202 protein-coding genes and 9 pseudogenes (2 of these 211 cut by a window edge) are annotated in these 224,406 nt (G+C 70.8%); 103 read left to right on the top strand and 108 right to left on the bottom strand.

What is annotated here, in order from left to right:
- Positions 1-685: the 3' portion of a GlxA family transcriptional regulator gene (locus ACZ5PB_RS22630; RefSeq protein WP_468693513.1), read on the top strand. 299 nt of this gene lie to the left of the window's left edge; 685 of the gene's 984 nt are visible here — the last part of the coding sequence; the start codon falls outside the window, past its left edge; its stop codon occupies positions 683-685.
- A gap of 77 nt (positions 686-762) precedes the next feature.
- A complete protein-coding gene (locus ACZ5PB_RS22625) occupies positions 763-1,620 on the top strand; it encodes a GNAT family N-acetyltransferase (protein ID WP_468693512.1) in 858 nt (285 codons plus the stop codon).
- 25 nt (positions 1,621-1,645) lie between these two features.
- Here ACZ5PB_RS22625 and ACZ5PB_RS22620 read toward each other — a convergent pair.
- The 3 genes and pseudogenes from ACZ5PB_RS22620 to ACZ5PB_RS22610 form a co-directional block, all read right to left on the bottom strand.
- Positions 1,646-1,936, bottom strand: a pseudogene (locus tag ACZ5PB_RS22620) (glutaredoxin domain-containing protein); the annotation flags it as partial.
- Between the two features lie 2 nt (positions 1,937-1,938).
- A complete protein-coding gene (locus ACZ5PB_RS22615; RefSeq protein WP_468693511.1) occupies positions 1,939-2,658 on the bottom strand; it encodes a leucine-rich repeat domain-containing protein in 720 nt (239 codons plus the stop codon).
- A 78-nt stretch (positions 2,659-2,736) separates the two neighbouring features.
- Positions 2,737-3,588, bottom strand: coding sequence for a LysR family transcriptional regulator (locus ACZ5PB_RS22610; protein WP_468693510.1), 852 nt, complete (start codon positions 3,586-3,588; stop codon positions 2,737-2,739).
- 81 nt (positions 3,589-3,669) lie between these two features.
- Here ACZ5PB_RS22610 and ACZ5PB_RS22605 point away from each other — a divergent pair, with 81 nt between their 5' ends.
- Positions 3,670-4,215 (top strand): cupin domain-containing protein, encoded by a 546-nt coding sequence (locus ACZ5PB_RS22605; protein ID WP_468693509.1) that lies wholly within the window; start codon positions 3,670-3,672, stop codon positions 4,213-4,215.
- 29 nt (positions 4,216-4,244) lie between these two features.
- Here the strand turns inward: ACZ5PB_RS22605 and ACZ5PB_RS22600 are convergent, their stop codons facing one another.
- Positions 4,245-4,931: a class F sortase gene (locus ACZ5PB_RS22600; protein WP_468693508.1), complete on the bottom strand. Its 687-nt coding sequence runs from the start codon at positions 4,929-4,931 to the stop codon at positions 4,245-4,247.
- Positions 4,924-5,919 carry a hypothetical protein gene (locus tag ACZ5PB_RS22595; RefSeq protein ID WP_468693507.1) on the bottom strand — a complete coding sequence of 332 codons (996 nt, stop codon included), beginning with the start codon at positions 5,917-5,919 and terminating at the stop codon, positions 4,924-4,926. Before ACZ5PB_RS22595 ends, ACZ5PB_RS22600 begins: the two co-directional genes overlap by 8 nt.
- 360 nt (positions 5,920-6,279) lie before the next feature.
- On the opposite strand from ACZ5PB_RS22595, the gene ACZ5PB_RS22590 reads away from it, so the two are divergent.
- The 4 genes from ACZ5PB_RS22590 (at position 6,280) to ACZ5PB_RS22575 (ending at position 9,838) form a co-directional block, all read left to right on the top strand.
- Positions 6,280-6,741: a hypothetical protein gene (locus ACZ5PB_RS22590; protein ID WP_468693506.1), complete on the top strand. Its 462-nt coding sequence runs from the start codon at positions 6,280-6,282 to the stop codon at positions 6,739-6,741.
- Positions 6,742-6,859: 118 nt separating this feature from the next.
- Entirely contained in the window at positions 6,860-7,519 is a 660-nt protein-coding gene (locus tag ACZ5PB_RS22585) for a class F sortase (RefSeq protein ID WP_468693505.1), read from the top strand.
- A 162-nt stretch (positions 7,520-7,681) separates the two neighbouring features.
- Positions 7,682-8,605, top strand: coding sequence for an SGNH/GDSL hydrolase family protein (locus ACZ5PB_RS22580; RefSeq protein ID WP_468693504.1), 924 nt, complete (start codon positions 7,682-7,684; stop codon positions 8,603-8,605).
- Between the two features lie 294 nt (positions 8,606-8,899).
- Complete coding sequence (locus tag ACZ5PB_RS22575; protein WP_468693503.1) at positions 8,900-9,838, top strand: serine protein kinase RIO; 939 nt, start codon at positions 8,900-8,902, stop codon at positions 9,836-9,838.
- A gap of 48 nt (positions 9,839-9,886) precedes the next feature.
- Here ACZ5PB_RS22575 and ACZ5PB_RS22570 read toward each other — a convergent pair whose 3' ends face one another.
- Positions 9,887-10,807, bottom strand: a complete 921-nt coding sequence (locus tag ACZ5PB_RS22570) for a helix-turn-helix domain-containing protein (protein ID WP_468693502.1) — start codon at positions 10,805-10,807, stop codon at positions 9,887-9,889.
- Between the two features lie 118 nt (positions 10,808-10,925).
- Between ACZ5PB_RS22570 and ACZ5PB_RS22565 the strand changes: the two genes are divergently transcribed.
- Together ACZ5PB_RS22565 and ACZ5PB_RS22560 are read left to right on the top strand one after the other, a co-directional pair.
- On the top strand, positions 10,926-11,987 hold the full coding sequence (locus ACZ5PB_RS22565) for an NAD(P)-dependent alcohol dehydrogenase (protein WP_468693501.1): 1,062 nt from the start codon (positions 10,926-10,928) through the stop codon (positions 11,985-11,987).
- A 210-nt stretch (positions 11,988-12,197) separates the two neighbouring features.
- Entirely contained in the window at positions 12,198-13,538 is a 1,341-nt protein-coding gene (locus ACZ5PB_RS22560) for a serine hydrolase domain-containing protein (RefSeq protein WP_468693500.1), read from the top strand.
- 49 nt (positions 13,539-13,587) lie between these two features.
- On the opposite strand, the gene ACZ5PB_RS22555 is transcribed toward ACZ5PB_RS22560, so the two are convergent.
- Together ACZ5PB_RS22555 and ACZ5PB_RS22550 are read right to left on the bottom strand one after the other, a co-directional pair.
- Positions 13,588-14,409 (bottom strand): maleylpyruvate isomerase family mycothiol-dependent enzyme, encoded by an 822-nt coding sequence (locus ACZ5PB_RS22555; RefSeq protein ID WP_468693499.1) that lies wholly within the window; start codon positions 14,407-14,409, stop codon positions 13,588-13,590.
- A 4-nt stretch (positions 14,410-14,413) separates the two neighbouring features.
- The gene (locus ACZ5PB_RS22550; protein ID WP_468693498.1) at positions 14,414-14,977 is read right to left on the bottom strand and encodes a MarR family winged helix-turn-helix transcriptional regulator; all 564 of its coding nucleotides are present in this window, start codon (positions 14,975-14,977) and stop codon (positions 14,414-14,416) included.
- A 126-nt stretch (positions 14,978-15,103) separates the two neighbouring features.
- On the opposite strand from ACZ5PB_RS22550, the gene ACZ5PB_RS22545 reads away from it, so the two are divergent.
- Positions 15,104-15,517 carry an organic hydroperoxide resistance protein gene (locus ACZ5PB_RS22545; protein WP_468693497.1) on the top strand — a complete coding sequence of 138 codons (414 nt, stop codon included), beginning with the start codon at positions 15,104-15,106 and terminating at the stop codon, positions 15,515-15,517.
- A 12-nt stretch (positions 15,518-15,529) separates the two neighbouring features.
- Here ACZ5PB_RS22545 and ACZ5PB_RS22540 read toward each other — a convergent pair whose 3' ends face one another.
- Positions 15,530-16,084, bottom strand: coding sequence for a CGNR zinc finger domain-containing protein (locus ACZ5PB_RS22540; protein WP_468693496.1), 555 nt, complete (start codon positions 16,082-16,084; stop codon positions 15,530-15,532).
- A gap of 103 nt (positions 16,085-16,187) precedes the next feature.
- Between ACZ5PB_RS22540 and ACZ5PB_RS22535 the strand changes: the two genes are divergently transcribed.
- The gene (locus ACZ5PB_RS22535; RefSeq protein WP_468693495.1) at positions 16,188-17,408 is read left to right on the top strand and encodes an epoxide hydrolase family protein; all 1,221 of its coding nucleotides are present in this window, start codon (positions 16,188-16,190) and stop codon (positions 17,406-17,408) included.
- A gap of 44 nt (positions 17,409-17,452) precedes the next feature.
- On the opposite strand, the gene ACZ5PB_RS22530 is transcribed toward ACZ5PB_RS22535, so the two are convergent.
- The gene (locus tag ACZ5PB_RS22530) at positions 17,453-18,139 is read right to left on the bottom strand and encodes a class I SAM-dependent methyltransferase (protein ID WP_468693494.1); all 687 of its coding nucleotides are present in this window, start codon (positions 18,137-18,139) and stop codon (positions 17,453-17,455) included.
- Positions 18,140-18,253: 114 nt separating this feature from the next.
- Between ACZ5PB_RS22530 and ACZ5PB_RS22525 the strand changes: the two genes are divergently transcribed.
- On the top strand, positions 18,254-19,024 hold the full coding sequence (locus ACZ5PB_RS22525; protein WP_468693493.1) for an NPP1 family protein: 771 nt from the start codon (positions 18,254-18,256) through the stop codon (positions 19,022-19,024).
- Positions 19,025-19,084: 60 nt separating this feature from the next.
- Here ACZ5PB_RS22525 and ACZ5PB_RS22520 read toward each other — a convergent pair whose 3' ends face one another.
- From ACZ5PB_RS22520 to ACZ5PB_RS22510, 3 genes are read right to left on the bottom strand one after another with little or no spacing between them, the layout of a single operon-like run.
- Positions 19,085-19,519: a DUF5959 family protein gene (locus ACZ5PB_RS22520; RefSeq protein ID WP_468693492.1), complete on the bottom strand. Its 435-nt coding sequence runs from the start codon at positions 19,517-19,519 to the stop codon at positions 19,085-19,087.
- 53 nt (positions 19,520-19,572) lie between these two features.
- Complete coding sequence (locus tag ACZ5PB_RS22515; protein ID WP_468693491.1) at positions 19,573-20,667, bottom strand: protein kinase family protein; 1,095 nt, start codon at positions 20,665-20,667, stop codon at positions 19,573-19,575.
- On the bottom strand, positions 20,636-21,235 hold the full coding sequence (locus ACZ5PB_RS22510; protein ID WP_468693490.1) for a TetR/AcrR family transcriptional regulator: 600 nt from the start codon (positions 21,233-21,235) through the stop codon (positions 20,636-20,638). The genes ACZ5PB_RS22515 and ACZ5PB_RS22510 overlap by 32 nt, the downstream gene beginning before the upstream one ends.
- A gap of 73 nt (positions 21,236-21,308) precedes the next feature.
- Here ACZ5PB_RS22510 and ACZ5PB_RS22505 point away from each other — a divergent pair, with 73 nt between their 5' ends.
- Positions 21,309-22,466: an FAD-dependent monooxygenase gene (locus tag ACZ5PB_RS22505; protein WP_468693489.1), complete on the top strand. Its 1,158-nt coding sequence runs from the start codon at positions 21,309-21,311 to the stop codon at positions 22,464-22,466.
- A gap of 26 nt (positions 22,467-22,492) precedes the next feature.
- On the opposite strand, the gene ACZ5PB_RS22500 is transcribed toward ACZ5PB_RS22505, so the two are convergent.
- The 4 genes from ACZ5PB_RS22500 to ACZ5PB_RS22485 all read right to left on the bottom strand — a co-directional run bounded on the left by ACZ5PB_RS22500 (position 22,493) and on the right by ACZ5PB_RS22485 (position 29,478).
- Complete coding sequence (locus ACZ5PB_RS22500) at positions 22,493-23,428, bottom strand: TY-Chap domain-containing protein (protein ID WP_468693488.1); 936 nt, start codon at positions 23,426-23,428, stop codon at positions 22,493-22,495.
- Positions 23,429-23,554: 126 nt separating this feature from the next.
- Positions 23,555-25,414, bottom strand: a complete 1,860-nt coding sequence (locus tag ACZ5PB_RS22495) for a chitinase (RefSeq protein ID WP_468693487.1) — start codon at positions 25,412-25,414, stop codon at positions 23,555-23,557.
- A gap of 118 nt (positions 25,415-25,532) precedes the next feature.
- Complete coding sequence (locus tag ACZ5PB_RS22490; RefSeq protein WP_468693486.1) at positions 25,533-26,984, bottom strand: FAD-dependent oxidoreductase; 1,452 nt, start codon at positions 26,982-26,984, stop codon at positions 25,533-25,535.
- Positions 26,985-28,032: 1,048 nt separating this feature from the next.
- Positions 28,033-29,478, bottom strand: a complete 1,446-nt coding sequence (locus tag ACZ5PB_RS22485) for an FGGY family carbohydrate kinase (protein ID WP_468693485.1) — start codon at positions 29,476-29,478, stop codon at positions 28,033-28,035.
- A gap of 251 nt (positions 29,479-29,729) precedes the next feature.
- Between ACZ5PB_RS22485 and ACZ5PB_RS22480 the strand changes: the two genes are divergently transcribed.
- The 3 genes from ACZ5PB_RS22480 to ACZ5PB_RS22470 are packed head-to-tail and all read left to right on the top strand — an operon-like array spanning position 29,730 to position 32,504.
- A complete protein-coding gene (locus ACZ5PB_RS22480) occupies positions 29,730-30,776 on the top strand; it encodes a hypothetical protein (RefSeq protein WP_468693484.1) in 1,047 nt (348 codons plus the stop codon).
- A gap of 56 nt (positions 30,777-30,832) precedes the next feature.
- On the top strand, positions 30,833-32,377 hold the full coding sequence (locus tag ACZ5PB_RS22475; RefSeq protein ID WP_468693483.1) for an amino acid permease: 1,545 nt from the start codon (positions 30,833-30,835) through the stop codon (positions 32,375-32,377).
- Between the two features lie 4 nt (positions 32,378-32,381).
- Positions 32,382-32,504: a hypothetical protein gene (locus ACZ5PB_RS22470; protein WP_468693482.1), complete on the top strand. Its 123-nt coding sequence runs from the start codon at positions 32,382-32,384 to the stop codon at positions 32,502-32,504.
- A gap of 156 nt (positions 32,505-32,660) precedes the next feature.
- On the opposite strand, the gene ACZ5PB_RS22465 is transcribed toward ACZ5PB_RS22470, so the two are convergent.
- The gene (locus ACZ5PB_RS22465; RefSeq protein ID WP_468693481.1) at positions 32,661-33,098 is read right to left on the bottom strand and encodes a winged helix-turn-helix transcriptional regulator; all 438 of its coding nucleotides are present in this window, start codon (positions 33,096-33,098) and stop codon (positions 32,661-32,663) included.
- Here ACZ5PB_RS22465 and ACZ5PB_RS22460 point away from each other — a divergent pair.
- The 3 genes from ACZ5PB_RS22460 (at position 33,097) to ACZ5PB_RS22450 (ending at position 36,568) form a co-directional block, all read left to right on the top strand.
- Complete coding sequence (locus tag ACZ5PB_RS22460) at positions 33,097-34,023, top strand: NAD(P)-dependent oxidoreductase (protein ID WP_468693480.1); 927 nt, start codon at positions 33,097-33,099, stop codon at positions 34,021-34,023. The genes ACZ5PB_RS22465 and ACZ5PB_RS22460 overlap by 2 nt on opposite strands.
- 104 nt (positions 34,024-34,127) lie before the next feature.
- The gene (locus ACZ5PB_RS22455; RefSeq protein ID WP_468693479.1) at positions 34,128-34,700 is read left to right on the top strand and encodes a GNAT family N-acetyltransferase; all 573 of its coding nucleotides are present in this window, start codon (positions 34,128-34,130) and stop codon (positions 34,698-34,700) included.
- 821 nt (positions 34,701-35,521) lie between these two features.
- On the top strand, positions 35,522-36,568 hold the full coding sequence (locus ACZ5PB_RS22450) for an alpha/beta hydrolase family protein (protein ID WP_468693478.1): 1,047 nt from the start codon (positions 35,522-35,524) through the stop codon (positions 36,566-36,568).
- Positions 36,569-36,603: 35 nt separating this feature from the next.
- Here ACZ5PB_RS22450 and ACZ5PB_RS22445 read toward each other — a convergent pair.
- Together ACZ5PB_RS22445 and ACZ5PB_RS22440 are read right to left on the bottom strand one after the other, a co-directional pair.
- Positions 36,604-36,702, bottom strand: a pseudogene (locus ACZ5PB_RS22445) (TIGR03620 family F420-dependent LLM class oxidoreductase); the annotation flags it as partial.
- Between the two features lie 102 nt (positions 36,703-36,804).
- Complete coding sequence (locus ACZ5PB_RS22440; protein ID WP_468693477.1) at positions 36,805-37,275, bottom strand: HIT family protein; 471 nt, start codon at positions 37,273-37,275, stop codon at positions 36,805-36,807.
- Between ACZ5PB_RS22440 and ACZ5PB_RS22435 the strand changes: the two genes are divergently transcribed.
- Positions 37,274-37,570 carry a VOC family protein gene (locus tag ACZ5PB_RS22435; RefSeq protein ID WP_468693476.1) on the top strand — a complete coding sequence of 99 codons (297 nt, stop codon included), beginning with the start codon at positions 37,274-37,276 and terminating at the stop codon, positions 37,568-37,570. The two genes, ACZ5PB_RS22440 and ACZ5PB_RS22435, sit on opposite strands and share 2 nt — an antisense overlap.
- 115 nt (positions 37,571-37,685) lie before the next feature.
- Positions 37,686-38,306, top strand: coding sequence for a dihydrofolate reductase family protein (locus ACZ5PB_RS22430; protein WP_468693475.1), 621 nt, complete (start codon positions 37,686-37,688; stop codon positions 38,304-38,306).
- 19 nt (positions 38,307-38,325) lie between these two features.
- Here the strand turns inward: ACZ5PB_RS22430 and ACZ5PB_RS22425 are convergent, their stop codons facing one another.
- Together ACZ5PB_RS22425 and ACZ5PB_RS22420 are read right to left on the bottom strand one after the other, a co-directional pair.
- Positions 38,326-39,132: an alpha/beta fold hydrolase gene (locus ACZ5PB_RS22425; RefSeq protein ID WP_468693474.1), complete on the bottom strand. Its 807-nt coding sequence runs from the start codon at positions 39,130-39,132 to the stop codon at positions 38,326-38,328.
- Positions 39,133-39,204: 72 nt separating this feature from the next.
- Positions 39,205-39,591: a hypothetical protein gene (locus ACZ5PB_RS22420; protein WP_468693473.1), complete on the bottom strand. Its 387-nt coding sequence runs from the start codon at positions 39,589-39,591 to the stop codon at positions 39,205-39,207.
- 132 nt (positions 39,592-39,723) lie between these two features.
- On the opposite strand from ACZ5PB_RS22420, the gene ACZ5PB_RS22415 reads away from it, so the two are divergent.
- Entirely contained in the window at positions 39,724-40,056 is a 333-nt protein-coding gene (locus ACZ5PB_RS22415) for a hypothetical protein (RefSeq protein ID WP_468693472.1), read from the top strand.
- An 89-nt stretch (positions 40,057-40,145) separates the two neighbouring features.
- On the opposite strand, the gene ACZ5PB_RS22410 is transcribed toward ACZ5PB_RS22415, so the two are convergent.
- Positions 40,146-40,679: a hypothetical protein gene (locus ACZ5PB_RS22410; RefSeq protein WP_468693471.1), complete on the bottom strand. Its 534-nt coding sequence runs from the start codon at positions 40,677-40,679 to the stop codon at positions 40,146-40,148.
- Between the two features lie 304 nt (positions 40,680-40,983).
- On the opposite strand from ACZ5PB_RS22410, the gene ACZ5PB_RS22405 reads away from it, so the two are divergent.
- The 4 genes from ACZ5PB_RS22405 (at position 40,984) to ACZ5PB_RS22390 (ending at position 43,089) form a co-directional block, all read left to right on the top strand.
- Positions 40,984-41,445, top strand: coding sequence for a pyridoxamine 5'-phosphate oxidase family protein (locus tag ACZ5PB_RS22405; RefSeq protein ID WP_468693470.1), 462 nt, complete (start codon positions 40,984-40,986; stop codon positions 41,443-41,445).
- 218 nt (positions 41,446-41,663) lie between these two features.
- Positions 41,664-41,825 carry a hypothetical protein gene (locus ACZ5PB_RS22400; RefSeq protein ID WP_468693469.1) on the top strand — a complete coding sequence of 54 codons (162 nt, stop codon included), beginning with the start codon at positions 41,664-41,666 and terminating at the stop codon, positions 41,823-41,825.
- Between the two features lie 21 nt (positions 41,826-41,846).
- Positions 41,847-42,302 (top strand): hypothetical protein, encoded by a 456-nt coding sequence (locus tag ACZ5PB_RS22395; protein ID WP_468693468.1) that lies wholly within the window; start codon positions 41,847-41,849, stop codon positions 42,300-42,302.
- A 22-nt stretch (positions 42,303-42,324) separates the two neighbouring features.
- Positions 42,325-43,089 (top strand): aminoglycoside adenylyltransferase family protein, encoded by a 765-nt coding sequence (locus ACZ5PB_RS22390; protein ID WP_468693467.1) that lies wholly within the window; start codon positions 42,325-42,327, stop codon positions 43,087-43,089.
- Between the two features lie 27 nt (positions 43,090-43,116).
- On the opposite strand, the gene ACZ5PB_RS22385 is transcribed toward ACZ5PB_RS22390, so the two are convergent.
- Positions 43,117-44,688 carry an MFS transporter gene (locus ACZ5PB_RS22385; RefSeq protein WP_468693466.1) on the bottom strand — a complete coding sequence of 524 codons (1,572 nt, stop codon included), beginning with the start codon at positions 44,686-44,688 and terminating at the stop codon, positions 43,117-43,119.
- A gap of 117 nt (positions 44,689-44,805) precedes the next feature.
- On the opposite strand from ACZ5PB_RS22385, the gene ACZ5PB_RS22380 reads away from it, so the two are divergent.
- From ACZ5PB_RS22380 to ACZ5PB_RS22360, 5 genes are all read left to right on the top strand, one after another.
- Positions 44,806-45,762 carry an Lrp/AsnC family transcriptional regulator gene (locus ACZ5PB_RS22380; RefSeq protein WP_468693465.1) on the top strand — a complete coding sequence of 319 codons (957 nt, stop codon included), beginning with the start codon at positions 44,806-44,808 and terminating at the stop codon, positions 45,760-45,762.
- A 148-nt stretch (positions 45,763-45,910) separates the two neighbouring features.
- Positions 45,911-46,102, top strand: coding sequence for an MmyB family transcriptional regulator (locus ACZ5PB_RS22375; protein ID WP_468693464.1), 192 nt, complete (start codon positions 45,911-45,913; stop codon positions 46,100-46,102).
- Between the two features lie 232 nt (positions 46,103-46,334).
- The gene (locus ACZ5PB_RS22370) at positions 46,335-48,305 is read left to right on the top strand and encodes an MFS transporter (RefSeq protein ID WP_468693463.1); all 1,971 of its coding nucleotides are present in this window, start codon (positions 46,335-46,337) and stop codon (positions 48,303-48,305) included.
- Positions 48,306-48,390: 85 nt separating this feature from the next.
- Positions 48,391-48,990: a hypothetical protein gene (locus tag ACZ5PB_RS22365; protein ID WP_468693462.1), complete on the top strand. Its 600-nt coding sequence runs from the start codon at positions 48,391-48,393 to the stop codon at positions 48,988-48,990.
- 151 nt (positions 48,991-49,141) lie between these two features.
- Entirely contained in the window at positions 49,142-49,702 is a 561-nt protein-coding gene (locus ACZ5PB_RS22360; protein WP_468693461.1) for an EF-hand domain-containing protein, read from the top strand.
- An 89-nt stretch (positions 49,703-49,791) separates the two neighbouring features.
- Here ACZ5PB_RS22360 and ACZ5PB_RS22355 read toward each other — a convergent pair whose 3' ends face one another.
- Genes ACZ5PB_RS22355 through ACZ5PB_RS22345 form a run of 3 tightly spaced genes read right to left on the bottom strand, consistent with a single transcriptional unit; the run spans position 49,792 to position 52,755 of the window.
- Positions 49,792-50,628, bottom strand: coding sequence for an ABC transporter ATP-binding protein (locus ACZ5PB_RS22355; RefSeq protein WP_468693460.1), 837 nt, complete (start codon positions 50,626-50,628; stop codon positions 49,792-49,794).
- Position 50,629: 1 nt separating this feature from the next.
- Entirely contained in the window at positions 50,630-51,685 is a 1,056-nt protein-coding gene (locus ACZ5PB_RS22350) for a FecCD family ABC transporter permease (RefSeq protein WP_468693459.1), read from the bottom strand.
- Entirely contained in the window at positions 51,682-52,755 is a 1,074-nt protein-coding gene (locus ACZ5PB_RS22345; RefSeq protein ID WP_468693458.1) for a FecCD family ABC transporter permease, read from the bottom strand. Before ACZ5PB_RS22345 ends, ACZ5PB_RS22350 begins: the two co-directional genes overlap by 4 nt.
- Positions 52,756-52,943: 188 nt before the next feature.
- On the opposite strand from ACZ5PB_RS22345, the gene ACZ5PB_RS22340 reads away from it, so the two are divergent.
- Complete coding sequence (locus ACZ5PB_RS22340) at positions 52,944-53,960, top strand: ABC transporter substrate-binding protein (protein ID WP_468693457.1); 1,017 nt, start codon at positions 52,944-52,946, stop codon at positions 53,958-53,960.
- Positions 53,961-54,121: 161 nt separating this feature from the next.
- Here the strand turns inward: ACZ5PB_RS22340 and ACZ5PB_RS22335 are convergent, their stop codons facing one another.
- Positions 54,122-54,988 (bottom strand): (2Fe-2S)-binding protein, encoded by an 867-nt coding sequence (locus tag ACZ5PB_RS22335; protein ID WP_468693456.1) that lies wholly within the window; start codon positions 54,986-54,988, stop codon positions 54,122-54,124.
- Positions 54,989-55,256: 268 nt separating this feature from the next.
- Between ACZ5PB_RS22335 and ACZ5PB_RS22330 the strand changes: the two genes are divergently transcribed.
- From ACZ5PB_RS22330 to ACZ5PB_RS22295, 8 genes and pseudogenes are all read left to right on the top strand, one after another.
- Positions 55,257-56,453 carry an ATP-grasp domain-containing protein gene (locus tag ACZ5PB_RS22330; protein WP_468693455.1) on the top strand — a complete coding sequence of 399 codons (1,197 nt, stop codon included), beginning with the start codon at positions 55,257-55,259 and terminating at the stop codon, positions 56,451-56,453.
- On the top strand, positions 56,450-58,336 hold the full coding sequence (locus tag ACZ5PB_RS22325) for an IucA/IucC family protein (RefSeq protein ID WP_468693454.1): 1,887 nt from the start codon (positions 56,450-56,452) through the stop codon (positions 58,334-58,336). The genes ACZ5PB_RS22330 and ACZ5PB_RS22325 overlap by 4 nt, the downstream gene beginning before the upstream one ends.
- Positions 58,333-59,580: pseudogene (locus ACZ5PB_RS22320) on the top strand (MFS transporter); the annotation flags it as partial. The gene ACZ5PB_RS22325 and the pseudogene ACZ5PB_RS22320, both read left to right, overlap by 4 nt.
- 54 nt (positions 59,581-59,634) lie before the next feature.
- Complete coding sequence (locus tag ACZ5PB_RS22315) at positions 59,635-61,530, top strand: IucA/IucC family protein (protein WP_468693598.1); 1,896 nt, start codon at positions 59,635-59,637, stop codon at positions 61,528-61,530.
- Positions 61,527-62,738 carry a type III PLP-dependent enzyme gene (locus tag ACZ5PB_RS22310; protein ID WP_468693453.1) on the top strand — a complete coding sequence of 404 codons (1,212 nt, stop codon included), beginning with the start codon at positions 61,527-61,529 and terminating at the stop codon, positions 62,736-62,738. Before ACZ5PB_RS22315 ends, ACZ5PB_RS22310 begins: the two co-directional genes overlap by 4 nt.
- Positions 62,739-62,892: 154 nt before the next feature.
- Entirely contained in the window at positions 62,893-63,795 is a 903-nt protein-coding gene (locus tag ACZ5PB_RS22305) for a hypothetical protein (protein WP_468693452.1), read from the top strand.
- Between the two features lie 38 nt (positions 63,796-63,833).
- Positions 63,834-64,364 (top strand): carboxymuconolactone decarboxylase family protein, encoded by a 531-nt coding sequence (locus ACZ5PB_RS22300; RefSeq protein ID WP_468693451.1) that lies wholly within the window; start codon positions 63,834-63,836, stop codon positions 64,362-64,364.
- 125 nt (positions 64,365-64,489) lie between these two features.
- On the top strand, positions 64,490-65,767 hold the full coding sequence (locus ACZ5PB_RS22295) for an MFS transporter (protein WP_468693450.1): 1,278 nt from the start codon (positions 64,490-64,492) through the stop codon (positions 65,765-65,767).
- A 140-nt stretch (positions 65,768-65,907) separates the two neighbouring features.
- Here ACZ5PB_RS22295 and ACZ5PB_RS22290 read toward each other — a convergent pair whose 3' ends face one another.
- Entirely contained in the window at positions 65,908-67,587 is a 1,680-nt protein-coding gene (locus ACZ5PB_RS22290) for an ATP-binding cassette domain-containing protein (protein ID WP_468693449.1), read from the bottom strand.
- 50 nt (positions 67,588-67,637) lie between these two features.
- Positions 67,638-68,522 (bottom strand): class I SAM-dependent methyltransferase, encoded by an 885-nt coding sequence (locus tag ACZ5PB_RS22285; RefSeq protein WP_468693448.1) that lies wholly within the window; start codon positions 68,520-68,522, stop codon positions 67,638-67,640.
- Between the two features lie 138 nt (positions 68,523-68,660).
- Here ACZ5PB_RS22285 and ACZ5PB_RS22280 point away from each other — a divergent pair, with 138 nt between their 5' ends.
- Positions 68,661-69,245, top strand: coding sequence for a TetR/AcrR family transcriptional regulator (locus tag ACZ5PB_RS22280; RefSeq protein WP_468693447.1), 585 nt, complete (start codon positions 68,661-68,663; stop codon positions 69,243-69,245).
- Between the two features lie 266 nt (positions 69,246-69,511).
- Here the strand turns inward: ACZ5PB_RS22280 and ACZ5PB_RS22275 are convergent, their stop codons facing one another.
- Positions 69,512-70,471, bottom strand: a complete 960-nt coding sequence (locus ACZ5PB_RS22275) for an alpha/beta hydrolase family protein (RefSeq protein ID WP_468693446.1) — start codon at positions 70,469-70,471, stop codon at positions 69,512-69,514.
- 155 nt (positions 70,472-70,626) lie between these two features.
- On the opposite strand from ACZ5PB_RS22275, the gene ACZ5PB_RS22270 reads away from it, so the two are divergent.
- Positions 70,627-71,214, top strand: coding sequence for a TetR/AcrR family transcriptional regulator (locus ACZ5PB_RS22270; protein ID WP_468693445.1), 588 nt, complete (start codon positions 70,627-70,629; stop codon positions 71,212-71,214).
- Positions 71,215-71,332: 118 nt separating this feature from the next.
- Here the strand turns inward: ACZ5PB_RS22270 and ACZ5PB_RS22265 are convergent, their stop codons facing one another.
- Together ACZ5PB_RS22265 and ACZ5PB_RS22260 are read right to left on the bottom strand one after the other, a co-directional pair.
- Positions 71,333-72,124, bottom strand: coding sequence for a DUF4253 domain-containing protein (locus tag ACZ5PB_RS22265; RefSeq protein ID WP_468693444.1), 792 nt, complete (start codon positions 72,122-72,124; stop codon positions 71,333-71,335).
- 91 nt (positions 72,125-72,215) lie between these two features.
- Positions 72,216-72,743: a DapH/DapD/GlmU-related protein gene (locus ACZ5PB_RS22260; RefSeq protein WP_468693597.1), complete on the bottom strand. Its 528-nt coding sequence runs from the start codon at positions 72,741-72,743 to the stop codon at positions 72,216-72,218.
- Positions 72,744-72,856: 113 nt separating this feature from the next.
- Between ACZ5PB_RS22260 and ACZ5PB_RS22255 the strand changes: the two genes are divergently transcribed.
- The gene (locus ACZ5PB_RS22255; RefSeq protein WP_468693443.1) at positions 72,857-73,786 is read left to right on the top strand and encodes a LysR family transcriptional regulator; all 930 of its coding nucleotides are present in this window, start codon (positions 72,857-72,859) and stop codon (positions 73,784-73,786) included.
- A 25-nt stretch (positions 73,787-73,811) separates the two neighbouring features.
- Here ACZ5PB_RS22255 and ACZ5PB_RS22250 read toward each other — a convergent pair.
- Positions 73,812-74,174, bottom strand: a pseudogene (locus tag ACZ5PB_RS22250) (EamA family transporter); the annotation flags it as partial.
- 11 nt (positions 74,175-74,185) lie between these two features.
- On the opposite strand from ACZ5PB_RS22250, the gene ACZ5PB_RS22245 reads away from it, so the two are divergent.
- Entirely contained in the window at positions 74,186-74,719 is a 534-nt protein-coding gene (locus tag ACZ5PB_RS22245; protein ID WP_468693596.1) for a TetR/AcrR family transcriptional regulator, read from the top strand.
- Positions 74,720-74,744: 25 nt separating this feature from the next.
- On the opposite strand, the gene ACZ5PB_RS22240 is transcribed toward ACZ5PB_RS22245, so the two are convergent.
- Positions 74,745-83,105, bottom strand: coding sequence for a type I polyketide synthase (locus ACZ5PB_RS22240; protein ID WP_468693595.1), 8,361 nt, complete (start codon positions 83,103-83,105; stop codon positions 74,745-74,747).
- A 287-nt stretch (positions 83,106-83,392) separates the two neighbouring features.
- Here ACZ5PB_RS22240 and ACZ5PB_RS22235 point away from each other — a divergent pair, with 287 nt between their 5' ends.
- Complete coding sequence (locus ACZ5PB_RS22235) at positions 83,393-84,331, top strand: endo-beta-N-acetylglucosaminidase H (RefSeq protein ID WP_468693442.1); 939 nt, start codon at positions 83,393-83,395, stop codon at positions 84,329-84,331.
- Between the two features lie 162 nt (positions 84,332-84,493).
- On the opposite strand, the gene ACZ5PB_RS22230 is transcribed toward ACZ5PB_RS22235, so the two are convergent.
- The 3 genes from ACZ5PB_RS22230 to ACZ5PB_RS22220 are packed head-to-tail and all read right to left on the bottom strand — an operon-like array spanning position 84,494 to position 86,191.
- The gene (locus tag ACZ5PB_RS22230; protein WP_468693441.1) at positions 84,494-84,763 is read right to left on the bottom strand and encodes a hypothetical protein; all 270 of its coding nucleotides are present in this window, start codon (positions 84,761-84,763) and stop codon (positions 84,494-84,496) included.
- A gap of 21 nt (positions 84,764-84,784) precedes the next feature.
- A complete protein-coding gene (locus tag ACZ5PB_RS22225; protein WP_468693440.1) occupies positions 84,785-85,177 on the bottom strand; it encodes a hypothetical protein in 393 nt (130 codons plus the stop codon).
- Between the two features lie 12 nt (positions 85,178-85,189).
- Positions 85,190-86,191: an alpha/beta hydrolase family protein gene (locus ACZ5PB_RS22220; protein ID WP_468693439.1), complete on the bottom strand. Its 1,002-nt coding sequence runs from the start codon at positions 86,189-86,191 to the stop codon at positions 85,190-85,192.
- A 58-nt stretch (positions 86,192-86,249) separates the two neighbouring features.
- Between ACZ5PB_RS22220 and ACZ5PB_RS22215 the strand changes: the two genes are divergently transcribed.
- Positions 86,250-86,843: a helix-turn-helix domain-containing protein gene (locus tag ACZ5PB_RS22215; RefSeq protein WP_468693438.1), complete on the top strand. Its 594-nt coding sequence runs from the start codon at positions 86,250-86,252 to the stop codon at positions 86,841-86,843.
- A gap of 14 nt (positions 86,844-86,857) precedes the next feature.
- On the opposite strand, the gene ACZ5PB_RS22210 is transcribed toward ACZ5PB_RS22215, so the two are convergent.
- On the bottom strand, positions 86,858-87,751 hold the full coding sequence (locus ACZ5PB_RS22210; protein WP_468693437.1) for a hypothetical protein: 894 nt from the start codon (positions 87,749-87,751) through the stop codon (positions 86,858-86,860).
- Between the two features lie 183 nt (positions 87,752-87,934).
- Between ACZ5PB_RS22210 and ACZ5PB_RS22205 the strand changes: the two genes are divergently transcribed.
- A complete protein-coding gene (locus ACZ5PB_RS22205; protein ID WP_468693436.1) occupies positions 87,935-88,879 on the top strand; it encodes a universal stress protein in 945 nt (314 codons plus the stop codon).
- Between the two features lie 43 nt (positions 88,880-88,922).
- Here ACZ5PB_RS22205 and ACZ5PB_RS22200 read toward each other — a convergent pair whose 3' ends face one another.
- Positions 88,923-89,117: a hypothetical protein gene (locus ACZ5PB_RS22200; RefSeq protein WP_468693435.1), complete on the bottom strand. Its 195-nt coding sequence runs from the start codon at positions 89,115-89,117 to the stop codon at positions 88,923-88,925.
- 276 nt (positions 89,118-89,393) lie between these two features.
- Here ACZ5PB_RS22200 and ACZ5PB_RS22195 point away from each other — a divergent pair, with 276 nt between their 5' ends.
- Together ACZ5PB_RS22195 and ACZ5PB_RS22190 are read left to right on the top strand one after the other, a co-directional pair.
- Complete coding sequence (locus tag ACZ5PB_RS22195; protein WP_468693434.1) at positions 89,394-91,409, top strand: transglycosylase domain-containing protein; 2,016 nt, start codon at positions 89,394-89,396, stop codon at positions 91,407-91,409.
- 82 nt (positions 91,410-91,491) lie between these two features.
- Positions 91,492-92,793 (top strand): polysaccharide deacetylase family protein, encoded by a 1,302-nt coding sequence (locus ACZ5PB_RS22190; RefSeq protein WP_468693433.1) that lies wholly within the window; start codon positions 91,492-91,494, stop codon positions 92,791-92,793.
- A gap of 446 nt (positions 92,794-93,239) precedes the next feature.
- Here the strand turns inward: ACZ5PB_RS22190 and ACZ5PB_RS22185 are convergent, their stop codons facing one another.
- From ACZ5PB_RS22185 to ACZ5PB_RS22170, 4 genes are all read right to left on the bottom strand, one after another.
- The gene (locus ACZ5PB_RS22185; protein WP_468693432.1) at positions 93,240-93,602 is read right to left on the bottom strand and encodes a DUF1048 domain-containing protein; all 363 of its coding nucleotides are present in this window, start codon (positions 93,600-93,602) and stop codon (positions 93,240-93,242) included.
- 1 nt (position 93,603) lies between these two features.
- The gene (locus tag ACZ5PB_RS22180; protein ID WP_468693431.1) at positions 93,604-93,960 is read right to left on the bottom strand and encodes a DUF1048 domain-containing protein; all 357 of its coding nucleotides are present in this window, start codon (positions 93,958-93,960) and stop codon (positions 93,604-93,606) included.
- A complete protein-coding gene (locus ACZ5PB_RS22175) occupies positions 93,957-94,283 on the bottom strand; it encodes a PadR family transcriptional regulator (protein WP_468693430.1) in 327 nt (108 codons plus the stop codon). Before ACZ5PB_RS22175 ends, ACZ5PB_RS22180 begins: the two co-directional genes overlap by 4 nt.
- A 129-nt stretch (positions 94,284-94,412) precedes the next feature.
- Positions 94,413-95,144 (bottom strand): MerR family transcriptional regulator, encoded by a 732-nt coding sequence (locus ACZ5PB_RS22170; protein WP_468693429.1) that lies wholly within the window; start codon positions 95,142-95,144, stop codon positions 94,413-94,415.
- Positions 95,145-95,198: 54 nt separating this feature from the next.
- On the opposite strand from ACZ5PB_RS22170, the gene ACZ5PB_RS22165 reads away from it, so the two are divergent.
- The 4 genes from ACZ5PB_RS22165 to ACZ5PB_RS22150 all read left to right on the top strand — a co-directional run bounded on the left by ACZ5PB_RS22165 (position 95,199) and on the right by ACZ5PB_RS22150 (position 98,894).
- Positions 95,199-95,486 carry a hypothetical protein gene (locus ACZ5PB_RS22165; protein ID WP_468693428.1) on the top strand — a complete coding sequence of 96 codons (288 nt, stop codon included), beginning with the start codon at positions 95,199-95,201 and terminating at the stop codon, positions 95,484-95,486.
- Positions 95,487-95,574: 88 nt separating this feature from the next.
- Positions 95,575-96,444 carry a helix-turn-helix transcriptional regulator gene (locus tag ACZ5PB_RS22160; protein ID WP_468693427.1) on the top strand — a complete coding sequence of 290 codons (870 nt, stop codon included), beginning with the start codon at positions 95,575-95,577 and terminating at the stop codon, positions 96,442-96,444.
- A gap of 95 nt (positions 96,445-96,539) precedes the next feature.
- Positions 96,540-97,331 carry an SDR family NAD(P)-dependent oxidoreductase gene (locus tag ACZ5PB_RS22155; protein WP_468693426.1) on the top strand — a complete coding sequence of 264 codons (792 nt, stop codon included), beginning with the start codon at positions 96,540-96,542 and terminating at the stop codon, positions 97,329-97,331.
- A gap of 6 nt (positions 97,332-97,337) precedes the next feature.
- Complete coding sequence (locus ACZ5PB_RS22150; protein WP_468693425.1) at positions 97,338-98,894, top strand: MFS transporter; 1,557 nt, start codon at positions 97,338-97,340, stop codon at positions 98,892-98,894.
- Between the two features lie 97 nt (positions 98,895-98,991).
- On the opposite strand, the gene ACZ5PB_RS22145 is transcribed toward ACZ5PB_RS22150, so the two are convergent.
- Positions 98,992-99,564 (bottom strand): peptidase inhibitor family I36 protein, encoded by a 573-nt coding sequence (locus ACZ5PB_RS22145; protein ID WP_468693424.1) that lies wholly within the window; start codon positions 99,562-99,564, stop codon positions 98,992-98,994.
- 378 nt (positions 99,565-99,942) lie between these two features.
- Entirely contained in the window at positions 99,943-100,719 is a 777-nt protein-coding gene (locus ACZ5PB_RS22140) for a hypothetical protein (RefSeq protein WP_468693423.1), read from the bottom strand.
- Between the two features lie 61 nt (positions 100,720-100,780).
- Between ACZ5PB_RS22140 and ACZ5PB_RS22135 the strand changes: the two genes are divergently transcribed.
- On the top strand, positions 100,781-101,524 hold the full coding sequence (locus ACZ5PB_RS22135; protein ID WP_468693422.1) for a VOC family protein: 744 nt from the start codon (positions 100,781-100,783) through the stop codon (positions 101,522-101,524).
- A gap of 33 nt (positions 101,525-101,557) precedes the next feature.
- On the opposite strand, the gene ACZ5PB_RS22130 is transcribed toward ACZ5PB_RS22135, so the two are convergent.
- Positions 101,558-102,367, bottom strand: a complete 810-nt coding sequence (locus ACZ5PB_RS22130) for a hypothetical protein (RefSeq protein WP_468693421.1) — start codon at positions 102,365-102,367, stop codon at positions 101,558-101,560.
- 76 nt (positions 102,368-102,443) lie between these two features.
- Between ACZ5PB_RS22130 and ACZ5PB_RS22125 the strand changes: the two genes are divergently transcribed.
- Positions 102,444-103,022, top strand: a complete 579-nt coding sequence (locus tag ACZ5PB_RS22125) for a DUF6368 family protein (RefSeq protein WP_468693420.1) — start codon at positions 102,444-102,446, stop codon at positions 103,020-103,022.
- Here ACZ5PB_RS22125 and ACZ5PB_RS22120 read toward each other — a convergent pair.
- The 3 genes from ACZ5PB_RS22120 to ACZ5PB_RS22110 all read right to left on the bottom strand — a co-directional run bounded on the left by ACZ5PB_RS22120 (position 103,015) and on the right by ACZ5PB_RS22110 (position 107,049).
- Entirely contained in the window at positions 103,015-103,989 is a 975-nt protein-coding gene (locus ACZ5PB_RS22120; protein ID WP_468693419.1) for a MerR family transcriptional regulator, read from the bottom strand. The two genes, ACZ5PB_RS22125 and ACZ5PB_RS22120, sit on opposite strands and share 8 nt — an antisense overlap.
- A gap of 257 nt (positions 103,990-104,246) precedes the next feature.
- Positions 104,247-104,597: a DUF6355 family natural product biosynthesis protein gene (locus ACZ5PB_RS22115; protein WP_468693418.1), complete on the bottom strand. Its 351-nt coding sequence runs from the start codon at positions 104,595-104,597 to the stop codon at positions 104,247-104,249.
- Between the two features lie 109 nt (positions 104,598-104,706).
- On the bottom strand, positions 104,707-107,049 hold the full coding sequence (locus tag ACZ5PB_RS22110) for an ATP-binding protein (protein WP_468693417.1): 2,343 nt from the start codon (positions 107,047-107,049) through the stop codon (positions 104,707-104,709).
- A 751-nt stretch (positions 107,050-107,800) separates the two neighbouring features.
- Between ACZ5PB_RS22110 and ACZ5PB_RS22105 the strand changes: the two genes are divergently transcribed.
- Entirely contained in the window at positions 107,801-108,532 is a 732-nt protein-coding gene (locus ACZ5PB_RS22105) for an HAD family hydrolase (RefSeq protein WP_468693416.1), read from the top strand.
- On the opposite strand, the gene ACZ5PB_RS22100 is transcribed toward ACZ5PB_RS22105, so the two are convergent.
- A complete protein-coding gene (locus ACZ5PB_RS22100; RefSeq protein WP_468693415.1) occupies positions 108,492-108,830 on the bottom strand; it encodes a hypothetical protein in 339 nt (112 codons plus the stop codon). The two genes, ACZ5PB_RS22105 and ACZ5PB_RS22100, sit on opposite strands and share 41 nt — an antisense overlap.
- Before the next feature lie 42 nt (positions 108,831-108,872).
- On the opposite strand from ACZ5PB_RS22100, the pseudogene ACZ5PB_RS22095 reads away from it, so the two are divergent.
- Positions 108,873-109,473, top strand: a pseudogene (locus ACZ5PB_RS22095) (HD domain-containing protein).
- 63 nt (positions 109,474-109,536) lie between these two features.
- Here the strand turns inward: ACZ5PB_RS22095 and ACZ5PB_RS22090 are convergent.
- A complete protein-coding gene (locus ACZ5PB_RS22090) occupies positions 109,537-110,412 on the bottom strand; it encodes a hypothetical protein (protein ID WP_468693414.1) in 876 nt (291 codons plus the stop codon).
- A 200-nt stretch (positions 110,413-110,612) separates the two neighbouring features.
- On the bottom strand, positions 110,613-111,284 hold the full coding sequence (locus tag ACZ5PB_RS22085) for an O-methyltransferase (protein ID WP_468693413.1): 672 nt from the start codon (positions 111,282-111,284) through the stop codon (positions 110,613-110,615).
- Between the two features lie 71 nt (positions 111,285-111,355).
- Between ACZ5PB_RS22085 and ACZ5PB_RS22080 the strand changes: the two genes are divergently transcribed.
- Together ACZ5PB_RS22080 and ACZ5PB_RS22075 are read left to right on the top strand one after the other, a co-directional pair.
- The gene (locus tag ACZ5PB_RS22080) at positions 111,356-112,027 is read left to right on the top strand and encodes a TetR/AcrR family transcriptional regulator (RefSeq protein WP_468693412.1); all 672 of its coding nucleotides are present in this window, start codon (positions 111,356-111,358) and stop codon (positions 112,025-112,027) included.
- The gene (locus ACZ5PB_RS22075) at positions 112,024-112,395 is read left to right on the top strand and encodes a hypothetical protein (RefSeq protein WP_468693411.1); all 372 of its coding nucleotides are present in this window, start codon (positions 112,024-112,026) and stop codon (positions 112,393-112,395) included. Before ACZ5PB_RS22080 ends, ACZ5PB_RS22075 begins: the two co-directional genes overlap by 4 nt.
- Positions 112,396-112,570: 175 nt before the next feature.
- On the opposite strand, the gene ACZ5PB_RS22070 is transcribed toward ACZ5PB_RS22075, so the two are convergent.
- Positions 112,571-113,422 (bottom strand): alpha/beta fold hydrolase, encoded by an 852-nt coding sequence (locus ACZ5PB_RS22070; protein ID WP_468693410.1) that lies wholly within the window; start codon positions 113,420-113,422, stop codon positions 112,571-112,573.
- 101 nt (positions 113,423-113,523) lie between these two features.
- Here ACZ5PB_RS22070 and ACZ5PB_RS22065 point away from each other — a divergent pair, with 101 nt between their 5' ends.
- The 3 genes from ACZ5PB_RS22065 to ACZ5PB_RS22055 all read left to right on the top strand — a co-directional run bounded on the left by ACZ5PB_RS22065 (position 113,524) and on the right by ACZ5PB_RS22055 (position 115,952).
- Positions 113,524-113,925 (top strand): winged helix-turn-helix transcriptional regulator, encoded by a 402-nt coding sequence (locus ACZ5PB_RS22065; protein WP_468693409.1) that lies wholly within the window; start codon positions 113,524-113,526, stop codon positions 113,923-113,925.
- An 80-nt stretch (positions 113,926-114,005) separates the two neighbouring features.
- Positions 114,006-114,611, top strand: a complete 606-nt coding sequence (locus ACZ5PB_RS22060) for a hypothetical protein (protein ID WP_468693408.1) — start codon at positions 114,006-114,008, stop codon at positions 114,609-114,611.
- A gap of 216 nt (positions 114,612-114,827) precedes the next feature.
- A complete protein-coding gene (locus tag ACZ5PB_RS22055; RefSeq protein WP_468693407.1) occupies positions 114,828-115,952 on the top strand; it encodes a barstar family protein in 1,125 nt (374 codons plus the stop codon).
- A gap of 53 nt (positions 115,953-116,005) precedes the next feature.
- Here the strand turns inward: ACZ5PB_RS22055 and ACZ5PB_RS22050 are convergent.
- The 6 genes and pseudogenes from ACZ5PB_RS22050 to ACZ5PB_RS22025 form a co-directional block, all read right to left on the bottom strand.
- Positions 116,006-117,479: pseudogene (locus ACZ5PB_RS22050) on the bottom strand (MFS transporter).
- The gene (locus ACZ5PB_RS22045) at positions 117,476-117,727 is read right to left on the bottom strand and encodes a CBU_0592 family membrane protein (RefSeq protein WP_468693406.1); all 252 of its coding nucleotides are present in this window, start codon (positions 117,725-117,727) and stop codon (positions 117,476-117,478) included. Before ACZ5PB_RS22045 ends, ACZ5PB_RS22050 begins: the two are co-directional and overlap by 4 nt.
- 118 nt (positions 117,728-117,845) lie before the next feature.
- Positions 117,846-118,814, bottom strand: a complete 969-nt coding sequence (locus ACZ5PB_RS22040; RefSeq protein ID WP_468693405.1) for a ThiF family adenylyltransferase — start codon at positions 118,812-118,814, stop codon at positions 117,846-117,848.
- A gap of 49 nt (positions 118,815-118,863) precedes the next feature.
- Positions 118,864-120,108: a hypothetical protein gene (locus tag ACZ5PB_RS22035; RefSeq protein WP_468693404.1), complete on the bottom strand. Its 1,245-nt coding sequence runs from the start codon at positions 120,106-120,108 to the stop codon at positions 118,864-118,866.
- Positions 120,105-122,147 (bottom strand): B12-binding domain-containing radical SAM protein, encoded by a 2,043-nt coding sequence (locus tag ACZ5PB_RS22030; RefSeq protein WP_468693403.1) that lies wholly within the window; start codon positions 122,145-122,147, stop codon positions 120,105-120,107. Before ACZ5PB_RS22030 ends, ACZ5PB_RS22035 begins: the two co-directional genes overlap by 4 nt.
- 9 nt (positions 122,148-122,156) lie before the next feature.
- Positions 122,157-122,318: a hypothetical protein gene (locus ACZ5PB_RS22025; RefSeq protein WP_468693402.1), complete on the bottom strand. Its 162-nt coding sequence runs from the start codon at positions 122,316-122,318 to the stop codon at positions 122,157-122,159.
- 661 nt (positions 122,319-122,979) lie between these two features.
- Here ACZ5PB_RS22025 and ACZ5PB_RS22020 point away from each other — a divergent pair.
- From ACZ5PB_RS22020 to ACZ5PB_RS22000, 5 genes are all read left to right on the top strand, one after another.
- Positions 122,980-124,158 (top strand): cytochrome P450, encoded by a 1,179-nt coding sequence (locus tag ACZ5PB_RS22020; protein WP_468693401.1) that lies wholly within the window; start codon positions 122,980-122,982, stop codon positions 124,156-124,158.
- A gap of 117 nt (positions 124,159-124,275) precedes the next feature.
- On the top strand, positions 124,276-125,604 hold the full coding sequence (locus ACZ5PB_RS22015; protein ID WP_468693400.1) for an MFS transporter: 1,329 nt from the start codon (positions 124,276-124,278) through the stop codon (positions 125,602-125,604).
- A 34-nt stretch (positions 125,605-125,638) separates the two neighbouring features.
- Positions 125,639-127,558 (top strand): RiPP maturation radical SAM C-methyltransferase, encoded by a 1,920-nt coding sequence (locus ACZ5PB_RS22010; protein WP_468693594.1) that lies wholly within the window; start codon positions 125,639-125,641, stop codon positions 127,556-127,558.
- Positions 127,555-128,127 carry a DUF5825 family protein gene (locus ACZ5PB_RS22005; protein ID WP_468693399.1) on the top strand — a complete coding sequence of 191 codons (573 nt, stop codon included), beginning with the start codon at positions 127,555-127,557 and terminating at the stop codon, positions 128,125-128,127. The genes ACZ5PB_RS22010 and ACZ5PB_RS22005 overlap by 4 nt, the downstream gene beginning before the upstream one ends.
- Entirely contained in the window at positions 128,120-129,289 is a 1,170-nt protein-coding gene (locus ACZ5PB_RS22000; protein WP_468693398.1) for a cytochrome P450, read from the top strand. Before ACZ5PB_RS22005 ends, ACZ5PB_RS22000 begins: the two co-directional genes overlap by 8 nt.
- Here the strand turns inward: ACZ5PB_RS22000 and ACZ5PB_RS21995 are convergent.
- The 4 genes from ACZ5PB_RS21995 to ACZ5PB_RS21980 form a co-directional block, all read right to left on the bottom strand.
- The gene (locus tag ACZ5PB_RS21995; RefSeq protein WP_468693397.1) at positions 129,240-130,286 is read right to left on the bottom strand and encodes a LysR family transcriptional regulator; all 1,047 of its coding nucleotides are present in this window, start codon (positions 130,284-130,286) and stop codon (positions 129,240-129,242) included. The two genes, ACZ5PB_RS22000 and ACZ5PB_RS21995, sit on opposite strands and share 50 nt — an antisense overlap.
- A 305-nt stretch (positions 130,287-130,591) precedes the next feature.
- A complete protein-coding gene (locus ACZ5PB_RS21990; protein ID WP_468693396.1) occupies positions 130,592-130,945 on the bottom strand; it encodes a hypothetical protein in 354 nt (117 codons plus the stop codon).
- 107 nt (positions 130,946-131,052) lie between these two features.
- The gene (locus tag ACZ5PB_RS21985) at positions 131,053-132,339 is read right to left on the bottom strand and encodes a nucleotidyltransferase domain-containing protein (RefSeq protein WP_468693395.1); all 1,287 of its coding nucleotides are present in this window, start codon (positions 132,337-132,339) and stop codon (positions 131,053-131,055) included.
- Between the two features lie 382 nt (positions 132,340-132,721).
- Positions 132,722-133,357 carry a TetR/AcrR family transcriptional regulator gene (locus ACZ5PB_RS21980; protein ID WP_468693394.1) on the bottom strand — a complete coding sequence of 212 codons (636 nt, stop codon included), beginning with the start codon at positions 133,355-133,357 and terminating at the stop codon, positions 132,722-132,724.
- A 225-nt stretch (positions 133,358-133,582) separates the two neighbouring features.
- On the opposite strand from ACZ5PB_RS21980, the gene ACZ5PB_RS21975 reads away from it, so the two are divergent.
- The 4 genes and pseudogenes from ACZ5PB_RS21975 to ACZ5PB_RS21960 all read left to right on the top strand — a co-directional run.
- A complete protein-coding gene (locus ACZ5PB_RS21975; protein ID WP_468693393.1) occupies positions 133,583-135,868 on the top strand; it encodes a glycoside hydrolase family 3 C-terminal domain-containing protein in 2,286 nt (761 codons plus the stop codon).
- 123 nt (positions 135,869-135,991) lie between these two features.
- The gene (locus ACZ5PB_RS21970) at positions 135,992-137,278 is read left to right on the top strand and encodes an MFS transporter (protein ID WP_468693392.1); all 1,287 of its coding nucleotides are present in this window, start codon (positions 135,992-135,994) and stop codon (positions 137,276-137,278) included.
- A gap of 71 nt (positions 137,279-137,349) precedes the next feature.
- On the top strand, positions 137,350-138,594 hold the full coding sequence (locus tag ACZ5PB_RS21965; protein WP_468693391.1) for a glycoside hydrolase family 1 protein: 1,245 nt from the start codon (positions 137,350-137,352) through the stop codon (positions 138,592-138,594).
- A 49-nt stretch (positions 138,595-138,643) separates the two neighbouring features.
- A pseudogene (locus ACZ5PB_RS21960) lies at positions 138,644-139,141 on the top strand (class I SAM-dependent methyltransferase); the annotation flags it as partial.
- Between the two features lie 546 nt (positions 139,142-139,687).
- Here ACZ5PB_RS21960 and ACZ5PB_RS21955 read toward each other — a convergent pair.
- Entirely contained in the window at positions 139,688-139,987 is a 300-nt protein-coding gene (locus ACZ5PB_RS21955) for a hypothetical protein (protein WP_468693390.1), read from the bottom strand.
- 157 nt (positions 139,988-140,144) lie between these two features.
- Between ACZ5PB_RS21955 and ACZ5PB_RS21950 the strand changes: the two genes are divergently transcribed.
- Positions 140,145-143,057 carry an AfsR/SARP family transcriptional regulator gene (locus tag ACZ5PB_RS21950; protein WP_468693389.1) on the top strand — a complete coding sequence of 971 codons (2,913 nt, stop codon included), beginning with the start codon at positions 140,145-140,147 and terminating at the stop codon, positions 143,055-143,057.
- 79 nt (positions 143,058-143,136) lie between these two features.
- Here the strand turns inward: ACZ5PB_RS21950 and ACZ5PB_RS21945 are convergent, their stop codons facing one another.
- Positions 143,137-144,000 (bottom strand): NAD(P)-dependent oxidoreductase, encoded by an 864-nt coding sequence (locus ACZ5PB_RS21945; protein ID WP_468693388.1) that lies wholly within the window; start codon positions 143,998-144,000, stop codon positions 143,137-143,139.
- Between the two features lie 97 nt (positions 144,001-144,097).
- Complete coding sequence (locus ACZ5PB_RS21940) at positions 144,098-146,080, bottom strand: AfsR/SARP family transcriptional regulator (protein WP_468693387.1); 1,983 nt, start codon at positions 146,078-146,080, stop codon at positions 144,098-144,100.
- Positions 146,081-146,243: 163 nt separating this feature from the next.
- Here ACZ5PB_RS21940 and ACZ5PB_RS21935 point away from each other — a divergent pair, with 163 nt between their 5' ends.
- Entirely contained in the window at positions 146,244-147,122 is an 879-nt protein-coding gene (locus ACZ5PB_RS21935) for an alpha/beta fold hydrolase (RefSeq protein ID WP_468693386.1), read from the top strand.
- Positions 147,123-147,303: 181 nt separating this feature from the next.
- On the opposite strand, the gene ACZ5PB_RS21930 is transcribed toward ACZ5PB_RS21935, so the two are convergent.
- Positions 147,304-148,188 carry an SCO4651 family lipoprotein gene (locus ACZ5PB_RS21930; protein ID WP_468693385.1) on the bottom strand — a complete coding sequence of 295 codons (885 nt, stop codon included), beginning with the start codon at positions 148,186-148,188 and terminating at the stop codon, positions 147,304-147,306.
- A gap of 244 nt (positions 148,189-148,432) precedes the next feature.
- Here ACZ5PB_RS21930 and ACZ5PB_RS21925 point away from each other — a divergent pair, with 244 nt between their 5' ends.
- Entirely contained in the window at positions 148,433-149,779 is a 1,347-nt protein-coding gene (locus ACZ5PB_RS21925) for an NAD(P)/FAD-dependent oxidoreductase (RefSeq protein ID WP_468693384.1), read from the top strand.
- A 157-nt stretch (positions 149,780-149,936) separates the two neighbouring features.
- Positions 149,937-150,320, top strand: coding sequence for a barstar family protein (locus tag ACZ5PB_RS21920; protein ID WP_468693383.1), 384 nt, complete (start codon positions 149,937-149,939; stop codon positions 150,318-150,320).
- 97 nt (positions 150,321-150,417) lie between these two features.
- On the opposite strand, the gene ACZ5PB_RS21915 is transcribed toward ACZ5PB_RS21920, so the two are convergent.
- Both ACZ5PB_RS21915 and ACZ5PB_RS21910 read right to left on the bottom strand, forming a co-directional pair.
- On the bottom strand, positions 150,418-151,125 hold the full coding sequence (locus tag ACZ5PB_RS21915) for a carbon-nitrogen hydrolase family protein (protein WP_468693382.1): 708 nt from the start codon (positions 151,123-151,125) through the stop codon (positions 150,418-150,420).
- Complete coding sequence (locus ACZ5PB_RS21910) at positions 151,122-151,787, bottom strand: gamma carbonic anhydrase family protein (protein ID WP_468693381.1); 666 nt, start codon at positions 151,785-151,787, stop codon at positions 151,122-151,124. The genes ACZ5PB_RS21915 and ACZ5PB_RS21910 overlap by 4 nt, the downstream gene beginning before the upstream one ends.
- A 237-nt stretch (positions 151,788-152,024) precedes the next feature.
- On the opposite strand from ACZ5PB_RS21910, the pseudogene ACZ5PB_RS21905 reads away from it, so the two are divergent.
- Positions 152,025-152,381, top strand: a pseudogene (locus tag ACZ5PB_RS21905) (ester cyclase); the annotation flags it as partial.
- 204 nt (positions 152,382-152,585) lie between these two features.
- Here ACZ5PB_RS21905 and ACZ5PB_RS21900 read toward each other — a convergent pair.
- From ACZ5PB_RS21900 to ACZ5PB_RS21875, 6 genes and pseudogenes are all read right to left on the bottom strand, one after another.
- Complete coding sequence (locus ACZ5PB_RS21900; protein WP_468693380.1) at positions 152,586-154,115, bottom strand: aldehyde dehydrogenase (NADP(+)); 1,530 nt, start codon at positions 154,113-154,115, stop codon at positions 152,586-152,588.
- Between the two features lie 104 nt (positions 154,116-154,219).
- Positions 154,220-154,417: a hypothetical protein gene (locus ACZ5PB_RS21895; RefSeq protein ID WP_468693379.1), complete on the bottom strand. Its 198-nt coding sequence runs from the start codon at positions 154,415-154,417 to the stop codon at positions 154,220-154,222.
- 28 nt (positions 154,418-154,445) lie between these two features.
- Positions 154,446-154,931, bottom strand: a complete 486-nt coding sequence (locus ACZ5PB_RS21890) for an NUDIX domain-containing protein (protein ID WP_468693378.1) — start codon at positions 154,929-154,931, stop codon at positions 154,446-154,448.
- A 75-nt stretch (positions 154,932-155,006) separates the two neighbouring features.
- Positions 155,007-155,528 carry a hypothetical protein gene (locus ACZ5PB_RS21885; RefSeq protein ID WP_468693593.1) on the bottom strand — a complete coding sequence of 174 codons (522 nt, stop codon included), beginning with the start codon at positions 155,526-155,528 and terminating at the stop codon, positions 155,007-155,009.
- Positions 155,529-155,945: 417 nt separating this feature from the next.
- Positions 155,946-156,089, bottom strand: a pseudogene (locus ACZ5PB_RS21880) (hypothetical protein); the annotation flags it as partial.
- A gap of 7 nt (positions 156,090-156,096) precedes the next feature.
- On the bottom strand, positions 156,097-156,696 hold the full coding sequence (locus tag ACZ5PB_RS21875; RefSeq protein ID WP_468693377.1) for a TetR/AcrR family transcriptional regulator: 600 nt from the start codon (positions 156,694-156,696) through the stop codon (positions 156,097-156,099).
- A 96-nt stretch (positions 156,697-156,792) separates the two neighbouring features.
- Between ACZ5PB_RS21875 and ACZ5PB_RS21870 the strand changes: the two genes are divergently transcribed.
- Complete coding sequence (locus ACZ5PB_RS21870; protein ID WP_468693376.1) at positions 156,793-158,283, top strand: carboxylesterase/lipase family protein; 1,491 nt, start codon at positions 156,793-156,795, stop codon at positions 158,281-158,283.
- Between the two features lie 75 nt (positions 158,284-158,358).
- Here the strand turns inward: ACZ5PB_RS21870 and ACZ5PB_RS21865 are convergent, their stop codons facing one another.
- From ACZ5PB_RS21865 to ACZ5PB_RS21855, 3 genes are all read right to left on the bottom strand, one after another.
- The gene (locus ACZ5PB_RS21865; RefSeq protein ID WP_468693592.1) at positions 158,359-159,900 is read right to left on the bottom strand and encodes a sensor histidine kinase; all 1,542 of its coding nucleotides are present in this window, start codon (positions 159,898-159,900) and stop codon (positions 158,359-158,361) included.
- A 315-nt stretch (positions 159,901-160,215) separates the two neighbouring features.
- Entirely contained in the window at positions 160,216-160,983 is a 768-nt protein-coding gene (locus ACZ5PB_RS21860) for an ABC transporter permease (protein WP_468693375.1), read from the bottom strand.
- Positions 160,984-160,991: 8 nt separating this feature from the next.
- Complete coding sequence (locus ACZ5PB_RS21855) at positions 160,992-161,918, bottom strand: ABC transporter ATP-binding protein (protein ID WP_468693374.1); 927 nt, start codon at positions 161,916-161,918, stop codon at positions 160,992-160,994.
- Between the two features lie 202 nt (positions 161,919-162,120).
- Between ACZ5PB_RS21855 and ACZ5PB_RS21850 the strand changes: the two genes are divergently transcribed.
- Positions 162,121-162,801 carry a response regulator gene (locus tag ACZ5PB_RS21850; protein WP_468693373.1) on the top strand — a complete coding sequence of 227 codons (681 nt, stop codon included), beginning with the start codon at positions 162,121-162,123 and terminating at the stop codon, positions 162,799-162,801.
- A 427-nt stretch (positions 162,802-163,228) separates the two neighbouring features.
- Here the strand turns inward: ACZ5PB_RS21850 and lysA are convergent, their stop codons facing one another.
- Both lysA and ACZ5PB_RS21840 read right to left on the bottom strand, forming a co-directional pair.
- Positions 163,229-164,575, bottom strand: coding sequence for a diaminopimelate decarboxylase (gene lysA / locus ACZ5PB_RS21845; protein WP_468693591.1), 1,347 nt, complete (start codon positions 164,573-164,575; stop codon positions 163,229-163,231).
- 27 nt (positions 164,576-164,602) lie between these two features.
- Complete coding sequence (locus ACZ5PB_RS21840; protein WP_468693372.1) at positions 164,603-164,998, bottom strand: SAV_915 family protein; 396 nt, start codon at positions 164,996-164,998, stop codon at positions 164,603-164,605.
- 617 nt (positions 164,999-165,615) lie between these two features.
- Between ACZ5PB_RS21840 and ACZ5PB_RS21835 the strand changes: the two genes are divergently transcribed.
- From ACZ5PB_RS21835 to xdhC, 3 genes are read left to right on the top strand one after another with little or no spacing between them, the layout of a single operon-like run.
- Positions 165,616-167,160 (top strand): xanthine dehydrogenase small subunit, encoded by a 1,545-nt coding sequence (locus tag ACZ5PB_RS21835; protein ID WP_468693371.1) that lies wholly within the window; start codon positions 165,616-165,618, stop codon positions 167,158-167,160.
- A complete protein-coding gene (gene xdhB / locus ACZ5PB_RS21830) occupies positions 167,157-169,538 on the top strand; it encodes a xanthine dehydrogenase molybdopterin binding subunit (protein ID WP_468693370.1) in 2,382 nt (793 codons plus the stop codon). The genes ACZ5PB_RS21835 and xdhB overlap by 4 nt, the downstream gene beginning before the upstream one ends.
- Positions 169,531-170,349, top strand: coding sequence for a xanthine dehydrogenase accessory protein XdhC (gene xdhC, locus ACZ5PB_RS21825; RefSeq protein WP_468693369.1), 819 nt, complete (start codon positions 169,531-169,533; stop codon positions 170,347-170,349). The genes xdhB and xdhC overlap by 8 nt, the downstream gene beginning before the upstream one ends.
- A gap of 114 nt (positions 170,350-170,463) precedes the next feature.
- Here the strand turns inward: xdhC and ACZ5PB_RS21820 are convergent, their stop codons facing one another.
- Complete coding sequence (locus tag ACZ5PB_RS21820) at positions 170,464-170,778, bottom strand: winged helix-turn-helix transcriptional regulator (RefSeq protein ID WP_468693368.1); 315 nt, start codon at positions 170,776-170,778, stop codon at positions 170,464-170,466.
- Between the two features lie 139 nt (positions 170,779-170,917).
- On the opposite strand from ACZ5PB_RS21820, the gene ACZ5PB_RS21815 reads away from it, so the two are divergent.
- Both ACZ5PB_RS21815 and ACZ5PB_RS21810 read left to right on the top strand, forming a co-directional pair.
- A complete protein-coding gene (locus tag ACZ5PB_RS21815; RefSeq protein ID WP_468693367.1) occupies positions 170,918-171,550 on the top strand; it encodes a carboxymuconolactone decarboxylase family protein in 633 nt (210 codons plus the stop codon).
- Entirely contained in the window at positions 171,547-171,840 is a 294-nt protein-coding gene (locus tag ACZ5PB_RS21810) for a DUF1330 domain-containing protein (protein ID WP_468693366.1), read from the top strand. The genes ACZ5PB_RS21815 and ACZ5PB_RS21810 overlap by 4 nt, the downstream gene beginning before the upstream one ends.
- Positions 171,841-171,873: 33 nt before the next feature.
- Here ACZ5PB_RS21810 and ACZ5PB_RS21805 read toward each other — a convergent pair whose 3' ends face one another.
- Positions 171,874-172,428 carry a DUF1453 domain-containing protein gene (locus tag ACZ5PB_RS21805; protein WP_468693365.1) on the bottom strand — a complete coding sequence of 185 codons (555 nt, stop codon included), beginning with the start codon at positions 172,426-172,428 and terminating at the stop codon, positions 171,874-171,876.
- Positions 172,429-172,511: 83 nt separating this feature from the next.
- Between ACZ5PB_RS21805 and ACZ5PB_RS21800 the strand changes: the two genes are divergently transcribed.
- The gene (locus ACZ5PB_RS21800; protein WP_468693364.1) at positions 172,512-173,126 is read left to right on the top strand and encodes a TetR/AcrR family transcriptional regulator; all 615 of its coding nucleotides are present in this window, start codon (positions 172,512-172,514) and stop codon (positions 173,124-173,126) included.
- 515 nt (positions 173,127-173,641) lie between these two features.
- Here the strand turns inward: ACZ5PB_RS21800 and ACZ5PB_RS21795 are convergent.
- From ACZ5PB_RS21795 to ACZ5PB_RS21775, 5 genes are all read right to left on the bottom strand, one after another.
- Complete coding sequence (locus ACZ5PB_RS21795) at positions 173,642-175,648, bottom strand: ABC transporter ATP-binding protein (RefSeq protein WP_468693363.1); 2,007 nt, start codon at positions 175,646-175,648, stop codon at positions 173,642-173,644.
- Positions 175,645-175,788 carry a hypothetical protein gene (locus ACZ5PB_RS21790; RefSeq protein WP_468693362.1) on the bottom strand — a complete coding sequence of 48 codons (144 nt, stop codon included), beginning with the start codon at positions 175,786-175,788 and terminating at the stop codon, positions 175,645-175,647. Before ACZ5PB_RS21790 ends, ACZ5PB_RS21795 begins: the two co-directional genes overlap by 4 nt.
- A gap of 346 nt (positions 175,789-176,134) precedes the next feature.
- Positions 176,135-176,869: a S1 family peptidase gene (locus ACZ5PB_RS21785; protein ID WP_468693361.1), complete on the bottom strand. Its 735-nt coding sequence runs from the start codon at positions 176,867-176,869 to the stop codon at positions 176,135-176,137.
- Positions 176,870-176,916: 47 nt separating this feature from the next.
- A complete protein-coding gene (locus tag ACZ5PB_RS21780; protein WP_468693360.1) occupies positions 176,917-177,192 on the bottom strand; it encodes a hypothetical protein in 276 nt (91 codons plus the stop codon).
- Between the two features lie 247 nt (positions 177,193-177,439).
- The gene (locus tag ACZ5PB_RS21775) at positions 177,440-178,603 is read right to left on the bottom strand and encodes a serine hydrolase domain-containing protein (protein ID WP_468693359.1); all 1,164 of its coding nucleotides are present in this window, start codon (positions 178,601-178,603) and stop codon (positions 177,440-177,442) included.
- Positions 178,604-178,873: 270 nt separating this feature from the next.
- Between ACZ5PB_RS21775 and ACZ5PB_RS21770 the strand changes: the two genes are divergently transcribed.
- The 7 genes from ACZ5PB_RS21770 (at position 178,874) to ACZ5PB_RS21740 (ending at position 185,615) form a co-directional block, all read left to right on the top strand.
- Positions 178,874-179,353 (top strand): nuclear transport factor 2 family protein, encoded by a 480-nt coding sequence (locus ACZ5PB_RS21770; RefSeq protein ID WP_468693358.1) that lies wholly within the window; start codon positions 178,874-178,876, stop codon positions 179,351-179,353.
- Positions 179,354-179,595: 242 nt separating this feature from the next.
- Positions 179,596-180,561, top strand: coding sequence for an LLM class F420-dependent oxidoreductase (locus ACZ5PB_RS21765; protein WP_468693357.1), 966 nt, complete (start codon positions 179,596-179,598; stop codon positions 180,559-180,561).
- An 81-nt stretch (positions 180,562-180,642) separates the two neighbouring features.
- Positions 180,643-181,038, top strand: coding sequence for a hypothetical protein (locus ACZ5PB_RS21760; protein WP_468693356.1), 396 nt, complete (start codon positions 180,643-180,645; stop codon positions 181,036-181,038).
- A gap of 80 nt (positions 181,039-181,118) precedes the next feature.
- Positions 181,119-181,793 carry an HAD family hydrolase gene (locus tag ACZ5PB_RS21755; RefSeq protein ID WP_468693355.1) on the top strand — a complete coding sequence of 225 codons (675 nt, stop codon included), beginning with the start codon at positions 181,119-181,121 and terminating at the stop codon, positions 181,791-181,793.
- 373 nt (positions 181,794-182,166) lie between these two features.
- The gene (locus tag ACZ5PB_RS21750) at positions 182,167-182,913 is read left to right on the top strand and encodes a TetR/AcrR family transcriptional regulator (protein WP_468693354.1); all 747 of its coding nucleotides are present in this window, start codon (positions 182,167-182,169) and stop codon (positions 182,911-182,913) included.
- A gap of 65 nt (positions 182,914-182,978) precedes the next feature.
- The gene (locus ACZ5PB_RS21745) at positions 182,979-184,907 is read left to right on the top strand and encodes a S9 family peptidase (protein ID WP_468693353.1); all 1,929 of its coding nucleotides are present in this window, start codon (positions 182,979-182,981) and stop codon (positions 184,905-184,907) included.
- Between the two features lie 66 nt (positions 184,908-184,973).
- Positions 184,974-185,615, top strand: coding sequence for a DUF3159 domain-containing protein (locus ACZ5PB_RS21740; protein ID WP_468693352.1), 642 nt, complete (start codon positions 184,974-184,976; stop codon positions 185,613-185,615).
- Positions 185,616-185,643: 28 nt separating this feature from the next.
- Here the strand turns inward: ACZ5PB_RS21740 and ACZ5PB_RS21735 are convergent, their stop codons facing one another.
- The 3 genes from ACZ5PB_RS21735 to ACZ5PB_RS21725 form a co-directional block, all read right to left on the bottom strand.
- Positions 185,644-185,826, bottom strand: a complete 183-nt coding sequence (locus tag ACZ5PB_RS21735) for a hypothetical protein (RefSeq protein WP_468693351.1) — start codon at positions 185,824-185,826, stop codon at positions 185,644-185,646.
- Positions 185,827-185,892: 66 nt separating this feature from the next.
- Positions 185,893-187,200, bottom strand: coding sequence for an ABC transporter ATP-binding protein (locus tag ACZ5PB_RS21730; protein ID WP_468693350.1), 1,308 nt, complete (start codon positions 187,198-187,200; stop codon positions 185,893-185,895).
- A gap of 62 nt (positions 187,201-187,262) precedes the next feature.
- Positions 187,263-188,960 carry an ABC transporter permease gene (locus ACZ5PB_RS21725; RefSeq protein WP_468693349.1) on the bottom strand — a complete coding sequence of 566 codons (1,698 nt, stop codon included), beginning with the start codon at positions 188,958-188,960 and terminating at the stop codon, positions 187,263-187,265.
- Between the two features lie 441 nt (positions 188,961-189,401).
- Here ACZ5PB_RS21725 and ACZ5PB_RS21720 point away from each other — a divergent pair, with 441 nt between their 5' ends.
- From ACZ5PB_RS21720 to ACZ5PB_RS21700, 5 genes are all read left to right on the top strand, one after another.
- A complete protein-coding gene (locus tag ACZ5PB_RS21720; RefSeq protein ID WP_468693348.1) occupies positions 189,402-190,079 on the top strand; it encodes a response regulator transcription factor in 678 nt (225 codons plus the stop codon).
- A gap of 436 nt (positions 190,080-190,515) precedes the next feature.
- Positions 190,516-191,880 (top strand): sensor histidine kinase, encoded by a 1,365-nt coding sequence (locus tag ACZ5PB_RS21715; protein WP_468693590.1) that lies wholly within the window; start codon positions 190,516-190,518, stop codon positions 191,878-191,880.
- A 56-nt stretch (positions 191,881-191,936) separates the two neighbouring features.
- Complete coding sequence (locus ACZ5PB_RS21710; protein ID WP_468693347.1) at positions 191,937-193,187, top strand: LCP family protein; 1,251 nt, start codon at positions 191,937-191,939, stop codon at positions 193,185-193,187.
- Between the two features lie 41 nt (positions 193,188-193,228).
- Positions 193,229-194,572, top strand: a complete 1,344-nt coding sequence (locus ACZ5PB_RS21705; protein WP_468693589.1) for an FtsW/RodA/SpoVE family cell cycle protein — start codon at positions 193,229-193,231, stop codon at positions 194,570-194,572.
- Between the two features lie 47 nt (positions 194,573-194,619).
- Complete coding sequence (locus ACZ5PB_RS21700; RefSeq protein ID WP_468693346.1) at positions 194,620-195,393, top strand: glycosyltransferase family 2 protein; 774 nt, start codon at positions 194,620-194,622, stop codon at positions 195,391-195,393.
- Positions 195,394-195,425: 32 nt separating this feature from the next.
- On the opposite strand, the gene ACZ5PB_RS21695 is transcribed toward ACZ5PB_RS21700, so the two are convergent.
- From ACZ5PB_RS21695 to ACZ5PB_RS21675, 5 genes are all read right to left on the bottom strand, one after another.
- Entirely contained in the window at positions 195,426-195,929 is a 504-nt protein-coding gene (locus ACZ5PB_RS21695; protein ID WP_468693345.1) for a GNAT family N-acetyltransferase, read from the bottom strand.
- Between the two features lie 99 nt (positions 195,930-196,028).
- Positions 196,029-197,144 carry an aminotransferase-like domain-containing protein gene (locus ACZ5PB_RS21690; protein WP_468693344.1) on the bottom strand — a complete coding sequence of 372 codons (1,116 nt, stop codon included), beginning with the start codon at positions 197,142-197,144 and terminating at the stop codon, positions 196,029-196,031.
- An 89-nt stretch (positions 197,145-197,233) separates the two neighbouring features.
- Positions 197,234-198,304 carry an alpha-hydroxy acid oxidase gene (locus ACZ5PB_RS21685; RefSeq protein WP_468693343.1) on the bottom strand — a complete coding sequence of 357 codons (1,071 nt, stop codon included), beginning with the start codon at positions 198,302-198,304 and terminating at the stop codon, positions 197,234-197,236.
- Positions 198,305-198,377: 73 nt separating this feature from the next.
- Complete coding sequence (locus ACZ5PB_RS21680; RefSeq protein ID WP_468693342.1) at positions 198,378-199,145, bottom strand: sulfite exporter TauE/SafE family protein; 768 nt, start codon at positions 199,143-199,145, stop codon at positions 198,378-198,380.
- Positions 199,146-199,229: 84 nt separating this feature from the next.
- Complete coding sequence (locus tag ACZ5PB_RS21675; protein ID WP_468693341.1) at positions 199,230-200,219, bottom strand: TauD/TfdA family dioxygenase; 990 nt, start codon at positions 200,217-200,219, stop codon at positions 199,230-199,232.
- A 577-nt stretch (positions 200,220-200,796) separates the two neighbouring features.
- On the opposite strand from ACZ5PB_RS21675, the gene ACZ5PB_RS21670 reads away from it, so the two are divergent.
- The 4 genes from ACZ5PB_RS21670 to ACZ5PB_RS21655 all read left to right on the top strand — a co-directional run bounded on the left by ACZ5PB_RS21670 (position 200,797) and on the right by ACZ5PB_RS21655 (position 206,289).
- Positions 200,797-201,186 carry a hypothetical protein gene (locus tag ACZ5PB_RS21670; RefSeq protein WP_468693340.1) on the top strand — a complete coding sequence of 130 codons (390 nt, stop codon included), beginning with the start codon at positions 200,797-200,799 and terminating at the stop codon, positions 201,184-201,186.
- A gap of 642 nt (positions 201,187-201,828) precedes the next feature.
- The gene (kdpF, locus tag ACZ5PB_RS21665) at positions 201,829-201,918 is read left to right on the top strand and encodes a K(+)-transporting ATPase subunit F (RefSeq protein ID WP_468693588.1); all 90 of its coding nucleotides are present in this window, start codon (positions 201,829-201,831) and stop codon (positions 201,916-201,918) included.
- On the top strand, positions 201,915-204,476 hold the full coding sequence (locus ACZ5PB_RS21660) for an ATP-binding protein (RefSeq protein WP_468693587.1): 2,562 nt from the start codon (positions 201,915-201,917) through the stop codon (positions 204,474-204,476). Before kdpF ends, ACZ5PB_RS21660 begins: the two co-directional genes overlap by 4 nt.
- 577 nt (positions 204,477-205,053) lie before the next feature.
- Positions 205,054-206,289, top strand: coding sequence for a BTAD domain-containing putative transcriptional regulator (locus tag ACZ5PB_RS21655; RefSeq protein WP_468693339.1), 1,236 nt, complete (start codon positions 205,054-205,056; stop codon positions 206,287-206,289).
- 43 nt (positions 206,290-206,332) lie between these two features.
- On the opposite strand, the gene ACZ5PB_RS21650 is transcribed toward ACZ5PB_RS21655, so the two are convergent.
- From ACZ5PB_RS21650 to ACZ5PB_RS21620, 7 genes are all read right to left on the bottom strand, one after another.
- The gene (locus tag ACZ5PB_RS21650) at positions 206,333-207,640 is read right to left on the bottom strand and encodes an ATP-grasp domain-containing protein (RefSeq protein ID WP_468693338.1); all 1,308 of its coding nucleotides are present in this window, start codon (positions 207,638-207,640) and stop codon (positions 206,333-206,335) included.
- On the bottom strand, positions 207,627-208,583 hold the full coding sequence (locus ACZ5PB_RS21645) for an alpha/beta hydrolase (protein WP_468693337.1): 957 nt from the start codon (positions 208,581-208,583) through the stop codon (positions 207,627-207,629). Before ACZ5PB_RS21645 ends, ACZ5PB_RS21650 begins: the two co-directional genes overlap by 14 nt.
- Before the next feature lie 115 nt (positions 208,584-208,698).
- Positions 208,699-210,051, bottom strand: a complete 1,353-nt coding sequence (locus tag ACZ5PB_RS21640; protein ID WP_468693336.1) for an MFS transporter — start codon at positions 210,049-210,051, stop codon at positions 208,699-208,701.
- Entirely contained in the window at positions 210,048-211,298 is a 1,251-nt protein-coding gene (locus tag ACZ5PB_RS21635) for an ATP-grasp domain-containing protein (RefSeq protein WP_468693335.1), read from the bottom strand. The genes ACZ5PB_RS21640 and ACZ5PB_RS21635 overlap by 4 nt, the downstream gene beginning before the upstream one ends.
- A gap of 122 nt (positions 211,299-211,420) precedes the next feature.
- On the bottom strand, positions 211,421-211,834 hold the full coding sequence (locus ACZ5PB_RS21630; protein WP_468693334.1) for a Rieske (2Fe-2S) protein: 414 nt from the start codon (positions 211,832-211,834) through the stop codon (positions 211,421-211,423).
- Positions 211,822-213,240: an iron-containing redox enzyme family protein gene (locus ACZ5PB_RS21625; protein ID WP_468693333.1), complete on the bottom strand. Its 1,419-nt coding sequence runs from the start codon at positions 213,238-213,240 to the stop codon at positions 211,822-211,824. Before ACZ5PB_RS21625 ends, ACZ5PB_RS21630 begins: the two co-directional genes overlap by 13 nt.
- A 105-nt stretch (positions 213,241-213,345) precedes the next feature.
- A complete protein-coding gene (locus tag ACZ5PB_RS21620) occupies positions 213,346-214,392 on the bottom strand; it encodes a 50S ribosomal protein L11 methyltransferase (RefSeq protein WP_468693332.1) in 1,047 nt (348 codons plus the stop codon).
- A 636-nt stretch (positions 214,393-215,028) separates the two neighbouring features.
- Here ACZ5PB_RS21620 and ACZ5PB_RS21615 point away from each other — a divergent pair.
- Positions 215,029-215,436 carry a type II toxin-antitoxin system PemK/MazF family toxin gene (locus tag ACZ5PB_RS21615; RefSeq protein ID WP_468693331.1) on the top strand — a complete coding sequence of 136 codons (408 nt, stop codon included), beginning with the start codon at positions 215,029-215,031 and terminating at the stop codon, positions 215,434-215,436.
- 126 nt (positions 215,437-215,562) lie between these two features.
- Here the strand turns inward: ACZ5PB_RS21615 and ACZ5PB_RS21610 are convergent, their stop codons facing one another.
- Entirely contained in the window at positions 215,563-216,849 is a 1,287-nt protein-coding gene (locus tag ACZ5PB_RS21610) for an FAD-dependent monooxygenase (protein WP_468693330.1), read from the bottom strand.
- 79 nt (positions 216,850-216,928) lie between these two features.
- On the opposite strand from ACZ5PB_RS21610, the gene ACZ5PB_RS21605 reads away from it, so the two are divergent.
- Positions 216,929-217,516 (top strand): TetR/AcrR family transcriptional regulator C-terminal domain-containing protein, encoded by a 588-nt coding sequence (locus tag ACZ5PB_RS21605; protein WP_468693586.1) that lies wholly within the window; start codon positions 216,929-216,931, stop codon positions 217,514-217,516.
- 68 nt (positions 217,517-217,584) lie between these two features.
- Here ACZ5PB_RS21605 and ACZ5PB_RS21600 read toward each other — a convergent pair whose 3' ends face one another.
- From ACZ5PB_RS21600 to ACZ5PB_RS21590, 3 genes are all read right to left on the bottom strand, one after another.
- Positions 217,585-220,728, bottom strand: a complete 3,144-nt coding sequence (locus ACZ5PB_RS21600; RefSeq protein WP_468693329.1) for an acyltransferase family protein — start codon at positions 220,726-220,728, stop codon at positions 217,585-217,587.
- Positions 220,729-220,814: 86 nt separating this feature from the next.
- Positions 220,815-222,581 carry a glycosyltransferase family 2 protein gene (locus ACZ5PB_RS21595; RefSeq protein WP_468693328.1) on the bottom strand — a complete coding sequence of 589 codons (1,767 nt, stop codon included), beginning with the start codon at positions 222,579-222,581 and terminating at the stop codon, positions 220,815-220,817.
- Between the two features lie 325 nt (positions 222,582-222,906).
- A complete protein-coding gene (locus ACZ5PB_RS21590; protein ID WP_468693327.1) occupies positions 222,907-223,722 on the bottom strand; it encodes an SAM-dependent methyltransferase in 816 nt (271 codons plus the stop codon).
- Between the two features lie 293 nt (positions 223,723-224,015).
- Between ACZ5PB_RS21590 and ACZ5PB_RS21585 the strand changes: the two genes are divergently transcribed.
- Entirely contained in the window at positions 224,016-224,303 is a 288-nt protein-coding gene (locus tag ACZ5PB_RS21585; RefSeq protein ID WP_468693326.1) for a hypothetical protein, read from the top strand.
- A 28-nt stretch (positions 224,304-224,331) separates the two neighbouring features.
- Here ACZ5PB_RS21585 and ACZ5PB_RS21580 read toward each other — a convergent pair whose 3' ends face one another.
- Positions 224,332-224,406: the end of an SMI1/KNR4 family protein gene (locus ACZ5PB_RS21580; protein ID WP_468693325.1), read on the bottom strand. 555 nt of this gene lie beyond the right edge of the window; only the last 75 of its 630 coding nucleotides appear in the window; the start codon falls outside the window, past its right edge; its stop codon occupies positions 224,332-224,334.

The following is a 224,406-nucleotide window of genomic DNA, read 5'->3' as shown; positions in this document are numbered from 1 at the left end:
CGTCCGCCGGGCGCACGCACGCGGTGCGCGCCTGATCGGCTTCTGCAGCGGCGCCTTCACGCTGGCCGAGGCCGGAGTGCTCGACGGCCGCCGAGCCACCGCGCACTGGCAGTGGGCGGATTCCTTCCGCGCCCGCTTCCCCTCCGTACGGCTCGAAACGGACGTGCTGTTCGTCGACGACGGCGACATCCTCACAGCAGCGGGGAGCTCGGCCGCACTCGACCTCGGGCTGCACGTGGTCCGCCGCGACCACGGCGCCGAGGTCGCCAACTCAGTGAGCAGGAGGCTGGTGTTCGCGGCTCACCGGGACGGCGGGCAGCGGCAGTTCGTGGAACGTCCGATGCCCGATCTGCCGGACGAGTCCCTGGCGCCGGTGCTGGCGTGGGCCCAGGAACGGCTGGACTCACCCCTCGCGGTGGCCGACCTCGCGGCGCGCGCGGCGGTCAGTCCGGCAACGCTGCACCGCCGCTTCCGAGCCCAACTCGGCACGACACCGCTGGCCTGGCTCACCGGTGAACGGCTCGCGCTGGCCTGCCGGTTGATCGAGCGCGGAGAGTCCCGCTTCGAGATGGTCGCCCGGCGCAGCGGACTCGGCACCGCTGCCAATCTGCGCACGCTGATGCGCCGCGAGACGGGCATCGCTCCGTCGGCGTACCGGCGTCGCTTCGGGCCGGAGGCGAACTGACGGCAGACCATCCGTACGTGTTATCCATGGGACGACCGCAGCCGGGTCCGGCTGCCGACCGAACCGAGGGGCAGGACATGGACGGCATTCGCCCGGCTCGTACGGCCGACTACCCGGCACTCGTGGAGTGCGTACAGCAGTGGGGGCTCTCGCTGTCGCCGCACGCGCTGCATCCGCTGCTCCTGCGGCAGTTCGGGCGGACCAGTCTGGTGCTGGAGGACGAGACGGGGATCCGGGCGTTCCTAGTCGGGGCCCACTCCGCCGACGACGCGCATGACGCGCACGGGGCGCATGACTCGCACGAGGCATACGTCCACCTCGTCGCCGTGAACCCCGAGCGACGCAGGCGGGGAGTGGCCCGGCGGCTCTGCACCGCCTTCGCCGAGCGTGCTGCCGCGGCCGGCCGCAGCGAGGTGCGCGCCGCCGTCCCGCCCCGGGACACCGGGGCCGTCGCCTTCCACCGGGCCATGGGCTTCGAGCGCACACCGGAGCCCTTCTCGACGCGCGCGGCGGTGCCGCAGGACTTCGACACGATCGTCTCGGTGGTCGACGAGTGGTGGGGGCGGCCCGCCTCGCGCGACCTGACCCGGTTGTTCGTGGACCACTTCCACGACACCAGCCTGGTGGCCGAGCGCCACGGCGAACTGGCGGGCTTCGTCATCGGCTTCCTGTCCCCGGCCAACCCGGCGGAGGCGTACATCCACTTCACCGGAGTCGCCCCCGACTGCCGCCGCACCGGCCTCGCCGGATTCCTCTACGAGCGGTTCTTCGACATGGCCCGCGCCCACGGCCGTACGTCCGTGAAAGCCATCACCTCCCCGCAGAACGACCGCTCCATCGCCTTCCACACCGCCCTCGGCTTCACCCGCTCCGACCCCATCGCGCACTACGACGGCCCCACCCTGGACCGCGTCACCTTCCGCCGCGCGCTCTGACCCCGCCCGGCGGACATCCCGTCCGTCAGGAGAGCTGTTCGCGCACCCAACCGGGATCGGGGTTGGTGTGTGGCACGCCCGCCACGAAGACGGTCGGCACGGTTTCGTTCCCGTCGTTGACCTCCCGTACGGCTGCGGCTCCCGCCGGGTCGTCCCAGATGTTGACCCAGTGCAACTGCCGTGCGCGGCGCCCCAGTCGGACCCGCAGACGGATGCAGAACGGGCAGCCGGGCCGCCAGTAGACCACCGGCCGTCCGTCGGCCGCACTGCGTCGCTGTGCCTCCGCCGCACCGATGGACCGGGGGAAGATCAGAGGTTTCATGTCAGGACCACGCATCCCTGGTTCTCCAACGCGGTGAGCACCGGGTGAGAAGGGTCGATCCCGTTCCACCGCAGATCCAGCTTCTCCAGCGCCTTCAGCTCGGTGAGCCACTGCGGCAGCGGGCCGAGCCGGTTGCTGCGCAGGTCGATCTGACGTAGTCGCGGGAGGTCGGCCAACTGTTCCGGCAGCTCCTTGAGCAGATTCTCCCGCAGTTCCAGGTGGCGTAGCTGGCGCAGTTCGGAGATTGAGGACGGCAGAGCCGTGAGCGCGTTGCCCCTGAGCCAGAGTTCGCGCAGGCTGCCCAGTCGGCCGATCGAGTCGGGCAGCGTGGACAGTTGGTTGTGCTGTGCTCTGAGCTCGATGAGTCCGGTCATGCGGCCGAGGGACTCGGGCAGCGAGGTGAGGAGGTTCTCGCCGACGTTGAGGTAACGGAGGCGGGTCAAGTTCCCCAGTTCGGCGGGGAGTTGAGTGAGCTGATTGTCGTGCAGGTAGAGGAAGTCGCTCAGCTCGTCGAGATCGCCCAGTTCGGCAGGGATCGACGCGAGCTTGTTGTGGCCCAGGTCAAGGGTGGTCAGCCTCGTCAACTCACCTATGTCCGGCGGGAGTTCCGTGAGGCCGTTGTCGGCGAGGATCAGGACCTGGAGGTCGGTCCGGCTCCATACGGACCCGGGTACCTCTCCGAGCCCGTGGCGCCACAGGTTCAGCTCGTTCCGCACGGCCGTTCCCGCCCTTCTTGTCGGTGGTGCTCGGTCGGTTGAGGGTGATGGCGATGGTGAGGGGGCTGGGGCTGGGGCTCAGCGTCGGTACGCGGCCGTCGCGGTGTCGACGAAGGACCGGATCAACGGGTTGGTGTCACCCTCGTTCCACACCGCCACCACTCGGCTCGGTGCCATGTCGGTCAGCGGCACCGTGGCCAGTTCCGTGGGCAGGTCGTGCCCGAGCGGGGCCAGGCCCACCGTTCCGTTCCACAGCACAGCTTGGAGGCATTCCTGGACGGCGCGCACTTCCGGGCCCTCGCGCGGGGTGCCGCCGTTCCAGTACGACTGCCAGGCCCGGTCGGTGCCCTGCGGGAACTGGAACCAGCGGCGGTCGGCCAGGTCGGCCAGTCGCAGCCGGTCGCGATGGGCCAGCGGGTCGTCGGCGCGCAGGACCACGCCGACGGGGTCGGCACGTAGTTGACGTACCGTCAGAGCGGTCTCGTCGAAGGGCGCACGGGTCAGGGCCACGTCGACCAGTCCGGCGCGCATCCCGCAGGTCGGGTCGGTCAGGTCGGTGTCGCGTACGCGGATCTCGATGCCGGGGTGGCGACGGCGGAAGGCGGCCGCCAGCCTGGCCGCTCCGGGGTCGGTGCCGTCGCCCAGGATGCCGACGGTAAGGGTGGCGACCCCGGCCGCCGTGCTCACCCGTACGCGTACCCGGTCGGCATGGTCGAGCAGGCCCCGCGACTCGTCCAGCAACACCTCGCCGACCGGGGTGAGCGTGACACCGGCGGGCGAGCGGACGAACAGCGGCGCCCCCACATCCGCCTCCAACTGCTTGATCGCGCGGCTCAACGGCGGCTGGCTCATGTGCAGTCGGGCGGCGGCCCGGCCGAAGTGCAGTTCCTCGGCGACGGCCACGAAATAGGTCAGGGTCCGCAGCTCCACGCTGCAACGATACCCAGGAGGTATCGGCGTGGCGAGATGGGTCTTGGACGGCGGCGGGGTGGTGGCCGTGGACTGGTGAGCATGACCGAAACAGTGAAGAGCAGTGAGCCGCCGAAGAGCAGTGAACCGCAGACCGGCCGGGCCGTCGTGTCCGTGGTGGGCCCCGAGGACGGCGAGACGATCCTCCTCGGCCCCACCCGCATGCGCGTCCTTGAGGACGGCAGCCGCACCGGGCACCGCCTCGCGATCGCCGAGTCCGTCCTCGCCCCGCACACCCAGGGACCGCCGCAGCACCGCCACGGCGGGCACGACGAGGGCTTCTACATCCTCTCCGGCACCGTGCGGTTCACCGTCGGGGACCAGGACCACGACGTCAGCGCGGGTACGTTCGTGCTGGTTCCGCCAGGCGCCCCGCACACCTTCGCCAACCTCACCGACCAACCCGCCGTCATGCTCAGCACGTTCACCCCCGACCTGTACGTGCAGTACTTCCGCGACCTCCAGAACGCGCTCGCCGACGGCCGCCCGCTGACCCCGTCGGTCAACATCGACGTGATGAACCGATACGCGACCGAGCCCGCCACCCATCCCCACGACACGGGGAACCAGGAACAGGGCCACGCATGATGAACATCGCCTACCAGCGTTCCTCTCGTTCAGTTCGCAGCGCCTGTGGCCGGTGGTGTCCGGCCGGTCAGGTGCGCGAAGACGATGACGTTGGAGTCCCAGTGCCGGTCCGGGGTCAACTCGCCGCCGCAGGTGATCAGTCGGAGCTCGGCCCTGTCGTTCTTCCCGTAGACCTTCTGCGTCGGGAACTCGTCCTTCTTGAAGGTGTCGACCGAGTCGACGGCGAAGACCGCCGTCGTGCCGTCCGCCCGGTGCACCTTGATCTGCTCGTCCTTCTTGAGGTCCTTGAGGTCGAAGAACACGGCCTCGCGGGTGTTCGGGGTGTCCAGGTGTCCGACGATCGCCGCCGCACCCTGCTCGCCCGGGGTGGGCCCCTCCCGGTACCAACTGGCGTGCGTCGGTTTGTCGTACGGAGGTGTCTGCATCGTGCCGTCCTTGGCCAGGCCCACCGTGTCCAAGGGCGCGTCGAGCTTGATCGCCGGGATGGTGATGCGGTCCGGGACCGAGGGGGACAGCACCTTGGCCGGCTGCACGGCGGTGCCGTCCGGGGCGGAGGCGGAGGTGGAGGCGGACGCGGAGGCCGAGGAAGCGGAGCTGGACGGCGAGGTGCCGGCCGGGCCGGTGCTGTCGCCCGAGGAGCAGCTCGCGGTCAGGCCGACGGCGAGGAGTGCGGCCGCCGCGGTGATCACCGCGGCGGACCGCTTCGTCTCAGCCACGGCTGCGCCGCCGCATCGCGCCCACGACGCCGAGCGTGCCGAGCGTTCCGGCACCCGTGAGCAGGGCGATGTCCAGGCCGTCCGGCGAGGAGGAGGCGGCAGGGGCCGCACCCGTCTGGACCGAGCCCTTGGGGATCTTGTGCTGCCCGGGGTCGAGCGGCTTCACGCTGGGGTGCGTACCGGCGTCTCCCGCCGCCACACCGAACTTGAGCGTGCCCGCCTGCTGCTTCCCCGCGTATCCGGTCACCGCGTAGTAGCCGGGCTTGGTGTGCGCCGAGACCACCGCCGTGCCGTGCCAGGCGCCGTTGACGCCGCTCACCGGGGAGAGGGCGACCTTGCCGCCGAAGGCGTCGGACTTCACGTACACGCCGCCGTCGAGCTCACCGGTGCCCTTGATGTCCAGGCCGACCCGGTCGCCCGGTTTGCCGCCGTCCGTCGACATGGTGAAGGCGAGCTGCCCGGGTGAGGGGCTCGGCTTGCTGTCGTTCCATGTGGTGATGGTGGTCGTGCTCTGCGCGCCGGTGTCGCCGAAGTCGGCGGTCGTCTTCACTTCGTACGTACCGATCTTGACGTTGTCCGCGATCGTGGCGGTACCGGTCCAGGTGGTGCCGGAGCCTGTCAGCGGCACGTTGCCGAACGCCTGGGAGTACACCTTGACGCCCTGCGCGGGGGCGTTGGTCGTCGCGGAGAGCTTCACCTTCTCGCCGGGACGGAAGCCGGTGTCGTGGGCCGGTGCGGACAGGGTCAGCGTGACCTTGGCATCGGTCTGGTCCGGCGTACTGGTCGAAGGAGAGGGGGAAGGAGGGGACGGCGGTGGCGTGGGCGGATCGGTGGGTGAATCCGTGGGGGACGGGTCCGTGGGTGAGACCGAGGGGGAAGTGGGCGCGACAGGCGGGGGAGACGCGTCGTCGGCGAGTGCCGCGGTGGGACCCGCCACGGCTATCGCCGCAGCGACCGCGACAACGGACGCGCTGAAGACCTTGGGCATGGGTGCACCCTTCCTTCCGGTTTGCGCCAGTGCTCGTTTTGCTTGTTTCACTCGATTTGCTCGTTTTGCTCGTTTCATCCTGCGCTTCCCGGTGGCACGGCGCCTGGCGAGTAGTCGCCCGATCACCCACCGTGGCGGGGGCGGAATTTCCCGTTCGGCGCAGCGGGCGGGAGGTTCACTCCCTCGCACCAAGCCGGCCCCGCTGACCTGCGCCGGATTGCCGGTGCGGTGCGCCCGGGCGGCGGCCCTGGGTGCGTACGGGCCTGCGCGCCCCGCACGGAGCGGCTTGCGTCGGGGGAACGGCGGTTTCGACGACGGTGCGGTGTGTGCCGTCGCCGCCTGTTGCTGGAGGAAGCCCTGATGCGTTCGCTGAAGATAGCCACCGGAACAGCCATGGCCAGTGCCGCTCTGCTCTTCACCGCCCCCCTGGCCTCGGCGGCGGACACCCAGTGCGACCCGGCGACCGCGACGGCGATGGAAGCGGAATCCGCGTACAAGACGGCTCTCGCCGACTACCAGAAGCAGGTCGACGCCGGCGGCCACCCCGGCCAGGCCGAGCAGGACAACGTCGACCAGCTCAAGCAGAAGGCCGACTCGACGGCCTCCGAGGCGCAGCGGATCTGCGGCGACTCGACGATGAACCCCTCGCCGAAGCCGACCCACACGCAGACGGATCCCCGCGGGGCGATGCGCACGGGCGTCGGCGGCTCCGCCGAGAGCGACAGCGGCAGCACACCGCTCGTGCTCGGCGTGGGCGCGGTCGGCGTACTGGCGGCGGGCGTGCTGGTGGCGAGCCGCCGACGCGGCCACGGGCGGTCCTGACCCGGCCCCGTACACCTGCCTTGACGGCGGCCGGGGCCCTTGTACCACTCCGAGGAAACCCCGGCCGCCTGCGCTCAAGCCCCGTGCATCGCTCACCGCAGCCGAGAGCAGATCCGCCGTGCCGCACACGCCCCCCGGTTTCCGTGCCCGAGTCGACCGCGCCGCGCGCACCACCCTCGCCCTCGTGGCCCTCTACTGGGGCCTGACCGTCCTCGGCGACCAGCAGCCCGCAGGACCGCCCCCGCAGCCCGGCGCCGCACAGGCCTTCGGCACCCAGCAGGAGCGGACCGCGCCGCGCGCCGCTCCTCAGCAGCCGCTGCCGCCCGTGGCCCCCGTGAGCGTCGTCATCCCGCAGATCCACGTCGACGCCCCCCTCATGGGCCTGAATCTAGACGACGAAGGCCGGCTGAGCTCGCCCCCGGACACCGACCGCAACCTGGCGGGCTGGTACCAGGCAGGCACGCCCCCCGGCTCCGCAGGGACCGCCGTCCTGGCCGGACACGTCGACACGGCCACCGGTCCCGCCGTCTTCTACGCCCTGGGTTCCCTCCGCAAGTCGGACACCGTCCGGATCGCGCGTGCCGACGGCAGCACCGCGGTCTTCACCGTCGACGCCGTGGAGGTCTACGCGGCCGACGCCTTCCCGGACTCCAAGGTCTACGGGCAGACGGCCACGCCGCAGCTGCGGCTGATCACCTGCGGCGGTGGCTACGACAAGAAGGCGGGGCGCTACCTGGGCAACGTCGTCGTCTACGCCCACCTCACGGGCAGCGACTGAGATCCCGGGCCGGGTGCCCGCTGCAAGCCCCTTGTTACTCGCGAGTCGGCCCAGTTATAAGGGTAGTTGCACGTTTCCCGTACTTCCCCGCGTCACCCTGCGCACCCCTGGACTCCCGTGCGCTCGCGCGTGCCGGAACTCCGTACCGGAAGGAAGACGACCGTGAAGCGCACCAGAACCCTGCTCGCCCTCGCACCCCTGCTCGTGGCACCGGCCCTCGCCTGGCCCGCGCCAGCCGCCGCGTCCGCTCACGCCTCGGCCGACGGCCCAGGTCACAGCCACGGCCGTACGACGACGGTCGCGCGCTATGCCGCCCTCGGTGACTCCTACGCGGCGGGCATCGGCATCCCCGACCAGAACTCCACACCGCCCGGCTGCGGCCGCTCGAACCACAACTACCCTTCCTGGATTGCCGTCGCGGCCCCCGCGAAGCGCTTCACCGACGTCACCTGCGGCGGCGCCGTCACCGACCACCTCACCCAGAAGCAGACCACCGGCAACGGCGTCAACCCGCCCCAGCTGGACGCCGTGACCCGCAACACCACCCTGGTCACCCTCCAGATGGGCGGCAACGACATCGGCTTCGGCAACATCGTCGCGACCTGCATCCAGAGCTCCGGTACGGACCCCAAGGGTTCGCCCTGCAAGGACAAGTTCACGGCGGGCGGCACCGACCAGCTCGCCGCGCGCATCGCGGCCGCCGCCCCCAAGATCCGCGCGGCCATCGACGCCGTACGGGACAAGGCGCCCCGCGCGCGGGTGCTGGTGCTCGGCTACCCGGTGATCGTGCCCGACAAGGGGAGCGGCTGCTATCCGAGCGTGCCGATCGCCGCGGGCGACACCCCGTACCTCCGTGACACGGCGAAGGCGCTGAACCGGACGATCGCCCGGCAGGCGTGGGCCGAGGGCGCGGAATACGTCGACCTGTACAAGCCGAGCCGGGGCCACGACGTGTGCCAGGCGCCCGGCACCCGCTGGGTCGAGGGCTTCAGCCCGACCACCCCCTTCCACCCCAACGCGCAGGGGCACGCGGCGTTCGCCGGAGTGGTGATGAGCGAGCTGAGGAAGCACCGCCACCACCGGTAGCGGGGGACCGCTGCTCCGGGCCGGGGCGCGGGAGGTGGTTCCGCCCAGCGGCACCACCAGCAGGCCGTGGCCCGACCTGATCAACCTCTACCAGCCCGAACGGATTCCTGAGGGACCGCGCGCGGCCCGGCCGTTTAATTCGGTTGCCGCTCGCGGGGCCCGCCCTCATCATGGGCGGGACGCCGGGAGCTGCCCGGTGCTTCACGAGAGGAGGCACGACCGTGATCACGACTGTCGTCGGCCTGTCCGCAGACCGCCTCCGCCTTTCTCTCACCTCATGGAGCACCCCCAGCGATGTCTCACGACAACCTCTCGCAGCACCCGCAGTACCTGGCATTTCCTGACGAGACCGGCGCCGATTCCTCCGGCTACCGTCGGCCGCAGGCCGATCTGAGCGACATCGACGACCGGTTCGTCTTCGACTTCCACGCCTACGGCGCCCTTGAGGACGGCCAGCGCTGGTCGACCTGGCTCAGCGTCGAACCCCTCTCCCGGGGCCCCGAGCCGCGCCCCGACTGGGTGGTCACCTCGCACGGCGCGCTGGACACCGAGCTCGGCGTCCTCAAGACCGGCAAAGAGGCCGACGTCCACCTCGTCGAGCGCGCCGACCTGCGCGACCCCGCCGCGAGCGTGATCATGGCGGCCAAGCGGTACCGCTCCTCGGAACACCGCACCTTCCACCGCGCCGCGTCCTACACCGAGGGCCGCTCGATGAAGCGCTCGCGCGACGAGCGCGCCGTCAAGCGCAAGAGCACCTTCGGCCGCCAGGTCGCGGCGGGCGAATGGGCCGTCTCCGAGTGGGCCGCGCTGGTGCGGCTCTGGAACCTCGGGATGCCCGTCCCCTACCCGGTCCAGATCGACGGCACCGAGATCCTGATGGAGTGGATCACCGTCGACAACGAGGACGGCACCCTGGCGACCGCACCCCGGCTCGCCCAAGTCCGGCCGTCCCCCGAGCTGTTGGCTTCGTACTTCGAGCAACTCACCGAAGCCCTCGCGACGATGGTGCAGAACGGCCTCGTGCACGGCGACCTCTCCGCGTACAACATCCTCGCGGCGGGCGAGCGGCTGGTCATCATCGACCTGCCCCAGATCGTCGACCTGGTCGGCAACCTCAACGGGATGAACTTCCTCCAGCGCGACTGCGCCAACATCTGCGGCTGGTTCCGCTCCCGGGGCCTGGAGGCCGACGAGGAGGCCCTGTTCGCGGAACTGATGGCGCACGCCTTCTGAACAACGGGACCGTCCTGGATCAGCGGCGCGGCGGCCGCTGATCCAGGACTACTTCCCCGCGGACCCGGCGCGCGTCGCGTCCGCGCCCCAGCTGGCGAGCAGCCGCAGCCCCTGCGCGGAGGCCGAGTCCGGCTCCGCGTGGTAGGTCACCAGTGACTGGTCGTGGTCGTCGGGCAGCCGCAGCGTCTCGTACGACAGGGTCAGCTCGCCCACCAGCGGGTGGTGCAGGCGCTTGACGCCGTGGCCCTTCTCGCGCACGTCGTGCCTGGCCCACAGCGTGCGGAACTCCTCGCTCTTCACGGAGAGTTCGCCGACCAGTGCGGAGAGCAACGGGTCGTTCGGGAAGCAGCCCGCGTCCATCCGCAGGAAGCTCACCATGTCCGACGCCTTCTGCTCCCAGTCCACGAACAGCTCCCGCGTGCCGGGGTGCAGGAAGCAGAGGCGCGCCCAGTTCCGCTCCTCGGGCGGCAGCGCGCCCCAGTCGCCGAAGAGGGCCGCCGCCATCCGGTTCCAGGCCAGGATGTCCGAGCGGCGGCCGACCACATACGCGGGAATGCCCTCCATCGCGTCCATGAGGTGGTGCAGCGCGGGACGCGCGTGCTGCGGCCGGGCGGGGCGCTTCTTCTTGTGCTGCTTGGGCTTGGCCAGGTGCGTCAGGTGCGAGTGCTCGGCGTCCGTGAGGCGCAGGGCACGGGCGATCGCGTCGAGCACCTCCCCCGAGACGTTGCGGCCGTTGCCCTGTTCGAGACGGGTGTAGTACGCCACGGACACCCCGGCGAGCTGGGCGAGCTCCTCGCGGCGCAGGCCGGGCACCCGCCGGTGCCGCCCGAAGTGCGGCAGCCCGACGTCCTCCGGCTGCAACCGGGCCCTGCGGGTGCGCAGGAACTCACTGAGCTCGGCCCGGCCGTCGAGGGGCTCGGGGCCGGGGGACGGCGGAGAGCCGGGGGAGGGTGTGGGCCGGTCGTTCATGGTTGCCAGTATCCAGGGTCGTACGCACCTGAGCCTGACCCCGCCAGTAGTAGGACCACTGGACGTAGGTAGGACGGTGACCTGGGTGGATGCCCCGAAGGCTGGCACGGTGGACGCCATGACCACCGCACAGACCAGCACCACGACCGTTTCCGCCTACGCCGCACCGTCCGCCAAGGCGCCCCTGGAGCGGACCACCGTCGAGCGCCGCCCGGTGGGCCCCTCCGACGTACTGATCGACATCAAGTACGCCGGTATCTGTCACTCGGACATCCACCAGGCACGCGACGGCTGGGGCGAGGGCATCTTCCCGATGGTCCCCGGCCACGAGATCGCCGGCATAGTCACCGAGGTCGGCTCCGACGTCACCAAGTTCGCCGTCGGCGACCGCGTGGGCGTCGGCTGCATGGTCGACTCCTGCCGCGAGTGCGACAACTGCAAGGCGGGCCTGGAGCAGTACTGCGACAAGGGCAACATCCAGACCTACAACGCCCTCGACAAGAACGGCGAGCCCACCTACGGCGGCTACTCCACGCACATCGTGGTGGACGAGGCCTTCACCGTCCGCATCCCCGACGGCCTCGCCCTGGACGTCGCCGCGCCGCTGCTGTGCGCGGGCATCACCACGTACTCCCCGCTGCACCGCTGGAACGTGGGCCCCGGCAAGAAGGTCGCCATCGTGGGGCTGGGCGGCCTCGGCCACATGGGCGTCAAGATCGCCCACGCCATGGGCGCCGAGGTGACCGTCCTCTCGCAGTCCCTGCGCAAGAAGGACGACGGCCTCCGGCTGGGCGCCGACCACTACTACGCGACCAGCGACGAGGCCACCTTCGAGCAGCTCGCGGGTTCCTTCGACGTGATCCTCTCCACGGTCTCCGCGCCGCTGCCGCTGGACAAGTACCTCGGCCTGCTGCGCCCGGAGGGCGCCTTCGTGAACGTCGGCGCACCCGAGGAGCCGGTCTCCCTCAACCTCTTCTCGGTGATCGGCGGCGGCAAGACGCTGGCGGGCTCCATGATCGGAGGCATCCGGGAGACCCAGGAGATGCTGGACTTCTGCGCCGAGCACGGCCTGGGTTCCGAGATCGAGCTGATCGACGCCGACGGGATCAACGAGGCGTACGAGCGTGTCCTGGCCAGCGAAGTGCGCTACCGCTTCGTGATCGACGCGTCCACCATCTGACGTTCCTCAGGCAGCCGGCGGGCGGATCCGGGAGACACCGGGTCCGCCCGTTCGGCGTCGGCCGGCCGGCAATTGCGGAGAGCGGGCCGGAAACCTGACAAATGTCATCTCTTCCTGTGTAGAAGGTCGTTCGGAGGTCGGAGAACCGGCCGGTGGGTGGCGTCGAGGATGGAAACACGCATTCCCATCCTGACGAAACGAGATCCGCCCATGCGCAATGTCCAGCAGAGCCCCCGCCCCGGCCGTCGGAGAGCGAGGCTGGCCGCCGTGGCGTCGGCAGCCCTGCTCTCGCTCGCGGTCGGCGCACTGCCGGCCGGTGCCGCCACCCCGTTACCGGCACCCGGCGCCGCCTTCGCGGCTCCCGCCACCTCCCGCCTCGACCCGAAGGCGCTGGACGCCTCCCTCCAGGCGTTCCACGAGGCGGGGATGTACGGGGCCGTTTCGGCGGTACGCGACGGCCGCGAGCGGTGGCGCGGAGCGGCGGGCGTCGCCGACATCGACACCGGACGGCAGATGCGCCCGCACTACGAGCACCGGATCGGCAGCATCACCAAGACCTTCACCTCGGTGGCAGTGCTCCAGCAGGTGGCCGCGGGCCGCATCCGCCTGGACGCCCCGATCGGCGACTACCTCCCCGAGTTGGTGCCCGGCGAGCGGGGCCGCAAGGTGACGGTGCGGATGCTGCTCAACCACACCAGCGGCATCGCGGACTACATACTCCCCGCCTTCCCCCTGCTGACCACGGACCCGGGCCGGGCCCTGGACGAAGGCCGGTTCCGCACGCTGGACCCCGAGGAGCTGGCCCGCCTCGGCCTGGCGGCCGCACCGCAGGCGCCGCGCGGCACGCACTCGTACTCGAACACCAACTACGTCCTCGCCGGGCTGCTGCTGAAGAAGGTCACCGGCCAGGACCCGGAGTCGTACATCACCAGGAACGTCATCCGGAAGGCCGGTCTGCGGCACACCTACTTCCCGCGCACCGCCCGCATTTCGGGACCGCACGCCAAGATGTACGAGTCCTTCTACGGGTACATCGAGCCCGCGCGCGACTACAGCGTCTACAACATGTCCTGGGCCACGACCGCCGGTGCGATGGTCTCCACGATGGACGACCTCAACGACTTCTACCGCCAGCTCCTGAGCGGGAAGCTGCTCGGCGCGGCACAACTGCGCGAGATGAAGCGGACGGTTCCCGCGTACGAGCCGGCGGAGGGGGAGGAGGTGCGGATGCGGTACGGCCTGGGGCTGTACACCGTCAAGATGCCCAGCGGCGGCTGGTACTGGGGCCACGACGGCGGCGTGTTCGGCGCGGGTACCTGGGCACTGTCCACGGAGGACGGGCGCCGCCAGTCGGCGATGGGCTACAACCTGATGAAGTACGAGCGGTTCGACGAGAACGGCAAACCGCTGCCGGACCCGATCGGCGCCGCGCTGGTCGCCCACATGGACGGCGCGCTGAGCGGCACCCCCGCCGCGCCCGGCGCCCGACGGACAGCCGAGGCACCGCCGGTACCGCACCGACTGGTCGCGCCCGAGCAGTTGCGGCGCTAGGGGCGGCGCGAGGGCCGCGCCGGGGAGGGGAGGCGGCGCGGCCTGCGGGTCAGAACTGGGAGTGGGCGAACCACTTTTTCAGCAGGTTCTCGTCCCCCGAGGTCGTGAACGCGTCCGCGTCGTGGCGCAGCCTGCCGTACACGAGCAGCAGGAGATCGGCGGCCTGCGCCTCGACCGTCGCGTCGGCCGTGGCGTCGGTGGTGGCTCCCGAGGAGCTCTGCTCATCGATGCCGAAGCCGTCGGGGCGCAGGCGTACCACCCATTCCGTACCGGTGTCCGTGGTACGGAAGCGGAGGGTCTCGCCGGTGCCCCGCAGCTGCGCGGTCCCGGGGGCGAAGGGCGCGGCGAAGGGGAGGTTGACCAGGAACTCGTCCACTCCGTCGGTGGCGAGCGCGGGGTCGATCACGGGCCGCTCGCCGAGGGCGAGTTCGGCGTCCGTACGGTGCACCAGGGTCTCGAAGAGCATCCGGCGCGCCCAGAACCTGGCGTGCCCGTCGGCGCCCCATACCCACATCGGCGCGTCCGGATCGATGGCGGCGAACGCCTCGGCGGCCTCGTCCGCGCTCCGGGCCAGCCAGTCCGGGTACTCCTCGGCGCGCTCCGGCAGCCGTAGCTCCACATCGCGGCTCGCGGGCGGGGACTGGCTGCCCCGGCGCAGCAGCGCGGCGAACCAGCGCTGCACGCTACCGGTGTGCCTGACCAGGTCGAGCAGGGTCCAGCCGGGACAGCCGGGCACTGGGGTCGTCAGGTCCGCGCTCCGGACGAGCGCGACGAAGGCGGCGGTCTCGGCGGCCACGGCCGCGCGATGGGCGGCGGGCGTCACGGCTGTGGGGGTGGAGGCGGGGGTGACGGCGGGGGCGGGGTGATCCATGCGGTTACGCCTTCTTGGTTTTGGTCTTGGTCTTGTACTCGTCCGTCGCGCAGCTCGCGGCAGGCGTGGTGAGGTCCGCGCCGTCCAGGGCTGCGGTCAGCGCGTCCAGCTTGGCGTGCAGCTCCCCGACCTCGCTCAGGGAGAGACCGGTGGAGGAGGCGATGGTGCGGGGCACGGCAAGCGCCCGCGCGCGCAGCGCGACTCCCTGCGGAGTGAGCCTGACGGTGACGGAGCGCTCGTCCTCGGGGCTGCGGCGGCGCTCCACGTGCCCCGCCGCCTCCAGGCGCTTGAGCAGGGGGGAGAGGGTGCCCGACTCCAGCCGCAGCCGCTCGCCGATCCGCTTGACCGGGAGTTCGTCGTCCTCCCAGAGCACCAGCATCACCAGGTACTGCGGGTAGGTCAGGTCGAGATCCTTCAGCACGGTGCGGTAGACGCCGTTCAGGGCGCGCGTGGCCGCGTGCAGCGAGAAGCAGATCTGGTGGTCGAGGCGGAGGAAGTCCTCCTCGCGCACCTCCCACACGGCCACCTCGTCCGCCCGTTCCTGTTCCTTCGCCCGGTTCGTCGTCATGGAAGCAGCGTACAGCGCGCGACTGAGTTGTGCCTGATTAAGTTGTGCACAACTCAATCGTGTGCTCTAGTGGTCGTAGGGAGACACCCGGATCGACAACGAACGACACAGAAGAGGGCTGGAACCATGGACGCGCTGTACACCGCTGTAGCCACCGCGAACGGCCGCGAGGGCCGTGCCGTCAGCTCCGACGGCCGGATCGACCTGCCGCTCGGCCTTCCCGCCGCTCTCGGCGGCGACGACCGGGGCACCAACCCCGAGCAGCTCTTCGCCGCCGGTTACGCCGCCTGTTTCGCGAGCGCGATGAGCTCCATCGCCCGCCAGGAGAAGCTCGACGTCGCGGACGTCTCGGTGACCGCCGAGGTCGGCATCGGCAAGGACACCGACGGTGGTTTCGGGCTCTCCGTAGTCATGCGGGTCGAGCTGCCCGAGCACCTGGAGGGCGAGGCGGGCCGCGCTCTCCTGGAGAAGACCCACGCGTACTGCCCCTACTCCAAGGCGACCCGGGGCAACATCCCCGTCGAGCTCGTCATCGAGTAGTTCCCTGAGTGGCTAATTGCCCTTGGCGTGAAAGCGCGCTTTCTTCTGGCGGTTGCCGCAGGTGTTCATGTCGCACCACTTGCGGGTGCGGCTCTGGCTGGTGTCGAAGAAGGCGGCCAGGCAGGTGGGCGAGGCGCACAGGGCCAGTCTTCCGTCTCGCTCACCCGTGATGACGCTGATCGCGTCGGCGGCGATCACGCCGAGGGCATCCTCCACACAGGTGGCCGAACCGAGCCGCCACTGCCGCCGGCCCTCGGGCGTCAGAACGGCGAAGGCCCGCCCCTGAGCGCTGCGGTCATTGATGACCTGGACGGCGGACGCGGGGAGCGCGGCCCGCGTCGCGGCCGCCGTCGCGGCGGCATGGATCGACTCCCGCAGTTCCCGGGCGAGTTCGAGCTGCGCGGCGGTGCAGGAGTCCACGGCGAGGCCGTTCACCGTCAGCCAGTCGACGAGTCGGTGCGGCACGGGAATGCGCTCCACGGCATCGCCATGACGCTCCGACAGGGTCCCGGTGAAGCTGGTGGCCAGGACGTTGCCGAGGCGGAAGTCGGGATACGGAGTACGCATGGAACCACCTTAGCCGGTTGCGGCATGGCTCGGAGGGCTGCTAGAACCGTCTTAGCCGGTTCGCGAGAGCTCGCGGCCGGTCCTACGACGGCCAGGAGGTCCCATGTCCCGTCCGACGAACGACGTACAAGCAGTTGTCCGAGCATTCGAAGCCCGCGCGACCGACGCCGACCTCGACGATCTGCGGGCGCGACTGGCCGGGGCGCGGCTGCCGGAGGCGGCCACCGTCCCTGGTGACGCGTCCGGCACCACGTCCGGTACCACGTCCGGTACCGCGTCCGGCGGCCGGCGGTGGGAGCAGGGCGTTCCGCTCGCCGACCTCGCCGACCTCGTGGACTACTGGCGTACGGAATACGACTGGCGGTCGTTCGAGGCGCGCCTCGAACGGATCGGCCAGTTCCGTACGACCATCGACGGCCTGGGAATCCACTTCCTGCACCGCAGGTCCGCGCGCGCGGACGCCACGCCGCTGATCGTGACGCACGGCTGGCCCGGCAGCGTCGCCGAATTCATCGACGTGGTGGACGAGTTGGCGGACCCGAAGGACGCGGACGCCCCGGCGTTCCACGTCGTGATCCCGTCGCTGCCGGGCTTCGGCCACAGCGACAAGCCGACCGTCACCGGGTGGGGAATCGAGAAGATCGCGGCCGCGTGGGTGGAGCTGATGGGCAGGCTCGGCTACGACAAGTTCCTCGCGCACGGCGGCGATTGGGGCGGAGTGATCACCACGGTGCTCGGCGGCCGGTTCCCTGAGCACGTTCTCGGCATCCACACGACGGTCGCGCAGGCACCGCCCGGGCTGACGACGGACGGGCTGACACCGGCCGAGCTCAAGTGGACCGAGGAGACCCACGACTTCTGGCACCACCGGGCGGCGTACGCGAAACAGCAGGCGACCCGGCCGCAGACCATCGGCTACTCGCTCGTCGACTCACCGGTCGGGCTGCTCGCCTGGATCCTGGACAAGTTCGCCGAGTGGTCGGACACCGAGGACAGCCCGTTCGAGACGATCTCCCGGGACCGGCTGCTCGACGACGTCACCCTGTACTGGCTGACGCGGACCGGCGCTTCATCGGCCCGCATCTACTACGAGAGCCACCTCTCGCTCGACCCGGAGCTCCGGGTGGACGTGCCGTCGGCCATCACGATGTATCCGCGCGACATCGAGAAGTCCCCGCGCGCCTGGGCACAGGAGCGGTACCGGCGGATCGTTCACTGGCGGGCGCCGGAGAGCGGGGGCCACTTCCCGTCGCTGGAGGTCCCCGAGTACTTCGTCAAGGACCTGCGGGAGGGCCTCGCGGCAGTACTGGCCGCGCATCGGTGAACGTGACGGCCCTCAGCGGCGCTTCAGCGGCCCTCAGCGGTGCCTCAACGGCGGCCGTGCAGGAAGAGGTGCGGCTCGGGCCCGGCATCCGGGTGCGCGGGGGTGAAGAGGAGGCTCTCCTCGTGGGTCACGGACAGCCCCGCCCCGCGCACGGTCGCGGCGAAGTCCGCTGCGGCGAAGCTGGTCACCCGTACGTCCTGACCCATGAAGACGCCCTGGACGTCCTCGACGTCCAGGGGCACGGTCGCCACCGCGAACCACCCGCCGGGGCGCAGGGCGCGAGCGAGCCGGCGCAGGAGCGCGGACTGCTCGGCGCGTGACATCTGGAGCAGTGCGAAGTAGACGCAGACCGCGTCGAACGAAGCCTCCTCCAGGGGCATTTCGCGGACGTCCGCGTGCCGGAACTCCGCCCCCGGCACCTGCTGCCGTGCGAGCTCGACCATGACGGGCGAGACGTCCACGCCCAGTACGTGGTGCCCGGCGACGGCCAGAGTGGCCGCGGTGGGCTTTCCCGTACCGCTGCCCACGTCGAGGACCCGGCTGCCGGGGTCCAGTTCCGCCAACAGGCGCTGGAGGGAGGCGTGATGAGCGGGGGACCCGCCGAAGGCACGCTCGTACGCGGGCCCGAGCGCGTCGAAAACGGACGCAGCCGGTTGCTGGGCGAGCCCCTCGTCCACGGTGATACGTCTCCTTGCCGTGCTCAACTGCCCTGAGTCCGAGCATCGTTCCATGAGCGCGGCCCCTCCACAACGGCGCCGCATTTCCGCGACACCTCTCGACGCCGGGACGATCACACGGTTCACTCACCCTGATATGCGCATGCCAAGCAGGGGACAGGGGACACAGTGAAGACGACGAAGGCACGGATCCGCAGGATCCCACTCGTACTCGGCAGCGCCGTCGCGCTGGTCGTCGGGGCTTCGGGCAGCGCCCACGCCGAGCCGCCGCAGGCCCTGCCCGCCAACGCCGACGCGCTGGAACGGACGTACCAGCCGGCCCTCGACTACGACACGGACGGCTGTTACGCGACCGCCGCCATCGGCCCCGACGGGACGACGAACGGCGGCCTGAAGCCCTCGGGAGCACTCAACGGCCAGTGCCGGGACGCCCGGGACCTCGACAACACCAACAGTTACGCACGCCAGAAGTGCAACAACGGCTGGTGCGCCGTCATGTACGGCCTGTACTTCGAGAAGGACCAGGCTGTGCCGGGCAGCGGGCTCGGGGGACACCGTCACGACTGGGAGCACATCGTCGTGTGGGTGCAGAACAACGAGGCGCGCTACGTCGCCACTTCGGCGCACGGCAACTTCGACGTCAACTCCCGCGACCGCATCCGCTGGGACGGCACACACCCCAAGATCGTCTACCACAAGGACGGCGCGAGCACCCACTGCTTCCGCCCCGCGAACGCCAACGACGAACCCCCGGAGAACCACGAGCACACCTGGCAGTTCCCCGCGCTCGTCGGCTGGCAGGGCTACCCCGCGGGCCTGCGCGACAAGCTCAGCCGAACGGACTTCGGCAGCGCCGTGTTCGGCCTCAAAGACGGAAACTTCGCGGCCCACCTGGCGAAGGCCAAGCCGTCCGGAATCCCCTTCGACCCGTACGCGTAGAAGCCCTACGGCTGGAAAGCAGGCCTCCGGGTCACGGTCACGCGCGTGCTACGTCACTCCTCACTGCTCGTCGATGACGGGCCAGGTATCCCGGACCAGGTCGAGGCGTCGGTACGCGTCGTCGAACCAGGCATCGACCAGGGGGACGGTGACCGTCACCGTCGTCAGGGACATGGAGAAGTCCTTGATCGTGACCTTGCACCGGTCGTCGTCCTCGTCCAGCTCGATGAACAGCCAAGGAGCGCTGTACCCGTCGCGCCAGGAAATGTCCTGGCCCGCGTCGAGCGAATCCAGGGCCTGCTGCCACTCGCGCAGGTCCTCGGGGAAGATCCAGGTGTCGAGGGTGCCGCGGACGAAGGGCGTATCGATCACGAACTCCCCGACCAGGAGACCGCCCCCGAAGGGACGCTCCCGCTCCTCCTTTCCGAGGATCCGGAGACTGACGGAATTGCCCCCTCCCTCCAGGCGGAACAGGTCGATCGGATTCTCAGCCATGACTGTTGCCCCTCCCACGTCGCGTCCCGGTCGGGTCGCGCACGCCGCCGAACCTAGTGGTCGGCACTGACACCGAGCCGTCGGAGCGCGTCCCCGGGATACGGGGTCCGCCTGCTCTCGAAGCGGAACTCGCGGTAGTAGTCCGTCATCACCGCGGCGACGGGAGCGTGGCGGGTGAGGAGTGCCGCGATCCGAGGCGGGATTCCCGTCGGAGGTTCCCCCCGGGCGACGGCGCGTACGAACGCGGTGCGCTCGTCACCTCCGTACCCGTACAGGGCTGTGACGAGCCACTGCACGAGGTGGGTGACGGTGTAGCAGCGGTCATAGGTGCGGTGTTCGGCGAAGAAGTCGGCCTCGTCCTTCGACAGGTCGAAGCGCGAGGAGAGCGCGAGGCCGTAGTCCGTGAAGAAGAGACGCTTGCCGTCGGTGAGGATGTTCTGGAAGTGGCCGTCGAGGTGGAGGAGTCCGCGGGAGTTCATGAAGGAGGTCCCGGCCTCAAGTTCCCGCGCCACCATGGCGCATGCCCGCTCGGCCGTCTCGTCGTCGGCGTTGACCTGGACGTCCAGCCAGTCGTGCAGGTTCTGCGGGATGTACTCCAGGAACAGCACAACGCTCGCCGAGGCGTCCCGCAGCGCCTCCAGCCGGTGACGCACCTGCGACGCGCCCCCGTAGTAGGCCACCACCTTTTCCACGTCGGCCAGTTCCCCGGGCAGCGCCTGCCCGGGGTGCGGCAGGACGCGCCAGTGGTACATCAGGGGGAAGCCCTCGTGGTCCTGCGCGAGCACCCAGTTCGTGGTCATGATGTGTACGGCCAGCTCCCGCCAGGCACCCCAGCCCGGTCCGCCGGGCACGCCGAGACCGGGATGGCAGAAGGCGGGCAGCCCGAAGAGGTTCGCCGTGGACCGGACGCTTGACGGCTGCCTCTCCAGATCGGTCAGCGGCAGCCGCTTGACGAAGACCGGGCTCCCGCCGACCTCCAGCAACGCCGAGGTCCCGCCGATGCCGGAGCCCAACGGCTCACCCGTATCCAGGAGGTCGAGCAGCTCGCGGTCACTGCACAGTGCCAGCGAGGTGGAGACGGTGCTGTACGCGGACAGGCGCGCACCACGCGACGCGTCAAAGCCTCCGACCGGAACCTCTTCCTCCACCAGTACCTCTTCCTCGCAGGGCGGCGGCCACAATGCCCTCAAGGGAATCACGCGGCACTTCGCCCCCGTTGACCAGCCGGTCGAAGACCAGCCCGTCGACGCACGTCAGCAGGGTGTGCGTACGGCTGTCGGCATCCGCCACGCCCTGACCCGCGAGGAAGAGCCGGACGGCCTCGCGGCCGGAGTTCTCGCGCGGTACGAGGATCTCGCGCAGCTCGGGGTCGCGCACGCTCTCCACGGCGCAGGCGTAACGGGCGAGCGAGCGGCGACGGCCCTCCCCGGTGAGCCGCTGCCGGGTGAGCAGCACCATGCCGTCCACCAACTCCTCGGCGGTGACCACGGGCGGGAGTTGCTCGGCGCTCGTCCGAAGTTCCTCCTGGTCGAGCTGGACGAGACGCGTGACGAGTGCGGTGAGCAGTGCGGCCCGGGTACGGAAGTACGCCGACGTGGTGCCGGTCGGCAGGGCCGCTCTGCGGTCGACCGCCCGGTGGGTCAGGCCGCGGATCCCTTCGTCGGCGAGTACGTCGAGAGCCGTGTCCGCGAGGAGGGTGCGTCGATCGGAAACCATGGTCCTTTTCTACACCTGTAGAGCCTCGGCTAGGGTGAGCTTCTACGGATGTAGAAGAAATGGGGGCTTCGGCATGGGCAGCACGGCAGTGGTGGTCGGAGGAGGCATCGGCGGACTTGCCGCCGCGATCGGCCTGCGCCGCATCGGCTGGGACGTGACGGTCGTCGAGCGCGCGTCGGTGCTCGACGACGCGGGAGCGGGCATCTCGCTGGCCGCCAACGGCCTGCGCGCACTGGACGAACTCGGCGTCGGCGCGGCGGTACGGGACGCCTCGCGCGGCCAGTACAGCGGCGGCACCCGCACACCGGCGGGCAGTTGGCTGTCCCGGATGGACGGCAGGGTGCTGGAGAAGGAGGTGGGCACGCCGATCATGGGCATCCCCCGCGCCACCCTGCACCGGCTGCTCCGCGAGGCCCTGCCCGAGGAGGCACTGCGGATCGGCTCCGAGGTCGGCCCGGTCCGGCAACTCGCGCCCGGAACCGTACGGGTCGGTTACGGAGACACGTTCCTGGACGCCGACCTGGTGGTGGCGGCCGACGGCATCGGCAGCCGGGTGCGCAGCCACCTCTTCCCCACCCACCCGGGCCCGGTCCACAGCGGCTCGACGGTGCTGCGCGCCATCACCGAGCAGGCGGTCGACCTGCGCACCGACTTCGAGCTGACCTGGGGCCGGGGAGCCGAGTTCGGACACATCGCCTTCCGCGACGGACGGGCCGAGTGGCACGCCGTCCTCAACCTGCCCGCCGGAACCCGGTTCGCCGACCCCCTGGCCGAACTCCGCCAACGGTTCCGTACCTGGCACGACCCGATCCCCGCGCTGCTCGACGCGACCCGGCCCGCCGCCGTACTGCACCACGACGTCAACGAACTCCGCACGCCGCTCCCCTCGTACACCGCCGGCCGCATCGCCCTGCTCGGCGACGCCGCACACGCGATGACCCCCCACCTGGGCCAGGGCGCCTGCCAGGCCCTGGAGGACGCGGTCACCCTGGCGGCGTCGCTCGCGACCGAACCCACCGTGGAAACCGCGCTCGCCCGCTACGACGCGGAACGCCGCCCGCGCAGCCAGTCGGTCGCCAGGGCCGCACACCAGGCCGGACGCATGGGCCAGCAACTCTCCCACCCGGCCGCCGTCGCCCTGCGCAACACGGCGATGCGGCTGACACCGTCCCGCACGTCAACGCGCATGATCCTCCGGCACCACGCCTGGGTCCCGCCGCAGCTGAACTGAGTCGGGCCCATCCCTGCGTGCCGCGGTCACTCCGCCTCCAGGCCCAACTCGGCCACCACGTACACCGGATCGGCCCTGCGGCCGTTGCGGAAGACCGATGCGCGCAGGTCCGTCGGATGTTCGGCGCCGAGTGCGCGTGCCGCGGCGATCACCTGCCGGGCCAGCGGGCCGGCTCCGAAGAAGGCGGGTGGCTCGCCCGCGTTCCAGGCCGCAGCGTCCTGGGTGAGCGGTTCGGGGGTCCAGCCGCTTTCGAAGAGTCGGCGTGCGCGCTCGGAGCCGGGATCGTCCCGGGTCGGCAGGTTCGCCGGGTCGAGGGCGTCGTCCGAGGCGTTGGTGGCGGCGGTGCCGTCGTACGACTTCATGACCTGGACCATGCCGGATCCCGGGCGGAGGAGCCCCACGCAGGCGTCGGCGGGCAGCGTGCACAGTGCCCAGTCGAGGCGGTCCGTCAGGTCGTCCCATCCGGTGGGCGGTCCGGATGCCCCGCGGCTGGTGGGCCGGTCGTCGAATTTCGGCAGGCCGTAGCCGGGGTCGACAGGGCCGTCGTACCCCCAGCTCCGTACCACGAGGTCCTTCTCGGGCAGTCGCAGTACGTCGCGGATGACGTTGACCACCGAGTGGCCGCGTTGGGTGCGCACTTCCTCGTCCGCGTACCAGCGCCACTGGAGGTCCCACGCTCCCTTGTCGGAGGAGCTGTAATGGACCTTGCGCCATCCCAGTTCGGCGAGGGCGCGTTCCTGGTCGTCGGTCAGGGCGGGACCGTCGGCGGGGAGGAACACGTCGGCCGATACGTAGTCCTCGCCGTGCCGGGTCAGGGTGACCGACGGTGAATCGCCGGGGGCGCCGATCCGCACCCGATTGCCGTCCGGCTCTTCCTCGCCGCCCAACAGGCCCGCGATGCAGGGGGTTTGGCGGCGGTGGCTCACTGGGCTGAGCAGGGCGTCCCAGAGTGTGGTCTCCATGGTTTCAGTGTGCCGACCCGGATCTCGGGCCGGGGCGGCGGGGTCGGTTCGTTCGGGGGCGTCCGCACCGGCCCGCCGCTCGGTGGGAGCGGAGGGCCGGTGCGGGCGTGGTGTGGTGGCCGGTGGTCAGTTGCCGAAGTAGGTGTCGAAGTTGCGGCTGAACTCCTGGTTGTTGAAGCGGTCCCAGTTGATCGACCAGGTCATCAGGCCGCGCAGCGAAGGCCAGGTGCCGTGGGTCCGGTAGCTGCCGCAGTTGGTCTTCTTCGTCAGGCAGTCCAGTGCCTTGTTGACCTCGGTGGGGGACACCCAGCCGTTGCCCGCCTGGGTGGAGGCGGGCATTCCGATGGCGACCTGCTCGGGGCGCAGCGGCGGGAAGACGTTGTTGGCGTCGCCCGCGACGGGGAAGCCGGTGAGCAGCATGTCGGTCATCGCGATGTGGAAGTCGGCGCCGCCCATGGAGTGGTACTGGTTGTCCAGGCCCATGATCGGGCCGGAGTTGTAGTCCTGGACGTGCAGCAGGGTCAGGTCGTCGCGCAGTGCGTGGATGACGGGGAGGTACGCGCCGGCGCGCGGGTCCTGGCCGCCCCACTTGCCCACCCCGTAGAACTGGTAGCCCAGCTGGACGAAGAAGGTCTCGGGCGCCATGGTCAGGACGAACCCGCTGCCGTACTTGGCCTTGAGGGTCTTGACCGCCGCGATGAGGTTGACCACGACCGGGGTCGTCGGGTTCTTGAAGTCGGTGTCGGCGGCGTCCAGGGAGAGGGAGTGGCCCTCGAAGTCGATGTCGAGTCCGTTCAGACCGTACTCGTCGATGATCTTCGATACGGAGGCGACGAAGGCGTCACGGGCGGCAGCGGTGGTGAGCCGGACCTGGCCGTTCTGCCCGCCGATGGAGATGAGCACCTTCTTGCCCTGCGCCTGCTTGGCCTTGACCGCCGCCTTGAACTCGGCCTCGGACTCGACGTTCGGGCACTCGGCGACGGGGCACAGCTTGAACCGGATGTCGCCGCTGGTCACCGAAGTGGGCTCGCCGAAGGCGAGGTTGATGACGTCCCAGGAGGCGGGGACGTCGGCCATCCTGGTGTAGCCGGATCCGTTGGCGAAGCTGGTGTGCAGATAGCCGATCAGCGCGTGGGCGGGGAGGCCGCCGCCCGGGTCGGGATCGCCGCCGCCCGGGGGAGTGGTGACGGTGACCGCGGCGGACTTGGCCGACTCGCCGTCCGCGTTGAGGGCGGCGACCTGGATGCTGTACGCGGTGGCAGGGGTGAGCCCGGTGAGGGTCGTCGAGGTGCCAGGGACCGTCGCGGCCTTGGTGCCGTTGCGGTAGACGGCGTACGAGGTGGCGCCGGTGGACGCGGACCAGCTGAGGGCGGCGGTGGTCGAGGTGACGGTGCCCGCGGTGAGGCCGACAGGCGGAGCGGGCGGCTGGGGCTGGGTGGTGTCGCCCGGGCCGAACAGGCTGAGGTCGTCGGCGTAGTAGGCCGGGGTGCCGTACCAGCCGTGGGTGTAGATGCTGACCTGGGTGGTGTTCGCACCGGTCTTGAAGGTGGTGCTCAGCTGCTTGAAGGCGTCGGCGGACTGGGTCCAGGTCGATACGTCGGTGGTTCCGGTGCCGCTCGCGCCGAGGTACACGTACGAGCCGCGCACCCAACCGCTGAGCGTGTAGGTCGAGTTGGGCTTGACCTTGACAGACTGCGAGCACTTCGCGTGGTCGCTGCCCGCCGGGGTCGCCTTCAGCGCGGAGGTGCCGGTGCGGACGGGGCTGGTGACCACGGCTCCGGCGGTGCAGCTCCACCCGGTGAGCCCGGCCTCGAAGCCGCCGTTGCGGGCGAGTTCGGCATCGGGGGCGGCCGCGGCATCGGCGGCGGCCGGGGCGACGGCGGTGAGGGCGGAGGCGGCGAGCGCGAGAACGGTGACCGCGAGGCTGACGGGAGAGGTGAGCCGGCGGCGGCGTCTGGGCGCGGGGGTTCGACTGGACGGGTCCACAACTGCCTCCGGAGCGGGGGGAGATGGAGGTAGGTTCGGGCGCTCAATTTGGTCCAGACCAATGGGGTTGTCAAGGCTCTGGTGCCGGGCGGTCCACGGGCCGGCCCGCGGACTCGGGTCAGCGGCGGTCCGTGGAGGGCTCCAGGGAGGGCTCCGTTGAGTGTTCCGGGGTGTGCTCGGCGAGCAGGGCGCGTACGGCGGAGGAGCAGCGTTCGCCCTGGCAGTGGCCCGCTTCGACGCGGGTGCGGCGGCGCAGGCCGCCGGGGGTGCGGGCGGGGACGGTGGCGGTGAGGGCGTCGCGGACCTCGCCACGGGTGACGTTCTCGCAGGGGCAGATGATGTCGCCGTAGGCGGGATCGCGGGCGATGAGGCGGGGGTGCGGTCCGTGCGGTGGGAGCGCTCCGTGCGCTCCGTGCGCTCCGTGCGATCCATGCGGTCCGTGTGGCTCGGGGGTGAGGGGGAGCCCGTCGGCTGCGAGGAGTTCGGCGACGTGGGCGGCGATGCCCAGGGAGGCGCTGAGGCCGGTGGACCGGATGCCGCCGACGGTGACGTACCGCAGGCCGGGGTGGGAGCGGATGCGGAAGTCGTCGTGCCCGGTCGCGGCGCGCAGCCCTGCGTACGAGGTGATGACCTTTGTGGCGAGGAGGCCTGGCATCAGGCGACGGCCGTGCTCCAGGAGGTGGGCGATGCCCTCGGGGGTGGTGTGGTTCGCGGTCTTGGCGTCGGGGCCCGTGAGGTCCTCGGCGGTCGGGCCGAGGAGGACGTTGCCGAAGACGGTGGGGGTGATGAGCACGCCCTTGCCGAGGGCGGTGGGTACGGGAAGCAGGATGTGCCGGACCAGAGCCCTGGACTCCTTGGCGAAGACGAGGAGTTGGCCCCGGCGAGGGGTGACGGTGAAGTCGTCGATGCCCAGGAGGCGGTCGACGGTGTCGGCGTGGAGACCGGCGGCGTTGACGAGGCGGCGGGTGCGCAGGGGGCCGCGAGTGGTGTGGAGGAGGTGGCCCTCGGCGGTGGAAGTGATGCGCTCGACACGGGTGTTGAGGCGGAGGTCGACCCCGGCGCGGACGGCTTCGGTGGCGTAGGCGAGGGGTGTGGTGAAGGGACAGATGATGCTCTCACCGGGCACTTCGAGCGCCCCCAGGGCGCCGGGCCCGAGGTGGGGTTCGCGGGCGTAGAGCTCGGCGGGGGTGAGGGGGCGGGTGTCGTGGGTGCCGTTGCGTACGGCTTTGTCGGCGAGGGCGGGGAGCGCGGCGAGCTGCTCCTCGGTCCAGGCGACGAGGAGCGCGCCGACGGGCTCGACGGGGATGCCGGATTGCCGGGCGTAGGCGAGGAGACGGCGGTACCCGTCCCGGACCAGCCGGGATTCGAGGGTGCCGGGGGTGGTGTCGAAGCCGGTGTGGAGGATGGCGGTGTTGGCTTTGGAGGTGCCGTTGCCGACGTCGTCGGAGGCGTCGAGGAGGGCGATGCGGAGGGGTGGGTGGTCGGGGTCGGCGTGGGTGGTGAGGTGGCGGGCGATGGCTGTGCCGACGACGCCGGCGCCGATGATGGTGAGGTCGTAGGGGGTGGGCATACGGGGTGTCTCCTTCGGAGGGCGGGGGCGGGGGCGGGGGCGGGGGCTTGTGGTGTGTGGTGCGGGTCGTGGGTGGCGAGGGTTCCGCTGCGCGGGGCAGTCCCCTCCCCGCCCCTTCCCTAAAGCGCTGGCCGCGCGGCTGGGGGCGGGTTGCGGTTGGGCCACCTCGCGTGCCCCGGGCCGAGCGAGGCTTGCGGTGGAATGGTGTGGACGTGTGGTGGGTGGTCGCGTGGTTCCTCGTGTGAGCGGCGGGACTGGTGCTTGGGCCTGGTCGGTGCTTGAGGAGGTGCGGACACGGTTGGCGCGGGACCCCGGTGGTGGCGGTGGCAGCCCCGCGCCCCGCAGGGCAAGCCCTGCCGGGCACGCGCAGTCTGCCTCGCAGCCGGCAGGGTTTGCCCGGGGTCCCGCAGGGCTGGCCCTGCGATTCCCCGGAGCCTGCTCCGCGGGACCCAGGGTTTGCCCCGTGCCCCGCAGGGTCTGTCCCGTGCCCCGTGCCCCGTGTCCCGTGTCCCGTGTCCCGCAGAGTCTGTTCCGTGGCCCGCAGGGTGCGCCCCGGGGCTGGCAGGGTCCGCACCGTGCTCCGCAGGGTTGGTCCGTCCTCCACAAGCGATGCTCCGTGCCCCGCATGGTCTGCTCCGTGCCCCGCAGGGCTTGGCCCGTGGCCCGCCAGGGTCTGTCCCGAGCCCCGCAGGCTTTGCCCCGTGGCCCGCAGAGTTTGGCCCGGGGCTGGCAGGGTCCGCCTGTGGCCCGCATGGTCTGCCCCGTGCTCCGCAGGGTTGGCCCGTCCCCCGCAAGCGTTGCTCCGTGCCCCGCAAGGTCTGTCTCGTGGTCCGCAGGGTGCGCCCCGGGGCCGGCGGGGTCCGCCCCGTGGCCCGCGTGGTCTGCTCTGTGCCCCGCGGGGTTCGCCCCGTGCCCCCCATGGTCTGCCCCATCCTCCGCATGGTTTGGCCCGTGCCTCGCGAGGTCTGCTCCGTGCCCCCAAGGTCTGCCCCGAGCCCTGCAGGGTCTGCTCCGTGCCCCCCAAGGTCTGCCCCGAGCCCCGCAGGGTTTAGGGAAGGGGTGGGGAGGGGCTGTCCACAGCTGCCCGGAAGGCCGCTCGTCGGTTTTCTGCCTCGTCCGGCGAGATGCGTGGTTCGTACACCGCCGACGGCCTCCCCTCCCGGGGCAATGCCTCCGGCAGCGGCGTGCCCAGGCCCAGGCGGGCTGCCGTGCCCACTCCTTGGGCCGTCGCGTCCGGTAGTTCCGCTACCACCACCGGGAGTTGGAGGAGATCCGCTTGTGTTTGCATCAGGGCCGCCGACTTCGTCAGGCCTCCGTCAACCTTCAACTCCGTTAGTGGGGTGGTTAGTTCTTCGTTTACGGCTGTGAGTAGCTCCGCCACCTGTGCCGCCAGGCCCTCGCACAGGGCCCTCACCAGGTGCCCCGCCGTCGTGTCCAGCCCCAGGCCGCTCAGCGTTCCGCGTGCGTCGCCGCGCCACCACGGTGCCGCCAGGCCCGCCAAGGCCGGTACGAAGGTGACGCCCCCGGCGTCGGGGACCTGTGCCGCGACCCGGTCCAGGTCGTGGGCGCCCGCGATCACGCCCAGGTCCGTGAGCCACCGCACCGCCGACGCCGCCGTGTAGACCTGGCCGTCCAGGCAGTAGTCGGTACGGTCACGGAGCCGCCAGGCCACGCAGCCGACGAGACCGTTCGTCGGGCGTATGGGGGCGCGGCCCGCCTGGGCGAGGAGGAACGCCCCCGTTCCGTAGGTGCACTTGGCGGTCCCGGGTGTCAGCGCGCGCTGGGCCAGCAGGGCCGCCTGCTGGTCCACCAGGAGTCCGGTGAGCGGGAGTTCACCGCCGAAGGCCGTCGTCGTGCCGACCTGGTGGTCCGAGCCGACGACCTCCGGCAGCGGCTCGTCGCGCAGGCCGTGGATGGCGAGTGCCTTCGGCGACCACTCCGTGGTTTCCAGGTCGAGCAACTGGGTGCGGCCCGCCGTCGCGGCGTCCGTGACGAAGGCGCCGGTGAGGCGGTGGACCAGCCAGGAGTCGCTGGTGGTCACAACGCCTGCCCGCGTGAGGTGGCGGCGTACCCACGCCATCTTGGGGGCGGCGAAGTAGGGGTCCACGGGGAGTCCGGTGAGGGCCTTCAAGTCGGCCTCGTGCACGGCCAGTTCGGCGCACAGGTCGGCGGCTCGGCGGTCCTGCCAGACGATTGCCTCCGTGAGCGGCGCCCCCGTGTCCGGGTCCCACGCCAGGACCGTCTCGCCCTGGTTGGCCAGTCCCACGGCCACGACCGGCTCGCCCGCCGCCGCCAGGGCCTCGCGGCCGGCCGCCACCACCGACGCGTACAGCTCCTCCGGCGACACCTCCACCCGCCCGCCGGGCAGATGGCGCGGGTTCACCGGAGCCCGGCCACTCCCGATCACGCCGCGTTCGGGACAGATCACGAGCGCCTTCGTCGCGGACGTGCCCTGGTCCACGGCCAGTACCGCCCCGTTCGTCCTCGCGACCATCCCCGCGCCCCCTCGCCCGCCGACCTGCCCGAAGTCCGGCCAAAGCCTCCGCCAGCCGCACCGCCGCCGTCAAGCGAATCCGGACGCGGGCGTTCCCGCATCCCCCGTACGGCTGGACCGGAATTCAGATCCATGGTCAACTACACGGCGGCACAAGGGAGTTACCCATGGTGCTCATGTGGACGCATGCATGGGGTGCCGCCGCCTCCCCCCACCTCCGTACCGGCGACCGCACCAGAGGACCAGCGACGATGTCCAGCGACGACTTCCTTCCGGTGTACCACCCCGCAGGGCACGACGCCGAACTCCGCGCCGTCGTGCAGGAGTTACGGGCAGGCAGATGGCTCGCGATGCGGAACTTGTGCAACGGGACCACGACTTGGTCGGCGTGGACCCGGCGCACCCAGGTACTGGCGACCGTCGCGGCCGGCACCGACACCGTCCGCGCCTGGCGGGCCGAGGAACCGCACAGCGCGGCGGCCACCGCGATGCACGCCCGGGTCGCGGTGGAGCGGGCCACCCGCGCGCACCGGGAACGCCACCCGCAGACCTCCGCGCTGTGGCACGAGGCGTGGGAGGCCTGCCGGATCTACGCCGAGCAGGCCCCCGACGACCCGGTGCCGTGGGTCTGCCTGCTGGCCCTGTCCCCGCTCGACCGGGGCCAGCGGATGCCCGAACACCGGCTGCCGCCACCGGGGCCGATGCTCTTCCCCGGACCGTGGGCACTCCTCGGGGAAGTCGCCAAGCGGGATCCCGACAACCGGGAGGCCCACCAGCGAATGCTCCAGTTCGTGTACGCGCGCAGCCCGCACGGCGCGTTGCCGGAAGCCGTCAACTACGCCCGCTGGGCCGCCTCTTCGGCGCCGCCCGGCTCCCCGGTGCACACCCTGCCGCTGTACGTAAGGGCCGAGCGCTACCGGCGCGAACGCGGGCAGGAGCGGGCGCTCGACCTGCACTGGGTGACGGACGACGCGATCCGCGACGGGCGGGCGGCGCTGCACGACTGGTTCGACCATGTGGACCGGGCCCGCCCCGGCGGCCGGGCCGACCCCGCTGACCCCGCCGACCACTCCGACTCCTCCTTGCTCGACCTGAGCCATCTCGCCCACGCCCTGTGGGGCGCCCACCAATTCACCGACGCCGCGCGGGTGTTCAGGGCGCTGGGGCCCTACTACGCGCCGGTGCCGTGGACGTACCGCATCCGTGACGACCACGGCGACACCGTCCAGGGGGCCGAGGAGCTCTTCCTCCGGGCCCGCTCGCGCTCCCTCGACGGGGACAACCCGCATCACGCGTAAATCACCCGCAGCAGACCTCACGCCACTTCACGCAACCTCACGCAGAAGGAAGACCCATGTCCATACCCGCGCCGTCATTCAAGAAGGGCGGCCGCTCGAATCCGCCCGTGCAGCAGGACGAGGAGGCCCGGCTGCGCGAACTGGGCTACCAGCCGGTGCTGGCACGCCGGATGGGCGGCTTCGGCAACTTCGCCATCAGCTTCTCGGTCATCTCGGTCCTCTCCGGCTGTATGACGCTGTACGGGTTCGGCCTGGGCACCGGCGGCCCCGCCGTGATGATGTGGGGCTGGATCGGCGTCGGTCTTTTCGTACTGACGGTGGGCCTGGCACTGGCCGAGGTGACCAGTGCGTACCCCACCTCGGGAGCGCTCTACTACATGGCCGACCGGCTCGGCGGCCGCAAGTGGGGCTGGTACACGGGGTGGTTGAACCTGCTGGGCCTGCTCGGCGCGATCGCGGGCATCGACTACGGCGCGGCGCTCTTCACCGGAGCCTTCCTCAACCTGCGCTTCGGTTTCGAGCCGACGCCCGGCTCCACCATGCTCATCTTCATGTGCATCCTCCTGCTGCACGCGGTGCTGAACCTGTTCGGCGTGCGGCTGGTCAGCGTGCTCAACTCGATCAGCGTCTGGTGGCACCTGGGGGGCGTGACGGTGATCGTCGGCGCGCTGGCGATCGTCCCGGACAAACACCAGTCGACGGAGTTCGTCTTCACCGAGTTCGTCAACGACACGGGCATCGACAGCCCGATCTACGTGGCGGCCATCGGCCTGCTGCTCGCCCAGTACACCTTCTCCGGCTACGACGCCTCCGCGCACCTCTCGGAGGAGACCTCGAACGCTTCGGTGGCGGCCTCGCGCGGCATCGTCCGCGCCATCTGGGTGTCCTGGCTGGCGGGCTTCGCGCTGCTGGCCGGGCTGACCTTCGCCATCCAGGACTACGCGGGCACCGTGGGCAGCGAGACCGGGGTGCCGCCGGCGCAGATCCTGCTCGACGCGCTGGGCTCGGGCGGCGCGACGGCGCTGCTGCTCGTGGTGATCGTGGCGCAGCTCTTCTGCGGCAACGCGGAGGTCGCGGCGGCCAGCCGGATGGTGTTCGCGTTCAGCCGCGACAACGCGCTGCCGGGCTCGAAGCTGTGGCGCCGCGTCAGCAGCCGCACCCAGACCCCGGTGCCCGCGGTGTGGCTGTCGGTGGGCTTCGCCTGCCTGCTCGCCGTACCGTCGCTGTACTCGGCCACCGCGTACGGCGCGGTCACCGCGATCAACGTCATCGGCATCACCCCGGCCTACGCCATCCCGATCTTCCTGCGGCTGCGTGCGGGCGACCGGTTCCAGCGGGGGCCCTGGCACCTCGGCCGCTGGAGCAAGCCGATCGGCTGGATCGCCGTGTCGTGGGTGGCCGTGGTGACGGTGCTCTTCCTGCTGCCGCAGAAGGCGCCCGTCAACTGGGAGTCGATGAACTACGCGGCGATCGCGCTGGCCGTGGTGCTGATCCTGGCGACGGCGTGGTGGTACGCGGCCCGCAAGACGTACGGCACGCCGTCGGAGGCCGCGTACGGGACCAAGCGGGAGCGGGAGGAGATCGCGGAGGGCATCGTCTGACCGGGTGCGCCACCTCCGATGGGCCATCGACCTCGCGATGAAGTGCCCGCGCCCCGAGTGCTTCGCCTCCGCCTCCGCCTCCGCCGCCGACCGGGACCGGTTCGTGGCGGAGGCGGTGGGCTGGTGAGGGGCGGGTCAGTGAGGGGGGCCGGTGAGGGGCAGGCTGGCGAGGGGCGGTTCGAATTCCGCGCCGTCCGGACACGCACCTCAAAGTGCGTGATTGATCAGCGGGGCCCGGTGACGGATGCTGATCGAGCCGCACCGGGGGCCACTTCGCCCCACGTCACGGTGCCGCGGATTCCGCCCTCACCGACCCCGCCGATGAAGAAGGCATCGGCAACGCGCGTTCCGCCAGGTGCTCCTGGCCCCAATCGCCCAGAAGGCGCAACAGTTCGTTGAGACGGTGGCCCTTCGGGGTCAGTGAGTACTCGACGCGCGGCGGCAGTTCGTCGTACACCTCGCGGTGCACGATGCCGTCCGCCTCCAGTTCGCGGAGCTGCTGGGTCAGCACCTTCTCGGTGATCCCGGTGACCAGCCGCCGCGTCTCACGGAACCGACGCGGGCGCTCGGCGAGCACCCACATCACGAACGCCTTCCACTTCCCCCCGAAGACGGCGACCGCCGCGCTCGTCCCGCACTCCAGCGGATCGACGACGCGAGGTCCGGCGATCTCAGGCGCGCCCGCACGCACTTCCAGCGATACCGATACGGAGCCACTCATGCCCACGCCCTCGTCCACACCCACGCCCACACCCACGTCTGCACCCACGTCCTCATCCCCTTCCCCGACGCCCGTCACCGTCCTCGGGCTCGGCCCGATGGGCCAGACCCTGGCGGGGGCCTTCCTCGCCGCGGGCCACCCCACCACCGTATGGAACCGTACCCCGGGCCGAGGCTCCGACCTGGTCCAACTCGGTGCCGTGGAGGCCGAGTCGGCCGCTGCCGCGATCGGGGCGAGCCCGCTCGTGGTGGTCTGCGTACTCGACTACGACGCGGTGCACGCGGTACTGGAACCACACGCCGACGCCCTCAAGGGCCGCACCCTGGTCAACCTCACCGCCGACACCCCCGCCCGCGCCCGGGCCACCGCCGCGTGGGCGGCCGAGCACGGGATCACCTACCTCGACGGCGCGATCATGGTGCCGACGCACCTCATCGGCAGCGAGTCCGCGCTCGTCCTGCACAGCGGCCCCGCCGACGCGTACGAGGAACACCGGGCCACGCTCGCGGCGGTCGGCGGCCGTTCCGTACACCTGGGTGAGGACCCGGGGCGGGCGGCGGCGTTCGACGTGGCGCTCCTCGACGTGTTCTGGACGGGGATGACGGGCATCGTGCACGCCTTCACGCTGGCCACCGCGGAGGGCGTCGCCGCCCGCGACCTGGCCCCCTTCGCCAAGGGGATCGCGGAACTCCTGCCGTACTACGTCGACTCCTTCGCCGGACAGATCGACACCGGCACCCATCCCCCGGAGGGCTCCAACCTCCGCTCGGCGGCGGCCATCATGGCGCACGTACGGGAGGCCTCGACGGCCCGCGGAATCGATGCCTCGGTGATCACGGCGGCGCACGAAGTCGCCCTGCGAGGAATGGAGGCAGGGTTCGCGGAGGACTCGTACTCGTCGGTGGTGAAGGTCAACCGGGGCTGAGCACATCACGGGTCCGGCCGAGCGGAGGGGTCAGCGGACCGGACCCGTACCCGGAGCGGAAATCCCTTTCACCGTAAGCCCGTTGTGGACGCAGGATAGTGCGCATGACTCTGGCCGCACCCACGCTGCGCACCGCTCGCCTGCGCCTCCGTCCCTTCGCCGACACCGATGCGGACCCCCTCTTCGCGCTGCACACCAGCACCCGGGTGATGCGCTACTGGGACTCCCCGGCGTGGACCGAACGGGCCCGCGCCGAACGCTTCCTCGCGGTGTGCCGGAGACTGTCGGACGAAGGCACGGGGACGCGCCTGGCCATCGAGCGGGCCTCCGACGGAGCGTTCGTGGGCTGGTGCGCCCTGACCGACTGGGATCCGGACTACCGCAGCGCGTCGTTGGGCTACTGCCTCGGCGACGCGATGTGGGGCCACGGCTACGCGACGGAAGCCGCGCAGGCGTTGCTGGAGTGGGCGTTCGCCACACTGGACCTGAACCGGGTCCAGTCCGAGACCGATACGCGCAACGTGGCGTCCGGCCGGGTCCTGGAGAAGATCGGCTTCGTGCGCGAGGGAACGCTGCGCGAGGACTGCATCGTGAACGGCGAGGTCTCGGACTCCTGGGTGTTCGGCTTGCTCAAACGCGAGTGGAAGCCGTCCCCCGCACCCATCCCGGCCGGCTGAGCGGAAGCAGGACCGGATCCCGGGCAGTGAGCTGAGCGAGCGGTCCGACGGCCCCAGTACGTCAGGCCGTGGCCGTGGCGGAACAGTGGGGCGCGGGTGTCGAAGGGGACGTCCTCGCAGCTGTGCTCGACCGCCTCCATTGAGGACGGCAGGTTGAGGAGGGCGTCATCCTCGGCGCCGAAGTCGCCGACCAACGCGTGCGCGATGCCCGCGAGTTCGGTGATGATGGCGAGGCGTTCCAAGTAGGGCAGGACCACGGTGCGGACGGCGGCCGCGACCGTACGGACGTGGCCGATGGCGGCGGCGGGGAAGCGCAGGTCATCGCCGTGGAACCACTCGTCGAGTGCGGCGCAGGACCAGTGAGCGGCGCTGGGCGTTTCGGCCGGACCCGCGCAGGGCGGGGGCGCCCACCGTTTCGGCTGCGGCGTCGGCATCGACGTAACGCCGCTCGAAGAGGTCGAGGCGGAACTTCTCGCGCAGCTGCCGCCGGGCCGAGGCGTCGATACGGGACAGGGCGTACGCCAGTCGCTCGGCGGGGGTGAGGGGCGGTCTCGCTGGAACCGCTCCGCTGAAACAGTTCCGCTGAAACAGCTCCGCAATCGATTCCGGAACTATTGCGGACCCAGCTCCGGGAGCTTCGGAGGCGCAAGGGTCGTCGGGCACCGAATCCTGAGCGCGGCGGGGCTCGGTCTTGCGGCACCGGCTCCCTCCCGGGGATGCTCCGTACGGCAAATCTATCGAACTATCCACGATCGTTCGTGGAGTGATAGTTTTAGTCCTCGCACCCCGCACCCTCGCACCCGACCAGAGGCGGCCTCCCCATGTGCCCGAAGACCCAGCCCCGACGGCGCGGGCTCCGTACCACCGTGTGGTCACTCGTCGCGGTACTGGTCGTGGCCGCCGGACTGGTCGGTCTGGTCCTGTGGCAGAACTCCTACGCCATGGACGAGCGGCGCGTCTCGATCCGCCACAACGGTCACACCCTCCAGGGCGTACTGACCACCCCCAGGGACGGCCGGAAGCAACACGGCCTGGTCGTGTACGTCCACGGCGACGGCCCCATCGACGCCACCCACGACGACGGGTACAAGCCCATGTGGGAGGCGAACGCCAAGGCCGGATACGCCTCCCTCTCCTGGGACAAGCCCGGCGTCGCGGGCGCACCCGGCAACTGGCTCAACCAGTCCATGGACGACCGTGCGGACGAGGTGGCCGCCGCCATCGCATGGGCCCGCGCCCGCCCGGACGTGGACGGCGACCGGATCGGACTCTGGGGCGCCAGCCAGGCGGGCTGGGTCATGCCGAAGGTCGCCGCCAGGACGCCCGTGAGCTTCGTCATCGCCGTCTCGCCCGCGATCAACTGGCTCCAGCAGGGCCGCTACAACCTCCTCGCCGAGCTGCGCGCCGACGGCGCGACACCGGCCCGTACCAAGGCGGAGGTCGCCAGGAGCGACAGCACCCGCCGGCTGCTGGGGCGCGGCGCGACCTTCGAGGAGTACGTCAGGGAAATGGACGGCGACGCGGGCGGCATGACCGCCGACCGCTGGGGCTTCATCGCCAAGAACCACACGGCGGACGCCACGCAGGACCTCCGCGCCCTGCGCGGCATACCGGTGCTGCTGGCCCTAGCGGGCCATGACACCAACGTGGACACCGCCGACACGGAACGCGTCTACCGTCAAGTACTGTCTCCTGAGGGCAAATTGACGGTCAATCAATATCCGGACGCGACCCATTCACTACTCAAGCAGTCCGTCGAACAGTCTGACCTCAAGCTCACGCTCACCGCCCTGTTCTCCCCCCGTTCCCTCTTCGCCGACGGATTCCTGGCCCACCAACGCCAGTTCCTCGACAACGCCACTCCCTGAAGGACTCGGACGCCCGCCATCGCGCGACCGGAGCGAGCGAGCTCGCGCCATCCCCGAGCCGACAGCACCCCAGGATCGGCGGTCAGCACTTGCAGGCAGACGTGGTCGGCTCCCGCGTCGAGGTGCTGCTGAACCGTGGGGCCGCGAGCAACTCGACGCCCGCAACGCCGTGGTACACCGCCGCAGGACGGCCCTCACCACCGGTCACCATCGGCAGCCCCTCAACCGACCCGCCTTCACCGCAGCCGGTCCAACTCACCGCCGATCGCCTCGCGCAAAGGGTCATGCCGTGGGCCGAGAGCGAACCGCCCGTCGCTCCATCTCTCACTCGGATAAAGCCACACCGGCACGCCCCCGAGCTCCACCGGCTCCCACTCGAACCGCGGCCACACATGGGCATGCAGGAAGCCGTCGGTATTGCCGAGGATCTCCAGATTGACCCGCCGGAAGGCCGGGTCCAGACGGCGGCAGGCACGCTCGACCGCCTCACCCAGTTTGTCCATGTCGGACAGGAAGGCCAGCCGCTTCTCCCGAGGCAGGTCCGACAGCCGCTGTACGTCCGGCTCATCCACGAGCAGAACCGAGTACCCCGGAAGGAACTGCACGTCCCCGATCACGGCGAACCCGGCATCCAAGCGCCGTAGCACGGCAGGGTTTTCACCCCGCAGCGCGCTTCCGATCCGATCCCTCCGCCAGTCTCCAGCCATGGCGAGAACCTACACCTCAACGATTCGGGCAGACCCGCCGACGTGTCCCGACGGAGTCGGTCCGCGTCTCTGCATCCTCAAGGTTCCCGAACCCAAGACGGCGAAGAACCGGCTCCACATCGACGTCCGAGTGCCAGGACACGGCAGTTCCGACGAGCGGTGGGCACGGATCAGGGCGGAATCCGCACGCCTGGTGCGGGCGGGTGGGACCGTCCTGGGGGAGTTCGACGGGCACCATGAGCTGATGGCCGACCCGGAGGGCAACGAGTTCTGCGTCGGCGCAGCCGCCGTGTGAGGGGTTGACGGGCCAGGGCCCGTGCCACACCAGCCCCTGGGTGGGCTTGGGCCGTCGTGGGCGATGGGTTCTGCGGCGGTCGTACTGTCGAAGCCGTTGCCGAGGAGGATTTCGGATGCGCAGCGTGACCTATTCGATGAGCGTCTCACTGGATGGCTACATCGTCGGGCCGGACGGAGACTTCGGCTGGACGGCGCCCGACGAGGAGGTCTTCCGGTTCGCCACCGACGAGGTGCGCGAGCTCGGCGTCCACCTGTTGGGGCGGCGGTTGTACGAGACGATGGTGTACTGGGAGACCGTCGGCCAGGACCGTGGCGAACTCACCGCGATCGAAGAGGCCGCCGAGGCTCTCCGGGCCGAGCCGTCGTTCGACGCCGCGATGCTCGAATTCGCCGAGATCTGGAAGGCGCTGCCGAAGGTGGTCTTCTCCACCACGCTGTCGACCGTGGTGGGCAATACCCGCCTGGCTTCAGGCGGCCTGGCCGAGGAGATCGAGCGGCTGCGGGCCGAGCCGGGGGAGGGCAACATCGCGATCGGCGGCGCGACTCTGGCCGCCGAGGCGGCCGAGCTGGGGCTGATCGACGAGTACCGGGCCAGGGTCTATCCGGTACTGGTCGGCGGTGGCATTCCGTTCTTTCCTCAGCGTGAGCGCCGGGCCGATCTCGAACTCGTCGAGACCCGCACCTTCAGCTCGAAGGTCGTCTACCTCCGCTACCGCGTGGCGCACGACCGCTGAGCACCGCCACCCACCGGAACTACTTCTCCTCGGGCTCCGATTCCGATTCCGATTCCGGCTCCGGCTCCGGTTCCGACAGGAAGGTGCGGACAGCTGCCGCGTATTCGACCGGTGCGTCACGATGTACGACGTGGCCTGCCGCCAGCTCAACGCGTTGGATCCGGCCGGTGAAACTGGCCACCATGTCGCGGGCGTGGTCGGTCGACAGTTCGTCGCTGTGCGTTCCGTGGATGAGCAGGGCCGGGCACGATATCCCCGTCCAGTCCTTTCGGTGGTCTCCATTGAGGGCCTTCTGCGACCGCAGGGTGTGGTCGGGGTCGAAGGAGAAGCCCCATCCCTCCCCGGCGGGCCGCAGGGAGCACTCCAGATACGGGGCCGCCCGGCCGAGCGCGGTGAGCAGGGCCTGGCGGGACGGCGCGTGGCGGGGCAGTCGCTCGGTGAAGGAGCAGTCCACGTTCACCACCGCGCCGATGTCCTCGACGATCAGCGCTGACACCCGGCCCGGATGCCGTGCGGCGTACTGGTAGGCGTTCACGCCGCCCAGGGAGTGGCCGAGCACGGCGACCGGGCCGAGTCCCAGATGGTGGTGGAAGGCCGCGATGTCGGCGACGTAGTCGTCCCGTTCGTAACTGGAAGCCTTGTCGGACTCGCCGTGCCCACGCTGATCGAGCGCGATCACCCGCCACTGCGGCGCCAGCAGATCGGCAAGCTGCCCGAACTCCGACGCCTCGTTGTAATGCCCGTGGAAGGCCAACAGCGGAACCCCCGGACCGCCGAAGTCCAGGAACGACAGCTGACGCCCACCCACACCGAAGAACCTACGCATACGGCGGATGCTATGCGGCAGCACTGACAACAGCGTCCGGCCAACCACCTACTCACTCACTCAATCACTCACTCAGGACGAGCTACGTCCGTCCACGACTTCGGCGAAGTACGGCCAGCCGTCCACTTCGAGGTTCTGCACCGATGGCCGGGTCTCCAGCGCGGGCGCCGCGACGTCGAGCAGGCGCCTGACCGTCCCCGGCTCGTAGAGGTTGAGCCAATTGCGGTCGGGGAGGCGTATGACCGTCCCCGCCTCGAAGTACGAGTTCGAGATGATTCTTTCCGGGCCCGGGGCGAAGACCAAGGTCAACCGGCGTCGAGTGCCCTGCGCCGGCACCTCTGGGAAGAGGGAGAGCGACAACCGACAGTCGTCGTAGTCCGGCCTCACCCGCTGCCGGACCGTCCAACGCCAGACGGCCCCGTCGACCACGAGGCGGCGGACCCGTCGTTCGCTTCCCACCGGGTCAGCGTAGATCGTCGGTGCGGTGGCGTGCCGTGTATTGCCGTTCATTGAGCGCGGACTTGCTCGGTTACGCTCGCAGCTCGCGACGCCGTCGCAGAGAAACCAACCAACCAACTCCTTGGGCGCAGGATGACCGATTCCGACACTCAGTGGCGGCTCTGGCACGGCAATGTCCTCGTCGGCACGATCCTCGTCGAGGAAGCCGGCATGCCGTGGCAGCGCGGACGATTCCTGCCGGAGCCTGCCTTCGGCCGCTTCAGACCCTGGTTCGACGAGGTCAACGCCATTGTCGAGGCGCAGGACTTCGAACGGTTCGACGATGCCTACGACCGCATCGAGAACGCCCTGACCCTGGCATCGCCATCGGGGCCCGTTGCCGAGTTCCTCCTCCACATCGACCAGGACCGCGCCTGGTTCCGCTGGGACACGGGCCCGAACCAAGTTGAGGGGGCGAGGAGTTGAGGAGATGAGGGGTTGAAGCTCAAGATCCGCTAGCCCAACTCGACGACTTCCTGGCCCGCGCGGTGAGCGAGGGCCTCATCCGCCCGGCCTTACCGGAGGGAAGCGAAATCGGCGAGCGTACGGAAGTCCTCCTCGCGCAGGCCGATGCGCGGGTTGACGTGGTGGAGGAGTGCGGGGCCCCGGTGGTGGGCGGTGACGTACGCCTCGTCGAGTTCGCTCTGTTCGTCGTCCACCCAGGCGAAGGGGCGGCCGTTGGCGTAGTCCAGCAGGGGGCGGGCCTTCCAGTGGACCCCGTCCGGCCGTTCCTGGAGCAGAGTGTCGCCGAACTCGACGAAGGGGAGTTCGGGGAGGCCGAGTACGGGGGCGATCCATCGATTGGCATCGTTCATCCAGGTGGTGGCCCAGCACAGTTCGTAGTCGAGCTGGAGCAGGTCCCGCCCGTGCTCGGCGTTGAGCCAGACACGCAGGGGCCGCCGCCGGACCGCAAGCGCACCGTGTTCCGTCGCGGTCCCGTCGTCCTCGGGCACCCTGAGTGTGGTGTACCCGTCGGGGCGTCTCTCCGGCTTGGCCGCATAGGGGTTGAGCGGTCCATCGACGTCGAGGAACAGCAATGGTCGCTTCATGGTCTTCCCTCTGTGCCCCACTCCGACGGTGCCGTGGAAGCGTAGTCGCAAGTCGATACGTACGCGGCCGGCGGGGGCGTCGACCGCCGCCGCGCATCACGTCCTGCCTGACTTGGTTGGCTGGTGCAGGTCCACGGACCTCGACATCGCAGGAATCCCGCCCTATTCCTGGCGCGAGCGTTTCTGGGCGGGCGCGCTGTGCGTCCCCGCGGTCCTGGTCTCGGGCGCTCTCTCCCCCCCCCGCAAGGGATGTAGGACCACAGCCCCATGTGCATACCGATCTTGCTGGCTAGCATCGGCGGCTATGCAAAGCAGAAAGACCGTTCACCGCTCGACGGCCGAACGCACCCGCGAGACACTCGACCGCCTTGCCGGGGAGCGGGACGCCTGGGTGGCGACGGCTCATCCCGATCACGGCCCTCACCAGGTCCCCTTGTGGTTCGCATGGGACGGGAAGGCGGTCTGGGTGTGCACCGGCGCGACGTCCGCGACCGTACGGAACGTACGTGCGGACCCGCGCGTACGCCTGTCGCTGCCTGACACCTTGGACGTCGTACTGCTCCAAGGGTCGGCGGAGTGCTTCACGGACCAGGAGGTGCCGGCCGACGCGGCCGACGCGTTCGCCGACAAGTTCGGGTGGGACCCGCGTACGGAGGACGGTTCCTTTGTGTATCTGCGCATCGCGCCGAGGGTGGTACGTGCCTGGCGTGGAGAGGCGGAGCTGAGGGGCAGGGTCATCATGCGTGACGGGGCTTGGCTGGGGTAGGCGCCACTCCGACATTCGTACACCCGCAGCCCAGCGCTGGACCGACCAGTCCGTCGACGGCTTCCTCTGGGCCTGGGTCCGGCTCCTGGAGGGGCGGCTCGACGGCACCGACCGAACGAGGTGAGTAGCGCCCGCGGTCTGCGTCTGTACGCCGCGGCGCTCGCCGCTGACTTCGCCCGCGACCGGGAGGAATGGGAGGCGAGGGTCAGCCGCGGTGAATGGCGGGCGACGGTGGCAGTTGGGCGTCCGGAACCCTCGGGCAGGTACTCGAATCCTGGGCCGCCTGCCTCGCCGCCGACACACCGTTCCACGCCCAACTCGAACCAGTCACCTGGCGGTCGGTCGCCCAACAGCTCTCCGCTGCCCAGGTGTACGAGTAGCCCGGCTGACATCATGCTGAAGTGGCCCACGACATAGCGTTCTTCCTCGCTCCCGACGACGCGACAGCCGCTGCGACCCGTCTGCGGGGGCCTGGTGAGGCCTTTGAGTCTGTGACGTGCCGTTTCTTTGAGCCCGGCAGCGCCATCGTCGAGTGGGACATGTACTTCGCGGATCCCTCGGCCGGGGCGCCGACGGATGAGCAGCTCTGTGCGTGGCGGCCGTGGCCGGAGTGGGTCACTGCTCCCCTGAACGATGGCGTCGAGGTCTTCGCAGTGCCGCCGAGGTTGACCCGGGCGTTGGCCGATGCCGACTCCACCGCGCTGGAGGAGTTGGCGGACCGCTGGACCACCAGGCTCAGAGCCGCCGACGGGGACGACATGACCGACGACGATCTGCTGGCGGTCCTGCAAGGAGTCGCCCGGCTCGCGGTGTTGGCGGTGAGCACCGGTGGTGGTCTCTACAGCTGGAGTTTTTGACCGCACGGGAGACACTGGCGCGGTGAGTCAGCTTCAGGAGATCGTGGCACTGACCGACGCCGTGTTGGGCGAGGACGTCATCGGCGTCTACCTCCATGGGTCCTCCGTGCTCGGCGGACTCAGGCCGGCCAGCGACCTGGACCTACTGGTCGTCACCCGGCGGTCGATGGAAGCGCGGCAGCGTCGTGCGCTCCTCGATGGTCTGCTCCTGAACTCCGGCTCCCTCGCCAAGGCCCGCCCGGTCGAGCTCACGGTGGTCGTCCAGTCCGAGGTCCGGCCCTGGCGGTACCCTCCGACCTGCGACTTCCTGTACGGCGAGTGGCTGCGTGCCGAGTACGAGGCGGGGGAGGTGCCTCGGCAGGAGCCGATGCCCGATCTTGCCTTGCTGATCACGATGGTGCTGGCCGGGGATCACCCGCTCACCGGCCCTGCGCCCGCACAGGCCCTCGACCCCGTCCCGCGTTCCGACCTGGACCGGGCGAGTGCGGCCGGTATCCCCGACCTGCTCGACGACCTGGACGGCGACACCCGCAACGTCCTGCTCACCCTCGTACGCATCTGGAGCACGCTCGCCAGCGGTGAGATCAGGTCGAAGGACGCCGCCGCCGACTGGGCCCTCGCGCACCTCCCGCCCGAACACCGCGCGGTCCTCGCGTACGCCAGGCAGCTGTACCTCAACTGCCGCTATTCCGAGGAGGACTGGAGCGAGGCGTTGCGGGCGGAAGTGCGTCCGTTTGTGGATCATGTGGCTGGCGAGATCGGCCGGTTGAATGACGGGGGTCGGTGAACTCAGCTGTCGGCGGCGTCAGTTCGGTCAGACGGTCGTGGTCGTGGTCGGCTCGGGGGCGGGCTGTTGCCGGTCGCCGCCCGCATCGGTGGGCTCGCTCTTGGAGCGGTGGCGGGTGAGGACCAGTACCAGCGCTGCGGCAGCGAGCGTCACCGCGCCTGCGGTCAGGGCGAGAGTGTTGTGGCCGGTGGCGAACACCGCGTGCACGGTGTCGGTGAGGAAACTGTGTTGCGGGGAAGGGGAGTTGGCAATCAGCTTGTCGGCTCCGCCTCCCGACAGTGTCTGTGCGGCACCGTGCGGGTCGGGGACCTTGCCCTGGAGGAGGCGGCCCATGGTGGAGACCGCCAGGGTGCCGAAGACGGCGACCCCGAAGGCGTAACCGAGCTGTTCGAAGGTGCTGTACGTGCCGCTGGCCATGCCCGCGCGCTCCGGGGGCACCGAGCCCAGCGCCAGCGAGGCGGCCACCTGGAACACCAGGCCCATGCCGACACCGCTCAGCGTCATCCCGCCGACCAGGGCGGGCCAGCCGGAGTCGGGGCCCAGGAAGCCCTGCGCGCAGATGCCCAGGCCCGCCAGGAGCAGGCCCAGAGTGGCGCCGATACGGGGCGAGGGCCTGGGCACCCAGCGTCCGGCGGCGACGGCGACCAGCCCGGCCGCCAGCGCGTGCGGCAGGATGACCAGGCCGGTGGCGACGGGGGAGAGGTGCTGCACGGACTGCAGCCACATCGAGGTGTACGGCATGATCCCGTAGACCGCGCCCTCACCGATCGCAATGGTGATCATCGCGGCGGTGAACGCCGGGCGGCGGAAGAGTGTCAGGTCCAGCAGCGGGTGGCTGCTGCGCCGCTGCACCCCCACGAACGCCACGAGGGCCAGGACCGCGACGCCCAGCGGGACAAGGGTCGCCGATGCCGCCCACCCCCGGGAGTGCGATGCGGTCAAGGCGTACACCAGGCCGCCCGCGCCGAGCGCGAAGAGCACCACGCCCGGCACGTCCAGGCGGCGGGTGGTGTCCTCAGCAGGAGCCGGGACAGCCGGAGTGGTCACGGTCGAGCGCGGGATGCAGCGGTACGTCAACCACAGGGCGAGCGCGGCGACAGGCACATTGACGTAGAAGATCCACCGCCAGTCCAGTGCCTGGGTGAGCAGTCCGCCCAGGATGGGGCCGAGCGCGGCGGCGCTGGAGGCCACCGCCGCCCACACGCCGAACGCCATCCCCAGCCGACGCCCCGCATACAGGGTGCTGATCAGCGACAGGGTGGTCGTGAACATCGCGGCTGCCCCGAGGCCCTGCACCAGGCGGGCCGCGATCAGCCACCCCATGCCGGGCGCCAGCGCGCACGCGACGGAGGCGAGCGCGAAGACCACCAGGCCCGTCGCATACACGCGGCGCCGTCCGTGCAGGTCGGCCAGCATGCCCGCGCCGAGCAGGGCGGCGGCGACCGCCAGCGCGTAGCCGTCGGCCACCCACTGCAACTGCGACAGCGACGCCCCGAGGGATTCGGACATGGACGGCAGTGCGACCAGCACGATCGTGACGTCGACCAGCAGGACGAACGTACCCAGGCAGACAGCTGCCAAAGGGCCCCAAATGCGCATGAGTGATGACTCCAGGAGTGGAGGGTCAGGACTCGGTCACCCTGCAAGGCCTACCGTTCGTACCCCTAGTCAGATCTGGGAGAGTGGAAGAAACCGACAGTGGAGTGGGGTATCACGGTGGATTCCAGCAAGCCAGACAAGCTCGATGAACTGGACCAGCGGCTGCTGCAGGGCCTCCAGCTCGACGGCCGGGCCCCCTTCAGCCGCCTCGCCGCCGACCTGGACGTCTCCGAGCGCACCGTCGCCCGCCGCTACCAGCGCCTCCTGGGCAAGGGGCTGCGCATCGTCGGCCACCCCGTCCCCGCCCGCCTCGGCCTGGTGCGCTGGCTGCTGCGCCTGCACTGCACCCCTGACGCGGCCGGCACCATCGCCGACGTGCTGGCCCGCCGCCCCGACACGAGCTGGGTCACCCTGGCATCCGGCGGCACCGAGCTCTACTGCGCGCTCAACACCCGTACCGCGGACGAACGCAACGCCCTGCTCCTCGACAAACTCCCCCGCACCCCGCACGTACTGTCCGTCAGCGCCCACTGCATGATGCGGATCTTCGTCGGGACCACCAGCACCTGGCACGCCACCCGCTTCGAGACCCCGGTGCCCGCCGAAGCCACCGTCCCGGCCGACCCGCTGCCCCTGGACGGGACGGACCGCGCCCTGTTCACCGAGCTCGCCCGCGACGGCCGCGCCACCCTGCCCGAACTCGGCGCGGCCGTCGGCCGGTCGCCCTCCAGCGTTCAGCGCCACCTCGACCGGCTGCGCGACGAGGGCGCCCTCGGCTTCGCCGTCGACTTCGACCCCCAGCTGCTCGGCTACCGGATGAGCACCCGGCTCTGGCTGAACGTCGCCCCCGCCCACCTCCGTACCGTCGGCGAAGCCCTCGCCACCCACCCCGAAATCGCCTTCGCCGCCGCCATCACCGGGACCGCCAACCTCGTCGCCAGCGGCATCTTCCGCACCCCGATCGACCTGTACGACTACATCGACCGGCGCATCGGCCCCCTGCCGGGGATTCAGAGCATCGAGACCGCCCCGACCCTGCGCGAGGTCAAGCGCCTCGCGCCCGCGCTGCCCTGACGCATCCACAGCTCACAGGGCTTGTCGAGTGGGGCGGTGCGGGGTGTAGGGGGCCCAGCCGGGGGCGCCGGTTGCGGCGAATGAGACCCAGGCGCCGTGTACCCGGACCGCGAGTCCTGGCGGTGCGGGGGCCGGGCCGAGGAGGCCGGTGTCGCCGTGCGATGCCGCGTCCTACGAGCTGCGCCATCCCCTCGTCGGCACGGTGACGGTGACCCAGCAGACGCTGTCGGTCGCGCGGTCGCCGGAGCAGACGCTCATCGTGTGCACCACGCCCGCAGGATCTCCCTCCGAGGGGGCACTCGCGCTGCTCCGGCAGGCGAGCCAGGGGCAGGGACGGTAGGGACGGCGGGCACGGCAGGGTGCCGGAAACTCCGGCCGGGTGCCGGAAACTCCGGACGGGTCGGGCGAATGCCGGGGCCCGGGCCCAACACCGCCGCGAGTGGCCTAGGTTGGGATCTCCGTATGACCGACCCAGGGGGATCACCGCATGGCCGCCCACCACCCACAGCCCACCCCGGCCCGCGCCTCGACCCACCCCACACCCCACACTCCGAAGGGCTGACGTTCCCGCCGTGCAGCAACTGACGGGGGAGGACCCCGCACACATAGGCCCGTACCGTCTGATCGCCCGGCTCGGTGCCGGTGGGATGGGGCTGGTGTACCTGGGCCGCAACGATCTCGGACGGACCGTCGCCGTCAAGGTCGTACAGGCCGAGCACGCCCAACACGCGGAGTTTCGGGCGCGGTTCGCCCGTGAGGTGGCCGCGGCTCGGCGGGTGGGCGGGGCCTGGACCGCGGACGTCCTGGATGCCGACACCGCGGCGGCAGTGCCGTGGGTGGCGACCCAGTACATCCCGGGGCCCGACCTCACCACTGTCGTGTCCGAGGACTTCGGGCCGCTGCCGGAGAAGTCGGTGCGTACGCTCGCCAACCGCCTCGCCCTCGCGCTCCAGGCCGTGCACGGGGCTGGCCTGATCCACCGGGACCTCAAGCCGTCCAACGTACTGATCACCGTCGACGGCCCCCGCGTCATCGACTTCGGCATCGCGCGGGCGATGGACAGCCTGGGCGGCGACAGCCTGCACACCCGTACCGGAATGCTGATCGGCTCGCCCGGATTCATGTCGCCGGAGCAGGTGCGCGGGCTCGAACTCACCCCGGCGTCCGATGTGTTCTGCCTCGGCGCCCTGCTCGTCTACGCCGCCACCGGACGCCTCCTCTTCGGCGCCACGGAGACCGGCCTGAACGCCCATCTCTTCCGTATCGCCGAGGAGGAGGCGGACCTCACCGGGGTGCCGGACTCGCTCGTCGACCTGGTACGGGCCTGCCTGGACAAGGACCCGGCCAAACGGCCCACCCCGCACGAGGTGGCCATGGCAACGGAGTCCGCGGAGGCGGGCGAGTGGCTGCCCGGAACGGTCCTGGCGCAACTCGGGCGCCGCGCGGCCCACTTGCTGGACTACACCCCGGCCCCGGCACCGGCCGCACAGGCACAGGCACAGGCACCGTCACCGGTGCCCGCATCGCCCGCGTACGCCCCGACCGCCGCCGCCGCCGGCCCGGCCCCGGCGCCAGGCATCTGGGGCGCCCCCACGGCCCCGGCCCACCGGAATGACCGAGCCGCGAACGCCCCGGCTGCCCCGTCGGCCCCGACGACCCCCTCGGCCCCGCTCCCCAGACGCTGGTGGGCCCTGTCCGCCCTCGTACTGGCCCAGCTGGCCGTGCTGTTCGACGCGCTGTTCTCCAACTACGTCCTGCTGGTCGGGGGCGCCGCCCAGGACCTGGGGATGCCCAGCGACGGCTTGAGGGTGTCGTCCACCGTCTACCTCGACATCATGCCCATCGTCTACTCGCTGGCCTTCGCCGCGCTGCTGCTGTTCGGCTCCCGCGTCACGGACCGCGTCGGGCGCAAACGTACGCTGCTGATCGGCCTGGTGGGCTTCGCGGTCACCGCCACGGTTGCGGGCCTGGCCCCCACTTCCGGCGTGTTGGGCCTGGCCCGCGCTCTCCAGGGTGCCTTCGCGGCGTTGGTCTCGTCGTCCGTACCGGGCCTGGTGTCCGACAACTTCACCGACGACCGGGAACGCCGCAAGGCCTTCGGGATCTACGTCGCCGTCGCGGGCAGCGGGCCGGTGCTCGGCCTGGCGGCCGCCTTCTACGCCCACTTCGGCATGGAGGCCTGGCGCGATTCCCTGCTCGCAGTGGTTCCCTTCGCCGTCCTCGCGGTGATCGGAACGGCCATCGCCGTGCACAACCAGGCGGGTCGCACCCGCTTCGACGGGCTCGGCGTGCTGTTCGGCGCGGCCGGCGTCATCGGCATCAGCGGAGCGATCCCGCACTTCACGGGCCGCGAAACATTCCTCCCACCCCTCGCGCTCGCCCTGCTCGTGGCCTTCGTGTGGTGGCGCACCGGCAGCACGACGGGCACGCTCGGCCCGCCGTACGCGAGTGCACCACGGGCGCCCCTCGCCTACCTGCTCGTACTGACCCTCATCAGCATCGGCGTCTTCGCCCTGCTCCAGGGCGCCGGACTGCACTACTAGCGACAGACCCGCGCCGCACGGCCGCGACCGGACGTGTTTCGATGGTGCCCAGCCCCGCACCCCGCGCAGAAGAGACCCGTACCTGATGCCCAACCCCCCGCTCCACCCCACCACCCGTACCACCCGCACCGCCCGCGCAGTCGGTACGGCCCTCCCGGCAACGCTCCTCCTCGCGCTGAGTCTGGGGCTCGCCGCCCCCGCCCAGGCGGCGGACCAGTCCGCCACCGCCGTCGCGCACCCGGCCGGTCGCGCGACGGCGCCCGACCGCGCGACGGTGAGGGAAGGCCAGGTGCGGGAGGTCGCCCCGGGCGGCGTGCTGACCTACCCGAGCGTCACCAGCTGCCTCACGGTCACCGTGCGGCTCAGGGACGGCGGTCTGGTCGGTGCGCACGCCAGCCTGTTCCAGGTGCCGGGCGAACTGCGTTCCGACGCGATCCTGAAGGCACTCGGCGAGCTCGTCGGCCAACGCCCCGTGGCCGCCGTCCAGGTCAAGGGTGCCGTGGGCGCCTGGCACCCGAGCTACTTCACGAAGGCGATCGAGAGTTACGGCGAGGGCGAGCAGGTACCGGTCCCGTCCGGCCAGGACTTCGAGGGGCTCGGCCGGGAGGTGGCCTGGGGCCTCGGCCTGCCCCGGGTCCTGGTCACCGTCGAGGACGTCCCCGACGGCGACCAGATCGTGAGCTGAACACGTCCCCGGGACCCTTCAGCGGTCAAGCCGACAGCACTCCCGTAACGCCAACGAGTGCCATATAGGACCTGCTGCGTGTCCGGGGGTTTGGCCGGGCGGCCGAACGACCAGGGTCCGGTGGTCAGTTCGTTTCCCCCAGGAGGTTTCAATGACCGGTGACGTGCGCGGACAAGAGTACGACCGCACCTTCGACGCGCTCGACGCGAACGCCAACGGAGTGCTGGAGGAACAGGACTTCGTCACCCTCGGCAAGTCGATCGCCCGCGCCGCCGGCGCCCCGGACAGCTCCGCCAAGGCGACGACGCTGGCGGGGGAGTGGCGCCGCTGCTGGGTCCTGCTCCTGGAACACGCCGACGCGAACGGTGACGGCCTGATCAGCCGCGAGGAGTTCCGCCAGGCGATGTCGGGAGACCTGGGGGACCGGGCGGCCCTGGAACGCAATCTGCGCGCCGGGTTCGAGGCCGAGTTCGCCGTGATCGACACCGACGACGACGGTGTCGCCGCCGTCGAGCAGATGACGGCGTTCCTGATCGCCTGGGGCCTGGAGAGCGAACTGGCCCACACGGTCGCGGCGCGCCTCGACCTGAACGGCGACGGTTACATCACCCGCGACGAGTACGTGGCGGGCTGGAGCGGCTGCTTCCTGGACCCGGCGACGGACACGGACGCCGAGGCCATGGGCACCCCCTTGCTGGCATACGTCGGCTGACCCCGGGGCCGCCCGGCACGAAAGCACACGACGGGCGGCCCGTTCCGGCAAACCGGCAATCCGGCAAACCGGCACAAGAGTGGGATCCGTCAGGCCGTCTCCTTGCGGCGGCCTCCTTCGGGGATGACCAGTGGTGTGCCTGCCACCGGGCACTCGATCACGGTGGCCCGCAGGGCGAACACCTCGTGGACGAGTTCCGGGGTGACGATCTCCGAGGGCGGGCCCGCCGCCACGATGCGGCCCTCGCGCATTGCGATGAGGTGGTCGGCGTACCGGCAGGCCAGGTTGAGTTCGTGCAGGACCATCACCACGGTGCGGCCCTCGGAACGGTTGAGTTCCGCGACGAGTTCCAGGACGTCGACCTGGTGGGCGAGGTCGAGGTACGTGGTGGGCTCGTCCAGGAGGAGTACGGAGGTGTCCTGGGCCAGTGCCATCGCGATCCACACCCGTTGGCGCTGGCCGCCGGAGAGTTCGTCGATGGAGCGGTGCGCGAGTTCCGCCGAGCCGGTGGCCTTGAGGGCCGCGTCCACGGCGGCCTCGTCCGCCGAGGACCACTGGCGCCACCAGCGCTGGTGCGGGGTACGTCCCCGGGCGACGAGGTCCCGTACGGAAATGCCGTCCGGCGCGGTCGGGGTCTGCGGCAGCAGGGCCAGGCGCAGCGCGAAGTCACGGGCGGACAGCGACGCGATGTCCTCGCCGTCCAGCAGTACGGTGCCGCCGGCCGGCTTGAGCAGCCGGGCGAGGGCGCGCAGGGCGGTGGACTTGCCGCAGGCGTTCGGGCCGACCAGGGCGGTGACCTTGCCCGCCGGAACGGGCAGGTCGAGATCCTCGGCGACGATCCGGTCGCCGTAGCCCAGCCGGAGACCGGAGCCGTGCAGCGCGGCGGGCGGGGTGCCGGTCTCAGGAGCGGTCGGTGGGGCGGTCATGTCAGCCTCCCTTTCCGGCCCGGTTGGTCCGGGCGAGGAGCAGCAGCAGGTACGGGGCGCCCACGGCGCCGGTGAGAACGCCGACGGGCAGTTCGGTCGGGGCCAGGACGAGGCGGGCGGCCAGGTCGGCGAGGACGAGCAGGACCGCGCCGGTCAGCGCGCTGGTCACCAGCGGGATTCCCGCGCTGCCGGTGAGCCGGCGGGCGATCTGCGGTGCGCCCAGTGCGACGAAGGCGATCGGCCCGGCGGCGGAAGTGGCCAGGGCGGTGAGGCAGGTGGCGAGCACCAGCAGGGCGATCCGGGAGTGCTTCAGCGGGATGCCGAGGCTGCGCGCCGTGTCGTCGTCGTACTGGAGGAGCTGGTACGGGCGCGCCAGGGCCAGCGTGAGCGGCATGAGCAGCAGCAGGGCGAATCCGGCCCACTGGACGTGTTCGTAGCCCCGGCCGTTGAGGCTGCCGGTGAGCCAGACCATGGCGCGGGAGGCCTGGTCGATGTCGGCGCGGGCCAGCATCCACCGGGTCAGGGCCATCAGGGCGCCGTTCGCGGCGAGCCCGACGAGTACGAAGCGGTAGCCGGTGATGGTGCCGTCGCGGTAGGCGAGCAGGTAGATCGCGACGGAGGTGAGCAGGGCGCCCGCGAGCGCGCCGAACGGAACGGCCCCGAAGGTGCCGGCCCCGGCGGCGGTGACTCCGCCGATCAGGATCGCGGTGACCGCGCCCGCTCCGGAACCGGCCGCGATCCCGATCAGGTCGGGACTGGCCAGGGGATTGCGGGTGACGGCCTGGTAGACGGCCCCGGCGAGCCCGAAGGCGGCGCCGACCAGGAGGGCGGTGAGCGCGCGGGGCAGCCGTAGTTGACGGATGATCAGGTCCGCCGCGCCGTCGCCGGTGCCCAGGACCGCGCCGAGTACGTCCCCGACCGGGATGGCGTACGTACCGAGGGACACCGATACGACGAGTGCCGCGAAACCGGTGACGGCGAGGACGAGGACGACGGCGGCCGTACGAGGGCGTACCGCCAGGCCGATCGGTCCGCGCTCGAACCTCAACAGGCTCATGCGGTGTGCTCCTTGAGCTTGCCCCGCTTGACGAGCAGCGCGAGGAACGGGGCGCCGAGCAGCGCGGTGACCACCCCGGCCTCCAGCTCGCCGGGCCGGGCGACCATCCGGCCGACGACGTCCGCCGACAGTACGAGGACGGCACCGCCGAGGGCCGAGCAGGGCACCAGCCAGCGGGCGTCGGGCCCGGTGAAGGCCCGTACGACGTGGGGGACGACGAGGCCGACGAAGGTGACCGGGCCGGCGCCGGCGACTGCTGCCCCGGCGAGCAGGACGACCGCCACGGCGCCGAGCAGCCGGGTCGTCCGGACCTTGGTGCCCAGGCTGCTCGCGAGGTCGTCGCCGAGTGCGAGGGCGTTGAGTCGGCCGCTGATGCCGAGGGCGAGCAGGAGGCCTGCTGCGACGAACGGGAGGAGCTGGAGGGCCAGTTGGCCGTCCCTGCCCGCGAGTGAACCGACCGCCCAGAAGCGGTACTGGTCCAGCGTGCGGACATCGAGGAGTACGAGGGTGTTGGTGCCCGCGTCGAGGAGAACAGTGACGGCTGCCCCGGCAAGTGCCAGTTTGGCCGGAGTTGCCCCTCCGTACCCGGTTCCGCCGACGGCGTAGGCGAGCATTCCGGCCAGCGCGGCGCCGAGGAAGGCGAACCAGATGTACTCGAAGGGGCTCGTCAGCCCCAGAGCCCCGATGCTGAGCGCGACGGCGAAGGCGCCGCCCGCACTGATCCCGATCAGGCCCGGGTCACCGAGGGGATTGCGGGTGATGTCCTGCGCGATGGCTCCCGCCGCCCCCAGTGCCAGACCGACGACGAGACCCAACAGGGTACGGGGCATGCGCAGTTGGCGGATCACCAGGGCGTCGCCGTCGGTGCCGCCGCCTATCGCGGTCAGTACGTCGGACAGCGGTACGGCCTTGGTGCCTATCGCGAGCGAGGCACAGACGGCCGCCGCGACGGCGGCGAGGAGCAGGGCAGTCACCATGGCGCGGGTGCCGATTCGCGGTGGTGCGGGGGCAGGTGGAGCGGGGCGGCGCGCAGGCGCTGCCACCCCTCCGACGTCGGGCTTCAAGGTCACGCCTCACAAGGTAAGGGATACCTAACCATGGGTGATGCGCACCCCCGGATGGATCGCACGCACGTCCGGGGTGGATTCGGTCCTGAGCAGCAGCTATTCTCACATCGCCCCTACAAAGGTAAGCCTTGCCTAAGTGTGGCGGGCTTTCCTTTTCCGCATTGCCGATGCCGTCTTTTGGGAGACACCCGATGCACCTCTTCGCTCAGCGCCGCCGGCCCGGCCGAATCGCCGCTGCCGCCCTCACGGCGGCGCTGGCCCTCTCGCTGGCCGCCTGTGGCGGCGGTGACAGCGGCAAGGCCGCCAACGGCAGTTCGGACAAACCGGCCGCAGCCGACGCGGGCTTCCCGCGCACCATCACCCACGACAAGGGCACCACCGAGATCAAGACCAAGCCGAAGCGCGTGGTGGCGCTGGACAACAGCCTGGTCGAGGCCGTGGTCGCCGTGGAGGCCCCGCTCGTCGGCGGCATCGGCTCCTACCGCGACCAGAAGGGCTTTCCCCCGTACCTCGGCGACGCCGTCAAGAACGCCAAGGACGTCGGCCCGCTGACCAGCCCCAACCTTGAGGCGATCGCCGCCCTCAAGCCGGACCTCATCGTCTCGGCGACCGTCCGGCACGCGGACCTGTACGACCAGTTGAGCCAGATCGCGCCGACCGTCTTCGTCAAGACGACCGGACCGATCTGGAAGGAGAACATCACCTTCCTCGGCAAGGCCCTCGGCCAGGAGGACAAGGCCAAGGCCAAACTGACGGCGTACGAAACCCGGGCCAAGAAGATCGGTGACGCCATCAACGCACTGGGCGGCGGCAAGGACGGCGGAAAGCCGACCTTCAGCGTGACGCGGTTCGTCGACGGCCCCACCCGCATCTACCTGCCGAAGACCTTCAGTGGCGTCATCCTCACCGACATGGGGCTGACCCGGCCCGAGAACCAGCGCGACACCAAGGAGTTCAACATCGAGATCAGCGAGGAGCAGATCCAGCAGGTCGACGCGGACCACATCTTCCTGACGTCCTTCTCGGGCGGCGAGGAGCGGAAGAAGAAGTTCATGGCGAACCCGCTGTGGAAGCGGCTCAACGCGGTCAAGAAGGGCAACGTCCACGAGGTCGACGACGCCATGTGGATGACCTCCGTCTCGCTCCAGGGCGCCGACAAGGTGCTCGACGACCTGGCGGCGACCTTCAAGGTCGACCCGGCCAAGTGAGCTGCGGCTGAACCTGGTTGCCCGTTCCGGGCCGGGGGGGGGGGGGGGGGGGGAACACCCCCCCCCCCCCCCCCCCCCCCCCCCCCTCTCCCCCCCCCCCCCCCCCCCCCCCCCCCCCCCGGCCCTCGGCAGTATCCGACCCGCGCGGACTGCCGGGGCAGTCAGCTCTCCAGCCTCCGCAGCCGTTCCGCGTCGCAGGTCCTCGGGCAGGTACCGCACGGCTCCGCCGCGTCGAGCGCGTAGTACAGGCAGCAGCCCAGCCGGGTGCGGGTCGGGTACGCGCGACCCTCGCGGCCCGCGAGCCGGCGGAAGTCCGCACCCCCGGGGAACGGCGCGACGGCCGTCGGGAGCAGATCGGTCGCCGCGCTCACGGCCCGATCCTCCTGCCCCAGGACGCGACCGAGGTACCAGACCCCGGAGACCAGGTCGTCGGCCGCCATGCCCCACAGGGCACGCGGTCCGCGCCGGGCGTACGGGCCGATCGCGGCCAGCAGTGGACGCATGTGGTCGACCACGGCGGCCCTCAACTCGGCGCGGAGCGCCTCCTCGTGACCGACCACCCTGGCCCCGGCCCCCCTCCCGGAGCCGACCGCCGGATCGTCCGGGAGGCAGGCGAACGAGGAGCCCGCGGCCACCTCGAACGCACCCGTCGCCAGGTGTACCCGGATCTCCGCGGGGCGGATGCGCGGGACGCGCCGCTCCAGGTACCAGGCGCCGCTCATCAGCAGGCTGACGGACCAGAGGTAGTCGTGGAGCGCGCGGGAAGCGGCGACGTCGCGGCGGGGGGCGAGTCCGTGGCGCTCGTGGATGCGGGCCGACTCGGCGTCGATGAAGGACTCCAGGGCCTCCGGGTGTTCCGCGAGGTCCGCTCCGGTCACCCAGCCGCCCGCCGCCCGGCCGGAGCCCGTGGCCACCCGTACGTCCAACGCCTCGCACATCCCTGCGAGCCGCAGGTAGACGGAGGTGAGCACCTGGCGGCCACCGGTGACGACGGCGCGGGCCGTCGCGGTGTCCAGGGGTGTGGTCATCGGCATTCCTTCAACGGCGTGCGGGCGTGCGGGCGTGCGGGCGTGCGGGTGTACGTGCGTACGGGCGTGCGGTGCGGCGGCGAAGCGCCAAGATCCAGCAAAACAAAGGTAAGCCTTACCTTATGAGTTTGGCTGGCCGTGATCAATCCGGGTAAGTCATCCGGGTGAGCCGGGAGTTGGAAACTAAGGGTTGCCTAACCTAAGCTACTCCCGGTCGCCGACTCCCCCCATCGGTCGATTACTCCCCCTACCGGAAGGGCCGCCGCCCATGCGGTTGTACCTGCTCGCCCTCAATCCCACCGATTCGGTCACCGAGGGTTTCCTCCCCGCCGCAGCCCGCCTCGGACTCGACGTCACCCTGCTCACGGACCAGCCCGAGGCCCACCGCCGGACGTGCCCGGACATCGAGGTCCTGGAGTGCGACGTACGCGATTTCCGCGCCGTCATCACCCGGATGTCGACCCACCACGCGCCCGGCGCCGTATTCACCAACAGCGATCACCTCCAGGTGCAAGCCGCCCTGGCCGCCGACTACTTCGGCCTGCCGGGCAAGAGCTGGCAGGCCGCCCTGCGCGTCAAGGACAAAGCGCAGATGCGCCGCCACCTCGCCGCGGCCGGCGTCGACGCCGTGTGGTCCGTCGAACTCGCCGCCGGTGCCGACCCGGCCGCGCTCGCGGCGATCGCCGCCGAAGCGCCCGCCCTGTGCGTGGTCAAGCCGCGCGAGGGCGTGGCGAGCGAGGACGTGGTCCTCGTCGACGGGGCCGAGGACCTGGTCCTGCGCTGCAAGGAGATCCAGGGCCGCCGCCCCGACACGGCCCTCGTCGTCGAGGAGTACCTCCCCGGCAGGCTCTACACGATGGAGACGCTCGGGGACGGAGCGCTCCGGCACGTCCTGGGCGGATTCCGGACCCGGCTCTCCGCCCCGCCGTACTTCATAGAGGAGCACTGCACCTTCGTACCGGCCCACCCGGACGCCGTGACCGGCCAGGTGCTCGCCCAACTCGACGCGCTCGGCATCGGATTCGGCATCTGCCACACCGAATTCGTCGTGCACGAGGACCGCGCCCGCATCATCGAGGTCAACTACCGTGCCATAGGCGACCAGTGCGACCTGATGCTGGCGGAACTGCTCGGCATCCCGCTCTTCGACCTCGTCCTGCGCACCCACCTCGGCGAGCCGCTGCCCACCGACCTGGGCGCCCGTCGCGACGGGGCGGCCGAGATCCTCTGGCCGTGTGCCGACCGTGCGGGCACCCTGACGGCCGCCCCCGCCGCCACCGACCTGGAGATCGACGGCGTACGGCTGACGTACCGGCCGCTGCGCGCGGTCGGCGAGACCCACGAGCTCCACCACACCAACCGCGACTACCTCGGCGTGGTCCGGGGCACAGGCACCAGCCACGGAGACGTGCGTCGCGTCGTCGCCGACTTCGTCTCCGCCCAGCGGTGGGAGATCGCGCAGTGATCCCCACCACCGCCGAAGCCGCTGAGGCCGCCACCGCCGACGCCACTACCGCCGGAGCCACCACCGCCGAAGACGCCCTGCTGCTACGGGTCCTGAGCGCCTTCCTGCGCGAGGACGTCGTCGGCCTGCGCACCCGCTCCACGCCCACCGTCCGCGAGGACGGCCTCTGGCTCCGCCTCCCCGGCGCGGGCACCGGTGCGGGCACGGGCACGGGCGAGAACGAGGCACTGCTGCTGCCCGTCGCAGAGGACGGCTTCCAGTGCGAGTACGCCGCCCGCCTCCCGCTGCTCCTCAGCGAGCCGTACGGTGCCGAAATCTCCGGCATCGACGAGGTCCTCGGCACGCTGACCGCCCTGGCCGACCCCCTCGACCGCCCCGGGTTCGAGGCCTTCGCCGAGGAGTGCCGCCAGACCCTCGCGACCATGCACCTGCACGACCGCACCACGGGCGAGGTCTTCGACGAGCTGACGGCCCGTCATGGCGCCGACCCCGCCGACTGGACCGGGCTCGCCGCCTCCCTCGCCCACGACACCCTCGCCGCCCGGCTCGACCACCCCGTCTACCCGACGGCACGCGGCCGCTCCGGCCTCGTCGACGCCCAACTACGCGACTACGCACCGGAGTTCCACCCCCGCTTCGACCTGCGCTGGATCGCGGTTCCCCGAGAGGCGCTCACCGTCCCGGGCGGCACCGAGCGGCTGCCGGCCGGCTGGCCCACCCCCGCCGAGCTCGGCCTGCCGCGTCTCGGCGACAGCCATGTCGCCCTGCCGGTCCACCCGCTCACACTCGGCGCCCCACTGCGCGCGGCACTGCGCGAAACCGGCCTGGACGGTACGGCGGTGCTCGCCGAGCGCCCGTACCTGGAAGCCGTACCGACCCTGTCGATGCGTACCGTCGCCCTCACCGCCGACCCCGGCCTCCACCTCAAACTCCCCCTCGTCACCGCGACCCTGGGCATGCGCAACCGCCGCACCATCAAGCCCGTCACCCTCGTGCACGGCGCGGCCGGTCAGCGGCTGCTGGAAGCCGTGGTCGCCCGTGAGCCGCGGTTCAAGGCGTCGATACTGCACGCCGACGAGACGGTCTACGCCCACGCCGGGCACGAGCTCCTCGCGACGCTGTGCCGCCGCTACCCCGCCGGTCTCGACGACGCGGTCGTACTGCCCCTGGCCGCGCTGCTGGCTCCCGCACCGGGCGGCCGGCCGCTGATCGACAGCCTCGCGGACCGTTTCTACGGCGGCGATCCGGTCGCCCTCCTCGACGCGTGCCTCACCCTGCTCCTCGACTGGCAGACCACGCTCTACGGCTACGGCATCGCCATCGAGTCCCACCAGCAGAACGTCTCGCTCGTCCTCGACCGCGACGCCGACGGCGGGACCCGGGTGCGGCTGCTGTTCAAGGACGACGACAGCCCCCGCCTCAACCTCCCGCGACTGCGCCGGACCCTCGGCCCCGACTTCGACGCACTCACCGCCTTCGAGGACCCGAGGATGTTCGGCGAGGACTACCGGGCCGTCACCGACATGTTCACCACCATCACGCTCCACCTGTGCGCGGGTTCGTACGCCTTCGGCCTGGCCGCGTACGACCGCGCGCCGCGCGAGGCTCGGCAGGCGGTGCTGGAACTCGTGACGCAGCGCCTCGCGGAGGCCGCCGAGCGGCTGGGGACCGGCCCCGGGCAGCCCGGCGCGGAGCTGCGGGACCGGGTGCTGGAGGCCGACCGCCTGCCGGTCAAGGCCATGGTCACGGCCGGAACCCTGCTCACCAAGGAGCGGTCCGGCGCCACGGACATCAACACGTACTACACGACCGGGCCCAATTACCTGCGTGATTACCGGAGTTCCCGAGCAGGGGTACGTACCCGGGCGGGGGGCCCGCGATGAGCGCGACAGCCGCCGCCGTGGCGGACGGAGCGCCGCACCAGGATCCGGAGGTCGCGGCGGCGGAGGCGCCTTCCCCGCCGGTGCGCCGACAGGTCCGTGCCGTCGCCGGGTGCTACTTCGTGGCGTCCTTCGCCGCCCTCGGCCTGCCCCCGTACCTCACCGAGATCCTTCCCGGGCTCGGGGACACCACGGCCCGGTGGGCGGGAGTGCTCTACATCGTCCCGACCGTGTTCGCCGGACTCGGAGCCCCACTGTGGGGGCGGCTGGCCGACCGGTTCGGCCGCAAGCGGCTGCTGCTGCGGGCCCAGCTCGGGCTCGCCGTGTCGTTCCTGCTCGCGGGCTGGGCCGACTCCCTCGCCACCTTCGTCGCGGCGCTGGTGCTCCAGGGCATCCTCGGCGGCACGTTCGCCGCGTCCAACGGCTATCTCGGCGCGGCGCTGGAAGGCGCCGAGCTGTCCAGGGCGCTCACCTTGATGCAGGGTGCCGCACGGGCGGCGCTGGTGTTCGCGCCCGTGGTGGTCGGCGCGCTGTCGCCGTGGCTGTCCCCGCACCGGCAGTACGCGCTGCTGGCCGTACTGCCGCTCACGGCGGCCCTGTTGATCTGCGCTCTCCCGGAGTCGCGCACAGCGAAAGCTGCGGAAGAGCCGGCCGAAGCGCTGACGGACGTACCGGTGGAGGCGCCGGTTTCGAGGCTGCGAGCCCTGTACGCGCTGGAGTTCGCCTTCGTCTTCTCCACCGTCATCTCCTTCCCGTACCTGATCCGGCTGATCGACGAGCGCATACCCGGGACCTCCCCGTTCCTCTCAGGAGTGTTCTTCGCCCTGCCGCACCTGTGCTATCTGCTGACCGCGATGAAGGTGCACTCCGCCTTCCACCGCCGCCCGAGGCTCGGCATCGCGCTGGGCTTCACCTGCATCGCTCTCGGCCTGGCCGGACACGGCCTGGCGAACGGGCCCGTCAGCCTCACCGCCGTACGGCTGCTGCTGGGCGTCGGCCTGACCCTCGGCCTCGTCTGCCTGTCCGTGCTGGCGGCCGACTGTGCCAAGGGCCGGGAGCCGGGCGGGCTGTTCGGCTCGCTGGAGTTCTTCTCCAAAGCGGGCGCCGTCGTCGGGGGTGTGGCAGCCGCCGTCGGCACCAGTCGCTTCGGGCCGACCGCGCCCGTGCTGACCGGGGCCGCCGTGGCCGTGGCCGCCGCGTGCACCCTCGCCCTTCCCTCCTCCCGTAACGCGTTTCGCACCCTCCGCACCCTCTGTGCCCCCCGCACCTTCCGCAACCTGCGCACCCGCTGGAGCCCGTTGATGCCCCCGCTGAACAAGTCGTCGCTCGCCGAAGCCGCATCCGTAGCAGTAGTACCCGCGGCAGCAGTACCCGCGACAGCCGTACCCGTGGCAGCCTCCCCCCGCGGCCTGCCGAGCGCGGACGACGTCGTCTCCCACACCCTCCTCAACTGCCTGCTGCGCGAGGTGTCGGGCCCCGAGCACCAGAGCGCCGTCACCGACGGCTGCCTGCTGCTCCGGCTGCCCCGGCGCGGCGTACTGCTGCGCGTCGCCCTGCGTCGTACGTCCCTGCTGGGCGCCCACCGGTTCACCGGCCCGGTGCTGGAACAGCGGGGCGCCGTCTGGGTGCAGATCGACTGGCGGCGGCTGGCCGAGTACACCCAGGACGAGCTGTCACTGCGGACCGGGACGGGCAACGACGAGTTTCTGGACCAGGTCGCCTCCGGGCACCAGGCCGTCACCGCAGGTCTCGCCGCCCGCGCGGCGACGCGCGCCCCCGCGCCCACGGAGGACGGCCGGCTGGCCACGTACATCGCCTCCGAGCAGTCCCTGCTCTTCGGCCACCGCTTCCACCCGACCCCCAAGGCCCGTACCGGGGACGCCGAGTCGTGGCTGTCGTACGCGCCCGAGGCCGGCGCCTCCTTCCCGCTGCACCACCTCGCCGTCCGCGCCGAGCTGATCGCCGAGGAGACCGCCTGGGGGACCGCCGAGGAGGGCACGGACCCCGGTGCGACCGAACCGCTCGACCGGGGGCGCGCCGACCTCCCGGAGGGCCGCGTCCCGGACGGTTACTGGCTGCTCCCCGCACACCCCTGGCAGTACGAAATGCTGCGCGAGCACCCCCTGCTGCGGGCGGCCGTCGACCGGGGCGACGTCCTGGACCTGGGGCCGCAGGGCCGGCCCTTCGCCGCCACCGCGTCCGTGCGCACGCTCTACGACGGCGATACGTTCCTGAAGTTCAGCCTCAACGTCCGCATCACCAACTGCCTGCGCAAGAACGCCAGTTACGAACTCTCGGGCGCGGTCGCCCTGACCCGCATGCTGGAGCCCGCACTCGCCGACCTGGCGGACCGCTTCCCCGGCAGCGCCGTGCTCCGCGAGCCCGCCTACCGCAGCCTGGCCCTGCCCGGCCCCGACGGGACCCCCGACCGCGCGCTGCTGGAGGGCTTCGGCGTGATCGTCCGTGAGGGGCTGTCCCGCCAACTCCTCCCGGGCACAACGCCCTTGCTCGCCGCAGCGGTCGCCGACGAGTACCCGACCGGGCCCGGCCACCTCTCGTTCCTCCTCGACGGAGCGGCGCCGCAGACCGCGCTCGACTGGTGGGCTGCGTACCTGAAACTGCTCGTACCGCCGGTCCTGGCCGCCTACTTCGACCACGGACTCGTCCTGGAACCGCACCTCCAGAACGTCGTCGTCGGTGTCGACGACGACGGCATGCCCGCCCAGGTCCTCTTCCGCGACCTGGAGGGCACCAAGCTCCTGCCCGAGCGGCACGCCGCCGCGCTGGCCGCGCTGCCCGCCGACGTCGCCGGTCCGATGACGTACGACGCGGAACGTGGCTGGGACCGGGTCGTCTACTGCCTGCTGGTCAACCACGTCGCCGAGATGCTCGCCGCACTCGCGGACCTGCACCCGCAGTCCGAACCCGCGCTGTGGGCGCAAGTACGGGCCACCTTGCAGGAGTACGCCGACCAGCACGGCTGCCCACCCCGGCTCGCCGCACTCCTCGCCGGAGTGCCGCTGCCCGCCAAGGCCAACCTGCTCACCCGCTGGGAACGCAAGGCGGACCGCGAGGCCGGCTACGTCAGGCTCGCCTCCCCGCTCGCCGAGGACGTGCTGTCGGAAGCGGCCCACGACCAGAACACCCGGATCACCCCGATCACCCGGACCACCCAGGCCACCCGGAGCGCACGATGACCGCACCCACCTCCTCGGTACGCGACCGGATCCGAGACCTGACCGCGTCCGAACTGCCCGCCTACCTCTACGACTTGGCCGCCCTGCGCGACCACGCCGCGTCAGTACGGGCAGCCCTCCCCGACCGCGTGGAGCTCTACTACGCGGCCAAGGCCAACCCCGAGCCGGAGATCCTCGCGGCACTCGGCCCGTACGTCGACGGGTACGAGGTCTCCTCCGGCGGCGAACTCGCGCACGTCGGCAAGGCGGTTCCGAGCCACCCGCTGGCCTTCGGCGGCCCCGGCAAGACGGCGGCCGAGATCACCCGCGCGCTGGAACAGGGCGTGACGCGCTTCCACGTCGAGAGCGTCCACGAACTCCACGTACTGGGAACGCTGGCAGGCCGGAGGGCACCGGACACGAGCGTGACCGTCCTGCTCCGCTTCAACCTGCCCCTGTCCACCGCCTCACTGGCGGGCAGTTCGCTGGCCATGGGGGGCCGCCCCACCCCGTTCGGCCTCGACCCCGCCGAGGCGGACACCGCCGTCGCCCTCCTGACCGACGGCACCTACCCGCACCTCGAACTACGGGGAATCCACGCCCACTTGGCCAGCGGTCTCGAAGCGGCCGACCAGCTCACCGGGGCCGATTCCGTGCTGACCTGGGCCACCGGACTGGCCGCACGGCACCGGATCCGCCTCACGGAGGTCAACGTCGGCGGCGGCATGAACGTCGACTACGGAGCCCCCGAGCAGCGCTTCGACTGGTCCGCCTACGGCGCGGGCCTCGCCCGCCTCGCCGAGGCACACCCGGGCCTGACCCTGCGGATCGAACCGGGCCGCGCACTGACCGCCTACTGCGGCTGGTACGCCACCGAGGTCCTGGACATCAAGCGCAGCCACGGCGAGGAGTTCGCCGTGGTCCGTGGCGGCACCCACCACATCCGCACCCCGGCGACCAAGGGCCACGACCAGCCCTGCACCGTTCTCCCCACGGCCCCCTGGCCCCACCCCTGGCCGCGACCGACGGCCGACGACGACCGGGTCACCCTCACGGGCCAGCTGTGCACGCCCAAGGACACCCTCGCCCGCCACGTTCCGGCGGCCGGGCTGAGGGCGGGCGACCGGGTGGCCTTCGGCCTGGCGGGCGCCTACGCCTGGAACATCTCGCACCACGACTTCCTCATGCACCCGCGCCCCGGTTTCCACTTCCTCGACGCGGACGACTGAACCCGACCGATCCCCGACCTCCCCCCGACCTCACCCCGACCGATCTTGAAATTTCTGCCGCGGAGGCGCTCCGGAATACCCCCCGGGGGTATATGGTTACGATCGTCGTCCTGAACGGGCAACGCAGCAGACGCATCGCACCCAGGGAGTTGTCATGAAGAACCACGGCAGCCACACCGACCATGGCAGTCACGCCGGCCACAGCGGTCACGCCGGCCACAGCGGTCACGCCGGCCACGCAGCCCACGCCGGAGCCCAGCCCGGAGGCCTCTCGGTCTCCGAGCACGGGTACACCCTCGAACTCGACTCGACGATCCTCGCCGCCGGCCCGCAGCCCATCATCTTCCGGGTGCTGGGCCCCGACGGGCGGCCGGTGACCGAGTTCACGCCCGAGCACGAGAAGGAGCTGCACTTCATCGCCGTCCGGCGCGACACGGCCGGGTTCCAGCACGTGCACCCGGTGAGGGACGAGAAGGGCACCTGGAGCGTCGAACTGACCCTGGAACCGGGGGACTGGCGGTTCTTCGCGGACGTACACCCGGCAGGCCACGGCGGAACCATGACGCTGGGGATAGACGCGGCGGTCGCCGGAGCGTACGACCCGAGGCCGCTTCCCGAGGCCACCGGGCTGGCCCGGATCGGCGAGTACACGGTCGCGCTCAAGGGCGAACTCCTGCCCGGAGAGGCGAGCGAACTGACCCTCACCGTCAGCAGGAACGGCCGCCCCGTCACCGACCTCCAGCCCTACCTGGCCGCGTACGGACACCTGGTGGCGCTGCGGGTCGGCGACCTCGGCTACCTCCACGTCCACCCGGAGGGCGAGCCCGGTGACGGCGTCACCGCGCCGGGCCCCGAGATCGCCTTCATGGCCGTCGCGCCGACGGCAGGCACGTACCGCCTGTTCCTGGACTTCCAGCACGACGGCACGGTCCGCACGGCCGAGTTCACCGTACGGACGGCCACGGCCACGGCCACCCCCCGACCGGCTGCGGAACCCGAGGCCGCACCTGCGCACGAGAACCACCACCACGACCACGGCCACCACGCACACCACTGACCGCGCTCCCCCCACCTCCCTCGTACGAAAGGAACGTCATGCCCCGCCTGACCCGACTCACGCCCGACACGGCGGTCGGCGCCTCGCGCGACCTCCTCGCCGACCTGGTCTCCCGCCACGGCCGGATCGGCGACATGGTTTCGACGATGGCCCACTCCCCGGCCGTACTTGGCGGCTACCTCCAGCTCAGCCGGGCCATGGGACGGGCCAAACTCGACCGCAGGATCAGCGAACGGATCTCGATCGCCGTCCAGGTCCGCCAGGGATGCGGACTGTGCCTCGACGCGCACCTCACGGCCGCCCGTTCCCTGGGAGTCGACGAGGAAGAGATCGAGCGCGCCCGCGCGGGCACCTCGGCCGACCCCGCCATCGCGGCGGTCATCACCCTCGCCTTCCAGATCTACCGCGAGCCGACGTCGATCACCGACGCACAGGTCACCGCGTTGCGCGAGCACGGCTACAGCGACCGCGCGATAGCCGACGTCGTCGGAGTCGTCTCGCTCAACATCCTCACCGGCGCGTTCAACCTGCTCGCCGGCCTCACACCGGGAGACGAAGTCAGTGCGTAAGGACACCCCCGCCTGTTGTCGCGGGACAGCGCAGAAGCCCCGGGGCCGCGCCCCACCCCACGGACACCCACGGACACCCATGGACATCGATCCACGGGCGTCCATGGCCACCCAAGGAATCCGTCATGACTCTGTTCGCGATCCGCGACTACCGCCGCCTGTTCGGTGCCCAGGTCATCGCCCTGTTCGGTACGGGACTGACCACCGTGGCCCTCGGCCTCCTCGCCTACGACCTCGCGGGGCCGTCCGCCGGCCTGGTCCTCGGCACCGCCCTGACGATCAAGATGGTCATGTACGTGGTTATAGCCCCGCTGGCCGCCGCGTACGTCGACCGACTTCCCAGAAGAACCCTCCTGGTCACCCTCGACGTGGTCCGAGGCGCGGTGGTCCTGGCACTGCCGCTGATCACCGAGGTCTGGCACATCTACGTACTGATCGGCGTGCTCCAGGCCGCGTCCGCGGCGTTCACCCCGACGTTCCAGGCCGTCATCCCCGACATCGTCACCGACGAGTCCGACTACACCCGCGCACTGTCCGCCTCCCAGGTCGCCTCCACGATGGAGAGCCTGCTGAGTCCCGTACTGGCAGCCGTCGCCCTGACGTTCATGACGTTCAACTGGCTCTTCCTGGGCACCTCCGTCGGATTCCTCGTCTCCGCGCTGCTGGTCCTCTCGGCCCGCGTCCCCAACGCCCGCCCCAGCACCCGCACCCATGCATGGGACAGGGCCACCTCGGGCATCAGGACCTTCCTGGTGACGCCACGGCTGCGCGGGATCATGGCGCTCAACCTCGTGGTCGCGGCGGCAGGTTCGATCGTCGTCGTCAACACCGTCAACTTCGTGCGGGACGAGCTCGGCGGCACACAGTCGGACGTCGCCTGGATGCTCGCTGCCTCCGGCACCGGAACCCTCCTGGCCGCTCTCGTCCTGCCGCGCGTCCTCGACCGGATTGCCGCCCGTACGGTGATGATGACCGGCGCCGGAGTCCTCGTCGGCGGCACGGCCGGCGCGATGACGCTCCTGGCGGCCGGACTTCTCACCTGGACCGGTACGGCGATCGTCTGGACCGTGATCGGCATCGGGATGGCACTGGTCATCACGCCGACGGGCAAGGTGCTGCGCGCCTCCGCCGGGCGCGGCGCGATCCCCGAGGTGTTCGCGGCCCAGTTCTCCCTGTCGCACCTGGCCTGGCTGGGCACCTACCCCGTCGCGGGATGGCTCGGTACGAACGGCGGCCTCACCCTCACCTGGTCGGTCCTCGCGGCCCTCGCGGGGGCGGGCACGGCAGGCGCCCTCCTCCTGTGGCCGCGGCACGAGGGACGCGGGACTGTCGTGACCGGCCGGCCGACGCCCCTGCGGCACACGTCCCGGACGGACAGGTCCACCCTGTCCAAGGCGGCGTGAAGAAGCCTCCCGATCAGGGTGATCGTCGAAGTAGTGGCGTACGGAACCGATGTTCCATCCCGATTCGGCGGCCACCTTCCGCAGCGAGACTCCGGTGAGACCTTCGGCGACCAGGAGGCGAAATGCCGCCTCGATCTCGGTCACCCACGCTCCCGTACCACCCGCTTCTCGTCCCACACCGGCTCCGGCGACTCGTAGACGGTGCCGTCGGAACCGAAGACCAGGAACCGGTCGAAGTCCCGGGCGAACCACCGGTCGTGGGTGACCGCGAGGACCGTCCCCTCGAAGGCGCGGAGCGCGTGCTGCAGCGCCTCGGCGGAGACCAGGTCGAGGTTGTCGGTAGGCTCGTCCAGCAACAGCAGCGTCGTACCGCCGAGTTCGAGCAGCAGGATCTGGAAACGCGCCTGCTGCCCGCCGGACAGGGAGTCGAAGGTCTGCTCCGCCGCACCGGCCAACTCGTACCGGGCCAGTGCCCGCGAGGCCTCCTCGCGGGGCAGCCCCTCCCGGCGCTCGTCGCCCCGGTGCAGGATGTCCACCAGCGTACGGCCGGCCAGATCGGGCCGCCCGTGCACCTGCGCGAACCAGCCGGGACGCACCCGCGCGCCCAGGCGTGCCAGCCCCTCGTGCCGGACGGGCTCGACCGGAAGGTCACCCACCGGCTCGTGTTCGGGCTCGGGGACGCTGCCGCCGGAGGCGAGCAGTCGCAGGAAGTGCGACTTGCCGGAACCGTTGGAACCGAGCACGGCGACCCGGTCCTCGAACCAGACCTCAAGGTCGAACGGCTTCATCAGACCGGTGAGTTCGAGGCTCTCGCAGACCACCGCACGCTTGCCGGTGCGCCCGCCGCGCAGCCGCATCGACAGCTGCTGCTCGCGCGGCTGGGCGGGCGGCGGCCCCGCCTTCTCGAACCTGTCGAGCCGGGTCTGGGCGGCGCGGTAGCGGGAGGCCATGTCCGAGTTGTAGGAGGCCTTCTGCTTGTACATCTGCACGAGGGCCTTGAGCTTGGCGCGCTCCTCGTCCCAGCGGTTGCGCATCTCGTCGAAGCGCTCGAAGCGATCCACCCTGGCCCGGTGGTAGTTGCCGAAGCCGCCGGGGTGGACCCAGGCGGTGTTGCCCGCCGCGCCGAGCTCGACGGTGACGATGCTCTGTGCGGTGCGGGCGAGCAACTCGCGGTCGTGACTGATGAACAGGACGGTCTGCGGAGCTTCGAGCAGCCGGCTCTCCAGCCACCGCTTGCCGGGTACGTCGAGGAAGTTGTCCGGCTCGTCCAGCAGGAGCACCTGGTCGGGGCCGCGCAGCAGTGCTTCGAGCACCAGCCGCTTCTGCTCGCCGCCGGACAGCGTGGACACGGCGCGCCTACTGCACCGGTCGAAGGGCATACCGAGAGCCTCGGTGGTGCACACGTCCCACAGCACCTCGGCGTCGTAGCCCCCGGCATCGCCCCATTCGGCAAGGGCGTTGGCGTACGCCAGCTGCGCGGCGGTGCTCCCGCGCGCCTCCATGGCCGCTTCCGCCTTGTCGACGGTGGCCGCGGCGCGCCGGACGCGCGGGTCGGCCACCGATAACAGCAGATCACGCACCTGGTCACCCTCGCGGGCGATGAACTGCCGCATGACGCCGAGGCTTCCGCCCCGGTTCACCGCCCCGCCGTGGGGTGCCAGGTCTCCCGCGATCATCCGCAGCAACGTGGTCTTCCCGGACCCGTTGGCGCCGATGAGCGCGGCCTTGGCCCCCTCACCGACCCGGAACGAGATCTCATCGAGCAGCACCCGGCCGTCCGGCAGGGTGTAAGAAAGAGAGTTCACATCGATATATCCCACGTGCGGAAGTTATCGCGGCGGTGATACGAAGCGCCTGTGCTTTTCCGCCCCTAACCCTGCCCACCCCTGGCCGGCGTGCCGGTCGGGCGATCCGCCGTGACGAGCCACGAGGTGCTGAGCAGCCGGACCGTACCGTCGGCTGCTTCGTGGTCGCGCAGGTGGTCCGTCAGGGTGCGGCGGGCGCGGTCCTGGGTGGCCGCGTCGGCCTGCTCCATCAGATGGCGACCGGGTCCGGTCCCCAGCAGGAAGTCGGCCGCGTCCTCGGCGTCGCGACCCCAAGTCCCGTAAACCTGCGCCTGGTTGAGAGAGATGTCGATGAATCCGGCCGCGGTGAGGATGCTGCGGACGTGGTCCGGCGAGGCCAGGGAGAACATGCCGGGGGTCCCCGGCTGCCCGAAGTCGCCGACCGGCAGGAAGTCGCGCAGTGAGGCGAACGCCGTCACCCAGCCGTTGAGCTCGGCCACGGACGGGCAGACGAACGCCAGCCGCCCGCCGGGCCGCAGGGCCCGGCCGGCGTTGCTGAAGGCGGCTGCGGGGTCGGCGAAGAACATCACCCCGTAACGGCTGATCGCCGCGTCGAAGGCGCCCGCTGCGAACGGGTACACCTGTGCGTCGGCCTGCGCGAAGGCGATGTTGGCGATGTTCTCGCGCTCGGCGCAGGTGCGGGCCTCGGCCAGCATCGGGCCGGACAGGTCGAGGCCGAGCGCGTGGCCCCGGGGAGCCCGGAGTGCGGCGAGGCGCGTGGTCTGCCCCGAGCCGCAGCCGAGGTCGAGGGTCCGGTGGTCCCCGGTGATTCCGGCGATTCCGGCGGCGTCGAGCAGCAGGTCGTTGAAGCCCTCGTTCACGGCGTTCCAGCGGTCGTGGTTGCGGGCCCAGTGGGTGCCCTCGGGGCCGTTCCATGCCTGTGCCTGCTGGGTGTTGACGATGTCCGACACGGGTGCCTCCTGTGATGGATGACGAGAATGGGCGCTCGCCCAAACAGTATGGGCGCATGCCCAAACTGGCAATCCCCGATACGATGCGGAGGGTTGTGCCCTTCGAGGGCGGCAGGGCCGGAACGGAAAGAGGAACTCATGTCACCGCGCGGAGTGGCGACACCGGACGTGCGCGAGCGGCTGTTCGCGGCGGCCGAGAGGGTCGTGGAAAGGGACGGCCCCGGCGCGCTCACCAGCCGGTCCGTCACCACCGAAGCGGGCTGCGCCAAGGGCCTGCTGCACACGCACTTCGCGGGACTCGACGAATTCGTGGCCGCGCTGTGCCTGGACCGTTTCGCACGGGCGGCGGCGAAGGCGCAGGCACTGCCGGAGCGCGCCGGACAGGACACGGTCACGCAGAACCTCGTGTCCGTAGCCTTCACCCTGTTCGACTCCGGCGGCCCCGCCATCTCCGGCCTGGCCATGACGCGCCCCGCCGCCACACTGCGCGTCCGTGAGGCCCTGGAGGGCGGCGCACCGGGTTTCGCCGCCATCGAGAAGGCCATCACCAGCTACCTGAAGGCCGAACAGGAACTGGGCCGGGTGCCCGAAACCGCCGACCCGGACACGGCGGCCCTGGCCCTCGTCGGTACGGCCCACCACCTCCTGATGACGAGCTGGACCGACACCCCGGACCCACGGCCCGCCATGGCACGCCTGGTGGCCGCGCTGGTGGACGGCTAGGCGGTTTTTTCTGGATCAAGGTGGGGCGAGTGACGACGGTGGTTCCCGGGTGGCTCAGCCCGCTCCGCGGTGACGACTCGCCCACCCGGTCCCCGTACGGCTGCGGCGCCAACCGGCCCGGTCAGCCGAAGCCGGTCTGCAGCTCGTCCGGGAGTTGACAGGAAGTCAGGCGCGTGGGGTGGGGTCATCCCGGGGAGCTGGCCTGCACGGACTACCTGCACGGACTACCTGCACCGGACTACTTGGAACGGACTGCCTGCACCGGACTACTTGGAGTCGACCCGGCCGATCGGGTCGGGGTCGGTCGTCACCGTGTCCCGAGCCGTCTGCCAGGCGGGGTCGCCGGGGTAGAGCTCGCTGCGCAGGTAGGCCACGACGAGTTCAGCGAGGGCGGCGACCCGTTCGGGGTTCTCGTCCGTGGTTTCGGCGACGTCGTAGCCGGAGATCCCGCCGAGGCAGTGCTCCGCGTCGAACAGGGTGAGCAGGGACTTGGGGCCGGGGGAGAGGACGTAGGGGTCGGTGTGCCAGTCCGGGCCGCTGACCGTCAAGAAGGTGGAGGCGTCCTTGTCGCCGGCGACCACGAGGGCGGGCGCCGTCATCGTGGAGAAGTCGGTGGTCAGGAAGAAGGAGTAGTTCTCGACCGTGAACTCGGTGAGGGCGTCGCCGCCGCGGCCGGGCGCGGCGAGTAGGATGCCCGCCTTGATACGGGGATCGGCCAGGTTCACCGTCGTTCCGTCGTGCGGATCGGTGAGTTGGGCGCCGAGCAGCAGGCTCGCGGTGTGCCCGCCCATGGAGTGCCCGGCGACGGCGACCCGGCTCCGGTCGAGACGCCCGGCGAGCTGTGGGACGGCGTCCACGATCGCGTCGAGCCGGTCGAGGATGCGCGTCATGTCCTCGGCCCGGGTGCGCCAGTGATCGGCGGTCCCGGAGGTGTCGGAGTCCAGGCTCAGTGACCTGGAGTCCAGGTGGGTGGGCTGGATGACGACGAAGCCGCGTGCGGCCCAGGAGTTGGCGAGCGGGGCGTAGCCGTTGAGGGAGGAGAGGTGGTGGGAGTGGCCGAGACCGTGCGAGAGGAGGATGACCGGGAGCTCGGTTCCGGACACCGGTGCGGAGACGCGCACTTGGAGGTCCACGGCGCGGTCCGGGGTCGGCAGCACCACCGGGCTGACCGAAAGGACGGGGGTGGGGGAGTGGATGGTGTCGGCTGTGTACGCAGGTGCACTCATGAGGAGCATGCCCTTCGATGACCACCGCCGGCCGCGTACGGCGACGGCGGTATGGCGGAGCGCCCGCAGTCAGCTAACCTGAAAGCGGATCGTTGTTCCACTTACGATACGGAACACTGATCCGTTTAGTCAACGGTCCTCGGAAGGAGTGCGCGGTGCCCACAGCAGGCCCGGCCAAAGGAGCGTCGGCCCGCAGCAAGCGAGCAGACGCGGTACGCAACCAGCAGACGCTGCTCGACGCCGCCGCTGAGGTGTTCGTGACCTCGGGGATCGACGCACCGATCCGCCAGATCGCGACCCGGGCGGGTGTCGGACTGGGCACGCTCTACCGCCACTTCCCCACCAGGGCGGACCTGGTCACCGCCGTCTACCACCATCAGATCGAGGCCTGCGCGGAAGCCGGTCCGAAGCTGCTGGCCGAGGCCGGCTCCCCGTTCGACGCGCTGCGTCAGTGGGTCGACCTCTTCACCGACTTCCTGGTCACCAAGCACGGACTCGCCGACGCCCTCCAGTCCGACAGCGACCGCTTCGCCACGCTGCACACCCACTTCCTCGACCGGCTGATGCCCGTCTGCGCCCAGCTGCTCGACGCCGCCGTCGACGCGGGCGAGATCAGGCCCGGCATGCAGCCGTACGAACTCATGCGCGGCATCGGCAACCTCTGCATCGGACGCGACAGCGACCCCCGCTACGACCCCCGAAGGCTGATCGAACTGCTCCTTCAGGGGCTGCGGCTCCCGTAGACGGTCCGGTTTTTCGCGCGAGCGGGATCAATCGCTTCATGCTGCCACCCCGCCCGAAGCCCGAAGCCCGAAGAAGGAATTGCGGTACCGACCTACCGAGACAGCCGAGTCGTCATGCCTAGTCCCACCAGAACGACCAGGAAGTCCGCCCCACGAGGTCCGTCGCGTACTCGGGGAACGGTGTGGGTGGGTCATCGACGATGTTGTTCGCGGTGGAGAGCACGTGTTCCAGGGCGAGCAGGTTCGCGTGTTCCGCTTCGGCGGGAGGTCTCGCGACCGATACGTGCAGCTCGCTGCCGAACACTGCCACCGCCCGGGCCCCGAAGCGGTCCTCCCAACTCCGCAGGAGTGCACACAGCAGTGGAAGTGGCGCCTCCGCAGACCAACCCGTCAACGCCAAGGCGTCGCTTGCCCGTTGGGCAGGTACGAGCACGAGTCGGTACTCGTTCAGCTCGAACTCGCCCGTCTCGTTGAGCTGGGCCAGCAGGCTTGCCGCAGCCTCCTCCGGAGTCGGGCCTGCGGAGGAGGCAGGCATCGGCGGTGCCAGGCCTGGCCACTGGTCGAAGGGCGGCCCGGGGTCGTGTGGCCACGGCTCGATTCCTTCAGGAGCCGGAGCCGGAGCGGGCGTCGGGTTCGTCCAGAAGGGCAGCCTCTTGCGGCGGTACTCAGCGAAGTCCGCAGCCAGCGCCGACTCCAGGTGGACCGCTTCGATACGGTCCAGGCCGAGCGGCCGTCCCATCGAGTCGGGCCGGTACAGGAGCGGAACCAGGCCGTGCGCCCCGTGGCCGCTCAGCAGACGGGGCCACAGCCGTACGACGTCCGGCGGGAAGTCGTCCGAGACCCACACGCATACGGAATCACGCGCCAGGAACCGGCCGGGCGGCAGAGCATCAGGCAAGGCGAACGGCATGGACGCACCTTAGAACGTGGCACTCCAAGGCGTATCCGCTAAATGCGGTCCAACTGTCGGCCTGACAGGCGGGCGTAACGAGGCAGCGGGATCAGCCGATCGTCTTGAGCACCCGGGCGGGCACTCCCGCGACCACGGTGCCGGCCGGTACATCACGAGTGACCACCGCGCCCGCCGCGATCACCGCACCCGCGCCGATGGTCACCCCCTGCGTGATCACGGCAGCCGTTCCGATCCAGACGTCGTCCTCGATGACGATCGGGGCGAAGGAGAGGTACTCGCGGCGCTCGGCCAGGGGCAGTGGATGGCCTCCGGTGATGAGGCTGACCTTCGGGGCGATCATGACGCCGTTCCCGATGCGGATGCCTCCCCTGTCCATGAAGGTGCAGCCCTGGTTGACGAAGACGTTCTCCCCGAACGTCGTATTGAGGCCGTGCTCGGTGAAGAACGGCGGGTAGATCACCACCGACTCCGGGAGCGGTCCGCCAAATACAACGGAAAGTAGTTCCGCGCGGCCTTTGCTGTCGCTGAATGGAAGCACGTTCAGTCGGGACGTCGCGTCGGTCACCTCCATGATGCGGTCCGCATGACTCGCGAACTCCGGTGTCTGTACGTACATGACCTGCTCTGTGCGGGTAGACATGCGCCGATTCCACACCGCGCAGAGCACTCGATCAAACAACCTCGTATCTCAGCAGATACAACCTGTGGTTGTGGAAGTAGGGTGGGGGCGTGGATGTTGCAGCGCTGCGGACGTTCGTGGCCGTCGCCGGGACCGGTCAGTTCCAGGCTGCGGCCGACGAGCTGGGGATCAGCCAGCAGGCGGTCTCCAAGCGGATCGCGGCCCTGGAGAGGCACGTCGGGGTCATGCTCCTGGTGCGGACCTCCCGGGGCTCCCGGCTGAGCCTGGACGGGCAGGTCTTCCTGCCGCACGCCAAGAAGGTCTTGGCGGCCGTCGAGCACGCCGAGCAGGCGGTGCGCCCCGGAAGCCGTCCTCTGCGGGTCGACGTCCTCCATCGGCGCATCTCCCCGGCGCAGGTCGTCTACCGGTTCTACCGCTCCCGCCCCGGTACGGAGCTGGACGCGGTCACGCTGAGCCAGGAGAACGCCGCCCAGGCCGCCCACGCGGTGCTCGAAGGGACCGTCGACGCCTCCTTCCGCGCCCTGCCGGCCGACCAGGTCCCGGCAGGGATCAGCGCCGAACGACTCCTGGACACACCCCTGGAGCTCTTGGTCGGCCCCCGCCACCCGCTGGCCGACGCGCCCCGGGTCAGTCCTGCGGACCTCGGCGGTCACCGCATCTGGATCCCCGGGATCAGGCCGAGCACGGAGTGGGCGGCGTTCTACCGGGCACTGTCCGAGGCCTTCGGTCTGAGCATCGACGCGCTCGGCCCCCACTTCGGCGACGAGGCCCTGATGGACATGCTGGCCGACTCGGCCTCGCTGGCCACCCTCGTCGGCAGCGGGGACCGGTATGTGTGGCCCCAGGCCCACGACCTGCGGCGCATCCCGCTGCACGACCCGACCCCGGTCTACCCGCATGTGCTGCTGTTCCGCACCGGAGACCAGCACCCCGTACTGACCGCGCTGCGCGACCATCTGCGCACCGCCGCACCGTCTTGCCCGTCCGACGTGTGGGCACCGGACTGGGTGGCCCGCTGACCGGATGACCGAATCGACAGAAACGCCACTGCCGGCGCGAGACGTACTGGCGTAGGAGCGGTCCGGCGAGTGCTCCGGCGACGAGGGGCTGGACACCGTCGATCACGGCCGTGGTGCCGCTGGCGACGCCGAGTCGGATCGCGTAGTAGACGGTGAGCAGATAGCCGCTCTGCGACAGGACACCGATCAGGGCCTGGCGGGCAACGTCCCGCACCGTGAGCCCCCGCCACGCCGTGGTGGCTGCGGCAACGACGATCAGGATGACGGCGAGCGGCAGGAAACGCCACATCAGGATCGTGACGGCGGACGTGCTCGCCGCGCCGAGCTTGGCTCCGATGAACCCGGAACTCCAGCAGAGCACGATGGCGATCGAGAGCAGGAAGTTCACGGCCTGCCGCCCTGCGCGTCCTGGCGGCCGCGGAGAAGCTGTTCTACGAGCGCGGCATCCATGCTGTCGGCGTCGACCTGATCGCCGCCGAGGCCGGGGTGACGAAGAAGACCCTCTACGACCGGTTCGGCTCCAAGGGGCAAGTCGTCGTGGAGTACCTCGCGGACCGCGATGAACGCTGGCGCGCCTTCCTCGCCCAGCACCTCGACGACGCGCAGCCGGAACCGTCGGCGCGCGTTCTCGCCGTCTTCGACGCCTCACTCGCGTGGTCGCGGGAGCACAGCTCCAAGGGGTGCAGCATGGTCAACGCCCATGCGGAGATCAGCGATCCGGCCCATCCCGCGTACCCGATCATCGTCGGGCAGAAGGAGTGGATGCTGGACCTGTTCACCGGCCTCGCCCGGGATGCCGCCCCGGACAGGGCCGACCAAGTGGGCCGGACCCTCATGCTGCTCCACGAAGGAGCACTCGTCGCCCACGGCCTCAACGTGTTCCCGGACGCGATCGGCCATGCGCGCGAGCAGGCGCGAGTGCTCCTTGGGTGAGGGTGTTGTGGTCCGGCCGTCCCCTTCAGGCGGGCTTACTGTCCGGGGTGTCCGGGGCCGTTGGGGCGGGGTGGGCGTTGAGCCAGGCGCGGATCGCGTCCGCCGTCCGGTCCGCGTGCTCCTCGTTGATGCTCCAGTGGTTGCCGGGGACCTCCACGGTGTCGTGAGGATCCGGCCAGGGGGAGGTTCGGTGGTCGTCGGCCGGGGCCTTGTGTCCGCCGGGGGTCCGTGGCAGCGGGTCCGTGGCGTGGACCACCAGCGTGGGGATGCCCGTGGGGGGCGGCTGCCAGCCGCGGGTCATGCGGGTGTAGGCGCCCAGCGCGGCCATGGACATGTCGTCCACCACCTCGTCGAACCGTTCGCCCCGCTGGAGGGCGAGCCTCGCGGGCATCGCGAGCAGCCACGGTTCGTCCTCGCGGTCCGGCGTCACGTGGTACGTGTCGACGATGACCAGGGCGGACGGCGGCGTGCCCGTCTCCGCGAGCCGGGCGGCCACCGAGTGGGCGGGGTAACCGCCCATCGAATAGCCGAGGATGACGTACGGGCGGTCGCCGACGTGTTCGCGCACGGTGGCGGCGTGCAGGTTGACCAGCGTCTCCCAGTCGCGCGGGACGGTGTCTCCGTGGTCGACACCCGGGTGCTGGATCTCCAGGACGTTCCGCTCGCCGCCGAAGGAGCGGGCCATCGCCCCGTACCAGGGCCTGCCCAGGTGGGTGGCGAAGCCGGGGAAGCACACCAGGGTGGGTGCTTCGGTCCCTTCGGCCAGCGGCAGCGGGGCGAGTGCGTGCCGGGTGCTGTCGGTGCGGTCGAAGGTGGGCAGGGCCAGCGAGGCGGTCACCAGCAGGTGCATGGCCGATACGACATCGCCCGTTTCGCACACCCGCCGGTAGAGGGACGCCAGGGTCTGCGAGGGGCGTGTGGTGCCGTGGGAGGTGGGGGTGGGTTTCGGCGAGGGGTGCAGAGTCGTGCTCAGGTCTTCGTACAGGCGGGTGGCCAGCCGGTCCGCGTTGGGGTGGTCGAACACCAGGGTGACCGGCAGGGTCAGGCCGGTGAGCGTGCTCAGCCGGTTGCGCAGCAGCACGCTGGTCAGGGAGTCGAAGCCCAGCACGGTGAAGGGGCGGTCGGGAGCCACGGCGGTCGCGTCCGGGTGGCCGAGTACGGCGGCGACCTCCGCACGGACCAGCTCCAGTACGGCGGGCCCACGGTCGGCGGCCGGGAGCGCCGACAGCCGGTCCCGCCAGGCCACGGTCGTCGCCGACCCGCCGGCGTTGCGGCTGCCGTCCCCGGAACCGGCGGTCGGGCGGGCCTGACGCAGCAGCGTGCGCAGCGGCGGGGGGACCGGCAGACCAGCGGGCGTTGTCGGACGGGAACGGTCGAGGAGAAGCGGGACGAGTACCGGCTCGCCGTCGACCCGTACGCGCACGTCCCGTATGCGCACGTCCCGTACGCGCACGGTCCGTACGCGCAAGTCCAGTGCGGCGTCGAACATCGCCAGGCCCTGCTCCGGCGAGACCGCGCGCAGTACGTCGCCCCGGGCTCGGTCCGCTAGGTCGGTGCGCGCCGCCATTCCGTCCCCGTCGTCCCACGGCCCCCAGGCGAGGGAGAGCGCGGGCAGGCCCTGGGCCGTGCGGTGGTGTGCGAGGGCGTCCAGGAAGGCGTTGGCGGCCGCGTAGTTGGCCTGGCCGGGATGGCCCAGCACCGCGGCTGCCGAGGAGAAGAGCACGAAGTGCGACAGGGGGAGGTGTTCCGTCAGTTCGTGCAGGTTCCAGGCCGCGTCCGCCTTCGGCCGGAGCACCGTCGCGAACCGCTCGGGCGTGAGTGACTCCAGCACACCGTCGTCCAGTACCCCGGCGGCGTGTACTACGGCGGTCAGGCCGGGTGCGTACTCGTCGATGACAGTGGCCAGTCGGGCGCGGTCGGCGGCGTCGCAGGCGATCAGGTCCACGCGGGCTCCCGCGTCTTCCAGCGCGGTGCGCAGTCGTTGGGCTCCTGCCGCCTGGGGGCCTTGGCGGCTGAGGAGGACCAGATGGCGGACCTTGTGCCTGCGTACGAGGTGATGGGCCAGCAGGCTGCCCAGGGAGCCGGTGCCGCCGGTGAGGAGGACGGTGCCGTTGTTCGCGAAGGTGGAGGTCTGGTCGGGGTCCTCGTCGGGCAGCGACTCGGCCACCGCGAGGCGTGGGACGCGCACCGTGCCTTCCGCAAGGGCGAGTTGGGGTTCGCCCGTGGCCAGCGCGGCGGGCAGCAGGCGCAGCGAATCGGGGCTGCCGTCCGTGTCCACGACCGTAAGGCGGCCGGGATACTCCGACTGCGCGGCACGCACCAGGCCCCACACCGCGGCGGCGGGCAGGTCGGGTGCAGGTCCCGTGGCGTTGCGGGTCACCACGACCAATTGTGTACCGGGTGCTGCGGGGCCGGACAGTCGGGACCGCAGCAGTTCCAGGGCGCGCGTGGTCATGGTGTGGGTGTCGGCCGCCGGATCGGTATCGGTGGTGGCCGACGACGGGCCGGACAGCGAGACGACGACCGTCTCGCGGGTGGCTCCCGGAGCGGTGGGCAGCGAGGACTGCAAGGGATGCGAGGGCTGCGAGAGCAGTGACGTACGCAGGTCCAGGTCGTCCGGTTCGGACACGGTCAGGGACGGGCCGTCCGCTGGTGTCTCGACCTCGGTCCAGCGCAGTTCGTACAGGCCCGAGGCCGCGCCCAATCCCGCCGTCACGGCATCGACGGAGTCCGGGACCGGCCGCGCGGTCAGTGACTCCACGCGGGCCACCGGCCTGCCCGCGAGGTCGGCGAGGTCCACCGTGACCGTGTCCGGCCCCGTGGCGCGGAGCCGTACGCGCAGCTCGGTCGCGCCGGTGGCGTAGACCGCCGTACCGCGCCAGGCGAACGGGAGCCGGGCGGGACCACCGGCAGGCGGGGCGGCGAGCACCTCGGCGTGCAGCGCGGCGTCGAGGAGCGCGGGATGGAGGGCGTACCGCGCGGCATCGGCCGTTGCCGACTCCGGCAGCCGTACCTCGGCGAACAACTCCTCGTCCCGCCGCCAGGCGGCGGTGACGCACTGGAAGGCCGGGCCGTACGCGTAACCGGCGTCGGCCAGGCGTGCGTAGGCACCGGTGAGTTCCACGGGCACCGCTCCCGGGGGAGGCCATGGCGCGAAGGCGTCGGTGTCTGTGTCTGTGTCTGTGTCTGTGGCGGAGTCTGTGCCCGCGCCTGTGCCCGGCCGCGCGGTGGCAGGGCCGAGCCGGCCCGTCGCGTGGTGCGTCCAGGCACCGAGGGCCCCCGACTCCTCCGGGCGCGAGTGCACGTCGGCCACGCGGCAGCCGGAGCCGTCCGGTTCCCCGAGGGCGACCTGGACCTGGATACGGTTACCGAGGTCGTGCGGGAGGACCAGCGGGGCGAGCAGGGCGAGGTCCTCCAGTACGTCGAGGCCGCACGCCTCGCCCGCGTGGAGCACCATCTCGGCGACCGCCGCACCGGGTACGAGCGACAGCCCGCCAACCACGTGGTCGCGCAGCCACGGCTGGGCCGCACCGGACAAGTGGCCGGTGCACAGCAGGCGTTCCGTACCGGGCACGGTGGTCGGCCGCGCCAGCAGCGGGTGAGCCCGGTCGTCCCCGGCCGGGGATGCGGTTTCGGTCAGCCAGTGGCGCTGCCGCTGGAAGGGGTACGTCGGCAGGTCGACGCGGCGGGCTCCGCTGTCCGCGTACACCTGCCGCCAGTCCACCGCCACGCCGTGCGCGTACAGCTGGGCGAGCGTGGCCAGGGCCGCCGCGGACTCCCGCTCTCCGGTGCGTACGAAAGCGGTGAACAGCGGCGCCCGGCCCTCCCGGGCCAGGTCGGGGTGGGCGAGGGCCGCCGCCGTGAGCGGTGCGCCGGGGCCGATCTCCGCGAAGGCCGTGACCCGTTCGTCGTGCGCAAGGCGGTGCAGCGCCTCCCCGAAGCGCACGGTCTCGCGGACGTGCCGCACCCAGTACGCGGCCGAGCGCAGGTCGTCCCCGGCGGCCGGCCGTCCGGTGAGCGCCGACACCACCGGGATGCGCGGCGCGCGGTACGTCAACCGCGACGCCACGCGGCCGAATTCGGCGAGCATCGGCTCCATCAAGGGGGAGTGGAAGGCATGGCCGACCCGCAGCCGCGTGGTGCGGCGGCCGAGCCGGGCGAAGTGGTCGGCGACGGCCAGTACGGCGGACTCCGCTCCGGAGACGACCACCGAGCGAGGACCGTTCACGGCCGCGACCGCGACAGCCGACCGGTCCGCACGGTCAAGGTCCGCCAGCGCCTCCGCCACCTCCTCCTCAGCGGCATCCAGGGCCACCATCGCCCCGTTCCCGGGGAGTTGACGCATCAGGCGCCCCCGGGCCGCCACCAGCTCCACGGCGTCCCGCTCCGACAGGATGCCCGCAGCGTGGGCCGCCGCCAGCTCGCCGATCGAGTGCCCGGCCAGTACGTCGGGCCGTACGCCCCACGACTCCAGCAGCCGGAACAGCGCGACCTCGAAGACGAACAGCCCCGCCTGCGTGACATCCGTACGCTCCAGCAGCGCGGCCTCGGGGGCGCCCGGCTCCGCCCACAGCACCTCCCGCAGCGGGCACTCCAGCTGGCTGCCGCCGAAGCCGTCGCGCATGTCGTGCGTGTCGCGCATGTCGTGCGTGTCGCGCATGTCGTAGGTGTCGTACGCGTCGAACCGCTCGCACAAGGCGTCGAAGGCGGCGGCGAAGACTGGAAAGGTGTCGTACAACTCCCGCCCCATTCCCGGCCGTTGAGCACCCTGTCCGGAGAACAGCAGACCCAGCCGCCCGTCGGCCGGGACCGCCCGGGCGGGAGCTGTGCCGGGCGCCGCCCAGGCATCCAGGGCGGTCAGCAGTGCCGCGCGGTCGGCGGTGCCGGTCACCGCCGCCCGGTGGGAGAGGGCGGCCCGGGTCGTGGCGAGCGAGAACGCGACGTCCAGCAGGGGCAGTTCGGGCTGCTCCCGCAGCAGGGCGGCGGTCCGCCGGGCCTGCGCGCGCAGCGCTTCCGGGTCCGCGCCGGACAGCAGCACCGGCGGCGGCGCCTGCTGCCACGGCGTACGGGTGCCCGGGGCCGGCCGCCCGTTCACGTCCTCCTCCGGAACCTCCGCCTCCTCCAGAATCACGTGCGCGTTGGTCCCGCTGATCCCGAACGCCGAGACCCCCGCCCGGCGCGGACTGCCGGGCCGCGCCGGACTCCACTCCCGCTCCCGGGTCACCGGCCGTACGGCGCCCGACGACCAGTCCACGCGCGGCGACGGTTCCTCGCAGTGCAGCATGCGCGGATGCCGCCCGTGCAGCATCGCCAGGACGGTCTTGATGACACCGCCGACCCCGGCGGCAGCCTGGGTGTGTCCGATGTTGGACTTCAGCGCGCCGAGCCACAGCGGCCGCTCGGCGGGCCGTTCGTGCCCGTACACCGCCAGCAGTGCCTGGGCCTCGATGGGGTCGCCGAGCGCGGTGCCGGTGCCGTGCGTCTCGACCGCGTCGATGTCGGCAGGGGACAGACCTGCGTCGGCCAAGGCCAGCCGGATCACCTCTTGTTGGGCCGGACCGCTGGGCGCGGTGAGCCCGTTGGAGGCGCCGTCGGAGTTGACGGCCGAGCCGCGCAGCAGCGCCAGCACCGGATGGCCGTTGCGCCGGGCGTCGGACAGCCGCTCCAGCAGGACCATCCCGACGCCCTCCGACCAGGCCGCACCGTCGGCCGCCGCCGAGAACGACTTGCACCGGCCGTCCGGCGCCACCCCGCGCAGCCTGCTGAACGCGACGAAGGGCGCCGGGGTCGACATCACCGTGACTCCTCCGGCCACCGCCAGCGCGCACTGGCCGGACCGCAGCGCCCGCGCGGCCGAGTCCATCGCCACCAGCGACGACGAGCAGGCCGTGTCGAACGTGACGGCGGGCCCGCGCAGGCCCAGGCTGTACGCGATGCGGCCCGACGCCACGCTCCCCGCCGAGCCCAGCGCGAGATGCGCCTCCAGTTCGTGCGGCCCGCGGTGCAGGAAGCGCCCGCCGTAGTCGGCGTGCATCAGGCCGACGAACACGCCGGTGTCGCTGCCGCGCAGGGCCGCCGGATCGATGCCCGCCCGCTCGCAGACCTCCCAGGAGGCCTCAAGAAGCAGCCGCTGCTGCGGATCGGTGGCCAGCGCCTCCCGGGGGGACATCCCGAAGAAGGCCGCGTCGAAGTCGGCTGCCCCGCGCAGGAATCCACCGCGCCGGGTGAGGGAGGTGCCGAGCCGGTCCGGATCGGGGTCGAAGAGCGCGGCCGGGTCCCAGCCACGGTCGGCGGGGAAGTCCGAGGTCGCGTCCGTGCCGTCCGCGACCAGGCGCCACAAGTCCTCGGGGGAGGCCACGTCCTCCGCGCCCCCCGGATAGCGGCACGCCATGCCGACGATCGCCACCGGATCGTCGGACGACGTAAGGGAGTTGCTCACGCTGATAGGGGATTTACTCGCGCTCGTACGGGAGTTGCTCACGCTCGTACGGGCTGCCGGGCCCGGGTGGCCACCGCCGAACAGTGCCTCGGTCAGGAACTCGGCCACGGCGGCGGGCGTCGGATGGTCGAACACCAAGGTCGCGGGCAGGGCGAGCCCGGTCGCCGCGCCGAGCCGGTCGCGCAGCAGGACACCCCCGAGCGAGGTGAGCCCGAAGGAGGTGAAGGTCGCGCCGGACTCCAGGGCCCCCGCAGGCCCACCGCACGTCCGCTCCGTCCGGTCGAGAACCATGCGCAGTACGGCGTCGTAGCGCCCGGCCGGTGCCAGGTCCAGCAGCCGCCCGCGCAGCGCGGACGCGGCGGACTCCCGCTCGGCCACGACTCGCTCGGCCAACTGCCGCGCCAGCGCCGGTCGGTCGGTTTTGGCGGTGGCCGTACGGGGCAGGGCGTCGGTCGCGTACACCTCGTCGGGCACCTTGAAGCCCGACAGCCGATCCCGGCAGTGGGCACGCACCCGCTCGGGGTCGACGCCGTCCGGGCCCGGCACCACGAACGCGACGGGCACCTCGCCCAGCGCGTCGTGCGGCCTGCCGACGACGGCCGCGTCCGCGACACCGGGGCAGTCCAGCAGCACCCGCTCGACCTCGGCCGGGTTGATGTTCTCACCGCCCCGGATGATCAATTCCTTTACGCGGCCGGTGACTTGGAGTCGGCCGTGCGGGAGGAGACGGCCGAGGTCGCCGGTCCGGTACCAGCCGTCCCGGAACGCCCGCGCGGTCTCGTCCGGACGGCCGTGGTACCCGACCATCAGGCTCGGACCGCGTACCCAGATCTCGCCCTCGCCTCCGTCGGCGGTCTGCTCGCCGCTTTCGGAACCGGTCAGCCGGACCTCGACCCCGGGCACCGGCAGCCAGCCGGACTCGTCGTTCCCGGTCCGGTCGAGCGGCTTTACGGCGATCTTCCCGCAGGTCTCGGTGGAGCCGTAGCCGTCGAGCAACGGCACGCCGAGCAACTCCTCGACGTCCGCTTGCAGCGAGGGAGGACACGGTGCACCCGCGGTCGCGCAGAGCCGCAGCCCGGGCAGCGGTCGCGGGCCCTCACGCCCGTCACGCCCCGCCGGCCCTGCCAGTCCCTCCCGCCCCTGGCGTCCCTCACGCATCGACTCCACCAGGAGGTGGTACGTGGCCGGCACCCCGGCAACGACGGTGAACGACTGCTCGGCAAGTGCCCGGGCGACGCTCGCGCCCCGGCCGAGCAGGTACGCGCTCGCCCCCACCGAGACCACGCCCATCAGGCACAACGAGTGTGCGTACGCGTGGAACACCGGCAGCGGGCACAGCATCCGGTCCTGCGGCCCAAGACCCCACAGCGGTACGTAGGCCGCGGCCACCGACCACAGCCAGGCCCGCTGGCTGGAGACCACGCCCTTGCTCGTCCCGGTGGTGCCCGACGTGTAGTGGATCCACGCGGGCTCGTCCATGCCGAGGTCGTCGCGGGGCGGCAACTCCGGTTCCGCCCGGACCAGCTCCTCGAACGCGATCGTGTCCGCAGGCACTTCGCCCGCCCCGGCATCCGCATCGGCCACCACCACGACGCTCAACCAGTCACGCCCGGCGGCCAGTTGGACGACCTTGGGCAGCAACGCCTCCTCGGTGACGATCGCGACCGCCCCGCAGTCGTCGAGGAAGTACGCCAGTTCCGCATCGGCCGCCCCGGGGTCGAGGGCCACCCCCACCGCTCCCGCGCGCAGCACCGCCAGGCAACTCTCCACCCACTCCACGCGGTTGCCCAGCAGGAGCGCCACCCGGTCCCCGCGCCGCACGCCCAGCTCCGCCAGCTGTCCCGCCAGTCGGGCGGTCCGGTTCTCCAGCTCCCGGTACGTCACCCGCCGCCGCGCATCCTGGAAGGCGGTCGCGCCTCCCCGGCGCTCCGCGTGCGCCCTCAGCATCCCGGGCACCGCACGGATCAGCTCGTCACTCACCTCGGCCACAACTACCCCTTCGCGCCCCGCGTCGCACCACGACGTCCCCCGCCCCGGGCACCGTACCGACCCCGGGATAACGCCGAGGTCAGTCCCCGTATCAGGGTGTGGTGTGCCGTGCGGCGTGGGTGGAGGTTGTGAAGAGTTCACTCCCGCCTCTCCGGATTCGGTCACAGGGGCGGAAAACTCTGAGCACTCAGTCGGCGCGTTCGACCAGGTTGGGCGCCGACCTACGCGAGGGAGACCGATCAACGATGTTCAGTCTGGTACGCGGCAGGGCGCGGACGGCGGCGTTCGCGCTCTCGGCCGTCGCCGCTCTCACCTTCGGCACCATCACCACGGCCGGCGCGGCAGCGGCCCCCGCCCCGGCTCCGGCCCCAGCCCCCGTTCCGAAGAAGCAGGGCCCGACCTCGGTGGCGTACGTCGAGGTGAACAACAACAGCATGCGCAACGTCGGCAAGTACACCCTCGCCAACGGCGACAACGTCTTCGACGTCGCCGTGATCTTCGCGGCGAACATCAACTACGACACGACCAAGAAGGCGGCGTACCTGCACTTCAACGAGAACGTGCAGCGCGTTCTTGACAACGCTGTCACGGAGATACGGCCGCTCCAGCGGAAGGGCATCAAGGTCGTCCTCTCGGTGCTCGGCAACCACCAAGGCGCGGGCTTCGCCAACTTCCCGTCCCAGCAGGCGGCTTCGGCGTTCGCCAAGCAGATGTCGGACACCGTCGGCAAGTACGGGCTCGACGGCATCGACTTCGACGACGAGTACGCCGAGTACGGGAAGAACGGCACCGGCCAGCCCAACGCCAGCTCGTTCGTGCACCTGGTGACGGCGCTGCGCGCGAACATGCCGGGCAAGATCATCAGCCTCTACAACATCGGCCCGGCCGCGACGCGGCTCTCCTACGGCGGCGTCAACATCTCCTCCAAGTTCGACTACGCCTGGAACCCGTACTACGGAACCTGGCAGGTCCCGGCAATCGCCCTGCCCAAGTCGAAGCTGTCACCGGCGGCCGTCGAGATCGGCGGAACCTCCCGGGCCACGGCCGCCGACCTGGCCCGCCGTACCGTCAGCGGGGGATACGGCGTCTACCTGACGTACAACCTCGACGGAACCGATCGCAGTGCCGATGTCTCGGCGTTCACCAAGGAGTTGTACGGCAGCAATGCCATCTACACGCCGTAGGTGAAGGGGCTCGCGAGCGGCACCAATGACAACGCTGTCATCGTCGTCGTAGTCCCGCTCCGCGAGCTCCCGGTCGTGCCGGGCGGTGGTCGCTCCCTTGCGGGTCGGCCACCGCTTCGGGTGTTTCGGAAGCGGAACCCGGGCGGAGGGGGTGGGCGGGTGTCAGTGGTGGGTGGTCATGTGGGCGAGGGTCCGCTCGGCGCTGTCGGGAGCGAAGGCGCCGTCGATGCCTTCGGCGGCTCCCTCGGCCGCTTCGACGGAGCGGGGAACGAGGACGCCCTCGCGGGTGCCGTCGCCCAGTCCCTCGGCGCCGCGCCGGACGACCTGCGCAGTGCCGCCCTGGCCCGCTTCGCGCTGGAGACCTCCCCCCTCGCCCACCGCGCCGACGACCCCGAACGAGCCGTCGGCATCGCCTGCGACCTCCTCGACCACGGGTGGAGCGCGCCCGTGCGTTCAGGACGCCCGGATCGCCCGGTCGATCTCCGGTCCGGTACGGGCCACCACGACCGGGCACTCGTCCCTGAGGGCGGCGGGCAGGTGCTCGCGGTCCTCGTCCCGCTGGATCATGGCCGGGCCGCCCGGGACGATGAGCACGGCATCCAGTCGGCGCAGCAGGACGGCCAGGAGGTTCATGATCCCGCCCCCGCCGAAGTGGTTGAAGGTGATGCTGCCCGGGCCGGTGAGGTACACATCCGCTTCCTCCCCGTCCCCCGTACGCAACTGCAGGAAGTCCGCTCCGGGGTCCGGCGCCACGGCGTAGGGGTCGAGGACCTCGTGGGCGGCGTTCATGTCCAGGGGTGCCGGCTCGCCGTTCTCGAAGCGGCACACGAAGATGTCGAAACTCATGGAGTCCTCTCGCTACTGAGATGCCCGGCCGGGGTTCAGCCAGTTGGCGATGTCGGTGATGACGGCGGGGTCGACGTGCTGCGGGGATACGTATTCGGTGGGGCTGGAGGGTCCCGTGCCGGGGAAGAACAGGTGGTTGTCGGCCTCGTAGACGCGGATGTCGACTTCCGGGCGGTCGGCCAGGCCCGTCCGCCAGCGCACCAGGTCGTCGGCGACGGTGACTTGGTAGTCGCGTCCTCCTTGGAGGACGAGGATCGGCTTGTCGTCGGCGAGCGCGGCCGCGATCGCGACCGGGTTGTAGTCGCGCAGTTCCAGCCAGTACGGCGCGGATAGACCGAACGGCAGATCCGCTGCGGGGGTCGAGGGTGCGAGCCCGGCGCTGTCGACCAGGGCGGCCTGCCGCTGGAAGGTCTCGATGAGTGTGGACGGAACCTGGTCGGGGAGCAGGGTGTTGAGGTGGCGGACGACGCGGACGGCGGCGTGGTGCATCGGCTCGGTGTCGCCTGCCATGATCACCAGGCCCGCCACCGCGGGCTCGGCGGCGGCGACGGCGGGGGCGACCTTGCCGCCCATGCTGTGGCCGAGGACGAAGACCCGTTCGGGGTCGACCGAGGGGTGGGCGCGGAGCAGGCCGACCGCGGCGACGGCGTGCGGTACGTACTCCTGAGTCATCGTCAGCTCTGGTGCTACTGGTGGCGCATCGCCCTGCGCGTACGTCGCCTTGTCGAAGCGCAGCACCGTCGCCCCCCGGCTGGCGAGTCCCCAAGCCAGGTCCTTGAGCGGCTTGTTCGGCCCGCAGGTCTCGTCGCGGTCGAAGGGCCCGCCACCGGCGAGCAGCACCACACCCGGGCCGGGCGCCTGCCCGCGGGGGACGCTCACTGTCCCCGGCACCGTGAACGAGACGGTGCCGAGGGTGACTTCGTGCTCGCTGAAGCAGTCGGGATCCGCGTAGGGCGGGGGCATCCAGGCGAGTTCCGAGCCGGACACGGACTCCGTCGAAGCGCCGTCGGGCATCTCATCACAACCTTTCTCAAGGAATGCGAAAGGTAGCATGGCGTGAGATCATTGTGGGATGGATGCCTTCGAACTCTTGGCGCACCCCGTGCGGTTGCGAGTGGTTCATGCGATGTGCGGCGGCAGGGAGCTGACCACCGCCGAGCTGTGCGCCCGTATCCGCGACGTCTCGAAGGCCACGGTCTACCGGCACGTCGACCTGCTCGCGGCAGGCGGGGTCCTGGAAATCGCCGACGAGCGGCGCGTACGCGGTGCGGTCGAGCGGCGCTACCGGCTTCGCCGCGACCGGGCGGGGATCGACGCGGACACGGCCGGTTCGCTGTCGCTCGACGACCACCGCAGTGCGTTCGCCGCTGCCCTGGCGGTCCTGGCCGCCGAGTTCACCGGGTATCTCGACCGCGAGGCGGCCGATCCGGTGGCCGACCTGGTCGGCTACCGGCAGCACGCCGTCTGGCTCAGCGAGGGGGAACTGCACGGGATGATCGCCGGGATGCGGGAGACCATCGCACCCCAACTGGCCAACGAGCCGTCGCCCGACCGCGCGCAGTACCTGATCAGCCCGATCCTCTTCCCCGTCGAGGCGCCGCCGACCGGGCCGGGCGCCGAGAACGCCGACGAGGCCAGTGATCAGCGCTCGGGATCCGGCAGCTGACCGCTCCGGGACCTTCAGGCCCGCGCGGGCGCCAACCACCGTTCCGCGCGCGCCCGTTTGTCGGGGTCGTCGGAGCGGCGGGCGTGCGCCAGCAGCCGAGCGCGCAGTGGTTCGGGCAGGCGGGCGACGTCCCGCTTCTGGTGCGGGCGGCTCTTCCAGCCCACCAAATGCCGTACGGCGCCCGCGTCGTGGCGCTCCTCGGCCCGGGGGTCGGCCAGGGCGGCGAGCAGGTCGGCGATCGGTGTCCTGCCGAGGAGTTCGCCGGGCACGCCCTCGTGGACGGGATACCCGGAGCAGCGACCGCTGCCTGATCCGTACCAGCCGAGCAGGGCCAGCACACGCTCCACCGGGTCGGGGACGGTCCGGCGCAGGCGGTCCGTGAGTTCCGTGAGCAAGGCGGGGGAGGCCGTGCCGCCGGTGCGGGAGAGGCCGAGGATGCGGTCGGCGGTGTCCTCCAGCCCGGCGGGCATCGCGGCGAGCCAGTCGCGTTCCTCGCGGGTTCCTTCTTCGGCTCGCTGCTGAGTGGCCTCGAACTCCCGTAGCGGGCCGGGCATGCCGTGCCCGCCCAGCCACTCCAGGAGCAGGCGGCCGTCGACGAGGGTGGCGTCGCCGTCCCACTGCTCCCACCTCAGGGTCGCGCCGTGGTGCAGGACAACGGTCGCGAGGCGGCCGCCGGTCCGGTCGAGCACTTCGAAGCAGACGTCGCCCCAGCACATGCACATGAACCCGGGCAGCGACTCCACGGCCATCGCCGTCCGGAACCGGGCCGACTCCGCCGGATCGGAGAGGTCCACCCGGAGTTCCCTGAGCTCCCCGAGCTCCCCGGCCACCCCGGATCCGCTCACCGGACTCACCCGGACCGCGTGCGCCTGCTCCAGCACGCTGTCCAGCACCGCCGTTCCGTCCATGACCGATCCCTCCCCGCCCGGGCGGCCGCCGGTGCGCGGCCCGCCCGATTCCACCGCGGCCGCCTACCGCCCCGCAACCCGGTTACCCGGGCTCCGGAGCACGCTCCGGAGCACTTCGGGAAAACGGGACACACGGGACCTTCGTCCCTGCCCTCCGTGCCCCGACCGGCCCAGGATGGAGGCATGAACACCCTTCCCGTGATCACCGCAGTCGACGGATCCGACCACAGCCTCCGGGCCCTCGAATGGGCCCTGGCGGCAGCGCGCAGCCGAGGTACGGGGTTGCTCGTCGCCCACATCAGGGCGGACCACACCAAGGCGCTGCCGATGGCCGGTTCGGCGCCGATCGTGCCGCCGGTCGACCCCGTGCCGGTCCTCGCCCACATCCGGGAGCTGATCGAGAGCCGGGAGGACAGTGCCGAGCTGCCGCCGGTGACGTACGAGACGGTCGACGGGAGCCCCTCCTCCAGCCTGGTGGCACTGAGCGAACGCGGGCAGCTGCTCGTCCTGGGCTCGCGCGGGCGCGGCGGTTTCGCCAGCCTGCTGCTCGGTTCCGTCAGCCGTGCGTGCACCGCGCGGGCGGCCTGCCCCGTGGTCGTCGTACCGCACGCGGCGCGCACCGAGGAGGCCGAGGCGGCGGACGGCAGGGCGGACGGCGCGGCGCACGCACTCGCTCCGGTGGTACTCGGGTTCTCGCTGGAGGAAACCGGCGACGTCGTCGTGGAGTTCGCCTTCGAGGAGGCGAAGCGGCGCGGTGCCCGGCTCCAGGTCATCACCACGTACCCGGTGCCCCTGTCGACGCTCGCCCTGCTGGGCGGGGACGCCGAGGGGGCGGGCGCCCAGGGCCACCCCGACATCGAGGCGGACCTGATCGAGGCCCAGAGCCACCGGCTCCGGCCCTTCGTCAAGCAGTACGGGGAGGTGGAGATCGAGCAGGTGGTCACGGCGTCCGATGCGGCGGGCCGGCTGGTGATCGCCTCGCAGAAGGCCGGGCTGCTGGTGGTGGGGCGGCACAGGCGCAGGCTGAGCGCCGACACCTTCCTCGGCTCGGCCGCCAACGCCGTACTCCAGCACGCGCACTGCCCGGTCGCGGTGGTACCGCCACAGCCCGCGCGCCCGCTGGGCTGAGCCGGCCCTGCAAGCCCTCCCGGGCCTGCCGCTTGTGTGTGCGTTACGGAGCCGCAGGGGCCGGCGCGTCGTCGGCGAAGAGGCCGAGGAAGAGGGGCCGCGCCTCGATGACCCGCCGCATTTCGCTCCAAGCCGGCGCGAAGACCGTACGGATGGGCGGGGAGTACGCGGCCGTCGCGGCGGGCACAGGCGCGTGGCGCGTGTCCGAACTCCCCGCGGACCACCCGGTACGGCTCACCGCCGCACTCGACGCGGCGGACGTCCCGTGGCTGGCGGCCCGGCTGCCGGTGCCGGTCCACTGGTCCGGGTGTGCAGGCGGAGGTGGTCGCGACCGGCCGAGACCGTCCGTACCGGCTGACCCTCTTTGGGTACATATCCGAAATCCCCGCCTGTTACCGGCCGTTCATGCCTTGGTGAGTGCTGGACACCTGCACGTTCCTGTTATCTTTGCGTGACTTCGCGGCATGACCCTCCGTGACGCTTCGGCCTGAGTTCTCTATACAGCAGGACGGGAATGACCAAGCACGACAGGTTCAACAGGGCAACGCAGGCCGCACGTGGGGTAGTTGCGCCCGGGCGGGGCAGGAGGAAGCGCCCCAGAACGCGGTCCGTGAAGCTACGGCTGCCCAAGAGACCGGACTACCCCCGCACCGGGCGGCGCGGCTGGCGCCGCTGGGTGCCTTCGTGGCGCCAGGTGCTGGGTACGGCGGCGACGCTCATAGGCGTGCTGACGGCGACCGTCGCCGTTGCGTACGCCCGTACGGACATACCCGACAACCTCAACGCCTTCGCCACCCAGCAGGACAACATCTATTACTGGGCGGACGGGACGCCGATGGCGCGCACCGGGTGGGTGAGCCGTCAGGAGATGGGACTGGAGAAGGTCCCCGAGCACGTACGCGGGGCGGTGCTGGCCGCCGAGAACCACAGCTTCTACTCGGATCACGGCGTCTCGCTCCAGGGAGTCACCCGCGCGCTCTGGCAGACGGTCGGCGGTGGGGAGACCCAGGGCGGCTCCACCATCACCCAGCAGTACGTGAAGAACGTCTATCTCTCCCAGGACCGCTCCTTCTCGCGCAAGTTCACCGAGATGCTCATGGCGATCAAGCTCGACCGGCAGCGGAGCAAGGACCAGATACTGGAGGACTACCTCAACACCAGCTGGTTCGGGCGAGGTTCCTACGGAATCCAGCGGGCCGCCCAGGCGTACTACGGCAAAGAGGTCACGCAGCTCAACGTCAGCGAGGGCGCGTTCCTGACCGCCCTGCTCAAGGGCGCGTCGCTCTACGATCCCGCCCTGGGCCCGGCCAACCGCAAGCGCGCCGTCGAGCGGTGGAAGTGGACGCTGGACCGCATGGTGGAGGTCGGCAGGCTGAGCCAGGCCGAGCGGGCGCGGTACACCAAGTTCCCCGAGCCCAGAACGACCCCCAGGGCGAACACCACCAGCGGGCAGGACGGCTATCTGGTGGAGCTCGCGGAGGCGTACGCCAAGCGCGCGGGAAAGATCCCCGAAGCGGCCTTCGACCTCGGCGGATACCAGATTTACACGACCTTCGAGAAGCCGAGGATGGCCGCCCTCACCGCGGCGGTCAAGAAGTCGCGCGAGACCCTGGACCCCAAGACGAGGGACACCGACAAGCACGCCAAGTTCGGCGCCTCCTCGGTCGCTCCCGACGGGCGGATACTCGCCGTGTACGGCGGCCCCGACTTCCAGAAGCAGGCCTTCAACGAGTCCAACACGGCCACGGTGCCCGCCGGTTCGGCGTTCACCCCCTTCGTCTACGCGGCCGCCCTGGAGCACGGCGTCCAGCGCGAGCGCACCGGCCCCCGCACCCCCGTCAGCCCCTCGACCTTGTACGACGGGAACGACGACCTGCCACTGATGACCCCGGAAGGCCCCTACTGGGACCGGGGCGGCAAAATGGTCAAGGGCCAGAACGACGGCAACCGCTCCTACGGGCGCATCTCCCTGCGGGAGGCCGTGACACGCGGCGCGAACACCCCCTTCCTCCAGCTCGGCATGGACGTCGGGCTCGACCTGGTGCGGCAGACCGCCTTGAAGTCCGGGATGCTCGCCTCCAACTTCGGCCCGCCGGTGCCCGCCTTCTCGCTGGGCAACTCCACCCCGAGCGCCATCCGCATGGCCAATGCGTACGGGGTGTTCGCAGGCGGTGGCATGCACACGGACCCGTACTCGGTCGGGAAGATCACCCGCAACGGCGAGCCGGTACCGCTGCCCCGCCCGCGCGCGGTGCGCGCCCTGAGCCGGGAAGTGGCGGGCCAGGTCACCGAGGCGCTCACCCTCAACGGCGAGGACTTCTCCGGCAAGACGGGCGTCACGCACGACGACACCGCGCGCTGGTACGTCGGCTTCACCGAGGAGGCGTCCACGGCGGTCGTCGTCTACCGCATGGACCTCACCAAGAGCCTCGCACCGCTGCCGCTGAAGGGGTTCGGCCGGGATCCGGAGGCCGCCGGGAAGATGCCGGCGGAGATCTGGGACCGCTACACGGCCGCCCTGCGGCGGTGACACGCGCCGTGCTGCCCACCGTGAAGCGCACCGCTGAGCCTTCGCCCCCGTACTCACCCCACCTCTGTCTGGAGCAGTCGCGATGATCTGGAAGAAGTCGGCCACGCTGCGCGCTCGGATGCGCACCAGGACCGGCGTCGGTGTCGGTGTGGCCGTGGCGCTCGTCGCCTCGCTCTCCACCGCGCTCGCCGTCACCGCTTCGGACGATTCGCCGGACGACGGCACGAACGCCCAGGCCGGACCGAGGACGACCGCCGCCGCGCCGAAGCCCACCGAGGGCAAGAAGCCGCCGGGCGCCGGCCAGGGCAAGGAGGAGAAGTGGGACGGGCAGGTGCGGGTGCTGGGGGACGGCTCCACGTCCTACACCGGCCCGCAGCCCGGCCAGTTGAAGGCACAGCGTCTCAAGCCCGGTGAGAAACCGCCCCAGTTCGTGGTGTTCTCCTGGGACGGCGCGCTGGAGAGCGACGATCGGCTGTTCTCCCGCTTCCGGCGCGTGGCGAAGGAGAACAACGCGAACATGACGTTCTTCCTCACCGGCATCTACCTGCTGCCGAAGGAGAAGAAGAGCCTGTACGCACCGCCGCAGCACAAGACCGGCTCGGCGGCGATCTCGTACCCGACGGACGCGCACATCCGGATGACGCTGGAGCAGCTCGGCGGGGCCTGGAAGGAGGGCAACGAGATCGGGTCGCACTTCAACGGGCACTTCTGCGGCAAGAAGGGCGGCGGCGACTGGACTTCGGCGGAGTGGACGTCGGAGATCGACCAGTTCTACTCCTTCGTGCAGAACTGGAAGACGAACACGGGCATGAAGAACCTCGACCCGCTGCCCTTCGACCCCACCCGAGAGGTCGTGGGCGGACGCGCGCCCTGCCTGGAGGGGCAGAAGACCCTCATACCGGCGACCAAGCCCTTCGGCTGGCGCTACGACGCCAGCTCAGCGGGCGACTTCCAGATCTGGCCCACGAAGAAGGACGGCATCTGGGACCTGCCGCTGCAACTGCTGCCCTTCCCCAAGAAGCAGTTCCAGGTGCTCTCCATGGACTTCAACTTCCTCTACAACCAGTCGAAGGGGAGCACCGAGGGCGACCCGGCGAAGTACCAGGAGTGGCGGAAGGAGGCCAGGGACGCCTATCTCGCGGGATTCCAGCGGGTGTACCACGGCAGCAGGGCACCGATGTTCATCGGCAACCACTTCGAGGACTGGAACGGCGGGATCTACATGGACGCCGTCGAGGACGTGATGAAGGACGTCTGCCGCCGCAAGGAAGTGCGCTGCGTCTCCTTCCGCGAACTGACCAACTGGCTGGACGCGCAGGACCCCAAGGAACTGGCCAAGTGGCGGCTGCTGGACCCGGCACAGCCGGCGGGCTGGAAGCCGTAGGGGCATCGCGGTCACCGGCACCGGCACCGGCAGGGCCGGGCCCTGCCCGGTGGTCCGGCGCCCCGGTGGTCCGGCGCCCCGGTGGCCCGGAGGCCCGGTGGCCCGGAGGCCCGGCGCCCGGGTGGTCCGGCGGTCCGGCGCCCGGGTGGTCCGGCGGTCCGGCGCCCCGGAGGCCCGGTGGTCCGGCGGTGCGGCGGTGCGGCGGCCCTGCGGCCCTGCGGCCCTGCGGCCCGGCGCCCGGGTGGTCCGGCGCCCCGGTGGTCCGGTGGTCCGGCGGCCCTGCGGCCCTGGTGGCCCTGCGGCCCGGTGGCCCGGCGGTCCGGCGGTCCGGTGGCCCTGCGGTGCGGCGCCCTGGTGGCCCTGCGGCCCTGCGGCCCTGCGGTCCGGTGGCCCTGCGGCCCGGTGGTCCGGCGCCCTGGTGGCCCGGCGGACAGGGCCTGCGGGTGCTAGTTCCCCGCCCTGTTGGCCTTGTTGGCCTTGTCGGCCTTTCCTGTGCTGCGCGCCTGCTTGTCGATGGACGCCTGGTAGGCGTCCGCGTAGGTGGGGGAGTCCTTGATCAGCTCGTCGCAGAACGCGGCGACGTCCGCGCCGATGAGTTCCAGGACGCCCTTGCCCGCAGCGGCGCCCTCCTCGAAGAAGTCGACGATCCCGGGGAGCAGGGGCCCGTCCGGCAGGTCCACCGGCCCGACCTTGAACAAGTACTTCTGCATCTCCTTGTAGACGATCTGGTAGTCCGGCGGCAGCGCCTTGACCCGGGCGGTGTGCGCCCGCCACTGCTTCTTGCCCTCGATGATGTCCTGGATGCCCATGTCAGCCTCCCAGCCGGCTCAGTTTCCTGGCGACGTTCCTGTTCAACTGCTCGCGCCACCGGTCGCGGTAGGTGCGAGCCCCTTCTCCACCGGCCAGCGCCGTACAGAAGCCCGGGACGTCGTCGCCGAGCACCTCGGGGACGCTCTGTCCGTCCGCCGCCGTCTCTTCGAGCAGCCCGAGGGCGGAGTCGAGGATCGGCATCAGGTTGCGGCCGGTGAAGTCACCGTGGGGCATGAGGTGGACCTTGATCTGTTCCCACGCTGCCCGGTAGTCGTCCGGCAGGGCCGAGGCCCGTGCTTCGAACGCCTTCCACTCCCTGGTGAGATCGCTGCCCGTGATGGTCTCCCAGAAGTTCATTTCCCGCCCTCCTTGAGCCTGTTGATATGTGAGGAGACGTAACTCCACTTCGCCCAGAACTTCGCGAGTTCCTCGCGTCCGGCGTCGTTGAGCGCGTAGAACTTGCGCGGCGGTCCGACCCCGGAGGGGCGTTTCGTCACCTGGACGAGTTTGTTCCGCTCCAGCCGCATCAGGATGGTGTAGACCGTCCCCTCGACGACGTCGGTGAAGCCGAGCTCGTTCAGCCGGCGGGTGATGGCGTACCCGTAGGTCTCCTCGCTGGCGATGATTTCGAGCACGCACCCTTCGAGGGTGCCCTTCAACATCTCCGTAAGGTCGTCCACTGCGAATCCTCCTCGACCTCGGTACTCCGTAGTGCCGAGTACCACTACAACGTATCACTGAGTACTGGAATCTGCCAGCAGTCGGCGAGCGAGTGCCGGGCAACCGCTTGTGAGCACCTGCGGGCCGAGTCAGGCACCCAACTGCGTGCGGATGAGGGTGTCGAGCCGCTGCCACGCCGGGGAGGAGGCGTTGACCGTTCCCTGGATGAGGGCGGGGATCTCGGAGACCGCATCCAGTTGGGGCGGGGCGTCGGTTCCGTAGCGTTCATGGGTCGCCCCGACGATGCGGCGGGCGAGGACATCGATACGGGGATCATCGGCGTCGAGGTCGTGCGCCTGGTCGTAGTCGCGGAAGAGCTGCCGCAGCGCCGGATCGGCCAGGGTCTCGGCCTGGTCGTGGAACAGGGTGGGCGCGAGGTCAGGGTGGGTGGCGAAGACGAGGATCCACAGGTCGCGTTGCAGGTCCACCCACCGAGCGGTGAATCCCCACCCGGCCAGGTCCTCCAGATGGGCGCGGACCTCGGGGGGCAGCGGTGCCAGCCGCCCGGCGGCGAGCTCGCGCAGACGGCCTTGCGTGGCGCGCAGGCCACGGATCCTGGCGGTGAGCCCGTCGTCGATCTCGTGCAGCGCCTGCTGGAACTCCTCGTCGCTCGCCGACCTCAGGCCCCGGATGCGGGCCAGCGGGACCCCGGCTTCGGCGAGCGTCCGGATCTTGATCAGGTCGATGGCGTCGTTCGCGCCGTACCGCCGGTAGCCGGATGCATCGCGATCGGGCTCGGGGAGCAGCCCCTTGTCGTGATAGACGCGAACGGTCTTGGTCGACACCCCGACGTACTTGGCCAGCTGTCCAATGGTGAGCACCCGGTCATCGTGCCACTTGACCTTTCCCCTGGGGCAGGGTCGCAGGATGGCGGCATGGAGAACACGAACACCGACCGGGAGACCCTGCGCGAGCTGGCGGACGCGGGCAACGAGACCGCCCTGGACCGACTGGCCGACCTCGCCGACAAGGCCGACGACCTGGACGAACTGAGCGAACTGCTGGACGAGGGCTCCCTGCACGCGGGGTTGCTCCTCACCCGACGCGCGGCCCTCGACGGCGACCTGCGCGAGCTGCAACGCATCGCCGACGCCGGGTACGAGGAGGCCGAGGACGAGCTGAACCGACTGCTGAAGGCACCGGCCGCCGGGCATCGGGACTGAGGCTCCGACCGGCCCGTCAGCCAGCCGTCCCCGTCGGCCGTGCGGCCCGCAGGGGACGTGCCTCTGCGGTGCTCCTTAGCATGGCCGGATGGACATTTCAGGTCTTCCCGCAGACGCGCGACAGCGGCGCAGCTCAGAAATACGTGAGTTCCTCCGCTCCCGGCGGTCCCGGCTGACGCCCGAGGACGTAGGCATGCCCGCAAGCGGCGGGCGGCGCACGCCCGGGCTGCGGCGGGAGGAGGTGGCCGTGCTCGCCGGGGTCGGGGTGTCCTGGTACACCTGGCTGGAACAGGGGCGGGAGATCAACGTGTCGGCCGGGGTGCTGGACGCCATCGCACGCGTCCTGCGCCTCGACCCCGCCGAGCGGGAGCACCTGTACCTGCTCTCCGGGCTCAACCCGCCGCAGCCCGGGCGCGCGTCGACCGCCGGACGCCGGGAGGTACCGCCCGGTCTCCAACGGGTGATCGACGGCTGGCTGCCGCGTCCCGCCTACATCATCGACCGGCACTGGAACCTCGTCGCGGTCAACCGTGCCGCCCGCATGGTGTTCGGGTACGGCGGGGACGACCACAACTGCCTGGTGAGCTTCTTCGTCAACTCCCGTTACAGTGCGGCCATTTGCCAGTGGGAGGACGCCGCGCGGGCCATCGTCGGGCAGTTCCGCGCGGATGCCGCCCGCTACCCCGACGACCCGGAGTTCAGCCGCCTGGCCGCCGACATGTGCGCGGTGAGCCCCGCCTTCGCCGGTGTATGGGCGGAGCATCCCGTCGGCTCCGCGACCCAGGGAGTCAAGGCCCTCGCGCACCCGGAGGCCGGTGAGTTGACCTTCGAGTACGCCTCGCTGCCGGTGCCGGACCTGCCGGGCCACCGCCTGCTGTTCTACACCCCCGAGGTGCGCGGTGACACCGAGTCCCGGCTCACAGCGCTGCTGGAGGTACGGGAACCGGACGCCGTCTGAGAGTCCGCAGGCCGAGGACCGCCGAGGGTGGTGGTGGCAGACCCAGGTTCGCCCGGCTCTGCCTCATGTATGCGCACCGCTTGAGGATCATCGGCATGAACCGACTCAGTGGACTCGACCGACTCAACGGACTCAACCGACTCACCAACAAGACGGTGCTCATTACCGGCGGCACCAGCGGCATGGGGTTCGCCACCGCGCGCAGGCTCCTGGACGAAGGCGCGTACGTCGTCGTCACCGGGCGCGACCAGGAACGCCTGGACCGCGCCACGGCCCGCCTCGACACCGCCGAGCGGACCCTCGCGGTCCGTGCCGATGTGGCCTCGCTGACCGATCTCGACCGTCTGGCGAGGCAGATCGAGACCTGGCGCGGCAGTGTGGACGTGGTCTTCGCCAATGCGGGTGTCGGGGTCTTCAAGCCGAGTTCGGAACTCACCGAGGCCGACTTCGACCACGTCGTCGACGTCAACTTCAAGGGTGTCTTCTTCACGATCCTCAAGGCTCTGCCCCTGATGCGGGACGGCGGCTCCATCGTCATCAACGCCTCCTGGACCCTGCACCGAGGTCTGCCCGTCGCCTCGGTCTACTCCGCCAGCAAGGCCGCCGCGCACAACCTCGCGCGTACCCTCGGCGCCGACCTGGCGCCGCGCGGCATCAGGGTCAACTCGATCAGCCCCGGCTACATCGATACGGAGATGTACCGGGAGGCGAACCCCGGCCCCGGCGCCGAGGCACGCAACGCCGCGGAGGTGCCCCTCGGCTCCCTCGGCCACCCCGATGACATCGCGGCGGCCGTGGCCTTCCTGGCGTCCGACGACGCCTCGTACATCACCGGACAGGACCTCGTCATCGACGGCGGTCTCGTCGGCTCCGTGCCCGGGGCGTGACCGCGAATGCCCGAGACGAACCCGCGCACGAACCCCGCTGTCACGCTGGCCGCGGTCCTCCTCACGCTGCTGATCCTCCCGACCTCGGTGACGGGCTCGGGGGTGGCGCTGCCGCACATCGGCCGCGATACGCACGCCCCCCTGGCCGCGCTCCAGTGGGTGGTGCACGGCTACAACCTCACCTTCGCCAGCTTCATGCTCGCCTGCGGTTCGCTGGCGGACCTCATCGGGCGGCGGCGCGTGTTCCGTACCGGCGCGGCACTCTTCGCGGTGGCCTCGCTGGCAAGCACGTTCGCGAACGACATCCTTCTGCTCGATCTGTCCCGCGCCGTGGCGGGCGTCGGCGCCGCCGCACTGCTGACCAGCGGCAGCGCGATCCTGGCCGCGACCTTCGAAGGCACAGCCCGCACCCGGGTGTTCGCAACCGTCGGCATCATGACGGGCGCCGGGCTCGCCCTCGGCGCGATGGTGGCCGGGGTACTGGCCGACGCGTGGGGCTGGCGCTCGTTCTTCGGCGTGCACGCGCTGTCGATGGTGCTGGTGATGCTGGCCACCGCCGGCATGCGGGAGTCCCGCGACAGGTCGGCGGCCGGGGTCGACCGGTGGGGCACGGTCACCTTGGTGGCCGCCCTCTTCCTGCTCATGCTCGGGGTGGTCGAAGGACCGCAACAGGGCTGGGCCAGTACGAGCGTGCTCGGCATGCTGGCCGGGTCCGTGGTGCTGATGGTGGTGTTCGTCCTGGTCGAGCGGCGACAACGGCATCCGATGCTCGACCTCACACTGCTGCGCAACGCCAGGTTCGTGGCTCTGTGCCTGATCCCCGTCGTGGTCACCTTCGCGTTCGTGATCCTGCTGCCCCTCTTGCCGAACTACCTTCTGGTCGGGGGCCGGACGACCAGCCGGACGGCAGGCATCACGATGCTGCTGATGACCCTGCCCATCCTTCCCACCCCGGTTCTGGCCGGGAAGCTGATCAAGTGGGGCCTGTCCCTGCGGGCCGTGCTGACCGGCAGTCTGGTCCTGCTGACGCTCGGCGTCGCCTGGCTCGCCCTCGTCCTGCGTCCCGGCGTCGGTGCGGCCGAACTGGCCGGTCCCCTGATCACGCTCGGAGTCGGGCTGGGCCTCAACTTCGGCCTGGTCGACGGTGCCGTGCTGACCGTCGTACCACCGGAGGCCACCGGCACGGCCGCGGGCTTCCTCAACACCATCCGCCTGGGCAGCGAGGCCCTCGCTATCGCGGCGGCGGGCTCGGCACTGGTCAACCTCCTCCAGGGGAGGCTGAGCGGCGGCTCCGGCCACATCCCCGGCTACCACGGCACTCCGGAGGCCCTCGCCAACAGCGTGAACTCGGGCGACCTCACCGGCCCTCTGTCCACCGTCCCCTCCGACGCCCGTTCCCAGTTCTTCGATTTCGTGGCGGAGGGCTTCACCGAGTCGTGGCACCTCGTGCTGTGGGGCAGTGCGGCTCTCTGTGCGCTGCTGTCCGCGGGCATCTTCCTCATGCTCGCCGAACCCGCCGAACCCGCCGAACCCGCCGGGCTCCCCGAGCGGAGTCCCCGCTGAAGGCGGCGGCAGGTGCCTGCCGGAAGGAGTGGGCCCCGCCGACCTGTCGGCGGGGCCCACTCTCACCGCTGCTCCATCACTGCCGCACTGTGTCCTGTCAGCAGGGCTTGACCGTCCAGACCGGGTCCCAGTTGTAGGACGGGTGGTAGCTCGGTGCACCGAGTGTCGTGTAGATGACGGTGCCGCTCTGGTTCTTGAACTGGGCCTTGGTGCCCGGTGTTTGGTTGTTGTAGAAGGAGCCGTTGCCGACCCAGTTGGTCAGGCCGTAGTTTTGGCAGTAGTACAGGGACAGCCGGTCACCGGTGCCGTTGGTGCCCCGGTACATGCAGAAGTTCCCGTAGTCGCACTCCCAGGCGAGCGCGTTCCGCGCGCTGTTCGGTGCGGCCAGGTCGCGTGCGTACTTCTCGCCGGGGACCGCGACCAGCATGCTGGCCCCCCGGAGTTCGATCTCGTTGGCCGAGACCTGGCGTCCGCCCTGTTCGGCGAGCCGGCTCTCCACCCGCTCCTGAAGTGCGTCGGCCTGGGCCGACGTCAGCCCGGCGTCCCGGGCCTGTGTGCTGAACTGCTGACGGTTCGTGCTGGTCCCGGAATCGGCTACTGCGGAACCGGTCATACCCAACGTGACGAGCGCTGCGGCCACCACGGCGGTCACTGTGCGTCGGCTGAACATCGGCATTCCACCCTGTCCTCGGGGTCACGACGCGTGCACTCTCGCAGCGCCGCGCAACGCCGACAAGGCGGCTCTGATCCGTTTGTCCGGAACAGGGCATGTTCTCTTTACGGAGATATTCAGGGCGATTTCGACGGAGTTCCAGCACAGCACACCCGCCGCCCGAATCTGTGGCGAGCTCCCTCCCTGACGCGAGGCTGGCCGAATCCGCGACACTGCCGCCATGGATACGGATCACGTGGAGATCGCCAGGCAACTCGTGCGGAACCGCGAAGTCCCACGAGGCTGACGGAACAGGGGAGTTCACGGACGCGGTGGAGGCTGGTCGGACGAATCCCGCACAGTCATCCATCCATCCATCCACACACCCGCGCGGCTTCAGACTCCCGAACCCACCCCTGCCGCTTCGCGTGCTGAGACGAGAGCCCGCTGTCTGACCTCGCCCCACAACTGCATCGTGGTGGCGGCCAGGACGTCGTCCCTGCCGACGGTCCGCCCGTCTCCCGCGCGGGACGTGAAGGCCCTGACGGACTCCGGCAGCACGAACGGGGTCGGGTCAGCCGGTTCGCCCGGTGTCACCAGAGTGACCGAGCCGAACCGTTTGATCCCGCCCTCCCGGACGACCATGGCCGCGTCCCGGGCGAGGTCCGACATGAACACGCTCGCGAGCCCGTCCAACTCCCGCACCATCGCCGGGACAGCCGCCGTACCCCGCTCGCGCAGCAGCCTCCTGATCCCGGCCTCGAACCTGTGGGCACCCACCACGGCACTCGGCTTGCGCGACTGGCTCCGCTTGGGAGCGCGTACGACGACACCCTCGGCGTCGCGCACCACCCCGTTCAACCCCTTGAACGTAGGGCTGTGGGCGTACCAAATGCTCCCCACCTGCAGCTCGATGTCCTCGTCGATGGCTGACACAAGGTCCTTGGGAAGCAGCTTCGTTCGGGCCTCCTCCCGCGCTGCTCGCCGCGCGCCGTCAATGATGTCCGTCAGTACCGTCCGCGTCACCGACGCGGCAGCCCGCGCGGCCGACCGCGAGACGTGCAACGGGGTCACGTCCCTGAACACCGTCTTGACCAGCGGAGGCTTGAACGGAAGTGACGCTCCTTGCAGTCGGTAGGCATGCTCTCTTGCGGCACTGTGATTGTGGTTCATGATCACTGACTCGACACCTCACGCCCTCACGCCCGTTGACGGGCCTTCTAGGATCTTCGCCATGGCAACACGACTCGTACAGATCAATATGAAGGCCCATGACGACGCCGCGCTCGGCAGGTTCTGGGCGGAGGCGCTGGGTTGGGGCATCGACAGCGAAGGCCCCGGCGTGACCAACCTCGAACCCGTCGGCATCGCGTACCCCGACCCCGTGGCCGTGTGCATCGACATCATCGCCCGCCCGGAACCCAAGACGGTCAAGAACCGTGTGCACCTCGATCTGGCCACCACCTCAACCGCCCATCAGGCGGAGCTGGTCGCGCGCTTGCAGGATCTCGGTGCGACGCTCGCCGACGTGGGGCAGGGCGACGTCCCCTGGACGGTCATGGCCGACCCCGAAGGCAACGAGTTCTGCGTCCTGGAGCCCCGCCCGATCTACCAGGGCACCGGGCCGGTCGCCGCGGTGGTGGTCGACTGCGCCGACCCGCGGGGGATGGCCCGCTTCTGGGACGCGGCGATGGACTGGACACTGCACGCGGTCACCGACGACCAGGCGACCATGCGCTCCGCCAAGGGCGTGGGGCCCTACCTGGAGTTCGTCCGTACTCCCGACACCAAGAGCGTGTGGAACCGGGTCCACCTCGACGTCTGCCCGTACCCCGATGACGACATGGCAGCGGAGGCGGCCCGACTGCGCGCACTGGGCGCCACCGACCCCGATCTTGGTCTTGATCAGTCCGCGATCTCCTGGACGGTCCTGGCCGACCCGGAGGGCAACGAGTTCTGCCTCCTCTCGCCTCGCTGACGGGACGGCGCGGGGGCGAGCCGGGGCGCGTCGTCAGTGCGCCCAAGGCAGGCGTACCGCCTCGATTTCGGGGTCGTTCAGCAACGCGTCGATGAGAGCCGGAGGGCCTGCGACCTTGGTGGCCCACAGGTCGTAGTCGGTGCACAGGACCCAGGAACGGTCATCGGCCCAGAGGTTGGACGGGCTGAAATCCGCCTCTGAATGGTCGTACAGGACCTCGGCGTCGCCGAGCCGGCCCGCACGGACGTGGAGGTCGTCGAAGTTGTCGGCGCCGAGCAGGAGCGGGTTGTAGTACGCCAGACAGCGAGTGTCGGGCCCTGCGGGACTGTGCTGGGTGAGGACGGCGATCAGCCGGTTCCAGGTCTCACGGTCCAGGCTCCCCTCGGTCGGCGGGGCCATGCTCAGCGGCCAGCTGCCCTCCTTCTTTGCCGAGGGAAAGCAGCGGAAGGAGGGCATCCGCCCGTCGGGCACGACCGGGTCTCCGGTCCGCTCGGCGAGCTCGGCCCAGCGCAGCCGCCGCCAGCCGGGGCCCGGGTGCCGGGCGCGTCCGAGGCCTCCGCCCGTGGTGACGCCCACGGCGTCGAGGTCGAGGCCGGCGACCGTGTGGGGCTGGGCGCTGCCGTCGGCGAGACGTGCCTGGTGGTACTCGTGATACGACACACCCACAGGCACGTTCTCGTGCCCGTGGGTGTGCTCGTACTCGCGGTCGCGCTCGTACATGGCGTTGAGTACCCACACCGCGTCGGGCATCGCCGGAGGCATGAACCCCGTGATGCCGTCGCCGCACAGCTCCAGCAGCCAGTCGGCGGTCCCGGACGGCACAATCGGCCACATGCTTGACATCGGGTTCAGTTCCTCGGACACGCGTACATGGTCCCAGGTACGAGCACGGGGGGACAAGGGAGGCAAGGGGGACATCTTGGCGGGACCGGCAGTGGGGCTCTGGCTCTTCGAGCACCGCGGTTTCGAAGAGGTACGGGCCGATGTGATCCCGTGGCTGGAGACGTTCTGCGAACCGGTCGAGATCGAGGCGGGCGCCGACTTGGCCTTCCGGGTCCGCGAGCCCGCGGCCCTCGGCCCGCACGTCCTCGTCGACACGGCTGAGGCGGGCATGTTTTTCCTCTCGGAGGACGACTGCCTACCGGCTGACGACGAGGACTACTCCGACTTCCCGCTGCCGCCGGTGCAGGGCCTCGTACTCGCCGCCGGCTCCTCGGGCTGGCTGAACCACCTCCTGCTCGGCCACCTCGCCCTCGACCTGGCCCAACGGCTGCGTACGCTGATCGACTTCGACGGCGTCCTCGGACTCGCCCGCGGCGACCGGGCGGAAGGGGGCGCGGACCTGGCCCGAGCGCGTGTGCTGGTGGCTTCGCTCCCCGGCACCGTCAGGGAAGTCTCGTACGACACGGGCGGCGGCGACCGCTGGATCCGCCAGGTCGGCGATCCGCAGTTCCTCAGGGCCTGGCTGCGGCACCCGGACTTCCGCCTCGTCACGTAGTGGGTGACTCGCGGGCGTCGAGTTCCATGGCCAATTCCATGCAGCGCAGCCGGGCCGGGGAGAAGTCGTAGGGCATCTTGCCGGTGGCCTCGAACGCGCTCATGGACTCGCGACCCGGCCCGGTGCTTCGCCCGGCCGAGTCCTCGCTCTCGTCCTGGCCCTCGCCCTCGTCCTCCTCCTCATCAGCGGTTTCAGGGTGCAGGGCGTCCCAGGCGTCGAAGAGCGCGTCCTCGCTCTCCGCCAGGCCGGAGTCCTCGATGAATGCGTGCAGCGCCTTCTCGAAGGCGTGCCGTTCGGCCGCCACCCGGGCAACGCGGGGGTCGTCGACAGCGACCATGTCGTCGAGTGCCTCCTCGGCGGCATCAACACGGTCGGACTCCTCCCGCAAATCCGGGTGGGTGGCCACGGCGATGAAACGGGAGGCCTGGACGGCCGCACCGAGTGGGCCGAAGATCCGCTCGGTGACCAGCAGAACATCCAGGTCCGCCTGGCGCAGGGAGCCCTCGGGCAGGCTCTTGAGGCGGTCGGTGACGAAGTCGGAGAGCAGACCCATCCTGCTGCCCTCGGTACGCATGCGCTGCACGGCAGTCCGTTGGCGTCGCAGTTCCGCTTCCTGGGCGACGAGGGATTTCTCCAGCCGCTCCAGGACGTGCGCGATGCCGTCGTCCCCTTCCGCTTCCCCGTCCTCGTCGGCGCTGTCGTCGGCATCGGTGGCACCGGTGGACGCCGTGTCGGCGAGGGAGTCACGGATGTCGTCCAGGGCGATCCCGGCATCCGCCATCTTGCGGATCCACAACAGCCGGATCATGTCTTCGTAGCCGTAACGGCGACGGTCGTCGCCGCCCCGCTCGGGCTCGGGGAGCAGGCCGATCTCGTGGTAGTGACGGATCGCCCGAGGTGTCGTGCCGACGAAGGCAGCCGCGTCACCGATCTTGACCTGGCGCGGCGGTACGAAGGACAAGTACATGAGCAGGGGCCTTCCTCAGCGGGGCGGGACGTAGGCCCACCGCACCACATACCGCTACGGAACATGCAACCCGCGATCACCCCACCCACCATCCACCATCCACGCCGGGCTGACGCGCGTACGTCCGGCAGCCCGCCGGAGAGTGGCCCCCGCCGACCCGGCGGGGGCCACCCCCTTCCCCCTTCCCCCTTCCCCCGACCCCCCGAAGTCCTGGTCGGCCGACTTCCGGACCTCGGGGAGCAGTTACGACGCGCCCGTCAGCAGGACCTGCCCACGTACCAGGCGCCCTGGAAGTCGGGCCAGCCGCCGCCCAGGTACGTGGTGCCCGGGCCGACGCACTTCTCGTAGTCCTTGATGCCGCCGATGTTCCACCGGTCGACGTAGATGACGACGTTGCCCGTCCCGCAGTGGTTGTAGTAGGCGCCCGGATTGGCGAACCAGCCGCAGGGGTCGCCCTTCACACCGGCCTTCCCGTCCTGCTGCTGGGAGGCGACCGTCGTGGTGGCCGATCCGGCGCTCGCGGCGGAAGCCGGGGATATGCCCGCAATTCCCACAACGGCGGTCGCGACCGCCGCGCTTGCCAATACGCCTCGCATTCCCTTGCGCATTTTCCTCTCCCGATTCTCGACGTGTGCGATCAACACGAACAAGCGGGGTGAACCGCACGCCGTGCTCTTTCCTGCACCATCGTGCTGGCGCGCCGGACCGGCTGACAGCTCACGAACCGTTCATGTGTGACCGGTCAGGTTCGCCTGCGCCTGCGCCATTGCTGTCGGCTTCGCTGTCGCCCTCGCTGAGGCCGTCGAGTTGTCGCCGTACCTGCTCGGCCGCCTGATCGCGTCCCTGCTGCCGGTACAGGTCCCACGCTTCTTGCCATGCCGCACGGGCTCGGTCGCGGTGGCCGAGGGCGGCGTGCGGGTGGCCGAGCCGGTCTAGGGTGTCGGCGGTTTCGTAGGTGTTGCCGAGGTCGCGGTACAGGCTGATGGCCCGGTCGTAGTGCTGGACCGCGTCCTGGTGGTGACCGCTGTGGTGGTCGATGTAGCCGAGGCTGTCCAGGGTCTGCGCCTGGCCGGGGAGGTCCTGGTGCTGCTCGTACTGGGTGAGGGCGGCCCGGCAGTGCTCGCGCGCGGTGTCGTGGTCGCCGAGGCGCGCGGCGAACCAGCCCACCGCGTTCAGTGCGTTGGCCTCCCAGACCGGCCGGTCGAAACCCCGGTAGAGGTCCAGCGCGCGCCGGGCGTGCTCCAGGGCCTTCCGGCCGTCCGACCAGATCGTCGCGAGCGTGTAGTGCGCATGGGCCTGGAGGGCGCGGTCGTCCGTCTCCTCGCTCAAGGCCAGGGCCCGGTGCAGGGAGTCGATCGCTTCCTGCCGGTGCCCCAGTACGACCTGGGCGCGCCCGAGCAGCCGGTGGGCGAGGATCTGGGGGTGGGGGTCGGCCAGTCTGCCCGCGGAGTCGGCCGCGATCCGCCACACGGCGAGCTGCTCGTGGCGACGTCCGCGCCGGTAGTGGAAGTTGTTCAGCGCCCAGGCCAACTGCCAGGCCGTGGAGTGCATCGCGTGCGCGACGGCGGTCTGCTGGGCGGCGAGCAGGTTCCGGTGCTCGGCGGCGAACCAGTCCATCGCGGCCGGGATGTCGGCGAGCGCCAAGGGGCGGCAGCCGGGTACCGGCGGGTCGAGGTCGACGGGGTCGCGGTGGGGTTCCAGGAGCCGGTCGGCGGCGTACGCGGTGTGGGTGTAGAAGTCGAGCAGTCGCCGCAGTGCTGCCTTGCGGGTGTCGGCGGTCAGCTCGTCGTAGGGGGTGGTGGTGGCAGTCGTGGCGGCGTACCGGCGTATCAGATCGTGCATGTGGTGGCGTCCGGCGGAGTCCTGGACGATGAGCGACGCCTGTTCCAGCCTGCGCAGTACGGTCCTGGTCCTGCTGCGACCGAGGCCGGTGAGACTGCCGGCAGCGGCGAGGCCGATGTCGGGCCCGGGTGCGATCGAGAGCAGCCCGAACACCTCCGCCTCTTCGCCGGTCAACGCCTCGTGCGACAGCGAGAGCACGGCGGGCAGGCTCGCGGTCGGGTCGGCGTCGTCGAGGGCGTCGAGTGCGCTGTCGCGCAGTTCGTCGGCGAGGTCGGCCAGGGACAGGGACGGATGGGTGTGGGCGCGCCCGGCGACGATGCTCAACGCCAGGGGGAACCCGCCGCACAGGCGGACCAGTTCGTCCACCGCCGCGGATTCGGCGTCGATGCGTACGGTGCCGAGTCGGGAGGCGAGCAGTTCGCGGGCCTCGGCGTCGGTGAGGGTGTCGACGTTCAGGGGGTGGGCGCTGTGGCCGGTGACCAGGCCGGACAGTCGGTTGCGGCTGGTGACCGCCACGGTGCAGGTGTCGCCGCCGGGCAGCAGGGGAGTGACCTGGGCGGTGTCGGCCGCGTTGTCGAGCACCAGCAGCATCCGCTTGTCCGCCACCAGGCTACGGAACAACGCCGCCTGCGCGTGTGGGTCGACGGGGATACGGCCGGGTTCGACGCCCAGCGCCTCAAGGAACCCACGTACCGCCACGGCCGGGTCCATCGAGTCGCTGTCGGGGCTGAAACCCCTTAGGTCGACGAAGAGTTGGCCGTCGGGGAACCGGTCGGCGTTGCGGTGGGCCCAGTGCAGGGCGAGCCATGACTTGCCGACCCCGCCGGCACCGGCGATCGCGGAGATGACCACGGTGCTCGACGCACCCGAACCGTTCCGAAGTACCGCGTCGAGCCGGTCCACTTCGCACTGCCGCCCCACGAACGGCGCGGGCGGGGCGGGCAATTGGCGCGGCACCGGCACTGGCACTGGCACCGGCACCGGCGACTGGTCTGTGGCGCCCGCTGCCGCAGCAAGCAGTTCATCCACTTCGGCCGGCTCCAGGCCGAGCGCGTCGGACAGTTGGCGCACCGACGCGAGCTGCGGGTTACGGCGTCTACCGGTCTCCAGGCCACGGATCGTACTGACCGAAACACCGGACCGCTCGGCCAGGGCTTCCTGCGTCAGCCCCGCACGTAACCGGAACCGCCGGATTTCCGCGCCGAAGTGATCTCCCATCTCTTTATCTTCGCAGGGACTCCCGTAGGCGCCTGCGGTGGCACCATGCAAGATGCGGGGAGGGGGGACCCGATACTGCGGCCCCTCTTGCTACCCCATTACGCCCCGTAGGGAGGGTTTTGAGCGAGACCAGGAAGGCTTCGTACAGTGCTGGTAGCTGGGTCGTCGGTTGGGTGGTGTTCCTGGGGTCCGGATTCGTGGCATCCGTCCTTTTGAACAATGCTTGGGAGGACTGCGATATCGGGGTAAACGCCGTGGCTAACCTCGGTGATCTCGTCGTAGCGTCGACCTCGATGGCAACAGTGGCAACCTTTATATGGTGGCTTATGCGCAGAGTCACGGGCAGGCGTTGGCTGTTGCTTCCGCTGCTGATGACCGTTGGCCCTAGCGTGGTATTGCTGTGGCCATTGATGGCGATCTGGCATGCGCCTGATGGATATCCGGTCAGTTATTGCCCGCCCGACAATGTGCCGACATGGTGGCCGGTCTGGCTTCCGGTCTAGTCGAAGGCCCCCGCCCCGCACGATCCTCGACACCCGGACCCTCGGCGCGGTCTCCGCGAACCGACGCGCTTCCGTCCGCAGCAAGGCAGAGCAGGACCCGACCACCTGGATGCGGCTCTTCGAAGGCGCCACAGCCCGCTCGGCAGTGTGCCTCGGTACGAGCTGGATGCTCTGCCGCGTCGCCAACCGGAAAACTCAGCCCCTCCAGTCCCTGGTATCCAGATCATCCGGCACGAGATGATCACCGTATGGCAGATGTGATCTTCTTCGATCTGGACGGCACCCTGGTCGATCATCGAAGCGCGGTCTTCGAAACGATCGGCCGGATCGTCCGGGACGCGCCGAACGCGACGGCTCCAGCGGACGAACTGGTGGCGTTGTGGTGGGCGTTGGAGGCGCGCCACATGCGGGAGTACCTGGCCGGTCAGTGCTCCTTCGCCGAGCACCACCGGCGCAGGGTCCGTTCCTTCCTGCCGGCGCTCGGCGAGCCGGTTCCGGCAATGCCCGGCCTGCTGGACACCTGGATCGCGGAGCGCTACCTCACCGTGTTCGAGGAGTCCTGGCAGTGCTACCCCGATGTCCAGCCCTGCCTGGAGGCCCTGAAACGGCTTCCCCGTGGACCTCGTCTCGCCGTTCTCACCAACGGCGATCCCGGGCAACAACGCGCCAAACTCGCCCGCTTCGGCCTCCTCGAATACTTCGAGGCCGTCCTCACCCCGACCGAGCTCGGCGCGGCCAAGCCCGCTGCCTACGCCACCGCCTGCCACCAGATGCGGACGGAGCCCGCGCGGGCGGTCAACGTGGGCGACATGCTGGAGAGCGACGTGAACGCAGCCGCCCTCGCCGGGCTCACCGGCATCTGGCTGGACCGGGGCATCGACTTCGTCACCGGCGGACCGTCACCCACGGCAGACGAAGCGGTGCTCCGCATCGAACAACTCACGGAGCTGCCCGGCCATCTGTCATGCATGCAGACCTGACGGTACGGAAGCGGTCGCGGGGCCGCGTTTCCTGAGGGCGTCCGGTGCTCGTAGCGTTCGGCTCCGCGCCGAACACGGCGAAGCCCGGCGCGATCTGCGGTTCCCGAACGGCCACGTGGTCGACGCCGCTGTCCTCGGCGAATGCGGCGACGGCTTGCAGGTAGGTGGCCTCGACGGGAGCGTGGTCGCTGACTGCGGGCTCGGTGCCGATGTAGCTGCCGTGCTCGTCGCGGTCGGCGGGGTCGTATTTGGTGACGCGGTAGACGTAGCTTCTCGCGCTGCCGACAGGTTCTCGCATTCCCGGACCGTACGGTAAGCCCGGCGCCATTACCCTGTCGCGATGTCGACCAACTCCCTCTTGTCGAGGGCCATGAGGGGCACTACGAACCCGCCCCTGCTGCCCCTACCGGAACGTGTCGCAGAGCTGCTGTCGGAACTGGACAGCCCGCCCCGGCTGGCGGCCCACCTGCCTGCGCGCCGTCCATGACGTGGCGCACCAGTTGGTCGAGTGGATGCGACAGCGCTACCCCGCCGTGGACTTCGACCGTGAGGCGGCGCTCTTCGGAGCGGCCACGCACGATGTGGGGAAGACGGTGCACCTGGCCGAGCTGGGCGGTCCCGGATCGGCGCACGAGGAGGCCGGGCGAGCTCTTCTGCTCGACCACGGCATCAAACCTGAACTGGCGCGCTTCGCAGCGACTCACGCGTCATGGGCGGGTGCGCGGGTCGGCCTGGAGGATCTGCTCGTCAGCCTCGCCGACAAGATCTGGAAGAACAAGCGCGTTCCCGAGCTGGAGGATCTGGTCGTGGCCCGGCTCGCCGAGGCGACTGGCCGGGCGGCATGGGAGGAGTTCATGGCGCTCGACGGGGTTCTCGCCGCTGTCGGCGACGGTGCCGACGAACGCCTGGAATTCCAGGCGTCCTTCCCGATCCACGGCTGAGGGCCGACCCGAGTGGAGCCGGGTGATGGTGTTCTTCCGGCGCTTGTCCGGCCTGGGTGCGGTTCACCGGCCAGAGTCGTACGGGGGGATGGTCCAGCGCAGTACCGCTTCGCCCGCGCGGGTTTCGAGGGTGGCGGGGTACACCTGGCCGTAGGCCCGCTCGCCGCGGTGGCGCATGGAGTGGTCGCCGGGATCCCAGCCGAGACCGAGCACCGGACAACCGGAGAGGTCGATGGTGCCCGCGAGCAGTGGGTGGTTCCATCCGGCCCGCTGGAACCGGTGGTAGTCGGTGTGGGCGTCGACGGCGACCATCAGCCCGTTGCCGGGCCCCTCGCGGGTCCAGGTCCGGAGCTGCTCGGCGACGGATTCGGCCTCGGCCAGGGGGAGGTCGAGCCATCCACGAGGGCCGTGTCCGCTGGGGGAGTGCGGGATGCGGTCCCCGCCGAACCGCTCGTGGACGGTGCCCTCGTACTTGCCCCAGTAAGTGACGTCCGCCAGACCGTCGGTGGACGGGCCGTCCAAACCGGTGAAGCCGTCCAGTGCTGAAGCGTCGCCGAGGACCATGCCGCACCGGTCGACCGGCAGGTCCCCGAGCTGCGCGGGTTCGCCGTGCTCGGGACCGGGCCGGGGCAGGCCGAGGTCGACCTCCAGGACGGCGACCGTCGGCTCCCCGTCGAAGGGTGAGGCCGATGTCCCGGCCCGTACTCGCAGCGGCCGGTCTGCGGCGGCGGCCACGGCGACTGCCTCGCACATCCAGGCGGACGGGGCGCTGCCCTCGGGGCCGTGCAGGTGGCCACCACCGGCGGCCACTGCGGTTCGGGCCCGCTCGGACAGCGGCGGTCCCAGCTGCGGCCAGTAGTCGATCCAGCCCGCCATCCCCAGCACGAGCATCCCGGAGGGTGCGGTGATGGTGCCCAGGTCTATGTCGGTCTCAGTCATCGGCTGATTGAACAGGCACGGAGCCGAAAGGATCAAGGCTCCTTGCCTTGATCACGACAATGCCCCCAGGACGAGGTGAACACGACAGTCGCGGGAGCGGAACTCAGCTGCACAGAGGATGGCGCGGGTCGAGCGCCGCTGGCCCCGGTTGGCCGGCCCCAGGCCTTGGTGATGCAGACCGGGATCGCCGCTCGCCAGGTCTAGAGGCGGCAGCTGATCTCCATTCCGTCTTCCACGGGGAACGTGACGCTCTGGTAGCCGTTCGCGGGGGTGCGGACGTAGTCGAGGTAGGGCGCGAGGTCCTCCAGGTCCACGTCGTCGGCGACGACGAGGGTGCCGGGTGCGAGGCGGGGTTCGAGGAGTCGCAGGACGGGCAGGCACAGGTCCTTCCAGCCGTCGAGGAGGACGAAGCCCACGGAGTCCACGGAGCCGGCGACCTCGGCGAGGGTGTCGCGGGCGTCTCCTTCGAGGACGGTGATCAGATCGTCCAGCCCCGTCTCGGCGAACGTCCGGCGCGCGGCCTCGGCCTTGACGGTGCTCAGTTCCGTACTGATCACCCGCCCCGTGCCGTTGTCGCGCACCGCGGCGGCGAGATGGAGCGTGGAGATGCCGAAGGACGTGCCGAACTCGACGACGGTGGCGGGGCGGGCGGCCCGGATCAGGTTGTAGAGGAGGCGGCCGCCCTCGGCGGAAATCGGCATGTACACCTCCGCTTTGGCGTCGGCCTGCTCCTGTGGGTCCAGGGGGGTGAATCCCTGGGGCCATGCCGCCCGGACCCGTCTGCTGGTCACCTCGTCCTGCTCGGCATCCCGGAACATCCGGTCGAGGGCGGAGGCGATGCGGGGGTCTTCGAGGGTGTTGGTGGGTGTCATGCGCGTTAGGCTAGACGCACCGTTGCGTCCAGTCTAGCGATTCTGGCCTACCCTGGCCCCAGGAGGCAGACATGGAACGAGGAAGTACGGCGGCTGCCGCCGCGGCGGACGGGCCACAGCCGGCGGCACGCCACCACGGCAACAGGCACGGCCGCAGCGAACAGGCCCGGCAGGCAGTGCTGGAGGCGGCCGACGGCCTCTTGGCCGAGAAGGGCTTCACCGGCGTCACCATCGAGGGCATCGCCGCCCGCGCGGGCGTCGCCAAGCAGACCGTCTACCGCTGGTGGAAGACCAAGACCGACGTACTCCTGGACGCCTTCCTCCAGGACGCGGCCGAAGCCCTCACCCCGCCGGACCACGGCGACCTGGGCCCGGACCTGCGCGCCCACCTGCGCCAACTGGCCCTGTTCCTCACCGAGTCCGACGCGGGCGCCGTCTTCAAGGCCCTCATCGGGCACGCCCAGCACGACCCCGCGTTCGCCGCCGCCCTGCGCTCCGGGTACCTCGACGCACAGCGCCGTCGCGACCGGCTCCCGCTGGAACGCGCGGTGGAACGCGGTCAGCTCGCCGCCGGACTCGATACGGCGGCGGAGATCGACCAACTCGTGGGGCCGGTCTACCACCGCGTCCTGGTGACGGCGGAACCCGTCGACCGGGCTTTCACCGACCGCCTCGTCGAGGCGTTCCTGTACCGCGCGAACGCAGCCAACGCAGCCAACGCAGGGGAGATGGGGAGCAGATGACTCTGAAGGCAGGCCAGCGGGTGGTGCTGGCAGCGGACACCCGGCTGACCGATTCGGCCGAGGTGTCGGGGGTCGTCGTGGGGTTCCTGGCGTTGGCGGCGGGTATCTCCGGGACCGTCGAGGAGGTGGTCGGCCACGAGGACGAGAGCGACGAGGTACGCGAGTACGAGCGGCTCAAGTCGCTGCTCGACGCCTACGGGCGCGAAATGCCCACGGAGAGCAGGCGGCAGCTCGAAGAGAACATCGGCGCTCTGGAACCCGCCTGGACCGCCTTCCAGGAACGCGCGCCCCGCGTGAGCGTCAGGGTCCGCTTCGACAACGGGTTCATCCTCGACGGGGCTCACGAAGACGTGTTCGTCCCTGCCTGAGGGGGAGGGGCGGGTCGGCAGCATCGGCCGTGCCCCCCCGCTTCTCACCTTCCGCCGCCCCCTGCCGGTGCGACACCTCTCGTTCTTCCACGCATCGGCCCCTGATCCCCCGGGAGGGGCCGCCACCCGAACCCGATGGCCTGCGGGCCGGGCTGGCCCTCGACCCTCTACCCGGTCACGCCGCCTTCGCGTCCTCACCGGCGAGGAAGGGCCGCAGCAGCGTGAGCAGGGCGTGTGGCCGGTGCAGCGGGATGATGTGGCCGCAGTCCTCGATGACGTGTCCGGTGAGATCGTCGGTGAGCGGGCGGAGTTGGCGTTCCAGCGCCGCGCCGACGGGCCGGGCGCCGATCGCCATGGTCGGCACTGTCAGGCGGGCGGTGGCAGCCGCCCGCTCGATCTGTGCCGCACTCTCGGGCAGCGCCCGGTAGTACGAGAACGCGCGGCTCAGGGCCTCACGGCCGGTGTACGCGTGGACGAAGGCGTCCCGGAGGGCGGGGCGGACCCCGTCGCCGAGCGTGCCATTGCGCAGGAACCAGTCGACGTAAGCGGCCTCGTGACCCTCAAGTACGGTCTCGGCAAGGCCGGGTGCGGCGGAGTGGAAGCCGAACCACCACGGCGGCCCGTCGGCCAGGAACTCCTCGGCGCCGGGCAACCCGCCCAGAATGGCTTCCATGACGACCAGCCGCCGGACGAGACCGGGATGGCGCAGCGCGAGGAGGAAGGCCGGCGCGGTGCCCGCGTCGATGCCCACCACCGCGGCCGAGGACACACCGAGCGCGGTGAGCAACGCCGCGGCGTCCTCGGCAAGGGTTCCCGCGTCGTACCCGGAGGCGGCCGGGCCGCTCGCGCCGAACCCGCGCAGGTCCGGCGCGATCACGCGGTAGTGGTCGGACAGGCCGGACATGACGTCGGTCCACAGCTCCCAGGTGTGCGGGAACCCGTGCAGCAGCAGGACGGCGGGACCCGATCCGGCGAGGGCGACGTTCAGTTCGACACCGTTGACGTGGACGCGCCGCACTTCGGGCATGGAGAGGCTCCAGATGTGGTGAGGAATGGTGACCACCTCACGCTAGGGAACTACCCTGGCTCCTCCAAGACGGCACTTTCCCTTCAGGTGGTGAGCCCCGAGTGACCACATCAAGGCCCGGCGAGCGTGGTGATGTGCTGAATCCGCTCTGCCCGACCCGCCGGTTGCTCGACCGCATCGGCACCAAGTGGACGTCGATGGTGGTGAAAGTGCTGGCCGAGGAGGCGCCGGACGAGCTGCGTTTCGCGGAACTTCGGCGCCGTATCCCCGGCGTCTCACAGAAGATGCTGTCCGTCACCCTGCAGAGCCTCGTCCGCGACGGCCTGGTCGCGCGCCGAGTCGAACCCACCGTGCCGCCCGCCGTCCACTACCGGCTCACCGAGCTCGGTCTGTCCCTCGAAGTGCCGCTCTCCGCCCTGCGGGTCTGGGCCGAGACACACATGCCGGAGATCGACCGCAGCAACCGGCTCGCCGACGGCCGATCCCCCGACCAGGGCGGGTGAGCGCGTCTTCCCCCGTGCGGCGGAGGCGGATCATCACGCGGTACGACGCGCCGGGCCGTGCGGAGCGAGAGATTCGGGTCATGCCGACAACGGATCCCGCCCCGCCCGAAACCCGCGTGCCACCACCGGCCCTGCCCCCGGCTCCGCCCCTGCCTCTGGCTTCGCCCCTGCCCCCCGCCCCGCGCTGGGCGATTCGTGCCGCCCATGTCGCGGCCTGGTCGACCGTCCCCTCCGGGCTGTGGCGCATCGCGCTCGTGCTGGGAGTACCGGTCGGGGTGATGGGGCGTGAGGAGTTCCTCGCGGGCTTCCCCGACAATTCCCTGCTGATCGGGCTGGCCTACGTCCTGCTGCTCGGTGCCGTCGCCGAGGCCGCCTCGTACCTCACACTCGGTTTGGTACGGCCCTGGGGGGAGGTCGTGCCGCGCTGGATTCCGTTCCTCGGAGGACGCCCGGTCAACCACAAACTCGCGGTTCTCGCCGCGTCGTTGGGCGCGGTCACGGTCACCGTCCTGTGGTGGGTCCTCTTCTTCGGCGGGCTGCTGACCGGCCCCGGCCCGGACCCCGGCACCTCGGCCGGTGAAGTCCTGTTCGTCGCGGCCTACGCCCCGCTCCTGCTGTGGGGCCCGCTCCTGGCGGCGGTCACCTGGTCGTACTACCGGCGCCACCAGGCCCGTACGAGAACGTGATCCCCCAAGACCATCGGGTTGGCGAAGGCGATACCTGTGGCCTCGTGCCGCCTCATCCGGTCGGCCCCCTCGCATGCAAGGTCGGGCGGTCGGGCGGGCTGATCCCTCCAGGCGGATCCGTATGGTGGGCTCCGTATCGTGGGCGCGGAAGTTGTTCGCATGTTCGGGGGTTGGGTGCGGGTCGCAGATCACGTCACGTGGGGCCGGGGCTTTCCGGTGAAGTACCTCCTGGTTCAGGAGGACGAGGACGGGGTGGAACAGCTCTGGGGCAGGTGCGCGGGCGTCGAGGGGTTCTTCGTCGAGCCGGTTCCGCTGCCACGGGAGGTCCTCACCCTCCGTGGGTGCCGCCCCGGCGGTCTCCTGAGTGAGGTCCTGGCCGACCCCGCCGCTTCGCCGGGTCTGGGTGACGTGTGCGTCGAGGTCTGGGACGACGAGGCGCCCGTGCAGTGGTGGACTCTCGTCGACGCGGTCGTGGTGGCCCATCAGCCCCACTCGGCTGATCCGGCGTGCTTCGACATCGTGCTCGGTGCTGGTGTCACGAGCGAGGAGGGCTGCTCCGGGATGCCCGCGACGCCGCGTTTCGAGCTCTTCGCGGGCCCCTGGGCCGCTCCGGCAGGCCGGTGCTCCGCCGTGGACGGCCTGTTCGAGGCGCGAGAGGATCCGGACCCCGTTCCGATGGAGCTGATCGGCTGCGAGCCTGCGGAGCCCCTGCTCGCGGTGCTGCGGCGGCCGCGTCGGTGGGAGCGGGCGTGGGCCCACCTCCTGGTGCTGGATCGTCGAAGTGCCGTGATGGCCTCCCGCACCGTGGGCCTGGCCATCAGCGGAGTGCGGCCGTCCGTACTCGGCGGCACCCTCGTCGACATCACCCTCACCGATGGTGGCGACGACAGGCCGTCGCCTGCGGTCCGGCCGATCTGGGCGCAGTGGCAGCAGGGCCCGCCGACGGAGCCCAACCTGTGGGCACCGTACGACTCCCAAGGCAGGGCCGCGTGGCTGGACCTCACCACTCGTGGCTGGCGGGATCGCGTACCCCGGCCGGACCGGGCCGGGGGTGACTTCCAGCTCGACGGCCGGTTCGTCACGGACGAACCCGGTCTGTACTGCGCGATCGCCGAGGCCCTGCTCGGGCCCGGCCGCTACTTCGGCCGGGAGTGGAACGCGTTCAGCGACTGCCTGAGCGGTCGATTCGGAGTGGTTCCGCCCTTCACCCTGACCTGGCACGACTCCGAGATCGCGCGCCGCGCGCTGGCGGACGTGGTGGAACCGGAGAGCGGGCTCTCCTACTTCGAGGACTTCGTGCGGCTGCTCGAACGGCGCGGCGTCACGGTCGTACTCCGGTGACCTGAAGCAGCGCGAACGGCCCTCGGATGCACTCAAGGGCCGCGATACGGTCCTCAGTCCTCCGGGGGCAACCGCCGCGCCCGCCTCTCCGACCACAGGTCCACGAGGCCCACGCCCAGTGCGGCCAGCACGAACAGGAGCGAGGCCGCCAGCCCCAGTTGCAGGGCCCTGGCCCAGCTCTCGTGGTTGGCGACATGGGCGTAGAAGACGGCACCCACCACGGCGATCCCGGCCGCCGAGCCGATGCGCTGCCCGGTCTGGACGAGCCCGCCCGCCGCACCGGCCAGCCGCACCGGGACCTCGTTCAGCGTGAGCGTGGTGTTGGGTGCGACGGTGAGCCCGGAGCCGACGCCCGCGACGAGCAGCGGCAGCGCCGTCGCCCACCCGGCCCCGCTGCCCGGCACCAGGTGTACGGCCAGGATCGTGCCCGCGAGACCGACGGCCACCCCGGTGAGCCCGAGGACGACCAGTCTGCGCCCCTGGCCCATGACCAGCCGGCCGCCGAACCCGGCGGCGACGGCCGAGCCGACGGCGAACGGTACGGACGCGAGGCCCGCCTGCAGAGCGCTGTAGCCCAGCCCGTTCTGCAGGAACTGGCTGTAGACGAAGAAGACCGTGGTGAACCCCGCGAAGTACACGAGCGCGAGCAGCGAGCCGAGGGCGAACGGAGTCAGCCGGAACAACCGCAGCTCCACCAGCGCCGCCCGCCGCAACCGACCCTGCCGGCGCTCCCACAACCAGAAGCCCACGAGCAGCAGCAACCCCACCGGAATCAGCAGCCACTTGGCCCACCCGCTGCTGTTCCTGTACGAGGGGCAGCATCACTGCCACCGTCCCCAGCCCGAGCAGCACCACTCCGACCGGGTCGAAGCCCTCCTTGCGCCGGTCCGCCGCGTCACGGGCCGGCAGCAGGCGCACTGCCGCGACGAGCGCCGCCGCGCCGAGGGGAAGGTTCACGAAGAACACCCACCGCCAGCCGTGCGCGTCCCCGAACAGCTCGATGAGCAGACCGCCGACGAGCGGGCCGACCGCCGTGGAGATGCCGATGGTGGCGCCCAGCATGCCGAACGCCCGCGCCCGGTCCCGGCCCTGGAACATCTGCTGGATCAGCCCGGACACCTGTGGCGACACGAAACCCGCCGCCGCGCCCTGGACGAGCCGGAACGCCACCAGCCAGCCGGCCCCCGGAGCGAACCCGCACGCCGCCGAGGCCAGGGTGAACAGCGCGACCCCGACCAGGAAGACGTACTTGCGGCCCCGCATGTCGCCCAGCCGGCCCGCCGGGACCAGCGCGAGCCCGTAGGTGAGCGCGTACCCGGAGACCACCCAGGACAGATCGGCCTCCGAGGCGTGCAGACCGCGCTCCATCGACGGCAGCGCCACGTTCACGATGGACGTGTCGAGGAGTGTCATGAAGCCCGCGGCCAGGCACACCCCGAGCGCCTTCCAGCGACGCCGCTCGCTCTCGGTCCCGGCCTTGCCCTTGCCTTCGGCCCCGGCCCCGGCCTGCGGTGCGGGCGGGGTCACAGCGCCGCCCCGGGCGTCCGGCCCCGCGACTTGGCGAGCAGCCCCCAGAAGGAGACGACGGCCCAGGTACCCTCCAGGATCAGGAAGCCCCAGTCGCCCTCCACGGCGGCATCGACCGCCATCAGGAGCGAGCCGACGGCGTTGAGCCAGAGGTACGACCACGCGTCGGTGCGCATCCTGCCCGCCTGGACGGCGACGAACGCCGCGAGGACGAGCAGGGAGCCGGTGATCTGCACGGTGAGCCACATACCCGTGATCATTGGGTACGGGGACTCCGCCCACGGCCTGACCTGCCGCCGGGGCGGCCGCGCCCCACCGGCTTCCCCCGTTCGGCGGACCTGCCGCCCGAGCAGACCGGAAGGCCCCTCAGGCCAAGGCCTTCCCCAGCAGCTCGACGCGGTGCGAAGTCGTACGGGAGCTCACGCCGAGGATGCCGAAGATGAGGTCACGGCCCATCGTCGCGCCCACCAGCGTATTGACCGGGCCGAACGAGGCCGCCATCGGTGTGACCGCGGCTCCTGCTGTGGCCCTCGCCTCCTGGCGCGACGCGAGGAAGGCCGGGACGTCGGCGGGCCGGATCAGCGGGCCGCTCGATCCGACCTTGAGGCCGCAGCCACCCGTGATCATCGACGCCCCGCGCTCAAGACAGGCCTGGGCACACAGTTCCGGCAGCGACGCGGGAAGGTCCGCCGCGACGACGAGGAACCCGCCTTCGCGCAGGTACGGCACCAACGCCTCGCTGGACGTGATGGTCTCCATGACCGCGGTCGGCTCCGCTTCGGGGAGACGCTCGCGCACCCACTCGCGGGCCGCCTCGACCTTGGGCCGTCCCACGTCAGAACGCCGGTAGAGGTACTGGCGGTTCAGGTTCGCCAGCGCGACCCGGTCGCCGTCCACCAGCGTGAGCCCGCCCACGCCCGCACCCACGATCTCGGCCAGCACCGCACCGCCGATGCCGCCGACGCCGAGCACGGTCACGTGCGCCGCGCGCAGCCGCTCCTGTGCCGCACCGGCGTCCAGACCCAGGGCGGCGAAGTACTCGACCTGGTTGCGCCAGGCGGACGAGTGCCACGACCGGTCGAACGGTGCGACGACGAGACGGAGCCGCAGAAGCGTACGCACGATGGCGTCCACCCGGCTTCCGCTCGGTGCCGGGAGGCCCACCGGGTCGTCGGAGATGGCCTTGAGCCAGTCGAACATCGCTTCGGGGCAGCGGCGGACCAGCAGTACGTCGTCGGAGAAGACGCGCAGCTCGTCGCCGTCGCGCGACCAGGTCGCCGCGGGCGAGAGGACGTAGCGGTCGATTGCGTCAGCTCCGTCGGCTCCGTCAGCCATCCCCGGCCTTCCTTCGTACGTTCGTGGCGAGATCACCGGCTGGCGGAGATCACGCGGAATCGGCGTTCCAGCTGAACCGGGGGAAGCGCACGGAACCCATCGGCGGCCAGGGCCGGCCCGCCAGTGCCTCGCGCTGCAGCCAGTGGCCCCGCAGGCTCAGCAGCGGCAGGACCGGGCACTGTTCGCGGACCGCGCGGCCCAGCTCGTCGTACGCCGCGTCGTCGTCCGGGACTTCGGACAGCCGGTGCAGCAGCGGCGCGAGGACGGGGTCACGGCGCGCCGGGTCGAGCAGGTCCAGATCGCAGAGCGGATCCTCGAAGAGCGGGCCGCGCAGCGCGAGGAGCAGGTCGCATGAGTGCGCCGCGCCCGTCACGAAGTCGGTGGGTACGAGTTCGACCGCGACACCGAGGTTCTCGGTCAGCTGGGCGGCGACCTCTTCGGCCACGTCCCGGTTGGGGTAGTAGTCCCAGTACCCCAGGCGCAGTCGTACGCCGGAGCCGGCGGTGCTGGGCGGTGCCTCCACGTGGTGCTCGGGCGCCGCCGACTCCGCACCGTTCCAGCACCGCGCGACCAGGCGGTCGTAGCGGAGCGCGCCGAGGAGCCGACGGCGGAACTCCGCCTCGCCCACCGCCGACGGGCTGTCGGGGTTGACCTCCAGGCACATCTCGATCGCGGTCGGCGCCGTGTGGAACGCCTGGCTGTCCGCGAAGTCCGGGACGCGGTCGAGCGGGAACGCCGTCGCGCACGTGACGTCGACCTCGCCCCGCAGGAACCGCTCCGGGGCCCCGTGCGGATCGCGGCGGACCAGTACCCGCACAGGTGGCGTGCCGTCCTGGACGGGTTCGAGCCAGTACTCGTCGTCGGCGCTGCGCACGGCACGCTCGTACCGGCCGGAGGACAGCTCCCCGCACGACGAGACCGGGGCGAGATCGACGCTCTGGAGCAGGCCGGGCAGGTGCGGCGCCGGGCGGCGGAGCTCGATGTCGAGTGCGTCCTTCGAGGTACGGACCTCGCGGATGTCGCGCAGGAACCGCTGGAGCGAGGGAACCGTGAGCGCGGTCCGGATCGCCCGGGCGTGATCGCGCGCACGCACCGGGCTCCCGTCGGAGAAGGACGCGCCCTGTTTGACGCGGTAGTGCTGGCTCAGCCCGTCGTCCTCGACCCACATGAGATCGAGGCGACTGCGCTGGCTCGCGGCGGCGAACCAACGGCTCAGGTAGTCGCCGCCGGTGGGGCCGTGCCATCGGATCGGGTCGTCGTCCACCTCGACGACGACCGGGCGCGTCCCGCTCACGTGGTGACGAGGGGGCTGTCGGACACCTGGGGAGTCCTTTCGGGGGCGTCGGGCGAGGCGTCGATCTGTGCGCACAACCCCGCCACCGCCGTCGCGACCTCGCGCGGCCGGCCGGGGGCGACCCTGGCGAGCAGAGCTTCGCGCTCTTCCGGCCCGCGTGGCATCAGGGCCTTGAACACCTTGGCCTGCGCCGGCGTCAGGCGGAGCGTCGACACCTCCTGTTCGGTCGCGCGGTACACGACCACGACCGTCGGGCGGCTCAGCTCCGGCTTCCAGGTGATTTCGCGTGGGTCGGAAATCATCGAGACGACGTCGACATCGAAGTCCGCGATCAGGAAATGCGGCTTCTCCTCCACGGTGGCGGGCCGCCGGTACACGTTGACGAGCTCCTGCTCGACCTCGTCGCCCCGGAACTCCGCAAGCATCGAGTCGTACTGGAACAGCGCCCTGGTGGCCTGCGCGTGCTCGCCCTCCAGGTCCGCCAGGATCTCCGCGATCGCTTCCTCGATGGGCACCGCCGACCGTTCGAGCAGCGCGTCGATGAATTCCACGTACGTGCGTCCCGCGCCCTGCTTGAGGAAGCGCAGCAGGTGGTAATAGCGGCGGGTGAAATACCGTGAGAGGCGCAACACGTCCTGGTAGTACTCGTATTCGCGGTTTCCGCTGCGAATGAAGGTGAATCCGGTGAAGGTCGCCAGATCGTCCTTGATGAGTGCACGGACGTCCGACGGGAGGAAAGTGCCCAGGACGTCGAGTCCGCTTTCGAGCGGTTCGAGTTCCGTCAGGTACTCGCCCGTGATCTCGGCGCCGGGGAGCGGCTGGAGGACGCTGAGGTCACTGTTGACGGCGCCGTAGGCGATCGCGTCGAAGACGACCTCCAGCGCCTTTTCGAGGTCTTCGGGACTCTCGTCCGGATATCCCACGATCGTGTTCGTCTCGAACTGGATGCCGACTTCCTGGGCGGACCGGAAGAACTCGTACGTGCGCTTCGTCGAGGGCATCTTCAGCATGGCCTTGAGGATCTTCTCCGACCCCGCGTCGGTGCCGCAGAAGATGTTGAAGCATCCCGCGTCGGCCATGCGCCGCAGCAGCGACGGGTTGACATTGTCCGGCCGGACCGCGCAGCCCCACTCGAACATGTCGTTGTGCTCGGCGAAATAGGACACGAACTCGTCGAGGTACGTGCGCTTGTTGGCGAAGTTGTCGTGCAGGAAGTTGAACTGGGTGACCCCGTACGTGCGGTGCAGGAAGCGCAGCTCGTCGAGGATGACCGAGGGGTCCTTGATCCGGAAGTCGCGGTCCCAGAACGTCGACGTCATGCAGAACTTGCACGAGTACGTACAGCCGGAGCCGATGTGCACGTCGAAGATGTGCGGGGTCGACAGCCGGATGTAGTCGCCCATCGGGACGGCGTCGTACGCGGGCATCGGCACGAGGTTCAGGTTCGTGGTCGGCTGGGGCCCGCTGGACACGGTCCGGCCGTCCTTGCACGACCAGAAGCCGCGTACGGCGGCGAGATCGGCACCGTCGGCAACGGCGTCCGCGAGGGCGGTGAGCGCGAGTTCGCCTTCGCCCCGGCACACGAAGTCGACGCAGTCGGCGAAGCGCGGGAGGGCGTCGGGGAAGACGCCGAACGTCCCGGGCCCACCGAGAACCACTGTGACCTCGGGCCGGAGCCGTTTCACCTCACGCCCGATGAGAAGGCAGGCCGGGAGGGTGTCCGCGAGACAGGTGAGGCCGAGGATGTCGGGGTCGTCGGCGAGGAAGCGCGCGCAGGTCTGCTCCAGCCAGTCGGCGTCACCGGGTTCGAAGGCACCGATCCGGTGCTCGTACTCCAGGTCGACGACAACGGCGGGATGGTTGTGCGCCTTCAACGGCGAGGCAATGCAGAGCAGTCCGAGAGGAACGAAGAACGGAGAATTGACATCGGAATTGATCAGGGGCCGGCCGAGCGTCACGCGAGCCTGCCGCGTGGACGTTCGCACCGACACCTGGCCCTCCCCAGCGAACGAGAGGGCCAGACGTTTTTGAGTCGGCATCAGATGCGATCAGCAGCGCCGCGCGACGATGGCACCCAATGTGGCCGATGACAGGGTGATCAGCTCGACGTCGTCCGCAAGGTCCAGACCTTCCTCGTCGGAAAAGAGCACCATGTCCGGCTCTGCCGCGTCCGTCACGGTCGACGTGCGGTCCTGCACTGCCTGCGTCATTTTTTACCTCTCTTTACCTTGACTGACTCCAACATCCTTATCTCATACAGTCTTTGGCTTCTCGTCAATGGGGCCTGCACACGTTTCCTGGCGTCACATCTGTCCCGGATCCAGAGGTTTAAGTTCGGCAATGATGTTGTGGGGAATGAGGAAATGCCTGTGGCCTGCGGCGATGGAGTTCTCTGGGGTACGGAGGGGCCGGCTCTGCCGGCGGGGGCCTCTTCCCGGGCGGCGGACGCGAAGGGTCCGGGGCTGCCTGCGCCGGAGGGGGAGGCGGGTTTCATGGCTCCGGCACGGCTCCGGTTGGGGCACCTCGTGGGGCATCGGTGGCCGCCGACCGGCGGATGCCGGGCCTTTCCCGCCCCTTGTAGGGCTTGATCGAGTCTGGGTAGGCTGCTGCGGTCCGGAACAGTGCCAAGCGGGAGAGGTCGCTGTTTGCTCTGCTCTTCTTCGGCGTACAAGCGCGCCGATGCGGCGATCACTCGTTCAATGAGCCCGGTAATTCCGCAATTCAGCGTATTCAGCAGGGTCCGTGGGTGCCATCGGCCCCCACTTCTCGTTTTGTCTTCCGTTATGTGACATTCGGAACGGAGCTAGGATTGTGACGTCTTCGCAGGCCAATGTTCCTGATCTGGAATCCACGGCAGCCCCGCTCTTTCCGATGCCCAGGGCATCCGGCTGTCCGCTGGATCCGGCACCCGGGCTCGCCGAGCTGCAGGAACAGGCGCCGCTGGTCCGGGTCCGGCTCTGGGACGACAGCACTCCGTGGCTGGTGACGAGGCACGCGGAGCAGTGCGCGCTGCTGTCGGACCGCCGGGTCAGCGCGGACTGGATGCAGCCGGGCTACCCGTTCCACAGCAAGTTCCTGCAAGACCACCATGAAGAGGGCCAGTTCCTGACCGCGATGGAGGGCCCCGAGCACCTCCGGCTGCGCCGGATGATCGCCCGTCCCTTCACTCCCCGCAAGGTCGAGCAACTGCGGCCCACGGTCCAGCAAGTGGTCGACGACCACATCGACGCTCTGCTGGCAGGACCGAACCCGGCGGACTTCGTGGCGGACTTCGCCCTGCCGATTCCGTCCATCACCATCTGCCACGTGCTCGGCGTCCCCTACGAGGACCACGACTTCTTCCAGCACGCCATCAGGACGATGACCGGCAGCGACGTCCCCGACGAGGACGTGGACAAGTCCCAGCGCGAGCTGTACCTCTACCTGGCCAAGCTGATCGGCCGCAAGCTCGCCGCCCCCGAGGACGACCTGCTGTCCCAACTGGCCACCGAACGTCTGGCCACCGGCCAGCTGAACCGGCACCAACTGGTGATGCTGGTCCTGTTCCTGCTGATCTCGGGGCACGAGACCACGGCCAGCATGATCGCGCTGGGCACGCTGGCCCTGCTGCAACAGCCCGACCAGATCCCCGTGTTGAACGACTCCGACGGCCCGCAGGTCGCCGCAGCCGTCGACGAGCTGCTGCGGTACCTGACCACCGTCCAGCCCGGCCGTCGCCGGGTGGCCGTGGACGACATCGAGATCGCGGGACAGGTGATCCGCGCCGGCGAGGGGCTGATCCTCCCGGAGGAGATCGGCAACCGCGACGAGAAGGTGTTCCCCGGTGCCGGGCGGCTGGACCTGCGCCGCGATGCCAGCCAGCAGCTCGCCTTCGGGTTCGGTGTGCACAAGTGCACCGGCCAGCCCCTGGCCCGCCTGGAGCTCCAGGTAGTGTTCGCCGCCTTGTTCCGGCGCATTCCGACACTGTCCCTGGCCGTCGACCTCGGCGACCTCCCGTTCATGGACGACGGGCTCGGGTACGGCGTCAAGAAGATGCCCGTGAGCTGGTAGGTGCACGAGGCCCCGCACCAATGATCACCGGAATTACTGGAATTACCGGAATTGCCTGATTCATCTGAATCATCGGAACCACCAGAGTTACCAAAGTCCCCAGGGAGAGCCCGCAGCATGACCGGCACCACGGAGGCCCTCCACGGGTCGGCCGCAGTTGACGATGCGGCACGAAGCGTCGCGCGCCCGTTCTACGTGTACGCCGTGCTCGCCAACTCGCTGTTCCAGCGCGGCGTGTTCGTCCTCTTCCTCTATGAACGGGGCTTCTCCGTCGGGCAGGTGGCCCTGCTGCAGACACTGCTCTACCTGGTCAGCGGACTTGCGGAGCTGCCGACCGGAATCATCGCCGACCGGATCGGCAGGCGGGCCAGCATCGTGATCGGCCAGGTGCTGATCGCCGCATGCCTGCTCGGTCAGGTGGCGTCCACCAACTACTGGCTCTTCCTGGCGCTGTTCATCGGCCAGGGCGTGGGCATGGCCTGTGTGTCCGGTTCGGACACCGCCCTCCTGTACGACCTGCTCGTACGCCGTGGCGCGACGACCGGCTACGTCAAGATCAGGTCCCGCTACACCATGCTCGGGACGGTCACCTCAGGAATTGCCATCGTCCTCGGCGGCCAACTGCAGCAGATTTCCTGGGGAGTCGTCTACATCGGCTCGGCGGCGTGCCTCGTGCTGGCCGTGGTGGTGCTGATGTCACGGGTGCCCGAGATCCGGGGCGCGGACGCGGTCGACGAGCAGCAGGACGGAGCCGGGAAGGAGCACATCGACACCACGGCGTGGCGGGCGATGCTCCGGGTCGCCACACCGGCGCTCGTGACGCTCGTCCTGGTGTCCGGGCTGATGCACGCGACGTTGACGCCGTACATCATCTTCACGCAGAAGACCCTCTCCGATCAGGGGGCGGGGACCGCGTTGGTCAGTGTGGTGATATCGGCGGGATTCTTCGTCAGCGGACTCGTTCCCTTGCTGTCGGACCGCGCGGACCGGCGCATCGGCTATCGGGTCATCGTTCCGGTGTCCCTCCTGATTCTCGCTGCGGCACTCGGCCTGAGCGGCTTCGGCCTTGTCTGGGTCACCATCGCCGCGTTCCTGCTCCTGGTCGGAATTCCCGAGATCACCGCCGTACTCGTGGACAACGTGTTCAACGAGGCAGTGCCGTCGCGCCACCGGGCGAGCCTGCTGTCGATGATCGCGTTCGTGGAGTCGGTGCTCATCGGCAGCGGCTACCTCGTCCTCGGCGCGCTCATGGACGGGTTCGGCTCAAGCATGGGCATGGCCCTTTACGGAGGGGTCCCCGTGCTGGCATGTCTGCTGTGGCTCCCGGTGCTCTTCCGGCATGCGCGGGTGGCCACCAAGACAGACGGGAAGGACAGGCCAGACAAGCCAGAGAAAACAGAGAAAACAGAGAAAACAGAGAAGTCCGCCGACCCAGAGGCATCCTGAAACAGACCAACGATGAGGAGTCGCAGTGGAATTGATGCAGATCGGGCGGCACAACCGACCCGTGCTGGATCTCGTCCCGCCGGTCGTGCACGAGGATTCCCTTTCGGTCGCGCTGGTCTGCATGCCCTGGGCCGTGGTGGACATGCCCTCGCTGGCGCTGAGCACGATCGCTCCGCTCTTCGGGCAGCGCGGAGAGGTCGAGAAGCTCGATGTCGTCTACGGCAACATCCAGTGGCTGGATTACCTGGTCCGGGAGGCGGGCCTCGAACGCGACCACTACGAACTCATCGTCGACGCCGAGGTGTTCGGGGTCGGCGAATGGGTTTTCTCCAGCTGTTTCCGCCCCGGTGTCGACCCACGTCGCACGAGCTTCTACGAGCTCGTGCGCGACAGTGAGCACGCTGACGCCTACTGCGCGATGTTCCGCGCGGCGCCCGCCTTCATCGACGGGCTGGCCCGAGAACTCGTGTCGTCAGGCATCGACGTCCTGGGGCTGACGACGACGTTCGACCAGAACATCGCCTCGTTCGCGCTCGCGCACCGCGTCAAGGAGCTGTCCCCGGGCATCGTCACGATTCTCGGCGGCGCGAACTGCGACGGCGTTCAAGGTACGGCAGTCCACCGCGTGCGCACGGAGTTCGACTACGTGATCCGGGGCGAGGCGGAACGCTCGATCGAACCACTCGTCGCCCACATCGCGGGATTCCGCAGCGGCGACATGAGCAAGCACGACGAACTGCTGCGTGACGTACCCGGCCTGTGCTGGCGGTCCGCCGTCGACGGAACCTCGGTGAGCAACCCCATCGGACGGACCCCCGTCTCCATGAACGCGGTGCCGGAGCCCGTCTACGACCACTACTTCCGCGACTTGGGGAAGTCACCGACCGGAAAACTAGTCGATGTCAAGATTCCCTTGGAAGCCAGCCGAGGGTGCTGGTGGGGCGCGAAGCACCACTGCACGTTCTGTGGCTTGAACGGGTCGGCCATGGCCCACCGCGCCAAGCCCGCCGAGCGCGTGCAAGCGGAAGCCAGCCGGGCCATCCGCCGGCACAACGTGCTCGACCTGGTGTTCTCCGACAACATCCTGGCGCCCGACCATGTCGTACGACTGACCACGGATCTGGCACTGCCCGCCGAATGGGACGTGCGGCTGTTCGCCGAGGTGAAGTCGAACCTCAACTTCGGGCAGCTCGAATCCCTCGCACGCGCCGGATTCACGCAGTTGCAGCCGGGCATCGAGAGCCTCAGCACCCGCATCCTGCGCATCATGCGCAAGGGCGTGACCGGATGGCAGAACGTGCGATTCCTACGGGACTGTGCCACCTGCCGGATCTATCCGTCGTGGAACATTCTCGTGGGGTTTCCCGGGGAGGAGGACCGCGACTACACGACGTTGATCGACTCGCTCCCGTCCCTCCACCATCTGACACCACCCGCCGGAGTGTTCCCGATCAAGCTGGAACGCTTCAGCCCCTACTTCGACGACCCGGAACTCGGCCTCCAGGCCCTCGGTCCCGCACGCAACCTGGTGAACGCCTACGAGGGGGTGGTGGAGGGCCTCGACGACTTCGTCTACGTATTCGACTCAGAGCCAGCCGGTATCTCACCGGACACGTTCGAGCTGCTGCGCGGAGCGGTCACGAACTGGAAGGACCACGCGATGACTTCGCGGCTGGTCGCCCTTCCGGCGGCGGACGACTCGCTCGTCGTCGTCGACGACCGGCCCTCCTGGCCCTCCCGCGAGGTGGTGCTTCACCCGGGCCTTGAGGCCGAGGCCTACCGAGCCCTGGCCAAGGGCAAAACGCTTCCCGCACTCGCCTCCGCGATGAGCTCGCTGGGGATCGCCGTACGGGAAGGCCGGCTCGAAGAGCTCGTCGAGCACTGGACGGAACTCGGCATGGTTTTCCATGAAGATGCCACCTACTTGGCACTCGCGACGGGATTGCGTTGGTGACGAACCAGACAGCAGAGCGGCGATCGAACCGGCGCAAGCTCTTCGCGCCGGTGAACCTCCAGACGGTACGGAGCAGGGAGAACCTCGTCGCCCTGACCAGGTCGGGATACGCCGGAGTCCGACTGGTCGGCCAGCACGCCATGGCGGAGATGGACGATCGCTCACTCGTCTCCCTCATCGCCCTGCTCCGCGACGCGCGCGGCGTCGGTCTGCGGGTCTCGTGGAGCGGCGACTGCGGCGCCCTGGAGGTCGGGTCCCTTCGCCACCTCGACCCGCCGAGGCAGCCGGACGGCACCTTCGCATGGTCGGCACCGCAAGCGGAAGCCCTGGTCGTCCGACGCGGCCCCACCTTCCTGGCCATCGAGGACACCCGCCACGGGGAACGCCGCCGCATCGATGTCGACCGCTCGCAACCGGCGGCAGCCGTTCTCGACGAAAGTAACTGGGCGCACACGATCACCCCCGCCGAGGCGGCCAGTCTGCACGCACTCGAACTGCACGACCTCGTCTTTCGTTCCGGCGACCACTGTGTGGGAATTGCCGTAAGGCAAGGAGTCTGGTGTGTCTGAAGGCAACATTCTCTTCCGCAGGACACTCGACGAGTGGACCATGCCGGGCGGGCCAGCGGACCCGGCCGCCACCATCGTTCCGATGCGCATGGGAACGGCAGGGGTGGGACTCGTCGTGAACGACCACGCCGAAGCCACCCGCATCCTGTCCGACGTCGACACCTACGGCAGCGCGGGCGAACTCATGGCCAGCGTCTTCGACGACCTGGCCGAGCCGCACTCCGATACGACGACGTCCGACATGATCTTCTCGGTCAACCAGACCGACGGAGAAGAGCACCGACGCGTCCGGCGCGCACTGCGGAGGGTCATCGACACGCGCGTGCGCGACGTCTCGGACCAGCTGATCCAGGACGTCCAGCACGTGATCGAGAACGCGCTCGCGCTGGGAAGGCTCGACGCGGTCGAGTCGATCGGCGAGCCCATCGCCGACAGCGTCATGTCGCGCCTGCTCGGACTCGACGCGAAGCTCGTCTCGGCCCTGCGGACCGCGGTCTACGAGGGATGCCCGGTACGCGAACTCGACGGCACGCTCGTCGACTGGGTGGGCGACAGGCGCGCCCACCCCGCCGATGACCTCGTATCGGACCTGATGGCCGAACTGCCCTCCATCGAGGACCGGCAGGTCGCGGCGAACACCCGGCTGCTCGCACTGTCGGGCGTCGAGGTGCTGGCGGCACTGATCACGAACGGCATCCTCTGCCTGGCACAGGACCCGAAGACCCAGAGCCTCGTACGCGACGACGAGACGCTGCTGCCCGGCCTCGTCCACGAGGTGCAGCGGTACGCGAGCCCGATCGGGCGGGGCATCTACCGGATGACGAAGAAACCGTCCGCCATAGGCAAGTACGCGGTCCCCGCAGGCACTTTGCTCGTCATCGGGGTGGACGCCTGCAACAGGGACACGTCGGTATTTCCCGATGCCCACAGGTTTGATCCCACGCGCGGTCAGGAGTCCGACCACCTCACGTTCGGCCGCGGACGGCACTCGTGCCTGGGCATTCCCGTCACCCGCCTGATCGCGGCACAGGCCCTGCGCGTGTTCCTCGCGGGAACAACGAGCTTCGGCCTGACGGTGGAGCCGTCGGAGCTGCGCTTCCACGAAACCGGCGTCATGAACGGTCTCGCCGAACTCCCGATCTGGGTCGAGCGCGCGAACTGACACCCTCGTGCACGGTAAGCCGTCCTGAGTCGGCACCCTCCCGCATCGCCGCTCTGTCCTGCGGCGGCAGCCACGCATCCGGCGGTACGTCGAGCCAGTGGTGCTCCCGCGCCAGCCGCAGGGCGGTGTCGGCGAGGGCGTCGAGCGCCGGATGGCCGAGGCCGGTACGCCAGACCAGGGAGACGGGCGAGAGGGGCACCGGGTCGCTCAGCAGTCGCAGGGCCATGCCGGGGAAGTCGATGAACTCCGTGCTCCCCAGTACCCACCAGCCCCGCTTGCGCACGACGCGCATGAACTCCTCCGGCCCCTCGATCTCCGGGAAGGGCTCCGCCAGGTGAATGCCGTGCCCGTCGAACAGCCGGGTGGCGAGGTCGGTCCACTCGGCAGCGGACTGGTTGCCGGCCGCGGCATAGAGGGTCCGGCCGGCCAGGGCCTTCAGCGGGACGCGGTCGAGTGCGCACAGGGCATGGTCCTCGGGCAGCAGCACGGCCATCCGCTCGTACCGCACCGGCCGGTGGGAAAGCCGCGCGGCCACCGCGGGAGCGAGTCCGGCGAAGCGCCCGAACGAGGCGTCGAGGGAACCGTCGAGGATCGCCCGGGCGGCCCCGGTGAGGCCGCTGTGGAAGCGGGCGACGAGTTCCAGCTCGGGGTGAGCGCGCCGGGTCTCCTCCAGCACCTTGTGCCCGGTGGCCACCAAGTCCCCGACGTCGACGAGAAGCGGCCGTTGCTCACGTACCGAAGCCGCGGCTGCGAACGCGTCGTGCGCGGCGAGCACTTCACGGGCGTACGGCAGGAGCCGCGCACCTTCGGGAGTGAGCTGGACCTGCCGGGTGGTCCGCACGAACAGACGCCCGCCCAGGGCGAGTTCGAGTCGCCGAACGTCCCGGCTCAGCGCCTGCTGAGCCACGTACAGCCGACTGGCGGCGCGCGTGAAGTGCAGTTCCTCGGCGGTAGCGACGAAGGCACGCAGGAGACGGGGATCGAAATCGCGGGACATCCGGGCAATCTACCGTCGCGGCCAGCACTGACAACACAGGTGCGTGAATGCGGACAGGACAGGTGTTGGACGCGAGGGGCCACCACGAACGAGCGTAGAAGCCATGCCCCACTACGAACTCCCGCGCCCTGCACCCCTTTCGGCGCCCAGTCCACTGCTGCTGACGGTCAACGGACAGATGCTCGTCGCCGCCGCATTGCCCCACCAGCAACCCACGTACACGAGCCGGGACGGCAAGGGCCGTGCCTGGCTCCGCCGCCAGTTCGCCAAGTGCCCCGGCCTCGGTGCCTCGGTGCTTCGGCGCCTCAGCGGAACTCGTGAACCACCTGGATCTCTCCGACGATGTGCGCGTTGAAGTTCTCCAACTCCTCCGCCGGAACCCAGAGTTCGAGAATCGTCCGCCCGCCCGCCTGCTGGACGGGATACCGCTTCAGGAACTCCGACTCGACCTCGAAACGGGTGACGAAGCCGGCGCCGTCGTGCTTCACGTTCCAGTCCCGCGCGATCCTGATCGCGTAGTCCTCGTTGAGGACCGGGTAGAAGATCGGCTGCTCCGGCAGCCGGGGAGGCCAGGCCTGCCAGCCCAGGTCCCGGACCAGGTCCAGCTCCTTGGGGCCGGTCGGGCGCCACAGGGTCGTCGTTGCTCGCCGGCTGGTCATGTGCATCGCTTTCTGTACGTTGCCCGTCGGCACGGGCGGTGCTGGAGACCGGACCATACCGGCACCGCTAACGCGGCAGCCAGGCGATATTCCCGTCCAGGTCGGTCCTACCAGTCGGTGAGGTCCACCACGTAACGGCAGTGCGGGTCATCGGTGTCGGTGAGGGCCCGCCACTTCTCCTCCAGCATGGACGGCAGCACCGCCAGGAGAGCAGTGAGTGCACCGCCGGGTTTCACCTCGGCTCCGATGACTCCGGGGACTTCGTCGCTGTCCATGTACACCCGCAGGAGGCCTGATTCGAGGAACAGGAACCCGCGCAGGCGGGCGGGGTTCTCTGCTTCTGACCGGTAGGCCAGTGTCCGGAGCAGGGTGGCGGACCAGTCGTCCGTGGTGAAGGGGGCTTCTTTCACCTGCGTGGGATCGACCTGGTAGAGGTCCATGCCCATGACGGAGGTGACTGCGCTGGACGGGTAGATATGGGTCCCGGTGTTCGCTCCTCGGAGCAGCGCGACGATGTCGTGCGGGGTCCGCAGTCCTTCGCCGTCCCGGAGTGGGATCTCGAAGGCGGTGAGGCGGGCCGGGGCGGTTTCGCCTTTGGCGGCCAGTACGGCGCGGACGGCCGGCTTGTGTTCCGGTGCGGGGAGTACGCCTCTGACGTATTGATCGTCCAGCAGCGGTGCGTACACGTGGTGCATCAGGAGGGTGGCGACTTGCACCTGCTGGTCCGCGATCTCGCCGTAGTCGTCGTCGTTCATGCCGTCACCCAAGCTGTCACTCAAGCCGTCACTCATGGCGTCAGTCCATTCCCCCGATCCGGACACTTCGACGTGCCGTCGCTGTGTGCGGTGATCACTCCGATCAACTGCCCCGAGCGGCCCGAAGCCCTCGGGCAGGGGGATCCCGAACCGCCGGCACAGCAACGGCACGTCGTGGCGATCGACATCACGAGCCGGGTAGCCGGTATGCCACCGCACCGCCCACTCGGCCGACTCGCACCGCACCGAGGTCCCGGCAATCGCTCCGTGTCCGGCGAGTGCTTCGGCCGGAAAGGTGCCGCCGTCCACCACGGATCCGAAGTGCAAGGATCCGTCCGCGAGCGGCTCGTAGAGGTGCAGGTCGACCCGCAGCCGAACACCGTCGTGCAGGACGAAGTTCCACGGCCTGTCGCCGGACCACGGGAAGATCCGGTCGACACCGGCTTCCGCGCACGCGGTGAACAGCGCCTCCAGATGTGCGGCCGGCGCCCAGACGTCAAGGTCGGAGTGTTCTCGCGTCTGCTCTCCGAGCAGCGCGTCCACGCCCCATCCGCCCCCGATGCACGCGTCCACGCCATGGGCGTCGAACCGCTCCACAAGCGCGAGGACGTCGCTGGCTGACATCGAATAGTCGCTCACCGCATCAGGGTAGAGGCCGGCCCGGCGTCAGGGGCGCGTGGGGGAAGCGAAGGCGTCCAGGGAAGCCAGGACGCCGAGGGCTCCCACGGAGACGCCCAGGGACTGCCTGATGAGCGGAACTGGCTGCTGACGAGGCTGGATTCGGTGCTGTCGACGAGCATGGTGCCGCCGAGCAGGGAGAGTTGTCCCCAGCGGCCTTCGACTTTGGTGGGAGTGGGGCCGGGGGTCGGGCTGTTGGCTGTGCCGTTGGGCGCAGCGCCCCGCGGAGGCTCCTACCTGTGCCACCAGCCAACACGCCTGGCTCCAGCAGTGGGAACTGTGGGTTCCGTACGGTGGGCGCGCGGCCGGGGGCGTGAATGGCGGGGGCGGTTCGCACCCGTTGTTATCCGGGCGGGGGCGGCGGCGACGCGGGCGTGTTCTCCCGCAGTGCCCCCAGGAGCAACTTGCTGAGCGCGGTCACGTCGGCCGCCATGTCGATCTGCGGGTCGCGCAGCCACTGCAACTGCAGCCCGTCGATCGCCGCGATCAGCACGCGCGCCGCCCAGTCCGCCTCCACGGCAGAGCTCCGTGCCTCGAACTCGTGGTCCTGTGCGGCGAGTTGGGTGAGGGACTCTGCCGCTCCCTGCCGAATCCGGGGGTAGCGCTCGGCGAAGAAGTCGTGGGCGGGGTGCTCGGGCTCGGCCGATGCCGCCGCGAGGTCGAGGAACAGCTTGACCAGGCCGGGTGTCGTCGCGTTGTGCGCCAGGACGTCGAGTACGGCCTTCGGGTTGCGGTTCGTCTCGCCGAACGCGGCCCGGTCGCTCTCCTCGCGGGCCCGAAGCACCGCCGTCAGGAGTTCCTCCCTGCTGCCGAAGTGGTGCATGACGCCCGCGTCCGTCATCCCCACCCGGGCCGCGATGTCCCGTACGGAAACTCCCCTGCTGCCCGCCTCGGCATAGGCGGCCAGCGCCGCGTCGATGATCTGGCGGCGTCGCTCGACGGTCTTGCGGTAGGGGCCTCGGCGGCCGGGGCTGGTCATCCCGGGATTGTAGACGGCTCGAACGACGCCCGTCGGACGGCCGTGGTTGAAAACCTTGACACTCAAGGTTTACGGAATCATGCTGACCGGACGCCGACCCGGGCGCTCTCACCGGCCGCCGCGCTGCCGCGCCGCCGCCCTGGGCCAAGTGCCCGACCGCGTCACCGCCCCGTACAGAAGCCGCCCCGTACAGAAACGTACGAACCCGTACGAAAAAGGAACGCCATGCGAGCAGACGAATCCGCGCCGACACCGGAGCGAGCACCCGCACCGGTACCCGCCCTGTCCCTTGCGCAGAAAGCCGCACTGACCTCCGGCGGAGGCTTCTGGCAGACGCAGGCCCTCCCGGAAGCCGGCATCGCGGCGGCCGAGCTGGCCGACGGCCCCCACGGACTGCGCAAGCAGCCGGTCGGCGGGGACGCCCTCGGGATCGGCACCAGCGAACCCGCCACCTGCTTCCCGCCCCTGGCAGGTCTCGGCTCCTCCTGGAACCCGGCCCTGATCGCACGCGTCGGCAGTGCCATCGCCCGCGAGGCACTCGCGCAGGGCGTGAACGTCGTGCTCGGCCCCGGTGTCAACATCAAGCGCTCGCCGCTGGGCGGCCGCAACTTCGAGTACCTCAGCGAGGACCCGCTGCTGTCCGGGCACCTCGGCGCGGCCTGGGTCGAGGGGGTGCAGTCGCTCGGCGTCGGCACCTCGCTCAAGCACTTCGCGGTCAACAACCAGGAGACCGACCGCCTGCGCATCAGCGCGGACGTGGACGAGCGGACGCTCCGCGAGATCTACCTGCCCGCCTTCGAGCACATCGTCGCCACGGCCCGCCCGGCCACCGTGATGTGCGCCTACAACGCCCTCAACGGCACCCTGTGCAGCCAGAACCGCTGGCTCCTGACCGACGTCCTGCGCGAGGAGTGGGGCTTCGAGGGCGTGGTGGTCAGCGACTGGGGCGCGGTCGCCGATCGCGTCGCGGCGCTCACCGCCGGGCTCGACCTGGAGATGCCGCCCAGCGGCACCGACCACCTCCTCGTGGACGCCGTCCATGCGAAGGCCCTCGACGAACACGTACTGGACGAAGCGGTACGACGCGTCCTGAAGCTCGTCGAGCACGCGGCACAACACCCCGCCCCAGCAACGGACTTCGACGCCGACGCGCACCACGCGCTGGCCCGTGAAGCAGCCCGCGAAGCGGCCGTACTGCTGAAGAACGACCACGAGATCCTGCCCCTGGATCCCTCGGCCGACCACACCCTCGCCGTGATCGGCGCCTTCGCCCACACACCGCGCTTCCAGGGCGGCGGCAGCTCCCACGTCGTACCCACCCGCGTGGACACGGCCCTCGACGCGATCCGCGCCACCGTCGCAGACCCCGAAAGGGTCAGCCACGCGCCCGGCTTCACCTCAGACGGCAGCCCGGCTCCCCACCTGGTGGAGGAAGCGGTACGGGCGGCGGACGGCGCCGACCGGGTGCTGCTCTTCCTGGGCCTGCCCGAGGAAGCGGAGTCCGAGGGCTTCGACCGCGCCGACATCCTCCTGCCCGCTAACCAGCTCGCCCTGCTCGACGCCCTCGCTCCGTACGCCGACCGCCTGGTCGTCGTACTGTCCAACGGCGCGGCCGTACAAGTGACTCCGTGGCAGGACGGGGTAGCGGCGGTCCTGGAGGGTTGGGTCCTCGGCCAGGCCGGCGGCTCCGCCCTCGCCGACCTGCTCTTCGGCCACGCCAACCCCTCCGGCCGGCTCACCGAGACCCTCCCGTTCCGCCTCCAGGACACCCCCTCCTACCTCCACTTCCCGGGGGAGGACGGCCATGTCCGGTACGGGGAAGGGGTGTTCGTCGGCTACCGGTCCCACGACACCCTGGGCTCCTCAGTCGCCCACCCCTTCGGGCACGGCCTGAGCTACACGACCTTCGCGTACGACGACCCCGACGTCGTACGCACAGGACCCCACTCCTTCGACGTCTCCTGCACCGTCACCAACACCGGCACGCGCCACGGCGCCGAAGTCGTCCAGCTCTACGTACATCAGCGCGCCCCGCGCATCCGCAGGCCCGAACACGAGCTGAAGGGCTTCGCGAAGGTGCACCTCGCCCGGGGCGAGAGCAGCAGGGTGACGCTCGCGCTCGGCGAGCGCGCGTTCGCGTACTGGTCTCCGCGCGAGCGGGCGTGGGCGGTGGACCCGGGAGAGTTCGAACTGCGGCTCGGCGCCTCCTCGCGCGACATCCGTCTCCGTACGGACGTGGAGGTGGCGGGCACGGTGCGGCGCCGGCCGCTGAGCGCCGGTTCCACGGTGGGGGAGTGGCTGGCCGACCCCGTCGGAGGCCCGCTCCTCACGGCGGCGCTGGAGCCCCTCGCCGACGAGGCTCCCGTACCCCTCGACCTTTCGCAGATCTCCGAGATGGCCGCCGCGCTGCCGCTGGACCGGGTGCCCGCCTTCCTGGCGGGCGTCACCCCCGACCACGTCGCCGAGCTCGTGGCCGCCGCGAACGGGGCGCGCACGGACGGCGGTCGCTGAGCGGCGGGACCTGCCTGCTGCCTCCCGACCCGCCGCGCCCCCTTCCGCCCACGGGCCTCCGCCCACGGGGCGCATGGGGGGCGCCGCCCGCGACGACTTGAGTGAGCTGCAAAGGAGCAGACCATGTCCGCCGTGAACCCGCCCCCACCACAGCCCCCGCCGCCCGCCGTCGAGCCGGGGGACGCGGTGCCCTCGGAGGCACCTCGGGCAGCCGGGCGCCTCGGCCGCCTCGGCCCCGTCCTCGCCCTGGCGCACCTGAGCTGGATGGTGCCGGTCTCCGCGTCCAACCCGCTGCTCCAGTCGCTGCTCGGCGCCATGGACGCCGAGACGAAAATGAGCCGCTACGCCCTGCTGGCCGCCGTCGGCGCGCTCGCCGGGATGCTGGCCAACGTACTTTTCGGCACGCTGTCCGACCGCACCCGCTCCCGCCACGGCCGCCGGAACCCGTGGATCCTGGGCGGCGGCACAGCAGCCGCACTGGCCCTGTTCTCGCTGTCGTACGCGAACAGCTTCGCCGCCGTGGTGGGGCTCTGGGTCTGCTTCCAGATCGCAGTGAACGCCATGGTCAGCCCGCTCGTCGCGATCCTCGCCGACCGGGTGGATGAGGCGCAGCTCGGCCGGGCGTCCTCCTGGATCGGCGTGGGCCAACTGCTCGGCCAGAGCCTCGGTTCCGTGGGTGCGGGACTCGTCCTGGCGACCCCGGCCCAGGGGCTGCGATGGATCCCGTGGATCATCGTGGTGGGCGCGGTCACGGTGTTCTTCGCCGCCCCGGACCGCTCACGGCCCGCGCCCGAAGCACCGGCCAAGGGGGACCGGCCTGCGGTGCCCCGCCGCATCCTGCCCCGGGACAGGGACTTCCTGTGGGCACTGACGGGCCGACTGCTCACCATGCTCGGACTGCAGTGCATCCTCGTGTACAAGCTGTACGTCCTCACCGACTACGTCGGGCTCCCCACCTCGCGCGCCGGGGCCGCCATCGCCACGAGCGGAGTCATGATCGCCCTGCTGTCCGCAGTGGCGATCGCGGTCACCGGACCGCTCTCCGACCGGCTCGGCCGCCGCAAGCCCTTCGTCATCTCCTCCGCGCTACTGGCCTCGGTCGGCATGCTGCCGCCTCTCGTCGCGCCCACGCTCACGTCCTTCTACGTATTCGCCGCCGTCGGAGGACTGGCCTTCGGTACCTATGTCGCGGTCGACCAGGCGCTGATGGCCGAAGTGCTGCCCGACGCACACGACCGGGCCAAGGACATGGGCCTGCTCAACGTCGCCAACACGCTGCCGCAGATCGTCAGTCCGCTGATCGCGGTCACCGTCGTCTCGTACCTGGGCTACCGCCCCCTGTTCGCGCTCGCGCTGCTGCTGTCCGTGCTCGGAGCGCTGTGCATCGTTCCGATCCGCCGCGTCCGCTGAATCGCGGCGCACGGTTCGACGGTGCGCGCGCACATACAAGTACAACAAGTACAAGTAGAGGAGCCCTCCCTGTGACCACTCCCTCCTACGACCTCCCGCCCGGCTTCCTGATGGGAGCCTCCACCTCAGCCCACCAGATCGAGGGCAACAACGTCGCCAGCGACTGGTGGGCCCTGGAGAACCTCCCGGAGACCTTCGTTGCCGAGCCCAGCGGGGATGCCGCCGACAGCTTCCACCGCTGGCCCGAGGACATGGACCTGCTCCGCGAACTCGGCTTCACCGCCTACCGGTTCGGGATCGAATGGGCGCGGATCGAACCCGAACCGGGCAGGATCTCCCGCTCCGCCCTCGCCCACTACCGGGCCATGGTGGACGGAGCCCACGCCCGTGGTCTCACCCCACTGGTCACCCTCCACCACTTCACCTCGCCACGCTGGTTCACCGAGCGCGGCGGCTGGCTCGCACCCGACGCCCCGGAGAGGTTCGCCGCGTACGCACGGACGGTCGCCGCAGCCCTGGACGGACGGGTCCGCTACGTCGCCACCATCAACGAACCCAACATCATGGCCCTGATGTACGCCGCGATGCGCTTCGCGGAGAAGCACGGCTGGGACGCGCTCGCCCCCAGCAAGCGGACCGGAGCCGCTGCCTACGACCCTGCCGCCGTCGAACCCGACGCCGAGACCGTCCAGGCACTGATCCGCGCCCACCGGGCGGCGAAGCAGGCGCTCAAGGACTTCGACCCGGAACTCCAGGTCGGCTGGACGGTCGCCAATCAGGTCTACCACCCCCAGCCGGGAGCCGAGGAGGTGGCCCGGAGGTACGCTGAACTCCGCGAGGAGGTCTACCTGCGCGCCGCGCGCGAGGACGACTGGATCGGGGTGCAGGCGTACACCCGCCACCTCATCGGCCCGGAAGGCCCGCTGCCTGTCCCGCAGGATGCCGAAACCACCCTCACCGGCTGGGAGTTCTACCCCGAAGCGCTGGGCGAGGCGGTCCGGCACACGGCCCGAGCCGTAGGCCCGGACACCCCGATCCTGGTCACCGAGAACGGCATCGCCACCGCCGACGACGACCGCCGCATCGCCTACACCCAACGCGCCCTGGCCGGCCTCGCGGAGGCCATGCGAGAGGGAGCCGAGGTACGCGGCTACTTCCACTGGAGCGCACTGGACAACTACGAATGGGGCTCGTACCGCCCCACCTTCGGCCTCATCGCGGTCGACCGGGACACCTTCACCCGAACACCGAAGAAGTCCGCCCACTGGCTGGGCTCCCTGGCGAGCAGCGGACGCATCCCGCAGGCCAGCGAGTAGCAGCCCCGTAAAGGCGTGGGAAGTCCGGGTTCCGCCAGGTCAAGTCCCCGGCGGAGTCGCCGACCTGGGATGCGGGCCCGGCAAGGTCACGGCCTACCTTGCCGAGCGGGATGTGCCCGTGTTCGGCGTGGATCTCTCGCCCGCCATGGTCGAACTGGCCCGCAAGGCCTACCCGGAGCTGCGTTTCAGCGTCGGCTCGATGACCTCGCTCCCGATGGAGAACGACGGCCTCGGTGGCGTCCTCGCGTACTTCTCCACCCACCACACCCCACCGGCGCTGCTGCCGGTGGTGTTCGGTGAGTTCCACCGCACTCTCGCGCCCGGCGGCTGCTTGATGCTGGCCGGTCATGTAGGGGCCGACCAGCATCTACGTCCGACCCAGGCATACGGCGGTCATCCGGTGTCCTACGAGTCCTATCTGCTGCCGCCCGAGCGGATTGCCGAACTCCTGAAGCAGGCCGGGCTCGTCTTCACCGCGCGTCTGGTGGTGGAACCCGTCGAAGGGGCCGAGAGGGCTTTCGCCACCTTCCTTGCCCGCAAGCCCGAACTCCCCCAAGGGGGGAGGACGATCTCGATCAATTCCTCCGCCGGCGCACCGCCGCTCGGGGCGCGGCCGACGGGCACGCAGGCGAACAGGAACTACTCGACACCCTCAAGGGCGACCTCGGTCGGCAGCGGCTGCGGGGCGCCTGCGGCGAGTTGGGCGTCGTAGGTGTGCACCGCGCTCTCCTGCGCCCGGTGCCGGGTGACTCCGCCAGAGGTCCGCGGCGTCTGCTGGGCAAGATCCATTTCCACGTTGGATGTGTATCACCGTGTACCGGTGAGCAGACAGTGGATTCCGCACGCCCGGCGTCGTGCCTGGTGTGTGCGGCCCGTCGGTATTCATGAGGTTCGGCCGGGACAGTTCAGGTCGTGTTTCTCGCGAGTGGGCCTCGCGCTCCCCAAGGGAAGCGCGAGGCCCATCGCCCCCCGTCACCGAGGCCGGCCCCCGCCCCTCTCCCGGCCCCGGTCCTCTCTCTCAACTGGTCACGAACAAGCCATCCGAAGGCGCCTCACATCGTGCCGAGTTGACGCGCGTCCGGAGCCCCGGTGATCAGCAGACAGCGGTACGCGCGTACGTTTTTGAGCCGTACCGCACTTCCAGCGTGGCACCGCTCGCCATGGTGAAGCACGGGGACTGGCCGCTGGTGTAGACGACCTGGACACGCATGGTCTTGCCGCAGACGTTGCCGAGATAGACGACGTGCGCCGAGGTGTTGACGCTGCGGCTGATGCAGGCCGGTGCCGTACCACCCGCGGCCTGGGCCGTACCGCTGGCCACGAGCGGCGTGGCGACGGCAACCGCCGCCACGGCGGAGGCCGCGATGACCCTGGCCTTCAAGGTCCTTGACATGTCGGTGTCTCCTTCGGTTGGCCGTCGTCGAACGTCCTCGACGAGGTGGCCACCACACTGGTCGGCCGATTGTGGCCAAACCTTGAAGAGAGCTTGAAATAGCTGGTCAGAGCCGCTCGCTACAGCCTTAGGATCACGCTCCGGGGGGTGGCTCCGGGTGACGGTGGAATTCCGGGTGCTGGGCACGGTCGAGGTCCGGGTGGACGGGCGTCGGCTGGACCTGGGGCCCGTACGACAGCAGCACGTCCTGGCGGCACTGCTGCTGGAGGCCAACCAGGTGGTGACGGTGGACCAACTCGTCGACCGGGTCTGGGGAGAGCGGCCTCCGCAGCGGGCCCGCACGACGCTGTACAGCTATCTCTCCAGGCTGCGCCGGGCGTTGCGCACCACGGCGGAGGAGGCCCGGATCGTACGGCGGTCAGGGGGCTACGAGCTGACCGTCTCCCCCTCGGGAGACTCGGGAGACTCCGGAGCCTCCGGGAATTCGGGAATCGATCTCCTCCGCTTCCGGGCCCTCTCCGCCCGAGCCCGGACGGCCGCAGACACCGGTGACGAGGCCCGCGCGGCACGCCTGCTGGAGGAGGCGCTCGCGCTCTGGCGGGGGGAGGCGTGTTCCGGCATGGACACCCCCTGGTTCAACACCCAGCGCGACGCGGCGCACGCCGAACGGCTCGCGGCCACCCTCGACCGGGGAGACCTCCAACTGCGTCGCGGACTCCACACCGGGCTGCTCACCGTCCTGCCCGCCCTCGCCGAGGATCACCCGCTGGACGAGCGTATCGCCGCCCAGCTGATGCTCGCCCTGCACCGCGCCGGGCGTTCCGCCGACGCGCTCCACCACTATCAGGGCGTGCGCCGTTGTCTCGCCGACGAACTGGGTATCGACCCCGGCTCGGCCCTGCGCGACCTCCACCAGCAGATCCTGACCTCGGACCCGCAGCTCGCACCACCGGCCCCGGAGAACGAACCGCATCCGGCGCACCCCGTGCACCCCGCGCACCCCGTGCCTCCGGGGCATCCCCCCGAGGGGGCTCCCCGGCAACTCCCCGCCCCGCCCTCCCCGTTCACCGGACGCAGCAGCGAACTGGCCCGGCTGGACAAGCTGCTGACGGCACACGGCGGCCCGGACAGCGACAGCGTGCCGATCGCCGTCGTCTGCGGCAGCGGGGGAGTCGGCAAGACCTGGCTGGCGCTGCGCTGGGCCCACGACCAGCAACAGCGGTTCCCCGACGGCCAGTTGTACGCCGACCTCCAGGGCTTCACCCCCTCCAGCGAGCCGGTCGACCCGTACGCCGTCGTCCGTGGCTTCCTGGAGACCCTGGGCGCCGATCCCGGGACCTTACCCGCGTCCCAGCAGTCCCAGGGAGCGATGTACCGGACCCTGACCGCGGGGCGGCGCCTGCTCATCGTGCTCGACAATGCGCGCGACACCGAGCAGGTGCTGCCCCTGGTGCCCGGCAGCCCCACCTGTACGGTCCTGGTCACCAGCCGCCACCAGGTCCCCGGGCTCGCCGCCTCCCACGGCGCGGGCCAGCTCACCCTGGTGACCCTCTCCGCAGCCGAGGCACACGACCTTCTGGTGCGACGGCTCGGCGCCGACCGTCTCTCCGCGGAACCGGCCGCAGCGGCCGAGCTCCTCCAGCACTGTGCCGGGCTCCCGCTGGCCATCAGCGTCCTCGCCGCCCGCGTCACCACGAACCCCGTGCTCACCCTGACCGCCCTGGCGGCCGAACTCCGCGATGCCGCAACCCGGCTCGACGCCCTGGAAACCGGGGAGGACACCGGCGACGTACGGAGCGTCTTCGCCTCCTCCTACCTCGCCCTCGACCCCGAATCGGCCCAGGTGTTCCTCCAGCTCGCACAGGCCCCCGGCGCCGACATCGGCCTGCCCGCAGCCGTCAGCCTCACCGCCCTGCCGCCCACCCGGCTCCGTACGCGGCTGCGCCGGGTCCAGGCCCACCACCTGCTACAAGAACCCGCCCCCGGCCGCTTCACCTGCCACGACCTGCTGCGCGCGTACGCCCTCGAACTCACCCGTGACACCACGGCCGCGACAGCCGCTACTACTTCGACACACGCGGCACTCACCCGCCTGCTGGACCACTACGCGCACACCGCGTACACCGCCGACCGGCTCCTGCTGCCCCACCGCGACCCGCTCCCGCCGGCCACGCCGGCCGACGGCACCCGCCCTGAGGAACTCACCTCGCACGAGGGGGCCATGGAGTGGTTCGCGAACGAGCACACCGTGCTGGTCGAGAGCGTCACCCACGCCGTACGTACGGGACACGATCCCCAGGCACGGCGGCTGGCCTGGGCGAGCACCACCTTCCTGGCGCGCACCGGGCGCTGGGCCGATGTCACCGCCATGCACACCACTGCCCTGGCCGCCGCGATCCGCCTCGGCGACCCGGCCGCACAGGCTGAGTCCCACCGCGCGCTCGCCTGGGCCCGCACGGAGGCCGGTTGCTACACCGAAGCCCACCACCAACTCGCCCTCGCCCTCACCCTCGCGGAGACCAGCGGCGATCTACTCTCCGCCGCCCACACCCACCTGGCCCTGGGCTGGCTGTACGAGCGTCAGGACGACAGACCCGCCGCCCTCCGCCACGACGCGTGCGCCGTCCGCCTCTTCACCGAGATCGGCAACCTCCCGGGACGGGCCCGCGCCCTGAACGCGGTGGCCTGGGACCACGCCGAACTCGGCGAGCACACCGCGTCGGTGCGCCACTGCCAGGAGGCGCTGGCCATCCAACGCGAGCTGGGCGACGAACGGGGCCAGGCCGGCACCTGGGACACACTCGGCTACGCGCACCACCAACTCGGCGAGTACCCGCAGGCCATCGACTGCTACGGCCACAGCCTGGCCCTCAACCGCGCACTGGGCCACCGCTACAACGAGGCCGAAACCCTTGTCCACCTGGGCCAGACCCACCGTGCGACAGCCGCCGCCGAACCGGCCGGGAAAGCCCTGCGCGAAGCCCTCGCCATTTTCCTCGACCTCGGGGTCACCACCCCGGAGGTGGAACAGGTCCGCACACTCCTGGAAGCTCCGACCAAGCCGGGCTGAGCGTCGGAGCCGGGTGAGAGACATCTGCCATGGCGAAGTCCACGGCGCGGGCGCGGTCAGATCAGAGCGGTCAGTGCGGTCAGCGGGGTTGTTGTTCCGCGATGACCGCCCAGTCGTCCGCCCCTTGACCGTCGGCGATGGCCTGGTCGAAGACTGTCCGCAGGAGCTGGCCGACCGGGAGCGGAACGTCGTGGTCGAGCGCCGCGTCGAGCGCGAGGTGGAGGTCCTTGCGGCCCAGGACCGTGGTGAATCCGGCCGGTTGGTAGCGCCGTTCGGCGATCATCGACCCGTAGCCCGAGTAGACGGCTCCCGGGAAGAGCGTCGAGGTCAGCAGCTCGACGAACTGCCCGGAGTCGACACCGGCGCCTTCCGCGAGGCTGACGGCCTCGCCCAGTGACTGAATGGCGCAGGCGATCAGGTAGTTCCCGAGGATCTTCACGATGTTGGCCTGCTCGGGACGGTCGCCGAGCCGCCACGTCCGCGAGCCGATCACGTCGAAGAACGGCTGTGCGCGGTCGATCAGTTCGTCCTCACCGGCCGCGAGGATGTTGAGTGCTCCGGCTTCGGCGACCGGGACACGGCCGAAGACCGGTGCCGCGACGTACCCGACACCGGCCTCGGAGTGTGCTGCTCCGACCCGGCGGGCCAGGTCCGCGCTCACCGTGGCGAGGTTGACGTGAAGGGTCCCGGCCGGGATCCGGGAGAGGACACCGGAGTCGATGAAGGTGGCTGCGACGGCCCGGTCGTCGGACAGGACCGAGAAGACCACCGGCGCGTGCATGGCCTCTTCGACGGAGGCGGCACGACGGGCACCTGCTGCGACGAGTTGCTCGGCGGCCGCGTCGGAGCGGTTCCACACCACGACGTCGTGTCCGGCTTGCAGGAGGTTGTGCGCGATGGGGCTCCCCATTGCTCCCAGACCGATGACCGCGATGCTGCTCATGCGGAGCACCCCTTCCGTTGAAACAGTGAACAGTTAACCGGTGAACTGGCTAAGGCTGTTCAAGAATGTCATGGAGCGATCAGCGGCTCGAAGCAGTTCACCGCGAGGGTGCGAGCGCGGTGTCCAGGTCGCGGAGGTGTCGGGAGACCGGGCCCAGGGTGAGCAGGCCGCTCCCCGCACCGGCCAGTTCCGTCGCGGCCGGGGCGAGTGCGGTGCGGGCCCGTTCCGCGGTCTCGCGGTCACCGACGGCCAGGGCCGCCCGTGCGGTGAGGCACCACAGGGCTTCCTGGAGGAGGTCGCGGGGCGGGTCCGGGAGCTCGCGCAGTGCTGCGGCGGCGTCCTCGGGGCGGTGCTGCGCCAGCAGTACGTGGGGGAGTGCCCAGGGTTCGTACGGTCCCCAGTCGGTGGGGTCCTCCGGCCGTACGGGAAGTCCGTGCTGGACGCGCAGGCACAGCAGGGCGAGTGGCAGCAGGCCGTGTTCCAGACCGGGCATGCCGGAGTCGTCCAGCCGTGCGGCGGCGGCCCGGTAGGTCCTTTCGACGTCGGCGGACGGCCGCACACCGTCCGAGGCGAGCCGCATCGCCCGGTACCACTGGGTGAACACGCCCACCAACGGCAGTTCGTGGAGCTCGGCCAGCCCGTCCGCCGCCGCGGCGTGGCCGTCGGCCGCGGGGAAGTCGGCGAGCGCGCCGAGGGCCTGGAGCCGGATGAGATGCCCGAGCACCTCGTAGGTGACCAGGCCGTGCTTGGCGGACAGGGCGACCAGTTCGCCGCCGATGGCGTCCCGGCGGGCGGCCAGGCCCGTACGGTCGAAGCTCTGCATGAACGCGCCGTTGAGGGCGAAGGCCAGCAGCGCCGGATCGTCCAGCCGGCGGGCGGCCTCCACGGCCAGACGGGCGGCCTGCGCGCCGCGTGCGCCCCGGGTGCCGCGCGACTCCAGGGCGATGGTGGCCAACAGCCGCGCCCGCGCCGCCTCGTGGGCCCCGGGCGGCAGGGCGCCCAGGGTGCGTTCGGCGGCCGTCACGAGCTGCGCCGCCAGCTCGGGGTCGTCCGAGCGGGTCCAGATCGCCGGGACGTCGTACGCGCCGATCACCCGCGCCGTGAGTTCCGGATCGCCCAGCGACTCGGCCGCCGACACGGTCGCCAGGCGGTGCTCCCGTACCGCTCGCAGCCCTCCGCCGCCGGTCACCGCGAGATTCCGCAGCAGACCCACGGTGGAGTCCAGCCGGGCCCGGGAACCCTGCGCCACATTACGGTCGTAGGCGGTGGCCGCCCGCGCCCACACCTGGTCCACTCCGCCGAGCCGTTCGGCAGGGGAGGACAGCCGGTCGGCGTGGTGGAGGATGTCCGTCTCCAGCCGGCGCAGCTGCGGACCCGGTTCTGCCCCCAGCTGCTCGGCCAGGAGCGAGCGCGCCCGGCGCAGCACCGCGAGCGCGTCGCCCTGACGGCCGGTGCGGTACAGGGCGAGAGCCAGCAGCCGCCAGGCGTTCTCGCGCCAGGGGTGCTCGGTGACGTGCGCGTCCAGCTCCGGCACCGCCTCCGCGGCCAGCCCCAGCGCCAGCCGGGCCTCCGCCTGCTGCTCGACGGCGTGCAGCCGCAGCTCCGTCAGGCGGGAGCGCTCGGCGCGGGCCCAGCCGGATTCGGCGAACTCCGCGTACGCGGGCCCGCGCCACCAGCCCAGCGCCTCCGCCAGACGCGTCAGCCGGTCCGTCGGCGGCAGCGTCGCCGCGTCGGCCACCGCCTGCTCGAACCGCCAGGCGTCCACCGCGTCCGGGTCCGCGCGCAGGGCGTACCCGGGCCCCTCGGTCACCAGCAGCCGCGCCGGGGCGCGAGGCGGACGCTCCGGTTCCAGGGCGCGGCGCAGCGCGGCCACGAAGGTACGGACGGTGCTGACCGCGGCAGCGGGCGGCTCGGCCCACAGATCCTCGACCAGGCGGCCGACCGGTACGACACGGCGGCGGGCAACGACGAGCCGGGCGAGCACCGCCCGGTGCCGGGGCCCCTTCAGAACGATCGGCGACCCGTCGACGCCACCGTCCCAGGCACCCACCGGACCCAGCACCCCGAACTCGACCTGCACCTCGCACCCACCCTTTCCGGGGCACGGCCCCTCAGCACCGTAACGCGCTGACCAGATGCTCATTCGCGCCCCTCACGCTGGAAAACACCTGATCAGCTCGATCAGCCAGGAGTCCAGGAGTCCAGGAATCCAGGAATCCAGGAGTACGGAAAGAGTGAGAGCCATGGCAGCCACCATCGCCGGATTCGACTACCGGCGCGTCCCCGTCGCCGACGGAGTGTCCCTGAACGCGGCCGTCGGGGGGTCGGGCAGCCCAGTGGTGCTCCTGCACGGCTTCCCGCAGACCCACCTGATGTGGCGGCACGTCGCCGCCGACCTCGCGGCCGACCACACCGTGATCTGCCCCGACCTGCGCGGCTACGGAGCCAGCGACAAGCCCGCCGAGAACGGTGCCGACACCTACTCCAAGCGCACCATGGCCGCCGACATCGTCGCCCTGGTACGAGAGCTGGGCCACGAGCGTTTCGCGCTGGCCGGGCACGATCGAGGCGCCCTGGTCGCCTTCCGCGCGGCACTCGACCACCCCGACGCGGTGTCCCACCTCGCCTGTCTCGACGTACTGCCCACGCTGGACATGTGGGACGTGATGCACGGCGCCAGTGCCGCCGTCGGCTTCCACCTCTACCTGATGGCCCAGCCCCCGGGCCTGCCCGAGCAGCTGATCGCCGCGAGCGCGGACGCCTTCTTCGGCCACTTCCTCGACCTCTGGAGCAACGCCCCGCAGTCGATCGCCGCCGAGGTGCGCGGCGCCTACCTGGACGCCTGCCGCGAGGCGGTGCCCTCGATCGTGGCCGACTTCCGGGCCTCGTCGGGGATCGACACCGACCACGACCGGGCCGACCGCGCGGCGGGCAACCGGCTGCGGATGCCCGTCGCCGTCCTCCAGCAGGACTGGGGCGCGGCCCTGGGCTTCGACGCGGCGGCGCTGTGGGAGCAGTGGTCGGCCGACCTGCGGCACTCCACCGTCGACTGCGGCCACTTCATGGCGGAAGAGGCCCCTGTGGTCGTCGCCGGAGCCTTGCGGGACCTGTTGCGGCGGTAAAGAGGAACCCCTGGCCGGTCAGGGTCAGGGTCAGGGGACGTCGCGCAGGAACAGCGCCCCACAGGAGTGGCAGAAGGGCCGGCCCTGCGGGGTTCCCCAGGCGTCGGAGGACTGCGTGCCGGCGCCGGGGTCCAGGTCGCGTCAGCACAGTGCTTCGGCGTCCGACGGCCGCTGCGGCGGATCAGCCCGGGAGCGGGCCGCCGACCGAGCTGGCGGGTACGGCCTGAGCGTTCTTCGGGAGAGCCGGTACCTTCACCGGTTTGCCGTGGTCGGTCAGGTTCAGCGTCGTCGCGATCTTCACTTCGCCGAAGTCGCAGCCGAGACGGACCCTGGCGATCCGTCCGTCCTTGCCGACCCATACGTCGGTGGTCGCGGGGATCCGGTCGCCCAGGGACTCCAGCAGGGTCTCCAACTTCGTACGCCGGTCCTGTGCCATGCGCAGCAACAGGGCCCGGCGGTCCAGCTTGCCGCGGTAGTGGACGGTCGGGGCGCCGTTCACGTCCTCCTTGCCCACCTCGGTGATGTCGTGCGCCATGGACACCTGGCGCAGGACGTGTTCGGGGTCGTTGAGGGGTGCGCGCAGCAGGGAGTGTGCCTCGGCCTTGTCGCGGGACGTGGAGCGCCAGCCGGTCCGGCCGTTCTGCTCGTCCGGCATCCGGAAGTAGACGGTGCCGTTGCTGAAGATCTCCTCCAGGGGCACCGCCCGCCCGGCGGCAGCGCCGGTCTGGGACAGCGACACCTTCAGGCTGCCCTTGTCGGCCTTCATGTCGAAGGCGCCCTTGACGGCGAAGGTGAACTCCTGGCCTACGTTGGTCAGTTTGATCTCTTCGTTGATACGGGACGTGCTCTGCTGCGCCGCGTCGACGGCGGCACGCACCGCGGAGGCCGGGGCGACGGACGAGGGCGAGGGCGAGGGTGAGGGCGAAGGAGCGGAGGACGGCGCGGACGGTTCGGCGGAGGCCGCTCCGGCCTTGGCTTCCGTCACCCCACCTGTCGAGCCGGCGGAACAGGCTGACCCGAACACGGCCATGGCACTGACGCCGATGAGAATGGCTGAACGCCGCATGGTCTTCCCCGTAGGTGCTCGTGGGGCAAGGCGGAGTTCCCCCTTGCTGTAGAACGCACATTCTATTGCCACGGTGCGGACCGTCCCCGCACGCGTCGGTCGTACGGGCTCCTCCCCCGTGCGGGGGACCCCGTTCCCCCTGCCGAGCGATGCCGGGCGCCGGGCCCGGGTGGGACCTTTCGAAGTGAGCGGGCCGGCCCCCGGACGCTTCCGAAGCCGCTGAACTCACCTTGCGAGGAACGCCATGTCCACACCCCGGATCCTGATCGTCGGCGGTGGTTTCGCCGGGCTCGAATGCGCGTACCGGCTGGAGCGCAGGCTGGCCGCGCGGGAGGCCGAGATCACGCTGATCAGTGAGCAGAACCACCAGCTGTACCTGCCGCTGCTGCCCCAGGTCGCGGCCGGAAAGCTGACCGCGCAGTCCATAGCCGTGCCGCTGCGGCGGCTGCTGCGCCGCACCACGCTGGTGCCGGGCACGGCCGTCGGCGTGGACGCCCCGGCCAAGACGGTCGTGGTCCGCACCATCGACGAGCGGCTGCGCCCCCTGCGCTACGACTACTTGGTGCTCGCGCCCGGCAGCGTGACCCGGCAGTTCGACATCCCCGGGGTGGCCGCGCACGCGATCGGCATGAAGACCCTCGCCGAGGCGGCCTACCTGCGCGACCACGTCATCGGCCAGCTCGATCTGGCCGCCGCGGCGGTCGACGATCCCGAAGAGCGGGCCGCCCGGCTGCAGTTCGTGGTGGTCGGCGGGGGCTACGCCGGTACGGAGACCGTCGCCTACCTCCAGCGCCTGACCAGCCGCGCCGCCAAACGCTATCCGGGGCTGGACGCCGGGGAGATCCGCTGCCACCTGGTGGACCTGGCCCCGAAACTGATGCCGGAACTCGGGGAAGGGCTGGGCAAGAAGGCGCTGCGCGTCCTGGAACGGCGGGGCGTCGAGGTCTCCCTGGGCGTCTCGGTCGCCCGCGCGACCCATGACTCCGTCACCCTGACCGACGGCCGCACGCTGCCCTGCCGGACGCTGGTGTGGACGGCCGGAGTCGCGCCCAGTCCGCTGATCGCGACCCTGGACGCGGAAACCGAACGGGGCCGCCTGGTCACCGGCGCTGACCTCACCGTGCCGGGCTTCGAAGGGGTGTACGCGCTGGGCGACGCCGCTTCCGTACCGGACCTGGCGACCGCGCCGAACGCCGTCTGCGCACCCACCGCCCAGCACGCCACCCGGCAGGGCAAGGCCGCAGCGATGAACCTGATCGCCGCGATGCGCGGTTTCCCCAGCGCCGACTACCGGCACCGGGACCTCGGCCTCGTGGTCGACCTGGGCGGCCCCCAGGCGGTCGCCAAACCCCTCGGCATCCCCCTGAGCGGAATCGCCGCACAAGGGGTCACGACCGCGTACCACCTGATGGCACTGCGCACGCTGACCGCCCGCTACCGGGCCGTCGGCGGGTGGCTGCTCAACGCGCTGGCCGGCGACGACTACGTACGGATCGGACTGCAGGCGGGCCGGAAGGCCACTCTCGACGACTTCGAACGGACGGCGGGATATCTGAGCCGGGAACAGGTACGGGAGTTGACGGTCAGGTAGGTGACGGACGGACTCGCCGTCGCGACCCGGACGGCGCCGCCGGCCGCGCCATGGTGCTGGACGACTCCCACTACGGCCGGTACGCGCGGAAAGCGGCGGAGATCCTTCTGGACAACGCGCTGCCGACCGCGATCCGACCGGACGTAGTCTGCGTGTTGTGACGGAGACATACGTACTGGACGGCAGTCAGGTCAGAACGCTGGAGGACTTCTGGCGGGTCGCGGGCGAGAGCATCGGTTGCGGCGGCTACTTCGGCCGGAACCTCGATGCCTTCGCCGACTGCCTCCGCGGCGGTTTCGGGACGCCGGAGGACGGTGACTTCGTGATCGAGTGGCGCGATCACGCAACGTCCCGCCGGAATCTCGGGCACGCCGAGACGGCTCGTCAGCTGGAGATGTGGTTTCCCCGCTGCCATCCGACGAACAAGGAACACATGGCCGCCAGGCTGGCGGAAGCCCGTGCGGGCCGTGGGCCGACGGCGTTCGACTGGCTGGTCGAGATCATTGAAGAGGAACTTCCAGGGGGCCTGCGCCTTCTGTAGGTGGCCCTGGCCTCCCCGGAGTTACCGCGCCGCCGGCACGCGCCGTGCGGGGGTCGGGAGTTCCGACAGGTCTGGGCGTACCAGAAGCGCGGCGGGGCTATCCGACCTCAGCCATCACGATCATGGCCGTCCCGGTGTCGGCCTCCGCCACCAGCGCGCCGCCCGGTGCCCAGACCGAGGACCGGCCACATCCGGTCCAAGGTCCCGCCGGTCCCACGTGGTTGGCCAGGACGACGTGCATGTTCGTGTCCTTGGCGATGCCTGGATAGACCGCCGCGAGCTCCTCGGCCCCACCGCCCGTGCCGTAGAGCGAGCTGGCCAGATGTACCTGGCACCCGTCGGCGGCGCCGCGGGACGTCAGGTCGGGGAAGTGGTTGTCGAAGCACGTGGCCAGCGCGAAGCGCACTCCTGCGAACTCGAACCGCCCGTCGTGCCGTCCCGCCGCGAAGGCGTCCTGTTCGTGCTCGAACAGGTGCTGTTTCCGGTACGTGGTGAGCAGTTCGCCCTCCGCCCCGAAGACCATCGTCTCGATGGCGGGCAGCGGACCCCCGGTGGCTGCCGCGCAGTTGACGACGGTGGCGATACCGCTCCGCCGGAGCGGATCCAGGCGCGGGTCGTCCGTTGTGGCCCACAGGCTCGGGGCGGCGCGTACCGCCTCCAACTCGTAGCCGGTCAAGGACAGTTCGGGGAACACCACCAGTTCGGCGCCACTCTCCCGAGCATGCCCGGCCAACTCGGCCATCTTCCGGACGTTGGCGGAGACATCGGCCGGTACGCAGGTGAACTGACCTGCTGCGATCTTCATGGAGCTTCATCCTGCCACGCCGGTCCAGGGTCCAGAACCTCGTCGTCCGCGTGCGTGCCGAACTCGGCGACGCGTACCTCCGCGATCTGCTCGTACCGGCTGATCCGGTCGGTCCACTCCGCGTCGACACCGAACGCCGCCTGCGCGAAGCCGACCCGGCCGACGGCCTCGGCCAGCCCCGGATCACCAGGGGCGAGCAGCCGCACCGGCGCGTCCAGCGCCACGGTGTGCGGCGGTACGAAGTACTCGTCCGGCACCACGGTGCGCGCATGGACGAGCGCGCCGACGGCGACGACCGAGCCCGCCCCCAGCCGTGCGTACTGCAACACCGTCGCCGAGGTCGCCACGTACACGCATCTGCTCACCTCGCAGCCCAGCAGCGTGGCATGCGGCCCCACGAAGACGTGGTCCCCGACGAGCACCGGCTGATCGCCGGCGACCGCGGACCCGCGCAGCACCGCGTTCTCGCAGATCACGGCCGCCTCCCCGACCTCGATCCGGGATCCCTCGGCATCGAGCACCGCGCCGTACATCACCCGCGCCCTCGGCCCCACCCGGACATCGCCGACCAGCGTGGCCGTCGGGGCGACGTAGGCGGTGGGATGGACCCGCGGTGCGTGCCCGCGGTGCCGGATGCGGATTCCCTGCGCTCCAGTGATCATGCGCGGATTCTCGCCCGGCCGACCACGAGCGCGCTCGCGGTTTTCTGACCTCGTGTCCATCGGGGCCGGTGCCACCCCGTGGGGTGAGCGGATCCGGTGCCACCCCGCGAGGTGAGCGGATCGCCGTCACACGTCGTAGGCGGCGCGCCGTGTCACATTTCCGGCCGCCGCGTCGTCGTACTGCTGAGTGACCGCCCGGCAGGGCATCACGACCAGCACAGAACAGGGAGTGACCACATGTCAGCAGTCGAGGCGACGAACAACACGGCGCTGCTCCACCGCTTCCACGCCGCCGTGAACACCGGCGACCGGGCAGCCATCTCGAAGATGATCGACGAGGTCTGCGCACCGGACCTGCTCTTCCACATGCCGGTACCCATGGACCTGACCGGGGCCGAAGCGCTGAAGCAGGTGTGGGAGGTGCTCCTGCGCGCGTTCCCCGACATCCACGTGGCCCTTGAGGAGACGGTCGCGGAGGGCGACAGGGTGGCCTCCAGGAACACGGTGACCGGGACCCACCTGGGTGAGTACCGGGGCATGCAGCCCACCGGGAAGAGCGTCAGCTACAGCGAGATGTTCATCTTCCGCTTCGCCGAGGGGCGGGTGGCCGAGATCCGGGGCGTCGTCGACGTCCTCTCCCAACTGCGCCAGCTGGGCGGGGGGTGGTTTTTGGGGGGGGGGGGGGGAGGACCCCCCCCCACCCCCCCCCCCCCCCCCCCCCCCCCCCCCCCCCCCACCCCCCCCCCCCCCCCCCCCCCCCCCCCCCGCTGCCCGGCCACCACCGCCCCCTGCCGTCCCTCATCCCTCCCGGCGGCCGTCCACCGTACGCGGCAGGCCCAGCGGATTGTCCTCGCGCAGCTCCGCCGGGAGGAGCGCCTCCGGAGTGTTCTGGTACGCGACCGGCCGCAGCCAGCGCTCGGCGGCGGTGAGACCGACCGAGGTGGAAGTGGACGTGGTCGCCGGGTAGGGGCCGCCGTGGTGCTGGGCGGGGGCCACCGCGACGCCCGTCGGCCAGGCGTTGACCAGGACGCGGCCGGCCAGCGGGGTGAGGCGGGCGAGCAGGCCGGCCGCGCTGCCGGACGTCGCCTCCTCCGCGGAGACGTGCAGCGTGGCGGTGAGGTTGCCGGGCAGCCTCGCCAGTACCGCGTCCGCCTCCGCCGGGTCCTCGTACCGTACGAGGACGGTGACCGGACCGAAGCACTCCTCCAGGAGCAGGTCGTGCCCGCCGCCCTCCTCGGCGAGCCTTGTCGCGGGCACCGTGAGGACGCCCGCCGCGACCGTGTGCGCATCGTCGAAGACGGGCTCGACGGGTGTGCCGACGCCGTCGAGCCGGGAGCGCGCGCCGACGCCCGCCACGAAGTTGTCCCGCATCCGGTGGTCCAGCATGACCCCGGGCCCGACCTCCGCCAGGGCCTGGCCGAGCGCCTTCACCAGTTGGTCCCCCGCCCCGCCCGCCGGAACGAGCACCAGTCCCGGCTTCACGCAGAACTGGCCGACGCCCATCGTCATCGACGCGGCGAGGCCCGCCCCGATCTCCTCCGCGCGCTCGGCGGCGGCGGCTCCGGTCACCCACACCGGGTTGAGCGAGCCCAGTTCGCCGTGGAAGGGGATCGGAGTGGGCCTCGCCGCCGCGGCGTCGAAGAGCGCGCGCCCGCCCCGTACCGAACCCGTGAACCCGGCGGCGGCGACCAGCGGATGCCGGACCAGTCCGACGCCCGCGTCGAAACCGTGGAGCAGTCCGACGACACCCTCGGGCAATCCGTGCCGGGCGGCGGCCCGGTGCAGGACCGCGACGGTGGCCTCGGAGGTGGCCGGGTGGTCCGGATGGGCCTTGACCACCACCGGGCAGCCCGCGGCGAGCGCGCTCGCGGTGTCGCCGCCCGCGACCGAGAAGGCGAAGGGGAAGTTGGAGGCCGAATAGACGGCGACGACGCCGAGCGGCACCTTGTAGCGGCGCAGGTCGGGGACCGGGGGAGTGGCGGTGGAGTCGGGGTGGCTGATGATGATGCCGAGGAAGGAGCCCTCGTCGACGGCGTCGGCGAACTCCCTCAACTGATAGCAGGTACGGGTGAGTTCCCCGTTGAGCCGGGTCGCGCCGAGCGCGGTCTCGGTGTCCGCGAGGGCCACCAGCTCTGTCCGCGCCTCGTCGAGGAGTCCGGCGGCGGTGCGCAGGAAGGCGGACCGCCCGGCCCGGTCGGCGAGCGCACCGCGTGCGGCATGGGCGGCTCGGACGGCCGCATCGACGGACGCCTCGCCGGCCTCCACCGCCACCTGCTCGCGCCGCTCGCCGGTTCGCGGGTCGATGCTCCACACGGGTATCGCTGACACCGGGGCTCCTGTTCCTGTCACGGGTTCATGATGTGTTCGAAATAGCGAACAACGTTCACCATTTCGGATACTGAGGGCAGGTTAGGCGCGCCGGAGAAGGCCGGTCAAGGGCGGTCCGCCAACGAGGTGCGCGCGGCCCACCACGGGTGGGACGGGCAAGACGGGCCGGTCCGCACCCGGTTCGGGGCGAGCGCCGACCGCGACGGCAACTGCCGTACCTGGCTCGGCAGCCCGGCCCCACCTGTGCCGGGCCGGGCCACCACGGCCACGACGGACAGGGCAGCCGCGGCCTGCACCGACACCGGGACAACTCCTCTCCCCGCCCCGGGGCTAACGGCCGAGGACAACCGGGAGCTCAGGAGCCCCCTGGGCGATCAACTCGCCCAGCGCAGTGGCCAGTTCGCGTGGACCGAACAGTTCCGGCCCCCGGTAATCGGCGATCTCGTCCAGCCGCCACCACTGGAACGACGTGAGGTGCTCAGCAGCGAGCTCGGCCTCCGACAGCCTGCCCGCCGGCTCGAACGCCTCGGCAGTCACCAGGAAGTAGTCGTTGATGACACCGTCGTAGCCTTGCGCGTAGTCAGGCCCGATGAGCCGCTGGTGCCACACATGCCGCAGTGGACCGTCAAAGTCGAGCCCCACTTCCTCCAACAGCTCGCGCCGCAGAGCGGAGCCTGCCGACTCCCCCTCTTCGATCCCACCACCCGGGGTGATCCAGACGACTGCCCCCGGAAGCACGCACCGGCACAGCAGGATGCGGTTCTCCTCATCCAGCACGACCCCACGCGCCGCGTGCCGCAAGTTCAGCGAAGACATGATCGAACACTATGTGCAGCCCCGGGCAGCTCCCACCGCGCGTCTCCGCGCGCTGACAGCGCCCCTGAGCAGCCGTCACGCGGTGGGATCCACGTTCCACACCACGGGCAGATCGCTGCCGCAGAAGACGCAGACGAAGTCGTCCTCGCGCACGATGTTGTGCTCCTGGCAGCCGGGGCACCGCCGGAACACCACCTCATGGGTGAAACCGGAAGGCCGCTGGAGTCCTACGGCGTCCAGAGCGCGGGCGACCTCCGCCCAGGAGCTCACGTCCGGGCAGTATCCGGTGGACTGGTTGCTGATCTCGCTCACGGTCCACCGGTCCACCTCACGCACGAAGCTGATCTCGCCGGCGCCCAGAACCCTGTCCCCACCGGCACAAGCCACATGCTCGCTCCGCCGCGCAGCCAGCCGCAGCACGCCGTCCACACCGACCACGAAGGTGAACGGTTCGGCCAGCTCCGCCGCCGACTGCTCCACGATCCAACTACCGAAGTCACCCGCCGAGCCGATCCGACGCCCACCGTCACCGTGCCGGACCGCAGCCTTCAGCTCCACTGGTCCGACATATCGATAATTCCGTCCCCGACCGGCCACGTCGGCCAACCTAGACCAGTCAGGGACCTCGGCGGGATCAGCCGTGGGCTTCGGCGCCCGATGGGGAGCAGGATCAGGCAGTGGCCGGCGCCCGGTAGGCGCGGAGGAAGGTTCGTACTCCCTCCACCAGGAGGGGCTGTACCCGGGTGTCCTCCAGGGCGTTCGCGGAACCGACGTCCGGACCAGTCGTTGCAGCGTGGCGTACTCGGCCGAGTCGAGCATGTCGGTCGCGATGCGCATCGCGAAGGCGACCAGGGCGTCCTCCAGGCCGTCGGCCCCGGCGCGTGCCGTGACGGTGCCGTCGAGGGTGTTGTCCAAGGTGCGCCGGATCGTGCCGATCAGTGACTGGCCGACGTCGTCGACGACCGCGCGCAGTAGCGTCTGCTTGTCGCCGAAGTAGTCGTAGACCGTCCGCTTGGACACCTCCGCGCGGGCGGCGATCGCGTCGACGCTGGTCCGGTCGAAGCCGCGGGCTGAGTGCCCTGCCCGTGGGGGAGGGAAATCCGGTGCACAGTGCGAATCCGTCAGGTCTGGGAGAACGCGGACGCCTTCCGCGCGCATATGCGGGTCACGTACTGCTGAACATCCGGTCCAGATGTACGTCGATGGCGGCGAGCGCGTCCCGGGGCTCGATCACGTCGAGCTCGATCAGGGCGGTGAAGCCGGTGAGGGCGAGGAGCAGGTTCGTCTCGGTCGCCGGGTCGCGGCCGGAGTCGATGTGTCCGTCGGCGATCGCCTGGCGGACCAACTGCTCGACGAGGTCCCGCCCTTGACCGAGGCCTCGGCGCGCCTGCTCGTGCACGGCCCGGTCGTGCAGCGCCTCCAGGACGTACGCGGCGCTCATCCGGCTGGTCGCGCGGGCGTCGGCGTGCAGGGGGAGCATTTCCGCGAGCATCAGCCGCAGCACGTCACGGGGGTGCGGACGGTCACCGAGCTCTTCGAGTCCCCGCTGTACGCGCACCGAGGTCTGCTCGGACGCGAAGTCCATCGCGAAGGAGAGCATGGCGGTCCGGGAAGCGAAGTAGTGCTGCAGTTGCCCGAGCGACATGCCCGCCTCCTGCGCCACCACGCGCATCGTCAGCTGCGTGACACCGCGCTGCTCCACCACCCGCCACAGCGCGCGGGCGATCGCTTCGCGGCGTCCGCGGTGGTCCACCTGTTTCGGCACCGCCGGCTCCTTTCTCGTACCCTGGAATTTTTCCAATACGGTCGACATAATACACCTGACCGATAATCCTGGACGCGCTCACAGGAAGGAATCGTCATGTCCGAACAGCCGAAGGTACGGACCACCGAAGGCGTGGTGCAGGGGCTCCGGCGGCAGGGGCACGCGGTGTTCCGTGGCATCCCCTACGCCCAGCCCCCGGTCGGAGCGCTCCGGTTCGCCGCGCCCGCGCCGCCGCACCGCTGGGAGGGGACGAGGCAGGCGGTCGAGTTCGGTCCCGCGGTGCCGCTGTCCCTGCCGGTCGAGGTGACCCCGCAGGGCACCGACTGGCTGACGCTCAACGTCGGCACTCCGGATCCCGGCGCGGCGGGACTGCCGGTACTGGTGTGGATCCCGGTGGGCGGCTACCTCTCGGCGGCGTCGGCCGACCCGATGTTCGACCCGGCGGCGCTGGCCCAGGCGGGAATCGTCGTGGTGACCGTCAACTGCCGTGTAGGCGCCGAGGGATTCGCGTTCCTCGACGACGTACCGCCCAACCGCGGATTCCTCGACCAGATCGCGGCACTGGAGTGGGTGCAGCGCAACATCGCCGCCTTCGGAGGCGACCCCGGCCGGGTCACCGTGGGCGGGACGTCCGCGGGGGCGGGCTCGGTCGCCGCCCTGCTGACGATGAAGTCCGCGCGCGGCCTGTTCCGGCGGGCCATCGCCCATTCCGTGCCGGGGCTGCACAGCACCCCCGCGCTGGCACGGCAGGTCACCGCCGCGTTCGCGGACCGGGTCGGCGCGGCGGCCCCCACCGCAGAGGCCCTGCGCGACATCGACCCGTGGCACCTGGCCGGGGAGCTCACCTCCTTCAACGCCGGCCTCCACGCGCACCGGGAGAACTGGGGACGCCTCACGGAGACCGGCACCTCGCTGTGCCCCGTCGTCGACGGCGAGGTCCTCCCCGAATCGCCCTGGACCGCGCTGAGTGGTGCGCGCGCGAACGGGACCGAACTGCTCGTCGGCCACGCCCGGGACGAATTCCGGTACTTCAGCGTCGTGAGCGGACGGCACGGCACCTTCACCGAGGAGGACGCCCACGCGGCGCTGGAACTGCTCGCCCCGCAACCGGGCGGCGCGCGGGCCTACCGTGCCGCGTTCCCGCAGGCGGGCCCGGAGGAGCTGCTGGAGACGGTGTACTCCGACGCCCTGTTCCGCATGCCGTCACAGAAGCTGGCCGAGGCGAACGCCGCAGCCGGCGGCACCTCGTACCTCTTCGAATTGTCCTGGGTCGCCCCGGCCCGCGGCGGCCTCCTCGGCGCCTGCCACAGCCTCGACCTGCCCCTGGCGTTCGGCACGCTGGCCAGCCCCGTCGGCAAACAGCTCATCGGTGAGGAGCCCACTCCCGAGGCCCTCGCGGTCTCCCGCGAACTCCAGGGGGCGTGGGTCCGCTTCCTCACCACCGGCGACGCGGGCTGGTCCGCCCACCGTCCCGGCGAGTACCTCACCCGCGTCCTGGACGCCGAGCCGAAGACCCTGCCCTACCCCGAAGAGGCATCCCGCCGGATCTGGGAGGGCCACGCCCCGGCCGCCTTCGATCATGCGTAACGGTCGCCCGTCCGCTGCCGCCCGCTGCCCGGCGGGCGAACCGCTCGTGGACGGTCTGCCGAGACGTCTCCGCCCTCACCCTCGGCCGGCGGGCACGGTGTCCTTCGTCAGCAGCCTGTCGCCCGACCAGCAGAGCCTGTAGAGGTCGACCTCGTCCAGCAGATCGCGGCCGGAACGGTAGAACTGGCAATGGGCGCCGGGAGGTTGGGGCGCGGAACGTGCGTCGTCGGACGGGTAGGGGTAGGTGCGGTCCGGCAGCAGAGGGGCGAGTTCGGCACGCGGTCGGCCGACCGACAGCTCGTCGAAGTGGGAGGGCGGGAGCACGCTCGTCGTGAGTTGCCAGGCCAGATAGACGGCGGACGGTACGAAGAAGACCGCTGCGACAACGGGGGCGACGAGGGCGAGGGCGGACCGGCGACGGGCATCTCCCCGTACGGAGGCGAGCCGTTCGGCGGACTCCGGGGCCGGGCGGAGGGCGGTCCCGGACGGCGACGCGGGCCCTCTGTGCCTGCCGGTGCGGGCGGTCGCCTGGTGCGGGAGTACAGCGGTGACACGGAACCCGTCCTCGCCGGGCTCGGTCCGCAAGGAGCCGCCGAGTACGGTCACACGCTCGTGAAGCCCGATGAGCCCCCGGCCCGCGCCCGCGCGCACCGGGCCGGTGGCCGACGACAGGACGGCGTTCACGACGCTCACGCGGGTACGGCCGGGCTCGTGGGTGATCCGCACGCTGATGGGACAGTCCGGCGCGTGCTTCACCGCGTTGGTGAGGGACTCCTGCACCACCCGGTACATCCCGCGCTCGACCAGGGAGGACAGGGGAGGCGCCGCCCCGTGCTGCTCCCAGCGCACCGGTACTCCCGAGGCGGCTGCCCGCGAGAGGAGACCCTCGACGGTGTCGTTGACCGGCAGGCCCGCACTCCGGTCGGTACCGGGGCTGGTGCCCGGCTCGGTACTCGGGCCGGTGCCCTCGGTACCCGGGCCGGTGCCGGGCGGGTCCTGCAGAACAACGACGGTCTCCCGCAGTTGCTCCACGGCGTCCGCGATCGTCCCCCGGAGATCGGCGAGGTCGGCGCGGTCGCGGTCGGTGAGGTCGGGCGAGAGTTCCAGCGCCCCGGCGCGCAGGGCGACCAGACTCAGGGCGTGGCCGAGGGAGTCGTGCATATCGGCCGCGATCTCCGCGCGTTCGGTCAGCCGCGCCCGCTCCGCGACCAGGTGCTGCCGCTCCTCCAGGCTGCGGGCCAGCCGCCAGCCCTCCCGTACGAGCCGACGCCGGCCTCGCCAGTGCCGGCCCGCGAGCCAGGGCAGGAGGAGGGCTGCGGGCAGGACGGTGACCGCGTAGAACCACCACACGGGCTGCGCGCGCAGCACGGCGCAGGTGCCGAGATCGACGGCGGCGCACCCGGCGAGCACCAGGAGCGGGCGCCGTGCCGAGGCGACCCGGGCGCCGAGCAGACAGCTCACGGCGGCCAGTGACAGGGCGTGGGCGTTGCCCGGTGTCGCGGGGTCGGCGAGGCCCATGACGCACAGTCCGTTGACGAGCACTACGGCGGCTGCCGGGCGGCGACGGGACCACGGCACGGCCACGGCCAGGACGGCCAGCGGGAGCAACAGGTCCATCGTCAGGGAAGCCGTGGCCGCGTCGGAGAACCCGTAGCCGGTGGAAGCGGCGAGCGCAGCCCACAGAGCCACGTCGCGGACGCGCGCGGACCTGGCTCCGGACCTGGCTGGGGTTGTACGAGTGCGCAGCACGGTGCGTCGGCCGCCCTTCCGCTGGTTGTTCTCACGCGTCCTCACGTGTCCTGACGTGTCCTCACGCGTCTCACGTGCCAGGACCTGTCAGGACCTGTCAGGGGCGATTCTGCGGGACGCGCCCGGAGGCCCGGCGAGGGGGATGCGTTCGGTACGGGCGTCCCAGCGCGCATCCCCCTCGGTTCACGCGTCGCGCCGCCGCAGCACCAGGAGACCGGCCACCTGGGCGGCACCGGCCCACACCAGCAGGACGAGCAGGCTCACGGCGTCCGGGAACGGCGCCTTCCCATCACCCAGCATGAAGTGCCCGCCCACGGTCTGCGGCAGGTAGTCGTTGATCGCCAGCAGCACCGGACCCCCCAGCCCGACCAGCATGCTCGGCAGGGCGGACACCACGAAGAAGATCATGGCCACGGAGCCTGCGGCCGTCCGCAGCGCGAACGACACCCCCACCGTCATCACGCAGATGAGCGCCAAGTACACGCCCATGGCGAGGGTTTGGTACGCCACCTTCGACAGCTCGAAGTCGGCGTGCCCCTGGAACGGGCCCCAGGCCAGGGCGATGCCCAGCAGCGCCCACACCACCCCGGTGACGAAGCCGACCAGTGCGCTGAGCAGCGCCTTGGCGAGCTGCACCCGATGCCTGACCGGCACCCACAACAGCGAGCTGCGCACGCTGCTCGTGGAGTACTCGCTCGTCACCGTCGTCATCGCCAGGATCACCAGAGCGAACTGGGTGAGGACGGCCGAGGACACCGAGGCGTTGCCGACCGGCTGGACCGGCTTGTCGTTGATCCGGGCGATCGACCCGTAGTAGAAGGTGAAGATCGCGGTCACGACGAGGCCGACCAGCAGACAGACGTACGGCGTGCGAACGGTCCACAGTTTGGTCCACTCCGAGGTGAACGCGCCGACGAATCCGCCACCGGTGTGCCCGGATACGGTGCTCATGTTCCCGCTCATGCTCCCGCTCCCCGCGTCTCGTACTCCACGCTCTGCGCGGTCAGTTCCATGTAGACCTGCTCCAACGAAGCGGATACGGGGCGCAGTTCGTGCAGCCGCACCCCCAGCCGGTGGGCCAGGTCGCCCACTTGCTCGGCGCTGCGGCCCTTCACGACGAGTTCGTCGGCGGCGGGCGACTCCACGCTCACGTCGCCGTCCTCGACGAGACGGCCGGTCAGCCTGCGCAGGTCCGCCGCGTCGGGGGTGCGCACCCGTACCGACGACAGCGAGCTGTCGGCCAACAGGTCGGCCATCGGGGTGTCGGCCAGGAGCCTGCCCCGTCCGATGACGATCAGGTGGTCGGCGGTCAGCTGCATCTCGCTCATCAGGTGACTGGACAGGAAGACCGTCCGGCCCTCTGCGGCCAGGGACCGCACGAGCTCGCGCACCCAGCGGACGCCGTCGGGGTCGAGACCGTTGACCGGCTCGTCGAAGACGAGCACCTGCGGGTCGCCGAGCAGCGCGCCCGCCACACCCAGCCGCTGGTACATGCCCAGGGAGAACCCCCCGGCGGAGCGCCGCGCGACCTTCGCCAGGCCGACCATCTCCAGCACTTCGTCCACCCGGCTCGGCGGGATCCCGTTGCTGCGCGCCTGCGCCACCAGGTGGCTGCGTGCGGAGCGGGCCGGGTGCAGGGCCTTGGCGTCCAGTAGCGCGCCGACCTCACGGAGCGGGTGGCGCAGCGAGGAGTACGGTTTCCCGTCGATGAGCGCCTCGCCCTCGGAGGGATGGTCCAGGCCGAGGATCATGCGCATCGTGGTCGACTTCCCGGCGCCGTTGGGACCGAGGAAGCCGGTCACCAGACCACCCTTCACGTCCAGTGACAGGCCGTCCACGGCGACGGTCCCGCCGTAACGCTTGGTCAGTTCTCGAAGGGTGATCACAGAGCTCCTCGGTGCCGTTCGTGGCTCCGGGGCGGAGCCGCCGCGCTTCCCGTACGAGAGCGACGCTAGAAGCCCGCAGGTCAGGTGCCCATCGGTCGAACGGCAGCGGTGTCCTGCCGTTCGTCAGGGGTGCCCTCCCCCTCTGGTCTGATCCGCGAAGCCCCCCGTCCGCACGGCGGTACGCCGGCCGTAGGCTCACCGCGTGGACGAGACGACACCGGCCGGCGGCCCGGTCCGGGTACTGATAGCCGACGACGAAGCACTGGTCAGGGCGGGGGTGCGGGCCATCCTCGCCCGGGACCCGCACGTCGAGGTGGTCGCGGAGGCGAGCGACGGCCACGAGGCCATCGCGCTCACCCGCGCGCACCGGCCGGACGTGGTCCTGCTGGACATCCAGATGCCCGGCATGGACGGGCTGACAGCAGCGGCACGGCTCCACCGGGAGTCGGCGGCGGTGGGTGTGATCATGCTGACGACCTTCGGCCAGGACGAGTACGTCACCCGAGCCCTGGAAGAGGGCGCCGACGGCTTCCTGCTGAAGGCGGACGATCCGCGAGAACTCCTCAACGGGGTGAGGGCGGTGGGAGCCGGCGGAGCCTACCTGTCCCCGAGGGTCGCAGGCCGGGTCATCGCCGGAATGCGCGCACACCGGGCGGCCCACCCCCACCGCTCCCTGGAACGGCTCACGGAACGCGAGCGCGAGGTACTGGCAGGCCTCGGCGCGGGCCTGTCCAACGCGGAGATCGCCGCCCGACTGCACCTCGTGGAAGGCACGGTGAAGGCACACGTCAGCGCAGTACTCACGAAGCTGGGCGTACGCAACCGGGTCGAGGCGGCCATCTCCGCGTACGAGGCGGGCCTGGTCCCGCCCGGCCGCCACTGACCGTAAGCTCGCACCCTCGTGGAATCGATACGGAACCGGCTGACGCCGCTTGCCGTCGCACCCCTCCTCCTGGTCCGGCCGGGACCGGACGTGCTGGACGGGGGTTACGGCGTCGGCCGCGGAGCCCCGTGGCTGACTGCGGCGGTGGCGGCCGGGACGACCGTCGAGCGCGCCGAGGCGCTGGGCGGCACGCTGACCGCCGGACCCAAAGGCGCTTCCAGCGCCTCGTCTCGTACGCGACGCTGCCCGCCGCCGGCATCCTCCTCGCGGTGTTCCTGTTCGACTCCGACGAGGTCCGGGACGCGCCCGCCCCGGTGCCGCTGGGCCTGCTGGTGGTCGTCCAGTTGCTGCCGCTGGTGTGGCGGCGTACGGCTCCCTGGCCGGCACACCCGCCGACTGACAGGACACACTCCCGCGGCCCCGCGTCCTACAGGCCGACGTCCCGCAGGCTCATGTCCGTCAGCGATTCGCGGCGTACGAGCACCCGCGCGATGCCCTCGGACACCGCGACCACCGGCGGGCGGCCGACGAGGTTGTAACCGGATGCCATGGACAGGTGATACGCGCCGGCTGCCGGCACCGCCAGCAGGTCACCGGGGTGTACGTCGCCGGGGAGCGCCACCTCGTCCGCCAGTACGTCCCCGGCCTCGCAGTGCCGGCCGACGACCGTGACGGAGCGGGGCGCCGCGGTGGACGTACGGCCGACGAGCCGGGGCGCGTACCGTACGCCGTACAACGCGGGCCTGGGGTTGTCGCTCATGCCGCCGTCCACGGCGACGAAGGTGCGGGACGCCGTGCTCTTGACGGCGAGCACCCGGTAGACGACGACTCCGGCGGGGCCGACGACCGCGCGCCCCGGTTCGAGGGTGAGTCGCGGTACGGGCAGACCGGCACGGGCACAGCCGTCCGCCAGTTCGGCACGGACCCGCTCGGCGAGGACACCGATGTCGAGGCTCTCCTCACCGGGGCGGTAGGCGATGCCGTGCCCTCCGCCGATGTTCAACTGGGGCAGAGCGAGGCCGTGTTGCTCCTTGATCCGGGCCATGAGGTCCACCACGCGCCGGAGCGCGGCCACGTACGGCTGCACCGTGGTGATCTGCGAACCGATGTGGCAGTGCAGGCCCACGAGTTCGAGGTGCGGCTGGTCGAGGATGCGGGCGACGGCGTGCTGCGCGGAGCCGTCGGTGATCGACAGGCCGAACTTCTGGTCCTCCGTGCCGGTGCGGATCTTGGTGTGGCCGCCCGCCGCGACGCCCGGCACGACCCGCACCATGACCTTCTGCCTGCTGCCCCCGGGCGTGAGCGCGGCGAGCCGGGCGATCTCCGAAGCGCTGTCGACGACGATGCGTCCGACGCCGAGCCGCAGGGCCGTGCGCAGGTCCTCGGGGCTCTTGGCGTTGCCGTGCAGCACGATCCTCTCCGGCGGGAAGCCGGTGGTCACCGCGAGTTCCAGCTCGCCCGCGGAGCAGACGTCGAGGCCCAGGCCCTCCTGTTCCACCCAGTGGGCCATGGCGCGGCACAGGAACGCCTTCGCCGCGTAGACGACATCGGCGTCCGGGAAGGCTGCGTGGTAGGCGCGGCAGCGGTCCCGTACCTCCTGCTCGTCGAGCAGGTAGACGGGGGTGCCGAAACGCTCCGCCGCCTCGGCGAGCGACACCCCGCCGACGGTCACGTCACCGTGGCGCCCGGGCCGCACGGAGCAGGGCCAGACGGACAGTTCGCGGGTGTCGTCGAGCGGCGGGGAGGGGAGTCGCAGGCCGGTGGGCACCGGCATGGGAAGGGAAATGGACACGGGGGCTCCTCAGCCGATCAGCAGGTTCAGGTACGTGGTGGCGGCGGACCCGCTCGTGGGCGGGGCGCCGACGTACGGGGAGCGCCGGTCGCGGGCGGAAGTCCGTACCGCCGCGGAGGCCGGGGCGCTGAACTGCGGGTCGATGGTCAGCCCGGTGACGCCGAGCGGGGCGCAGAGGGACCGCAGGGCCGGCTCGGCGAGCTTGATGTGGGGCTGGTCCGGGCCCAGGGTGGCGGAGAGCCTGTCCGGCGAGGTGAATCCGACGGCCGTGCGGCCGCCCAACGGCGTACGGAAGAACCGTGCGGTACAGCCTGAGGGTCCCGACCGGACGGGAACGTACAGAACGGGCCCGGCCGGGAGCCGATCGGAAGGCTCGGGGTCCTCGGCGTGGTCGGCTGGAGACATGGTGCTGCTCCTCGAAGAAGAAAGAAGACGACGACGTGCGTCGCAGCGCCGGGCGATTCCCGGCGGTGCGCTGCACTGACGCTAAGCGGGCCGTACGGGGGAGCGCCCTCCCGCTAACGGGTACCTAACGACCAGGCCCGCTCCCGTAACGGGATGCTGACGCGGCACCGTTCGTACGGGCGTCGCTCCCCGTGACCGGTCGGTTTCCGCAGGTTGCTTGACCGCCGGACCTGTGGCGACGTAATTTCGAACGGACCAATCTGACCGGTCAGTTCGTTTGCCGCCGAATGGGAAGGAGGCGAAGTCGGATGTCGATACTCTCCGATCTGCAACGCCTCGCTCGGCGGACCGCCTGGACTCCGGGTCGGGTCGCGCACGGCTGCTGAAGCCGTCCTCGTCGGCGTGCCCAACTCGCGCACCCCCGGCACCTCTTGAACACTTTCACCGCATACGGCACGCCTCGCCACGCCATGAGCTCATCGGCGTCACCACGGCGTGCCGAGCCGCGCGCCCGGTTCCGTGGCTGTGCCACCGAAGGCTGCGCCGCCGAGATAGAAAGCTCCTCAAATGACCATTGCAGCAAAGAGGTTCACCGTGCCCCAAAAGGGGGTTTTGACGTGGTAGGTGCGCGCATCACAGTCAATGGGAAAGAAACCCCGGTCGCACCGGATGCCCCTCACACCACCGTCCTCGACTTTCTGCGCGAACGTGGTCTCACGGGCACCAAGGAGGGCTGTGCCGAGGGTGAGTGCGGTGCCTGTTCGGTGCTGGTGGCCCGGCCCGGGGTGAACAAGCCGACCGACTGGGTGGCGGTCAACGCCTGTCTGCTCCCGGCAGCGGCGCTCGACGGCCAGGAGATCATCACCTCCGAGGGACTCGCCACCCCCGGCGCACCCGGCACGCCCGCCGCGCTACACCCGGTGCAGGAGGAGATGGCGGTCCGCGGCGGCTCCCAGTGCGGTTACTGCACACCCGGGTTCATCTGCAGCATGGCTTCCGAGTACTACCGGCCCGACCGCCGCGCGCACGGGGAGACGGCGCCGTGCGAGCACACCGAGACCGAGCGCACCGATGCCGAGCACACCGACACCGAGCGCACCGATGCCGAGCGCACCGACGCCGAGCACACCGACCCTGAGCACGGCCAAAACGGCTTTGACCTGCACTCGTTGAGCGGAAACCTGTGCCGCTGCACCGGCTACCGCCCGATCCGCGACGCCGCGTACGCACTGGGGCAGCCGGACGGCGACGACCCGCTGGCCCAGCGCCGCGAGCAGTCCCCGCCCGAGCCGGTCGCCACCTCGTACACCCAGGGCGACAGCGAGTTCCTGCGCCCCGCCACCCTCGACGAAGCGGTCCGGATCCTGCGCGGGCGTCCCGAGGCGGTCGTGGTCGCCGGGAGCACCGACCACGGTGTCGAGGTCAACATCCGCTCCCGCAGGGCCAAGTGCGTCGTGGCCGTCGACCGGCTGCCCGAACTGCGGGCGCTGCGCGCCGAGTCCGAGTACGTCGAGATCGGCGCGGCACTCACGCTCACCGAGATCGAGCGCCGACTCGACGGCAGCGTGCCGCTGCTGGCGGAGCTGTTCCCGCAGTTCGCCTCCCGGCTCATCCGCAACAGCGCCACCCTCGGCGGCAATCTCGGTACCGGCTCGCCCATCGGCGACAGCCCGCCGGTGCTGCTCGCGCTGGAGGCATCGCTCGTACTCGCCGACGCGGACGGCGAGCGCGTCGTACCGCTGGCCGACTACTTCACCGGCTACCGGCAGAGCGTGCGCCGCCCCGACGAGCTGATCCGCGCGGTGCGCGTGCCGACGCCGCTGTCCCGGGTCACCGCCTTCCACAAGATCGCCAAACGGCGCTTCGACGACATCTCCAGCGTCGCCGTCGCCTTCGCCCTCGACATCGAGGGCGGCGTCGTCCGCAAGGCCCGCATCGGTCTCGGCGGCATCGCCGCCACCCCGATCCGTTCCCTCGCCACCGAGGCCGCGCTGGAGGGCAGGCCCTGGTCGCGGGAGACCGTCGACGAGGCCGCCCGCGTCCTGCGCGGCGAGGGCACGCCGATGAGCGACCACCGCGCCAGCTCCCTCTACCGTTCCGCGATGCTCGGCACGAGCCTGCGGAAGCTGTACGCACAGACCACCGAGGCGGTGCCGTCATGAGCCATCTGTCCGAGATCCCCGAGAAGCCTTCCGTCGGCCTCCCGATGCCGCACGAGAGCGCATACCAGCATGTCACCGGCACCGCGCTCTACACCGACGACCTGGTCCACCGGACCAAGGACGTCCTGCACGCCCACCCGGTCCAGGTCATGAAGGCGCACGGCCGGATCACCGCGCTGCGCACCGAGCCCGCACTCGCCGTTCCCGGCGTGGTCCGCGTCCTGACCGGCGCGGACGTACCGGGCGTGAACGACGCCGGGATGAAGCACGACGAGCCGCTCTTCCCCGACGAGGTCATGTTCTACGGCCACGCGGCCGCCTGGGTGCTGGGCGAGACGCTGGAGGCGGCCCGCCTCGGCGCCGCCGCCGTCGAGGTCGAGCTCGACGAGATGCCCGCGATCGTCTCCGTGACGGAGGCCATCGAGGCGGAGAGCTTCCACGGCGCGCGCCCGCACATGGAGACCGGTGACGTCGACGCCGGATTCGCCGACTCCGCGCACGTGTTCACCGGCGAGTTCACCTTCGCCGGGCAGGAGCACTTCTACCTGGAGACGCACGCGGCGCTGGCCCTGATCGACGAGGGCGGCCAGCTCTTCATCCAGTCGAGCACCCAACACCCCTCCGAGACCCAGGAGATCGTCTCCCACGTCCTCGGGGTCCCGGCCCACGAGATCACCGTGCAGTGCCTGCGGATGGGCGGCGGCTTCGGCGGCAAGGAGATGCAGCCGCACGGCTTCGCGGCCATCGCCGCACTCGGCGCCAAGCTCACCGGCCGCCCGGTCCGCTTCCGCCTCAACCGCACCCAGGACCTCACCATGTCCGGCAAGCGGCACGGCTTCCACGCCTCCTGGAAGATCGGCTTCGACGTCGAGGGCCGCATCCAGGCCCTCGACGCCACCCTGACCGCCGACGGCGGCTGGAGCCTGGACCTGTCCGAGCCGGTGCTCGCCCGCGCGCTGTGCCACATCGACAACACGTACTGGATCCCCCACGCCCGTGTCTCCGGGCGCATCGCCAGGACCAACACCGTCTCCCACACCGCCTTCCGGGGCTTCGGCGGCCCGCAGGGGATGCTCGTCATCGAGGACATCCTCGGCCGCGTCGCTCCGCTGCTCGGCATGGACCCCACCGAGTTGCGGGAGCGCAACTTCTACCGGCCCGGCCAGGGTCAGACGACGCCGTACGGACAGCTCGTCACGCAGGCCGACCGGATCTCCGCGGTCTGGGAGCAGGTGAAGGAGAACGGCAACCTCGCCGAGCGCAAGCGCGAGATCGCCGCCTTCAACGCCGCGCACCCGCACACCAAGCGGGCCATCGCCCTCACCGGCATCAAGTTCGGCATCTCCTTCAACCTCACCGCCTTCAACCAGGGCGGCGCGCTGGTGCTGATCTACAAGGACGGCTCCGTCCTGATCAACCACGGCGGCACCGAGATGGGCCAGGGACTGCACACCAAGATGATGCAGGTGGCCGCGACCACGCTCGGCATCCCGCTGCACAAGGTGCGCCTGGCCCCGACCCGTACGGACAAGGTCCCCAACACCTCCGCCACGGCGGCCAGCGCGGGCGCCGACCTCAACGGCGGTGCGATCAAGAACGCCTGCGAGCAACTGCGCGACCGCCTGCGCCAGGTCGCGGGCACTCAACTGGGCGGCAACGCCTCGGACGTACGCATCGTCGAGGGCGTCGCCCGGGTGCTGGGCGGCGACAAGGAGCTCGCCTGGGAAGACCTCGTCCGCACCGCGTACTTCCAGCGCGTCCAGCTCTCGGCGGCCGGCTTCTACAGGACCGAGGGGCTGCACTGGGACGCGAAGAGTTTCCGGGGCACCCCGTTCAAGTACTTCTCCCACGGCGCCGCCGCGACCGAGGTCGAGGTGGACGGCTTCACCGGGGCGTACCGGATCCGCCGTGTGGACATCGTCCACGACGTCGGCGACAGCCTCTCCCCGATGATCGACATCGGCCAGGTCGAGGGCGGGTTCGTGCAGGGCGCGGGCTGGCTGACGCTGGAGGACCTGCGCTGGGACACCGGCGACGGACCCCACCGCGGCCGCCTCCAGACCCAGGCGGCGAGCACGTACAAACTCCCGAGCTTCTCGGAGATGCCCGAGGAGTTCAACGTCACGCTGATGGAGAACGCCACGGAGGAGGGCGCCGTCTACGGTTCCAAGGCGGTGGGCGAGCCTCCGCTGATGCTGGCCTTCTCGGTACGTGAGGCGCTGCGGCAGGCCGCCGCCGCCTTCGGGCCCGCGGGAGCCAGCGTGGAACTCGCCTCTCCGGCGACCCCGGAGGCCGTGTACTGGGCCATCGAGTCGGTCCGCGAGTACAACGACGGCACCGAGGCGCCGTCGACGACCACCGTACTCAGCAATGCCTGACTTGACCTGGGTGGCCGCGGTCGCGCGGTTGCGGGCCCGCCGGGAACCCGGCGCGCTCGTGACCGTCGCGGCCGTGCGCGGCCACGCGCCCCGCAAGGCCGGTGCCAAGCTCGTCGTGGGACTGACCGAGACGTGGGGTTCCATCGGCGGCGGCAACATCGAGGCCGTCGCGATCGACCGGTCCCGCGAACTGATGGCCGTGCCCGGTTCCCAGCCGGAACTGCGGGAGTTCGCGCTCAACGACAAGGTCACCAACCAGCACGGCGTGCAGTGCTGCGGCGGAGTCGTCACCGTACTGACCGAACCGCTGCCGGTGGTTCCCGCCGTGGCGGTCTTCGGCGTCGGACACGTCGGCCTCGAACTCGCCCGCATCCTGGCCCGGCACCACCTCGACCTGCATCTGGTCGACACCCGCCCGGACATCCTGACCGACGAACGACTGGGCGTACTGGCGGACGCGGTGGCGGAGGTCCATGTGCACCACGTGCCGCTGCTGCCGGAAGAGGTACTCGCGCAACTGGCGCCCGGCACCCACGTCCTGATCATGACCCACGACCACGCCGAGGACGCCGCCCTGTGCGACGCCGCACTGCGCACCCCCGGCCTCGGCTCGATCGGACTGATCGGCTCCGCGCCCAAGTGGGCCCGCTTCCGCAAACGGCTGGCCACGGAGGGCGGCCACGACGACAGCACCATCGACCGGATCAAGACGCCGGTCGGAATCCCCGAGATCACGGGCAAGGAGCCCGCCACGATCGCACTGAGCATCGCGGCGGACCTGCTCAGGACGTTCGAGGCGGACGACAGCTGAGTGTGTGTGGGGGCGTCGGGGAGCGTGGGGGGAGGGTCGGCTGAGGCGCACGCGCGGCCGGTCCGCCACCGGTGAGGGCCTTCCCCTCACTGCCGACCAGGCAGGACGTCATAGTCAGGTCGCCGTGGGCTCCTGATCGTCATGTTCCTGCTCCTGCTCCTGATCCTGCTCCTGCGCCCAGACGGCCGCCCATTCGTCGAGCGGGCGGAGGGCGTGGCCGAGTGCGGTTCCCAGCGGAGTGAGCTCGTAGCCATCGGCCGACGCGGCGATGATCCCGTTCGACGTGAGTTCGCGGAGCCGCTGGTAGAGGACGCTCGACGACATGCCGTCGCACCGCGCCAGCAGTGCGCGGGCGCCGAGCGGGCCCGACCGGAGCTCCCAGAGGACTCGCAGCGCCCACCGGCGGCCGAACAGGTCCATCGCGGCCATGATCGGCCGACCGGTCGTCGATCCCCGAACTGGCCGTCCTGGATGCGGCGTTGGCATACGCCTCCTTGCGTTTCGTTTTTCGAAACACTAGCATCCAGTCGGCGTTTCTGATTTCGAAACGACCTCGAAGGGAGAGCCGATGTCACGGATAGCCCTGCTGGAACCGCCGTACACCGACCGGGCCGGTGCACTGCTCGCGCGCATGATGCCCGGAGAGGCCGAGCCGATCGGGCTGTTCCGGATGTTCGCCAGAAACCTCCCGATGGCCGGCGCCATGCACGGGTGGGGTCGCTACGAGCTGGGCCGGCAGCTGACGTTGACCATGCGCGAACGCGAGATCGTCATCGACCGAACGTGCGCGCTGTGCGGCTGCGAGTACGAGTGGGGCGTGCACATGATGACGTACGCCGAACGCATCGGCCTCACTCAAGAGCAGGCGACTTCGCTGGTGCACGGCGGCCCCGCCGACGAATGCTGGACGTCCGAGCCGGAACGGCTGCTCATCCTCGCTGCCGACATGCTGCACGAGCGTTCCGACATCGACGACGCGTTGTGGGCACGTCTCACCTCGTCCTTCGACGAGCTCCAACTGCTCGACCTGCTCCTGCTGTGCGGGTGGTACCACGCCATCAGCTTCGCCGCCCGCACTGCTCGCGTACCGCACGAGCCCGGCGCACCACGCTTCGCCGACTTGGAACTTCGCCGGGACCGAGCAATCCGAACGCCCATCCGAAGCCGGACACCCCCGGCCGAACACAGGAGGTTCCCATGACCAAGGGCTACTGGGTCAGTGTCTACCGCGTCATTTCCGACCCCGAGAGGCTGGCTGCCTACGACAAGCTGGCCGGTCCGGCCGTCAAGGCCGGGGGCGGGCGGCTCCTGGCCAGTGGTGGCCGAGTCGTCGCCCATGAAGCCGGAAACACGCAACGCGTCGTACTGATCGAGTTCGACAGCTTGGAACAGGCCGTCGCGGCCTACGAGAGCGAGGCGTACCAGAAGGCGCTGGTGACCCTCTCCGACGCCGCCGAGCGTGACTTCCGCATCGTCGAAGGCCTCGCCTGACGGACCTTGATGGTCGCGGCGAGTCGGCCGCCCTCAGATGCGCGGCCGCTGGAAACGCGACCTCTCGGAGCCTGACCTCTCGGAGGCCGACCTCTCGGAGGCAGACCTCTCGAACCGACGCTTCTCGGGCGCGAAAGGGGCTCCCGTGGCCAGTCCACGGGAGCCGACCACCAGGGCCTCACCCAGGAACCCGACACCGATCGACAGGTTGATGGGCCTCGCTTCCGCCTGCATGCCCATGTGGACCGCGAGGAAGCCGAAGGCGGCCATCACCGCGAGGGTTGCGACGATGACGAGGAACGTCTTGCCGGTGTAGCGCTGATGGACGATCCCGTCCTTCACGTAGACCCGGATGGTGGTGCCGCGCACCGCGCCGAGCCCGATACCCAGCAACGCACCGGCGATGACCCAGCCGATGTCCGTACCGGTCAGCCCCTTCACCTCGGTCAGCGCCCAGATGCCGAGGCCGGTGAGGATCAGCGGTGGGGCGAACAGGTCCCGGGCGTTGAGCGGTTCGCCCATCAGTCGCTTGATCACCACGGCGACCGCCCCGACGGCGATGATCGTTACGAGTAGCCACGTGTCCACTGCCGCACCCCTTTTGATCCCGGTCCGCCCATGCACCTGCAAGGCGCGAGTTAATTTAGCTCACCCGTGCCATAATGGCCAACATGCCAAAGATCGTCGTAGCCGAGACCCGCCGCCAAGAGGTCGCGCAGGCCGTACTCCGCATCGTGAGCAGGGACGGACTGGACAGCGCCTCGCTGCGCAACGTCGCCAAGGAGGCCGGACTGGCCATCGGTTCCGTACGGCACTACTTCGCCGACCAGGCCGAGTTGATGATTTTCACGATGGAGGAACTGCGGCAGCGCATCGACCGCCGGATCCGCAGCCATGCCGAACCGCTCCTCGACCCGGCCGCGAACATCGACCGCCGCACCCGCACCGAGGAACTGTTCGCCGAGTTCCTTCCCCTCGACCCGGCACGCCGTGAAGAAGCGGTGCTCTGGCTGGCGTTCGTCACCGCCGCGCACACCCGCCCCGAGTTCCGGCCCTGCGCACGCCGGATGCAGGAGGAGATGCGCGAGCTGATCACGCGCGTACTGCACGAGGCCCAGCGGGCAGGTGGCCTACCCGGCGAACTCGACATCACTCTGGAAGCCGAACGCCTGACCGCGCTCCTGGACGGCCTGACCCTGAGCGGCGCGCTCCATCCCGTTCAAGTGGCGCCGGAAACCGCACGCGCGATCCTCCACCACCACCTGAGCACCCTCACGAGAACCTGACCGTGGTCGCGCGGCACCCGTTACGGGTGTCCGGCGAGGGCGTGAGGCACCGGGCGTGAGATGCGTGAGGCGAGCGACTCCGTGGGCCAGCAGAGCCAATTGAGGAGTCGGCTGGTGACCACGAACCAGTGGACGCTGATTCGGCCCTGCTCCTTGTCCAGGACAGGTGGGGCTCCATCCCGGTAGACGTAGCGGAGGTATCGGCGACGGGCCGGCGCTCCCGCTATCAAGAGCACCGGCGAGGTGGCGAGGATGGCGACCGGGATCAGGACCCTCGCTGCAATGAGCTTCGCTTTCTCCTCGTACCGCATGCACTCAGTGTGCTGATCCTCAACGTCGCTTGCCAGCCTGCCAGCCTGCCAGCCTGCCTGCGGGGTTTGGTGCTGGGACGGGCGGCGTTACGGGTCGAACCGGTCGGTGATGAGCGCGGTGGCGCCGAGTCACACCGCGTTCCGGGTCGTGGCGTACGGCGCTGCGGGCGGGATGGGCGGGACGGGCTGCGAGGGGGGTGCGGATCATGTCGGGTCCGGGGCGTCTACGGTGTCCGCGACGCTGGGCGAGGCAGGCCTCGGGGCGGTCGGCGTCGGGGCGTACTGGGCCGCCTGGGCGTCGAACATGGCGGCGTACCGCCCCCGCGCGCCCATGAGTTCGGCGTGGTTGCCGTGTTCGGCGAGCTGTCCCTGGTGGAGGACGTAGATGTGGTCGGCGTGGCGGACGCCGGACATGCGGTGGGTGACCAGGACGACGGCGCGGTGCGGGTCCGCGAGGCGGCGGATGCGGTCGAACGCCTCGATCTCGGCCTCGGGGTCGAGCGCGGAGGTGGGCTCGTCCACGATGAGGACGCTGTCCGCCCGGGACGTGGTGGCGCGCCAGTGCGTACGAGCCAGGCCGACCTTCTGCCACTCCCCGCCGGACAGTTCGATCGCCCCGCGGAACATCCGGGCCAGCAGGCTGCCCAGCCCGCCGGGGAGCTTCGCGACGACCGGCCCCGCGCCCGCGTAGTCGACGGAGGGTTGCAGCTCTTCGGGCCCGGCCTCCTGGGCGGGGCGACCGATCCGGACGTTTAGCCCCGCGGTCACGGGCCAGCGCTCGAAGTCCTGAGTGAGCAGCGTGACGCGGTCGAAGACCTGTGCGCGGTCCAGGGAAGCCACGTCGGCATCGCCCCACCGCACCGTCCCCTCCTGTGCCAGCAGCAATCCCGACAGGACCTTCATCAACGTGCTCTTGCCGGAGCCGTTCTCACCGATGATGGCGGTGACCGACCCCATGGGCAGCGTGAGCGACACCCCGTCCAGGGCGGGAGCGTCGCGGTCCGGATAGCGGTACGTGACCTTGTCGAGGTCGACCTGTCCGACCCGGGCGGGGACGGGACCGCCGCCGCCCGGGACGGTCCGCTGCCCGGCCTCCGCCAGGAAACGGCTGTGGTCGCGCACGTAGAGGGACTCCTCGTGCAACTGGTTCACGTTCATCACCAGCGCACCCAGGCTCGCCGAGCCGGAGCCGACCGCGACCACCGCGGTGCCGGCCAGAGCCAGACTCATGTGCCCGCCGGTGATCAGCCAGAACATGATTCCGTACGTTGCCGCCTGGGCGAGCCCGGAGAGCGCGGAAGCCACCCACTCGGTGACCGCCTTGCTCTTCGCCAGCCGCGCCTGCTCGGCCTCCGCGCTCTCGGCCATGCGCGCGTAGCGGTCGAGCAGGAAGTCGCCGACGGCGTGGATCCGTACTTCCTGGGCAGCGGTGCGCTCGGTGAGCAGACTGCCGATGAGACGGCTGGCCCGGACGTGCTCGATCCAGCTCATCACCGATACGTACCGCTCCTGGGCCACTCGCATCGCGCCCCAGCCACGCGGCGCCGCGATGAGCAGGAGCATCGGCAACAACGCCGGGTGCAGCACGGTGAGCACGCCGGCCGTGGAGATCAGCGAGATCGTCCCGTTCAGCGCGGCCACACAGGCGCCGACCATGCGGCGGGCGGAACTGGCGCCGTACTGGGCGACGTCGATCTGCCGCCGGAACGCCGGGTCCTCGATGGCCTCCAGCTCCACCGACACCGAGGCGGCCAGGTACTGGGTGGTGGCGATCCGCTCGACCAGAGGCTCAAGACGGCCCGCGTGCGAAGTGGACCACCCCGCCAGCACCGAGTTGACCACGAGCGCACCGAGCGCCACGAGAAGGCCGGGCAGCAGAGCGTGCAGCCGCTGCTGCGGCGTGCCCTCACCGAGCAGCCCGTGCATGATGCTGTTGAGCGCGAGCAGCACGACGGCGCCGGCGATGCCCTGGCCGACCTCGCTGACCATCACGGCGCGCAGGGAGCGCCGGTTCGCCCGCCACGCCAGCCGCAGGGTCACGCCGACCAGCGCGGGCATGGTGCGCAGCGCGGACAGCATGGTCAGGTCGAGTCCCGCGTGCTCGTGCTGGGACCAGCCCATGTCGTACCGCAGCGGACCCCCGAACAACTCCTTCTCCGCGTCGGAGACTTGGGGCTCGGCCATCCGTACGCGTCCGAAGAACCTCTTCACCGGGTGCCTCCCGAGGCAGGCCGGTCCAGCGCCCGGTACGACTCGGCGTCGTCGTACGGCTCATAGGCCCGGAGGCACCACCCACCTGCGACGGTGAGCCGGCGCAGTGCGGCTTCCGCATGCGGTTTCCTGCGGCTCATTGCCCTCCCTCGTGTGTCAGCAGCTCGACGATGGGTCGTCACCGTGACGGGGTCCGTGGGCGAGGGCGCCGGCGGCATCGGCCGCGGCGAAGGCGAGCAGGGGGCAGGGCTTGCTGCTAGGTGTCGGAGAGGGGACGCCCGTATCCGGTGAGCAGAGCGTCGCGCAGCTCGGGGTGGTCTGGCCAGACGGAGCTGTGGAGTTTTACGAAGTCGCCGACGAGCGGCCCGGGGCCGACTTGCCACGAGGCCCCCGGCGGCACGGCCCGGCGCTTGCTGATCGCAGGCGCCGGGCCGGGAGACCCTCGCGCGCCGTTCCCGGCGCGGTCGAAATGCCTTGCCCGGCGGGCTACTTGCCCGTCACTCGGCGGATCCAGGCGAGCTCCCGGGAGATCTCCCCGGCCTCGGCGAACTCCTCGCGGTCGGAGCCGTTGAAGACACCCAGGAGGACTTCCTCGCCCTGCGGGGCGACGCTCATCACCGGGCCGCCCGAGTCGCCCCCGGCGGGAATCCCGGTCACCTTCTGCATGCAGAAGTCCGTACCGCCCGGCTCGGTGCTGCGCGCGCAGCGGGGATCGCCGGAACGCACCACCTTCAGGTCCGACTGCTTGAGTACGGGGGACTGGCACGCGCTCTCGTCGTTCTCGCAGGTGGCGCCCCAGCCGTACTGCCGGACGGCCTGTCCGGGGTGGACGCCGGTGGTGGCCAGGCGCGCCGTGCGGACCTTCATCGGCGGGACCTTGACGAGCATCATGTCGGCCTGCGCGCTGTCTGTACGCTTGCCGGGTACCGGGCGGACGGTGTTGCCCTTGCGCATGTCGAGGTTGCCGACCTTGAAGGCGATCCGCTTGTCGGCGACCGGCTGCCCCTGCTCGAAGAAGCAGTGCGAGGCGGTCAGGATCCACTGATCGGCGACCGCGGTCCCGGTGCAGGCCGGCTTGCCGTCGACGAGCATCCGCACCGCCCATGGGCCGTATGTGCTCTTCGACCCACCAATGACCGCGGAGGCCGGGCCGGTGGACACCACCAGACCCGTCACCAGCAGGAGGGCAGTCAGTAGCAGTGCACGAACGCGACGCACCATCCGGAACAACTCCGTTCATCTCATGGGGACTCAGGCTGTACGGACCGTCAGACAGCCTCTGAGGAGGGTCGGTTCCACGAGACGCCGATTTCTGCATCGGTTCGCGTGCTTCCGAGGTTCCAGTGGGTACGGCGCTCAGCGGCGGCGTGCCACCAGCCTGGTGGGGATGGGCCGGTGACCTCGGCGGTCGGTTGGCCGGGGTGCAGCCCGAGGCGTCGTAGCGCGTCGGGGTGGACCCGGACGGTGAACCAGCCGTGCCAGTGCCCGTCGGGGCCGACGCCGCAGGCCAAGTCCCAACGGACTTCGTCCGCGGTAAACGGCATCCAGTCGACACCGCGGTCACGCAGTCAAGCGCGCGCGGCGGCCATCGGGTGGAGACGGCCCACGTTCTCGTAGGCAGCGATGGTGATCCAGTCGGTGTTCGACGTAGCCATGTCCATGTCCATGTCCATAACGGCCAGCGTAGTGCTGCGGCGATTTGGTGCGGCAGCGGCGTGGCGTGGCGTGAGCTGGTGCTTTGTCCACGGCCCGCACACCGTCGTCCCGGCCCCGAGGGGCCGTCCCGTCGACTCAGCGGTTGAAGGCGGGGAAGGCGAAGCGCTGGGCGAGGGAGAGGCCGTCGGTGTGGGCGTCGGTCGCGGTGACCGAGTAGACCACGCTGCGCGACAGGTCGCGGGTCGCCGCGACGACCGTGTGGTAGCCGGGGCGGGCGCCCGTCTTGCCCCAGACCTCGCGGCCGTTCACCACGAACGTCTCCAGCCCTGCCCCGTACCGCGCCCCCGGCACCCCGGCGGGCAAGGTGAACATCTCCTTCAACTGCGCCTGCGGCACCACCTTCCCCCGGAACAGCCCCACGAGCAGCCGCTCCAGGTCGGGCAGCGTGGAAATCATGTCCCCCGCGGCCTTCCGGTCGGACATGTTCCACTCGGTGACGTCGACGAGCCGGCCGTCCATGTCCTCGTAACCCCGGTTGTGCGGGCCGTGGATGCGGGGGTCGGGCCCGGCGGGGAAGGAGGTGTCGCGCATGCCCAGTGGCTTGAGGACGTGGACCTCGGCCTGGTGGGCGTACGTGTCGCCGGTGACCTTCTCGACGATCATGCTCAGTACGACGTAGTGGATGTTGCCGTAGTGCTGCTCCTTGCCGGGCGCGTGTCCAGGCCCCTTCGCCACGGAGTACGCGACGACCTCCTCCGGCGGCAGGGTCTCGAAGCGGCGCGGATACATCTCGTCGACGCTGCCGCCGAGGCTCTTGCCGGGCTTGAGGCCACTGGTGTAATTGAGCAACTGGCGTACGGTGATGGGCTCGAAGTCGTCCGTGAGCAACCCCGGCAGATACTGCTGCACGGTGCCATCCAGATCCAGCTCGCCCCTCGCCACGAGCTTCAGTACGAGAGCGGCGGTGACCACCTTGGTGGTGGAGCCCGCCCGGAACCGGCCGTGGTCGATCGCCTTCGCGCCGGTACGGAGATCCCGCACCCCGGCGCTGCCCCGCCAGCTTCCCTCCCCGCCGACGCGAATGCCCGCCGAGATGGCGGTCCTGTCGGGCAGCCCCGCCAGAGCCTTCTCCAACGCGGCCCGGTCCGGGCCGTGGGCGGGCACCGGGGCGAGCGCGCCAAGGCTCCGCGCCCCGGGCACGGGTAGCGCGGGCGCGGCGAGCGCGGGGGCGGCGAGGGGCCCGGCGGCGAAGGCGAGGACGAGGGAGGCGGCGAGGACGGTACGGGTGCGAGGGCTCACGGGGATGCTCCAAGGCGGGTGCGTCGGGGCGGCGTCGAAGATCAGCGCCGCGGTACGCCTCACATCGTGCTGCCCGCCGGTGCCCGAGGGGTCGTCACCGCGAACGACACGGCCCCGGACCGTACCCCCACCAACTCCCCTTGCTCGGCACGGGTGTTGTCCGGGATCCACCCTACGGAGAAGTGCCGCCCGGGCCCCTGCGTGCGCTACGCACAACGCGATGTCCGATTGCCGCCAGCAAGATCCTCCTGTGGTGATCATGCTGGCGGCATGAAGATGTCATCCACTACGGACTCAGCGGCAGTCCTCACCGGCATGTACGCGGCTGAGGCGGAATACCTGGCGGCAGGCGGCCCCGGCGAGGCCTCGTTCGACCGGCTCGCCCCTTTCTTCGCGCCGGATGTCGAGCTGCATCAAGCAGATGCTCTGCCCTATGGCGGCACTTGGCGCGGGCACGAGGGCCTGACGCGGTTCTTCCTCACGATGGGGGAGGCATGGGAGTCGTTCGACATGGTGGAGCAGGAGTTCCTGGCCACCGGTGAGACCGCGGTCGTGCTCACACAGGTCCGCGCCCGCGCTCGTGCGACCGGCCGTGAACTCAGCTTCCCGATCCTGCAAGCGATCACGGTCAAGGACGGGCGGATCACCGAGGTCCGCCCGTTCTACTGGGACACGCGGGCCATCGCCGACGCCTGCGCCGCGCCCACACCGACAGACTCCGCACCGACAGAGTCCACACCGACAGAGTGAGGCCGTCAGCGAACCCGCCGGCCCGAGCAGGCCCCCCGCCGCCTCGTCGTCGTGGGTCGTGGGTGTCGGTCTGCCGGGTGGTCTCCCTTGGGCCCTGACCGGGGCTCCGGCCTGCGGCCCGGCGTGTTCGTTCCAGCCCCGGCGGTGGGCGAGTCCTCGCCGGTCCGCCCGCCCCGGGGCGGTGTGGGGCCCCGGGGGTGGGGCCGCGTTTGGGGGGCGACAAGACTGGCTACACGTACTCAATGGTGCAAATTGGCTACACAATGATGACCGAGCAGGCAGGCCCCCGTGCGCTCGTCGACGACGTGGTCGCCGCGGAGAGGGCCGGTTTCGACTTCTCCGTGACGTCCGACCACTACTTCCCGTGGCTGGACTCGCAGGGGCACGCGCCCTATGCGTGGAGCGTGCTCGGCGCGGCGGCACAGGCCACCGAGCGGATTCCGCTGATGACGTACGTGACCTGCCCGACCGTCCGCTACCACCCGGCGGTGATCGCGCAGAAGGCGGCGACCATGCAGCTTCTGTCCGGGGGCCGGTTCCGGCTGGGCCTCGGCTCCGGGGAGAACCTCAACGAGCACGTGGTGGGCGCGGGCTGGCCGACGGCCGGAGTCCGGGTCGAGATGCTCGAAGAGGCGGTGGAGATCATCCGCGCTCTCTTCGCCGGTGGCAACGTCAACCACCAAGGAACCCACTTCGACGTAACGAACGCAAAGCTCTGGGACCTCCCCGACGAACTGCCGCCGATCGGTGTGGCGGTCTCCGGCGAACGGTCCTGCGCGGTGGCCGGACGTCTCGCCGACCTGGTCATCGCGACCGAGCCGAAGGCCGGACTGATCGAGTCCTTCGAACGGCACGGCGGCAGCGGCAAGCCCCGGGTGGGCCAGCTGCCGGTCTGTTACGACCCCGACCGCGACGCGGCGATCGCCCGCGCGCACGATCAGTTCCGCTGGTTCGCGGGCGGCTGGCCGGTGAACGCGGAGCTGCCGGGGCCTGCGGGTTTCGCCGGAGCCACCCAGTTCGTCACGGAACAGGACGTGGCGGAGGCGATCCCCTGCGGCGACAGCGTGGCGGACTTCGTCGACGCGGTCCGGCCGTACGTCGAGGCGGGATTCACCGAGATCGCCCTCGTCCAGGTGGGCGGCGAGCATCAGCGCCCCTTCATCTCCTGGGCGGAGAAGGAACTGCTGCCCGCCCTGCGCGAACTCTGAGCCCCGCCCACGCCGAGACCCTCAGCTCTCCACCATTCGCTTGAGCGAATCGCGGTGCGACCGCAACGAAAGGTACCCCCCATGAACGCCGCTTCCCCCGGCCCCGCTTCCCCCGACCTGGTGCAGGTGATCCTCAGCGACTGCGCCGCCGACGACGCCGCCGCCGTCATGGGAACACTGGCCTCCGCGTTCCCCTCCGGCCGGTCCTCGGACAGCCCCGGCCGGTCCCCGGCGTCTCCCGGACAGGGCGCGGGCTCCGCCACGTGGTCCGAGTCCTTCGTCGCCGCCGAGTCCCCGGACGCCCTGTCCGGTACGTCACTGAAGGGCCCGGTCACCGCCGAGCTCCAGGGCGCCCCGGTGGCGGTCGGCCGCATCCGCGACGCCCTCGCGTCGGCCTGCTCGGTCGAGGAGCAGGGCTCGGTCTCCGGCGACCAGGAGGTGGAGCTCCAGCTCCGCCTGACCGCCCCTGACGCGTAAGGCACGTACCTCCCGACCCTCGACCTCCGCCCCCGCCCCCTGCTCCCGGGGCACCGCACCGCCTCCGAAGGGAACCACCCATGACCCGCGCGGCGCTCTTCGACGTCGACGGCACGCTCACCGACACCAACCACCTCCACGTGGTCACCTGGTGGGAGGCCTTCCGCCAGGCCGGTCACCAGGTGTCGATGCACGCCATCCACCGCGCCGTCGGCCTCGGTTCCGAGGATCTGATCAGCCATCTCCTGGGCGAGGACCACGACAAGGACGAGGACGACACGCTCAGCGCCGCGCACACGGCCCTGTACGGCCAGTACTTCGAGCGGCTGCCCGCCCTGGACGGGGCGAGCGAACTGCTGCACACGCTGCACTCCCGGGGCTGGCGCATCGTCCTGGCCACCTCGGCGGGCGGCCCCGAACTGAAGGCGCTGCTGCGCGCGATCGACGCGGACGACGTCATCGCCGGCGTCGCGAGCGCGGACGACGTGGCGCAGGGCAAACCTGCCCCCGACCCGGTGCACCGCGCCCTGGAGATCGCCGGGTGCGAGGCCCGCGACGCGGTGTTCGTGGGGGACACGGTGTGGGACATGAAGGCAGGAAAGAAAGCGGGGGTGCACACGGTCTCCCTGCTCTCGGGCGGAATCCCGCGCGCAGACCTCCAGGAGGCGGGAGCGGAGGAGGTGCACGACGGCCCGGCGGAACTTCTCGCCGGGCTGGACGGGAGCGTGATCGGCAGGTTGGAGCGCGGGGAGTAGCGACGGCGCGGGCCCCCAGGCTCGCGACGCCGGCCGGAAGGCGGGCGCGGATCTGCTCGACCGTCCCGTGGACCCGCAAGGTCGGCCGTGGCCAGCGCTGACAGCACGCGCTGCACCGGACCGGAATCAGCGGGCGCTTCAAACGAGCCGGGCAGGCTCCGCGTGTCCGCGATGCGGTCGAGCCGGAGATCCGGTCCTCACCGAATTCGCTGTGCCGTCCGACGCGGTCGGTGTAGCGGATCGAGACCGGTCGGTGGCGGCGTACGGCCTCGGCGATCGTGAGCAGGGCAACCGGCCACTGCTGTTCCGTGACCCCGACGGCAACCGACGCGGGGGACCCCTTGCCAGATGTCACTAAGTGACATAGTGTCGTTTGAAGACATCGGGAGAAGGGGTGGCGTACGACATGGTGGCGGCGAAGCGCACCGGTGGCGGGATGAGTGATCAGCGGCGGGAGCGGCTGCGGCTGGAGATCTCCCGTGAGGCGGCCCGGCTGTTCTGGGAGCAGGGGGTGGCCGCCACCAGCGGCGACCAGATCGCCGAGGCGGTCGGCCTGTCCACCCGCACCATCTGGCGGCACTTCCGCAGCAAGGAGAGCTGCGCCGAGCCGGTCGTCATGCAGGGCGTCGTCACGCTGTTGAGCGTGCTGCGCAGCTGGCCCCGGGAGATTTCGCTGGAGGACCATCTCACCGAGCAGCTCACCGGGATCCGCGAAGGGACCCAGCCCGTCAGCATGGCGGACGAGATGCTCGCGATGAAGATGATCCGGCTCGCCGATACCGAGCCCGCGCTGCGTACGGCGTGGCTGATGGCCTGCGACCAGACGGAGCGTCAGCTGTGCGTCATCGTCGGCGACCGCCTCGGCAGGCCGGCCGACGGCCTCGATGTCCGCCTCCACGCAGCCGCGGCGGCCTCCGCGATCCGCGTGCTGGACGAGCACATCGGCGCGGCCGTGCTCGCCGAGGCCGACCTCACGGAGTTCCGTGACGTACCGGCCCTCGCGAGGCGGTACGCCGACGCGATCCGCACCGCCACCGGCGGGGCCGTCGGCGACCCCGCCGCCCATGAGCCGCAACCCCGGTCACAGTGCGGGCGGCCTGGCGAAGCGAAGCCCGCGTAGCCCTGGCAGTCCGCGTAGTCCCGACAGCCCTGATGGCCCTCGACGGCCCGACCAGGAGTGCACGCATGCCCACTGTTCCGAACGAGAAGCCCCCCGTCCCGTACGCCCTCCCCCTCCTCGCCGTCGAAGACCTCGTCGCCTCGCCCACCCGCGCCGCGGCCTGCATTTCGCCGGACGGCACCCGGATCGCCTACCTGGCTCCCTGGCGCGAACGCCTCAACGTATGGGTGGAGAGCCTCGACGCGGGCGCGACCGGCGAGCCCGCGCGCTGCGTCACCGCCGACGACAACCGCAGCGTCATGACCTTCCTCTGGACGGACGACCCCCGGTGGCTGCTGTACGCACAGGACGGCGACGGCGACGAGAACTGGCACCTCTACCGGGTCGACCTGGACGACCCGGACGCCGGGCCCGTCGACCTCACCCCCTTCCCCGGCGCCACGGCGGTGGGCTGCGAGACGACGGCCGCCCGCCCCGGCAAGGTGCGGCTGCATCTGAACCACCGCAACCCCCTTGAGTTCGACCTCTGCGAAATCGACGTGCCGAGCGGCGAGTTGACGACGGTGGCGCAGAACCCCGGCCGGTTCACCGGACTCCTGTCGACGCCGGGCGGGGAGCTGTACGCCCAGACCTGGCAGCAGAACGGCGACATCGACCTCGCCCAGTGGGACCCCACGACCGGCGCGCTGCGCCCGGTCACCACCTTCGACGGCGCCGAACACCCGCTGGGCGTCAGCCCGTTCCAGCCCACGCCGGACGGCCGCGGCCTGTGGATCGCCGACTACGGCGACACCGACCGCCTCGGCCTCGCCCGCCTCGACCTGGCCACCGGCACCCGGACCGACGTCGACCGCCACCCCGAGTACGACCTCGACACCCGCAACACCGTCTTCCCCGGCATGCCGGGCCCGCTGATCCTCGACCGGCGCACCGGAGAGCTGCTCGGGGTGCGCTACCTCGGCGAACGCCAGGCCGTCCACGCCCTGGACCCGCACTTCGCGGCGGTACTGGAAAGGCTGGAGAAGCTGTCCGACGGCGAACTGGCCGCCGTGTCCAGCGATGTGAGCGGGCAGCGGTGGGTGGTCAGTTTCAGCCACGACCGCGACCCCGGCGTCACCTACTTCTACGACCACACCACCGGCGAAAGCCGGTTCCTCTTCCGGCCGTTGCCCCACCTGGACCCCGAAGTCCTCGCCCCCATGACGCCCGTCACGATCACCTCCCGCGACGGACTGCCCCTGCACTCGTACCTGACGCTTCCCCGCGGGCTCGAACCGGCCGGGCTGCCCCTGGTGCTGCTCGTCCACGGCGGTCCCTGGCACCGCGACAGCCACCGCTTCGACCCCACCGCCCAGTTCCTCGCCAACCGCGGCTGTGCGGTGCTCCAGGTGAACTTCCGGGGCTCGACCGGGCACGGAAAGGCCTTCCTGCAAGCCGGAGTCGGGGAGCTGGCGGGCAAGATGCACGACGACCTGATCGACGCCGTCGACTGGGCCGTCCGCGAGGGGTACGCCGACCGCGACCGCGTAGCGATCTTCGGAGCCTCGTACGGCGGGTACGCGGCCCTGGTGGGCGTCACCTTCACGCCCGACGTGTTCGCCGCCGCGATCGACTTCTGCGGCATCTCCAACCTGGTCACCTTCCTGCGGAACGTGCCGGAGTTCGTGAAGCCGTCGCTCTACAACAACTGGTACCGGTACGCGGGGAACCCCGAGGACCCCGCCCAGGAGGCAGACCTGCTGGCCCGTTCCCCCATCAGCCGGGTCGACGCGATCCGCACACCGCTCATGGTCGTCCAGGGCGGCAACGACGTCCGCGTCGTCAAGTCCGAGTCAGACCAGATCGTCGAGGCCCTCCGGGCCCGGGGCGTGGAGGTCGAGTACATGGTCAAGGACAACGAGGGCCACGGTTTCGTGAACCCCGAGAACAACATCGACATGTACCGCGCGGCCGACCGCTTCCTCGCCCGCCATCTCGGCACGCGCACGGCCTGAGACACCGCAGCACACGCTGTCAGCACACGCCGGACTCCCCCCACCTCTCCAGGAGTTGATTCCGCGATGACCGAACCCATACCCCCCACCGCCAAGCCCACCGCCCTGGAACAAATGGGCGGTGCCACCGGCGCGGTCTACACGATGCTGCCGATCGTGGCCTTCGTCATGGCCAACGCCTCCCTCGGCCTGATGCCCGCGATCTGCATCGCCCTCGGCGTCGGAGCGGCGCTCTCGGTCCTGCGACTGGTCCGCAAGGAACCCGTACAGCCCGCCCTGTCAGGCCTGTTCGGCGTCGCGGTCGCCTCGTTCGTCGCCTGGAAGACCGGCTCGGCCAAGGGCTACTTCCTGCTGGGCATCTGGTCGAGCCTCGTGCTGGGCGGCGTCTTCCTGCTCTCCGTCCTCGTACGCCGCCCCCTGGCCGGCATCGTCTGGGGCGCGCTCAACGGCACCGGCACCGCCTGGCTGAAGGACAAGCCGTCGGTCCGCTACTACGACATCGCGACCCTCGCCCTCACCGGCGTGTTCGCGGCCAGGTTCGTCGTCCAGCAATGGCTGTACGAGGAAGACGCCACGGGCTGGCTGGCCTTCGCGAGGATCGCCATGGGCTACCCGCTGCTCGCGCTGGCGCTCCTGGTGGTCGTGTGGGCAGCCCGGCGCTCGGGCCGACGGCTGAAGTCACCGGCCACCGCACCCGCCGCTTCCTGACCGTCTGTCTGTCTGCCCGTCCGTGCGTTCAGGAGTCGGCCCGGAAGTCGTCGGGGACGATACGCAGCTTCTGCGCGACGCGGGCGAGGGCCTTCTGGCCGGCCGCGGTGAGCGAGTCGAGCACGTTGCGGCGTACCGCGTGCAGGTGCGTGGGCGCCGCCAGGTGCACGATGTCGAAGCCGGGGCCGGTGAGTTCGGCGCGAAGCTGCACGCGGGCGTCACGGTCCTCGGCCTCCCCGCCATGCGCGTGGAGATTCGCGTCACCGCCGTCGTCGGATCAGGAAACTGAACTGTGGTCCTCGCGGGGCAGCAGCAGGACCCCGTCCCTGGCGTCGTACTCGAAGAGTTCGGCGTAGCGCCCCCAGGTGATCGCGAGGGCGAGCTGCTGCGCCGATGCCTGCTCGGAGGAGCCGGCCCGCAGCCGGTCCGTGACGAGGTGTTCGCGCAGCTGCCCGCTCGCCGAGGCCGTCAGCAGCGTGCGGACGGTGGCGATGAGCGGGACGTTGGCGAGCACCGCGGCGGCGAAGAGGCGCTTGCGGGTGAGGATGTCGGCGCGCGCGAAGCCCCGCCCCGGGGCGGTCAGGCGCAGCTCGCCCGCGTCGACCCTGGCGTACGCGAGCAGCTGCGCGGCCTCCACCAGTGGCATCAGGTCGTCGACCTCGTACGACAGTGCGTCCGCGAGGGCGGGCAGGGCCAACGCGCCGCCGTGGCCGTCGAGTTCCTCCAGGAGACCGGTGAGTTCCTCCACGTTGGCCTGCGGCAGCGGGGCCGCGGCCCGCAGCGGGTCGTGGGTGCCGAGGGCGGCGGGGGCGTCGGCCCGCTCGCCGGTCAGACACTCGTACGCGTCCTCGATGAGCGCCTCGAAGCCGGGGGTACGGCGGTTGCGGGGCCGGGGGAGGCCGACGTGCAGCTCGGCCTCGATGGTGCCGGGGCCGGTGCCCAGGATCAGGATGCGGTCGGCGAGCTGGACGGCCTCCTCGATGGAGTGGGTGACCAGGAGCGCGGTACGGGTGGGGCTCTGGGGGCGGGTGAGGAGTTCGAGGAGTTCGTTGCGCAGGGTCTGCGCGGTCAGCACGTCCAGCGCGGAGAACGGCTCGTCCATCAGCAGCACGTCCGGCTCCACGACCAGCGCGCGGGCGAACCCGACGCGTTGGCGCATGCCGCCGGAGAGCTCCTTGGGGTAGGCGTTCTCGAAGCCGTCGAGACCGACCGTGTCGATGGCGGCGAGCGCCAGTTCGCGGCGTGCGGCGGCGCCCGTCCCCTTGGCCTGGAGGCCCAGTTCGACGTTCTGCTGCACGGTGAGCCAGGGCATCAGGGCGAACGACTGGAAGAGCATGGCGGTACCCGGATTGGGTCCGTCCACGGGAGCGCCGCGATAGTGCACGGTGCCCGAGGACGGGGCGAGGAGCCCGGCGATGTGCCGCAGCAGCGTGGACTTGCCGGAACCGGACTTGCCGAGCAGCGCGACGATCTCGCCCTCGCGCAGCGTGAGGTCGATGTCCTGGAGCACGGGCAGTACGTCGCCGGTGGGCGAGGCGAAGTGCTTGTGCAGCCCGCTCACGGTGATCACGTCGGTGGTTTTCATGGCGTCGCTCCTGGGGGAGAGGTGAGGGTGAGCAAGGGGCGCGGCTCGGCCGGCGGGCGGGGTCACAGCGCGCACCGCCGCTGGGCGTACGCGTACAGCCGCCGCCAGAGCAGCCGGTTGATGATCACGACGTACACGCTCATGAGGACCGCGCCGAGGAAGTTGCGGGCGAAGTCGCCGGAGTCGGTGGCCTGGGCGATGTACGCGCCGATGCCGACGGCGGTCAGCGTCGTGGTGCCGTAACTGACCAGCTCACCGGGGATGGACGCGTTCCACGCACCGCCGGACGCGGTCAGCGCACCGGTGGTGTACGCCGGGAGGATTGCCGGGAGGATCAGCTTCTGCCAGCGCAGCGGGCCCCGGAGCCCCAGGTCGTCGGCGGCCTCGCGCAGGTCGCCGGGGATGGAGCTGGCACCGGCGATGACGTTGAACAGCACGTACCACTGGGCACCGAGCGCCATCAGCGCGATGGCACCCCAGTTCAGGGAGATGCCGGAGGCGTGCAGGAACAGCACGGCCAGCGGGAAGAGGAAGTTGGACGGGAAGGACGCGAGGACCTGGACGACCGGCTGGGCGACCCGGTTGACCTTCGGGTTCATCCCGATCCAGACGCCGATCGGCACCCAGAGGAGGGTGGAGAGCACCACGAGGACCATGACGCGGCCGTACGTGATCAACGCGAGCCAGGCCGCGTGGCCGACCTCGCCGAGCGGGACGTTGTCCAGGATGTAGCCGCAGGCGCGCCACAGCACGACCGCGACGGTGGCCGTGTACAGGACGTGGAAGACGGCGTCGGCCAGCCTGCGGCGGGCCGGATCGTGGTGCAGCCGTCCCGGACTGGTGCCCAGTACGCGCATGGCGCGGTCCAGGCCGTCGGCGGCCGGCCGCAGCAGCCGGCCGAGCAGCGAGGGCAGGGTGGAGCGGCGCAGCAGATCGAGGAACCAGCTGCGGGGCTGCTCGGCGATCTCGCAGTCCTCGGTGCGGAAGCGCTCGGCCCACGCCGTGATCGGCCGCCAGAAGAAGAAGTTGACGGACACGACCATCGCGATCATCACGACGACGGCCAGGGCGACCCGGCTGCCCTCGCCGTTGTCCAGTGCCTGCGCCACGTAGGAGCCGACGCCGGGCAGGCCGTTGTCCCGTCCGTTGACGCTGATCGTCTCGGACGCGGACAGCGCGAACCAGGCGGCGCCGAAGCTGATCATGCCGTTCCAGACCTGGGCGATCATGCCGCTGGGCAGGTCGAGCTTCCAGAACCGCTGCCAGCGGGTGAGGCGCATCAGCCGGGCCGCCTCGTCCAGCTCCTTGGACTGGGTGGTGAGGGACTGGTAGAAGGCCATCGTCATGTTCCACACCAGTGCGGTGAACACGGCGAACACCGACGCCATTTCGAGGCCGAGGGTGGAGCCGGGGAACATCGCGATGAAACCGGTGACGGTGATGCTCAGGAAGGTGAGCACCGGCACCGACTGGAGGATGTCCACGGCCGGCACGATCACCTTGGCCGCACGCCGCGAGCGGGCGGCCCAGGTGCCGAAGACGAAGGTGAAGAGCACGGCCGGTACGAGCCCGGCGAACATCCGCAGCAGCGAGCGCGCCGCGTAGTACGGCAGTTTGGCCGGATCGGTGGACACGACCGGGGGCCGGTTCGCGTCGTAGGGCTGGTCGGCCGTGGCACCGACCCGTGCCACGAGGTAGAAGACCGCGATGACGCCGAGCAGTACGAGTACGTCGACGGGGCGCAGCCGGGCGACGCGCACGGTCGCGGGGGAGCGGTCAGGGCGGTCAGGGCGGTCAGTAGTGAGGGACCGGCGGAATCTGGACATGAGGGAACCCGGAAGGTTGTGCGGGCACCACGGCACGGCGCGGCAGTGTCGCGCGGCACGGGCCCGGAGGGGGAGGGGGCGGCCGACCGCACCCCGGGCCCTTCAGACCTGGTGTACGGCGGTGCGGAACCGCGGCAGTCCGGCGGAGTGGGCACGCGCGGACTGTCGGGACGTACGACTGGGAGGGTCGCTGTACGGCACAACGACCACCTCCTCACATCCTCGGGCGGCGCGCTCCCGGCGCCGCCCCTTCACCCTGACCCGCCGACCCTGAAGGCAGTCTGAGGGTCCTGAAAAGGCCTTCAGTTTCCCCGTTCCCCCCTCGAAGGACGGGGTCGTTCGCCGCGCAATGGCGGGATATGTGACATTTGAGCCGTGAAGATCCTGGTCATCGAGGACGAGCAAGCGCTCGCCGACACCCTGCGCCGAGCCATCTCCGCCGACGGCCACTGGGTGGACGTCGCCCACGACGGGCACAAGGGCCTGGAGCTGGGACTGACCGGCGGCTACGACGTCATCGTGCTGGACCTGATGCTGCCCGGCCTCAGCGGCCTGGAGGTCTGCCGACGCCTGCGTGCCGTGGACGAGCACGCGCTCGTCCTCATCCTCACCGCGAAGGACGGCGAGTACGAGGAGGCCGACGGACTCGACGCCGGTGCGGACGACTACCTCACCAAACCGTTCTCGCTCGTCGTGCTGCTCGCCCGGCTGCGCGCCCTGGGCCGCCGGGCGGGCCGAGAACGCCCCGCGACCCTCCAGGTCGGCGACCTCACCCTCGACGTGGCCGCCCGCCTGGGAAGACGCGGCGAGCGGACCGTGGAACTGACCGCGCGGGAGAGCGAGGTACTGGCCTGCCTGCTGACCGCAGGCGGCGGCACCGTGTCCAAGCAGGACATCCTCGACGAGGTCTGGGACTCACCCTCCGACCTCGACCCCAACATCGTCGAGGTGTACGTCAGTTCACTGCGCAAAAAGATCGACACCCCCTTCGGCCGCCACACCATCCGCACGGTACGCGGCATCGGCTACCGGCTGGCCCCCGATGAAGCGTGACGCGAACGGCCCGGTCGCGGGGGACGGGACCGGCACACCGCTGCCCGGCGACGGATCCGGAATGCCGCCGGGCGGTGAGTCGGGCCCGCGTGACACGCCGGACGGCGGCCGGGATCCGGTGGGGCCGGCGGGCGGCTCGCCTCGGGCGGGTGCGGGTGCGGGTGCGGGTGCGGGTTCGGCGGCGGACGCGGGAGCGGGCCCGGATGTGCAGACGGGCGGCGGACCGGGCTCGGGCGTGTCCCGTCGGGACGGTCGGAGAGGAGATGGCGGGGCCCGTCCGCGTGTGCTTCATGGGAGCGGTCCGCAGGATCACGGTGGGGCGCGGTCGGGCGTGCTTCCGGGGGGCCGGTTCCGGTGGGCTCGCGCGTCCCGCCGCTTCCGGCCCCGGGTGCCTCGTAGCCTGCGCGCCCGTGCCACCTTCGCCGCTGTGCTCGTCATGGTCGTGGCCCTTTCGGTCGGTGGTGGCTGGCTCTACGTCATGCTGCGCGGCAACCTCGCGGACAGCACCGCCGCCCGTACCGAGCTCGCCGCCCGGCAGGCCGTCGCCGACATCGCCGCCCGACCGGGGCCGCTGCCCTCCGACATGCCCGAACCGGAGGGCGGGGTCGACGCCCTCGTCGTACTGGACGACCGGGGCCGCGCCCTGACCTCCACCGCCCCCGGCGCCACCGCCCGCGCCGCCCGCCTCGCCGGGTTCCGCCCCCCGCCGGGCGAGGACTCCGCCGTACGGGAGTTCCCCGCCGATCCCGCCCTGGCGGCCGCCCACACCAGCCTCGTCGCCGTCGTGAAAACCCCCTCACCGCACGGCGAGCGCTACGTCTACGCCATGACCGTTCTCAACGCCGAGTCCGACGCCCAGCGCGCGCTCGCCGTCACCCTCCTGGTCGGCGGCCCCATCGTCACCGTGCTCACCGGCCTCATCGCCTGGTCCGCGACCGGTGCCGCGCTGCGGCCCGTCGAGTCGATGCGCAGAGAACTCGCCGACGTCACGCCCGACCAGCTGGACCGCCGGGTGCCCGCCCCGGGTGGCCGGGACGAGATCACCGGCCTCGCCGAGACCGTCAACGACACCCTGCGGCGGCTGGAGGAATCGGTCACCCGCCAGCGCCAGTTCGTCGCCGACGCCTCCCACGAACTGCGCAACCCCATCGCCGCCGCCCGCGCCGAACTCGAACTGGCCCTCCTCCACCGCCCCGACCCCGAGACCGCCGCCTCGCTGGCGCAGGCCCTGGGCAGCACCGTACGGCTGGAGCACATCGCCGCGGACCTGCTGCTCCTGGCCCGCCTGGACGCCCACCGGCCGCCCGTCGTGCAACTCGTCGACCTGTCGCTGCTGGCGGCCGAGTCGGCGGCCCGGCGGCGCTCGTCGCGGGTGCCGCCGACGCTGGACGCCGACGACCCCGTCCTCGTACGGGCGGATCCCGGGCAACTGGAGCGGCTGCTGGCCAACCTGCTGGACAACGCCCAGCGCTTCGCGGACCACGAGGTACGCGTCACCACCGGCCACGACCCCGCCACCGGCGCCGCCCTGCTCGAAGTCGTCGACGACGGGCCGGGCATCGCGCCCGGGTCGCGGGAGGAGGTGTTCAACCGGTTCACCAGGCTGGAGGCGGACCGCAACAGGGCCAGCGGAGGCACCGGCCTGGGCCTCGCCATCGCACGCGAGATCGCCCGTGCCCACGGCGGCACCCTGCGGGTGGAACCCAGCGAGCGCGGCGCCCGGCTCACCCTGCGCATGCCCCCGGCCGGGACCCCGGCTGGCACCCCGGCCGGCACCCCGACCGGTTCCGGCGCTTCCTGAAGGCCCCTTCCGGATCCTCAGGAACGGCTCAGGAAGGGGACTTCAGGATCGTCCCCATGCCCCAGCACCGAGCCGACAGCCCCCGCCCAGGCCACCGCCGCGTGCGCCCCGCGCGTCCGAACCGGCGCGCTCGGCGCCGCAGGCCCCGGCTCGGCCGCACCCTGCTGACCCTCGCCGGAGTACTCGGGATCTGCGGCGGCGCGGCCGCCTGGTACCTCTACCGCGAGATCGACAGCATCGGCTCCTCCACCGCCCTCGGCGGCGACGCACCCAAGTCGGAGAAGGGCGCGACGAACATCCTCCTCATGGGCCTCGACACCCGGAAGGACCTGAACGGCGAGGAACTCCCCGCGCCCGTCCTGGAGAAGCTCCACGCGGGCAGCTCCTCGATCGGCGGCTACAACGCCAACACGCTGATCCTCCTGCACATCCCGGCCGACGGCGGCAAGGCCAAGGGCTTCTCCATCCCGCGCGACGACCTCGTCGACATCCCCGGATTCGGCAAGGACAAGATCAAGAAGGCGTACGGCCTCGCGAAGGCCGCCGAGGAGGCCCGGCTGCGCGGCCAGGGCGCGAAGGACGGGCCCGAGCTGGAGCACGCCGGCCGGGAAGCGGGCCGCACGTCCCAGATCCGTACCGTACGGGAGTTCCTCGGGGTGCCCGTCGACCACTTCGCCGAGGTCAGCCTGGACGGCTTCTTCCGCCTGGCCGACGCGCTCGACGGGGTGGAGGTATGCCTCAGCAAACCCGCCAAGGACCGCTACTCCGGCGCCGACTTCCCGGCGGGCCGCCAGAAGCTCGACGGGCAGCAGGCCCTGGCCTTCGTACGGCAACGCCACGGTCTGACCCGCGGCGACCTCGACCGCACCCGCCGCCAGCAGGCATTCCTCGCCTCTGCCCTGCACCAGGCGAACAGCGTGGGCACCCTGACCAACCCCGCCCGGCTGCTCGAACTCAAGGACGTGGTGAAGGACAACGTGGTCCTCGACGAGGGCTGGGGGATCCTCTCCTTCGTGCAGCAGGCGAAGAACCTCACCGGCGGCAAGGTGGAGTTCACCACCCTGCCGGTGGAGAGCTTCGCCAAGCACCACGGCGAGGACGTCAACATCGTCGACCGTGACCTGGTGCGCCGACGGGTCCAGGAACAGACCAGCGGCACACCCGGGCCGGGGGCCACGGACGGACCCGGCGAGAAGTCCGCACCACGGGGCGCCGACAACAAGCCGGTGAAGGAGCAGAAGGAGGAGCAGGAGAAGCCGGGCCCCTCGGACAAGGTCGCCGGCGGAGGCGTGCCGTGCGTGGACTGAACGCCCCCCGCCGCCTGGACGCCCGCCGAGCGGAGGCCCTGATGCTGGCGCTCGGTCTCGCCGTCGTCGTCCTCGGGTACGTCGTCGCGAGCCTGGCCAGGACGGGGGAGCTGCCCGCGAACCCGGTCGGTTTCGCGCTCTCGCAGCTCTGTCTCGTCACCGTCGCGCACCTCGCGGTGCGCAGGTTCACCCCGCACGCCGATCCGCTCATCCTCCCGATCGCCTACCTCCTCACGGGCCTGGGCCTCGTCCTCGTCCAGCGCCTCGACCTGTCCTACGCCGAACGCTTCGGCTCGGCGCCCGCGAGCGGCGGACAACTCGTCTGGACAGTGCTGGCGGTGGCCGTCGCCATCGTCGTCCTGGCGACGCTGCGGGACTACCGGCAGCTGCAGCGCTACCTCTACGTCACGATGGCCGCGTCGCTGGCCCTCCTCATGGCGCCCGCCTTCTTCCCCGGCGACACCTACGGCGCCAAGCGCTGGGTGTACCTGGGCCCGCTGTCCCTCCAGCCGGGCGAGTTCGCCAAGCTCGGCATCGTGACGTTCTTCGCCGGCTTCCTGGTGCTCCACCGCGACGCCCTGGCTTGCACGGGCCGCAAGTGGCTCGGCATGACACTGCCGTACGGCAGGCAGATCGGTCCCCTCGTCGTGGTCTGGCTGACCAGCCTCCTCGTCCTGGTCCTCGAACGCGACCTCGGAACGTCGTTGCTGTTCTTCGGCCTCTTCGTCGCCATGCTGTACATCGCCACCGAACGCACCAACTGGGTGGCGTGCGGCATCGCCATGACCGTCGTGGGCGCCGTCTCGGTCGGCGCGACCGAACCGCACGTACGGGGCCGGATAGCCGCCTGGCTGCACCCCTTCGACATCTACCTCCCGCCCGACCAGCGCCCGGCGGGCCTCGTTTCCAGCCAGGCCGCCGAAGCCCTCTTCGGCTTCGGCAGCGGCGGCCTCACCGGTACCGGCCTGGGACAGGGCCACCCCGAGCTGATCGGCTTCGCCGGGCGCAGCGACTTCATCCTCACCACGGTCGGCGAGGAACTCGGCCTGGCCGGGGTGATGGCGGTGCTGCTGCTCTACACCCTCCTCGTCACCCGCAGCTTCCGTACGGCACTCCTCTGCGGCAACCCCTTCGGAACACTGCTGGCCGCGGGGCTGTCGCTGGTGCTCGGGTTCCAGGTGTTCATCATCACGGCAGGTGTGACGGGACTGATGCCGTTCACCGGGAAGGCCCTGCCGTTCCTCGCCCAGGGCGGCTCGTCGATGGTCGCGAACTGGCTGCTGATCGCCCTGCTCCTGATCGTCAGCCATCAGACCCGCCGGGACCTGCTCCACACCGACCGGAGCCCTGGTCCACGACGACCGTGTGCGGTTCCTACCCGGTGACGGTGCTTGAATGGGCCGTCGTTCCTGGTCTTGCAAGGAGAATCGCTGTGCCCTTGGTGTCCGTCATCATGCCCGTGTACAACTCGGCGGCCACTCTCGGCGCCGCCGTGAGATCGGTGCTCACCCAGACCCACGGTGACCTGGAGCTGCTGGTCACCGACGACCGGTCGACTGACGGCTCCATGGACCTGCTGCGCGAGTTCGCCGCGCAGGACGAGCGCGTCCTGCCGGAGTCGTCACCCGAACAGGGCGGAGCCGGCCGGGCGCGCAACCTCGCGATGGAGCGGGCCCGCGGCGACTACATCGCCTTCCTCGACAGCGATGACATGTGGCTCCCGGAGAAGACCGAGAAGCAGCTCGCCTTCGCCAAGGAGGGCACTGCCCCGCTGACGTTCACCTCGTACTACAAAATGGACGCCGACCACTCAGGCGAGAGCACCGACTGGGTTCCGAACGGGCGGGTGATCCGTGCGCGGGAGCACGTGACCTACCGCGAGATGCTGGTCCAGGACCACATCGGCGCCCTGACCGCCATGTACGACCGCAACGTCCTCGGCACCAGGCTGATGCCGCAGATGCGCAAGCGTCAGGACTACGCGCTGTGGCTGAGCATCATGCGCGACGGCGCGGACGCCCGGGGCCTGGCGGAGCCGCTGGCGGTCTACCGGGCCCAGCAGGCGGGATCGCTGTCCTCCAACAAGCTGTCCCTGGTGAAGTACAACTGGGAGCTGTACCGCGAGCACGCACACCTCTCGGTCCCGCAGGCGACACGGGCGCTGGCCGGCGCGGTGTGGCAGTCGGTACGCAACTCGCGCATCTAGGGCGTGTCCTGGCGCGGGCCCGGGCGGTCGGCTCACTCAGGCGGGCGGGCCTGGCCCGTACGGCCTGCCCCGCCGCCCGGAACCAGCTCGTGGACGAAGTGGTGGTGCGGGCCGATTCCGGGGACGGTGTACTGGTCCCCGACGGCGGTGAACCCGTGGTGCCGGTAGAAGCCCGCTGCGGCGAGCCGGCCGCTGCACCAGACGAGCCGGCCGCCGCGTTCCGCGCAGGCCGCCAGGCCGGCCCGCAGTACGGCCCCTCCGTAACCTCGACCGCGTTCGTGCGCGGCGCTGGCCATTTTCCGCAGCCGCCACACTCCCTCGGGCGCGAAGGGAGCCAGCGCGCGGGTGTCCGGCAGGGGTTCCGTACTGAAGGTGGCGCAGGCGGCGAGGTCGCCGCTGCTGGTACGGGCGGCCAGGTGGAAGGTGTCCGGGAGCAGGTCGGCCTCGGTGAGGGCGCTCTCGCGAGGCTGACCGGGCCGCAGGACCTGCTGGCGCAGGTCCAGGATTTCCTCGACCGAAGCGAGGGTGACGTACACGGTGAAACCTCTCCTCATCTCAACTCGCAGCACGTCACCCGGGCGGTCTTCCGGACGGCTGCCGGGACGGCCGGATCCCGCGCCCCCGTTCGCGTGACCCTACTTCGCCCGTCCGGCGGCGGCGAGGCGCCTGACGCCTTCGGTGAACTCCTCGGGGTGCAGCGCCTGGAACGGCAGCCGCAGGAACACGGTGCCGGACGGCGGTGCGGAGTCGGCCGGGTAGAACGCCGAACCGCGCGCCAGCGCAAGCCCGTTGGCCCGCGCGGCATCGAGGAACGCGGCCTCGTCTCCCGGGACCGGCAGGTGTACGGAGAGGTAGTAGCCGCCGTCGGGAACGCACAGCTGCACCTCGCCGAGCGTTTCGCGCACGGCGGCGACGGCGTGGTCGTGCAGAGGTTTCAGCAGCGCGCGCACCTGCTCGACGTTCTCCTGCACGAGTCCGTGCGCGAGGGCCCGCGCGGCGACCGCCTGGAGCAGGGGTGCGGGCGACAGGTAGGTGCTCTCGGCGAGCGCCGCGAGGTCACCGGGCGTCCCGTCGGGGCCGATGACGTAACCGACCCGCAGGCCGGGGCTGAGTACCTTGCTCAGCGAGCCGATGGTCAGCACCTTCGCCCCGTCGACCGCCTCGGCCAGCTCGCCCAGCGGGGTGGGTGCGGCACCGCTGAAACGCAGCTCCCGGTACGGAACGTCCTCCAGGATCGTGAAACCGTGTACGGCGGAGAGACGCACCAGTTCGCGGCGCTTGTCCTCGCCGGTGGTGACGCCGCTGGGGTTCTGGAAGTCCGGGATGAGGTAGAGGAAGGCGGGCACCTCGGTGCGCAGCCGTTCTTCGAGTACGTCCAGGTCGATGCCGTCGTGTCGCAGCGGCACTCCGGACACCCGGGCGCCGTGCCGCTCGAAGATCTGCACGGCGCGGTCGTACGTCGGCGCCTCGACCAGCACCAGCGGTGCGGCGGCACCGCGCAGCAGGTGGGCGGCGAGCAGGTCGAGTGCCTGCAAGGAACCGTTGGTGACGAACACCCTCTCGGGGTCCACCGAGTGGAACTTGCCCAGCTGCTCCCGGAGTTCCGGGTCGCCGGTGTGGCGGCCGATGGGGGCGTACTGGAACACCCGGTCGGGTTCGGCGGTGAGGATCGCGGAGGTGTGTGCGGCGATGGCGGCGGACGGTATCGCCTCGCGTGGCGGAATGCCTCGGGAGAAGTGAACGGTCGTCACGGATCGACTCCTTGAACGGGGCCCGGCCCGTGAGGGGGCGCGGGAAGTGGGGGAGAGGTGCGGGCGGAAGGGTGCGTCGGCGGGCCGGATCAGGCCCTGGTGGCGAAGTCGGGGCCGATGTCCGCGACCGAGTCGGCGCCGACTTGCAGGAGGGTGTCCTCGATCTCGTGCCGGAGAAGTTCGACGACCGCCTCGATGCCCTGCTGACCGGCCAGCTTGAGGCCCCAGAGGTAGGGCCGTCCGATGCACACGGCGTCGGCGCCGAGGGCGAGCGCCTTGATGACGTGGACGCCGGAGCGGACGCCCCCGTCCACGAGGACCGCCGCGCGGCCGGCCACGGCCGCCGCGATCCCTTCGAGCGCGACCAGGCTGGGCACGGCGCCGTCGAGCTGGCGGCCTCCGTGGTTGGAGACGATGATGCCGTCCACCCCGAGGCCGATGCAGCGTTCGGCGTCCTCGGCCCGCAAGATGCCCTTGACGACGATCGGCAGGTGGGTCGTGGTCCTGATCCATTCGAGGTCGTCCCACGTGAGGGGAAGACGGTCGATGCGCGCCCCGTCCGGTATCTCACCGGTCAGGATGCCCAGTGCGCGCAGGTTGCCGAAATCGACGTTCGCGGGGGTGCGGAAACCCGCGCGGCGGGTGCTGATGCGGCGGGCGGCATGACTCGCGTCCACCGTCACCACCAGGGCGGTCGCGCCGGCCTGCTCGGCCATGGCGATCGTCGCGGCGACGTCGTCGCGGGACCGGTAGGCGTAGAGCTGGAACCAGCTCCCGCCCTTGACGGAGGCGGCGATCTCGGGGAAGGAGTGGTGGCTGTCGGTACTGACGATGGAGAGGGTGCCGGTGGCCTCGGCGGCCCGGGCGGTGGCGATCTCCGCGTCGTCGTGCAGGAGCCGCTGGGGGCTGGTCGGGGCCAGCAGGACGGGCAGGGCCAGCTGTTGGCCGAGGACGGTCACCGAGGTGTCCGGCTTCTCGCCGGTGGCGCTCAGCGCCCGGGGACGCAGCCAGACCTGGTCGAACGCCTCGGTGTTGGCGCGCACCGTGAGTTGGGTGTCCGCGCCGCCCGCGACGTAGGCCCAGGAGGCCGAGTCCATCACGTCACCGGCCGCGCGTTCGAAATCGGGCAGCGTGAGCAGCCCGGACAGTTCCCTTGCCATGCGATCTCCCGTCAAGAGTCTTTCGCCAGGCGCCGTTCGGGGGAAGTTCCCGACGGCGTCATGCAGAATTCACTTACGCGAACTGATCGAATCCAAGTTTGATCACCATCGTGGTGACCACGAGAACAAGCACCACGCGTACGAAGCCGGAGCCTCTTTTCAATGCGGTGCGGGACCCGAGCATGGCGCCGGTGATGTTTCCCACCGCCATGCCGAGTCCTATGAGCCAGAGCACGTTTCCCTGCCACGCGAACACTGCGAGCGCGCCGAGGTTCGACGACGCGTTGATGACTTTCGCCATGGCCGCGCTCTCCAGGAATTGTGTGGCCAGGAGAACGGTGAAGGAAATGATGAGGAACGTTCCTACGCCAGGACCGAAAAGGCCGTCGTAGAAGCCGATTCCCACACCGGCGAGCAGAATTGCCGTAATGCGGCGCTGCCGGGTCACGAGAGTATCTGCCCGCTCCACACCAAAACTCGGTTTGAAGGCGACGAAGAGGGCGACCGAGACCAGCAGCACCATGATGACGGGGCGGAAGTACTGCGCGGGAAAGCTCGTCGCGGAAATCGCGCCGAGCGCTCCGAAGGGAACCGCGAGTGCCGCCGCCGGCAGCAGGACGGACCGGTCGAGCTTGGCGCGCCGCTGGTACATGTACGCGGCCGTCGCGGTGCCCATGACGGCGGCGATCTTGTTGGTTCCCAGCGCTGTCGCGGGCGGGAACTGAGGGAAGGACAGCAGCAGCACCGGGATGAGCAGTACGCCGCCGCCGCCCACGACGGCGTCCACCCAGCCCGCCGCCGTCGCCGCGGCGAGCAGGCCGAGCACTTCGAACAGATCCACTTTCCCTCATTCGTCGGGCATGTACTCCCGCGCCGCACACGGCGCGGCCCCGTGCCGCGGTCCGGCACGGGGCGCGGTGGTGGGTCAGACGACTCCGCGGATGTCCGCCATCGCCGGCAGGACGCGCGGCCGGGGCATCATCCGCTGCGCCCACAGAGGAGTGGAGCGCAGCGAGTAGAACCTGCGCAGCCAGCGGTCGTTCCCGTCGTAGCGGGGCGCGAAGGCACTGCGTCCGTGCACCACCACGTGGTTGTCGAGGATCACCAGGTCACCGGGTGTGAGGATCAGGTCCCGGCAGACGCGCTCCAACGCCTGGCTCAGGGCGGCCAGTACGTGCTGCCCCTCCGGGGCTGCCGCCTGCGTGTTGTGCGAGTTGAACCGGATGAACGGCCGCTCCGCGGGCCCGAAGACCACCGGGTGCAGCCCCGACGAGGGGCGGGGCCCCTGGGAGTTCCGGGTGAACGAGGTCGGGTAGAGGCTGTGGAACTGCGGCTTGCGCAGCTCCTGGATCTGCTCGTCGCTCAGCAGCGGCAGGGCGTCACGGACGGACGACACCCGGGTCGCCGCGACGCCCTCGTGGTCCTGGCGCAGACAGAGCAGCCCCAGGTAGTCGGGCCTGAGCGGGTGGTGCACGTTCTCGGTGTGGAAGTCGAAGGCGACGGAACCGCTGTTCTCGATCCGGCTTTCTTCACCGCGCACCGGGTGGACGTCATGGAAGAGGGTCCCGGACTTCTCGTCCTGATAGCCGACGAGGGAGCCGAGCAGATCCGCAACGAGCATGAGCGTGCCATTGGTGTAGTGGCTGTCGAGCGCGCTCGCGCCGTGCGTCTGCGGAGTATCGGGGAGATCGTCGACGCTCAGACCGCGGAGGAGCAGGTACCCACTCCCCGTCGTGTCCGTACCGAAGTCGAGAATTGATTCCCGTAACCCTCGGGGAAGGTCGAGGAGAAGTCCGGAAAGCACTATAGGAGAGGCGTCGGGCAGACGAGCGGCGAGGTCCGAGAACCCACGCAACTTCGCCGCCTCCGGCGCGGATAAACAATAACCCGTCAATTCCTGGGCGGTGATGCTCATTTTCGCTCCTTGTTCGCATGTGCACCGCTGAGGACTTGATCAAGGTAGCTGCGTGATTTCGCTCCGTCAACGAGTGAATTCAGACGGTGGCCCTTCACGCCAACTGTTCCGGCATTCCGTCGCGAGTTACCCAAAACATAAAAAAGCCGCAAACTATCAACTAGGCGATAAATCAGCACCTTCGGCGGCGCGTGAGACGGGCGGCCCCCACGGCGGCACCCGCCCCGAACAGGCCGAACGTACAAACGGCCCCCGAGACGGTCGGACGGCAGCCCTTCGCTGCGCGGAGCGCGAGCCGCCACGCCAGTGGAAGGATCCGGTCACGGAGGCCGGGAACCCGGCACCTCTTTCGGCCACCGGCCCATGTGTTCACCCTCACACCGCGCCCGTACGGGAAGATCCGCGGCAACCGGCCGAACCTGACGCAGGATCACCGCCCATGCCGAGCCCGGACAGGCGGAACGCCCTGAAGCAGATGCCGTGACCACCTCAACCACACGCTCCCGTACGGGGGTTGTCACCACCCGTTCGACTTGCCGTAGACGCCCCTTGAGGGCCGCAGCACCAGGAGGAACCCATGCCGTACCCGCATCTGCTCACCCCCGAGGAGAAACTCGCCGACGCGAAGAGGCTGTTGAACCTCCCGCGCATCGTCGTGATCTGCGGCTCCACCCGCTTCATGCCCGAGATGAACGAGGCCGAGCTGCGGGAGACCGAAGCCGGAAGGATCGTCGTCAAACCGGGCTGTGACATGAAGTCGCCGCACGAACTGTGGTCCGATCCTGCCGAGGCCGAGCAGCTGAAGGTCCGGCTCGACGACCTGCACCGGGCGAAGATCCGGCTCGCCGACGAGGCGCTGGTGGTCGGCGACTACATCGGAGACAGCACCCGAGCCGAAATCGTGTACGCCCGGTCGCTGGGCAAACCCGTACGGTTCACGCACCCCGAAGTCGCCCCTGACGCCTGACCGCCGCCGACGGCGCAAGGCGGGCCGGGGGACGCGGAGGACGCTGCCGACCGGGTCTCGCGGCCGAGCAGTCCCACCTCGACCCGAATCCAGACGTGCGATGCCCCGGCTACGTCGATGTGGCGCATGCCCTGACGCGCCTCTTACGAGCCGCTCGCCACGGCCGTCAAGGTCCTGTCAATGCGAGGTGATTCAGCATCAGGACGGCGTCAGGGAGGCCGGGTCGGAGCCCGGTCGCGGCGCAGGATGGTTCCCTCGCGAGGGATGCGGACGAGCGTTCGGGCGTGTGAGGTGCGAGGGGGCGTGTCGCCGAGGTGGCACGCATCGGTCCGTGACTGACGGCCCGGACCGACGCCTCGCCACGAACGAACGGGCCCGTCCGACGAGAGGGGCGTTCCGGCCCGCGGCAGCAGGAGGCTGCGGGCCGGACGAGCCCGGCCGCGTGCCCCCCCCCGTACGGGAAGCGTCAAGACCCCGTCAGCTTCCGTGGCAGGGCCGACAGGACGGCGTCAAGGTGGGCGGGCCGCCGTCCGGCGCGGGATTCGATGGCAGCGGGCGACCGGGTTCCGGCGCCCTTCCGTACACCCCTCGGCCCTTCCGTACGGCCGGCATCCGCCTCTCTCCCTGGGGAGTTGATCGTTCGTGAGCATCGAGAACGTGGTCGGTCTCGTCGTCGCCCTGAGCATCGTCGGCTACCTGGTGGCCGCGCTGATCCACCCGGAGAAGTTCTGACCGGCACCGGGCGTCCGGCCCAGGGGACGCCCGCCGGGCGGACGCGCACGGGTCCGGACGCCGGCCGCCGGGGAAGGCTCAAGGTCTTCGTCGGCGCCGCGCCCGGCGTCGGCAAGACGTACCGGCTGCTCGACGAGGGCCACCGCAGGGCGGCCAGGGGGACGGACGTGGTCGTGGGCGCCGCCGACTGCCGTGGCCGCCCGCACACCGAGGCGCTCCTCGGCGGTCTGGAGCGCCTGGACGGGGCGGCGGTCGGTCCTGCCCCGGACGATCGCGGCGGGTTCGACCTGGACGCCGCGCTGCGCCGTCGGCCCGGCCTGCTCCTCGTCGACGACCTGGCCCGCACCAACCCTCCCGGGCACCGCAATCCCCACCGCTGGCAGGACGTCGGTGAACTCCTCGCCGCCGGCATCGACGTCCTGACGACCCTCGACGTCCAGCACTTGGAATCCCTCGGCGACGTCGTCGAGGAGATCACCGACGTGCCGCCGGTGGACACCGTCCCGGACGGCTTCGTCCGCCGCGCCGACCAGATCGTCCTCGTCGACGCGGACCCCGAGGAGCTGCGCCGCCGCATGGCGCACGGGAACATCCACCCCCCTGAGCTGGTGGACGCGGCCCTGGCCAGCCGGTTCCGCCCCGACAACCTCACCGCCCTGCGGGAACTCGCCCTGCTCTGGGTCGCCGACCAGGTCGACGACGTCCTGCGGAAGTACCGCACCGACCACGGCATCCGAAGTACCTGGGCGGGCCGGGAGCGCGTGGTCGTCGCACTGACGGGCGGCCCGGAAGGCGACACCCTCCTACGCCGTGCCGGCCGGATCGCCGCCCGGTCGGCCCACGGGGAGCTGTCGGCCGTGCACGTCGCACGGGGCGACGGGCTCGCGGCAGGTGCCTCGGCCGCGGCGCTCGCACGGCAGCGGCGCCTGGTCGAGAGCCTCGGCGGCAGCTACCACACGGTCGTCGGCGAGGACGTGCCGACCGCCCTGCGGGACTTCGCCCGGGCCGGGAACGCCACACAGCTGATCCTCGGAACGAGCAGACGCGGCCGCCTCGAACGCTTCCTCACCGGACGCGGCATCGGCGAGACCACCGTCGCGCTGTCCGGTGGCATCGACGTGCACATGGTCACCCACGAACGGGCGGGCCGAGGCCGCCTGCTGCCCGCGCGCCGGCGCACCCTCCCTCTCTCCCGGCGGATCGCCGGGCCCCTCGCCGGAGTCGTCCTCCCCCTCCTCCTCACCCTGCTGCTCGACGGGGCGTGGGGACGCCTCGACCTGACCAGCGAAGTCCTGCTCTTCCTCGTGACCGTGGTCGGTGTGGCCTGCATCGGCGGCATCGGCTCGGCGCTCGTCGCCGCCGTGACGGCCTCCCTGCTGCTCAACTACTGGTTCGTGCCGCCCATCGGGGCGTTCTCCTTCCAAGACCCCGACAGCGTCCTCGCCCTCGGGGTGTTCCTCGTGGTCGCGGGCGCCGTGGCGGCGGTCGTCGGCCGCTCGCTGCGGCTGTCCCGCCGGGCTGCGAGCGCCACCGCCGAAGCGGAAACCCTCTCCGCGCTCGCGGGCTCCGTCGTCAGGGGCGAGCACACCGTCCCCGACCTGCTCGCCCGTACCCGGGAGACCTTCGCCGCCCACGCGGCCGAACTGACCGACCACCCGGTGGACGACCCCGCCGCGAGCCAGGTCGCACTGGGCAACGGGAGCTTCCTCGTCCTGCGCGGCCGTACGCTGCCCGCCGCGGACCGCCGTGTCCTCACGGCGTTCGCGGCCCACCTCATGGCCGCCGTCGACCGGGCCCGGCTCGCCGAAGCGGCGGCCGAGGCGGAGAGTGCGAAGGCGGCCGACCGGATGCGCACCGCCCTCCTCGCCGCCGTCAGCCACGACCTGCGGACCCCGCTGGCCGCGGGCTGGGCAGCCGTGGCCTCCCTGCGGAGCCCCGACGTGGACTTCACGACGGAGGAACGGAACGAGCTCCTGGCCACGGCCGACGAGTCCATGGGCAGGCTCAGCGGGCTCGTCGAGAACCTCCTCGACATGAGCCGCCTCCAGGCGGGCGCCCTCACCACGGACCTTCGCCCCACGGCCTGGGAAGAGGTCGTCCCGGCCGCACTGGACGGTCTCCCGGACGACGGAGACGGCGTACGACGGGTGGCCCTGCGCGGTCTGGCGGAGTCGCCCCTCGTCCTCGCCGACCCTCCGCTCCTCGAACGGGTCGTCGCCCACCTCGTCGCCAACGCCGTACGCCACTCCCCGCCGGGCCACCCCGTCCTCCTCGGAGCCAGCACGCTCGCCGGCCGCGTCGAGCTGCGCGTCGTCGACCGGGGCCCCGGTCTGCCTCCGGCGGACCGGGAGCGTGCGTTCGAGCCCTTCCAGCGGCTCGGCGACACCGACAACACCACCGGCGTGGGCCTCGGCCTGGCGCTCGCCCGGGGCCTCACCGAGGCGATGGGCGGCACGCTCACCCCGGAGGACACTCCGGGAGGAGGGCTCACCATGGTCGTCGCGCTGCCCCGCGCGAGCTCCCGGACGCAGCCCGTGCCGGTCGCCACGGACCCCTGACGCCCCGGCGCCCAAACCCTCCGCCGCCGCCAACACCCGTGCGGTTGTCCCGAGTTGTCCGACGGCCCTCTCGTCACCGTCCGCGCCGACGGATCGCTGTTGCCGTTCCGACTGCAGCGGCTGCTGCAATCAGTCCTGCAACCCGGCAACGCACAGTGAGTCTCGCGAACCGATCCTTCGCTTGCCGGGCCTGCCATTCGCCGGTCCGCAAGGCGTTCTCACACGAGAGGCAACGAGGCGCACCATGACCGGCTCAACCGATCTCCTGACGGCTGCCAGGGCCGAAGCCCTGTTCAGCAGCGACCTGCCCACAGGCGCCACCTTGACGCGGCCGGAGGCCGGGTGCGTCGTTCGCCGGGCGATTCGTGCGCACGGCGGAACCCGCGGCTGCGCCGCTGTCCTGGCCGTCGCCTACGGGAACTACCCGGAGACTTCCGTGGTCCGTATGCGCTGGGCCTTGGACCAGATTCGTACGTGCTACCCCCGCCGCTGACAGCGCACGCAGCACGTCCGTCCCCGCTGACCTCACCAGCCAACCGGTGAAGCGCCGTCTGGCCACCCCAGGAAGGACACCACCATGCCCACAGCACGACATCCCCTCGATGAACGCGTGCGCGCTCACCGGCGGCGTACCGGGCTGACGCAGAGCCGGCTGGCTGCGGCGGCGGGGATCAGTGTGCGGGCTCTGCGTGACATCGAGCGTGGGCACGTACGACGGCCGCAGCGACGCACGCTGTGCCGGCTGGCGGCGGTCCTGGAGCTCGACGTCGAGGAGATCCGGTGCCCGCTCGCATCGCAGCGAGCAGCGGCCCCGAACGACGACAACGGCGAGAACGGCAAGAACGACAGGAGCGACAGGAGCGACAGGTCCGGCCTGCGCATCGGTGTCTTCGGCAGCCTGAGCATCGAACTCGACGGCGCCGAGCGGGAGTTGCGCGCCCTCAAGCTGCGGCGACTGCTTGCGCTGCTGGTCCTGCGCCACCCGTACCCGGCCGGGCTCGATGAGATCGCCCGCGCCCTGTGGCAGGAGGAACGGCCGCGTTCCTATCGCAACCTGATCCACACCTACGTGAGCCAGGCGCGCACCTTCCTCAGGTCCGCGAGTTCCGTCCCGGGCTCCGCCAACCCCTCGTACCTGGTCCGGACCCCGACCGGATACGCCCTGTCCGTAGGGCGCGACCAAGTTGACCTGACCCGCTTCGGAGACCTGGCGGAGCAGGCACGGCAGGCCCACGCGCGCGGCGAGGAGCAGGCCGCGTTCGAGTTCGCGGCGCTGGCACAGCAGGGCTCGCGCGGCCTGGTCCTGGCGGCGGAGCCGCTGCTGGCCGGACACCCGGCGGCCGTCGCCGCGAACCGGCGCCGCATCGAGAACCTCCTTCTGTACGCGGACCTCGCGCTGAAGTTTGAACAGCCCGGCCTGGTGGTGTCCGCGCTGCGGGCCGCCGCCGAGGACGAGCCTCTGCACGAGGGGGTGCAGGCCCGGCTCGTGCTGGCCCTGGCGAGCTGCGGCGAGCAGGCCGAGGCGCTGCGGGTCTTCTCCGCTGTCACCCGACGCCTGGACATCGATCTGGGCCTGCGGCCAGGACCCGAGATGCGCCGCGCCCAGCTGCGGGTGCTGCAACAGCGCCTCGCCTGGCCGAAGAGCGTACTGACCACCGCGGACTCCCTGCCGGGGCACGGCACTTCGTCGGACGCACCTCCTCCTCCGGGAGCTGCTGGGCCGGGTACTCCTCGCGCTTGGCGGCCGGGCCCCGCCGGAGTCACCCACCCAGCGCCAGCCGCAGCGCGCACATCGCGAACACCGCCGCGGTGAGCCCCAGAGCCCCCAGCGTCAGCCTGGAACGCCAGGGCGTTGATCACTGTTCCCCGAGTTCTCCGAGTTCTCCGAGTTCCCCGAGCTCTTTGAGCTCTCCGATGACGAGACGCCGCTCCAGGGCGCGGATGGTGCGGTAGTCCCGCTCGATCTGTCCGGCGTCGGGGTGGGCGAGAATGGCGAAGCCGAAGTTGAGGCTGTCGACCAGGCTCCTGGTGACCGGGACGTGATCGCCGTCGGACAGGGCCCGCACCGAGAAGTGGTGGCTCGCCAGCCGGGGGATCGCGTCCAGGACGCCCGTACCGCGCACGGTCCCCGAACGCGGGGCGATGTGGAAGACGCACATCTGGTGCGTCAACAGCTCGTAGCTCTGCGGCAGTTCACCGCCGGTGAGCCAGCGCACCGTCCGGTCGATCTGGCTGTCCCCGGTGGCGTTGCGGTTGAACTGCGGCTGCCCGCCGCCATGCGGCCGGGCGCCCAGCTCGATGAGGACAGGACCGGCCGCGGTGTCCATCACCTCCACGTGCGCGGAGCCGAAGCGCAGCCCGACCGCGTCGAGGACGCCCCGTACGTAGCCCGCCAGCGCCGTGACGGCGGGATCGCCCGGGGGCAGCCAGCGCATGGTGTCGTAGACGGCCATGTGCGGCCCGTTGTCCGTCTTCCCGTAGGCGCAGACGTCGACGAGGGAGTGCTTGCCGTCGTGGCTGAAGGTGTCTACGACATACTCCGTGCCGGTCACGAACTCCTGCACCAGCAGCCGCTCGTCCCGCTCGCCGAACTGGTTGACCCGGCCGAGCTGTTGCGTGAACACCTCGCGCCACCCCGACCCGCCGGGCACCTTGACGACACCGTCGGTGCTGGCACTCCTGGGCGGCTTGATCACGAGGTCTGACCCGGTCAGTCCCGCTCGGTCCAGCCAGACCGCCGCCTCCTCGACCTCGCCGGTGCAGATCTGCGGAATCACCGCAAGCCCGGCGGCCTGCACGGCCTCGGCCATCAGGCTCTTGTCCCGGCGCGCCCCGGCCAGTTCGGGCACGTTGCAGCGCGCGGGCACCACCAGGGGGGCTATCAGCTCGGCCAGTTCCACGCCGGACTCGCAGCCCGCGATGACGCAGCGCGGGTCAAGACCGCGCACTCTGCGCACGGTCTTGTCCAGGTCGCCCTCGTGGACGATGACGTCGGGGAAGTCCGCCGGGCGATAGGAGGAGGCGTACGCGTCGAGCGGGCTCGGCCCGGTGACGAGTGCCGCCACGGGGACCCCCTCGGCACGCAGGGCCTGCGCGAACAGGGCGCCCGACGAATAGGGGTCGACGATGACGCAAGGGCCCCGGCCCGGCTCAGTGCCCGCCATGGGGCACCTCCCCGCGGGCCAGTGCGGCGACGGCGGCGCAGTAGCGGGCGAAGAGGTCCGCCGCGGGCTCGCTGATCCGCCGGGCGCGCACCGGGGCGTGCACCATGCCGTCCTCCCGTACGTACGTCACCGGCGTGCCGCACTCCCGCAGCAGGGCGGCCAACTTCTCCGCGTCCACGCACAGCGAATCCCGCTCGCAGCCGACGACGTAGGCCGGTGGCAGCGTCTCGAACGAGCCACCGAGCAGCGGCGAGACCCGGGGGTCGGCCGCCTGCTCCGGCTCGGGGCAGTAGCAGGCGGTGTAGAACTCCATCTCACCGCCCGACAGCAGGGGCGCGTCCTCGCCGCCGTGGCGCCAGCGGGTGAAGTCCAGGACGGGGCTGATCACGGCCTGCCCGCGCAGCGGGGGTCCGCCGCGGTCGCGCGCCATCATCGACAGGACCACTGCCATGTTGGCGCCGGAGCTCTCGCCGCAGAGCACCGCGCCCTCCGGGTCGAGGCCATCGAGACCGAGCGCGGGCAGCTCGGCGAGGGTGCCGCACAGACCCGCGTAGCAGTCCTCCAGAGGGCCGGGGAACGGGTTCTCCGGCGCCATGCCGAAGTCCAGGGCGACACTCACCAGGCCGGTGCGGTCCGCGAGTTCGGCGACCAGGCTGTGGTGGCTGTGCAGCGAGCCGATGACGAAGCCGCCGCCGCGGATGTAGAAGAGCACCGCGCGGCCGGTGCGTCGGGCCGGTTCGTAGATACGGATGCGGGCGGTGCGTCCCTCGTGCGTGACGGTCGCGTCCCGGTGCGTCACGCCGTCGGGGACGGGAACGGGCAGCACCTCGGTCAATGCGTCGTACAGGGCGCGCTGCCGTGCGACGGGGTAGGTGTAGAAGTCGGGCGGCAGAGCGCCGTTGACCGTTTCCACGAACTTCTCGATGCCATCTGCGTACGCCATGAGTGACTCGCTCGCTTCCGAGGACGGGTGCCGGGGGCCGGGCGGCCCGCACCAGAGGGAGAGGGGAGGAGGGAATGGGGCGGAGGGAGAGGGACGGAGGGAGAGGGACGGAGGATCAAGGGGTGTCCCTGGCGGCCGGAGCGCCGCCGTCCACCGGTTCGGCGGCTCCGGTGGCCGATTGGGCGGAATCGGCCGGCCCCGTGGAATCCGCCGGCCGGGCAGCCGGGCCCGCGTCGGCGGCCTTATCGGCCCGCGGGTCGCGCATCCCGGCCCAGGCGGCGGCAACCGCCCCGACGGTGAGCACCCCGGACAGCCACCACACCGACGCCGCGGACGCCTGCCAGGCGGCGACGCCGAGCACGGGGCCGATCGCGTAACCGATCTGCATCGGGAACGCGGCGGCGGCGAGGTATCGGCCCCGCAGATGCCCGGGGGCCACCCGGCCCGGCCAGGCGGACGCCGTCGGGGTGCCGATCATCTCGCCCGACGTCCACACGATCGTGGCCACCACGTACACGGCCATGCCGGGCCCGGCCACGTACAGGTTCATACCGACGCCGACCAGGCCCACGCCCAGGGCCACGGCGACCCGTCCCGGCAACTTCTGCACGTACTTCGTGAACAGCAGCTCCAGACAGATGACCATGACGGCGTTCAGCGACAGCAGCGCTGAGTAGAACGCCACACCGTGCCCGTCGGCCCGGATCTGGAGCGGCAGAGCCGAGGTGTGCTGGATGTAGACGACGGCGTTGAGGAACAGCGCGAGCAGGAACAGCACATAGCGGGTGTCCCGCAGCACGACCCTGTACGAGCGGGAACGTGCCGGTGCGTCGTCGTCGGCCGACGGCCGCGCCGAGCCGCCCCCGGAGCGCGCGAGGGTCAACGCGAAGACGGCGAACACCAGTTGCGCCGCGGCCTCCAGGTAGAAAATGACGTGGTACGAGTGGCTGATCAGAAGGGCGCCGAGCAGCGGGCCGACCGTGGTGCCGAGATTGAACGCCATGCGGTAGACGGCGAACACCATGACGTGGTGGTCCTCGGGAGTGCGCTCCACCAGGAGGGCCGCGGATGCCGGGCGGTACATCTGCGCGAGGAGCCCGATGAGCGCGGACACCACGATGATCGGGGGCAGGACGTCGAAGTGGGGCAGGACCAGCGTGCCGAGCCCGGCGAGCGCCATGGAACCGGCGATGGTCCAGGCGTACCCGATGCGGTCGGAGACCGAGCCGCCCACCAGGACGCCGGCCACGGATCCGGCGCCGTACGCGCCGAGCGCCAGACCCGCCTCGGTCGCCGAGAAGCCCTTGGCGGTGAGGTAGAGGATCAGGAAGATCTGGAGGAAGTTGCCGAGCCGGTTGACCAGCATGCCGACGAGTACGAGCCAGATCGGGCCCGGGATGCCGCGCAGAGCCTGCATGACGGAGGGGTGCGGTCCGCCGCCGGGGGCGGCGGACCTCTGCTCGGTCATGGGGCGGCCTCCCCGGCCGGCCGGTACGTGAGCTCGACGATGTGCGTCGCCCGCTCCAGCGCCGTCCGCGCCTGCGCCACGGTGTCGGCGAGCGCGATGACGCGGGCGTAGCGGGAGATGTAGCCGCGCGGTGGCAGTCGCAGGACGGTGCCCGGCTCGGCCATGGCGTCGGCGCTGTGGATCTCGGGGGTGAACCGGTCCTCGTGCACGGTCACCGACTCGACCTCCAGGTCCCGCTCGGGGTACAGGAAGGTGATCGCCGCGGCCCGGCGGCGGGTCTGCTCGGTCCGGGGCCGGCGGCCCGCCGCGACGTCTGCCGCCGCCAGCGCCACATCAATGCCGGTGGCAAGCTCGCCGAGGTAGGGGATCATGTCGCCGCCGAGGCGGGCGTTGACCTCCATGAGCCGGGGTCCTTCCGCGGTGAGGCGGAACTCGGTGTGACTGACGCCGGTGTGGAAACCGAGCGCGGCGTGGCTGGCGCGCAGTGCCGCCAGCAGGCCGGGGTCGGTCAGCAGCGGGTCGGCCGCGTCGACGTCGTGGCCGGTCTCCTCGAAGAAGGGCGCGAACCCCACGTGCTTGCGGGCCACCGCGAGCGGTGTGCCCTCGCCCTCGAAGAACACGGCGTCGACGCTGATTTCGGGGCCCTCGACGTACTCCTCGACGAGTACGGAGGTCTCGAAGACGGGCACGCCCGGATAGGACGCGCCGGCCGCCGCCCGATAGGCGCCCGCCACGTCCCCGGCGCCGTCGGCCCGGCGTACGCCCATGCTCCCGGCCAGGCCGCGGGGCTTGAGCACGACCGGGAAGCCCAGCTTCCGCGCCGCCTCGTGCGCCTCGTCGAGGGAGCGCACGCCGATCGAGGCGGGCTGGGCGACCGAGGCGCGCTCCAGCGCGATCCGGGTGGCGTTCTTGTCGCGGCAGGCGATGACCGTCCCGGGCGAGTTGCCCGGCAGACCAAGTGCCCGCGTGACGTGGGCGGCCGGGGTGACCAGGCCCTCGTCGTAACAGAACACCCCGGCCACCTCGCGCTCGGCGGCCACCCGACGCGCGGCCTCGACGAGGAGTCCGGGGTCGGTGTTGTCCACCTGTGTGCCGCCGACGACGTAGGGCTCCTCCCAGGTCACCGGCGCCGGTTGCAGCAGCCAGAGTGCGTAGCGGCCGCTGACCGCCCTGAGGATGAACTCCCGGCTGCGCCGGGCGCTGCTGCCTATCAGCAGCAGCAGCGGCTTGCCCTCGTCCGTGCTCATGATCCGTTCTCCTCGCGTGTGGTCATGCGTGGCCCACGGTCTGTGGCCCAAGGTCTGGGGCCGGAGGTCTGTGGCCCAAGGCGCGGGCCGCGCACCGGACATCCGTACAAAACCGGCCGGTCTCACGGCATCGCGCATGCCACCGGCCGCCCGGAAAGCCCGGGCGACAGCGGCCGGTGCTCCAGGACCGCGCCGGGAGAGACCGCCCGAGCCGCGGGCCAACCACCGGCCTGCGGCCGGTCGGGCAGGACCGCGGTGACCCGGTTGCCGGTGCGCACCGCCGGGATCCGCGCGCGCAGCCGGGTCAGTGACGTCCTGCGCTCGTGCCAGGGACACACGAGCCGGATGCCGTCCTCGGCCGGGTCGGCCAAGTCGGCCAGACCGGCCAGATCGGCCAGGTGCAGCGGGCCACCGCGGTGCGCGCAGTCGGCCCGCATCACGAACCCCCGGCCCCGGGCCGTGGCGTAGACATAGGGCGTTCCGGCCACGACCGCACAGTTGTCCCGCCCCTCGGCGGCGAACGTCACGACAGGCATTTCCGGTAATCCCCTACGGAGTGGATCTCGTAGACGCACTCGTCGGACAGGATGTCCGCGCCGTGCAGACGGTTTCGCTTGATGACCACGCCCTCGCCGGCCTCCAGGGTCAGCGAGGAACCCAGGCCGCTCTCGAAGCGCATGGTGCCGGAGACGATGTGGCAGAGCTCGTCGCCCTCGTGGCAGTGCGTGTTGGACAGCTCGTTGAAGGGTTCGACGAGATGCGCCACGGGCACCTGCACGCGGCCCTCCAGGAGGGCGGAGTGGACGGGGCCGTGCAGCTTCTTCAGCTCCGGCTGGGCGTCCATCCAGGCGATCTGCTCACTGAAGTCGAAGTCGGCGACCTCCAGAAGGACCCGGTACTCCTCGATGCCGCGCACGATCTCCGGGATGATCCCCTCGCCGTGGGCCTCGACCAGCGGCTTGATGATCTTCTCCCGGGCCATCCGGCCGTGGTGCTGGTCGATGTGGACGTGCTCGGTGAAGTAGCCCGTCTCGACCGTTTCCCCGAAGACGTCCTTCAGCAGCCGGTCGGCGCGACGGCAGAAGTCGACCAGGGAGGTCTCGGTGTAATAGAGCGCGCCCACGTAGCGGAAGAACAGCTCGTGGTTCTTGCCCAGGTAGTGGAAGTAATTGTTCAGCAGCAGGCTGCTGTTGAGGTAGTACTGCCAGTAACGGTGGAGCTCGGACTCCAGCCCGACCGACTCCAGGGTCTTCTCGAACAGGGTGCTGTGCTTGGTCTCGTGGACGCCGTAGCCGTACTCGTCGATGACGACCTTGAACCACTCGGACTGGGCGGGCCCGTAGTGGCCGAGTAGGTTCCGTATCATCGGCGACGCCTCGGAGAGGAAGTCCGGGATGAACTGGACCAGCCACATGCGGGCCGCCCGCTCCTTGTCGGCGGAGCCGCGGATGGCCAGCTCGGCGGGCGACGCCTGGGCCGGGGCACCGGCGTCCAGGGAGTCGAGGTAGGCGTCGAGACTGGCGGCGGTCCAGGTGCCCGAGGTCTCCACCTCGTCGTCGAGGAAACCGAAGGCGTAGCGCTCCAGGGCCGGCCGGATCCGCTCGCCGAGAGCCCGGTTGGCGGGACTGTAGAAGGCCTTGAAGTCCTCCTCCTTGCCCTGTAGCCCGGACTTCGGGAGGAACACCAGGTCGGCCTCGTAGATGCTGGTCAGAAGGCGCTGTGCGGCGAGGCTCGGGTAGTCGAGGATGCCGTCGCGGGCGGGTGTGCCGTCGAAGTCGAGGTGCGGCAGGACCTGAGGCCTCAACTGGCGGCGGTAGGGGTTGTCGTGGTTCAGCCAGTCCACGTTGTCGTGGTAGATCGGGGCGGTGGCGTACTGGACCACCGCGTCGCGCAGTTCTGTCCCGCTGAGCTCGAACGGGACGTGGTCGGGAACGTGATTCATCGCTGGCCTCCTGGCCGCAGACGGACGGGGATGTGCTGCGCAGCGCCCTTCCGGCGCCGGTGCGCGGTCAGATGCGCGAATCAGACGCGCGAATCAGGCGCGCGATCAGACGTGTACGTGCAGCCTGAAGTCGTTCCAGGCCAGCCGCAGTGATACGGGCTCGCCCGCCTTGGTAGGCACGGGTTTGTCCAGGGGGACCCAGCCCTGCATCCAGTGCGACTCGGGCTGGTCCGGCGGGTTGGTCAGGACGATGCCGTGGCCCATGTCCAACTCGATCCAGACCACGAGTGCGTGGGCCTCCCCGTCGGCGGTGGCGGGGATCCTCAGCGTGCGCCGACCGGGTTGCAGGGGGTCGCGCGCCAGGTCGAACGTGGCGACCGGGAGGGGCTCGGACAGGAATTGGTGCGGCCAGGTGTTGAGCCGGACCGGGAAGTGGCCGCGGGTGGCCAGCACGTTCATGAGCGAGATGTCGATGCCACTGGCCGTGGTGACCTGGTTGAGCCGGAGCACCGCGTCGCTGCTGACCAGTTGGCCGTGGAGCCGGCCCACCGAGGGCAGCATGATGCCGCCGGGTGCGAGCAGGTGCGCGCGGGCGTGCCGCACCGAGGGCAGCAGTCCCTCACCGATCAGGCCGCAGTCGACGATCTCGGACACGAGGACGTCCACGGGCCCGCCCAGGTCGCGTTCGGCGTCGAGTTCGGTGGAGAGCCTGCTGATCACGGTGATCACGTCGGACAGTCCGTGGGCGTCCACGACGTTACGGGCGACCTCCGCGAGCAGGGGGTTCATCTCGCACGTGAACACCCGCCCGGCACCGGCCCGCGCCGCGGCGATGGCGAGCAGCCCGCTGCCCGAACCGATGTCGAGTACCCGCGCGCCGGGCGGGATGCCCCGCTCCAGCGCGGTGACCAGGCCCTCGTTGCGAGGGGTGTCGTTGAGCATGGCGAAGTGCCAGCGCGGAACGTTCCTGCGGGCAATCCGGGCAAAGATGTCCGCGTCCGGGGTGAGGCCCTCCGCGGACATCCTCAACACTACGGCGGTCTCCTCGGCGAGCGCGCTCGTCTCCCGTGCGAGCGTCTCCAGCAGAGCCTCACGCAGGCAATACGGGTTGCCGCTCGCCGTGGTGACTCGTGCCCCTTGTGTGTCGTGCATACGGGTGCCACTTCTCCTCATGCCGAATGGCGGGTTCGTGGGACGACTTCGTGGGACGACGCGGTTCGGTGTGCTTCCGTGCTTCCCGCCGTCGCACGAGAACCGTACGAAGACGCGGTTCGGCGCTTCTCCAGCGGCACTTGACCGGCAACGCCGGGGTCCTTCGTCACCGGAACGCCACTGAGCAGGGACGACGCACCCGTTTCGGCCCGGCCGACGCGAGGCGGCAGAACGGACCGGCGCACCACTCACGAAAGACTTCGCCGCAGCCACGGGCAGCGAGTCCGCGCAGGCCGAGTCCGTACGCGGGGCCGGATCGCCGTACACGCCACTGACGGTCCTTGCACCCGATGACGCGCTTGCCCCGGTCCTCGACGGGCCGAATGCCGCACCACCCACGACGCCCGCCGTCCATCCTGCCGCCGGCCTGGTGGCGGCGTCGCCCGACAGACCGGCGCCAGGCTGAATACCAACTTCCGCGCCCCGCCCCGGGGTTCGACTCGTGTGTAGCGTCCCGCTGTCCGGCTCGGCAGGTCCTCGAACGTCTCCTGTCGACAGGCAGGGCCTACGCTGTGGTCTGCGGCCAGCGCATGATCGTCCGCCTGCCGCCCTGTGTACCTGTGTATCGGAGGGCCTGTGCAGCGTGGCGAAGTCTGGTGGGTTCAGTTCGACGAGCGGAGGCTGGTCGTACTGCTGTCAGGAGACGAGGCGTCCGGGTTCCAGGTGATGCAGGTCGTCGCTCCGGCGGGTCTCGACATCAGCGGTCTGGGCATCGAAGTGAAGGTCGGCGCCAGTGAAGGGCTGCCTCTCGAAGGCGTGTTGCGGCTCGCGTTCCCGCGTCCGGGCCTCACCCCGTGCACGTGGCTGACCACCGTGTCCCGGGACGACCTGATGGAGCGGGCGGCCGTCCTGTCCTCCAGGAAGCTCAGCGAGATCGACGATGCCCTCCGACTTGCCGAGCAAGCACAGGAGGAGTCCTCCCCGGCAACGACCGCGAGGCTCAGCGAGATGAGGGACGCCTTCCGTCGCGGTGAACTCGGGTAGCTCGGGTGGCTCGGGTAGGCGGAGAAGGAGCCGACACCCGCGCCGAGGACCGTGAAGTGGACGGAGAACCCGGCCCGGCGGACTGCCCACGATCAATCTCCGGTACGTCGGGGGGAGGAGGGCAGGTCAATTCGTACGTGAGTGGGCGTGTTCACGTGCAGGCCGACAGCCGGGCAGCGGGTACGCCGGGAGTTGCCAGTCGCCGCCGCGGTCCTCCTTCGAGAACCGTGCCACCAGGTCGGGAACGCGGAAGAAGCAGGCCAGCGCGGTCAGGTTCTGGAAGGCGGTGATCGCGTACCGGTTCCTGGGCATGCCCACGCGTAGCAGCCGGGGGTTCACCTCGGCCTGGATCCCGTCGACGAAGGGCCGCAGGACGCGGTCGTAGTTCGCCAGGGCGGTGGGCAGGTCGTCGGCGTGCCGGTTGATCTCACCGGCCAGGACGTAGGCGCCGACCAAACCGCCAGAGACGCCCATGCCGCTGTACGGGGATGCGCAGTGCGCGGCGTCGCCGACCAGGACCACGCGGCCCTTGGACCAGGTGTCCGTGCGCACCTGGGCGATCTCCTGGGAGTAGAAGAACGGGCTCGTCCCCATGCCCTCGACGAAGCGCTCGGTCTGCCAGCCCGCGTCGCGAAAGCGGTCGGCCCAGAACTCCTGCTGCCGCTCGACGGGAGCGCGGTGGATCGCGGAGGCTTCCGCCGACTCCTCGCGCAGCACGAAGTACACCTGCGTCTCGGTCGCGTTGTGGCTGCGGCGCATGATCTGCCGGCCGCCCGGGACCATATAGGTGTCCCGGATGTTGCTGTCGGAGGCGATGCGCGGAACGAACCAGTAGGCCATGTGCATGCCGATGCGCCAGTACCGGTCGCCCTCCTGCGGAAGAAGCGCACGCCGGATGCGTGAGCCCTGTCCGTCCGCACCGACCAGCAGGTCGTACTCGCCGCTGGTCCCGTCCGAGAAACGTGCGATGACGTGATCCCCGCCCTCGTCCCCGTCGAAGCCGTCGACGCTCTTGCCGAAGACGTACTCGGTGCCGTCCTCGGTCGCGTCGTGGAGGATGCGGACCAGGTCGCCGCGCATGATCTCGTACTCCGAGGTGAGGGCCTGGCGGCCCCGGCCGGAGGTGTTCGCCATGATCGTCGCCTTCGGCCTCCCGCGGGAATCGACGAAGGCGACGCCCGCCTCGTCCACCAGCCGGCCGCGCACGGCGTCCAGCAGCCCCATGCGTTTCACCGCCTCGATGCCCTGCCCGCGCAGATCGACCTGCGCACCCGAGGCGCGCAGCGCCGGGAACCGCTCGACGACCGTCACCTGGTGACCACCCCGGGTGAGCCAGAAGGCCAACGCCTGCCCGGCGACGCCGCCACCCGCGACAAGGACCCGCAGAGCGCGCTTCCCGATCTTGTCCGCCATGACAGCCACTCCAAAATCTATCAGTGATTGATTTATTTCCAGAGTCATCTATCACCGATAGAATGTCAATGTGACCAAGATGAACCGCGAGACCGTCGTCACCGAGGCGCTGGACCTGCTCGACGAAGTAGGGCTGGACACCGTCAGCACCAGGCGGCTGGCCAAGCGCCTGGGCGTCGAACAGCCGTCGCTCTACTACCACTTCCGGACCAAGAGGGACCTCTTGGCCGCCATGGCGGAAGCCGCCATGGCCCCGCACGCCACCGCGCCGCTCCCGTCACCCGCGGACGACTGGCGCGAGTGGTTCCTGGAGAACTCGCGCAGTTTCCGGCGCACCCTGCTGCAGCGCCGCGACGGCGCGCGCCTCCACGCCGGCAGCACCCCGGTCGGCGACCTCGACCGGATCCGGCGCAAGATGACCTTCCTCGTCGCCTCCGGCGTGACCGAGAAGGACGCACACATGGCGATGCTGGCCGCCGGCCGCTACACGGTCGGCTGCGTGCTGGAGGAGCAGGCGGAAACAGCCCCGCAGGAGGACCTGCCGCCCGATGTCCCGCTCCTCGACCACGAATCGGCGTTCGAGGCGGGCCTCGCCCTCATCCTCAGCGGCCTCATCCAGCACACCACCACGACCAGTTCCACTGCCCGCCCGGAACGCGAACGCTGACCCGTCGGCCCCGGCGGACGCGATGTCCGCCGGGGCCGGGGGCGTCGTACGGCGTGCCGGTGCGGCTGTCAGCCCCGGCCGCCCTTCTCCTGCGGCGCCACCGCCCCTCGCGGGGTCACCGCCCCTCGCTGGGTCACCGCCCCCTGCCGCGTCGATACGGTGACGTGGTCGATCCGCATCGGGTGGCCCGGTTCGGTGGCCGGGCCCGGTGACGCGCCGTCCTGGCGGGGGAGCTCACCGCCAATGGCCACGTTGAGGATCAGGAAGAGCCCGTGGTCCACCGCCCGCCGCCACGTCTCGGGGCCCAACTGCCGCGCGGTCACCCGGTGGTGCACCCGGCCGTCCACGTACCAGCGCACCTCCTCACCGCCGGGCGCACGGTCGATCTCCACGGCGTACGAGTGGAAGGACGTGCGGCAGCCGGGGCACGGCCGCTCGGCCGAGCTCAGACCGGCCGGTTCCCGGCAGGGCCCGCCCCGCAGCACCCCGCAGTGCATGGTGCCGAAGACGGTGTCCCGCCCGTTCACGGACTCCATGACGTCCAGTTCGCCGACGCCGGGCCAGCCGGTGTACCCGTCGCGCAGCGGAGCCCCCAGAGTCCAGAACGCGGGCCAGTACCCGGCGGCCGCCGGCCCCGTCACGTCCGGCAGGGCGATCGACGCCTCGATCCGCAGGGTCCCGCCGGGCGGCGCCGCGAAGTCGGCCCTGCGGGTCTCGATCCGGCCCGAACTCCAACGGCCGTCCTTCCGGGTGGGGACGATCTCCAGCGCGCCCTTCCCGTCGAGACGGACGTTGTCCGTCGAGTCGGTCATCGTCTCGATCTCGCCGGTGCCCCACTGCGGGGCGGGGCAGCCGGGATAGCAGGTACCGACGTCGTGCAGCCAGGTGGCGGGGGAGGGAGGGCTGCCCGCCGGTCCTTCGAAGTCGTCGCGCAGCAGCCGGGTCCAGCCGTCGGGCCCCGGCGTGCCGGACGTCGGGCCCTGGTCCGCCGCGTTTCCGGCCGCGCCCGGGGCGCGCAGCGCACCCGCCTCGGTCAGCAATCGCTCCAGCCGGGACGTCAGTACGACGGCCGCCGCGTTCGTCAGGTGGGTGTCGTCCCGGTAGAGGAGCACCCGGTCCAGTACGGCGGGGCAGGTCGGTCCCGTACCCGGGCACAGCACCCGGTTCACGTTCACGCTCCGCACGCCGGGCAGCGCGCCGGACGCGATCTGGCGTGCCAGCGGATCGGGCTGGTGCGCCCGCCCGCGGTCGAACGCGCAGACGGCGGGATCCTCCAAGTGGCCGGAGACGCAGGCCGGGACGTCCTTGCCGGGCACCGGGGTGTCCTCGACGTAGACGATCGGCACCCCGAGTTCCCGCAGCGGCCGCAGGGTCTGCTCCCACCCCTCGGTCAGGAGCTTCTGGTCGTCGGTGTAGCGGTTGAGCGAGGAGATGACGACGAGCCGTGGCCTGGGCTGTTGCCGCAGCCGCTCCAGGGTGTCCGCCCGCCAGGTGTCGCACTCCCGGTAGGTGCGGCCGAGCTGCGGGCTGCGCACCGTGAGCCGCGGCAACGGGCAGCCCTGCTTGACCAGTTCCTGCAGCGCCCAGCCCCGCTGGGCCGCGAGCGCCAGCAGGGGGGAGAACCACTGCCCGGCGTGCGAGTCGCCCAGCAGCACGATCCGGTCCGGGCTCCGCACCGCCCCGAACAGGCAGGCGGGGCTGCGGGTCACGGCCGGGGCGACCTGGCACTCCCCGTCCGGCGGGAAGTCCTTGCGCGCCTGGGCGGGCCCGGGCGTCACCGGGCCGTCCGGGAGGGGCACGCCCTGCTGACGTACCAGGAGGTCCGGTCCCGAAGCCGCGCCCGCGGGCAGGCCCCGCAGGTCCACCGGCCGGTCGGGGCCGAGCCCGTGGAATGCCGTCGACCCGACCACGAGGGCGAACGCGACCGGCAGCACGATCGCCGTGACCCCCACCGAGAGCCCGCGTCTGGCGTGCGCGGAGACCGTGCGGCTGCGGCGCAGCGGGCGCTCGACGCCGTACGTCGTGGCGAGCGCGGGCAGTACGGCGGCCAGCGTCAGGGCACTCTTCGCCGGCCAGCCGAGCGCCCCGAGCCGGGCCTCCGCCAGCACCAGCACCGGCCAGTGCCACAGGTACAGGGTGTAGGACAGCCGCCCCACCGCCCGGGGAGCCCGCAGCGACAGCAGCCGCCCCACGCCGAGGGCGCCGCAGACGTCCCGCTCGCCCCGGCCGGGGATCGCGGCCAGGATGACGGCGGCGGTGCCCAGCGTCGGCACGAGCGCCGCGAATCCGGGGTAGGGCGTCGAGGCGTCGTACGACACCACGCACCAGCCGATGGCCAGCGCCCCGGCCCACCCGCACAGCAGCCGCAGCGGCCGCGGACCGCGCATCAGGTGCCAGGGCAGCAGGGCGAGCAGCGCCCCGGCGCCGAACTGCCAGACCCGCGAAGGAGTTCCGAGGTACGCGAGCGAGACCGACCCCTGCGTCCAGTGCAGGGACAGTACGAAGGACCCGAGGGCCAGCAGCCCGGCGACGACGGCCACGACGGCCCGCACCGCCCGCCCCCTGCGCACCGCGCGTCTCACGCACAGCGCGGCGACGGCCAGCAGCGGCGCCCAGAGGAAGTAGAACTGTTCCTCGACCGCGAGCGACCAGAAGTGCAGCAGCGGACTCTCGTTGTGCCCGGCGGCCAGGTAGTCGGTCTGCTGGAGGACGAAACGCCAGTTGACGAAGGACAGCGCCGCCGCGACGACGTCGTGCTCCAGCTCCGTACGCCTCAGCGGCACGCTCAGCCAGGCGCCGACGACCGCCACGGCGAGCAGGACCACGGCGGCGGAGGGCAGCAGCCGCCTGGCGCGCCGGGAGAAGAAGTCGCCGAGCCGGACACGGCCGGTGGTGATCGCCTCGCGCACGAGGAGTCCGGTGATCAGATAGCCGGAGATCACGAAGAAGACGTCCACGCCCACGAAACCGCCCTGCAGACCGGGTATCCCGGCGTGGAAGGCGAGGACCGCGACGACGGCGACCGCGCGCAGCCCTTCGATGTCGGGCCGGAAGGCGGAACGGTGCGGACTGGGTCCCGACTCGGAGTTCCCGGGACTCCGCGGAACACCGGGTGGGGCCGAGCTCCGCCCGGGGGGAGCGGGAGCCTTCCCGGGGCGAGCGGGAGTCTGCTCGGGGGACTGCCGTTGGCCGGGGGCCACGGGGGACGACATGGGGAAATTGCCTTTCGGATCGGCCGACGCCGCCACTGCGGGGTCGGTGGGGGTGGGTGGGGGACGGTGGGCCGGGAGCGGATCGGTCAGCTCACCCAGGGCAGCATCGGGTTGACCCAGCCGGACGCCACGAGCCCGGTCAGCAGCAGGAGGGCACTGGCGGCCAGGGTCTCGGGCCAGCGACGGGGCAGCATGCCGGCCCGCCGCAGCGGCAGTGCCCGCACGCGGCGCAGCAACGACCGCACGACCGCGCCCGCGCCGCTGGACCGGGACACCGCGCCCGCGCCGCTGGACCGGGACACCGCGCCCGCGCCGCTGGACCGGGAACCGCCCGGACGCAGCTCCGCGAAGAGGTGCCGCATCAGCGGCACGTTCAGCTGGCACTGCACCAGCAGGTAGAGGAGCAGTCCCCAACTGGGTGCCCAGCCGTTGCGTGCCACCACGAGCGCCAGCCCCGCGACGGCCGCCGCGTGCGAGAGCAGCAGCCAGCCCAGTGAGACGGCCACCACCCGGCGGGCCATGCCGCCCGAAGTCCCCGCGCCCCGGGCGCCGGTGGGCACCCAGGCGGCGCTGCGCCCCCGCAGCGTGTGCACGAACGCCGTCGCCGCGGCCACGCTCGTCAGGACGTTCGCCCGGATCACCTCCACCCGCCAGCGGGTGCGGCTGACCCGGGGCAGCAGCACGTGCCAGAGCCACAGCGGGGCGAGCAACGGCAGCACGTGCCAGGGCCGTACGTCGTCCGGGTACCAGAACATCATCACCAGCGGCGGCAGCGGCGCGACGAAGGTGTTCACCGCCGTGGTCAGATAGCCGACGATCCCTTCGGCGAAGCACAGCCGCATCCGCCAGGGCGCCCCCATCCGCTTCAGCACGGGCGTGCTCAGCAGGTGCAGGTTGCCCATCGCCCACCGGTACTGCTGGTTGACGAAGGAGGTGACCGACTCGGGGGAGGTGCCCTTGGCGACGAGTACGGGCACGTACAGCGTGCGGAACCCCTGGGCGTGGAGGGCGAGTCCGGTGTACAGGTCCTCGCTGTGGTCGAGCCGGGCGAAACCGCCGGCCAGATCGACGGCGGCGCGCCGGTAGACGGCGTTGCTGCCGCAGCAGATCGCGGCGTCGCTGGCGTCCCGCGCGGGCTGGATCCAGCGGAAGAACCACTCCTGGGCAGAGCCCGCGGCCCGTTGGATCCAGTTCATCGACACGTCCGTGTCGAAGCACTGCGGGCTCTGCACGATGCCGACGGAGGGGTCGGCCAGATAGGGGACGAGATGGCGCAGGAAGTCCGGCCGGGGGGCGAAGTCCGCGTCCAGGATGGCGATGACCTCGGAACTGCTCAGCGTCAGCGCGTGGTTGAGGTTCCCGGCCTTCTTCAGATGCCCCCGGTCGGGCCGTACGACGTACCGGTAGCCGTACGAGGCCGCCAGCCCGGCCACCTCGGGCCGGTCGGCGTCGTCCAGGACCCAGACGGTCAGCGGCCCCGGCCAGTCGAGCGCGGACACCGCCCGGTAGGCGTTGGCCAGTACGTCGAGCGGTTCGCCGCAGGTGGGCAGGTAGAGGTCGACGTCCGGCGTACGGGCGGGCTGCCAGGCGCGGACCAGGAGTTCGTGCGACTGCCGGGTGAGCCGGCGGCGGCGCAGGCTGTTGACGGAGGAGAGCCCGAGCGCCACGACGTTGAGCCCGAGGACCGCGAGGAAGGCCCACAGGGCCGGGGTCCGCAGCGCGAAGGTGAACATGGTCGCCGCCGTGAACACGAAGGCCAGCGAGGTGGAGACCAGGACCCACCGGTGCTGCGGTCCGAAGTACCAGAAGAGCTCTTCGTCGGACGGAGGTTGCGGAAGATGATGAACAGTCATAAAGCCCCCCACGGCTGTGTATCTGCCTGTATCTGGAGGGGAGCCTACCGTCAAAGGTATAGACCAATTGAACAACAAGGTGTCAATTGCGGTAACAGGACACAGGGTTGGCGTGTCTCGATCGGTCCGGGGTCGCTCCTGTACCTGATCCTGGGATCGATCCTGGAATTGGTCCAGACCTCTAGATCGATCTCATCCGACAGGGCCCGCCCCCGGACCGGGGGAGGGGCGGGCCACGCGGAGGTGAACAACTGCGGAACATCCGCCGCTCAGGACGGCACCGCGCCGCACCGCCCGGGCCGGGCGGTGCGGTCGACCGGCGGCGTCACGGCTTGCGCGCGAGCCCGCCGTGTTCCCCGATCGGCACCGGCGCGGGCCCGTCGGTGTCCGGGCGCCAGAGGGGTACGGACACCACGCCCGGTTCCAGCAGCTCCAGACCGTCGAAGTAGGCGGCGATGTCCTCCACCGGACGCAGGAAGTACGGGGCGGCGCCGGAGGAGTTGTAGGCGTCCTGGGCCCGTTCGTAGTCCGCGTCGACGCCGCGCGAGCCGTCGTTGAGGGAGAGGTAACTGCCGGACGGGAGCGCGGCCATCAGCCGGGTGACGACGGAGCGCGCCTGCCCGTGGTCGGCGATGTGGCCGAGGATGTTGCTGAGGATCAGGGCGGTGGGACGGGTGAGGTCCAGCGTCCGCGCGGCGACCTCCAGGATGCGGTCCGGGTCGGCGAGGTCGGCGTCGAGGTACGCCGTGGCTCCCTCCGGGGTGGAGGTGAGCAGGGCGCGGGCGTGCGCGAGGACCGTCGGATCGTTGTCGACGTACAGGATCCTGCTGTCGGGAGCGAGCCGCTGGGCGACCTCGTGCGTGTTGTCCTTGGTCGGCAGACCCGTCCCGACGTCCAGGAACTGCCGGATGCCGGCCTCGGTCACCAGGTGGGCGAGGGTGCGGTGCAGGAAGGCGCGGCTGCCCCGGGCGATGGCCGTGATCCCGGGGTACACGGCGCTGTACGCGTCACCGGCCGCCTCGTCGACGGGGTAGTGGTCCTTCCCGCCCAGCCAGTAGTTCCAGATCCTGGCCGAGTGCGGCACCGAGGTCTCGATCCTCGGCAGCCCCGCCGGGCCGGGCGTGGTCGTGCGGTCGTTCATATGAGCTGTCCGTCTTCCTTCGGGCCGCGACCGGGGCGGGCCGGCGGGTGGGCCGGGCGACGGGCCGCGTGCGGGCGTATCCCCGTACAACCTACGTCTCAACGGCATTGATACGTATGCCAGTTCGTACCGCGGTCACCGGACGCGGGGGCGGGAGAGGCGCGCCGCTGCCTGAAGCCGAACGGTGTCGCTCCGCCCTCGTCCGACCCCAGGTATCACCCTTTAGCCCAATCGGGGGAAGGTGCGACGGTCACCATTGATGTGGGCCCGTCAAATCCGGAAGGATGCGTTCCATGCGAACCCTGAAACGCGTTCTCCTCGCGGCCGCGGCGACATCACTGCTGGTGGCGAGCCTCGGCTCAACTGGCTCTGCTTCCGCCTCCGCCTCCGCGCCCGCACCCACGCCCGTGCAGTCCACGCCGGCAGCCGGACCAGGCTGGCACCATGTGGCGGACTTTCCTCCAGGCGAGGAGAACCGCTGTCATGAGCGCGGCCGTTGGTACATGGAGAACGGCGTACGCGCCTACGAGTGCCGGGCCGCCGGGGTCTGGGAGTTGTGGGTGCTCACCGAGCCCTCGTAACCAAGGACGGGACAGGAGGCCCTGCCGCTCACGGTTCGTCGTGGAAGGTCTTGTACTCGTCGTTCATCAGCTCCCAGAAGGAGGGGTAGCGGACCGCGCCGGG

It is taken from the genome of Streptomyces sp. NPDC032721 (assembly GCF_055579625.1).
Note: the sequence above shows the minus strand (reverse complement) of the source record. Positions and strands in the feature narration are given on the sequence as shown.

Bases quoted from the DNA above. Each gene is read 5' to 3' on its own strand.
- ACZ5PB_RS22215 (WP_468693438.1), top strand. From the start codon at position 86,250: ATGGATGCCTTCGAACTCTTGGCGCACCCCGTGCGGTTGCGAGTGGTT.
- ACZ5PB_RS21755 (WP_468693355.1), top strand. From the start codon at position 181,119: ATGACCCGCGCGGCGCTCTTCGACGTCGACGGCACGCTCACCGACACC.
- ACZ5PB_RS21740 (WP_468693352.1), top strand. From the start codon at position 184,974: ATGACCGAACCCATACCCCCCACCGCCAAGCCCACCGCCCTGGAACAA.
- ACZ5PB_RS22180 (WP_468693431.1), bottom strand. From the start codon at position 93,960: ATGAACTTCTGGGAGACCATCACGGGCAGCGATCTCACCAGGGAGTGG.
- ACZ5PB_RS21980 (WP_468693394.1), bottom strand. From the start codon at position 133,357: ATGACCAGCCCCGGCCGCCGAGGCCCCTACCGCAAGACCGTCGAGCGA.
- ACZ5PB_RS21760 (WP_468693356.1), top strand. From the start codon at position 180,643: ATGAACGCCGCTTCCCCCGGCCCCGCTTCCCCCGACCTGGTGCAGGTG.
- ACZ5PB_RS22535 (WP_468693495.1), top strand. From the start codon at position 16,188: ATGTCCCGTCCGACGAACGACGTACAAGCAGTTGTCCGAGCATTCGAA.
- ACZ5PB_RS22060 (WP_468693408.1), top strand. From the start codon at position 114,006: ATGCCGACAACGGATCCCGCCCCGCCCGAAACCCGCGTGCCACCACCG.
- xdhC (WP_468693369.1), top strand. From the start codon at position 169,531: ATGCCTGACTTGACCTGGGTGGCCGCGGTCGCGCGGTTGCGGGCCCGC.
- ACZ5PB_RS21890 (WP_468693378.1), bottom strand. From the start codon at position 154,931: ATGTCTTCGCTGAACTTGCGGCACGCGGCGCGTGGGGTCGTGCTGGAT.
- ACZ5PB_RS22455 (WP_468693479.1), top strand. From the start codon at position 34,128: ATGACTCTGGCCGCACCCACGCTGCGCACCGCTCGCCTGCGCCTCCGT.
- ACZ5PB_RS22405 (WP_468693470.1), top strand. From the start codon at position 40,984: ATGCAAAGCAGAAAGACCGTTCACCGCTCGACGGCCGAACGCACCCGC.
- ACZ5PB_RS22355 (WP_468693460.1), bottom strand. From the start codon at position 50,628: ATGACCGCCCCACCGACCGCTCCTGAGACCGGCACCCCGCCCGCCGCG.
- ACZ5PB_RS21780 (WP_468693360.1), bottom strand. From the start codon at position 177,192: ATGCCGTTTACCGCGGACGAAGTCCGTTGGGACTTGGCCTGCGGCGTC.
- ACZ5PB_RS22415 (WP_468693472.1), top strand. From the start codon at position 39,724: ATGACCGATTCCGACACTCAGTGGCGGCTCTGGCACGGCAATGTCCTC.
- ACZ5PB_RS21860 (WP_468693375.1), bottom strand. From the start codon at position 160,983: ATGAGCACCGTATCCGGGCACACCGGTGGCGGATTCGTCGGCGCGTTC.
- ACZ5PB_RS22260 (WP_468693597.1), bottom strand. From the start codon at position 72,743: ATGTACGTACAGACACCGGAGTTCGCGAGTCATGCGGACCGCATCATG.
- ACZ5PB_RS22385 (WP_468693466.1), bottom strand. From the start codon at position 44,688: ATGCGCATTTGGGGCCCTTTGGCAGCTGTCTGCCTGGGTACGTTCGTC.
- ACZ5PB_RS22240 (WP_468693595.1), bottom strand. From the start codon at position 83,105: ATGCTGAGGGCGCACGCGGAGCGCCGGGGAGGCGCGACCGCCTTCCAG.
- ACZ5PB_RS22340 (WP_468693457.1), top strand. From the start codon at position 52,944: ATGCACCTCTTCGCTCAGCGCCGCCGGCCCGGCCGAATCGCCGCTGCC.
- ACZ5PB_RS21705 (WP_468693589.1), top strand. From the start codon at position 193,229: ATGCTGGCGCTCGGTCTCGCCGTCGTCGTCCTCGGGTACGTCGTCGCG.
- ACZ5PB_RS22120 (WP_468693419.1), bottom strand. From the start codon at position 103,989: ATGTACTTGTCCTTCGTACCGCCGCGCCAGGTCAAGATCGGTGACGCG.
- ACZ5PB_RS22140 (WP_468693423.1), bottom strand. From the start codon at position 100,719: ATGAACCACAATCACAGTGCCGCAAGAGAGCATGCCTACCGACTGCAA.
- ACZ5PB_RS22480 (WP_468693484.1), top strand. From the start codon at position 29,730: ATGTCCAGCGACGACTTCCTTCCGGTGTACCACCCCGCAGGGCACGAC.
- xdhB (WP_468693370.1), top strand. From the start codon at position 167,157: ATGAGCCATCTGTCCGAGATCCCCGAGAAGCCTTCCGTCGGCCTCCCG.
- ACZ5PB_RS22365 (WP_468693462.1), top strand. From the start codon at position 48,391: ATGCCCAACCCCCCGCTCCACCCCACCACCCGTACCACCCGCACCGCC.
- ACZ5PB_RS22015 (WP_468693400.1), top strand. From the start codon at position 124,276: ATGACCGGCACCACGGAGGCCCTCCACGGGTCGGCCGCAGTTGACGAT.
- ACZ5PB_RS21600 (WP_468693329.1), bottom strand. From the start codon at position 220,728: ATGTCGTCCCCCGTGGCCCCCGGCCAACGGCAGTCCCCCGAGCAGACT.
- ACZ5PB_RS22085 (WP_468693413.1), bottom strand. From the start codon at position 111,284: ATGACACCCACCAACACCCTCGAAGACCCCCGCATCGCCTCCGCCCTC.
- ACZ5PB_RS22280 (WP_468693447.1), top strand. From the start codon at position 68,661: ATGTCACCGCGCGGAGTGGCGACACCGGACGTGCGCGAGCGGCTGTTC.
- ACZ5PB_RS21605 (WP_468693586.1), top strand. From the start codon at position 216,929: ATGAACCGCGAGACCGTCGTCACCGAGGCGCTGGACCTGCTCGACGAA.
- ACZ5PB_RS22185 (WP_468693432.1), bottom strand. From the start codon at position 93,602: ATGGGCATCCAGGACATCATCGAGGGCAAGAAGCAGTGGCGGGCGCAC.
- ACZ5PB_RS22510 (WP_468693490.1), bottom strand. From the start codon at position 21,235: ATGGTTTCCGATCGACGCACCCTCCTCGCGGACACGGCTCTCGACGTA.
- ACZ5PB_RS21995 (WP_468693397.1), bottom strand. From the start codon at position 130,286: ATGTCCCGCGATTTCGATCCCCGTCTCCTGCGTGCCTTCGTCGCTACC.
- ACZ5PB_RS21645 (WP_468693337.1), bottom strand. From the start codon at position 208,583: ATGGCGTACGCAGATGGCATCGAGAAGTTCGTGGAAACGGTCAACGGC.
- ACZ5PB_RS21595 (WP_468693328.1), bottom strand. From the start codon at position 222,581: ATGACTGTTCATCATCTTCCGCAACCTCCGTCCGACGAAGAGCTCTTC.
- ACZ5PB_RS22275 (WP_468693446.1), bottom strand. From the start codon at position 70,471: ATGAGTGCACCTGCGTACACAGCCGACACCATCCACTCCCCCACCCCC.
- ACZ5PB_RS22530 (WP_468693494.1), bottom strand. From the start codon at position 18,139: ATGGAACGATGCTCGGACTCAGGGCAGTTGAGCACGGCAAGGAGACGT.
- ACZ5PB_RS22430 (WP_468693475.1), top strand. From the start codon at position 37,686: ATGCGCAGCGTGACCTATTCGATGAGCGTCTCACTGGATGGCTACATC.
- ACZ5PB_RS21870 (WP_468693376.1), top strand. From the start codon at position 156,793: ATGTCCGAACAGCCGAAGGTACGGACCACCGAAGGCGTGGTGCAGGGG.
- ACZ5PB_RS22075 (WP_468693411.1), top strand. From the start codon at position 112,024: ATGACTCTGAAGGCAGGCCAGCGGGTGGTGCTGGCAGCGGACACCCGG.
- ACZ5PB_RS22460 (WP_468693480.1), top strand. From the start codon at position 33,097: ATGCCCACGCCCTCGTCCACACCCACGCCCACACCCACGTCTGCACCC.
- ACZ5PB_RS22225 (WP_468693440.1), bottom strand. From the start codon at position 85,177: ATGAGTTTCGACATCTTCGTGTGCCGCTTCGAGAACGGCGAGCCGGCA.
- lysA (WP_468693591.1), bottom strand. From the start codon at position 164,575: ATGCCGGTGCCCACCGGCCTGCGACTCCCCTCCCCGCCGCTCGACGAC.
- ACZ5PB_RS21620 (WP_468693332.1), bottom strand. From the start codon at position 214,392: ATGCACGACACACAAGGGGCACGAGTCACCACGGCGAGCGGCAACCCG.
- ACZ5PB_RS22465 (WP_468693481.1), bottom strand. From the start codon at position 33,098: ATGAGTGGCTCCGTATCGGTATCGCTGGAAGTGCGTGCGGGCGCGCCT.
- ACZ5PB_RS21785 (WP_468693361.1), bottom strand. From the start codon at position 176,869: ATGGTGCGTCGCGTTCGTGCACTGCTACTGACTGCCCTCCTGCTGGTG.
- ACZ5PB_RS22145 (WP_468693424.1), bottom strand. From the start codon at position 99,564: ATGTTCAGCCGACGCACAGTGACCGCCGTGGTGGCCGCAGCGCTCGTC.
- ACZ5PB_RS21590 (WP_468693327.1), bottom strand. From the start codon at position 223,722: ATGAACGACCGCACGACCACGCCCGGCCCGGCGGGGCTGCCGAGGATC.
- ACZ5PB_RS22605 (WP_468693509.1), top strand. From the start codon at position 3,670: ATGACCGAAACAGTGAAGAGCAGTGAGCCGCCGAAGAGCAGTGAACCG.
- ACZ5PB_RS22010 (WP_468693594.1), top strand. From the start codon at position 125,639: ATGCAGATCGGGCGGCACAACCGACCCGTGCTGGATCTCGTCCCGCCG.
- ACZ5PB_RS21635 (WP_468693335.1), bottom strand. From the start codon at position 211,298: ATGAGCACGGACGAGGGCAAGCCGCTGCTGCTGCTGATAGGCAGCAGC.
- ACZ5PB_RS21730 (WP_468693350.1), bottom strand. From the start codon at position 187,200: ATGAAAACCACCGACGTGATCACCGTGAGCGGGCTGCACAAGCACTTC.
- ACZ5PB_RS21820 (WP_468693368.1), bottom strand. From the start codon at position 170,778: ATGGCCGCGATGGACCTGTTCGGCCGCCGGTGGGCGCTGCGAGTCCTC.
- ACZ5PB_RS21910 (WP_468693381.1), bottom strand. From the start codon at position 151,787: ATGATCACTGGAGCGCAGGGAATCCGCATCCGGCACCGCGGGCACGCA.
- ACZ5PB_RS22265 (WP_468693444.1), bottom strand. From the start codon at position 72,124: ATGCCGTTCGCCTTGCCTGATGCTCTGCCGCCCGGCCGGTTCCTGGCG.
- ACZ5PB_RS22305 (WP_468693452.1), top strand. From the start codon at position 62,893: ATGAAGAACCACGGCAGCCACACCGACCATGGCAGTCACGCCGGCCAC.
- ACZ5PB_RS22400 (WP_468693469.1), top strand. From the start codon at position 41,664: ATGGCGGGCGACGGTGGCAGTTGGGCGTCCGGAACCCTCGGGCAGGTA.
- ACZ5PB_RS22435 (WP_468693476.1), top strand. From the start codon at position 37,274: ATGGCGAGAACCTACACCTCAACGATTCGGGCAGACCCGCCGACGTGT.
- ACZ5PB_RS22130 (WP_468693421.1), bottom strand. From the start codon at position 102,367: ATGTCAAGCATGTGGCCGATTGTGCCGTCCGGGACCGCCGACTGGCTG.
- ACZ5PB_RS21685 (WP_468693343.1), bottom strand. From the start codon at position 198,304: ATGGCAAGGGAACTGTCCGGGCTGCTCACGCTGCCCGATTTCGAACGC.
- ACZ5PB_RS22565 (WP_468693501.1), top strand. From the start codon at position 10,926: ATGACCACCGCACAGACCAGCACCACGACCGTTTCCGCCTACGCCGCA.
- ACZ5PB_RS22450 (WP_468693478.1), top strand. From the start codon at position 35,522: ATGTGCCCGAAGACCCAGCCCCGACGGCGCGGGCTCCGTACCACCGTG.
- ACZ5PB_RS22590 (WP_468693506.1), top strand. From the start codon at position 6,280: ATGCGTTCGCTGAAGATAGCCACCGGAACAGCCATGGCCAGTGCCGCT.
- ACZ5PB_RS21765 (WP_468693357.1), top strand. From the start codon at position 179,596: ATGGTGCAAATTGGCTACACAATGATGACCGAGCAGGCAGGCCCCCGT.
- ACZ5PB_RS22295 (WP_468693450.1), top strand. From the start codon at position 64,490: ATGACTCTGTTCGCGATCCGCGACTACCGCCGCCTGTTCGGTGCCCAG.
- ACZ5PB_RS22540 (WP_468693496.1), bottom strand. From the start codon at position 16,084: ATGCGTACTCCGTATCCCGACTTCCGCCTCGGCAACGTCCTGGCCACC.
- ACZ5PB_RS22110 (WP_468693417.1), bottom strand. From the start codon at position 107,049: ATGGGAGATCACTTCGGCGCGGAAATCCGGCGGTTCCGGTTACGTGCG.
- ACZ5PB_RS21625 (WP_468693333.1), bottom strand. From the start codon at position 213,240: ATGAATCACGTTCCCGACCACGTCCCGTTCGAGCTCAGCGGGACAGAA.
- ACZ5PB_RS22575 (WP_468693503.1), top strand. From the start codon at position 8,900: ATGTCTCACGACAACCTCTCGCAGCACCCGCAGTACCTGGCATTTCCT.
- ACZ5PB_RS22100 (WP_468693415.1), bottom strand. From the start codon at position 108,830: ATGCGAGAACCTGTCGGCAGCGCGAGAAGCTACGTCTACCGCGTCACC.
- ACZ5PB_RS21925 (WP_468693384.1), top strand. From the start codon at position 148,433: ATGTCCACACCCCGGATCCTGATCGTCGGCGGTGGTTTCGCCGGGCTC.
- ACZ5PB_RS22550 (WP_468693498.1), bottom strand. From the start codon at position 14,977: ATGACGACGAACCGGGCGAAGGAACAGGAACGGGCGGACGAGGTGGCC.
- ACZ5PB_RS22335 (WP_468693456.1), bottom strand. From the start codon at position 54,988: ATGACCACACCCCTGGACACCGCGACGGCCCGCGCCGTCGTCACCGGT.
- ACZ5PB_RS22425 (WP_468693474.1), bottom strand. From the start codon at position 39,132: ATGCGTAGGTTCTTCGGTGTGGGTGGGCGTCAGCTGTCGTTCCTGGAC.
- ACZ5PB_RS22440 (WP_468693477.1), bottom strand. From the start codon at position 37,275: ATGGCTGGAGACTGGCGGAGGGATCGGATCGGAAGCGCGCTGCGGGGT.
- ACZ5PB_RS22490 (WP_468693486.1), bottom strand. From the start codon at position 26,984: ATGCCCACCCCCTACGACCTCACCATCATCGGCGCCGGCGTCGTCGGC.
- ACZ5PB_RS21655 (WP_468693339.1), top strand. From the start codon at position 205,054: ATGCCCACAGCACGACATCCCCTCGATGAACGCGTGCGCGCTCACCGG.
- ACZ5PB_RS22505 (WP_468693489.1), top strand. From the start codon at position 21,309: ATGGGCAGCACGGCAGTGGTGGTCGGAGGAGGCATCGGCGGACTTGCC.
- ACZ5PB_RS22485 (WP_468693485.1), bottom strand. From the start codon at position 29,478: ATGGTCGCGAGGACGAACGGGGCGGTACTGGCCGTGGACCAGGGCACG.
- ACZ5PB_RS22080 (WP_468693412.1), top strand. From the start codon at position 111,356: ATGGAACGAGGAAGTACGGCGGCTGCCGCCGCGGCGGACGGGCCACAG.
- ACZ5PB_RS21840 (WP_468693372.1), bottom strand. From the start codon at position 164,998: ATGTCTCCAGCCGACCACGCCGAGGACCCCGAGCCTTCCGATCGGCTC.
- ACZ5PB_RS22220 (WP_468693439.1), bottom strand. From the start codon at position 86,191: ATGCCCGACGGCGCTTCGACGGAGTCCGTGTCCGGCTCGGAACTCGCC.
- ACZ5PB_RS22330 (WP_468693455.1), top strand. From the start codon at position 55,257: ATGCGGTTGTACCTGCTCGCCCTCAATCCCACCGATTCGGTCACCGAG.
- ACZ5PB_RS22310 (WP_468693453.1), top strand. From the start codon at position 61,527: ATGACCGCACCCACCTCCTCGGTACGCGACCGGATCCGAGACCTGACC.
- ACZ5PB_RS22020 (WP_468693401.1), top strand. From the start codon at position 122,980: ATGCCCAGGGCATCCGGCTGTCCGCTGGATCCGGCACCCGGGCTCGCC.
- ACZ5PB_RS21790 (WP_468693362.1), bottom strand. From the start codon at position 175,788: ATGAGCCGCAGGAAACCGCATGCGGAAGCCGCACTGCGCCGGCTCACC.
- ACZ5PB_RS22555 (WP_468693499.1), bottom strand. From the start codon at position 14,409: ATGGATCACCCCGCCCCCGCCGTCACCCCCGCCTCCACCCCCACAGCC.
- ACZ5PB_RS22315 (WP_468693598.1), top strand. From the start codon at position 59,635: ATGCCCCCGCTGAACAAGTCGTCGCTCGCCGAAGCCGCATCCGTAGCA.
- ACZ5PB_RS22545 (WP_468693497.1), top strand. From the start codon at position 15,104: ATGGACGCGCTGTACACCGCTGTAGCCACCGCGAACGGCCGCGAGGGC.
- ACZ5PB_RS22115 (WP_468693418.1), bottom strand. From the start codon at position 104,597: ATGCGCAAGGGAATGCGAGGCGTATTGGCAAGCGCGGCGGTCGCGACC.
- ACZ5PB_RS22560 (WP_468693500.1), top strand. From the start codon at position 12,198: ATGCGCAATGTCCAGCAGAGCCCCCGCCCCGGCCGTCGGAGAGCGAGG.
- ACZ5PB_RS22205 (WP_468693436.1), top strand. From the start codon at position 87,935: ATGAACACCCTTCCCGTGATCACCGCAGTCGACGGATCCGACCACAGC.
- ACZ5PB_RS22165 (WP_468693428.1), top strand. From the start codon at position 95,199: ATGGAGAACACGAACACCGACCGGGAGACCCTGCGCGAGCTGGCGGAC.
- ACZ5PB_RS21815 (WP_468693367.1), top strand. From the start codon at position 170,918: ATGTCACGGATAGCCCTGCTGGAACCGCCGTACACCGACCGGGCCGGT.
- ACZ5PB_RS21810 (WP_468693366.1), top strand. From the start codon at position 171,547: ATGACCAAGGGCTACTGGGTCAGTGTCTACCGCGTCATTTCCGACCCC.
- ACZ5PB_RS22625 (WP_468693512.1), top strand. From the start codon at position 763: ATGGACGGCATTCGCCCGGCTCGTACGGCCGACTACCCGGCACTCGTG.
- ACZ5PB_RS22155 (WP_468693426.1), top strand. From the start codon at position 96,540: ATGAACCGACTCAGTGGACTCGACCGACTCAACGGACTCAACCGACTC.
- ACZ5PB_RS21915 (WP_468693382.1), bottom strand. From the start codon at position 151,125: ATGAAGATCGCAGCAGGTCAGTTCACCTGCGTACCGGCCGATGTCTCC.
- ACZ5PB_RS21935 (WP_468693386.1), top strand. From the start codon at position 146,244: ATGGCAGCCACCATCGCCGGATTCGACTACCGGCGCGTCCCCGTCGCC.
- ACZ5PB_RS21930 (WP_468693385.1), bottom strand. From the start codon at position 148,188: ATGCGGCGTTCAGCCATTCTCATCGGCGTCAGTGCCATGGCCGTGTTC.
- ACZ5PB_RS22045 (WP_468693406.1), bottom strand. From the start codon at position 117,727: ATGTGGCTCACCGTGCAGATCACCGGCTCCCTGCTCGTCCTCGCGGCG.
- ACZ5PB_RS22235 (WP_468693442.1), top strand. From the start codon at position 83,393: ATGTTCAGTCTGGTACGCGGCAGGGCGCGGACGGCGGCGTTCGCGCTC.
- ACZ5PB_RS22090 (WP_468693414.1), bottom strand. From the start codon at position 110,412: ATGACTGAGACCGACATAGACCTGGGCACCATCACCGCACCCTCCGGG.
- ACZ5PB_RS21770 (WP_468693358.1), top strand. From the start codon at position 178,874: ATGAAGATGTCATCCACTACGGACTCAGCGGCAGTCCTCACCGGCATG.
- ACZ5PB_RS22040 (WP_468693405.1), bottom strand. From the start codon at position 118,814: ATGGCTGACGGAGCCGACGGAGCTGACGCAATCGACCGCTACGTCCTC.
- ACZ5PB_RS21990 (WP_468693396.1), bottom strand. From the start codon at position 130,945: ATGACCAGCCGGCGAGCAACGACGACCCTGTGGCGCCCGACCGGCCCC.
- ACZ5PB_RS22360 (WP_468693461.1), top strand. From the start codon at position 49,142: ATGACCGGTGACGTGCGCGGACAAGAGTACGACCGCACCTTCGACGCG.
- ACZ5PB_RS21640 (WP_468693336.1), bottom strand. From the start codon at position 210,051: ATGACCGAGCAGAGGTCCGCCGCCCCCGGCGGCGGACCGCACCCCTCC.
- ACZ5PB_RS22350 (WP_468693459.1), bottom strand. From the start codon at position 51,685: ATGAGCCTGTTGAGGTTCGAGCGCGGACCGATCGGCCTGGCGGTACGC.
- ACZ5PB_RS21945 (WP_468693388.1), bottom strand. From the start codon at position 144,000: ATGAGCAGCATCGCGGTCATCGGTCTGGGAGCAATGGGGAGCCCCATC.
- ACZ5PB_RS21975 (WP_468693393.1), top strand. From the start codon at position 133,583: ATGCGAGCAGACGAATCCGCGCCGACACCGGAGCGAGCACCCGCACCG.
- ACZ5PB_RS22500 (WP_468693488.1), bottom strand. From the start codon at position 23,428: ATGGAGACCACACTCTGGGACGCCCTGCTCAGCCCAGTGAGCCACCGC.
- ACZ5PB_RS21970 (WP_468693392.1), top strand. From the start codon at position 135,992: ATGTCCGCCGTGAACCCGCCCCCACCACAGCCCCCGCCGCCCGCCGTC.
- ACZ5PB_RS22410 (WP_468693471.1), bottom strand. From the start codon at position 40,679: ATGAAGCGACCATTGCTGTTCCTCGACGTCGATGGACCGCTCAACCCC.
- ACZ5PB_RS21675 (WP_468693341.1), bottom strand. From the start codon at position 200,219: ATGAGCATCACCGCCCAGGAATTGACGGGTTATTGTTTATCCGCGCCG.
- ACZ5PB_RS22135 (WP_468693422.1), top strand. From the start codon at position 100,781: ATGGCAACACGACTCGTACAGATCAATATGAAGGCCCATGACGACGCC.
- ACZ5PB_RS21710 (WP_468693347.1), top strand. From the start codon at position 191,937: ATGCCCCAGCACCGAGCCGACAGCCCCCGCCCAGGCCACCGCCGCGTG.
- ACZ5PB_RS21650 (WP_468693338.1), bottom strand. From the start codon at position 207,640: ATGGCGGGCACTGAGCCGGGCCGGGGCCCTTGCGTCATCGTCGACCCC.
- ACZ5PB_RS22105 (WP_468693416.1), top strand. From the start codon at position 107,801: ATGGCAGATGTGATCTTCTTCGATCTGGACGGCACCCTGGTCGATCAT.
- ACZ5PB_RS22475 (WP_468693483.1), top strand. From the start codon at position 30,833: ATGTCCATACCCGCGCCGTCATTCAAGAAGGGCGGCCGCTCGAATCCG.
- ACZ5PB_RS21670 (WP_468693340.1), top strand. From the start codon at position 200,797: ATGCCGTACCCGCATCTGCTCACCCCCGAGGAGAAACTCGCCGACGCG.
- ACZ5PB_RS21865 (WP_468693592.1), bottom strand. From the start codon at position 159,900: ATGGACCTGTTGCTCCCGCTGGCCGTCCTGGCCGTGGCCGTGCCGTGG.
- ACZ5PB_RS22570 (WP_468693502.1), bottom strand. From the start codon at position 10,807: ATGAACGACCGGCCCACACCCTCCCCCGGCTCTCCGCCGTCCCCCGGC.
- ACZ5PB_RS21630 (WP_468693334.1), bottom strand. From the start codon at position 211,834: ATGCCTGTCGTGACGTTCGCCGCCGAGGGGCGGGACAACTGTGCGGTC.
- ACZ5PB_RS21585 (WP_468693326.1), top strand. From the start codon at position 224,016: ATGCGAACCCTGAAACGCGTTCTCCTCGCGGCCGCGGCGACATCACTG.
- ACZ5PB_RS22070 (WP_468693410.1), bottom strand. From the start codon at position 113,422: ATGCCCGAAGTGCGGCGCGTCCACGTCAACGGTGTCGAACTGAACGTC.
- ACZ5PB_RS22595 (WP_468693507.1), bottom strand. From the start codon at position 5,919: ATGCCCAAGGTCTTCAGCGCGTCCGTTGTCGCGGTCGCTGCGGCGATA.
- ACZ5PB_RS22520 (WP_468693492.1), bottom strand. From the start codon at position 19,519: ATGGCTGAGAATCCGATCGACCTGTTCCGCCTGGAGGGAGGGGGCAAT.
- ACZ5PB_RS22190 (WP_468693433.1), top strand. From the start codon at position 91,492: ATGATCTGGAAGAAGTCGGCCACGCTGCGCGCTCGGATGCGCACCAGG.
- ACZ5PB_RS22195 (WP_468693434.1), top strand. From the start codon at position 89,394: ATGACCAAGCACGACAGGTTCAACAGGGCAACGCAGGCCGCACGTGGG.
- ACZ5PB_RS21715 (WP_468693590.1), top strand. From the start codon at position 190,516: ATGGTCGTGGCCCTTTCGGTCGGTGGTGGCTGGCTCTACGTCATGCTG.
- ACZ5PB_RS22030 (WP_468693403.1), bottom strand. From the start codon at position 122,147: ATGCCGACTCAAAAACGTCTGGCCCTCTCGTTCGCTGGGGAGGGCCAG.
- ACZ5PB_RS21610 (WP_468693330.1), bottom strand. From the start codon at position 216,849: ATGGCGGACAAGATCGGGAAGCGCGCTCTGCGGGTCCTTGTCGCGGGT.
- ACZ5PB_RS22025 (WP_468693402.1), bottom strand. From the start codon at position 122,318: ATGACGCAGGCAGTGCAGGACCGCACGTCGACCGTGACGGACGCGGCA.
- ACZ5PB_RS21745 (WP_468693353.1), top strand. From the start codon at position 182,979: ATGCCCACTGTTCCGAACGAGAAGCCCCCCGTCCCGTACGCCCTCCCC.
- ACZ5PB_RS22160 (WP_468693427.1), top strand. From the start codon at position 95,575: ATGGACATTTCAGGTCTTCCCGCAGACGCGCGACAGCGGCGCAGCTCA.
- ACZ5PB_RS22300 (WP_468693451.1), top strand. From the start codon at position 63,834: ATGCCCCGCCTGACCCGACTCACGCCCGACACGGCGGTCGGCGCCTCG.
- ACZ5PB_RS22150 (WP_468693425.1), top strand. From the start codon at position 97,338: ATGCCCGAGACGAACCCGCGCACGAACCCCGCTGTCACGCTGGCCGCG.
- ACZ5PB_RS21955 (WP_468693390.1), bottom strand. From the start codon at position 139,987: ATGTCAAGGACCTTGAAGGCCAGGGTCATCGCGGCCTCCGCCGTGGCG.
- ACZ5PB_RS22210 (WP_468693437.1), bottom strand. From the start codon at position 87,751: ATGGACGGAACGGCGGTGCTGGACAGCGTGCTGGAGCAGGCGCACGCG.
- ACZ5PB_RS21800 (WP_468693364.1), top strand. From the start codon at position 172,512: ATGCCAAAGATCGTCGTAGCCGAGACCCGCCGCCAAGAGGTCGCGCAG.